The sequence below is a fragment of the Virgibacillus salexigens genome (assembly GCF_000723585.1).
GTDB lineage: Bacteria > Bacillota > Bacilli > Bacillales > Amphibacillaceae > Virgibacillus > Virgibacillus salexigens.
The window spans coordinates 1-230,686 of the sequence record NZ_CCDP010000001.1 but is presented as its reverse complement, the minus strand read 5'-3'; the positions used below and the strand labels follow the sequence as shown (position 1 = coordinate 230,686).

At 37.8% G+C, this 230,686-nt stretch carries 217 protein-coding genes, 3 tRNA genes, 1 other RNA gene, 2 pseudogenes, 3 riboswitches and 2 other annotated features (1 of these 228 cut by a window edge); of the genes and pseudogenes, 136 read left to right on the top strand and 87 right to left on the bottom strand.

Annotated elements, in window-relative coordinates; genetic code table 11:
- The 3 genes from BN990_RS01105 to mqo form a co-directional block, all read right to left on the bottom strand.
- Positions 1-938 carry the 5' portion of a mannose/fructose/sorbose PTS transporter subunit IIA gene (locus BN990_RS01105; protein ID WP_038241781.1) on the bottom strand. 31 nt of this gene lie to the left of the window's left edge, so only the first 938 of its 969 coding nucleotides appear in the window; its start codon is at positions 936-938; its stop codon lies off the left edge, out of view.
- 547 nt (positions 939-1,485) lie between these two features.
- Entirely contained in the window at positions 1,486-1,860 is a 375-nt protein-coding gene (locus tag BN990_RS01100) for a DUF956 family protein (RefSeq protein ID WP_038241779.1), read from the bottom strand.
- Between the two features lie 313 nt (positions 1,861-2,173).
- Positions 2,174-3,676, bottom strand: coding sequence for a malate dehydrogenase (quinone) (mqo, locus tag BN990_RS01095; protein WP_038241777.1), 1,503 nt, complete (start codon positions 3,674-3,676; stop codon positions 2,174-2,176).
- 374 nt (positions 3,677-4,050) lie between these two features.
- Between mqo and BN990_RS23675 the strand changes: the two are divergent.
- Positions 4,051-4,792: pseudogene (locus BN990_RS23675) on the top strand (spr1630 family ClpXP-sensitive toxin).
- A 27-nt stretch (positions 4,793-4,819) separates the two neighbouring features.
- Entirely contained in the window at positions 4,820-6,022 is a 1,203-nt protein-coding gene (locus BN990_RS01085) for a spr1629 family repressor/antitoxin (RefSeq protein ID WP_038241775.1), read from the top strand.
- 149 nt (positions 6,023-6,171) lie between these two features.
- Here BN990_RS01085 and BN990_RS01080 read toward each other — a convergent pair whose 3' ends face one another.
- The 3 genes from BN990_RS01080 to BN990_RS01070 all read right to left on the bottom strand — a co-directional run bounded on the left by BN990_RS01080 (position 6,172) and on the right by BN990_RS01070 (position 9,223).
- Entirely contained in the window at positions 6,172-8,118 is a 1,947-nt protein-coding gene (locus BN990_RS01080) for a DUF2075 domain-containing protein (RefSeq protein WP_038241772.1), read from the bottom strand.
- Between the two features lie 195 nt (positions 8,119-8,313).
- Entirely contained in the window at positions 8,314-8,793 is a 480-nt protein-coding gene (gene rlmH / locus BN990_RS01075) for a 23S rRNA (pseudouridine(1915)-N(3))-methyltransferase RlmH (protein ID WP_038241769.1), read from the bottom strand.
- A 67-nt stretch (positions 8,794-8,860) separates the two neighbouring features.
- Positions 8,861-9,223, bottom strand: a complete 363-nt coding sequence (locus BN990_RS01070) for a hypothetical protein (RefSeq protein WP_021290169.1) — start codon at positions 9,221-9,223, stop codon at positions 8,861-8,863.
- Positions 9,224-9,520: 297 nt separating this feature from the next.
- Here BN990_RS01070 and BN990_RS01065 point away from each other — a divergent pair, with 297 nt between their 5' ends.
- The 3 genes and pseudogenes from BN990_RS01065 (at position 9,521) to BN990_RS01055 (ending at position 11,604) form a co-directional block, all read left to right on the top strand.
- Complete coding sequence (locus BN990_RS01065; RefSeq protein ID WP_038241764.1) at positions 9,521-10,078, top strand: PadR family transcriptional regulator; 558 nt, start codon at positions 9,521-9,523, stop codon at positions 10,076-10,078.
- 4 nt (positions 10,079-10,082) lie between these two features.
- Positions 10,083-10,555, top strand: a pseudogene (locus tag BN990_RS01060) (DUF4188 domain-containing protein).
- A gap of 164 nt (positions 10,556-10,719) precedes the next feature.
- Positions 10,720-11,604, top strand: coding sequence for a fructose bisphosphate aldolase (locus BN990_RS01055; RefSeq protein WP_038241758.1), 885 nt, complete (start codon positions 10,720-10,722; stop codon positions 11,602-11,604).
- A 17-nt stretch (positions 11,605-11,621) separates the two neighbouring features.
- Here the strand turns inward: BN990_RS01055 and BN990_RS01050 are convergent, their stop codons facing one another.
- The gene (locus tag BN990_RS01050; protein WP_021290173.1) at positions 11,622-12,623 is read right to left on the bottom strand and encodes an NAD(P)H-binding protein; all 1,002 of its coding nucleotides are present in this window, start codon (positions 12,621-12,623) and stop codon (positions 11,622-11,624) included.
- Between the two features lie 281 nt (positions 12,624-12,904).
- On the opposite strand from BN990_RS01050, the gene guaC reads away from it, so the two are divergent.
- The 3 genes from guaC (at position 12,905) to BN990_RS01035 (ending at position 15,362) form a co-directional block, all read left to right on the top strand.
- Positions 12,905-13,888: a GMP reductase gene (gene guaC / locus BN990_RS01045; protein WP_021290174.1), complete on the top strand. Its 984-nt coding sequence runs from the start codon at positions 12,905-12,907 to the stop codon at positions 13,886-13,888.
- A gap of 130 nt (positions 13,889-14,018) precedes the next feature.
- On the top strand, positions 14,019-14,927 hold the full coding sequence (gene metA / locus BN990_RS01040) for a homoserine O-acetyltransferase MetA (RefSeq protein WP_021290175.1): 909 nt from the start codon (positions 14,019-14,021) through the stop codon (positions 14,925-14,927).
- 75 nt (positions 14,928-15,002) lie between these two features.
- Positions 15,003-15,362 (top strand): DoxX family protein, encoded by a 360-nt coding sequence (locus BN990_RS01035; protein ID WP_038241752.1) that lies wholly within the window; start codon positions 15,003-15,005, stop codon positions 15,360-15,362.
- A gap of 170 nt (positions 15,363-15,532) precedes the next feature.
- Here the strand turns inward: BN990_RS01035 and BN990_RS01030 are convergent, their stop codons facing one another.
- The 5 genes from BN990_RS01030 to dacB all read right to left on the bottom strand — a co-directional run bounded on the left by BN990_RS01030 (position 15,533) and on the right by dacB (position 19,902).
- Positions 15,533-15,943, bottom strand: a complete 411-nt coding sequence (locus BN990_RS01030; RefSeq protein ID WP_021290177.1) for a hypothetical protein — start codon at positions 15,941-15,943, stop codon at positions 15,533-15,535.
- 109 nt (positions 15,944-16,052) lie between these two features.
- Positions 16,053-16,817, bottom strand: a complete 765-nt coding sequence (locus BN990_RS01025; protein WP_021290178.1) for a class I SAM-dependent methyltransferase — start codon at positions 16,815-16,817, stop codon at positions 16,053-16,055.
- Between the two features lie 126 nt (positions 16,818-16,943).
- Positions 16,944-17,357 (bottom strand): hypothetical protein, encoded by a 414-nt coding sequence (locus BN990_RS01020; protein WP_021290179.1) that lies wholly within the window; start codon positions 17,355-17,357, stop codon positions 16,944-16,946.
- Between the two features lie 87 nt (positions 17,358-17,444).
- The gene (locus BN990_RS01015) at positions 17,445-18,203 is read right to left on the bottom strand and encodes an AAA family ATPase (protein WP_038241751.1); all 759 of its coding nucleotides are present in this window, start codon (positions 18,201-18,203) and stop codon (positions 17,445-17,447) included.
- Positions 18,204-18,372: 169 nt separating this feature from the next.
- Complete coding sequence (dacB, locus tag BN990_RS01010; protein ID WP_051739136.1) at positions 18,373-19,902, bottom strand: D-alanyl-D-alanine carboxypeptidase/D-alanyl-D-alanine endopeptidase; 1,530 nt, start codon at positions 19,900-19,902, stop codon at positions 18,373-18,375.
- Between the two features lie 274 nt (positions 19,903-20,176).
- Here dacB and BN990_RS01005 point away from each other — a divergent pair, with 274 nt between their 5' ends.
- Positions 20,177-20,536, top strand: a complete 360-nt coding sequence (locus BN990_RS01005; RefSeq protein WP_021290182.1) for a Lin0512 family protein — start codon at positions 20,177-20,179, stop codon at positions 20,534-20,536.
- 37 nt (positions 20,537-20,573) lie between these two features.
- Here BN990_RS01005 and BN990_RS01000 read toward each other — a convergent pair whose 3' ends face one another.
- Together BN990_RS01000 and BN990_RS00995 are read right to left on the bottom strand one after the other, a co-directional pair.
- Positions 20,574-21,368, bottom strand: a complete 795-nt coding sequence (locus BN990_RS01000; RefSeq protein WP_038241750.1) for a cytochrome c oxidase assembly protein — start codon at positions 21,366-21,368, stop codon at positions 20,574-20,576.
- Complete coding sequence (locus BN990_RS00995; RefSeq protein ID WP_021290184.1) at positions 21,361-21,876, bottom strand: DUF2243 domain-containing protein; 516 nt, start codon at positions 21,874-21,876, stop codon at positions 21,361-21,363. The genes BN990_RS01000 and BN990_RS00995 overlap by 8 nt, the downstream gene beginning before the upstream one ends.
- Positions 21,877-22,197: 321 nt before the next feature.
- On the opposite strand from BN990_RS00995, the gene BN990_RS00990 reads away from it, so the two are divergent.
- Entirely contained in the window at positions 22,198-22,344 is a 147-nt protein-coding gene (locus tag BN990_RS00990) for an aureocin A53 family class IId bacteriocin (protein WP_021290185.1), read from the top strand.
- 123 nt (positions 22,345-22,467) lie between these two features.
- Here the strand turns inward: BN990_RS00990 and BN990_RS00985 are convergent, their stop codons facing one another.
- Positions 22,468-22,752 carry a hypothetical protein gene (locus BN990_RS00985; RefSeq protein ID WP_021290186.1) on the bottom strand — a complete coding sequence of 95 codons (285 nt, stop codon included), beginning with the start codon at positions 22,750-22,752 and terminating at the stop codon, positions 22,468-22,470.
- Positions 22,752-23,051 (bottom strand): DUF2089 family protein, encoded by a 300-nt coding sequence (locus tag BN990_RS00980; RefSeq protein ID WP_021290187.1) that lies wholly within the window; start codon positions 23,049-23,051, stop codon positions 22,752-22,754. Before BN990_RS00980 ends, BN990_RS00985 begins: the two co-directional genes overlap by 1 nt.
- A 189-nt stretch (positions 23,052-23,240) precedes the next feature.
- On the opposite strand from BN990_RS00980, the gene BN990_RS00975 reads away from it, so the two are divergent.
- From BN990_RS00975 to BN990_RS00955, 5 genes are all read left to right on the top strand, one after another.
- Positions 23,241-23,645 (top strand): DUF4064 domain-containing protein, encoded by a 405-nt coding sequence (locus BN990_RS00975; RefSeq protein WP_021290188.1) that lies wholly within the window; start codon positions 23,241-23,243, stop codon positions 23,643-23,645.
- Between the two features lie 31 nt (positions 23,646-23,676).
- Positions 23,677-24,366 (top strand): ABC transporter permease, encoded by a 690-nt coding sequence (locus tag BN990_RS00970; protein ID WP_021290189.1) that lies wholly within the window; start codon positions 23,677-23,679, stop codon positions 24,364-24,366.
- Positions 24,366-25,295: an ABC transporter ATP-binding protein gene (locus BN990_RS00965; protein WP_038241748.1), complete on the top strand. Its 930-nt coding sequence runs from the start codon at positions 24,366-24,368 to the stop codon at positions 25,293-25,295. The genes BN990_RS00970 and BN990_RS00965 overlap by 1 nt, the downstream gene beginning before the upstream one ends.
- A gap of 148 nt (positions 25,296-25,443) precedes the next feature.
- Complete coding sequence (locus BN990_RS00960) at positions 25,444-25,965, top strand: PH domain-containing protein (RefSeq protein ID WP_051738991.1); 522 nt, start codon at positions 25,444-25,446, stop codon at positions 25,963-25,965.
- Positions 25,955-27,472 (top strand): PH domain-containing protein, encoded by a 1,518-nt coding sequence (locus BN990_RS00955; RefSeq protein WP_051738990.1) that lies wholly within the window; start codon positions 25,955-25,957, stop codon positions 27,470-27,472. Before BN990_RS00960 ends, BN990_RS00955 begins: the two co-directional genes overlap by 11 nt.
- A gap of 82 nt (positions 27,473-27,554) precedes the next feature.
- Here the strand turns inward: BN990_RS00955 and BN990_RS00950 are convergent, their stop codons facing one another.
- Positions 27,555-27,839, bottom strand: a complete 285-nt coding sequence (locus tag BN990_RS00950; protein WP_021290193.1) for an AbrB/MazE/SpoVT family DNA-binding domain-containing protein — start codon at positions 27,837-27,839, stop codon at positions 27,555-27,557.
- 437 nt (positions 27,840-28,276) lie between these two features.
- Here BN990_RS00950 and BN990_RS00945 point away from each other — a divergent pair, with 437 nt between their 5' ends.
- From BN990_RS00945 to BN990_RS00915, 7 genes are all read left to right on the top strand, one after another.
- A complete protein-coding gene (locus BN990_RS00945) occupies positions 28,277-28,891 on the top strand; it encodes a DUF624 domain-containing protein (RefSeq protein WP_038241727.1) in 615 nt (204 codons plus the stop codon).
- A complete protein-coding gene (locus BN990_RS00940) occupies positions 28,875-30,677 on the top strand; it encodes a DUF2264 domain-containing protein (protein ID WP_051738989.1) in 1,803 nt (600 codons plus the stop codon). The genes BN990_RS00945 and BN990_RS00940 overlap by 17 nt, the downstream gene beginning before the upstream one ends.
- A 4-nt stretch (positions 30,678-30,681) precedes the next feature.
- A complete protein-coding gene (locus BN990_RS00935) occupies positions 30,682-32,001 on the top strand; it encodes an ABC transporter substrate-binding protein (RefSeq protein ID WP_021290196.1) in 1,320 nt (439 codons plus the stop codon).
- 1 nt (position 32,002) lies between these two features.
- Positions 32,003-32,893 carry a carbohydrate ABC transporter permease gene (locus BN990_RS00930; RefSeq protein WP_074436608.1) on the top strand — a complete coding sequence of 297 codons (891 nt, stop codon included), beginning with the start codon at positions 32,003-32,005 and terminating at the stop codon, positions 32,891-32,893.
- Complete coding sequence (locus BN990_RS00925; RefSeq protein ID WP_021290198.1) at positions 32,890-33,714, top strand: carbohydrate ABC transporter permease; 825 nt, start codon at positions 32,890-32,892, stop codon at positions 33,712-33,714. Before BN990_RS00930 ends, BN990_RS00925 begins: the two co-directional genes overlap by 4 nt.
- Before the next feature lie 15 nt (positions 33,715-33,729).
- Positions 33,730-34,491, top strand: coding sequence for a sugar phosphate isomerase/epimerase family protein (locus BN990_RS00920; protein WP_038241726.1), 762 nt, complete (start codon positions 33,730-33,732; stop codon positions 34,489-34,491).
- 85 nt (positions 34,492-34,576) lie between these two features.
- Positions 34,577-35,443, top strand: a complete 867-nt coding sequence (locus tag BN990_RS00915; RefSeq protein WP_038241725.1) for an SDR family oxidoreductase — start codon at positions 34,577-34,579, stop codon at positions 35,441-35,443.
- A gap of 88 nt (positions 35,444-35,531) precedes the next feature.
- Here BN990_RS00915 and BN990_RS00910 read toward each other — a convergent pair whose 3' ends face one another.
- Complete coding sequence (locus BN990_RS00910) at positions 35,532-36,479, bottom strand: LacI family DNA-binding transcriptional regulator (protein ID WP_038241723.1); 948 nt, start codon at positions 36,477-36,479, stop codon at positions 35,532-35,534.
- 201 nt (positions 36,480-36,680) lie between these two features.
- Between BN990_RS00910 and BN990_RS00905 the strand changes: the two genes are divergently transcribed.
- From BN990_RS00905 to BN990_RS00880, 6 genes are read left to right on the top strand one after another with little or no spacing between them, the layout of a single operon-like run.
- Positions 36,681-37,676 carry a TRAP transporter substrate-binding protein gene (locus BN990_RS00905; protein ID WP_021290202.1) on the top strand — a complete coding sequence of 332 codons (996 nt, stop codon included), beginning with the start codon at positions 36,681-36,683 and terminating at the stop codon, positions 37,674-37,676.
- Positions 37,669-38,160 carry a TRAP transporter small permease gene (locus BN990_RS00900; protein WP_038241720.1) on the top strand — a complete coding sequence of 164 codons (492 nt, stop codon included), beginning with the start codon at positions 37,669-37,671 and terminating at the stop codon, positions 38,158-38,160. The genes BN990_RS00905 and BN990_RS00900 overlap by 8 nt, the downstream gene beginning before the upstream one ends.
- A complete protein-coding gene (locus BN990_RS00895; protein WP_021290204.1) occupies positions 38,157-39,452 on the top strand; it encodes a TRAP transporter large permease in 1,296 nt (431 codons plus the stop codon). Before BN990_RS00900 ends, BN990_RS00895 begins: the two co-directional genes overlap by 4 nt.
- Before the next feature lie 23 nt (positions 39,453-39,475).
- The gene (uxaC, locus tag BN990_RS00890; RefSeq protein WP_038241704.1) at positions 39,476-40,885 is read left to right on the top strand and encodes a glucuronate isomerase; all 1,410 of its coding nucleotides are present in this window, start codon (positions 39,476-39,478) and stop codon (positions 40,883-40,885) included.
- Complete coding sequence (gene uxuA, locus BN990_RS00885; RefSeq protein WP_038241702.1) at positions 40,885-41,919, top strand: mannonate dehydratase; 1,035 nt, start codon at positions 40,885-40,887, stop codon at positions 41,917-41,919. The genes uxaC and uxuA overlap by 1 nt, the downstream gene beginning before the upstream one ends.
- Positions 41,916-42,737 (top strand): SDR family oxidoreductase, encoded by an 822-nt coding sequence (locus BN990_RS00880; protein ID WP_021290207.1) that lies wholly within the window; start codon positions 41,916-41,918, stop codon positions 42,735-42,737. Before uxuA ends, BN990_RS00880 begins: the two co-directional genes overlap by 4 nt.
- A gap of 86 nt (positions 42,738-42,823) precedes the next feature.
- Here the strand turns inward: BN990_RS00880 and BN990_RS00875 are convergent, their stop codons facing one another.
- The gene (locus BN990_RS00875) at positions 42,824-44,920 is read right to left on the bottom strand and encodes a glycoside hydrolase family 31 protein (RefSeq protein WP_021290208.1); all 2,097 of its coding nucleotides are present in this window, start codon (positions 44,918-44,920) and stop codon (positions 42,824-42,826) included.
- Positions 44,921-45,099: 179 nt separating this feature from the next.
- On the bottom strand, positions 45,100-46,443 hold the full coding sequence (locus BN990_RS00870; protein WP_021290209.1) for an amidohydrolase family protein: 1,344 nt from the start codon (positions 46,441-46,443) through the stop codon (positions 45,100-45,102).
- 301 nt (positions 46,444-46,744) lie between these two features.
- Here BN990_RS00870 and BN990_RS00865 point away from each other — a divergent pair, with 301 nt between their 5' ends.
- Both BN990_RS00865 and BN990_RS00860 read left to right on the top strand, forming a co-directional pair.
- Entirely contained in the window at positions 46,745-47,503 is a 759-nt protein-coding gene (locus BN990_RS00865) for a TrmB family transcriptional regulator (protein ID WP_021290210.1), read from the top strand.
- Between the two features lie 336 nt (positions 47,504-47,839).
- Positions 47,840-50,023: a Xaa-Pro dipeptidyl-peptidase gene (locus BN990_RS00860; protein WP_051738988.1), complete on the top strand. Its 2,184-nt coding sequence runs from the start codon at positions 47,840-47,842 to the stop codon at positions 50,021-50,023.
- A 438-nt stretch (positions 50,024-50,461) separates the two neighbouring features.
- On the opposite strand, the gene BN990_RS00855 is transcribed toward BN990_RS00860, so the two are convergent.
- The 3 genes from BN990_RS00855 to BN990_RS00845 form a co-directional block, all read right to left on the bottom strand.
- Entirely contained in the window at positions 50,462-52,027 is a 1,566-nt protein-coding gene (locus BN990_RS00855; protein WP_051738987.1) for an FIMAH domain-containing protein, read from the bottom strand.
- Positions 52,028-52,108: 81 nt separating this feature from the next.
- Positions 52,109-53,659, bottom strand: coding sequence for a M4 family metallopeptidase (locus BN990_RS00850; protein WP_306465019.1), 1,551 nt, complete (start codon positions 53,657-53,659; stop codon positions 52,109-52,111).
- Positions 53,660-53,731: 72 nt separating this feature from the next.
- Positions 53,732-54,322 carry a CalY family protein gene (locus BN990_RS00845; RefSeq protein ID WP_021290214.1) on the bottom strand — a complete coding sequence of 197 codons (591 nt, stop codon included), beginning with the start codon at positions 54,320-54,322 and terminating at the stop codon, positions 53,732-53,734.
- A 607-nt stretch (positions 54,323-54,929) separates the two neighbouring features.
- On the opposite strand from BN990_RS00845, the gene BN990_RS00840 reads away from it, so the two are divergent.
- On the top strand, positions 54,930-55,469 hold the full coding sequence (locus BN990_RS00840) for a GNAT family N-acetyltransferase (protein ID WP_038241688.1): 540 nt from the start codon (positions 54,930-54,932) through the stop codon (positions 55,467-55,469).
- A 15-nt stretch (positions 55,470-55,484) separates the two neighbouring features.
- On the opposite strand, the gene BN990_RS00835 is transcribed toward BN990_RS00840, so the two are convergent.
- Complete coding sequence (locus BN990_RS00835; RefSeq protein WP_021290216.1) at positions 55,485-55,823, bottom strand: DUF3889 domain-containing protein; 339 nt, start codon at positions 55,821-55,823, stop codon at positions 55,485-55,487.
- Between the two features lie 146 nt (positions 55,824-55,969).
- On the opposite strand from BN990_RS00835, the gene BN990_RS00830 reads away from it, so the two are divergent.
- Positions 55,970-56,539 (top strand): histidine phosphatase family protein, encoded by a 570-nt coding sequence (locus tag BN990_RS00830; RefSeq protein WP_038244691.1) that lies wholly within the window; start codon positions 55,970-55,972, stop codon positions 56,537-56,539.
- 14 nt (positions 56,540-56,553) lie between these two features.
- On the opposite strand, the gene BN990_RS22435 is transcribed toward BN990_RS00830, so the two are convergent.
- Entirely contained in the window at positions 56,554-56,727 is a 174-nt protein-coding gene (locus BN990_RS22435) for a hypothetical protein (RefSeq protein WP_158295211.1), read from the bottom strand.
- Positions 56,728-56,999: 272 nt separating this feature from the next.
- Between BN990_RS22435 and BN990_RS00825 the strand changes: the two genes are divergently transcribed.
- Positions 57,000-58,736, top strand: a complete 1,737-nt coding sequence (locus BN990_RS00825; protein ID WP_232620883.1) for a glycosyl hydrolase family 18 protein — start codon at positions 57,000-57,002, stop codon at positions 58,734-58,736.
- Positions 58,737-58,806: 70 nt separating this feature from the next.
- On the opposite strand, the gene BN990_RS00820 is transcribed toward BN990_RS00825, so the two are convergent.
- Positions 58,807-59,568 (bottom strand): SDR family oxidoreductase, encoded by a 762-nt coding sequence (locus BN990_RS00820; RefSeq protein ID WP_038241685.1) that lies wholly within the window; start codon positions 59,566-59,568, stop codon positions 58,807-58,809.
- A gap of 244 nt (positions 59,569-59,812) precedes the next feature.
- Between BN990_RS00820 and BN990_RS00815 the strand changes: the two genes are divergently transcribed.
- A complete protein-coding gene (locus BN990_RS00815) occupies positions 59,813-60,430 on the top strand; it encodes a TetR/AcrR family transcriptional regulator (RefSeq protein WP_038241682.1) in 618 nt (205 codons plus the stop codon).
- Between the two features lie 244 nt (positions 60,431-60,674).
- On the opposite strand, the gene cysC is transcribed toward BN990_RS00815, so the two are convergent.
- The 16 genes from cysC to BN990_RS00735 form a co-directional block, all read right to left on the bottom strand.
- A complete protein-coding gene (cysC, locus tag BN990_RS00810) occupies positions 60,675-61,277 on the bottom strand; it encodes an adenylyl-sulfate kinase (RefSeq protein WP_038241679.1) in 603 nt (200 codons plus the stop codon).
- 14 nt (positions 61,278-61,291) lie between these two features.
- Positions 61,292-62,470, bottom strand: coding sequence for a sulfate adenylyltransferase (gene sat, locus BN990_RS00805; protein ID WP_021290223.1), 1,179 nt, complete (start codon positions 62,468-62,470; stop codon positions 61,292-61,294).
- Positions 62,471-62,493: 23 nt separating this feature from the next.
- The gene (locus tag BN990_RS00800; protein WP_038241661.1) at positions 62,494-63,294 is read right to left on the bottom strand and encodes a uroporphyrinogen-III synthase; all 801 of its coding nucleotides are present in this window, start codon (positions 63,292-63,294) and stop codon (positions 62,494-62,496) included.
- Positions 63,278-63,910 carry an NAD(P)-binding protein gene (locus BN990_RS00795; protein WP_074436660.1) on the bottom strand — a complete coding sequence of 211 codons (633 nt, stop codon included), beginning with the start codon at positions 63,908-63,910 and terminating at the stop codon, positions 63,278-63,280. The genes BN990_RS00800 and BN990_RS00795 overlap by 17 nt, the downstream gene beginning before the upstream one ends.
- A 26-nt stretch (positions 63,911-63,936) precedes the next feature.
- Entirely contained in the window at positions 63,937-64,668 is a 732-nt protein-coding gene (locus BN990_RS00790; protein ID WP_038241655.1) for a sirohydrochlorin chelatase, read from the bottom strand.
- A gap of 13 nt (positions 64,669-64,681) precedes the next feature.
- Positions 64,682-65,458, bottom strand: a complete 777-nt coding sequence (cobA, locus tag BN990_RS00785) for a uroporphyrinogen-III C-methyltransferase (RefSeq protein ID WP_038241652.1) — start codon at positions 65,456-65,458, stop codon at positions 64,682-64,684.
- A 14-nt stretch (positions 65,459-65,472) separates the two neighbouring features.
- The gene (gene cysI / locus BN990_RS00780) at positions 65,473-67,200 is read right to left on the bottom strand and encodes an assimilatory sulfite reductase (NADPH) hemoprotein subunit (protein ID WP_051738986.1); all 1,728 of its coding nucleotides are present in this window, start codon (positions 67,198-67,200) and stop codon (positions 65,473-65,475) included.
- A 16-nt stretch (positions 67,201-67,216) separates the two neighbouring features.
- Positions 67,217-69,049: an assimilatory sulfite reductase (NADPH) flavoprotein subunit gene (locus BN990_RS00775; protein ID WP_038241650.1), complete on the bottom strand. Its 1,833-nt coding sequence runs from the start codon at positions 69,047-69,049 to the stop codon at positions 67,217-67,219.
- Between the two features lie 117 nt (positions 69,050-69,166).
- Positions 69,167-69,904, bottom strand: coding sequence for a phosphoadenylyl-sulfate reductase (locus BN990_RS00770; RefSeq protein WP_038241647.1), 738 nt, complete (start codon positions 69,902-69,904; stop codon positions 69,167-69,169).
- 90 nt (positions 69,905-69,994) lie between these two features.
- Positions 69,995-70,105, bottom strand: a riboswitch (SAM riboswitch).
- Positions 70,106-70,248: 143 nt separating this feature from the next.
- Positions 70,249-70,563: a DMT family transporter gene (locus tag BN990_RS00765; RefSeq protein WP_021290231.1), complete on the bottom strand. Its 315-nt coding sequence runs from the start codon at positions 70,561-70,563 to the stop codon at positions 70,249-70,251.
- The gene (locus BN990_RS00760; protein ID WP_038241645.1) at positions 70,563-70,901 is read right to left on the bottom strand and encodes a DMT family transporter; all 339 of its coding nucleotides are present in this window, start codon (positions 70,899-70,901) and stop codon (positions 70,563-70,565) included. Before BN990_RS00760 ends, BN990_RS00765 begins: the two co-directional genes overlap by 1 nt.
- Before the next feature lie 113 nt (positions 70,902-71,014).
- Entirely contained in the window at positions 71,015-71,590 is a 576-nt protein-coding gene (locus BN990_RS00755) for a TetR family transcriptional regulator (RefSeq protein ID WP_038241642.1), read from the bottom strand.
- Positions 71,591-71,683: 93 nt separating this feature from the next.
- Complete coding sequence (locus BN990_RS00750; RefSeq protein ID WP_038241640.1) at positions 71,684-73,093, bottom strand: MBL fold metallo-hydrolase; 1,410 nt, start codon at positions 73,091-73,093, stop codon at positions 71,684-71,686.
- A 276-nt stretch (positions 73,094-73,369) separates the two neighbouring features.
- On the bottom strand, positions 73,370-74,029 hold the full coding sequence (locus tag BN990_RS00745) for a peroxiredoxin (protein WP_021290236.1): 660 nt from the start codon (positions 74,027-74,029) through the stop codon (positions 73,370-73,372).
- Between the two features lie 187 nt (positions 74,030-74,216).
- On the bottom strand, positions 74,217-75,053 hold the full coding sequence (locus BN990_RS00740; protein WP_021290237.1) for a mechanosensitive ion channel family protein: 837 nt from the start codon (positions 75,051-75,053) through the stop codon (positions 74,217-74,219).
- Between the two features lie 650 nt (positions 75,054-75,703).
- Positions 75,704-77,032 carry a 6-phospho-beta-glucosidase gene (locus BN990_RS00735; protein ID WP_021290238.1) on the bottom strand — a complete coding sequence of 443 codons (1,329 nt, stop codon included), beginning with the start codon at positions 77,030-77,032 and terminating at the stop codon, positions 75,704-75,706.
- Between the two features lie 267 nt (positions 77,033-77,299).
- On the opposite strand from BN990_RS00735, the gene BN990_RS00730 reads away from it, so the two are divergent.
- A complete protein-coding gene (locus BN990_RS00730) occupies positions 77,300-78,025 on the top strand; it encodes a MurR/RpiR family transcriptional regulator (protein ID WP_021290239.1) in 726 nt (241 codons plus the stop codon).
- An 88-nt stretch (positions 78,026-78,113) separates the two neighbouring features.
- Here the strand turns inward: BN990_RS00730 and BN990_RS00725 are convergent, their stop codons facing one another.
- The gene (locus BN990_RS00725) at positions 78,114-79,829 is read right to left on the bottom strand and encodes an ABC transporter ATP-binding protein (protein ID WP_031335293.1); all 1,716 of its coding nucleotides are present in this window, start codon (positions 79,827-79,829) and stop codon (positions 78,114-78,116) included.
- Positions 79,830-79,983: 154 nt separating this feature from the next.
- Here BN990_RS00725 and BN990_RS00720 point away from each other — a divergent pair, with 154 nt between their 5' ends.
- Positions 79,984-80,370: a DoxX family protein gene (locus BN990_RS00720; RefSeq protein WP_021290241.1), complete on the top strand. Its 387-nt coding sequence runs from the start codon at positions 79,984-79,986 to the stop codon at positions 80,368-80,370.
- 229 nt (positions 80,371-80,599) lie between these two features.
- Here the strand turns inward: BN990_RS00720 and BN990_RS00715 are convergent, their stop codons facing one another.
- From BN990_RS00715 to BN990_RS00660, 12 genes are all read right to left on the bottom strand, one after another.
- The gene (locus tag BN990_RS00715) at positions 80,600-81,814 is read right to left on the bottom strand and encodes a S1C family serine protease (RefSeq protein WP_021290242.1); all 1,215 of its coding nucleotides are present in this window, start codon (positions 81,812-81,814) and stop codon (positions 80,600-80,602) included.
- An 84-nt stretch (positions 81,815-81,898) separates the two neighbouring features.
- The gene (locus BN990_RS00710; RefSeq protein ID WP_021290243.1) at positions 81,899-82,684 is read right to left on the bottom strand and encodes an MBL fold metallo-hydrolase; all 786 of its coding nucleotides are present in this window, start codon (positions 82,682-82,684) and stop codon (positions 81,899-81,901) included.
- Complete coding sequence (locus BN990_RS00705; protein ID WP_021290244.1) at positions 82,681-83,619, bottom strand: two-component system regulatory protein YycI; 939 nt, start codon at positions 83,617-83,619, stop codon at positions 82,681-82,683. The genes BN990_RS00710 and BN990_RS00705 overlap by 4 nt, the downstream gene beginning before the upstream one ends.
- A gap of 3 nt (positions 83,620-83,622) precedes the next feature.
- A complete protein-coding gene (locus tag BN990_RS00700) occupies positions 83,623-84,933 on the bottom strand; it encodes a YycH family regulatory protein (protein ID WP_038241635.1) in 1,311 nt (436 codons plus the stop codon).
- Entirely contained in the window at positions 84,933-86,765 is a 1,833-nt protein-coding gene (gene walK, locus BN990_RS00695) for a cell wall metabolism sensor histidine kinase WalK (protein WP_021290246.1), read from the bottom strand. Before walK ends, BN990_RS00700 begins: the two co-directional genes overlap by 1 nt.
- Before the next feature lie 4 nt (positions 86,766-86,769).
- On the bottom strand, positions 86,770-87,474 hold the full coding sequence (gene yycF / locus BN990_RS00690; RefSeq protein WP_021290247.1) for a response regulator YycF: 705 nt from the start codon (positions 87,472-87,474) through the stop codon (positions 86,770-86,772).
- 280 nt (positions 87,475-87,754) lie between these two features.
- Positions 87,755-89,194, bottom strand: a complete 1,440-nt coding sequence (locus tag BN990_RS00685; RefSeq protein WP_051738985.1) for a peptidoglycan DD-metalloendopeptidase family protein — start codon at positions 89,192-89,194, stop codon at positions 87,755-87,757.
- 377 nt (positions 89,195-89,571) lie between these two features.
- Positions 89,572-90,858, bottom strand: coding sequence for an adenylosuccinate synthase (locus BN990_RS00680; protein ID WP_021290249.1), 1,287 nt, complete (start codon positions 90,856-90,858; stop codon positions 89,572-89,574).
- A gap of 171 nt (positions 90,859-91,029) precedes the next feature.
- A complete protein-coding gene (gene dnaB, locus BN990_RS00675; protein WP_021290250.1) occupies positions 91,030-92,397 on the bottom strand; it encodes a replicative DNA helicase in 1,368 nt (455 codons plus the stop codon).
- 325 nt (positions 92,398-92,722) lie between these two features.
- Positions 92,723-93,169, bottom strand: coding sequence for a 50S ribosomal protein L9 (gene rplI / locus BN990_RS00670; RefSeq protein WP_021290251.1), 447 nt, complete (start codon positions 93,167-93,169; stop codon positions 92,723-92,725).
- A complete protein-coding gene (locus tag BN990_RS00665) occupies positions 93,166-95,136 on the bottom strand; it encodes a DHH family phosphoesterase (RefSeq protein WP_021290252.1) in 1,971 nt (656 codons plus the stop codon). Before BN990_RS00665 ends, rplI begins: the two co-directional genes overlap by 4 nt.
- Before the next feature lie 45 nt (positions 95,137-95,181).
- Positions 95,182-96,123 carry a YybS family protein gene (locus BN990_RS00660; protein ID WP_038241618.1) on the bottom strand — a complete coding sequence of 314 codons (942 nt, stop codon included), beginning with the start codon at positions 96,121-96,123 and terminating at the stop codon, positions 95,182-95,184.
- A 291-nt stretch (positions 96,124-96,414) separates the two neighbouring features.
- Between BN990_RS00660 and BN990_RS00655 the strand changes: the two genes are divergently transcribed.
- Positions 96,415-96,903 carry a DUF1189 family protein gene (locus BN990_RS00655; protein ID WP_021290254.1) on the top strand — a complete coding sequence of 163 codons (489 nt, stop codon included), beginning with the start codon at positions 96,415-96,417 and terminating at the stop codon, positions 96,901-96,903.
- Between the two features lie 30 nt (positions 96,904-96,933).
- On the top strand, positions 96,934-97,731 hold the full coding sequence (gene modA / locus BN990_RS00650; RefSeq protein ID WP_021290255.1) for a molybdate ABC transporter substrate-binding protein: 798 nt from the start codon (positions 96,934-96,936) through the stop codon (positions 97,729-97,731).
- 218 nt (positions 97,732-97,949) lie between these two features.
- On the opposite strand, the gene rpsR is transcribed toward modA, so the two are convergent.
- The 7 genes from rpsR to BN990_RS00615 all read right to left on the bottom strand — a co-directional run bounded on the left by rpsR (position 97,950) and on the right by BN990_RS00615 (position 102,790).
- Positions 97,950-98,180: a 30S ribosomal protein S18 gene (gene rpsR, locus BN990_RS00645; RefSeq protein ID WP_021290256.1), complete on the bottom strand. Its 231-nt coding sequence runs from the start codon at positions 98,178-98,180 to the stop codon at positions 97,950-97,952.
- 32 nt (positions 98,181-98,212) lie between these two features.
- Positions 98,213-98,680: a single-stranded DNA-binding protein gene (gene ssb / locus BN990_RS00640; RefSeq protein WP_021290257.1), complete on the bottom strand. Its 468-nt coding sequence runs from the start codon at positions 98,678-98,680 to the stop codon at positions 98,213-98,215.
- Positions 98,681-98,696: 16 nt separating this feature from the next.
- Complete coding sequence (rpsF, locus tag BN990_RS00635; RefSeq protein ID WP_021290258.1) at positions 98,697-98,987, bottom strand: 30S ribosomal protein S6; 291 nt, start codon at positions 98,985-98,987, stop codon at positions 98,697-98,699.
- A gap of 174 nt (positions 98,988-99,161) precedes the next feature.
- Positions 99,162-100,262: a redox-regulated ATPase YchF gene (gene ychF / locus BN990_RS00630; protein ID WP_021290259.1), complete on the bottom strand. Its 1,101-nt coding sequence runs from the start codon at positions 100,260-100,262 to the stop codon at positions 99,162-99,164.
- 210 nt (positions 100,263-100,472) lie between these two features.
- Entirely contained in the window at positions 100,473-100,673 is a 201-nt protein-coding gene (locus BN990_RS00625; protein WP_021290260.1) for a DUF951 domain-containing protein, read from the bottom strand.
- Positions 100,674-100,720: 47 nt separating this feature from the next.
- Positions 100,721-101,734: a mechanosensitive ion channel family protein gene (locus BN990_RS00620; RefSeq protein WP_370457685.1), complete on the bottom strand. Its 1,014-nt coding sequence runs from the start codon at positions 101,732-101,734 to the stop codon at positions 100,721-100,723.
- Positions 101,735-101,764: 30 nt separating this feature from the next.
- Positions 101,765-102,790, bottom strand: coding sequence for a YkvI family membrane protein (locus BN990_RS00615; protein ID WP_038241615.1), 1,026 nt, complete (start codon positions 102,788-102,790; stop codon positions 101,765-101,767).
- A gap of 88 nt (positions 102,791-102,878) precedes the next feature.
- On the opposite strand from BN990_RS00615, the gene yyaC reads away from it, so the two are divergent.
- Entirely contained in the window at positions 102,879-103,496 is a 618-nt protein-coding gene (gene yyaC / locus BN990_RS00610) for a spore protease YyaC (protein WP_021290263.1), read from the top strand.
- 238 nt (positions 103,497-103,734) lie between these two features.
- Here the strand turns inward: yyaC and BN990_RS00605 are convergent, their stop codons facing one another.
- From BN990_RS00605 to rpmH, 11 genes are all read right to left on the bottom strand, one after another.
- Entirely contained in the window at positions 103,735-104,448 is a 714-nt protein-coding gene (locus tag BN990_RS00605; protein WP_021290264.1) for a DUF554 domain-containing protein, read from the bottom strand.
- Between the two features lie 290 nt (positions 104,449-104,738).
- Positions 104,739-105,572: a ParB/RepB/Spo0J family partition protein gene (locus BN990_RS00600; protein ID WP_038241612.1), complete on the bottom strand. Its 834-nt coding sequence runs from the start codon at positions 105,570-105,572 to the stop codon at positions 104,739-104,741.
- A complete protein-coding gene (locus BN990_RS00595; RefSeq protein ID WP_021290266.1) occupies positions 105,553-106,326 on the bottom strand; it encodes a ParA family protein in 774 nt (257 codons plus the stop codon). The genes BN990_RS00600 and BN990_RS00595 overlap by 20 nt, the downstream gene beginning before the upstream one ends.
- 179 nt (positions 106,327-106,505) lie before the next feature.
- A complete protein-coding gene (gene noc / locus BN990_RS00590; RefSeq protein WP_038241609.1) occupies positions 106,506-107,393 on the bottom strand; it encodes a nucleoid occlusion protein in 888 nt (295 codons plus the stop codon).
- A 278-nt stretch (positions 107,394-107,671) separates the two neighbouring features.
- Complete coding sequence (rsmG, locus tag BN990_RS00585) at positions 107,672-108,388, bottom strand: 16S rRNA (guanine(527)-N(7))-methyltransferase RsmG (RefSeq protein WP_021290268.1); 717 nt, start codon at positions 108,386-108,388, stop codon at positions 107,672-107,674.
- A gap of 86 nt (positions 108,389-108,474) precedes the next feature.
- The gene (gene mnmG, locus BN990_RS00580) at positions 108,475-110,358 is read right to left on the bottom strand and encodes a tRNA uridine-5-carboxymethylaminomethyl(34) synthesis enzyme MnmG (RefSeq protein ID WP_038241607.1); all 1,884 of its coding nucleotides are present in this window, start codon (positions 110,356-110,358) and stop codon (positions 108,475-108,477) included.
- 33 nt (positions 110,359-110,391) lie between these two features.
- Entirely contained in the window at positions 110,392-111,768 is a 1,377-nt protein-coding gene (mnmE, locus tag BN990_RS00575) for a tRNA uridine-5-carboxymethylaminomethyl(34) synthesis GTPase MnmE (RefSeq protein WP_021290270.1), read from the bottom strand.
- 270 nt (positions 111,769-112,038) lie between these two features.
- Positions 112,039-112,653 carry an RNA-binding cell elongation regulator Jag/EloR gene (gene jag, locus BN990_RS00570; protein WP_021290271.1) on the bottom strand — a complete coding sequence of 205 codons (615 nt, stop codon included), beginning with the start codon at positions 112,651-112,653 and terminating at the stop codon, positions 112,039-112,041.
- Complete coding sequence (gene spoIIIJ / locus BN990_RS00565; RefSeq protein ID WP_021290272.1) at positions 112,650-113,420, bottom strand: YidC family membrane integrase SpoIIIJ; 771 nt, start codon at positions 113,418-113,420, stop codon at positions 112,650-112,652. Before spoIIIJ ends, jag begins: the two co-directional genes overlap by 4 nt.
- Positions 113,421-113,540: 120 nt before the next feature.
- The gene (gene rnpA, locus BN990_RS00560; RefSeq protein WP_021290273.1) at positions 113,541-113,885 is read right to left on the bottom strand and encodes a ribonuclease P protein component; all 345 of its coding nucleotides are present in this window, start codon (positions 113,883-113,885) and stop codon (positions 113,541-113,543) included.
- Between the two features lie 160 nt (positions 113,886-114,045).
- Positions 114,046-114,180, bottom strand: a complete 135-nt coding sequence (rpmH, locus tag BN990_RS00555) for a 50S ribosomal protein L34 (RefSeq protein ID WP_021290274.1) — start codon at positions 114,178-114,180, stop codon at positions 114,046-114,048.
- A 717-nt stretch (positions 114,181-114,897) separates the two neighbouring features.
- Here rpmH and dnaA point away from each other — a divergent pair.
- From dnaA to BN990_RS00515, 8 genes are all read left to right on the top strand, one after another.
- Entirely contained in the window at positions 114,898-116,241 is a 1,344-nt protein-coding gene (dnaA, locus tag BN990_RS00550; RefSeq protein WP_021290275.1) for a chromosomal replication initiator protein DnaA, read from the top strand.
- 184 nt (positions 116,242-116,425) lie between these two features.
- Positions 116,426-117,562 (top strand): DNA polymerase III subunit beta, encoded by a 1,137-nt coding sequence (gene dnaN / locus BN990_RS00545; RefSeq protein WP_038241604.1) that lies wholly within the window; start codon positions 116,426-116,428, stop codon positions 117,560-117,562.
- A gap of 275 nt (positions 117,563-117,837) precedes the next feature.
- On the top strand, positions 117,838-118,071 hold the full coding sequence (gene yaaA / locus BN990_RS00540) for a S4 domain-containing protein YaaA (RefSeq protein WP_081856089.1): 234 nt from the start codon (positions 117,838-117,840) through the stop codon (positions 118,069-118,071).
- 34 nt (positions 118,072-118,105) lie between these two features.
- Positions 118,106-119,218 (top strand): DNA replication/repair protein RecF, encoded by a 1,113-nt coding sequence (gene recF / locus BN990_RS00535; RefSeq protein ID WP_021290278.1) that lies wholly within the window; start codon positions 118,106-118,108, stop codon positions 119,216-119,218.
- A gap of 19 nt (positions 119,219-119,237) precedes the next feature.
- A complete protein-coding gene (gene remB, locus BN990_RS00530; protein WP_038241597.1) occupies positions 119,238-119,537 on the top strand; it encodes an extracellular matrix regulator RemB in 300 nt (99 codons plus the stop codon).
- Positions 119,538-119,553: 16 nt separating this feature from the next.
- The gene (gene gyrB / locus BN990_RS00525; protein ID WP_021290280.1) at positions 119,554-121,479 is read left to right on the top strand and encodes a DNA topoisomerase (ATP-hydrolyzing) subunit B; all 1,926 of its coding nucleotides are present in this window, start codon (positions 119,554-119,556) and stop codon (positions 121,477-121,479) included.
- A gap of 92 nt (positions 121,480-121,571) precedes the next feature.
- The gene (gene gyrA / locus BN990_RS00520) at positions 121,572-124,091 is read left to right on the top strand and encodes a DNA gyrase subunit A (protein ID WP_021290281.1); all 2,520 of its coding nucleotides are present in this window, start codon (positions 121,572-121,574) and stop codon (positions 124,089-124,091) included.
- A 152-nt stretch (positions 124,092-124,243) separates the two neighbouring features.
- Entirely contained in the window at positions 124,244-125,329 is a 1,086-nt protein-coding gene (locus BN990_RS00515) for an HD-GYP domain-containing protein (protein ID WP_021290282.1), read from the top strand.
- 89 nt (positions 125,330-125,418) lie between these two features.
- On the opposite strand, the gene BN990_RS00510 is transcribed toward BN990_RS00515, so the two are convergent.
- Positions 125,419-126,366 (bottom strand): YaaC family protein, encoded by a 948-nt coding sequence (locus BN990_RS00510; protein WP_021290283.1) that lies wholly within the window; start codon positions 126,364-126,366, stop codon positions 125,419-125,421.
- A gap of 190 nt (positions 126,367-126,556) precedes the next feature.
- Between BN990_RS00510 and guaB the strand changes: the two genes are divergently transcribed.
- The 4 genes from guaB to pdxT all read left to right on the top strand — a co-directional run bounded on the left by guaB (position 126,557) and on the right by pdxT (position 131,062).
- Positions 126,557-128,026: an IMP dehydrogenase gene (gene guaB / locus BN990_RS00505; RefSeq protein WP_021290284.1), complete on the top strand. Its 1,470-nt coding sequence runs from the start codon at positions 126,557-126,559 to the stop codon at positions 128,024-128,026.
- A gap of 163 nt (positions 128,027-128,189) precedes the next feature.
- The gene (locus BN990_RS00500; RefSeq protein ID WP_021290285.1) at positions 128,190-129,521 is read left to right on the top strand and encodes a serine hydrolase; all 1,332 of its coding nucleotides are present in this window, start codon (positions 128,190-128,192) and stop codon (positions 129,519-129,521) included.
- A gap of 29 nt (positions 129,522-129,550) precedes the next feature.
- Entirely contained in the window at positions 129,551-130,435 is an 885-nt protein-coding gene (gene pdxS / locus BN990_RS00495; RefSeq protein WP_021290286.1) for a pyridoxal 5'-phosphate synthase lyase subunit PdxS, read from the top strand.
- 15 nt (positions 130,436-130,450) lie between these two features.
- Positions 130,451-131,062, top strand: coding sequence for a pyridoxal 5'-phosphate synthase glutaminase subunit PdxT (gene pdxT, locus BN990_RS00490; RefSeq protein ID WP_021290287.1), 612 nt, complete (start codon positions 130,451-130,453; stop codon positions 131,060-131,062).
- Between the two features lie 178 nt (positions 131,063-131,240).
- On the opposite strand, the gene BN990_RS00485 is transcribed toward pdxT, so the two are convergent.
- Positions 131,241-132,140 (bottom strand): YitT family protein, encoded by a 900-nt coding sequence (locus tag BN990_RS00485; RefSeq protein WP_051738984.1) that lies wholly within the window; start codon positions 132,138-132,140, stop codon positions 131,241-131,243.
- Positions 132,141-132,297: 157 nt separating this feature from the next.
- Positions 132,298-132,519, top strand: a binding site (T-box leader).
- Positions 132,520-132,577: 58 nt separating this feature from the next.
- On the opposite strand from BN990_RS00485, the gene serS reads away from it, so the two are divergent.
- From serS to BN990_RS00465, 4 genes are all read left to right on the top strand, one after another.
- Positions 132,578-133,852, top strand: a complete 1,275-nt coding sequence (serS, locus tag BN990_RS00480) for a serine--tRNA ligase (protein ID WP_021290289.1) — start codon at positions 132,578-132,580, stop codon at positions 133,850-133,852.
- A 157-nt stretch (positions 133,853-134,009) separates the two neighbouring features.
- The gene (locus tag BN990_RS00475) at positions 134,010-135,053 is read left to right on the top strand and encodes a FecCD family ABC transporter permease (RefSeq protein WP_038241595.1); all 1,044 of its coding nucleotides are present in this window, start codon (positions 134,010-134,012) and stop codon (positions 135,051-135,053) included.
- Between the two features lie 11 nt (positions 135,054-135,064).
- On the top strand, positions 135,065-136,081 hold the full coding sequence (locus BN990_RS00470; RefSeq protein WP_038244667.1) for a FecCD family ABC transporter permease: 1,017 nt from the start codon (positions 135,065-135,067) through the stop codon (positions 136,079-136,081).
- Between the two features lie 46 nt (positions 136,082-136,127).
- Entirely contained in the window at positions 136,128-137,111 is a 984-nt protein-coding gene (locus BN990_RS00465) for an iron-hydroxamate ABC transporter substrate-binding protein (RefSeq protein WP_021290292.1), read from the top strand.
- A gap of 49 nt (positions 137,112-137,160) precedes the next feature.
- On the opposite strand, the gene BN990_RS00460 is transcribed toward BN990_RS00465, so the two are convergent.
- Complete coding sequence (locus tag BN990_RS00460; protein ID WP_021290293.1) at positions 137,161-138,111, bottom strand: ABC transporter substrate-binding protein; 951 nt, start codon at positions 138,109-138,111, stop codon at positions 137,161-137,163.
- A 25-nt stretch (positions 138,112-138,136) separates the two neighbouring features.
- Complete coding sequence (locus tag BN990_RS00455; RefSeq protein ID WP_021290294.1) at positions 138,137-139,195, bottom strand: NAD(P)/FAD-dependent oxidoreductase; 1,059 nt, start codon at positions 139,193-139,195, stop codon at positions 138,137-138,139.
- Between the two features lie 199 nt (positions 139,196-139,394).
- Positions 139,395-139,500, top strand: a riboswitch (SAM riboswitch).
- A gap of 138 nt (positions 139,501-139,638) precedes the next feature.
- A riboswitch (SAM riboswitch) is annotated at positions 139,639-139,742 on the top strand.
- 63 nt (positions 139,743-139,805) lie between these two features.
- On the opposite strand from BN990_RS00455, the gene BN990_RS00450 reads away from it, so the two are divergent.
- The 7 genes from BN990_RS00450 to BN990_RS00420 all read left to right on the top strand — a co-directional run bounded on the left by BN990_RS00450 (position 139,806) and on the right by BN990_RS00420 (position 145,411).
- Positions 139,806-140,837 (top strand): methionine ABC transporter ATP-binding protein, encoded by a 1,032-nt coding sequence (locus BN990_RS00450; RefSeq protein ID WP_021290295.1) that lies wholly within the window; start codon positions 139,806-139,808, stop codon positions 140,835-140,837.
- Complete coding sequence (locus BN990_RS00445; RefSeq protein WP_021290296.1) at positions 140,827-141,477, top strand: methionine ABC transporter permease; 651 nt, start codon at positions 140,827-140,829, stop codon at positions 141,475-141,477. Before BN990_RS00450 ends, BN990_RS00445 begins: the two co-directional genes overlap by 11 nt.
- Positions 141,478-141,497: 20 nt before the next feature.
- Positions 141,498-142,316 (top strand): MetQ/NlpA family ABC transporter substrate-binding protein, encoded by an 819-nt coding sequence (locus BN990_RS00440; RefSeq protein ID WP_021290297.1) that lies wholly within the window; start codon positions 141,498-141,500, stop codon positions 142,314-142,316.
- Between the two features lie 25 nt (positions 142,317-142,341).
- A complete protein-coding gene (locus tag BN990_RS00435; protein WP_038241593.1) occupies positions 142,342-143,550 on the top strand; it encodes a M20 family metallopeptidase in 1,209 nt (402 codons plus the stop codon).
- Positions 143,551-143,697: 147 nt separating this feature from the next.
- Positions 143,698-143,790, top strand: a tRNA-Ser gene (locus BN990_RS00430).
- Positions 143,791-144,000: 210 nt separating this feature from the next.
- Positions 144,001-144,216, top strand: a binding site (T-box leader).
- Between the two features lie 67 nt (positions 144,217-144,283).
- Complete coding sequence (gene proC, locus BN990_RS00425; RefSeq protein ID WP_187370457.1) at positions 144,284-145,102, top strand: pyrroline-5-carboxylate reductase; 819 nt, start codon at positions 144,284-144,286, stop codon at positions 145,100-145,102.
- A 12-nt stretch (positions 145,103-145,114) separates the two neighbouring features.
- Entirely contained in the window at positions 145,115-145,411 is a 297-nt protein-coding gene (locus tag BN990_RS00420) for a TIGR04104 family putative zinc finger protein (RefSeq protein WP_021290300.1), read from the top strand.
- 45 nt (positions 145,412-145,456) lie between these two features.
- Here the strand turns inward: BN990_RS00420 and BN990_RS00415 are convergent, their stop codons facing one another.
- Positions 145,457-146,140: a deoxynucleoside kinase gene (locus BN990_RS00415; protein WP_038241589.1), complete on the bottom strand. Its 684-nt coding sequence runs from the start codon at positions 146,138-146,140 to the stop codon at positions 145,457-145,459.
- A 16-nt stretch (positions 146,141-146,156) separates the two neighbouring features.
- Positions 146,157-146,807 carry a deoxynucleoside kinase gene (locus BN990_RS00410; RefSeq protein ID WP_021290302.1) on the bottom strand — a complete coding sequence of 217 codons (651 nt, stop codon included), beginning with the start codon at positions 146,805-146,807 and terminating at the stop codon, positions 146,157-146,159.
- 186 nt (positions 146,808-146,993) lie between these two features.
- On the opposite strand from BN990_RS00410, the gene BN990_RS00405 reads away from it, so the two are divergent.
- Together BN990_RS00405 and BN990_RS00400 are read left to right on the top strand one after the other, a co-directional pair.
- Positions 146,994-147,066, top strand: a tRNA-Arg gene (locus BN990_RS00405).
- 389 nt (positions 147,067-147,455) lie between these two features.
- Entirely contained in the window at positions 147,456-148,547 is a 1,092-nt protein-coding gene (locus BN990_RS00400) for an oxidoreductase (protein WP_021290304.1), read from the top strand.
- Positions 148,548-148,614: 67 nt separating this feature from the next.
- On the opposite strand, the gene aguA is transcribed toward BN990_RS00400, so the two are convergent.
- A complete protein-coding gene (gene aguA, locus BN990_RS00395) occupies positions 148,615-149,724 on the bottom strand; it encodes an agmatine deiminase (RefSeq protein WP_038241586.1) in 1,110 nt (369 codons plus the stop codon).
- A gap of 185 nt (positions 149,725-149,909) precedes the next feature.
- Positions 149,910-151,298, bottom strand: a complete 1,389-nt coding sequence (locus BN990_RS00390; RefSeq protein ID WP_038241583.1) for a sigma-54 interaction domain-containing protein — start codon at positions 151,296-151,298, stop codon at positions 149,910-149,912.
- A gap of 170 nt (positions 151,299-151,468) precedes the next feature.
- On the opposite strand from BN990_RS00390, the gene BN990_RS00385 reads away from it, so the two are divergent.
- The 9 genes from BN990_RS00385 to BN990_RS00345 all read left to right on the top strand — a co-directional run bounded on the left by BN990_RS00385 (position 151,469) and on the right by BN990_RS00345 (position 164,505).
- Positions 151,469-152,707 (top strand): M20 family metallo-hydrolase, encoded by a 1,239-nt coding sequence (locus tag BN990_RS00385; RefSeq protein WP_038241582.1) that lies wholly within the window; start codon positions 151,469-151,471, stop codon positions 152,705-152,707.
- 26 nt (positions 152,708-152,733) lie between these two features.
- Positions 152,734-154,134, top strand: a complete 1,401-nt coding sequence (locus BN990_RS00380; RefSeq protein ID WP_038241579.1) for an aminotransferase family protein — start codon at positions 152,734-152,736, stop codon at positions 154,132-154,134.
- A 39-nt stretch (positions 154,135-154,173) separates the two neighbouring features.
- Positions 154,174-155,652 (top strand): aldehyde dehydrogenase family protein, encoded by a 1,479-nt coding sequence (locus BN990_RS00375; RefSeq protein WP_370459194.1) that lies wholly within the window; start codon positions 154,174-154,176, stop codon positions 155,650-155,652.
- Between the two features lie 217 nt (positions 155,653-155,869).
- Positions 155,870-157,228 carry an APC family permease gene (locus BN990_RS00370; protein ID WP_021290310.1) on the top strand — a complete coding sequence of 453 codons (1,359 nt, stop codon included), beginning with the start codon at positions 155,870-155,872 and terminating at the stop codon, positions 157,226-157,228.
- A 31-nt stretch (positions 157,229-157,259) separates the two neighbouring features.
- Positions 157,260-158,888 carry an amidohydrolase gene (locus BN990_RS00365; RefSeq protein ID WP_021290311.1) on the top strand — a complete coding sequence of 543 codons (1,629 nt, stop codon included), beginning with the start codon at positions 157,260-157,262 and terminating at the stop codon, positions 158,886-158,888.
- 176 nt (positions 158,889-159,064) lie between these two features.
- Entirely contained in the window at positions 159,065-160,402 is a 1,338-nt protein-coding gene (locus BN990_RS00360; protein WP_021290312.1) for an APC family permease, read from the top strand.
- 267 nt (positions 160,403-160,669) lie between these two features.
- A complete protein-coding gene (locus tag BN990_RS00355) occupies positions 160,670-161,905 on the top strand; it encodes a dicarboxylate/amino acid:cation symporter (protein WP_021290313.1) in 1,236 nt (411 codons plus the stop codon).
- 253 nt (positions 161,906-162,158) lie between these two features.
- The gene (gene acsA, locus BN990_RS00350; RefSeq protein WP_021290314.1) at positions 162,159-163,874 is read left to right on the top strand and encodes an acetate--CoA ligase; all 1,716 of its coding nucleotides are present in this window, start codon (positions 162,159-162,161) and stop codon (positions 163,872-163,874) included.
- 112 nt (positions 163,875-163,986) lie between these two features.
- Complete coding sequence (locus tag BN990_RS00345; protein WP_038241574.1) at positions 163,987-164,505, top strand: type 1 glutamine amidotransferase domain-containing protein; 519 nt, start codon at positions 163,987-163,989, stop codon at positions 164,503-164,505.
- A gap of 47 nt (positions 164,506-164,552) precedes the next feature.
- Here BN990_RS00345 and BN990_RS00340 read toward each other — a convergent pair whose 3' ends face one another.
- Both BN990_RS00340 and BN990_RS00335 read right to left on the bottom strand, forming a co-directional pair.
- Positions 164,553-165,845, bottom strand: coding sequence for a glycoside hydrolase family 18 protein (locus tag BN990_RS00340; protein ID WP_021290316.1), 1,293 nt, complete (start codon positions 165,843-165,845; stop codon positions 164,553-164,555).
- 91 nt (positions 165,846-165,936) lie between these two features.
- Positions 165,937-166,470: a cysteine hydrolase family protein gene (locus BN990_RS00335; RefSeq protein WP_021290317.1), complete on the bottom strand. Its 534-nt coding sequence runs from the start codon at positions 166,468-166,470 to the stop codon at positions 165,937-165,939.
- 147 nt (positions 166,471-166,617) lie between these two features.
- Here BN990_RS00335 and tadA point away from each other — a divergent pair, with 147 nt between their 5' ends.
- Both tadA and ffs read left to right on the top strand, forming a co-directional pair.
- Complete coding sequence (tadA, locus tag BN990_RS00330) at positions 166,618-167,082, top strand: tRNA adenosine(34) deaminase TadA (RefSeq protein WP_021290318.1); 465 nt, start codon at positions 166,618-166,620, stop codon at positions 167,080-167,082.
- Between the two features lie 211 nt (positions 167,083-167,293).
- Positions 167,294-167,559: signal recognition particle sRNA large type (gene ffs / locus BN990_RS21730), an RNA gene on the top strand.
- 51 nt (positions 167,560-167,610) lie between these two features.
- Here ffs and BN990_RS00325 read toward each other — a convergent pair.
- Positions 167,611-168,174: a beta-class carbonic anhydrase gene (locus tag BN990_RS00325; protein WP_021290319.1), complete on the bottom strand. Its 564-nt coding sequence runs from the start codon at positions 168,172-168,174 to the stop codon at positions 167,611-167,613.
- A gap of 183 nt (positions 168,175-168,357) precedes the next feature.
- Between BN990_RS00325 and dnaX the strand changes: the two genes are divergently transcribed.
- The 5 genes from dnaX (at position 168,358) to BN990_RS00300 (ending at position 172,432) form a co-directional block, all read left to right on the top strand.
- On the top strand, positions 168,358-170,049 hold the full coding sequence (gene dnaX / locus BN990_RS00320; RefSeq protein ID WP_021290320.1) for a DNA polymerase III subunit gamma/tau: 1,692 nt from the start codon (positions 168,358-168,360) through the stop codon (positions 170,047-170,049).
- 37 nt (positions 170,050-170,086) lie between these two features.
- Positions 170,087-170,401 (top strand): YbaB/EbfC family nucleoid-associated protein, encoded by a 315-nt coding sequence (locus BN990_RS00315; protein ID WP_021290321.1) that lies wholly within the window; start codon positions 170,087-170,089, stop codon positions 170,399-170,401.
- Between the two features lie 17 nt (positions 170,402-170,418).
- Positions 170,419-171,015: a recombination mediator RecR gene (gene recR / locus BN990_RS00310; protein ID WP_021290322.1), complete on the top strand. Its 597-nt coding sequence runs from the start codon at positions 170,419-170,421 to the stop codon at positions 171,013-171,015.
- A gap of 15 nt (positions 171,016-171,030) precedes the next feature.
- Entirely contained in the window at positions 171,031-171,243 is a 213-nt protein-coding gene (locus tag BN990_RS00305) for a YaaL family protein (protein ID WP_021290323.1), read from the top strand.
- 160 nt (positions 171,244-171,403) lie between these two features.
- The gene (locus tag BN990_RS00300) at positions 171,404-172,432 is read left to right on the top strand and encodes a DUF2332 domain-containing protein (protein ID WP_031335306.1); all 1,029 of its coding nucleotides are present in this window, start codon (positions 171,404-171,406) and stop codon (positions 172,430-172,432) included.
- Positions 172,433-172,500: 68 nt separating this feature from the next.
- On the opposite strand, the gene BN990_RS00295 is transcribed toward BN990_RS00300, so the two are convergent.
- Positions 172,501-173,748, bottom strand: coding sequence for a helix-turn-helix domain-containing protein (locus BN990_RS00295; RefSeq protein WP_021290325.1), 1,248 nt, complete (start codon positions 173,746-173,748; stop codon positions 172,501-172,503).
- A gap of 434 nt (positions 173,749-174,182) precedes the next feature.
- On the opposite strand from BN990_RS00295, the gene BN990_RS00290 reads away from it, so the two are divergent.
- The 16 genes from BN990_RS00290 to rsmI all read left to right on the top strand — a co-directional run bounded on the left by BN990_RS00290 (position 174,183) and on the right by rsmI (position 188,059).
- Positions 174,183-178,334, top strand: coding sequence for a S8 family serine peptidase (locus BN990_RS00290; protein WP_038241570.1), 4,152 nt, complete (start codon positions 174,183-174,185; stop codon positions 178,332-178,334).
- An 82-nt stretch (positions 178,335-178,416) separates the two neighbouring features.
- Entirely contained in the window at positions 178,417-178,986 is a 570-nt protein-coding gene (locus tag BN990_RS00285) for a signal peptidase I (protein WP_021290327.1), read from the top strand.
- 12 nt (positions 178,987-178,998) lie between these two features.
- A complete protein-coding gene (locus BN990_RS00280) occupies positions 178,999-179,667 on the top strand; it encodes a hypothetical protein (protein WP_021290328.1) in 669 nt (222 codons plus the stop codon).
- A 121-nt stretch (positions 179,668-179,788) separates the two neighbouring features.
- On the top strand, positions 179,789-180,103 hold the full coding sequence (locus BN990_RS00275; protein ID WP_148530672.1) for a hypothetical protein: 315 nt from the start codon (positions 179,789-179,791) through the stop codon (positions 180,101-180,103).
- Positions 180,104-180,254: 151 nt separating this feature from the next.
- A complete protein-coding gene (locus BN990_RS00270) occupies positions 180,255-180,521 on the top strand; it encodes a pro-sigmaK processing inhibitor BofA family protein (RefSeq protein ID WP_021290330.1) in 267 nt (88 codons plus the stop codon).
- A gap of 121 nt (positions 180,522-180,642) precedes the next feature.
- On the top strand, positions 180,643-180,834 hold the full coding sequence (locus tag BN990_RS00265) for a sigma factor G inhibitor Gin (RefSeq protein WP_021290331.1): 192 nt from the start codon (positions 180,643-180,645) through the stop codon (positions 180,832-180,834).
- 109 nt (positions 180,835-180,943) lie between these two features.
- Positions 180,944-182,386, top strand: coding sequence for an aminotransferase class I/II-fold pyridoxal phosphate-dependent enzyme (locus BN990_RS00260; RefSeq protein WP_021290332.1), 1,443 nt, complete (start codon positions 180,944-180,946; stop codon positions 182,384-182,386).
- Complete coding sequence (tmk, locus tag BN990_RS00255) at positions 182,383-183,024, top strand: dTMP kinase (RefSeq protein ID WP_038241565.1); 642 nt, start codon at positions 182,383-182,385, stop codon at positions 183,022-183,024. Before BN990_RS00260 ends, tmk begins: the two co-directional genes overlap by 4 nt.
- A 14-nt stretch (positions 183,025-183,038) precedes the next feature.
- Positions 183,039-183,368: a cyclic-di-AMP receptor gene (locus BN990_RS00250; RefSeq protein ID WP_021290334.1), complete on the top strand. Its 330-nt coding sequence runs from the start codon at positions 183,039-183,041 to the stop codon at positions 183,366-183,368.
- Between the two features lie 50 nt (positions 183,369-183,418).
- The gene (locus BN990_RS00245) at positions 183,419-183,853 is read left to right on the top strand and encodes a YaaR family protein (RefSeq protein WP_021290335.1); all 435 of its coding nucleotides are present in this window, start codon (positions 183,419-183,421) and stop codon (positions 183,851-183,853) included.
- 28 nt (positions 183,854-183,881) lie between these two features.
- Complete coding sequence (gene holB / locus BN990_RS00240; RefSeq protein WP_021290336.1) at positions 183,882-184,871, top strand: DNA polymerase III subunit delta'; 990 nt, start codon at positions 183,882-183,884, stop codon at positions 184,869-184,871.
- A gap of 6 nt (positions 184,872-184,877) precedes the next feature.
- Positions 184,878-185,702 (top strand): PSP1 domain-containing protein, encoded by an 825-nt coding sequence (locus BN990_RS00235; protein ID WP_021290337.1) that lies wholly within the window; start codon positions 184,878-184,880, stop codon positions 185,700-185,702.
- Positions 185,703-185,715: 13 nt separating this feature from the next.
- Positions 185,716-186,063, top strand: coding sequence for a DNA replication initiation control protein YabA (gene yabA / locus BN990_RS00230; protein WP_021290338.1), 348 nt, complete (start codon positions 185,716-185,718; stop codon positions 186,061-186,063).
- 116 nt (positions 186,064-186,179) lie between these two features.
- A complete protein-coding gene (locus tag BN990_RS00225) occupies positions 186,180-186,932 on the top strand; it encodes a tRNA1(Val) (adenine(37)-N6)-methyltransferase (protein WP_021290339.1) in 753 nt (250 codons plus the stop codon).
- Entirely contained in the window at positions 186,919-187,212 is a 294-nt protein-coding gene (locus tag BN990_RS00220) for a GIY-YIG nuclease family protein (RefSeq protein ID WP_021290340.1), read from the top strand. Before BN990_RS00225 ends, BN990_RS00220 begins: the two co-directional genes overlap by 14 nt.
- Positions 187,190-188,059: a 16S rRNA (cytidine(1402)-2'-O)-methyltransferase gene (gene rsmI, locus BN990_RS00215; protein ID WP_021290341.1), complete on the top strand. Its 870-nt coding sequence runs from the start codon at positions 187,190-187,192 to the stop codon at positions 188,057-188,059. The genes BN990_RS00220 and rsmI overlap by 23 nt, the downstream gene beginning before the upstream one ends.
- A 124-nt stretch (positions 188,060-188,183) precedes the next feature.
- Here rsmI and BN990_RS00210 read toward each other — a convergent pair whose 3' ends face one another.
- Positions 188,184-188,462, bottom strand: coding sequence for an AbrB/MazE/SpoVT family DNA-binding domain-containing protein (locus tag BN990_RS00210; protein ID WP_021290342.1), 279 nt, complete (start codon positions 188,460-188,462; stop codon positions 188,184-188,186).
- 410 nt (positions 188,463-188,872) lie between these two features.
- On the opposite strand from BN990_RS00210, the gene metG reads away from it, so the two are divergent.
- From metG to BN990_RS00085, 25 genes are all read left to right on the top strand, one after another.
- Positions 188,873-190,828, top strand: coding sequence for a methionine--tRNA ligase (gene metG / locus BN990_RS00205; protein ID WP_021290343.1), 1,956 nt, complete (start codon positions 188,873-188,875; stop codon positions 190,826-190,828).
- Between the two features lie 83 nt (positions 190,829-190,911).
- The gene (locus BN990_RS00200; protein ID WP_021290344.1) at positions 190,912-191,682 is read left to right on the top strand and encodes a TatD family hydrolase; all 771 of its coding nucleotides are present in this window, start codon (positions 190,912-190,914) and stop codon (positions 191,680-191,682) included.
- A gap of 270 nt (positions 191,683-191,952) precedes the next feature.
- Positions 191,953-193,212, top strand: a complete 1,260-nt coding sequence (locus BN990_RS00195; protein ID WP_021290345.1) for a G5 and 3D domain-containing protein — start codon at positions 191,953-191,955, stop codon at positions 193,210-193,212.
- Positions 193,213-193,333: 121 nt separating this feature from the next.
- Positions 193,334-193,909: a ribonuclease M5 gene (gene rnmV, locus BN990_RS00190; RefSeq protein ID WP_021290346.1), complete on the top strand. Its 576-nt coding sequence runs from the start codon at positions 193,334-193,336 to the stop codon at positions 193,907-193,909.
- Positions 193,896-194,798: a 16S rRNA (adenine(1518)-N(6)/adenine(1519)-N(6))-dimethyltransferase RsmA gene (rsmA, locus tag BN990_RS00185; protein ID WP_021290347.1), complete on the top strand. Its 903-nt coding sequence runs from the start codon at positions 193,896-193,898 to the stop codon at positions 194,796-194,798. The genes rnmV and rsmA overlap by 14 nt, the downstream gene beginning before the upstream one ends.
- An 81-nt stretch (positions 194,799-194,879) precedes the next feature.
- On the top strand, positions 194,880-195,749 hold the full coding sequence (yabG, locus tag BN990_RS00180; protein WP_021290348.1) for a sporulation peptidase YabG: 870 nt from the start codon (positions 194,880-194,882) through the stop codon (positions 195,747-195,749).
- 233 nt (positions 195,750-195,982) lie between these two features.
- Positions 195,983-196,249, top strand: a complete 267-nt coding sequence (veg, locus tag BN990_RS00175) for a biofilm formation stimulator Veg (RefSeq protein WP_021290349.1) — start codon at positions 195,983-195,985, stop codon at positions 196,247-196,249.
- Between the two features lie 251 nt (positions 196,250-196,500).
- On the top strand, positions 196,501-196,683 hold the full coding sequence (locus BN990_RS00170) for a small, acid-soluble spore protein, alpha/beta type (protein ID WP_021290350.1): 183 nt from the start codon (positions 196,501-196,503) through the stop codon (positions 196,681-196,683).
- Between the two features lie 117 nt (positions 196,684-196,800).
- Positions 196,801-197,652: a 4-(cytidine 5'-diphospho)-2-C-methyl-D-erythritol kinase gene (gene ispE, locus BN990_RS00165; protein WP_021290351.1), complete on the top strand. Its 852-nt coding sequence runs from the start codon at positions 196,801-196,803 to the stop codon at positions 197,650-197,652.
- Between the two features lie 64 nt (positions 197,653-197,716).
- Positions 197,717-198,547 carry a pur operon repressor gene (gene purR, locus BN990_RS00160; protein ID WP_021290352.1) on the top strand — a complete coding sequence of 277 codons (831 nt, stop codon included), beginning with the start codon at positions 197,717-197,719 and terminating at the stop codon, positions 198,545-198,547.
- Positions 198,548-198,735: 188 nt separating this feature from the next.
- Positions 198,736-199,026: a septation regulator SpoVG gene (spoVG, locus tag BN990_RS00155; RefSeq protein ID WP_021290353.1), complete on the top strand. Its 291-nt coding sequence runs from the start codon at positions 198,736-198,738 to the stop codon at positions 199,024-199,026.
- A gap of 245 nt (positions 199,027-199,271) precedes the next feature.
- Complete coding sequence (gene glmU, locus BN990_RS00150; RefSeq protein WP_021290354.1) at positions 199,272-200,654, top strand: bifunctional UDP-N-acetylglucosamine diphosphorylase/glucosamine-1-phosphate N-acetyltransferase GlmU; 1,383 nt, start codon at positions 199,272-199,274, stop codon at positions 200,652-200,654.
- A gap of 16 nt (positions 200,655-200,670) precedes the next feature.
- On the top strand, positions 200,671-201,624 hold the full coding sequence (locus BN990_RS00145; protein WP_021290355.1) for a ribose-phosphate diphosphokinase: 954 nt from the start codon (positions 200,671-200,673) through the stop codon (positions 201,622-201,624).
- Between the two features lie 156 nt (positions 201,625-201,780).
- Entirely contained in the window at positions 201,781-202,425 is a 645-nt protein-coding gene (locus tag BN990_RS00140; protein WP_021290356.1) for a 50S ribosomal protein L25/general stress protein Ctc, read from the top strand.
- Positions 202,426-202,529: 104 nt separating this feature from the next.
- Positions 202,530-203,093: an aminoacyl-tRNA hydrolase gene (gene pth, locus BN990_RS00135; RefSeq protein ID WP_021290357.1), complete on the top strand. Its 564-nt coding sequence runs from the start codon at positions 202,530-202,532 to the stop codon at positions 203,091-203,093.
- Positions 203,094-203,225: 132 nt separating this feature from the next.
- Entirely contained in the window at positions 203,226-203,447 is a 222-nt protein-coding gene (locus BN990_RS00130; RefSeq protein WP_306465020.1) for an anti-sigma-F factor Fin family protein, read from the top strand.
- Positions 203,448-203,606: 159 nt separating this feature from the next.
- Positions 203,607-207,128: a transcription-repair coupling factor gene (gene mfd, locus BN990_RS00125; RefSeq protein WP_021290359.1), complete on the top strand. Its 3,522-nt coding sequence runs from the start codon at positions 203,607-203,609 to the stop codon at positions 207,126-207,128.
- 137 nt (positions 207,129-207,265) lie between these two features.
- Positions 207,266-207,802, top strand: coding sequence for a stage V sporulation protein T (spoVT, locus tag BN990_RS00120; RefSeq protein WP_021290360.1), 537 nt, complete (start codon positions 207,266-207,268; stop codon positions 207,800-207,802).
- A gap of 242 nt (positions 207,803-208,044) precedes the next feature.
- Complete coding sequence (locus BN990_RS00115) at positions 208,045-209,616, top strand: putative polysaccharide biosynthesis protein (protein ID WP_021290361.1); 1,572 nt, start codon at positions 208,045-208,047, stop codon at positions 209,614-209,616.
- A gap of 31 nt (positions 209,617-209,647) precedes the next feature.
- Positions 209,648-211,096, top strand: a complete 1,449-nt coding sequence (gene yabN, locus BN990_RS00110) for a bifunctional methyltransferase/pyrophosphohydrolase YabN (protein WP_038241535.1) — start codon at positions 209,648-209,650, stop codon at positions 211,094-211,096.
- A gap of 1 nt (position 211,097) precedes the next feature.
- Positions 211,098-211,358: an RNA-binding S4 domain-containing protein gene (locus BN990_RS00105; protein WP_038241532.1), complete on the top strand. Its 261-nt coding sequence runs from the start codon at positions 211,098-211,100 to the stop codon at positions 211,356-211,358.
- Positions 211,359-211,421: 63 nt separating this feature from the next.
- Positions 211,422-211,721: a sporulation protein YabP gene (gene yabP, locus BN990_RS00100; protein ID WP_021290364.1), complete on the top strand. Its 300-nt coding sequence runs from the start codon at positions 211,422-211,424 to the stop codon at positions 211,719-211,721.
- Positions 211,718-212,317, top strand: coding sequence for a spore cortex biosynthesis protein YabQ (gene yabQ, locus BN990_RS00095; protein ID WP_021290365.1), 600 nt, complete (start codon positions 211,718-211,720; stop codon positions 212,315-212,317). The genes yabP and yabQ overlap by 4 nt, the downstream gene beginning before the upstream one ends.
- Before the next feature lie 6 nt (positions 212,318-212,323).
- Positions 212,324-212,704 carry an FtsB family cell division protein gene (locus BN990_RS00090; RefSeq protein WP_021290366.1) on the top strand — a complete coding sequence of 127 codons (381 nt, stop codon included), beginning with the start codon at positions 212,324-212,326 and terminating at the stop codon, positions 212,702-212,704.
- A 104-nt stretch (positions 212,705-212,808) separates the two neighbouring features.
- On the top strand, positions 212,809-213,192 hold the full coding sequence (locus BN990_RS00085; protein WP_021290367.1) for a S1 domain-containing RNA-binding protein: 384 nt from the start codon (positions 212,809-212,811) through the stop codon (positions 213,190-213,192).
- 151 nt (positions 213,193-213,343) lie between these two features.
- Here BN990_RS00085 and BN990_RS00080 read toward each other — a convergent pair.
- Positions 213,344-213,417, bottom strand: a tRNA-Met gene (locus BN990_RS00080).
- A gap of 425 nt (positions 213,418-213,842) precedes the next feature.
- Between BN990_RS00080 and spoIIE the strand changes: the two genes are divergently transcribed.
- The 15 genes from spoIIE to lysS all read left to right on the top strand — a co-directional run bounded on the left by spoIIE (position 213,843) and on the right by lysS (position 230,188).
- The gene (gene spoIIE / locus BN990_RS00075) at positions 213,843-216,293 is read left to right on the top strand and encodes a stage II sporulation protein E (RefSeq protein WP_369759841.1); all 2,451 of its coding nucleotides are present in this window, start codon (positions 213,843-213,845) and stop codon (positions 216,291-216,293) included.
- 134 nt (positions 216,294-216,427) lie between these two features.
- The gene (locus tag BN990_RS00070) at positions 216,428-217,162 is read left to right on the top strand and encodes a VWA domain-containing protein (protein ID WP_038244664.1); all 735 of its coding nucleotides are present in this window, start codon (positions 216,428-216,430) and stop codon (positions 217,160-217,162) included.
- Positions 217,131-218,069: a protein kinase domain-containing protein gene (locus tag BN990_RS00065; protein ID WP_038241528.1), complete on the top strand. Its 939-nt coding sequence runs from the start codon at positions 217,131-217,133 to the stop codon at positions 218,067-218,069. Before BN990_RS00070 ends, BN990_RS00065 begins: the two co-directional genes overlap by 32 nt.
- Before the next feature lie 51 nt (positions 218,070-218,120).
- Positions 218,121-219,512 (top strand): tRNA lysidine(34) synthetase TilS, encoded by a 1,392-nt coding sequence (gene tilS, locus BN990_RS00060; RefSeq protein WP_021290371.1) that lies wholly within the window; start codon positions 218,121-218,123, stop codon positions 219,510-219,512.
- 13 nt (positions 219,513-219,525) lie between these two features.
- Complete coding sequence (hpt, locus tag BN990_RS00055; protein WP_021290372.1) at positions 219,526-220,068, top strand: hypoxanthine phosphoribosyltransferase; 543 nt, start codon at positions 219,526-219,528, stop codon at positions 220,066-220,068.
- 135 nt (positions 220,069-220,203) lie between these two features.
- On the top strand, positions 220,204-222,273 hold the full coding sequence (gene ftsH, locus BN990_RS00050) for an ATP-dependent zinc metalloprotease FtsH (RefSeq protein WP_021290373.1): 2,070 nt from the start codon (positions 220,204-220,206) through the stop codon (positions 222,271-222,273).
- A 433-nt stretch (positions 222,274-222,706) separates the two neighbouring features.
- On the top strand, positions 222,707-223,501 hold the full coding sequence (locus BN990_RS00045; RefSeq protein ID WP_031335312.1) for a type III pantothenate kinase: 795 nt from the start codon (positions 222,707-222,709) through the stop codon (positions 223,499-223,501).
- Complete coding sequence (hslO, locus tag BN990_RS00040) at positions 223,498-224,376, top strand: Hsp33 family molecular chaperone HslO (RefSeq protein WP_021290375.1); 879 nt, start codon at positions 223,498-223,500, stop codon at positions 224,374-224,376. The genes BN990_RS00045 and hslO overlap by 4 nt, the downstream gene beginning before the upstream one ends.
- 94 nt (positions 224,377-224,470) lie before the next feature.
- Positions 224,471-225,385: a peptidyl-prolyl cis-trans isomerase gene (locus BN990_RS00035; protein WP_306465015.1), complete on the top strand. Its 915-nt coding sequence runs from the start codon at positions 224,471-224,473 to the stop codon at positions 225,383-225,385.
- Between the two features lie 105 nt (positions 225,386-225,490).
- Complete coding sequence (gene cysK / locus BN990_RS00030; protein WP_038241522.1) at positions 225,491-226,417, top strand: cysteine synthase A; 927 nt, start codon at positions 225,491-225,493, stop codon at positions 226,415-226,417.
- A 169-nt stretch (positions 226,418-226,586) separates the two neighbouring features.
- Entirely contained in the window at positions 226,587-227,408 is an 822-nt protein-coding gene (folP, locus tag BN990_RS00025; RefSeq protein ID WP_021290378.1) for a dihydropteroate synthase, read from the top strand.
- Between the two features lie 3 nt (positions 227,409-227,411).
- Positions 227,412-227,780 carry a dihydroneopterin aldolase gene (folB, locus tag BN990_RS00020; RefSeq protein ID WP_021290379.1) on the top strand — a complete coding sequence of 123 codons (369 nt, stop codon included), beginning with the start codon at positions 227,412-227,414 and terminating at the stop codon, positions 227,778-227,780.
- Positions 227,773-228,285 carry a 2-amino-4-hydroxy-6-hydroxymethyldihydropteridine diphosphokinase gene (gene folK, locus BN990_RS00015; RefSeq protein ID WP_021290380.1) on the top strand — a complete coding sequence of 171 codons (513 nt, stop codon included), beginning with the start codon at positions 227,773-227,775 and terminating at the stop codon, positions 228,283-228,285. The genes folB and folK overlap by 8 nt, the downstream gene beginning before the upstream one ends.
- Positions 228,255-228,491, top strand: coding sequence for a helix-turn-helix domain-containing protein (locus BN990_RS00010; RefSeq protein WP_021290381.1), 237 nt, complete (start codon positions 228,255-228,257; stop codon positions 228,489-228,491). The genes folK and BN990_RS00010 overlap by 31 nt, the downstream gene beginning before the upstream one ends.
- Before the next feature lie 215 nt (positions 228,492-228,706).
- Positions 228,707-230,188, top strand: a complete 1,482-nt coding sequence (gene lysS / locus BN990_RS00005; RefSeq protein ID WP_021290382.1) for a lysine--tRNA ligase — start codon at positions 228,707-228,709, stop codon at positions 230,186-230,188.
- Positions 230,189-230,686 lie beyond the last annotated feature (498 nt).

The following is a 230,686-nucleotide window of genomic DNA, read 5'->3' as shown; positions in this document are numbered from 1 at the left end:
CTTTTGATAATTTCATCCATGTCACCTTGTGAATCGTTGGGAACTTTACGTACATCGAACTTCAAACCAGCTTCTTTTAGCTTAGTGAACGCATCGATATCCGCTTGACTAAAGGCTAACACCTTATTCGGTTGAACTTTACCAGGTGAGTGCGCCATTGATCCAACATTAATTGTCTCTAACGGAACGCCACCTTCAACTGCTCTAAGTACATCGTTTGGATTTTCAAAAAGAAGTAACGCGCGCTGTCCGCCAAAATGTTGATCATCCTTTGCCAGTTCGATCATTTTATTAATTGGAACAACATGTGCCTTTACACCCGAAGGAGCAGCCTGCTGAATCAATTTTTTCCGAAGCTCGTCCTTCGCGACTTCATCCGATACCACGATAATACGTGTAGGCAATGTATTCTTTGTCCAAGCAGTTGCTACTTGCCCGTGAAGTAAACGAGAATCAATACGCGCTAACACATACTCAAATTTTCCTGGGGCACCTGTATTTACTGACTGATCAGCTGTTGCACCAGCATCTGCTGGTTCTAATTCTTCCGGTTTCACCTTAACCGCTTCTTTTGCTGTGCCCAAGATATGTGCAGCAATTTCGTGTGCGGTGTCCATGGAAAAGCGCGATGAATAAGCTTCGATCAACATTGCTAAGTTGACACCAGCAACGATTGCCCATTTATCTTCATGCGCTTCCATCAAGCCATTTGCTTGATTGAAAGGAGTTCCACCCCAAAGATCGACTAAGAATAATACTTCGTCTTGGTTGTCGAATGAGGCAATTGCTTCTTTCATTTTTGCCTTTACATCATCGGGTCCTTCGCTCGGCATCAATGTAACAGCTTTTACATTTTCTTGTTCTCCAAAGATCATCGCTCCAGATTGCAAGATACCATTGGCAAATTCACCGTGGCTAGCAATGATAATTCCTACCATCTTCTTACCTCCTATTTTTATTGGTAAAGCTTACGTAGCAAACCCCTAAAGTATATTCCATCAGCTTATCTAAAGCGATTACACTCTCCTGAAAAAAATTAAAAAAGGCATGAGTAAAAATAAGATCAAATGAAGGCAGGGGTATAGAAGGTCCCTTATGCTTCGTTTAATCAATACTTTCACTCATGCCTGATCGAATCAGTAACACGTAAAAATAATGGAGACAACTATATAATTTTATATTGAAAACGCTTTTATAAAACCACTAAAAATAAGCAAAAAACACTTTAAAGATCCCTGCAGAAATTATATCACAGCCGTCCCCCTGATTCAAGAGGTTATTTGACTATATCCGGTCCCCTTCCTGCCTAGGACCACTTAATCTTAACACAGATACCGTTTATTAACATTCATACCATACTTATCCCATACAATCGCCGGCTGCTCTTCTATCATTTTTATAAAATCATTGCGCAGCCAGCAATGCTCTGTTTCCTTCCGAACAACGCTTTGCTTTCGTACACATGAAAACCAGAAAAAACAGTTTCTATTCCTTTTTTAATTTACTCTTCACACTGCGTTTGATTACATCAAAGAAACCCAATGATTGGACCATATGATCGGGATCAACGTATTCACGCATTGCCCGAAATACTTTTTTGGGATCTTTAGAAGAAAATGTAAATGTTCCATTCTGCTTCGTTTGGATCGCATAACGCGGGATCCATTTCCCTTTGAACAAGACGGAAGCGATTACGTAATCCACTTCTTCCCAAGGAATTTGAATAAACTTGCGCGTATCGCGTTTATTGAAGAACTCAAACCCTTTATCTCCAATCATAATCTGACCATAGTCTGAAACATTTATATGTGAAGTCGCATCTATTACTAAATCGACCTTTGTATTGATTGATTGAACCATTTGATATACTCCTTTTCTTCCGCTTACTAATTATTATACACGTTGAAACACTTTAAGCAAAAAATACTAGGGATAGAGAGGTCTGTTAACTGTGGACTTCTATTTAACAATCTGTATTCTATCAACTATTCGTTTATATCTAATGAATCTTTTATGAACAAGTTTTATTTTGACAAAGTAATTTCCTATGTAGATAATTTCAAACACATCCACCCACCAACCATCAAAAAGAACCTTTAATCTTAAAACAGATCAAGGTTCTGTGTTTATATTGTATTTGTTATCAGAATTTCAGAGTAAATCCTTGTTTCAGTTAACTATGCACCTTTTCTTTTGCACTAAGTCCAAGTATCTGTGCTGTTGAAGTATGAATTTCTTGAAGAAGCTCTGGGTTTTCCGCTAGTGAGACACCATAAGAAGGAATCATCTCTTTTATCTTCGGCTCCCAGTCTTTAACATGTTGAGGGAAACATTTTTCGATAACCTTGAGCATGACATGAGCCGCAGTAGATGCCCCCGGAGAAGCTCCTAGTAAAGCAGCTACCGAACCATCAGCAGAGCTGACAACTTCCGTACCAAATTGTAGTGTTCCTTTACCACCATTCTCCGTATCCTTGATAACTTGCACTCGTTGTCCTGCTACTACTATACCCCAGTCCTCACTTTTAGCATCCGGAATAAACGCTCGTAATTCTTCCATGCGCTTTTCTTTGGAAGATATCACTTGCTCACACAAATATTTAGTCAAGGAAGCATTTTTTACACCTGCCGCTGACATCGTCACGAGATTATCCGTTTTAACCGAGGTTAACAAATCTAGTATTGATCCCTTTTTCAAGAACTTCGGGGAAAAGCCTGCGAATGGTCCAAAAAGCAATGATTTTTCATGGTCGATAAATCTCGTATCAAGGTGAGGCATAGACATCGGTGGAGCTCCTACCTTAGCTTTACCATACACCTTTGCATGATGCTTTGCGATCACCTCTTGATTGTTACATACCATGAATAGTCCACTTACAGGGAAGCCACCAATATGCTTCGATTCAGGAATACCAGTTTTTTGCAGTAAATGCAGACTACCTCCGCCCCCGCCAATAAAAAGAAAATCGGTCGTATGGTACTCGATTTTCCCATTATCGATGTCACGGACTTTTACTTCCCATGAACCGTTACTCAACCGTTGAATGTCCTCAACAGTATGTTTGTAGTTTACTTCAACGTCTTGATGTTCTAAGTGATCAAACATTTTACGCGTTATTTCACCAAAATTGACATCTGTGCCAGAATCAATCTTTGTTGCTGCTATCGGCTGATCCGTTACCCTGTCTTTCAACATAAGTGGAATCCACTTCTTAAGTTGTTCTGGATCATCGGAAAACTCCATGTCCTGGAACAACGGATGATCTGACATAGTTTTGTAGCGCTTTCTTAAAAATTCTATGTTCTTCTGCCCTTGAACAAAACTCATGTGAGGCAAAGGCATAATAAAATCGTTTGGATTACGTATCAGATTGCTGTTTACGAGGTAAGACCAAAATTGTTTTGAAACCTGGAACTGCTCGTTTACTTTGATTGCTTTTGTCATATCTATCGAGCCATCAGGTTTTTCATGCGTATAGTTCAGCTCACACAATGCAGCATGACCAGTACCTGCATTATTCCAAACATTTGAACTTTCTTCTCCTGCTCTTTCCAGTTTTTCAAAAACCCTGATGTTCCATTCTGGTACCAATTCTTTTAACAACGACCCTAACGTTGCACTCATGATACCTGCACCAATTAACATTACATCTGTTTTCGTATAGTTTTTGCTCATTCCTATTCATTCTCCCTATTTTCAACAGAAAAGATGTAATCGCTCTTGTTGAACTTTCCCCTAGACAAGACTTATCTCGTTAAACATCTTTCCCAGAAATATTTAACCCACTCTCTAGCTTACCACTGTTAAACAAATATTTAAATTTTATTTGATAAAGAGGAGGTAATAACTGGACAGAACGAATAAAACCATGAAACGGAGTAAATTAAAACTACTACAGTTACGATGGTAGCCCCAAATTTTATACTTACTTATCTTTAAAAAATTACAAATTCATCATCAAAACTTTTAAAAAAATAAAATAAATCATAACTTATTCACTCTATTTGAGGTAAAATGAAACTAAGAAAAATTTTAAGGAAGTGGTAGATATGGAACAATTCAAATTTGATCCCAAAGATGGCGAAACAATTGTTCATGCTATAGTTGAGGGTTATCGTGATTATATTGACCACCGTAAAGATCGTAACGCAAATATGAAAATTAGTTCTGCTTTTGCCTGGACGAAAGGAAATTTTATAGAGAGCAAAATTGCAGAGTTCAGAGTTAAATTTATCTTATAAAATTGCTAAAGCAGGACTAACGTGGGACTATTTACAATTTATTCAAGATGATAAGGAGAAAATTTTTCTGATTAAAAATGCTGCCTATTTTAATGAAAATAGCTTCTCACAAGCAATATTACCTCATTAAAAATGCAAGAGCCATCGTAGAACATATCTCCATGAACTTTCTAAAATAAATCAAGGAATTCCATTTACATCTACTCCTGAGAACCAACAAATCTATGAACAAGGTGAACAACTTTCGTTATTTGTACCCATAGAACAAGTGAGCGACGAGCTTCAATGATTTCAATCTACGTATGATGAATTTCATATTCTTACTTACAAGATTGATGAAGCTTCGCAAATCTCGGAAGTTATGCATTACTTGCCAAATCCAGAGAATAATATCGCCTATAAGATTGAAGATCTTTCAGCCTATATATATGGTGCAGAACTAACTGATGAGGAACGTGCAGTTATAGCACCAGAACAAAAGGATGGTATAATTGATCCTGCAGCTTTCGATATTGGTATCTTTGAGGAAGAGGATAAAGAAAGTAATTAGACCTTTATTAAGATAAGGGGGAGCATTATGTTTATCGGTGAAAATTTAACTAATCTTCGAATCATGCATAGTTATTCACGCAAACAGCTCTCTGAAATGTTAAATGTAACAGAACAGGCAGTATGGCAATATGAGAATAATTATACATCACCTAAAATGCAAGTTGTGAATGATTTAAAATCAATTTTTAATGTAAAAAGTAAATATTTTTATAAAAAGGACGCTCTAAAGCGTTTCTTTGAACCAGAAAACATTCCCATTATGAATATTGCATATCGTTCAAAGATCATGCATGTTATTTCTAAAACTCAATCAGAAGCAAAGCACGTCGAATATTTAGACAGTTTCGTCAACTATTTAATAGCTAATTTAAGTCTTCCAACACAAAAAAGTATTCAATTAAGAGATGAAGTTATTAATTACTTAAATACCTCTAATGATGATAGGAAGATACAAATCCATAAAATTGCCAAGCTGGCACGGAATAGAATTGGCCTTCGAGATGACACCAATGATAATCTTTTGTTTTCAATAGAAAAAAGTGGTATTTTTATTTTTGAAAAACCAATTGGTGATGAAGTTGATGCTTATAGTTTATGGTCTAGACAAGATCGACCATATATTATATTGGGTAATATAAAACGTTCAGCGGTTCGTAGAAATTTCGATATAGCTCATGAACTCGGTCATTTGTTACTTCACTACAAAGTTGAATTTACTAATTTAGATCGTAAAGAACATAAAGAACTCGAACGCGAGGCGAATCAGTTTGCAGGTGCGTTTCTCTTACCAGAAGAATCATTTTTAGAGGATATGGAATCTATACATCAGGTGACAAACCCTGATGCATATATCGATTTAAAAAAGAAATGGAAAGCATCCTTACAAGTTTTAGGATATCGAGCAGCTAACTTAGACATATTAGATTCAAAAAAGCATCGTAATTTTTATGCTGCTCTACATCGAAAAGGTTATTTAAAAAGAGAACCACTAGATGAAATGATACCAATACAAAAACCCCAAAAAATAAAATCGATTATTGATTTTGTTAATAAAAAGGGAATGATTGATATCCGCAAAATGGTTGAACAGGATTGGATAGTAGAAACACCTTTTTTCCACAAAGTTACGGGAATTGACTTAAGCTTTTTTGATCGTTACATGATTAGTGAACAAGATTTTGAGCTAGATAATGTCACTAACTTATCAATGAATATAAATAGCAATTAATACACGAGGTAAAACCTTAATACATAGGGTTTACCTCGTTTCCTTGCACCAAGATATAAACTTTATGATGTACCCATAAACCTCTCTTATCATAGCGATTTCATGTGAATAAAATTTATCGTTTTTATCTTATATTAAAGCTCCCTTTATTAATCTGTATATCTCTCTCCATCCTCTGCCACTTGTATTTCCCCCCCAAAGAATTCATTTGCATTGTACTCAACAACTTTTTCCAATCTACATTGCAAATAGCTCGCTAATTTCTGATCTGTACAATAAACAAAACAGCCTTTCTGGCCACGTGTTAATAGGGTACGATATGTGTTGCGAATAATATCATCAGCTATTTTTGCCGCTTCTTCAGGTTTTTCTTTTATCATCTTTTTAATACCAAATAGTGATCTATCAGACTTTGCTCGTTTCGTATAGTCTGTATGCATCTTACCATCTTTGTAAAATAAATCATCACCAATAATAACTCCGGCGTAATCAAACTCCAGACCTTGCGATGTATGGATACAACCTGCTTCATTTACCGATTCATCATCTATAGCCCACGTTAATGTATTGTCTAGATTCCAGCTGATTCCAAAATCTTTTTCAGGAATAACAATATCAGGGGTATCTGATTTGGTTCTTGTTTCCTTTGGCCACTCCCAACAATATCCTGCAAGCATTCTTGCTTTGTTTTTATCTTTATTTAGCTGCCGAATACTTTCTAGGAGATCATTGGGGTCGTCGAACACACGGAAGTCATAATCTTTTCCTATAAAGTTTGTATTCGCAGTATGTTTAATCTGTAATACATCATCAATCCATGCTAAATAACCATTAGAGCCATTACATCTAAATTGAGACTCCAATTCTAACTGGTGTACTTCTCCATTGTTTTCAGCCGTGTATTTTTTAATTAAATCAATACTGCCAACATCTTTGAGAGTCACTCTCTGGTGTTCATCAATAAAGAAAATCGTCATATTGGCTGCATTAATAAGTTCCTTGACTTGGTTTTCACCTAAGTTCTGGAACATCCCGGACTTTTCATTTAGCCGATGTGCTTCATCTACTATTAATACATCAAATTCATTACTCGGTGCATCAACATAGCTTCCTGATCCTTTAAACAAGTTATCTATCTGGGTCTTCTTAAAGTTCTTTTTAAGTTTCGTAGCATAAATGTTACGTGGGGCAGAATTTTTTGTTACATATTGAGCTACCATACTTTTTTTAGTTAATTCAACTAATAGATTTATTGCTAGAACAGACTTTCCAGTTCCCGGACCGCCTTCTACAATAAGCACCTGCTTTGTATTTGTTCGTTTAGCTTCATTTGCTAACCTTAAGGCTTCTTCGAAAACAACTTTTTGCTCATCAACCATTACAAACTCATCATTTCCTTGCAGCATCGAATTCAAAGCATCTTGCAATGATTTTGATGGACGTATCTTTCCTTTCTCAATTTTATAGAGCGTTTCCTTATTATCGCCATATTTAATATGTCTTTTTATAAAATCTCGAAGTTTCTTTGCGTCTCCTTTTGCAAAAACCGGAGACTGATCTATGTAATATTGATAAATATCATCTGTTAACGGGTCAGAAGCACCATTTACTATATAGTTATGTAAGTAGGCACAAGGATAAATATCAATTTCATCCTGTTGTACTGTGGCATTGTAATCTTTAATTAACGATCCATAAGACCACGCCTGATAAGAAGGATGGGTTGTTTCAGCAAGCCCATGATTAAACCTAGTCTTGACAATGGCTTCTTTTCCCTGAACCTTTTCAACTTTATCCCATTGTTTCAGCTCCACTACAACAACTGATTCTTCTTTATCTCTTTTTCCAGTAATCAAAAAATCTACCCTCTTAGAGGAATGAGGAACTTTATATTCAATAGCAACCCCGGCATTATCTGGTATTTCAGCATCCATTAAGACACGATACATATACTGCATGGAATTATCCCATGATCGAACCTCGCTCTTATTCACCGTACCTATTTTAGACTGGAAATTGTTGATGATGTTATTCGTTAATTCGTCATGAAAAACATCTTCCAAAAATTCGGACTTTACAGCTTCATAAACTAGCATTACTACCCCTCATTTTTTCTCTGTATGTAAAAATTATATGTGACTATAACCCTATTTTATCAGATATTTAACTAGGTATCACCAATAATTCCCATTATGAAAACATTGAAATTCTATAGTTTTAAAAATTATATTAAGATTTTAAAGTCTAATTTAAACTAAATAATGGTTTTATATAAAGTTGTTAACTTCTATCTACTTATGGTACGGTTCCCCTCTATTAATACGAAACCCGCGATACACCTGCTCCAATAACACCAACCGCATCAACTGATGAGGGAATGTCATTTTCGAGAATGACAAAGCCAAGTCACTCCGCTTCTGAACCTCATCACTGATCCCTAACGACCCACCAATGACAAAGGCAATTTTACTTTTACCGTATGTAGCTAGTTCATCCATTTTCTTGGCAAACTGCTCGGAGCTTAGCATTTTGCCATTGATCTCAAGCGTGATGACATACGTGTCCTGCGAAAGATGGGATAGGATGCGTTCGCCTTCCTTCTGTTTTACTTCCTGCATTTCTGCTTCGCTCATATTCTCTGGTGCTTTTTCATCTGCTACTTCTATTATCGACACTTTGGCGTAAGCGTTTAATCGTTTCAAGTATTCATCGATGCCCTGCTTTAAGTATTTTTCTTTTAGTTTTCCGACCGAGACAATCGTAATTTTCATCGTAATTAACTTCCTTTATCGATTTTTTCTATTCCTTAGTTTAGCATATCCCCACGCAATCAGATTTCTATAACTGGTTCACGCTAACCATGAACCAAACAACTAGATATAGTGCTAGCGTACAAACAAGGCTGATACTGAATAACACCCTTGTTGTCCGTTTGGAAAGACGCTGCATTCGTTTTCCTTTATACCAGCCGGAGAATTGATACTTATTGCGATAGAGAATATAGATGAACCCAAGTATTCCTAGTGCTTGTAGACAACGAAGGAAGAACAAATAGCTATTGCTTTCAATCAGTGCTTGATAATTTATATTGGTCGTATCTTCAAAAAAAGCAGTTACAACCAAACTCGCTAATATAAACAAGAAAACCGTGATTACAAGCACACGCACAGTCTCCAATATGGCTGACAGCATAACCTTCATCCCGCGCACCCCCTTATTTCCCTCACTATACCAAAACATCTCCCCATTTAATATAAAGTGAACCTTCAGTGGGGGTTTTCTTTTTCCCTCACTGATTGTTAGATGAACAGAATCGGACATTTACCGGCAGTCGGATCCTCCACTTATCCTCCTGTGTTTCACCTCGGAGGATGGAAGTGGGGGTCTTACTGCCAGTTATATGCGGGATAAATTTTTCCAAATAGAGCTTGCTACTTCCGCATTTTTCTTGTATTATATATCTAAAAGATACATATCATATTGATAGGGTGATCACAATTGCCGAAAACCTACAACCACACTACCTATGCTTTACTTGGCATTTTAACAACAGATTGCCGTACAGGATACGAAATTAAACAACTGATCGATCAGAGCTTAAATCATTTTTGGAAGATCAGCTACGGACAAATTTATCCGACCTTAAAAAAGCTTGTCCAAGCTGGACTCGCAACGGTTGAAACGACAGCACAGGATGGGAAGCCGGACCGAAAAGAATACTTTCTCACTGCCAAAGGGAAAGAAGCATTACAAACCTGGCTAGAACAGCCGATGAAGCAAATTCCCACGGAACGAAACGAAGTTATCTTAAAGCTTTTCTTCAGCCGGCACCAGCGAACCGAACCAACCTTAGCACTGCTTCAAGATTACAAGCAGCAATTACAGGAGCGCTATGCCACGTATCAATCGATTGAAGCGTTGATTACGCAAAGCTATAAGCAAAGTCAAGATGCCTCTTATTGGCTGTACACCTTAGATTATGGAAAGCGGGTTACGAAAGCCACCATCGACTGGTGTGATGTCACATTGGCAGATATCCAAACAGAAAAGGAATAGGAACATGGGTAAACACATTTATCAAGGTCGGTATACAGCAGCAAACGATGAGGATATCGTCGTATTTCTAATTGGTATGCGGATTAATCATCAGCTTGCCGTTCACAAATGGCTGCCTGTCTTTATGGCGATGCCTGGCATGATCAAAGAACTGTATACCGAGAAAGAGCGTTAGGATTTTTATCGACAGAGATGTACTTTGGTTTACGAACGACCGTGATGATTCAATACTGGCGCTCCAAGGATGATTTACTGGCGTATGCCAAGGGTGCCAAGCATCTTACTGCTTGGAAAAATTTCAATCAAAAAGTCGGCAGCAGCAAAGCGGTTGGCATTTATCATGAGACGTATCTATTGGAGCAGGGTAATTATGAATCGGTGTATGGAAATATGCCGTTATATGGGCTTGCTAAAGCAAAAGGACATATACCGATCACGAAGGAAATCATGACTGCTAAAAAACGACTAAAAGCTTAGATTAACCTAACCACATCTAGAACAATACCTCGTTCGACTCTTGTAGAATCCTCATACACGCATTACTATAATCGAATCTTTATTCATGCTAAAATGAAAATAGAAGGGTTGGTTCCCATACTGTGCTCAAAACTGGGTACAACTAATGTAAAGGAGTGAGAATGATGAATCAACAACAATTCGAAAAAATGAAGAACGGTAAAGGATTTATCGCAGCACTGGACCAGAGTGGTGGCAGTACGCCAAAAGCATTGGCCGCTTATGGGATTGGTGAGGATGCCTATACAAACGCAAAAGAAATGTTTGATTTAGTACACGACATGCGTACAAGAATCATTACCTCTCCTTCGTTTGATCCGGACTCGATTTTAGGTGCGATCCTTTTTGAACAAACGATGGATAGCAAGATAGAAGGCCTATACACGGCAGATTACTTAGCGGAAAAGAAAGGGATTGTCCCATTTCTGAAAGTCGATAAGGGACTTGCAGACGAGAGCAATGGCGTACAGCTTATGAAGCCAATCAATGATTTAGACGAGACACTGCGCCGTGCGAATGAGCGCCATATTTTCGGTACGAAAATGCGTTCGGTGATTAAAAAAGCAAATCCGGAAGCGATCAAAGAAGTCGTTGACCAGCAATTTGAAATCGGCAAACAAATCCTTGCTGCTGGCTTAGTACCAATTATCGAACCAGAAGTAGATATTAACAGCTCGGAAAAAGAACAATGTGAAGAAATTTTAAAGACAGAGATTCTTAACCAGCTGGATCAATTAAATGAAGATCAAAACGTCATGTTAAAATTATCGATTCCAACGCAGAAAAACTTCTATAAAGAGCTAATCAATCATCCAAGAGTGGTACGTGTTGTCGCTCTTTCTGGTGGTTACTCTACAGAAGTAGCGAATGAGAAGCTAAAAGAAAACGATGGCCTGATTGCCAGCTTCTCCAGAGCACTTAGCCAAGACTTAAACGTCAATCAATCCGACGAAGAATTCAACGATACACTAAACAGAGCCGTACAATCGATTTACGAAGCTTCAGTTTAACAAAAGAAGGGGCTGAATCATGAGCTATGATTCAGCCCCTTTTCCTTTTCCGGGAACTTCCCATGCATCAACTCTCGTTTACCCAGCTGCTTCATATGCCGCTGAAAGCAAGCCATGACAAAGCGATGCATAATTGCTTGCGTATAGCGATAAACAAACCATGGCAGCGCTGGGACGTAATCATGGATGGCAATAATCGCCTCATTCGATGCTGGGATTTTGCGAAATTCCATTCTTCCTCTATGATGCTGCTTCTTATCTGTCAAAAGCCCATCCGTTATATCATACAATGCCTGATCAGCAGTACTTCGCTCTGGAGAGTACGTTAATTCCAATAATGGACATTGCGGACGAAGGAAACCGATCGTACAATGCAACTTCTCATCGATCTCTGTTCGCACCCATGGCCGGAGAAAAGCTTGTAACCACCTGACATAATACTTGGCAATCGCATGAGCACTGTTGCCTGCTGGGACAATAATACGCTGCACCGAGCGAACGTCCTGCTTCAATGGCATATCTTTGGTTACAAACAGATGCTGTTCCGGCTTTTCTGCCACTAGACCCGTTCGTACGGCGGTGACAGGCGTGCCATATGCACGTAATATCCGTTCCACTTCCAATCTGCTCTTTAAATGGGAAGAAAGCTTCCTTGCAGAATTTGGCATCGGCCCGGTTAAGCAGATGACTTTCTTCACCCCCTGCGTTTTGGCAGCTTGGGCAAAATTATCTGACAAGATGGCATTCCTATCTGCCACATTTCCTTGGGTAAGTTTTGCAGAAGGCTTCAAGGCTTGCGCCAAATAAACTGCTATATCGGCACCCTCCACTGCTTTCTCTGTGTCTTTTATGGAAAATAGATCACAGGAACGCCAGGTGATGTCTTCTGTATCCTGATAATGATCACCATTACGGGACAGGCCAATCACATGAACCTTTCCCTTTAGCTTTCTTCGTACATGTTGTCCAATATAGCCGCTCGCTCCAGCAATGGCAACCACCGGTTTCGTTTGTTTCATCTCCGAACTTCCTTTTCTCTCCGTTGCTATGATTTATCTTCTAATCTATCGGATTCAGCTACTATTTTCACGTATTTCTTCTTAATCTCAATGATCTACTCTATCACCCAGCAAGCAACACTTACGCTTCATTCTAATAGATCTGACAAGTAAGGTTCAATAACTTTTCTCCCTTTTTAAGCCTTTTCATTTTGACTTATTCGCAAAAATGATGTACATTACTAATAGACGAACATTATTTTTGTTATGTTTGATATCATTCGGATTTTGGGGTGTATAACATGGAGAATGTATTTGATTATGAAGATATTCAATTAATTCCTGCAAAATGTATGGTTTCTAGCCGTTCACAATGTGATACAACTGTTACATTAGGTGGCAACACCTTTAAATTACCAGTCGTACCTGCCAATATGCAGACGATTATAGATGAAAAGATTGCTACGTTTTTAGCAGAACATGGTTACTTTTATATCATGCATCGTTTTGAACCAGAAAAACGTATCGACTTTATTAAAGATATGCATGCACGCGATTTAATTGCATCGATTAGTGTTGGGGTAAAAGGAGAAGAATATGATTTTGTTAAACAATTGGCTGAAGCGCAGTTAATACCGGAATATATTACGATCGATATCGCACACGGACATTCCGACGCGGTAATCAAGATGATTCGTCACATTAAGCAGTACCTTCCTGCTAGCTTTGTAATTGCTGGAAATGTTGGGACGCCAGAAGCTGTAAGGGAATTAGAAAATGCTGGCGCAGACGCGACTAAAGTTGGAATTGGACCAGGAAAAGTATGTATTACGAAGATTAAAACAGGCTTTGGAACAGGCGGATGGCAATTAGCAGCACTTCGCTGGTGTGCGAAAGCCGCAACCAAGCCGATTATCGCTGATGGTGGAATTCGTACACATGGTGACATTGCCAAATCGATCCGTTTCGGTGCTTCGATGGTTATGATTGGTTCGCTATTTGCTGGACACGAGGAATCCCCAGGGGTGACCATTGAAAAAGATGGCAAGCTGCTTAAAGAGTATTTCGGTTCTGCTTCTGAATTCCAAAAAGGCGAAAAGAAGAATGTAGAGGGCAAGAAAATGCTCGTGGAGCATAAAGGTTCCTTAGCTGATACGTTAAATGAAATGCAGCAAGACTTGCAATCTTCTATTTCTTATGCTGGCGGCAATAAACTTGATGCGATCCGTACCGTAGATTATGTCGTTGTGAAGAATTCCATTTTTAATGGCGATAAAGTTTATTAAACATTTCTTTACTAAATCAAGGCTTCAGCAAACATATTGCTGGAGTCCTTTTCTTTTTCAGAATTCTGTTATAGAACTTCACGCCTGCTTGATTTATAATGAGGAAAACAATGATTTAGGAGGATTCCAAGTGCCAATTACGATACCCAAACAATTACCTGCACGACATATTCTTGAACAAGAGAATATTTTCTTAATGGATACCGATCGGGCAACGACGCAAGATATCCGTCCATTAAATATTGTGATTGTGAACTTAATGCCAGAGAAGGAACGCACCGAGACACAGCTGCTTCGCTTGCTAGGGAATTCTCCATTGCAAGTTACAGCGACATTCCTGCACACGGCGACCCATGAGTCGAAGACGGTCAGTCAATCGCATTTGCATCAGTTTTATCAAACCTTTGCGAATATCAAGCATAAGCGATTCGATGGCATGATCATTACTGGTGCACCGGTAGAAATGCTGTCCTTTGAAGAGGTTGATTATTGGGAAGAGCTGGCTACCATTATGGAATGGGCGAAAACTAATGTTACCTCTGTCTTGCATATTTGCTGGGCTGCTCAGGCCGCACTTTATTATCATTACGGCATTGGAAAATTTGAATTGCCAGCGAAATGCACGGGTGTATTAACACATACTGTTGCCAATTCAACGGTTGAACTTGTGCGTGGATTTGATGAAGAATTTCTCGCACCGCATTCACGATATACCGGTACGTCAGGCGATACAATTCGGGCGGATGATCGGTTGCTCTTGCTGTCATCTACCAAAGACGATGATCCGTTCATCATTTTGTCCAGGGATGAAAAGCATGTCATGGTAACTGGACACTTAGAATACGATCATAGCACGCTTGCTGATGAATACCACCGTGATCGGAATAAAGGACTGGATCCAAGTATCCCAACCAATTACTTCCCGAATAATGATCCGAAAGAGAAGCCATTAAACCGTTGGCGCTCGCATGCACATCTCCTATTCTCCAATTGGTTGAATTATTACGTGTATCAAGAAACACCATACCAATGGGAATGAGAATGAACCTTCGAGCTTGAACCTTTCTGCTTCTACGCTTTATGATTGAGCAACAGACGATAGAGAGGAGAGCGTATGGGAAAAGTAATTGGACTATATGTATTTGCAATTCTATTTATGGGCGCCGGAATGAGTCATTTCTTGCTTGACCATTTCTTTATTAGCGCCATGCCGGAGTGGGTTCCGTTTCGGCCAGCTATTGTCTATTTATCTGGTATCATCGAAATAATACTGGCTTTCTGCTTACTTTATTCACGTACCCGCAGGAAAGCTGGTATCTGGGTAGCGATTTTCTTAATTCTTGTCTTTCCCGTTAATATTTATATGGCGTTGATGCCAGAAGCTTATCATCTGCCTGCTATTGCTTTATGGCTTCGATTGCCGCTTCAAATTGTATTGATTTGGTGGGTGTTAGCGGTAACCAAAAAAGGCTAGCTAAAGCAGAATGAAACATATCAAGCCAGCACGGAGGGTTCTGTGCTGGCTTGAGCTAACTTTATTTACAAACGCAGGGAACGCATTTGGGACAACGAATATCAATGCTAGCAGTTGAAACACAAACACACATGGTTGTTTAATTTTTAATTTCCGTTCCTGGCTTCCTACTAATAATAAGGCTGGTATGGTCCTGGATATGGACCGTATCCGGGACCAGGGTAATACGGGCCTTCATCAAATGCATTAACCAATGTTCCAGCTAATAACCCGCCAGCTAATCCTCCAACAAACGGACCAAACCCAAAACCGAATCCGGGGCCACCGAAGCCAGGCCCTCCGAATCCAGGTCCCCCGAATCCAGGACCAGGTCCAAATCCAGGGCCACCAAATCCGGGACCCGGACCAAATGGCGGACGTGGTCGTGGTCCAAATGGTGGTCGCCGAACCAGTTCGTTATCTGGATAAAATCCCTGCCCATAGGCTTGAGCTTCTGTCACTTGCGGGTAGAAATGTGGTTCATCCGAATAATACGAATGTGGATCAGGCGGGGTAGCAGGTACATTCCATTCATGACTCATCTTAAATTCCCTCATTTCTAATTTTATGCTATGGAATATGGATATGCATTTGCCTACCTAAACTATTGGGCGTTTATGCCAGGAATGAAAATTTTTTAGGTAAATACCCTTAATGATCTGGTGTAGATACAAGGAGCCGAAGTGCACCAACAAAAAAAGGTTGTCTGCGATAATGACCATACCGCTTATCCCATTTCCCAGACTGCAGATCTGCTTCCAATTTCGTTACCCCTTTTGAAGCCGTTTCCTCCGAAACAAATCCCCAGGCGGATTGATTTCTTCGTACCTCTGGATTTAAAAATGCTTCTGGTCGCCCATAGAATGCCTCCTGAAATCCATCCAAACAATCCAAAGGAATTGGTACAGCCTCTATCTGACAGCTTCCACCTAATGTTGTTGTCAGCCATTCCATCGTTGGGTATCGCTTCCGTTCTGCTTCTACCACTTCTGGGAAATAGGCCATATTCCAAAATTCATGTAATGCATCGGGGTCGAAGGTCAAAATAGCAACAGGCCCCTTACTGACTCTCCGTAATTCTTGAATTCCTCTTTCCATGTCCTGCCAATGATGAATCGTCACCATTGCCATAGCTGCATCAAAGGATCGATCATCAAATGGCAAAGCTTCTGCTCTTCCGATAACTGCAGGGGGACGTCCTTTCTCTTTCCGTTGCAAACGCATTGTTTTCGAAGGCTCTACAGCCATCACATATTTATCTTTCGGTTCATACGAACCTGCCCCAGCACCAACATTGATAATCGTTTGCGCTTCACCTATTGCTCGTTCCACATATGCAGCTATTCTTGGATCGGTTTGTCTGGACCTTCCATACGTCTCTCCCGCTTGATCATAATTGAATGATGATATGGACATTCCATCCTCTCCCTTAATGGTTTGTGATTTCCTATGGCAAGTATACTATTAGAAATTTGCTGGGTAAAAACCGATCAAAAACCCAACCAACGAATTGACCATTGATTGGGTTTTTTATCTGTCTTTTTACATTCTTACGATTACCGATCCCCCGCTACTGGGAGTTGTTACCATCTGACTTTGTTCTGGATAATGCTGTGCTCGCCTTAATAATTCATTGTTTTGTTTTACAATTTGACCAAGCAAATAATTCATATGATCTAATTTTCTTCCTAATTCTGTCTCGGAATTCGAATAGTAACCCGGACTATACGTAGATGCATACGTATCGGATTTAATCGGACTAGAATGTGAATGAATGGTATACGTTGGATAATCATAGCCTCTCGCATACGACGGATTGCTTGCATCGTCCGTTCGGGAAGCTGATGTTGGTTGAACATTAGCAGGCTGACTGCCTGGATAAGAATAACTTGGATCATGGTACCATTCATTGGAAGGATGACTCGTTACCGGCCGAAAAGAATAGCTGTCTTGCACATTTCTTCCCCCTTTCGTCACCAACTAGTTTATTCACCTAATAAGCAAGAGGGTACATCAATAAGAGAATTAAGGCATTCGCCTATGCTATTCAAATAAATGATGTAGAAGCCGATCGCGATTCTCTATAAATTGTTTTAACAATGTGTAATGACTTGTCTGTTCTAACGTGGTTTCTTGCATGCCATCTTCTGTTAATTCCAGTAGCTTCGCATCCGGATAACCCATCAACATTGGCGCATGGGTAGAAATGATAAATTGGGATCCATTCTCCACCAATTCATGAATACGTGCGAGCATCGACATTTGCCTTAATGGAGATAAGGCTGCTTCTGGTTCATCTAGAATATATAAGCCATTGCCACGGAAACGATGCATAAATGCCGCAAAAAAAGCTTGTCCATGCGACTGCTCATGCAATGATTTCCCGCCGAATCCATCAATTACTTTTCCCCCTGCCTGAGGTTGTTTATCCATTTCTTCAATATTGGTCGCCACATTATAAAATGTTTCCGCCCGGAAGAAGAAGGAATCATTTGGCCGCAATACCCCTTTCACTAAGCGGACATAGTGATCCAATGGAGAATGGGAATCATACGTAGAAAAGCGAAAATTGCGGGTGCCACCTTCCGGGTTGAACCCAAACGCAACTGCAATTGCCTCCAATAATGTAGACTTGCCCATACCATTTTCACCAATGATATAGGTCACATTTGGATGGAACACCACATCTTGAAAATGACGAATCACCGGCAAATCAAACGGAAACGTATGATAAGATGGAATTTCTTCTTCCTTTAGTTGCAGCCTTCGTATAAATGCATCGGTCTCTGTTAGCTTGGGCATTCGTTCCACCTCTAATCCATAAATCTATCGATCATATTGTATCCAGAGTTACCATATTGTTCAACTTTATTGAAAATTCCTCTGACTGTATCGATAACATCCTCCACCCTATGAAAAAAGCCCGAATCAGTCCGCTACGATTCGAGCTTTACCATCATCCACTATTCCGTTAAAATTCATGCTTTGCTAATGTAGTTGCTATTTCATCTTCAATATCCCTGATATCTCCACTTGAACCGAGATAATTATTAATCATAATGGAGAAAATCAATGGTTCATCATCTGATGTTGTGACATAACCAGACAAGGTGGAAACACCAGTTAACGATCCGGTTTTGGCTATGACATTTCCTTTTGCTGGTTCAGAAGTCATGCGGTAACGCAGCGTCCCCCCGACAATACGATCCGGTTCCCCAGCAACTGGTAAGGAATACTGAAATGCATCGAACCACTCCTTATTTTGCGCTTCATACAGCAGCTGAGCAAGATCCTTTGACGGAATCATGTTTTTATGAGACATTCCCGACCCATCACGAAGCAGGATCGTATCTTCATTCACACCAAGACCGGTAATGACGTCTTCCATGACTTCCAGGCCTTCCTCCCAGCTGCCTTCATCATGAACGAATTTACCCATTTCCTTGGTCAGTACTTCACCATGTCCGTTATTACTTAACTTCATAAACGGAATAAGTAATTTCTCTAATGGCATCGACTGTTTCGAAGTTAGCAGTTTTGCATCATCCGGGGTTTTCGCAAATGTCTCTCTTGATTTGCCTATAAACCTAATTCCTTCGTCTTCTAAGGATGTTTTAAACACATCCAAAGCATAGCCAGTAGGTTCCCAAACAGAAACCCATGAGCGGGAATTCGATCCTCCGACTGGCATGGTCCCTTCGACTATAATCGTATTCGTTCCATGTTCACGTTCTATCGAAATATCTTTCTCTTCATCTTCGCTCACCATTTCGGTTTTATTGTCGATCGTTACGTAATCTGTTTCTGGAGTAACCCTCACCTCTGCTTTTCCCCTCGCCTTGTTACTAGGTGTCACTTCGACAATGACGGTACCTGCATCATAATCATTATTTGGCGATAAAGTTAAAGCAGAAATTTGCGCACCCGTATAAAAAGGTTCATCTGACCAGTTTAAATCCTGAGAAAGCCGTACATCATCATACCACGTATCGTCTCCAATGAGGTCCCCTTTAATTTTATGAATACCTTCTTCCTTTAAGTCTTTGGCAAATTGATCAAAGTCCTCTTTCAATAAGGTTGGATCACCTTTTCCTTTTAAATATAAATCTCCATGAAGCACCTTGCCTCTTTGTCTTCCATCCGTTAATACTTCGGTGGTGAACCGATAATTTTTACCGAGGGTTTCCAAAGCGGAGACTGCTGTGAGCAGCTTCATATTCGAAGCTGGATGCAAGCGCGTATCTGGGTTTTGAGAAAACAGCATATCCCCCGACTCCGCATGCTTGATACTGACACCTGTTACCGCTCCATCCAATAGTTCATCGGATAAAATCGCTGAGAGCTTATCCTCCAACGGAGCGTCTTCTGGGAAATCATCTTGTGTAATCTCTTCGGATGCTTTAACGAATAGCGGCTCATCTGGTTCTACAAAGGGAATGACAGCAAGAATAACTAGAAGAAATACGAGAAATCCTTTTTTAGCTGTATGTTTCCACATCATGAGCATGTCCACACCCTTTCATTTATTTGAATATTTTAATTATACAGTAAAATGATTCTAACTCATAGAGGATTCATAAAAAGACATCCATGGTCCTAGATAAGCTAACTATATCTATCATCGTATCTGATCATAATGCCAGTATTGTTCCTCATTCCTCTCAAAACAATACGATCGAAGCTGATAAATTGAACAGATGTCGCTAGGTTTATTTCTATGCTTAGCTGGGAATCGTTCTATAAGTTACAACTCTACCTAAAAAAGGAGTTTTACAATGAATCAAATTCTCTTTATTCAAACTGGAATGGGGATCGATGTTCATGGACAAGATATAACGAAAGCAGCCGTTCGTGCGGTCGAAAATGCCATCTGGTCGAACTCCATGCCTGGCATTGAAAAAAGTCTTCCCGAACAACGGCTGGAAAACATGAGCGTAACTGTTCGACTTGCGGTTCCGTTAGATCGCGAATCCCTCCATATCGACAAGGTAAAAGAGGCAATCCCTTATGGTACTGTAGATGTGGATGTAACCGATGGAGGAATGGCCACATCTAGCGGGATTATTTTAGAGGATAAAAATGATGAGAACGACTTGATGTATATCGTAAATGCCGCAGTAGAAGTAGGATACTAGGATAAAAAAGCATGCAGCACTTGTCTGCATGCTTTTTTCAACTTGTACTTATGGCCATTCGTTGTTTTGGACGTGCTGCGTGATACCAATGCAGGCAAAGTATAAAAATAAGAATACCATCCATTACATCTCCGCCATAATACATTAGCATCGCACCTGTTTCGGCTTGATCCTTTGGTACACCAACAGGCGGATTCGCATAAATATACTTCGATAATATGGCATGTCCCGATAGAGCGCACACCAGTACAATAGCACGATACATATGGCTAAATCGATGGGGTGCTGGATCTATATATATCATACTGATGGTAAATAAATATCCAGCTGCGAATACATGAAAGTGTACGAGTACATGAACCAGCATATGCTGCTGCATCAGCTCGTATAATCCCGTCGTGTACAGCAGCCAAAGACCGCCAATATTGAGCAACGACGCTGTTATTGGATGCCGAAAGAGACGAATCAATCTATTTTTTAATAGCATCGATAATCTACGTGCTGCGTGGACAGGAAGTGCCCGCAGAATAAGCGTAATTGGTGCTGCAAGGGCAATCAACAAGGGGGCTAACATGCCAAGAAATAAGTGGCCGATCATATGGACAGTAAAGTCTGTGTGCGCCTTTCCTGCAACAGGTCCAATCAAGGCAGCCCCCATTGCAATTATTCCAAACCACCAACAAACATAACGAAACAGGGGCCACGGCTTTAGATGCGTTTTTTGTTTTGAAAAAATACCTAACCCTGTATAGATACCAATTGCCAATATAAGCATGACAATAAGGAACCACTCCAGCCGCATTCCACTTCCATGCATTCCATAGTTAGTCATCCAAGCTCAGCCCCTTTAAAGGATTGGCTCTTTTTCGTGTTTGGAAAACCAGTACAATACCTATAATAATCATGATTGCCGCTATACCATTCCAGACGAAATCGTAGACGAAGACATTATCAACATAACGGATTTGATGAATCCGCATCCATTTATGCTGAATAATCCCATCATACAGCTGAAACGAACCCGAACCAAGCATTGCACTCCCCCACCACCGTTTAAACCATAATGCATTCCTTCGGCGTAGATCTGCAAATAGAAATAATCCACCAATGGTTGCAAACCAACTAAATGCATGGAAAAAACCATCCGAAATCAGCCCTACATCTGTTGTTGATTGATCATAAAAATGATGCCAGCGTAATAGCTGATGAAACACTGTTTCATCAATGAATGCTGCTAATCCAATTCCAAACAGAATCCCCGAAAGCAAATTCCGACCTGCATATTTTGATTTCACTGTATACAGCGACGTTTGAGTAACATTATCTGAGGCAATCCCCATAACGTGACCTCCGATCCTAGGTTTTTTATTTTTATACCCAAAATCAGCCAATTGCATGCAAGTGTAAGAGAAAAACACGTTACCATTTCCATCAATCGCTAAGTAAAATAAGATCGACCCAGTTCGATGTGATAGATTTAGACAGCGCTGAACTCGTAGATTATTAATCTATCGACCATTAACTTAATAAAACAACGGTTATTGCCCAGCCTACACGACAATGTATAATTATGGTAAATATGTAAATTTTTTAAAATAATGTTGAATTATGACATTTGTTTCGTTATAGTAATAATTGTAAGTCGGAAGGAGGTGAGCATAATGGCAGCATTTTTAAAACTTGTAGCACAGTTGGGTACTAAAGCAGCTAAGTGGGCTTGGGCTAACAAAGGAACGGTTATCAACTGGATCAAGAACGGTGCAACGTTCTCATGGATCAGTGATAAAATCGACAGCATTATTAACTAATTCCTTTGAAAGTGAGTAGGATTACATAAGGGGTAGAGCGTGACCTCTATCCCTTTTCCTAATTTTAGACCTTCTTAATAAGAATGATACCCAAGCTTTTAACTGCTTATCGTACCTTACCTTTTATTTTAAATCATATGTTTTCATTTTGTCTAATTCTTTCTTTCTGTTTCTTTGTAGCGATTTTCTTCCCCGGTGCCATTCTTCTGTTAGAAGAATGATGCCAACTATAAGAATGATGATATAGGCGGTAGTACTTTCGATACGATTAGATGCAAACATCCAAGTAAGACCGGATACAAAAATCACAGGAATAATAGCTCCCCAATACGCACTGCTGCGTGTCGATAGAAAGTATTGTACAGCAAAGGCTGCTATACAGATAAATAAAAATACGAACTCATTCATTAATGATCCATCCTTTCAGCTTTATATTTATCAATTATATTTTTAGCATCATCTAAGCTAATGCGGCTATCAATTGCCAATTGCTTGACATAATTAATTAAGGGTTCTTTCTCTATGTCTTCATTTAATTCTATTTTTTGAATGATCCTATCTAAACGGGTTCTTACGGTGGGATAGGATACCTCATAGCTTTTTGCTATCTGCTTTAACGAACCTGAGCTTAAAACGAATTTCCTAATAAATTCGATATCTTCATTATCTAAAGCTAAAATCCAAGCAGGTATATCTTTGGTATGCATCGTTAACCACCTCTCTTTATTTTATATTACCACATACATCAATAAAAACAAACATTTTTTCACCAAAATAATAAATAAAATTTATTTTTTGTTTAATTTAATTCAAAAAAAGGTGGAATTATCTTTGAACATATGATAAGTTGATTAGAGATCAGCAATCAATCTATATCAATTTGGAGGTAGGTAAAAATGAAACGCACTGCTGAAATACTACTGACTGTGATTGGGGTAATTATATTTTCCTTTTTGCTAATAGGGAGTGTTACTTTATTGGGAAGTACCCAAAATAATGCTCAAACAAAGGAGTTAGTTCAAGAATTTATAAAGGACGAAAACATAACCGCTGTAAATGCTGATCAAGTTGTAAACTTTTTAAGCAATAGTACGTTATACTTTGTTGTTATTTCACTAATTAGTATTGGCTTAGGGGTTATCTCAATCATCCTTTTGAAAAGAAATAAGGCGAAAACGGCAGGTAAGGTTTTAATTATTACAGCAATCCTGAGTACATTATTTACGTTATTTATGGGGCTGTTTGGAGGAATTGCCTATTTCATTGCCGGTGTAATGGCTCTTGTACGTAATAAAAGATAGATAGGCAAAATATATACGAAGGTGTGACCAGATGTTTACTATATGCTTAAGAGAATTTAGAACATTATTTAAAAGTATCCGTTCATTAATCATCATTATCGTGCTTTTTGGGGTTACCACTGGGGCAGCAAAACTGATTAGTCAGTTTGAAGCGCAACTTAAAGATCTCGGTTTAGGTGATAACGCATATGCAGGGGGATTAATGACACTCCTTTTCATCGCATCCCCCTTATTTGTCACTAGTTTATCTCATAGTGCCATTAATAAAGAAATTGACTCTAGAACGATTCGGTTTTTAGTAACCAAGACTTCAAGAGAAAGTATTATTGTCGGGAAATTTCTAGGAAACTTACTATTTTGGATAGTATGTTTGCTTATCGCTTTATTACTTATTATTCCGTTCTCTCACTCATTTTTTTTCTTGGAACTAATTCAATGTATTGTTTTTGTTTCCTACTTTATAGGGTTCACCATATTTCTTTCAACTATCATCCGTAAGCCATCATTAACTATGTTTTTAGGGATTACAGTTTCTATCGGCTTACCAATCATTGGATTATGGAGTATCGGAACAAATAATATATTGATTACAGCATTAAGCTATATCACACCTTATTTTTATTACACCCAAGAAGAAACCTTTTTCACGTATTTCACAGCCGTTTTTACGTGTATATACTTAGCACTAAGTTTAATGATCTTTAGGAAGAGGGATTTGTAATGGACGCAATTACGACTCACAACTTAACAAAGACATACGGAAAAAAAACAGTGGTCAATAACATCAATTTAAGTATTAAAAAAGGCGTGATTTTTGGATTTTTAGGTAAAAACGGTGCTGGTAAATCTACTTTTATAAATATGATCACGGGACTTGTAAATCCCACTGATGGATCGTTCGAAATCCTTGGGTACAAAGGGAATTCCATAAAAGAAATACGTCATAAAATAGGCGTATTGCCAGATTACTCTACGTTTTATGAGGATTTTACAGCCTTAGATCATTTAAAGTATTTCAGTAAATTATTAAAATTATCTCTAACGAAAGAAGACTTAATAACAACTCTAAAACGAGTTGAGCTGGAAGATGCCATCCATATAAAAACAAAACAGTTTTCTTTTGGAATGAAAAAGAAATTGGGCATTGCGCAGGCCTTAATCAATAAACCAGATATATTATTTCTTGATGAACCTACTTCTGGAGTTGACGCTAATTCCGTTTTAAACATACATTCAATTATTAAAGATATAGCATTAAATGGCACTACCATTTTCTTAACCTCTCATAATCTGGACGAAGTGGAAAAGCTGTGTGACGAGGTTGCAATCATGAACAAAGGAACGATACAAACCAAAGGGAATATGGAACAGTTAAGATCGCAATATCAAAAGGATACTGCCATCCATATCAAACATCGTTCGATCTCGGAAGCTCAACAGGAACGATTAAAGAAGGATTTAGATTTGCTTGTGGAATATGCAGATATGACACCCACTTATTCCGAACTTTTCGTTAAAGAGGACAATGTGATTCCTGAGATTAATAAGATACTCGTACAAAACAATGTAGACGTGTATAGAATAGAAGTCGATGAGCCATCTTTAGAAGAAATATTTCTTAATTTAGGAGATCAAAAACATCCTGCTTAATTTGCAGGCAAAGAAGGCCATCTTATCTGGTATGTTGTACCTCTTCAAATAGGAGCTAGTTTCTACACGAAAGATTTGACGATCCTTTTTCGATATCTTTCGTGTAGAACGAAATTGGTAAAAGTATGAATAAAGGAAGCGAGTAATTGTGTATAAAATAAAGGAACCAACTCAACGGATATCACCAGACGCAATAAAGGTATGGAGAATAACAGATGCCTTTACTTCATTTATTTTTTTGGTTGTCGTAGCATTTTTTCTCTATTTACATCATTATTATGATTGGCCGCATTGGATTGAAATTGCTCTATACGCAGTTGCAGCAATTGTATGTCTATCTGCAATGATAGAGCTTATTGTTATACCGGTATATAAACAAAAAACGTGGAGATACGAAATTGACAGTAATTGTATTCAATTAAAACATGGTGGTGCAATTAGAAAAACACATATGATTATACCAATGAACAAAGTTTATTTTGTTGATACCTACCAGGGACCGATATTAAAGAAATACCATTTATCAACTATAAAAATTGGTACAGTCGGTAATGTCCATGAAATACCTAGTGTTCCCGAAAACACAGCTAGCGAGATTCGTAATGATATTGCCTATTTATCAGGAATTAATAAAAGGAAAACGTCAAAGGAGGAGGGAAATGAAAAATAATGCTATGAAGGATAACAGAACAGAACTAGGAAAATCACATCCATTATGGATGTTATTTGAACTTGTAAAATCTATAAAAGGTTTTATTTACTTTTGTATTTTCCTTTCATTTGTATTCGGATTTTCTTCAACTTCTATATTTTCAGCATATGGTATTTCGCTTATTATACTCTTTGTAATCTATCAAATCGTTTCCATTCTATTGGAATGGAAACATTTTGGTTATTCTATAGATGAAGAAGAATTGTTTATTAAAAAAGGGAGGTTTGTTACTTTACATAGGCATTTTCCCTTGGCTAATATTCAAGGTCTACATCAAAATACGACTTTTTTTTCTCGATTGTTTGGTTTAACAACTTTACTAATTGATGCTGGTTCTAGTGACAAAAATGATTCTATAAAGCTAGAAATGATTTCTTTTCAGGAAGCTAATCATATTAAAACAACACTTTCGGATTTGGGGAAGGTTTATATAACCGAGGAAGAAAATAGGAAGGACATAGAAAAAAATTCACAAGAAATCACTTCTATCAAAAAGCATTATGAGATCAAGCGAAGAGAAATTTTGATTGCTTCGCTTACATCTCTCAGATTACTATTCTTTCTAACCTTAATTTATTCTGTATATTCTGAAGTCAATCAATTCTTTCAGATTGATGCGTATGTTGGAGATATTATCGGATTCTTCCAATCTTCTTGGTTCAGATTAACAATGGGAATAATAATTTTGATCTGTCTATCCATAGTCTATGGTGTGTTAAAAACATATTTACAGTATGGTGAGTTCAATGTAACCTCCGATCCGTATCGAATCTACATTGAAAAAGGAAAATTAAATACTGCTCATTTTTCCATACCCAAAGATAGAATCCAAGCTCTCAGTATTAACAGTGGGTTTATTCATAAGTTCTTAAATATAGTAAAGGTAAAAATGATTAGCTCAAGCGATACAGATGAAGATGTCAAAGCCTCCCATATCTTATTTCCATTTATACATAAATATAAAGCAAAGAAGTTAATTCCGGAAGTAATTTCAGCGTTTGAAATCGAGGAGGACATGACCAAAATTCCTACATCCTCTATCATCGTAAAGCTATTAAGAACCATTTATTTGTGGTTATTTTTCCCTGTCATGTTGTATTGCTTTTTTCCTGGTTTTTGGTACCTAGCAACAATCATGTTTAGTTTAACCCTCGTATCACAACTACTAAGTAGTTTATTTAGTAGTTATGCACTTAACGGTTCTTTTATCCAGATAAAAAAAGGCGCTATAGCAACAAAAGTCTTCATTACCAGTAGAGACAAAATAGAAAGATTAATGGTAACAGAGACCATACTACAAAAGAAGCTGGGGTTGTCTTCGATAAAAATTATTTCTCGCGCAAGACCAGCAAAAGTTACCACTATGCATGATGTGCCTAAAGACATGGCTATTAGATACTATTCATGGTATTACGAAGGAATAGAAAACCATACAACCATATTAGCATCCAAGCAAACTTCATAATCCCCCGTAGATGATACCTGATTAGCTCAACATATCATATTTTGAGCTGATTGGTGTATCCGTGTCCACGGTTGAATAAGATTTAATCGGAATCACCTAAATTTTTTTCCAATTCTTCAATAAGGTCTTTTGCAGCCGTTCTACTTAGGGTTAATTTTCCGTTCGCAAGTGTAAGATTATCATTAGATACAGTACCTGTAATTTGGCACGCATTGGCAGATTGATGCTTTCGCAGAATAATTTTGTCATTTTCAACAAAGATTTCCATGGGGTCTTTAACTTCAATATCTAATGAGGAACGAAGCTCTTTCGGAATGACCACCCGTCCTAACTCATCTACTTTTCTTACGATTCCTGTGCTTTTCATTATAATAATCCCCCTATCTAAAAAATACCTTCCTTATAGTTAAACCATTCGATATGCATACTTTTTTTAAGGATGGGACAAATTCTTTATATTCAACTAAATAGCTTAAATTCAAAATAATATTTATATAGTTTACATACTATCTAGATCTAATATTTCCTGCAAATGAAATGATTTTAATTTCTGGAAATAATTAAAAGAGCACGGACATGCATTTGCAATGATTTATGCAAACAAAAGAAGCTCGTGCAATGCATCTTACTGACAGGGGATATTAAAGACTCTAATCATTGTGTTACTTTCTTTTATTTCTTAAATTAATAATGTACTTCTGCAATTGATAAGACAGATTGATCAGAGCAAATTAACATCAAATGTAAACGCTTTATTAAAAGGAGGGGGATTCTATAACGTCTATTCATCGATTCATAAAGTGGTTGATTTTTTTTAGCCTTATAAACATCGCTTTCATCATCTTTACGTTATTAGGTGGCATTTTATTTGGCTTCATTCCTGCTTTGTCAGCTTCTATCAAGGCTATCCAAAAAGAATTAAACAATGCGTCGCTTTCTTATCGCGATATAATTAAACAGTTTCTTGAAACTTTTAAAACAGCATTCATACCAATCAATCTAGCATCCATTACTCCTATACTCTTTGGAATTATTGCGATAACGAATATAAACATTACATTTGACGTAATGAACTTATTCGGAATAGCAACTTTTTATGGAAGTATTACTGTCCTTATTACATCTATATTTGTACTCATCCATCTTGCTCTTCTCCAAACTACAAATAAAACATTTTCAGTAAAGCAAATGATCAAGTTATCTTTTATAGCAGCATTCTACTACTTTCCACTAAATGTATTAATGGTTTGTTTCTTAATTTTATGGTTGCAATTCTTACTATTAGCTCCAGGAATATCCTTGTTTTTTGGAATTAGTGTACCAATATTCATTTGTACTGTCTGCTACAGCAAGACAAATCTATATGCAAGTCAAATATCTACTGGTATTGGGGAGATCAGCTTTGCAAACAAAAAATGATGTAGAGAAATTTATTCAGAGTTATGTGGGACATGTGGAAAAAAAGCTTCACAATGAAAATCAATTGATTTTCGATTATACGGACACAGCCTATGGAAAAGGAATCACTGAAATCGAATCCATACTTAGGCCATTATGGGGCGAGGCATCACTTGCTCATTCTGAAAACAGATCGATTAATCAAACTATCTTGAACAAGATTACAAAAGGTATTGACCCGTCGTCGGCGGAATATTGGGGGATCTTGAACGATAAAGACCAAAGAGCCGTAGAAATGGCCGTATTAGGCTATTCCCTGCTATTAAATGAAACCGTGCTTTGGAATAACTTGACTATAAAACAACAAGAACACTTAGTCGATTGGTTACAACAAGTTAATCATATTAGCCTACCGAATAATAATTGGCATTTTTTTCGAATCATCGTCAATATTGGGCTAGAGAATGTCGGCGTACCTCTAAATACTGAAAAACAAAATGAATCGCTCCAGATAATAGAAAGTCTGTATCTAGGTAATGGATGGTATGCAGATGGTTCACCAAATCAAATGGATTATTATGTTTCCTTTGGTTTTCATTTTTTTAGTTTACTTTATGCCTATTTTATGAAAGAGAAGGATGCAAAAAGAGCCAAAACCTATAAAGAAAGAGCTCTATTATTCGCTGACGATTTTATTTATTGGTTCTCTTCTAAAGGAGATGCTGTACCTTTTGGAAGGAGTATGACGTATAAATTCGCTCAATCTGCCTTTTGGAGTGCACTTGCATTCTGTGATATAAAACCTTTTCGTATCGAAATTATCAAAGGAATTATCCTCCGGAATTTACGCTGGTGGGTGAAACAGCCGATTATTGAATACAATGCTTTCCTGCCAATTGGCTATGCGTATCAAAATCTGATTATGGCAGAAGGATATAATAGCCCAGGCTCTTCCTTTTGGGCATTTAAAGCATTAATAATTACCGCTTTATCAAAGGATCACACATTTTGGAAAGCGAATGAAGAGGACCTGCCATTACTAAGGGGAAAAAAATTACTAAAAGAAGCTAGAATGTTAAGTATCCGTCCAGAAAGCGATCAAGTTTATTTATACACTTCTGGACAATATTCTAAAACGGAACATCTGCATAATGCCGAAAAATATGCAAAATTTGTGTACTCCAATCTTTTTGGGTTTAATATTGCACATTCCAATTACCTACGATCACAAATGGCTGGGGATTCCATGCTTTCATTAAGTGAATATGATAACCTATTTCGATTTCGACGAGAATGTACTCAGATATCCTTACATGAAAACTATATCTTCTCAGAATGGTATCCATGGCGCGATGTTCAAATACGAACATACCTCATACCATTTAAGTATTGGCATATTCGTATCCATGAAATTCGTTCAACTAGGAACTTACAAGGAATTGAAGGTGCATTTAGCATCCCGAAACCAGATGTACTAAAAGATACAAACGCAGGGATACATGAAGAGGAAAATCGTTCTTATGTATCTGATGGTAACTTGTATTCCGCCATTATTAACTTACATGGTTATGATAATGGAGGGAAAGTGATTACTACAGAGCCAAATACGAATATTCTTACTTCAAATCCTAGTCTTTTACCTTCGTTGGAAGCTAACATCTCACAAGGAAATAACTTATTAGTCTCAGCAATTTATGGCGGGACCCAACCTCCCGTGTTCGAGAATGTGCCTCGTTTCTTTCAAGAGCGTTATGGATTCAGAATGGTCCAACGTGAATCTGAAACATTTGTTAAGAAGGAAGGATGAGACTATGAAATATAAAGGTGTTATTTTTAGTATTATTCTATTACTATTCACAGTAATTATTATAAGTTTATTAGGCAAAACGGAAAATACAACTAATGTTGCAAATGGAAAAATGCAAGGAACAATTACCGTATGGGCTTGGGGTGGTTGGGCTCAACATCTAGAAGATATAGCGCCTATATTCGAAGAGCGTAACCCCGGTATTAACATCAATGTAAACAATCAAGGAGTTGAACAAGTCTATCAAAGATTAACAACTGGTCTAGCATCAGGCCAATCAAGCCAACTGCCAGATATTGTGCAGATGGAGGAACAACGATTACCTATTTATAACAACAATTTTCCGAATCGTTTTGTGGATTTAACCGAATTTGGATTTGATCAATATGCTGATGACTTGCCTGAAGCAAAAGTTGCTGCATTATCAAATGAAGAGGGGAACCTAATTGGATTGCCAGGTGATATTGGACCTGTAGGTTTATTCTATCGAAAAGATGTTTTTGAAGATGCTAATGTTGATCCACAAAGCATCAAGACTTGGGATGACTATATTGATGCGGGAAAAACAATTAAAGATGAAACTGGTATCGATATGCTTGGCTTTATGGCAAATGATGATATATCTTTGTATAAAATTTTATTACAACAACAAGGAAGTTTTTATTTTAACGAGAACGGGGAAATTACAGCAGAATCCTTGGAATCAAAGAAAGCTTTTCAATTAATGAGTGAACTATTTCATAGTGGGATTGCAGCTAATGTAACAAATTGGGATGGAAGGATCGCATCACTGCAAAATGGTCAAGTTGCTACAGTGCCCGGTGCTGTGTGGTGGTCACGAAGTTTGATGCAGCAGGTGACGAACTCAAAAGGGAATTGGCGAGTCATGAAATTACCAGAATTTAAAGAGGGTAATACAAATGCAGCTGCAGATGGTGGATCAAATTTTGTTATACCTAATGCTTCTGATAAACAAAAAACAGCTTATGAATTCATTAAGTTCGCTACTACTGACTTGGAAAGTTTAACTAGCTTAGTTGAAAACTATTTTATGTTCCCTGCTTATACCCCTTTATATGAAGAAGAAATCTTTAAGGAAGGAAATGCGTACTTTGGAAATCAAAAGGTGCTGCAGTTATTTGCAGAGATCTCCGAAGAAGTACCTAATGTAAATTATACTTCGGACTATTTACGTGCGAACATTACCTATTCAGATGAATTAGCCTCTATGATGCTGCAAAATAAAAACCCTGAAGAAGCTTTACAAGCCGTATTAAAAAAACTACAGTCCAGCACAGGGCGAGAATCAAGCGAGGAGGATTAATATGGAAAGACCCACCATGAGTATTCATCGTTTGGATATTGGAAAGAAACATGCACCTCTCGTTCTATTAGCACCGGCAGTTCTGTTTTTTTCCTTGTTTATTGCTTACCCCATTGTGAGTTCTTTGCTGCTTAGTTTTCAAATATCAGAAGCAGGACAAACAAGTTTTGTAGGTTTTGATAATTATATTCGTCTGTTTCAAGATCCTTTATTTTATGAAGCGATGAAAAACACCTTAATCATCGGTGTTATTCAAACTCCATCTGTTATTATATTAGGATTACTAACAGCAACCTTATTAAATTCGGGATTAATTAAACTAGAAAACTTTTTTCGGTTAACCTATTTTACTCCAGCTGTTACCTCACTGGTTGGGGCATCCGTTATTTTTTTGTTATTACTAAATCAAGAAAATGGACTAATTAATTTCTTATTGGGTTTAGTAGGCATCGACTCAATCGGTTGGCTAAATACCCCTTTTTGGGCTAAGTTATCAATCATTCTACAAGGAACTTGGAGATGGACAGGGTATAATATGGTAATCATTCTTGCGGGATTACAGTCTATTTCAAAAGACTTATATGAGGCGGCTAGTATTGATGGGGCAACTAAAATCCGGCAATTCTTTTCGATCACGATCCCCCAATTGCGCCCTGTATTATTATTCTGTCTGATCATGTCTACGATCGGTTCCTTTCAATTATTTGATGAGCCTTATATTCTAACCAATGGAGGTCCAGTTAACGCAACGACTACCATAACTATGTATCTATATGAAAATGGATTTCAGTTTTTTGATTTTGAATATGCATCTGCCATTGCCTATGTATTGGTCGGATTTATCGCTTTATTAACCTATGTCCAATTTAAATTAGGAGGGGATAAAAATTGAGATCTTCCATAATGAATAAACTAATCATTTATGTCCTCTTATTATTGGGAGTCCTGTTTACAGTAGCGCCTTTTTATTGGATGGTAATTGGTTCTACTAACCCAACAGATGAAATACTCTCTTATCCACCGAAGTTTTTACCAGGTGATTTTATTGCTGAGAATTTGAAGCGTTTGATGGGTTCTGTAGACATCTGGAAAGCATTACTTAATTCATCAATCATAACGATTACCTTTACAATTCTAGCTGGCATTGTAAGTGCTGCTGCAGGTTTTACTTTTGCTAAGTATCATTTTAGAGGTAAAAAAATTATTTTTGCTATGTTTATTTTATCGATGATGATCCCTTATCAGGCACTTGTTATACCACAATTTAACTTATTTGCTAATTTCGGATTACTTAATACACATATCGCAGTCATTCTTCCACAGCTTACGTATCCATTTGCCATATTTCTGATTATGCAGAATATGAAATCCATCCCAGATTCCTTACTAGAATCTGCACGAATCGATGGGGCAGGTGAAATCTTTATTTTTGTTAGAATTGCATTACCGACTATGATTCCAGCACTAGCAGCAGTTAGTATCTTTTTATTTACCTTTCAATGGAATAATTTTCTTTGGCCGTTAGTGTCTTTAATTACAAAGGATATGTATACACTCCCTGTAGCTTTAGCTACGATAGCAAATCAAGATACAATTGATTATGGTCAGCTGATGCTTGGCGCAACCATTTCGGTTATTCCCATTTTTATTATCTTTCTATTTATGCAGCGTTATTTTGTCGCGGGTATTCTCGGTGGTGCAATCAAAGAATAAAAGGCAGGTGTTAACATGTTAAAAACCGGACTATGCTCGGTTACATTCAGAAAGCTTTCTCCAGAAGAAATTATTCATATCGTGGAAACATCAGGTCTAGAAGCTATTGAATGGGGAACAGATGTCCATTTAACCTTGCAAAAAAGTACAGCATATATCCAATCCATTAAAGAAAAATGCAGAAAAGCTGGTATTGAAACACCGTCACTGGGTACCTATTACCGGTTGAACGAAAGTCCGTTAGCTTACTTTAAATCATGCATACAAATTGCAGATCAAATCGGAGCGCATCAATTACGGATTTGGGGTGGAAATAAGAGCCCGAAAGATATTACGCACTCAGATTGGAAAAAATATGTTCAAGAAACGCAAATGCTATGCGATGTTGCGGGAGAAAATAATAAAAGTGTCCATGTAGAATTACATGAAAAAACACTGACGGAAAGTGAAACCGCAGCCATTCAATTGATCAACGAAGTGAATAAACCCAATTTATACTGCTACTGGCAGCCTCTCTGGATAAGGTCACAATCTGCTAACATATCCGCATTAAAACAATTAAGCGATCATATTAGTAATGTCCATGTATTTCAATGGGATGAACACCAACGGTACCCTTTAGAACAGGGCTGCTCAACATGGTTAACCTATTTTCAAAAACTCGAACCATCGAATACACCTACTTATGCTTATTTAGAGTTTGTCAAAAGGGATGACGTGAATCAATTCTATAAAGATGCAGAAATATTAAAGAAGCTCGCCCTTCATTACCGGTAAGTAAGTTTACCTCCACTCTACCCGTGGAACAGTTAATTACCATGTAAAAAATAATATAGGTCATCAAGGAGGTAAATCGATTATCATGGAACCAAAAGATATGCAAAAGGACGGGACACCACGTCAACACCAAACCAAACAACCGGGAATCGAATCAAAAATGAACCCTTTGCCACATCAACCGATGGATTATCAAGGTTCGGATAAACTAAAAGGTAAAGCTGCTTTAATTACAGGTGGCGATAGTGGCATCGGCCGTGCGGTCGCGATTCTATATGCTAAAGAAGGTGCAAATGTAGCGATTTCCTATCTGGATGAACGTCAAGATGCAGAGGAAACCAAGCAGCTAGTCGAGGCGGAAGGTGCACAATGCATATTACTGCCTGGCGATATTAAAAACTCTGATCATTGCGTGGAATTAGTAGAAAAGACCGTCGGGGCATTTGGCAAGATTAATATATTGGTGAACAACGCAGCGATTCAATTTGTTCGTGAAGATGTACTTGATATATCGGATGAACAAATGGAGGAGGTGTTCCGGGTGAACTTCTTCTCGCAATTCTATTTAACAAAGGCTGCTGTCAAGCATATGAAGGCGGGAGATTCAATTATTAGCACCTCTTCCATCAATGCTTATCGGGGTAATCCGATTTTCATGGATTATTCAGCAACAAAAGGTGCCATTACTGCATTTACCAGAAGTATTGCACAAAGTCTAGCTAAGAAAGGAATTCGTGCTAATTCAGTAGCACCAGGTCCGGTATGGACACCACTTATTCCATCGTCCTTTAATGAAGACGGCGTTGAGCACTTTGGGCAAGATGCATTAATGGGCCGTCCTGGCCAACCTTCGGAACATGCTTGGCCGTTCGTTATGCTAGCAGCTGATGAATCATCTTATATGACGGGGCAAGCTATTCATATTAACGGCGGGTCTTGGACCTCCTCATAAGCATCAAATAGCGCTGACGCACAGGTTTGCTTGAATCCTTTACATGAAGAGCTGACTTTTGCGTCAGCCTCTTTCTATATAAGCCACTTTATCGATAGTTTATTTGTGGTTTCAATTGAATAACCGAACGGTTGACTTTATTGGTTTCTATCGTATCTACGAGCACATCGACAAGCTTTTGGGCAATGAAGTGAGAAGGTACACCTACAGAATGAATTGGCGTATCAATGGAGTTAAATTGATCGATATGATCATAAGAGAATATCATTGGTGTTTGTTTAGTGTCTTTTACATGATGAAGCAATCCCATTGTGATATCATAACTACCGCAAACGACTCCCCCATTTAAGTCATGATTGGCTAAAAATGATTTCATTGCACGACTAGCACTCTCTTCTGATAATCCCCCAGAATCAACCATACGATATGTTATACGCCGTTGCTTGCAATGACGGATAAAGGTATCTTTTTTAACAATTTGTCTAATATCATTCGTATGAAGATCACCGAAATAATCGACTTGATGATATCCTTTATGAATAAGAGCGTCGATCGCTTGTTTCATGGCTAGATCATGATTGACATTAATTATTGGATAGTCTAATTCCCTTTCGACTCCATAAGCGACCACTGGTATATTCTTCGTAATCTTTGTTGGTAATGTCGTATGTTCCCCTTCATCAAAGACAATCACTCCATCGAAGCGGAGCTCTAAAAACTTTTGGGCAGCAGTAATCGGATCCTCGATGGAAACCACCATAAAATACCCTTCTTTTTTTAATGCCTGATTAATTTGGGAAGCTAAGGTAGTGATTGCCACCCTATCTACAGCAGGCCATATTAATCCAATGGTATTGCTTCGATTGGACACAAGCGACCGAGCGGAGTTATTAGGAATATAATTCATTTGTTCTGCTTTTTCTTTAATTTTTCGTTTAGTCGCTTCCGTAACTAATGGTGAATCCTTTAGTGCCTTACTTACTGTTGAATAGCTTACACCACATTCACGAGCGATATCTTTGAGTGTTACTGCCATTGCTTTACCCCTTGAAAAATCTATTGATTTATTAGTAAGATCATTATATCATAATAAATAAGCGGGATGGAAAATTTGTAGCCAAAAATAACAACGTTGTTATTTTAATAGGGGAGAAATCTACCACATAATGAAAACGTTGTTATTGGCTTCGTTTCCTTATACATGGATAGAAAAGCCGTATGATAAGGGGGAGAGCAAGTGAAGAGGTTTTTGTTACTTATTGTAAGCGTTTTAATAATTTTGGCTGGTTGTTCTAACTCGAAAGCAGCAGAAACAAAGGAATTAATCCTAGGACATAATCAACCAACAAATCATCCGGTTCATCAATCATTAGTGGACTTTAAAGAACGGTTGGAACAGAAATCAAACGGAAAGCTCCAATTAAAAATCTATGCGAATGGACAATTAGGCAGTGAAAGGGAAGTAATTGAAATGACACAAACCAATGCTGTGCAGTTCACAAAAGTATCTGCCAGTGCGTTGGAAGGTTTCTCCGAATCCTATTCACTATTCAGTATGCCGTATCTATTTCAATCACAAGCATCCTATCGAGAAATAATGAAAAAACCGGAAATTCAAGACGCGTTTTTCAAAACAACTACAGATAATGGTTTTATTGGGATTACGTACTATGATGCAGGTGTCAGAAACATGTACACAAAAGATCGAATGATCGAAACAAATGCAGATATGAAAGGTTTAAAAACACGCGTTCAGCCTAGTAAAACAAGTGTTCAGATGATTGATGCGCTTGGCGGAACGCCTACACCGATGTCTTTTGGCGAAGTGTATACTGCGCTGCAGTCAGGAATTATTGATGCAGCTGAAAATAATGAAACCGCCTTAACGGATAATAAACATGGCGAGGTTGCTAAACATTATTTCTACACAGAACATGCCATGGTCCCAGATATCTTAATTATGAACAAAGATGCTTATGATCAATTAACAGATCAAGAAAAACAATGGGTCAAAGAGGCTGCCAAAGAATCCACTGTTTCACATGAAACACGTTGGGACAAGCAGGTGAAAAAAGCAATTAAAACTGCCAAGAGCGATATGGGGGTCGAATTCCATGAGGTAGATAAAAGCTCATTTATGAATGCTGTTAAACCACTGCAAGAGCAGTTTCAAACAAATCCAGCAACAAGGCAACAATATGAGCAAATAAAGGAGGCAGAAGAAAATGAGTAGATTAAAAGCATCTATTGATAGACTTCTTCTGATCATAACTGGTGTGTTGATAACGATAATGTCGATTCTCTCCATCTGGCAAGTGGTTGCTAGATATGTACTAAATACACCTAGCACGGTAAGTGAGGAAATTATTCGAATGTTACTAATATGGTTTTCCTTGACTAGTGCGGCCTATGTCTTCGGTCAAAAAAAGCATATTGCTATCCACTTCATACGAGAGAAGCTTCATAAAAAAGCGCAACGTATGATGGAGCGATTGTCAAATATTATTTTATTGATCATTGCCCTTGTTCTGATGATATGGGGTGGTATCCAAGTAGTTGAGCTAACGCTATCGCAAATAGCGCCTTCAACAGGTGTATCAATGGCGATGATGTATGGAGCACTTCCTGTTTCCGGAATATTTGTTGCTTTTTATGCTATTCATGGTCTAACTACCTCAGAGGTATCACTATCCAAGGATGGAAGTGACGGGCCATGACGACAATCGCAGGATTCGTATTGTTTATTTCTTTTTTCATTTTGCTTGCTTTAAGTATTCCAATCGCTATATCGATTATTATTAGCGCTATTCTAACGTTGCTATTAATACTTCCATTTGATGTTACGATCATTACAGCAGCGCAACGTATGGTAACAGGAATTGATAACTTTACCATGCTTGCCATCCCGCTATTCGTCTTAGCTGGGATATTAATGAATAATGGTGGTATCGCCTTTCGATTGGTTAACTTTGCAAAGGTACTTGTCGGGAGAATGCCTGGATCGCTTGCGCATACGAATATCGTTGGAAACATGCTATTTGGGTCTATTTCTGGCTCCAGTGTTGCCGCAGCTGCGGCGATGGGAAGGATTATGACACCATTACAAATAACCCAGGGCTATAAGAGGCCTTATTCAGCTGCTGCCAATATCTCTTCTGCTCCAGCGGGCTTACTTATCCCACCAAGTTCCTTACTGATTGTTTATTCCTTAGTCAGTGGCGGGACTTCGATTGCTGCCTTATTTATGGCGGGTTATATACCTGGAATTTTATGGGGAATTGCTTGTATCACGGTTGCATATGTGTTGGCGAAGAAAGAAGGGTATCCCGTTTCAGAACGGATTGGCTGGAAAGATAAAGGATTTTTAATCCTTGATGCGATCCCAAGCTTATTGCTGATTGTTATCGTTATCGGTGGGATTGTAGCAGGTATCTTTACTGCCACTGAAGGGGCTGCAGTAGCGGTATTATATGCCGTCATCCTATCACTCGTCTATAAAAACTTAAAATTAAAAGATATTCCAAATATCTTAAAGGAAACGGTTGAAATTACCGGGATGATCTTATTATTAATTACAGCATCCGCCCTATTTTCATTAGTTATGAGTTTCACCGGCTTGCCAGAAGCTATCTCAAATGGGCTTTTATCACTTACGGATAATCCAATCCTTCTTTTATTATTGATGAACATCATCTTATTAGTAATTGGTACGTTTATGGATATTACACCTGCTGTTTTAATATTTACGCCGATCTTCTTACCGATTTCGGAAGCGATTGGTCTGGACCCGGTACATTTTGGAATTGTGATCGCCTTTAATTTATGTTTGGGTAATATTACACCGCCAGTAGGTAGCGCATTATTCGTAGGTGCTAGTGTAGCAGATGTTCGAATCGAGCATGTAATTCGGACACTCGTTCCGTACTTTATTGTACTGATTGTCGTGTTATTAGTTATTACATTTATCCCACAATTATCGTTATTTTTACCAAACTTATTTGGAATTTAATGTGACTGACAAGGAGTGATCATATGGAATTCATTCATGAACATTTTTTACTTACAACAGATAAAGCGAAGCAGTTATATCAAACTATTCAAGATGTACCTATTTATGACTTTCATTGCCATTTAAGTCCTCAAGAAATATATGAGGACAAAAACTTTGCAACGATTACGGAATTATGGCTCGCCCATGATCATTATAAATGGCGGCTCATGCGGGCATACGGCTTGGATGAGTCGGTCATCACCGGCGATGCAGATGATTTCACAAAATTTAAAGCTTTCATCGAGTTGCTGCCTAACACCATTATGAATCCAATGTATCACTGGTGTTACTTAGAATTAGCTCGCTATTTTAACCACTATGAACCGGTGCAACATACTTCGCCGGAGCAACTATATCATGATTTAAATGAACAATTACAGCAATCATCTCATTCGCCGCGTCAATTAATAAAACAAAGCAATGTAAAAGTCATTTGTACAACCGATGACCCTTGTGATGATCTGAAATATCATCAATTGTTAAAAGAAGATCGATCATTTGATATTTCGGTTCGCCCAACATTTAGAGCCGATTTCTATATTAGTCTAACCAAAGATACGATTCAAACAGCAATCGATAAGCTAACGAAAGCAACAGGGCAGCCCATTGAAACACTAGATCACTATATTCATGCATTGTTATCGAGAATAGCATATTTCCACCAACATGGTGCACGGAGCTCCGACCAAAGCTTTACTGAAGTTGTCTTACCCGGACTAACGAAGGAAGAAGCCATCTCTTACTTTAATAAGTTAAAACAAGGAGAAGGTTTGGATAACCGTTCATTAAAACTATTATCCGGGTATCTTTTAACAGAGTTGTCCAAAGCATATAAACAATATCATTGGGTTATGCAATTACATCTTGGACCATTACGTAATAATAATACCATGCAATATCGAGCCATTGGAAAAGACGCTGGTTTTGATAGTGTGGGTGACCCACTTAACGCCAAAGACTTGAATGCATTACTAGATCACTTAAATAAGAATAATGCATTAAGTGATACGATTATTTATCCAAATAATGCAAATGATCATTTGATGGTCCAGGCGACAGCAGGAAATTTCACATCCAGCAGCATAAGGGTCCAACTAGGTGCTGCCTGGTGGTATAACGATACGAAACAGGGAATGATTCAGCATCTTATCGATTATGCAAATGTTGGATTATTATCTCAATTCGTAGGAATGTTAACCGATTCAAGAAGTCTATTATCTTATTCACGTCATGAATATTTCCGAAGGATTCTCTGCCAACTGCTTGGAAAACTAGTAGAAGAAGGAGAAATTGAAGACAATCCTGAGTTGCTGACTGGAATATTAAAAGATATCTGTTTTAACAATGCCGTTCGGTTATTTACAATTAAAGATGTTGAGGAGGTAAAATAATGGAATTATCCTTTAGATGGTATGGAGAGAACGATCCTGTAAAACTACAAGATATAAAACAAATTCCTAATATGAATCATATTGTATCGGCTATTTATGATGTGCCCGTAGGGAATGTTTGGGAAAAAGAACGGATTGAGGCGTTAAAATCATCTGTTGAAAAAGAAGGTTTGGCTTTATCGGTGATTGAAAGTTTACCAGTCCATGAATCCATTAAACTTGGCGAAAACAATCGTGATCATTTAATTGCAAACTACAAGGAATCATTAAAAAACTTAGGTGAATCCGGAATCAAGACGGTCTGTTATAACTTCATGCCTGTGTTTGATTGGACACGTACCGATTTACATCACCGATTGCAGGATGGATCAGAAACATTATTGTACGATCATGAGTATGTGCAAACCATCGACCCTGTGACAACGAATCTCAACTTGCCAGGCTGGGATGAAAGTTACACAAAAGCGGAAATGGCTGCATTAATTGAGAAATATCGTACGATGACAGATGATGATCTATGGGAGAATCTTGGCTATTTCTTAAACGAGGTTTTACCTGTTGCCATTAAACATGATATCAATCTCACCATTCATCCGGATGATCCACCTTGGTCAATCTTTGGCATCCCTCGAATCATACGATCAAAAGAAAGTTACGACAAACTGGTAACGATAAATAATGCAAAAAATAATGGTATTTGTTTCTGTACCGGTTCCCTCGGTTGTTTAGAAGAAAACGATCTACCTGAGATGATACGAGCATTTGGAGACCATATCCATTTTGTCCATATGCGAAATATTAAACGTCTCGACAACCATTCCTTTGTTGAAACAGGGCATCTTTCTAAAGATGGTTCCGTTGATATGAAAGCAGTTATTAAAGCCTTAAAAGACATTAACTACAAAGGCACGATACGTCCTGACCATGGTCGCATGATTTGGGGCGAAACTGGCAAAGCAGGATACGGCTTATTTGATCGAGCATTAGGTGCCACCTATATCAACGGATTGATAGAAGGAGTGAATCAATCATGAACCAGCGATTTACCGGACGAAATGTGATTATCACAGGCGCAAGTGGTGTTATTGGCAAAACCTTTGTGAAAGCAATCGTGGATGCTGGCGCAAATGTTGGATTAATTGGACGACAAGCTGACAGATTACATGACGTTATTGCAGATGTTAACCCGAAAAAAGACCAGACCATTGCATTAACAGCAGATGTGTTAGATAAAGCCTCATTAATCGAAGCAAAACAGAAATTCAATCAGAGATTTGGTAATGTACATGCATTAATTAACTGTGCAGGTGGCAATCATCCAGATGCCACCACTGTAGATGAGCATTTTCATCCGCAATCAGAAAAGAACTTTTTTGGCTTACGTGAAGAAAGCGTAGATTACGTCTTTAAATTGAACTACACAGGCAGCTTCTTGCCAACCCAGGTTTTTGGTGAAGATTTAACGCAAGGAGAAGGGAATACCATTATTAATATCTCTTCTATGAATGCCTTCCAACCACTTACTAAAATCCCAGCATACAGTGGGGCAAAAGCTGCAATTAGCAATTTCACACAATGGTTAAGTACGTATTTCGAAGGAAAGGTACGTGTGAATGCCATTGCGCCAGGATTTTTTGAAACAACACAAAATAAAGCCTTATTAAGAAATGAAGAAGGCGCCTATTCAGAACGTGCACATAAAATTTTAAGTCAAACCCCTATGAAACGGTTTGGCAATCCAGAAGAATTAATCGGAACATTGTTTTGGCTGCTGGACTATAGTGCAAGCCCATTTGTAACCGGAATTGTTGTACCAGTGGATGGCGGTTTTTCCTCCTATTCCGGCGTATAAAAAAACGCCTGTCACCAAAAGTGTTACAGACTTTTAATGACAGGCGTTTTTTATACTGACTTCGTATTCCCCTTTAATAGGCTTCCTTATTCAAAATGATAATTTTCCACTTGTGTTAATGTTTGATTATACATTGGTATAGAAGCAAACCGTCGAACGAATAATGGAATTTTATCCAGCGTCACCGGTATTTGTATGGTTTGTCCACCTCTATAATAGTCACTTGTATGATAATCAATCCAACCTTCTTCATTTTTCGGTAAATACACCGTTCTTTCCGTCTGACCTGCTTCTACAATCGGACAAACAAGCAGCTTGTCTCCTACCATAAAATCGTCGGAGTCAAGATACGTAGCTGAATCTTGATCAAAGTCATAAAAGGTTGGGCGAATAATTGGCGCATAATTAGAATGGGAGTGCTCTACAAGCGTCTGTAAATAAGGTGTCAGTCGTTCATGAAAATGCATAGCTGCTTGCACTTCTTCCATCACTTTCGGGTACATCCAAGCCTCATTAACAGAGCCATCACTGTTCCACGAATGAATAGAAAACCGCGGATAAAACACTCCACACTGCACCCATCTTACGAATAGTTCAGGATCTGGTTTCGGACCAGAAAAACCACCGATATCATGACCAAAATTGAATACGCCAGATAGGCTCAGTCCAATTGCCATCTTATTATTAAATTTTAAGGTATGCCAGCTCGTTCGATTATCACCCGTCCATGTCTGCACATATTTACTCATACCAGCACATCCAGAACGACTAATAACATATGGCATGTTATCTTGATGATAATCCATTTGGATGTCTCTGGAAGCTTTCATCATGAGTAAGGGCATAATTGCTTTGTAATCATTGAACTTACCACCCTGGCCAAATCCATGCACCTGTGCGCTATCATCCCAAATCTCAAATTCATTATTATCGTTCCAAGTACAATGAATGTGGTTATCAAGCAGGGTTGTCTTCACCTTCTCTTGCCACCATGCGATGGTATCAGGATTTGTAAAATCTAAATAATATCCTTTATCGTCCCAGAATTGAATGAGTAACGGTTCGCCGTGTTCATCTTTAACAAATCCATCAAACGCTAACACTTCATCTAACAGCGGATGATGAAGCATCAATGACGGCTTAATGTTGGCAACGATTTCAACGCCTTTGTCTACAAATGACTTTCCAAATGCTTTTGGATCTGGAAACTTATCATAATTCCAATTAAATACATAGCGTTTATCATCAATGGACGTATATCCAGATGACAAATGGAATGAGCGTACGGTGATTTGATGTTCTTCACATTGAGCTAGAAATTGTTTCATTCGTTCATGTGAATGAGGTGCATCTGTATACTGCATGGTGGAACCGGAATAAGATAGACTCCATGGAGGCATGATGGTTGGCCGCCCAGTTAACCAGCTAAATCGCTGTGTGACATCTTTCACTCTCGGTCCAGCAATAACATAATAATCTAGAAAGCTACTTTTCGTTTCGTAGTATCGATAGGAGCCATGGTAATTGTCCAACTCTTGACCAAAATCAAAAACGGAATCTTGATAATCATCGTAGAAGATACCAACAGATTGGTCGATATCCGGTTTATACGTGATATAAAAAGGAATATGTTTATACAACGGATCGGTTGTTTCAGCATTGTAACCCATCGCATCGATATTCTTCATTCGAAAACGTCTCCCATGTCTATCGGCTGCACCTGTTTTCTCTCCTAGCCCAAAATACATTTCATTTTCTTGGCGTTGTAAATAATGGCATGTTGGATGGCTCGAACTTATATGATGTTTATAACTTTGTGTATGACGGTCGGTAATCACTTCCACAAATTCTTCTGTTTTATTTTTCTGAAACCAGGAAAGATACAGATCTTCTTTTTGAACAACTAATTTTAATTCCATTGTCTCTATTTCTAAAGTCTTTTCCGTTTCCGTAAATGTATAATTCGGACGGGAGAAACGAGACATATCTTGACGTGCAATTCCTTCAAAAGGCAAGACGGTATCTCCAGGAGTGACCGTCCATGTTGGAAGACTAATTTCCTTTTGTTCACTCATGCTGACATTAATGATATGCGGCTCTAGTACACGAATGTTGCAGTACGTGAAACCATCATATAAAGCCATTTGATTATGTTCATGTTCCATTACTTGGAAAACACTCATTATATCACTCCTACAAATAACAACGTTGTTATTATAATATGACATAAGATTGCTGAAAAATAAAGTCTTTTATAGGAATCGTTAAACGGAGTCTATAAAATGTGTTTTTTAAATTACATTTTATAGACTCCTGAATAGAATGGTTTTGCGTCTTGCTCTTTGAAAACGAGCAGAATCGTTTATTTCAAGAGTTTCTCCTGTAGGCGATTCATTTCGGACATCACTTTTTCTTCATCTATCGTTAAACAGCTTCTATCCTTCACAACCATCTTGCCATCAATATACACATCGGCTACGTCACTTCCACGTGCTGCATAAAGTAGATGGGAATACGCTTCACGGAGAGGATGTAGATGCTCCTTATCATAAGGGTAAATAGTAATAAAATCTGCCTTTTTGGCTGCTTCCAATGAACCCGTGCTTTTTCCCATACCAATTGCCTCAGCTCCTCCCCGAGTAGCTAAAGCTAACGCTGTTTGTGCAGGGAATTTAGTTGGATCTTTATATACACCTTTTTGCAGCAGGGAAGCCGTTCGGGTTTCCTCGAACATATCAAAGTTGTTATTGGAAGATACGCCATCTGTTGCAATTCCTACTTTTATCCCGGAATTTAACAGACGAACAATATCCGCAATTCCTGATCCTAATTTCAGATTACTGATTGGATTATGAGCAACACGTACATCATACTGTTTTAGCATTGCTCGCTCCTCATCATTAAGAACCACACCATGGGCCATCACCGTTGGCTGGTCGAAGAGACCTAATCTGCAAAGATGTTCAACAGGACGAAAACCATAGCGACTTTCAATATCCATGATTTCATCATTTGTTTCTGAAACATGAATGTGTACCATCAAATTATTGTCTTTAGCAATTCCGGCACTCGCAGTAAGAGCATCCGGTGTGCATGTGTAGGCACTATGAGGGGCTACCATGGTGGTCAGACGACCATCAGCAAACGTTTTATAGTTTCTAGAAAATTGCTCTGCTTCCCTCAGGTTCATTTTCTGCTCTTCCTCGGTACCAAAGCTAAATATTGTATACGAAAAAGCACCACGAATCCCGGTTTCTCCAACTGCATGTATAACATCATCTGAATCTATGCCATTTGGATTGAACATATCAGAGAACGTCGTAGTCCCTGATTTCAACATCTCCAAAATACCTAGCTTAGCACTAACAGAAGCAATTTCTGTCGTAAACTGTGTTTCCATCGGCCATATTTTCTTTTCCAGCCAAGGCTTTAACAGCATGTCATCTCCAATACCACGTAAAATCGTCATCACAATATGCGAATGCGTATTTACAAGACCAGGCATCACCCATTTCCCAGCAAGATCCACTACTTGGTCTACATCCACCAGCTGCTCTTTAGAATGTGAACCAATGTATGTAATGAACTGATCTTGTACAATCATCATCCCATTTTCAAAAACTCGATTTTCCTTATCCATTGTAAAAAAAGTAGCATTTATATAAGCTGTTTTTCGTTTCCTTTTAGCAACATCACTTCTTATCATTAAAAAACCCCTTACTATCGTATTTAGTTCGTTATCATTCTATCTTTTCTTGTTTAATCAATGGCTAACTTAAAAGTTACTACTATAATAGTAACTTTTTTCTAGATTACAATGAGCTTCTAATCTCTGTCAAATAAAAATAGAGGGATTGGTTTAAGCTAATACCAGCTGAAGAATAGGAGAATCGGCATTTATCAATTGAAATAAATGGTCCATATCATTTAATATAAATAACAGAATTATTTCATTAACTATTTATTTACCATTAAAATATACGTAAGGAATATAGATAGGAGTATATATGTTACAAAAATTTGGTTTTTCACAATATGAAAGTAATGTGTTTGAAACTCTAGCTTCTAGTGATGAACCTATGGATGCTACTCAAATTGTTAAATATTCTGGGGTTCCAAAAGCAAAGGTGTATGAAGTCTTAACACGTATGATTGATAAGGGTATGGTAATGGATTCGATATCAGAAAAGAAAAAGCTTTACACTGCGCTTCCATTACCCCTTGCTATTGAAAAACTAACAGCTGAATTTCAGGAAAATATTAAGCAACTAAAAACCAGCTCAAAGAAAAAGCCGTTCCTTGATGATCGCATATGGAGCCTGAAAGTAAATACATCTATTCAAGCACAAATGAAGCAACTTATCCAGGAAGCAAAAGAAACCATCCGAGTTTCGCTATGGAAAGATGATTTGGTAGAATACTTGCCACTCTTAAAAGAGAAAGAGAAAAACGGTGTAGAGGTTGAAGTCCTTGTCGTAGGGAACATGAACACCAACTTGACTCACGTCCACACCCTTATACCTGCAAAAGAGCATGATGTATTGGAACGGTTTCGATTGATTATTGTGGACGATCGAGAAACGATTTTTGCAGGAGTGGAAAACGATTCATGGCAAGCGATGAAGACCATGTCAAAACCATTTGTTAAGCTATTTATTGAATTTTTCTATCATGACGTTGCATTAGCTAAAATTAATGAAAAGCATAGTGAATTATTAATGAATGATCAAGACATTAAGCATATCCTGATGAAGCTGCGATATTAAGCGTAACCTAATGTCAATTTGAATCGATGCTGAACCTTCAATAAGCTAGAGCTGCTAGTAGTGAGCTAAGCCCACTACTAGCAGCAAATAAACTACCTTTTACCTAAAGGTAGTTTTTTCGATAGACTATTCATTAAACTAGTTCCGTCATAAACAGCATATGAATGGGATACTTTCTTACACAACGATTCAGAGCCTTACCTATAGAACTTTGTACCCTTTTTTCCTCTGAAAAAATCGGAAAATTGTTACTTCCCCCTCTTCTACCAACCTTTATATCATGCTATGATGCTCTACAATTAGTTTACTATATTAAATAGGAGGGATAGTTAGTTCATGAAAACAAAAAATAAGAAGATAGCTAGTATGATAACTTCGCTTCTGCTACTCACCATGTTCTCCACCCCCATCACCGCAGATACAGAAACACATGACAGAACCCCTCAACCTAAGAATTATCATCTTGAAGAAGAAGCGACACAACCGGTTTACGATTACGACAATGCTATTAAAGAAACGATTTATGTGGAGTCAAACATGGATAGTGACCGAGACGGCAACCTTGATCGCATTGCCGCTGATATTATCCGTCCCCAAGAAACCGACCAGGAATTACAAGTACCGATTATTATGGATGCCAGCCCCTATTATGAAAGTATCGGAAGAGGGAATGAGTCAGAAACGAAAGACCCTGATGGAGATGGAGTTAATGAAAAGTTTCCTTTGTTTTATGATAATTATTTTGTTCCACGAGGCTACGCTGTTGTACAAGTAGATATGGTAGGAACGAATAACTCTGATGGCTGCCCACCTACTGGAGGCTATGAAGAAACAGAGAGTGTCAACGTAGTAATTGATTGGTTAAATGGAGAAGGAACTGCGTGGGACGAAAACGGGCAAGAAATCCAAGCAAATTGGTCAACAGGAAAGGTAGGTATGATCGGAAAATCTTATGATGGGACATTAGCCAATGCAGCTGCTGCTACAGGCATCGATGGCCTAGAAACGATAGTTCCAATTGGAGCAATTAGCAGTTGGTATGATTATTATCGTTACGGCGGCATTCCATTTTATCGCAACGGGCCATCCGGTTTATCACATGCGGTAACAGCGAGCGAACGTATCGAACCATGTGCCGTTGTACGAGAGGAAATACGCAATGATGCAGATGATCAAACAGGTAATTACAATTCCTTTTGGGATGAGCGCAATTTTGTAAAAGATGCAGAAAATGTTGAAGCAAGTGTTTTCGTGATTCATGGCTTAAATGATTATAATGTGAAAGCAAACCATTTCTCCAACTGGTGGGATGCTTTAACAAACCATGATGTACCTCGAAAGCTTTGGTTAACGCAAACCGGTCATGTCGATCCTTTTGATTTTCGACGAGCAGAATGGGTGGATACGCTCCATCAATGGTTTGATTATTGGCTGCTTGACATCGATAACGGGATCATGAACGAACCAATGGTTGATATCGAACGAACGGCCGACGAATGGGAAACTACTGGAAATTGGCCGAATGAAGGGGCAGAACCGGTTACTATCAGGCTCGCTCCTGAAAATGAAGAAGTGCCCGGATCACTAATGACCAGTCCAATCCTTGGGGAATTCACCCAGTCTTTTATCGATAACCCAGAGCAAACAGAACAACAGATGGTGGAGGATGAATTTACAGCGAAAGAAAATCGGCTTATGTATTTATCTCCTGAGCTAAAGGACGAAGTCCAACTAAGTGGGGTCCCCAAATTAAATATAAACGCAAGCATTGATCAAGATGATTCGAATCTTACAGCCCTCATTGTCGACTATGGTACCACTGAACGAGTCAACCATCGTGATAGAGGAGAAGGTATTCGTACACTAGATTCAGAATCTTGCTGGGGAGCAAGTACAGATGTAGATGATGCTTGTTATAAAGAGACAGAAAAAACAACGCATGTGGCACCTTATGAGATTGTGTCACATGGTTGGTTAGATGTCCAAAACTGGGATGGACTAGAACATGCAGCGCCAGTAGAACCAGGAAAAACGTATACATTCCAATGGGGCATGTTACCAGAAGATTATATTTTTCAAGAGGGTCATCGAATCGGAGTTATTATCGCAGGTAGTGATGACCAGATGCTGATGCCGGACAACAATCAAGCCTCGTTTGATGTTACCCTTGGCGATAGTTCGATTTCCTTACCTGTTGTTGGTGGTAAACAGACACTAGACAAAGCCTTCGATTATAAAGGCGGTACATCTCCAGAAAATGTAGCTGATATGAAAAAAATCATTTCTATCTATCAAGAAGAAGATGCCTTTGCAAATCCTGGTGTAGCACGCTCCTTACTTACCCATTTAACAGCAGTAGAGCGTTTTGAAGAGCAGCAAGCCACCGACAAATTCATGAAACATATGAAAGGGTTTCAACGATTAATTGAGAAAAAATGGGAGAATAAACAGATAGCGAGGCAAGCTTACCAAGTACTAACCATCGATGCAGCGAGTCTTCTGAATAAATGGGAAAACTAAGACGAAGACAAAAATAACTTATTCCTATCATAATCCGAACGATTTCACCCGAATTCGTTCGGATTATAACTTTACATAAAACAGATTCTATCATGCTCCGTCAACATACTTCGCTTTCCCCACGGGCACCGCTTCAGCTTCCTTGCCCTGGCAAGGGGGATGCCGACGTTGTCCTCAAAGGAAGCGTTTCGTAAGCCCTGATCAGAACACTTTCCTGCAGGATAAGGAAGAATCCGGCAGCGACATCGCGCACAGAAAAAGTGTTCTTCTTCAAGGAGCTACGTAGGTTGACTGCACGTGCTATTTTATCGTTCGGCTTTTTGGATTACCTATTTCGCCCCTTCCTCTTCCTTTTTTGATTACATAAATCATTCCTTCCATTCCGCTAGATTAATATAGACTACAAGCTTATTCGGGATCTGTTCAGGTTTACTCTACTTACCCTTCGTTGACTTGTCCTACCACGTTCGTTGAATCAGAGGGCGTTTCCCATTTCCCTATGATATAAGCAGCATATTTTTGCAAATTGGAATAGGCAAGCTCTGAAATGAATTCATTATCTCTCTGATACGCTAATAATCTGTTAAAGCTGTGCATATGCTTTATAACTTTATCTGCTTTCTCTTTTTTCTCAAAGCGATCAACTGCCGTGAGATGCAAGTCTAATGCTCTCGCATTTTCCGCTTCTTCAAATTCCCCTTCCTCTTCAAAGTGAGCAACAAGTGACTTCATATTAGCTGCTGTTCCAACATCTGTACTATCATATAACGCGATGCCTTCCACTTGGGTATATGTTGCTCGTTCATCAAACAAGAACGGAAGAATACCCATTTTTGGTTGGTCCATTGCAGCATACATTCCCCCACCATTAATTGCTTCTGTTTCTATAGCAAATAACTCTTTATAGATCTCTACCTCTTGCGTCTGATCATTTGTCAGCAAATAACCACTTGGTTTTGTCTCTAATATTGTTGTTGGATCAAAGTTATCGGCACCGTCCAAATAAAACGGTTCCGTTTGATCCGAGCCGGCCGCCTGTTGACGCTCTGGCGCACCAGAAACGACGGCACCTACATCATCAAATCGCTCTCGATAAAAGGATAATACCGATTCCAGTGTACGCATTTGCATGTCGACACGTCGTTGGGGTTCTTGTAGGCCTGCCGACTCTGTTAGTAAACCAATGCCGTTACGTAAACCGAGGATATTACGCAAAATACGCTCATCCCCTCCGCCGGCTCCTCCAGGGGAACCATATAATCCAGTAGTAAATCCTGCCTCCTCTACCTCTGGCAGAAGATAATCTTCCACCATCTCTTGATTTAATGAACGAAGCTGCTCATCGACATTTAAATTACGTGGCCATAACATCTCCATATCAGGATTACCGCTATCCCTCGGGCGTTCATGACCATCAACGGTAATATCTGGCGTAAACTCCTCTAAGACACTGGCAATTGCTTTTACTTCATTGGTACGCATACTTAAATGCTCCCGATTAATATCAATTCCTTCTGCATTGGCTCTTGTATTTGCCGCTCTTCCATCAGGATTAGCAGTTGGAATAAATAAAATAGTGGCTTCTTGTAGTTGATCCAATAACACGGGATCATCTGTAAAAGCTAAATTTCTCAATAATTGCAGCGCCATTTCTCTTGGAGCGCCTTCATTTCCATGCTGGGATCCGACTACGAGCATATTGCGACCGTCAGCTATTTCCTCGTCTGTTGGGGGTGCTGGGAAGCCCACTCGAATCAGATGAAGCGGCCGCCCCTCCACCGTTGTTCCAATTTCCGAATAAGCAACACGATCCGACGTGGCAGCTACTTCTTCTAAGAAGGCCAACTCTTCCTCTTGGGTTGTCCAACCGTCCCCATTACGATCTTCAAAGCCTGTTGTCGGCACATCTGTTTCATCAGCCAAGCCTGTCACCGGTGTCATTGTAATAACGAGTAGCCCAATTAATATTATAGTTGCTGCTTTTTTCCATACTGATTGTGTCATTCAAATCCTCCTTATAAAAATAATATATACATACAATGTGAAAGCTAGCTCCTAGGAAACATAGACAGCTAGTTAAGTAAGTTAATAGACGCCTACTGCATTATAGGCTTGTTCAACTGCCGCTGCTGCTTCAGATTGACTTCCATAAAGGTCCTTCGCTGCTTGAATGGCCGCTTGGCGCATCATACTAAAATCCGAATTACTCGTTAAATATACAGACAATGCACGGTAATAGATTTGCTCTGTTGCTTCTCGTCCTACCCCTGTTACTTCTACTCCATAATGCTCGCCACCTTCAGAAACGAGATAAGCAGCTTTATTATTAATACTGCTATTAATATGAACCCCTCCACCGTCTAACGGACCTGTATATCTCTGATCCCAATGATCTGGATACGGTTCTTGTGTTCTACTTTCAATTAATGCTGCAGGATCTTCCAAGGAGCGTAAGGCTAAGCTACCATCGGCCATGATGTCATCTCCAATCAACCAATCATCACGATCAACCATGGCTCCAAAGATATCTGCAAATGACTCATTTAACGCGCCAGATTCATTTCGGTAAATCAAACCAGCCGTATGTTGTACCACTCCATGACTCATCTCATGGGCAGCTACATCCAGTCCGCCGGCAAGCGGATGGAATCGAATACCATCGCCATCCCCATAGGACATTTGCCTGCCATTCCAAGATGCGTTATTCCAGTTGTCGCCAACATGGACTGCCGAAATTAAGATTTGTCCATGATCATCGACAGAATCACGGTTAAATGTATCTAAATAGTAATCATACGTTTTTTGCGCATTTGCATGAGCATCGACTGCTGAACCATCGCGAAACATCTTATTAATACTTGTTACATCAACGTTTTCTCCTGAAGTATTATCATATGTTACTACTCCTTCTCCCCGGGTCACATCAAACAGCCTAAACAGACCATTAAACGCCTGTGCCTCAAATTTCTGCCTTTCCCCAAATACGCCTGTACCGAATGCAGTGACTCGATGTGCCGCATTATAGGAATCTATGATATCGCCATTTGTGGCATCAATAAAGTAATGCCAGTATCCTACTTCTGGTGTTGTCGTTGATGCTGTGACAAGGTACGTATGATAAAACGTATCCTGATGTTTATAGATATATGGCGTTGCCTTTACTGCCCCATCATATTGCTTAACATTCCCAATCTTGTTTTCTATGTTTTCTTTAGCAATTGCCTTCGCCTTTTCCATTGATACAACAACTTCTCCAGGTATCCTTTGATCTTCTAACTTAGGAATAACCTCTCCAAAATAGGCCGTCACCTGTTTTTCTTTATCTAGGGTAATCGACTGATCGGCGCCATACACTGGAATACCTTTGTACGTTTGGGCAACTCGAAGATGGGTTTCCCCCGTTTCTTGATCTAGTTGTTCAGATTGAATCGTAAAGTCTACATTGGGGTCGCCTGTTAATTGGAACTGGTTCTGTTTATCTGCAAAGTAGTTGCGCACTGCTTCTTCTTTGGTAGCTCCATTAGGTGCCTGCCAATTTCCAATAATATAGGAAGGTGTACCAGATTCATTCTGTTTCATGTTCGTTTCTTCCTCAGCATAGACAAGGCTGCTTTGCAACATCATTCCTAATGACATCGATAATACCAATGTGGAAATCGTTATTTTCTTCGTTAATTTCACTATCTTCATCCCCTCATTGCCTATTCATTATTTTTCTTCGCCTGCTGATTGTGTGGCGTTGAATGCCCATTCTAAAGCGAGACCATCACCCTGGTACATATTTTGTTCCGCATCATTATCAACAAACTCAAATTCCACCCAAAAATCATGTGTTTCATCTGTTTCCAATCCGCCACGCTGTTCCCATAAAGGATCCCATATATCACGCTTTACTACGTCTGGATCCATTTGCTGTAAGTCATATAAGGTGGTTTCAAAGATAGGTTCACTTTCCTGCTGCCAATTCCATAAAAAGTTAACTTTAATATGCTTTCCGAAATCATCCACATTGTCATTGCCTACATCCGTAACTGCATACGCTGTTTCTAAGAACACATTTTCAATTTTTAAGCTTCCATCATTTGATATGGCAAATTCTCGCAGCATGGTATCACCCGGTTTTAAATTAACAAGATTTATAATGGCTGTTTCATTTACCGAGAGATCCAACGTTCCTGCTGCAAAGCTATTATTGGTCACTTCCTGATCACTAAAGTACGCATAGGTTCCACCTATCAGTAATACAAACCCAAACATGGCTGTTGTTAGGGCGAAGCCTAACTTTTTCTTTACGTTCATTCCGTTTCCTCCCTCACGAATTAACTTCTTAAAATTTCTCCCTTCCCTTATGAACAGGGAGCTTGTGTCTGCTATCACCTCACTAAGCTTTATATTTATCCCTAAAAAAAGAACACCTCTATTTCTTTCCTAGGTGAACCTCTTTGATGTATGTATAAAGTTGTAAAGACTATTATAATTTAATAGATTTGCTAGAGGTGTCGAAGCATGGAGTAAATATCTGGAATATTTAAAAATAATTAGATAGTACCAGTAATAGATTTTATAGATTTAGGCATAAAGTTCCGTTCTGAAAGGATCCCACGTATGTATGTCATCATTTCCAATACGAAATAACTATGATTTCATTTATAGATTGAAATCTACTTCAAAAAAATCCACAAAAGCTCCTATATGTTCAAAGAATACCTAGCACAAATTCCACTATATAAGATGTTTTGTGATTCCTTTTTCCTCCTACATGCTCCATCTGAAGTTAAGTATGATAGCAAATGTACTTCCTTAGACTTAAATTACTAAAAAAAACGATGACTGATTTTTATTTATTGCGAGCAGGATTATCGCAAGATTCGTCGAATATTACCTATAAAAAACGTGGAGGTAACAAATGATACGTGGGAATAATCTTTATTTACGTGCATTAACAACGGAAGATGTGGGTGACTTGCTTGCATTAGAACAAACGAACCGATCGTTTTTTGAGAATTTCTCCATGGATCGTTCGGAAGAATTCTATACCGAACAAGGCCAGTTACGTCGAATGAGACTAATTCGAAAACGGAGGGAAAACGATGAAGAATATCATTATGGTATTTTCCTCCAAACGCAACAGTTAATTGGCGTTATTAATCTCTTCCAAGTATATCGAGGACCTCTGCAACGTGCATTTATCGGATATTTTCTCGATAAATCCTATAACGGCAGAGGCTATATGACTGAGGCAGTGAAGCTATTAGTTAACGAAGGGTTTGATAAATTACAATTGCACCGAATAGAAGCAGGCGTTATCCCCCATAATATAGGATCGATACGTGTTTTAGAGAAAGCAGGGTTCCATAAAGAAGGTATTGCAAAAAAGAATGTCAAGATTAATGGTGTCTGGGAAGATCACCAAGTACTAGCTCGACTTAACCCTGCTGATGAATAAGTAAAAGTTAATGTTTTACTTAGATGTTTCCTGGAAAGTAATTCCTTCTACTTTTTCGGTATCTTGGTGATAACGAATATTTATCCGTACACCAAACTCTTTATTGCCTTGCCTTAGCCATAGTTTGAATTTTTCTACTTTGGAATCATCTTTTACCTCATTACCACTATATAAGTAATCGATGATTTCAGCATCTGGATACTTTGCCATTGTAGCTTTAACAGCCATTTTCCCCCATTTTGCATATGCTGGTACTCCTTCATCAACGGACAATGGTGACTCCGTCGCTGCCGGAGAAGCAATTCCAGTAAACATGAACATACTCAAACTGATCGCTATGAAAAATGAATGCATATCGAATCCTCCTTTTTGTTTAGAATGTGATAAAACATTGAAATTATTCGTAGATGATGAAGACATTATAATCGTTAACAAATTCAAAAGAAGGTATGATTTGATATAATAAGAAAAAATGAATGACGTTAAGGGAGAGAGGAACAATTACAACAGTTTGCTTAATAAGACATGGTGAAACCGATTGGAATGCACAAGGGAAATTGCAAGGGAAGACAGATATCCCACTGAACAACACAGGGAGAAAGCAAGCAGAAGAATGTGGTTCTTTTTTAAATGCCGATGATTATGATGTTTTGATATACAGCCCACTTCAACGCGCGAAAGAAACTGCAACAATTATAAATAGACACTTAGGACTTCCCTTTATCGAGATGGACGATTTTAAAGAACGGTCCTTTGGGGATGCAGAGGGCATGACCATCGAAGAGAGATTTCAAGTGTATCCAGATAAGCAATTCCCTCATCAAGAAGAAAGGGAGGGTTTCAAAAAGCGCGTAATGACTGGTTTGGAAAAGGTAACACAACAATTTCCCAAACAACGTATTTTATTAGTAGCTCATGGAGCAGTTATTAATGTCATTCTTTCCGAGCTGTCTAACGGAGAGGTTGGTTCAGGTATTACGAAGTTAATGAACGGTTGTATTAGTAATGTTCAATTCCAAGACCAAACATGGAAAGTACATAACTATAACCAAATTGAACATCTTTCCTAACACGTACTGCTTCCTCAATTGGAATCTCTTTCCACAGGCAATGGTTCATCCTCCTCATCAGCAAAAACGCTCACCGAGGGGGATCTTCTTCTCATTGCTACTATTCGATTTGCTATATCTATAAGAGGTATCTTACATCCCCACTCCCCACCATAATCATCATTACAAATAATAAATTGACATATCAAATTACCCCCTTACTCTATCGTTTATTTCCAGATAATACTGGGTATTTAGAATCAAAATTTAGATATTTCTGTTAATTAACTTGAAAATATTTGTAATAACAAATATGATATAGTTATTACAACAAAACATGCATGTTAGTAATCTACAAAACTATGAAAGCGCTTTTCATAATCTAAACATGAAAAGAGAGGATGCTGAAGTAGTGAATCTATTAAAAGGAACAAAAAAGTTCTTCATTTTTTTCATCTTTGGTTTACTAATACTAACAACAATGCCTACCAATCATAGTATAATTCAAGCAAAAGAAGCAGCAGCATCAGACTACAACATCGTGGGGTATTATCCATCTTGGGCAGCTTACGGAAGGGACTTCCAAGTATGGGATATGGATGCGTCAAAAGTGAGCCATATTAATTATGCTTTTGCCGATATTTGCTGGGATGGAAGACATGGAAACCCTGATCCAGAGAGTCCCAATCCACAAACATGGGCATGTCAGGATGAAAATGGAAATATTGACGTACCAAATGGAACAGTAGTTATGGGGGATCCTTGGATAGATGCACAAAAAACCAACCCAGGTGATAATTGGGATGATCCATTAAAAGGAAATTTTCAACAACTCATTAAATTAAAAGAGGAAAATCCTCATTTAAAGACGTTTATATCAATTGGCGGATGGTCTTGGTCGAATCGGTTTTCAGATGTAGCAGCGGACCCGACAACAAGAGAACAATTCGCTAACTCTGCCGTTGATTTTATCAGAAAGTATGGTTTTGACGGTGTAGACATTGACTGGGAGTACCCAGTTAGCGGGGGATTACCTGGCAATAGCACACGCCCGGAAGATAAACAAAATTATGTCTTGCTTCTGCAAGAAGTACGGGAAAAACTAGATGCAGCAGAGGCTGAAGATGGAACGGAATACTTATTAACCATTGCTTCTGCTGCCAATGAAGAATATGTTAATAATAATGAATTAACCCAAATAGCAGAGATCGTAGATTGGATTAATATTATGACTTATGACTTTAATGGAGGATGGCAAACCCAAAGTGGGCATAACGCTCCGTTATATTTTGATCCTGAAGCAGAAACTGCAGGACTTCCTAATGCAGAATCCTTCAATGTAGCAAGCGCTGTAAATAGCTACTTGAATGAAGGGGTACCAGGGAATAAACTCGTACTTGGTACACCATTCTATGGTAGAGGATGGAGCGATTGTGAGGCAACGAATAATGGGGAATACCAGAACTGTTCACCTGCAACGGAAGGCACATGGGAAAATGGAACGTTTGATTTTAGTGACCTAGAAGATAATTATATAAACAAAAACGGCTATCAGCGCTATTGGAACGATGAAGCGAAAGTACCTTATTTATATAATGCATCTAACGGCAACTTTATTACTTATGATGATGAGGAATCATTTGGATACAAAACCGACTTTATCAAGTCGAAAGGACTTGCTGGAGCAATGTTTTGGGATTATAGCGGCGATGTCAATCATACCCTTGTCACCACACTAGCTACTAATCTTCAATTCACAGGAGGAGATGGTGGCGATCCTGAATCCCCTGCATTAGCACCGCAAAATGTGGAAGCAACAAAGGTAACCGCATCGAGTATTGATCTATCTTGGAACGAGCCAACAGATGCGACATCGGTTGTAGAATATGTTATTACGTATAATAATCAAGAAATTACTACAACAGAACCTTCCATTGTTCTAGAAAACTTGCAGGCGGCCACCGCTTATACCATCACAGTATCTTCTAAAGATGGAGAAGGAAACCTCTACCCAGCCTCCTCATTAACGGTTTCTACGAGTGAAGAAGGGGCGACCTGTGAGTATCCAGCATGGGAGGCAGCTACAAGTTATGTTGGAGGGGATCGTGTTCAACACAATAATAATTTGTATGAAGCCAAGTGGTGGACAAAAGGTGAAGAACCAGGGACAACCGGTGAATGGGGTCCTTGGAAAATCATCGAAAGTTGTAATGAATAGATAAGCTTGCTGAACTTTAATATTTAAAAGCTCCGTTACCGTTACGGAGCTTTCCCTTATTACATCTATTTTAAAAAGCTGCTGTCCAACCAGCATCAGCAGTAATTACCGTTCCATTAACAAAACTAGACTCATCAGATGCTAAGAATAGAGCCACATTGGCAATTTCTTCAGCTTCTCCGGCGCGCGGCATAACGCCTTGTCCAGCCTTGGTACGACTTGCACCGAATTCGTTCATGTTTTTCATCGATGCGCTAATATTTGTGGCAACCCCGCCTGGAGTAATGGCATTACAACGGATGCCTTCATTTGCATACATATAGCCCGTATTTTTCGTGAATCCAACGACAGCATGTTTGGAAGCTGTGTATGTTGCACCTGCATGGGCACCATTCAGACCACCAGTAGAGGCAGTATTGACAATGACACCATTGCCTTTTTCTAAGAAGATGGATAATGCTTTTCTTGTTGCACGCATCACAGCCGTTGTGTTAATAGCAAAGATGCGCTCCCAATTCTCATCTTCAATATCTCCAGCAGCTTCAAATCCATCCATTATTCCAGCATTATTCACTAAAATATCTAATGTTCCATATTCACTTACTGCTGTATCGATCATTTGATCCACTTCTTGACGATTAGCCACATTCGTCTTAAGTGCTTTAGCAGTTCCACCAGCCGATTCAATGGAAGAAACGACTGCTTCCGCACCTTCTAAGTTAATATCAGAAACAATTACCTTTGCTCCTTCTTTTGCATAGAGCTGTGCTATCGCTTTTCCCATACCAGAGGCTGCACCAGTAACAATAGCTACTTTACCATCTAATTTCATTGAAAATCTCTCCTTTCATAAGTATAGACCTCGAATCCCCTTTTAATAGAAACGATATGTTCTACCATATAAAAATTAGCCTTCCAACTAATGACCAAATCATGTAGCTGTATACTATAAGCATAATGTACTATAATGAAGGTAGCAATATTCAAATAACCGCTAACATGTTGATAAATCAACAAATGACACGGATAGTGTTTATAAAAATAAGCTAACTAAACAGATTGGTGGTAGATTGTATATGAAAGTAGATCGTCGCGTTCATAAGTCGAAAAATGCCTTAAAAACAGCATTGATTCAACTCATGAAAGAGAAGGACATGCAACAAATTACGATCACTGACATTGTTAACAAGGCAGACTTAAACAGAGGAACGTTTTATAAACATTATGACATTCAGGAAGCATTGTTTGAGGAACTGATGGAAGATGTCATCACTGATTTAACGCAATCCTTTCGAGAACCATACCAAAATAAACAAACCTTTATTCTCCATGAAATGAATGCATCGACGATAAAAATATTTGAGCATGTAGCTCGTTACTCCGATTTCTATCAAACAATTATCAACCATGATACGATTTTTCCTGGATTTCAGCAAAAACTATGTACTGTCTTCAGAGATCTATCTGAAAAGGATTTAATTAGCACAAAAGAAGAGGGTGCCATTGATAAAGACTTACAAGCAAGTTATCAAACGTATGCGATTATTGGGATGATAATGGAATGGGTAAAGAACGGGTTTAAATACACTCCTGAATACATGGCCGATCAATTAATCAAAATGCTTTCCCACTCACCAATTACCATGACCTATCAAACTTCACAACACAGCCATTCTCCAGAACAAACACTATAATTAACGTCTCCTCAATCGAAAGAGACTTCAGCCTGTCGAGATTATTTTCTCGACAGACTTATTTTTGGGCTATTTTATGAAATTCAATTTTTTCGTTAGTAATATCGAATGCCTAATGGTAGTGATTGGTTTTAATCTAAGATCGCACTCGGAAAGGGAATAGCCCTCCCCCCTGAAGGAGAATAAAACGGGGAAGAGGGACTCTACAAGCTGAGGTCTCCTCAATCGAAGGAGACCTTTTCATTTAGTTCAGGTATTCATTTTCTAATAAATAATTAATGACTTGCTGTACAGCTTCATCTAAAGATTGTTCTTCGGTATCAATCGTCAATTCAGGGTTGATTGGTTCTTCATAGGGGGCATCAATTCCTGTAAATCCTGTAATCTCACCAGATCTTGCTTTTTGATACAATCCTTTAGAATCCCTATGTTCACAAGCCTCTAAACTACATCTCACATAAACCTCTATAAATTCGCGTTCTGCAACAAGAGCACGAACTTGATTACGATCTTCTCGATATGGGGAGATAAATGCAGTTAACGTAAGAACACCCGCATCGACAAATAACTTTGCTACTTCACCAATTCGTCTAATATTCTCCGTGCGATCCTCTGGAGAAAAACCTAGATTTTTATTCAGCCCATGACGAATATTATCGCCGTCTAAGCGATACGTATATATTCCAAGCTGATACAGCTTTCGTTCAAGCTCAACGGTAATGGTAGATTTCCCGGCCCCTGATAAACCAGTAAACCATAAAATCGCACTTTTATGTTTGTTTTTGGTTTGTCTCTCTGTTTTAGTAATGATCGAATCATGCCACGAGATATTTGTTGATTTACTCACGTTTTTCCTCCTAATCAGCGTTGTCTTAGCCCTTCCATTAATACATGCGCAACCTCTGGTCGAGAAAACTCTTTCGGTAATTCTTCTCCATTGCGCAGCTTTTCTCGTACCTTGGTTCCGCTTAGATGTACATGGTTGGATTTATCATGCGGACATGTTTTTGCTGTCGCCATATTCTCACAAGCTGTACAATAAAACGCATGTTCAAAGGCCAAAATCTGAATACCTAATTCTTGCTCAAACTGTGAAATTAACTCCTGTGCTTCATAGGTGCCATAATAATCACCTACTCCAGCGTGATCACGGCCGACAATAAAATGCGTACACCCATAATTCTTACGTACAATCGCATGTAATATGGCTTCTCTTGGACCTGCATAGCGCATTGCTGCTGGATAAATAACAAGTCTTGTTCGGTTTTTTGGATAATATTTATCTAAAATTACTTTATAACTTTTCATTCGAATCTCTGCTGAAATATCATCCGATTTTGTTTCCCCAACAAGTGGATTTAACAGCAAGCCATCGACGATTTCTAATGCACATTTTTGAATATATTCATGCGCCCGATGTACTGGGTTTCGTGTTTGAAATCCGACAATCGTTTTCCACCCCAGTTCAGCAAATAACTTCCTTGTTTCTTTCGGTTCAAGCTGATGTTCAGGAAATTTCTCATTTTGTTTTGCCTGCAGGAGAAAAATAGGGCCGGCGAGATAAATATCCCCTTTTTCATATACTTTTTTTACTCCTGGATGCTCCGAATCTGTGGTTCCATACACAAGCTTTGCTTCTTTTTCTTTATCAAACGTATACATATCCGATAATTCCAAAACACCATATACTTGTTCATCCTGACCAACTAACGCAACTGTAGAACCAATATCCAATGTGTCCGCAGTAGCTTCATCAACATCCAATGTAATTGGAATGCTCCAAACGGTACCATCGCTCAACCGCATTTGTTCTACAACACTTGTATAATCTGTTTCATTCATAAAACCAGTTAATGGACTGAATCCACCATTAGCAATTAACTCTAAATCTGACAGGTTCCATGCATTTAAATAAATCTTAGGCATCGTGTCTATTTTTTTCAGGTAAGCATCTCGTGCAGATTCACTTACGTGACGTTGAATAAGCTCTCCACCATGCGGGATACTTCCTGAACGTTTGGTATCAATTGTTGTTGCCATCACTTTCCCTCCAATTTTAATAATTACCCAATGAGTTGTTGATAGTATTGCTTTAGCTCAACTACCATTCTCCCCATCTTAGGCTTGGTTGGCAGAAATACTTCTGCTATCTGTCGATCCATTAATTCTTGTGCAGTTACTTTTCCAACCGCTACTGCCAGCACATCCTCGTTAAAGGCCTGCCCTAACCGCTCGTCAGCTGCGTTAAACAGGTTCTGCACCTGGGTTTTACTTGTAAAAATAACGGCATCCAACGATTGGTGAATAATATGGTTCTGTAAACTGGCTAACGTTTCCCTATTTGGGGCTCTATAGAAGTATGGTTTGGCTAGGTAGACTTCATATCCCATATGCTGCAAAGCATCTTTTAATAGGGCATCGTCCTGATTGTATGCTTGTAAAAAAACACGCTGTCCAATCTTGTTTGGCTGTTTTTTTAATGTTGCTAATAAATCCTTCATCGTTCCATCGCTAGAAATAAAATCCGGGGATAAGCTATGTTGCTTCAGCCAATTGAATGTTTTACTACCACGGATAGCTAATGTTGTGGCTGCAACCTTTTGAATAAATTCGGTTTCGTATCCCTTTTCTTTGGCAATCCTTTCTAAACTAGAAGCACCTATTCCCGTTGTTAGAATAATGTAGTCAAAGCTTTCTGTTAGGAGTGCAGCAATATTTTGTTCGCAAGTAAGATCATCAAAAACTTGCTCGCCTTGAATGGAAAAGAGGGAAGGTTGCCCACCATTTTTCTTTACAAGTGTAGAAATTTCCTCTGCTTTACGCGTAGCCGCAATACCAACTTTTTTGTTAGCTAAACCGCTCATGTGAATCGTTCCTTCCTGTCTTCCTTTTTAACCAATTACTTATCTCCTTCTGTCTATCTTTATCAAGATATTCATCCGATAATAGAGATTGTAAAATCTTCCTTTGTTCCTGCTTGATAAATGAAGTTTGTTTCATAAACTGTCTCATTTCATAAAGGAAATCAACATAATCACCATACTGTTCATCATACTGGGACTTCAGATCGTTCTTAATTTTACTTGTCAGCATCGGACTTGCTCCGTTTGTGGAGACACTGATGGATAGTTTTCCTTGCTGGAAATGGGCAGGGATATGTAACGTGCCCCCTTTTGCATCTGAAGCATTGTTCACAAGCGTATATGGTGAGGCAGATTGGCAAATCGTTTGATTTAATGCTTCATTATTTGTAGCAGCAACTATAATAAATGCATGCTGTATATCCTTTACGTCAAAACATTTTTTTCGCCAATATATTTGCCCAGCATCTGCCATAGACCGAAGAGAGGGGGCTACCTCAGGACTAACCACAGTAATATATGCAGCTTGTTTTAAAAATAATGAAACACGTCGCTCTGCGACATTTCCTCCACCAATTATCACGATACTTTTTCCACCTACATCAACCATTAACGGCATATGCGACACCTTTGTCACATCCTTTTTTATGATACTGCCTCGATTACCCGGTCCCTTAATGCTTGCTTCATCGCCACGTGTGCACCAAGGTGTTTGCATAATAAAATTTCTTTTCCATGATTATCTAACTCTGCTACTTTCTCGTTCATAAATCGTGTGAGAAAACCTGTAAACCATATATAAGGAACAATGATGATCTGTGCAGATTCCCCTGCGACAGCTTTCTCCAGCATGGTTTCAAAGGAAGGATCACATGCTGCTAAATAACAAGCTTCTACTTGATCAACACCAATAAAAGCTTGTAACCTATCAGCAATTGCCTCCATATCTTTCTTCGTTTGCGGATTACTGCTTCCTCTACCAACCACGAACACCTTAGCATTGGGATCTATTGGTCTATTCGTCTCCTTGATACGTTCTGCTAGAATGGAAGTTAGTCGATTCTGTACGCCTAAAGGCTGCCCATAAGAAAATGATACATGGGGATACATTGCTTTTTGTTGATTAATAATTTCTGGAATATCTTGATAATAATGACCGGCACGTAGTAAGAGCACTGGTATAACTGCAATTGCTGTGGCTCCTTGTAAGACGAGATTATTAATTCCCTGGTGGATATCTGGATCAGCAAGCTCTAAATAGCAGATTTCCTGTAGATGAATAGGGATTTCCACTTTCACATCTGCAATAAACTGATTCACCTCTGACTTGGTAGTGGCGTAACGACTTCCATGACTTACATAAAGCACGCCCTGCATTCGCTTTTCCTCCTTAACCACTAATTGCAACCGGTGACGGAATATTCTCATCGGCAAGCCATTCAAACCATTGAAGCTGATCACGTAAACGGACGACCTCACCAATAATTATCATGGATGGATTTTTTATACCTTCTGCTTTAGATACAATGGTTTCTAATGTACCCGTTACCGTTTGCTGTGCTTGTGTTGTCCCATAGTGCACGAGAGCGATTGGTGTATCTTTGTCTTTACCATGACGAATCAGTTGATGACAGATCACCGGTAGATTCTTAACGCCCATATAGATACATAATGTATCCACACCTTTTGCTAGATTTCTCCAATACGTATCGATATCTTCATCCTGTTTTGTTACTCCTGATACAAATGCAACGGAAGAACTTATTTTTCGATGCGTTAAAGGAATACCTGCATATGATGGGGCAGCTGAACCAGAAGTAATACCTGGTACAATCTCAAATGGGATATGATGTTGTTGTAAAGCCAGCGCCTCCTCACCACCTCTGCCAAATATGAATGGATCGCCACCTTTAAGCCTCGTTACGGTCTTCCCTTCACTAGCAAACGAACATAGTAATTGATTAATTTGCTCCTGCTTCAATGAATGATGGTCCGGGCGCTTCCCGCAATAGATTCGTTTTGCATGTGGCGAAGCATATGCTAATAATTGTTCGTTTACTAACCGATCGTAAAGAATGACATCCGCTTGCTCGATCATCCTTGCTCCTTTTACAGTAATTAGCTCTGGATCCCCTGGACCTGCTCCTACAAGGTATACTTTCCCCATTGACTACACTCCCTCTATTCATCTTTTTCCTTATGGAAATTAAGTCCAGAATACACAGCTTCAACATAGCCAGCACGAATAACATAGTCGCCGAAGTGTTCCTTTTCTGTACGTTCCTTGGCATAGGCATTAATAATCGGCTGCAGTGTTTCTAGAATTTCATGCTCTCCGATGTTTTCACGGTATAATTTACTTAAGCGATCCCCTGTAAAACTCCCACCTAGATACATATTGTATTTACCTGGGGCTTTGCCAATAAAAGCAATTTCTGCTAATGCGGGTCTGGAGCACCCATTCGGGCAACCAGACATTCTTATCACGATTTCTTCCTCTCTTAATCCAGCTTCATCGAGAAGATTTTCTATCTTTTCCAGTAGGGAAGGGAGATACCTTTCCGACTCTGCCATTGCTAATGCACAAGTTGGTAATGCGACACAGGCCATCGAATTACGTCGTAAGCCACTATACTGACCACCATCTGTAAGCTTATATTGTCTTATTAAATGATCGATATCTTGTTTCTTTTCGTCTGTTACATTTGCAATCGTTAGATTCTGATTTGGAGTAAGGCGAAAATCTCCAGTATGAACTTTAGCTATTTCCCTTAATCCCGTCATTAATTGGTAATCATCGGTATCTTTTACGCGACCATTTTGAATAAATAACGTGAAATGCCAATTCGACTTTCCTTTAATCCATCCATAACTGTCTCCATTATGCTTAAACACGTAGTCTTTTGCTGCTTCTAATTCCCAGCCTAAACGTTCATTCAGTTCTTGCTTTAACCAATCGATTCCTCGTTTATCGATGGTGTATTTAAATCTAGCATTTTTTCGATTCGAACGATTTCCATAATCGCGCTGTATCGTAACAATCTTTTCGGCTACATCCACGGCAGCTTCTGGTGCACAAAAACCGATGATTCTTCCTAACTGTGGATAGGTATCGGTGTTTCCATGTGTCATTCCCATACCACCGCCAACCGTTACATTGAAACCAAGCAGCTTATCTGCTTCCTTTACCGCAATAAATCCTAGGTCTTGTGAAAATACATCAACGTCGTTAGAAGGAGGTACAGCAATTCCAATTTTAAATTTTCTAGGAAGATAGGTTGTTCCATAAATTGGTTCCATCTCCGCTTCTTCTCTAGAATCAACTACCTTCTCTTTATCTAACCAAATTTCGTGGTATGCTCCCGTTCGAGGGGTAAGATGATCACTAATGTTCTGTGCCCATGCAACTACTTCCGCATGAACATCCGATTGATAAGGATTCGTATTACACATTACATTTCGATTAACATCCCCACAAGCAGCTATGGAGTCCATCAATGTATCATTAATACTACTGATTGTATTCTTTAAATTCCGTTTCAGAATGCCATGTAGTTGATAAGCTTGCCTTGTCGTCAAACGAATCGTTCCATTCGCATATTTATGTGCTAATTCGTCCATGACCAGCCATTGCTCCGCTGTTGTAACACCACCAGGGACCCGCACGCGTAGCATAAATTGATACGCTGGTTCCAATTTTTTACGTCTCCGTTCATCTCGGAAATCACGATCATCTTGCTGATAGCTACCATGAAATTTTAATAGTTTATTATCATCATCAGAAATGGCACCTGTAATTGGATCTGCCAAGCCTTCTGTAATCGTTCCTCGAAGGTAATTACTATTTTTTTTGATGCGCTCCATATCATCCAATGGTACTTGCTTAATTGAGTCGTTCCCTTTACCCATATAGAAACTCCTTTCGTTAATAGACATCTCTCTGGTAGCGTTTCTCCTGACGCATTTGATTGAGATACGATTCTACCTCATCTGGTGTCATATCGCCTTCTTGTTGCAAAATAGTGGCAATCGTTTCATTTACATCTTTCGCCATATGTTTCTCATCACCACAGACATAGATTGCTGCACCTTGCTTCACCCAGTCATACAATTCTTTGCTTTTTTCCAACATGCGATGTTGGACATATACCTTTTCTTCGGTATCACGGGAGAAGGCTACATCCATTTTTGAAAGTACACCTGAATTCAACCACTTTTGCCAATCCACTTGGTAGAGAAAATCCGAAGAAAAATGCTGTTCACCGAAGAATAACCATGTCTTGCGTTCAGCTTCTGTTTCTTCTAGTTCTTCTAAGTAAGAACGGAATGGGGCAACCCCTGTGCCCGGGCCAATCATAATCACTGGTGTTTCTGGATCTTCAGGGAATTGAAAGTTAGGGTTTTGATGAATATATACAGGTAATTTCTCACCAATTTCAATTCGATCTGCCACTTGTGTGGAACAAACCCCAAAGCGTTCGCGGCCATGAGCTGAAAAACGTACTTTCCCAATCGTAAGGTGGACTTCATCAGGATTTGCATCATAACTACTCGCTATCGAGTAAAGCCTTGCTGGGATTTTACGTAGTATTTTGACAAATGATTCTGGCTCCAGCCCATCCGGCGGATAGTCCTGCACCAAATCCAACATATCTCTGCAGTCAATATACGTTTTTAATTGGTCCTTTCTATCCGGGGTTATCAGTTCACTTAGTTCCTCATTGTGAAAGATCGATGCTGCTTTCTCTACTAATGGTTTTGTCAGGATACTGATTTCAAAATTAGAGATAAGCGCTTCCCGTAAAGACCGTATATCTCCTTGTTTATTGACAGAAACCGTCTCATCAGGATTCCATTGCAGTGCCTGAATGAGCTCATCTACTAGTACAGGATTGTTCTTAGGAAAGATACCTAAACTATCCCCGGGTTTAAATGTAAAGTTTGAACCTTCTAATGATAATTCCAGATGACGTGTCTGCTTGTTTGAACCGCGACCACTAAGGTTAATATTGTCAACGACCTCTGCAAGGAATGGATTTGTCCTGGAGAAAACCGGCTGCTCCGAGACGATTGTTCCTGCCGTTTGTTGGCCAGAAAGCTCTGCTTCGCTAGCTTGATCCATTGATTTTCGCAGTTCTCCAAGCACACCTGCCATCCATTCAGCCGCCGGTTCATCAAAATCTAAGTCACAATCGATTCGCTCATATAGCCTTTCTCCGCCTAATTCCTCTAATCTTGCATCAAAGTCTTTCCCTGTTTGACAGAAAAACTCGTAAGATTCGTCACCTAACGAAAGAACTGCAAAACGCAAATCTGCTAATTTTGGTGCTTTTCGACTATGAAGGAACTCGTGGAAGACCACCGCATTATCCGGTGGATCTCCCTCTCCATGAGTTGCGGTAATAATTAATAAATCTTCTACTTTCTTTAACTTATTTGGTTTAAAGTCATCCATTGCACTACATGTGACATCTAAATTGGTTGCTTCTAACTTCTGTGTCATTGTTTCTGCTAACGATTGTGCTGTACCTGTTTCTGATCCATATAAGATCGTTACAGATCGTGCTGTAGCACCTCCAGTTGTTGCTGTCTGTCCTTGTGTTGTCCTATTAGCATCTTGAATAGATGCCGTGGATTGCACAGCTGAAAGGTATCCACTCAACCACATTTTTTGTTGATCTGTTAGCATTGGTAGTAATCTGTTTAATTGTTCTGTTTGCTCTTGGTTAAAAGGGCTATTCGTTACATCAAGCGGCAATTCATCCACCTCACAGGCTTTTCTATAATTTCGACATGCATAAATCATTTATTACAAAGTATACCAATTAATTTACTCGGAATTAAATGAAATAAAAAAGATGTGTCATTACTTCCATCATAAGCGTTGATTATTTCCAGTTGTATGAAGTCCACATTCCGTCTTATTTAACCCCGTCCAGCGACCAGCACGAAGGTCATCAGAATCTATCACTTGATTGGTGCAAGGAATACAACCAATACTTGGATAGTTCTGATCATGTAATTCATTGTATGGCAATTTGTATTCGCGTATATAATTCCATACATCATCCCATGACCAGTGAATGAGTGGACATACTTTAATCGATTGAAACCGTTCATCTTTATTTACAAAGTCTGTATTGCTGCGACTTGGTGACTGATCTCTTCTTAACCCAGATATCCAAGCAGGTACATTACTTAATGCTTCCTCAAGTGGCTTTATCTTTCGAATGAAGCAGCATTGATCAGGTTCTCTTTTCCATAAAGCAGATCCATGTTTTGCTGCCTGCTCCTCTACAGTCAAATCTGGTTTCTTTAGCCGAATTCGCAGCTGAGGATACGTTGCTTTCACCTCATCAATTAAGTCGTACGTTTCCTGAAAATGCAGCCCGGTGTCTAAAAAAACAATTTCCGCATCTTGCTTCACTTTGGAAATTAAATCAATTAACACCATACCTTCAGCACCAAAGCTACAAGCGTACACAATAGAATCGCCATACGTCTCATACGCCCACTTTAAAATGGTTGATGCCCCTTTTGCTTCATCTTCTGGATGAAAATCTTTAAAAGGATCAACGGTAAAATCATGATAAGAAAGGATTTCACTAGTCACCTTCCATTCCTCCTTCCAAAACACTAGATTGAACAAAAACTCTTCTTACCTAGCGATAAGAAGAGTTAAAATACCATTTATTTGCCACTCTTCTTATCTATCAGACGCATATTGTCTGTAGGAATTAGCACAGTGTTAGCCATCAATAACCTGTTGCCGAAGTTTCATTGGGCCTTTTCCCTCCACTTCTCTTGATAAGAAATGTTTATTTGTACTGATTGTTATTATTGTTAGATATATTAAATCCTTTACCAGAAAAAGTCAATGCTTATTTCAAAAACAAATTAAAATTTAGACTTTTAATATATATACAATAAAATGAAGCTTCTTGTGACAATTATTTTTTAAGATAGTGCTTTTAATCCAGTAACACCGGTGATAATGGCAATAAGGCTTGCAATCCGATATTTATTCGTTGATTCTCCAAAGAACACCATATTCATGATCACTGCTCCAGCCGTTCCTATTCCGATAAATACAGAATAAGCCACACTAACTAGTAAATAAGAAAAAGACGCATAAAGAAATACAAACGAAGCACCCAATCCTCCCAAATAGAGCAAGCCATTTCTAACCGTCTTATCCTGGCTATATAATCGCAAACCCAATACACCTATCATTTCAAATAGAGCAGCGCATGCTATGAATAACCATCCCATTACGAATGCACCTCCTGTTTACTTGGTTGATCGGAGAGTTTAAGACCAACCACACCTGCTACGAGAACGATCATAAATATGATTTTCCCCATGTTTAAGCTTCCGCCAAAAATATACACATCCATGAGCGCCGTACCAACTGTTCCTGCCGCAGCAAAGATAGCATATACGGTTCCAGTAGGTATCCCTTCACATGCTTTCGATAAGAAGTGAAGATCCATAAAAATTGCAGCAATGATTAGCGCCCAATGCCACCAGTCGGTGGCAGTATTAAATCCATAAATCCAAATTAATTCAAATACACTAGTTAACACGACATAAATCCATGATTTATTCATTTTTCCACCTCATAAAACATCTCATTGTTATTTTCATCACAATTTCATAATCTTCCCAAAAAAATGAATGACTATCAGTCATTTTTAAACAATAAAACTTGGACAACTCCAAGTCATTGGTTACATAATGCATGTGTTGCAAATGTTAATACTTCATCCTGCTTGCTTTTAGCTGCTTGCTCATCCTGGTGATCATACAAATAAGATTGTTCAGCCGCTGATTCAATTAATCCGATCAACAGCTTTGCTGTTGCCTCCAAATCGAGAGAGGGACGAAGAACAGCTATAGCTTTTGGTTGTTCTAGAAATTCACGCATCCATGCATAATACGGTTCGTATATTTTTTCCCATTGACTTAAATACTCACTAGACGCCAATCCAGCAAATATTAAGGCAAATACCTCCCGATATTCCTTTGTAATAGCAAAAACAACATCAACCACCTGGGCAAGCTGATCCAAGAAGCTGCATTCATTATTTACTTGCTTGTGCATCTCTTCTACGATTCGTTCTACCATTACTTCCGCAATAGAAGGCATTACGGCTAATTTCGATGGGAAGTATAAATAAAATGTTCCCTGAGCAATACCTGCCCCCTTAACAATATCTGATACTTTGGTTTTTTCAATACCTTTTTCACTAAAAACATGAATAGCAGATTGAACGATTTTTTCCTTTTTATTATCCATATCCCAACTCCTACCCTTTATGACTGACTATCAGTCATTTTATAATAGATAACTTGCATTGTCAATAGACAGTGTCCTATCCGGCACTGTCTATCATGAGGTCGTTTGAAAATGATCCGTCTGCCATTGCTGAAAACCACCTTGCAGATTCATCACGTCAAATCCTTTATTCACTAATATACTTGCTGCAATAGCCGAACGCTTACCCGAAGCACAGTGAACTACTACTGGTTGGTCGAAAGATAGTTCATGTGCTTGTTCGTTTAATTGAGGGAGGGGGATATGAATCGCTCCTGGTATATGAGCTTTTTCCCATTCTTTTTGGTAACGAACATCCAAAATCTGCACCTGCCCCGCATGTCTTTGCCTTTCTACATCTTTTGGATCCTGATTTAGATAAGAATTCGTATTGCCGGCAGTTTCAACGATTGTTGGGGAGAAAAATCCAACGATATTATCCATTCCGATATTGCTTTCAATTGTCTGTATATCCTTTAAATCATTGGAATCAGCAATGAGGTATATGTCATCCTTATAATTCGCCAGTCTCCCCATCCACTCTGCAAACATATCTGGATAAGGAATGTTAATGGTTCTAGGAATGCTCCTCATTGCAAAAGAAGTCGCGCTTCGTGTGTCGATGATAAGATTATTCTTGTCCGTAGCTAACAATGCAACTTCGTCTCCAGGCCGATGGAATTCAACAGTTGATGGAACAGCAGCTAGTGGTGTTAAACCGGATATATTGACTTCTTTCATTTTTGCAAAATAAGCTGGGACTTCAGGCTGTCCATCCAATAAAAAGTCCATAAAAGCTTGCTCATTCGTATACCGTAGCGCTGGATTTGTCCTTTTTTCATAACCTACCGTGCTATTTGGTATGGAACCTAGACCTTTTCCGCAAGCACTTCCTGCCCCATGGCCTGGCCAGATTTGTAGGTAATCTTCGTACTTCTTAAATCGCTGTATAGAAGCAAACATTTGACGTGCCCCTTGAATGGCAGAACCTTTCACACCGAGTGATGTTTCTAAGAGATCTGGTCGTCCTACATTTCCAACAAAAATAAAATCTCCAGTAAATAACCCGATTGGTTGATCGGTTGTTCCTTTGTCTATTAATTCATATGTCATATGTTCTGGAGTATGACCAGGCGTATGCACTGCTTTCAGCTGGATATTACCAACATGAATCGTTTGTTCATCGATAACACCTTGAACAGGGAGGAAGGGGGGCCATTTATATCCTCCATTACGCTCTCCTTCCGTTGAATAATAGATCGTTGCTCCTGTTCGCCTGGCTAATTCAGCAGATCCTGAAACAAAATCAGCATGAATATGTGTTTCGATTGCACCCATAATTCGAAAACCCTGTTCTTTTGCAACCGTTAGATACATATCAATATTCCTTATCGGATCTATAATTGCAGCTTCTCCTGTAATCTGGCAACCGATCATATAGGATGCTTGTGCTAAGGACCGATCATAAAAATACTGTAAATACACGGAGTCCCTCCTTCTGTCATGTGTCTATTCTTTTCAGAAGAATGAGCCTGGTACTTGGTTAAGATAAGAAACTTTAAAGCTGAATTCTTTAAACCGCAATCAGGAATACGGCATGCTTTTCGCGGGGACGGCCTCAGCTAACTTGGGTAAGAAAAATTAATTGCCCGCGTGGATTTTCGAGCCCGTGTTGTTCCCGCGCGAATCATGCCTATCAGTATCGGACACGGCTATCCTTCGTTATTTTATAAAAATTACTTTTGTCCCACTCTTAAAATGCTAATCAATCTCTTTTTGACAATAGTACCAGTCGACACATTCGTAATCCTTATTATTCATTCGTTCGTTCGCCTCTTCCTTTGTCTGCGGAGGTTTGACGACTACTTGATCACCTGGCTGCCAGTTTGCCGGAGTGGATACGCCATGCTCATCGGTTGTTTTTAAAGCTTTCACCAGTCGGACAATTTCACTCATATTGCGTCCAGTAGTAAGAGGGTAGTAGATAAGCGATCGAATCACCTGCTTATCATCGATTACAAAGACAGCTCTTGATGTTTCGGTTCCAGTTGATTCTGGCATTACCATCCCATAAGCTGTAGCAACCTTTTGATCCAAATCTGCGATAATTGGAAAATCAATGGTTGTATCAAAATTCTTTTCGATATTACGTAACCAAGCAATATGGGAACTTACACTATCGATGCTTAAACCAATTAATTCCGTGTCCATCTTCTGTAATTGATCATATACCTCCTGAAAAGCCACAAATTCAGACGTACATACAGGGGTGAAGTCAGCTGGATGAGAAAATAGCACGACCCACTTTCCTTGATAATCGCGAAGAGAAATATCCCCTTGTGTCGTTTTGGCCATAAAGCCAGGTGCTTTTTCCCCAATTCTAGGTAATGGATTTGCTTGCACATTTTCCTGCTGTTCCATATGTGAAGCTCCTTTCTATTTCAATATAGGTAGTTCTCCTAATCTTTACCTTTATATTCCGTCTAGCAAACATCCATGTTGAAAATAAAGCAATTGTCATTGATTGTTAACATTTAGACTTCACTTGTACATAAAAAAGGCCAATTCTATATATCATTGACCTTTTAAACGCAATAGCATTTGCCGATTATTCAGCTTGCTTTTCAATATATACTTGATGTGGGAAAGGTATATCAATATTATTTTCATCAAATGCTTCTTTAATCGCTTTACGTAATTGTCTTTCCACACCCCATTGCTCCATATTTTGTGTCTGCGCAATAACACGAAGGGTGATATCTGACTCACCGATCATCTGTACACCTACCACGTCTGGACCTTCGACAACCATATCATTTTCTTCTTTCACTCGATCACACACTTCTTGCAGCACCGTCATCGCATGATCGATATTATCACTATAGGAAATTCCAATATCAACAAGTGCTCGCATATTTCCGCGAGAATGGTTACTTAATGAGCCAATTTCTCGATTTGGGATAAAATTAAGCGTCCCATCAAAACTGCGAAGCTGTGTTGTACGAAGCCCAACTTCCTCTACAATTCCATCATATCCGGCAGTTGTCACATAATCGCCTACATCTAGTTGTTTTTCTAATAATAAGAAAAACCCTGTTACGATATCACTGACAAGCCCTTGTGCGCCAAAACCAATTGCTAACCCAATAATTCCTGCACCAGCAATTAATCCGGCAGCGTTAATGCCGAAGATCCCTAACACAATTACTAAGGTAATAAAAATAAGTATATAGGAAAAAACACTAATAGCGAGAGCTTGTAATGTTTGCGTTCTACCTGCTGACATCTGCTTTTTATTTTGTACCTTTGAAAATGAAGACCGAATTAGTTTTTTACCAATCGCTCGGACGATCATAAACGCAATAAGAATTGCAATTAATTGAATAAGTATAATACCTGCATCTACCGCAAGTTCTGCCCAGTTAATGTTTTCTAGCCAATTCATAACATGTCTACTCCTTTAATCATGATTTATTACTCCGAAAATAGGTATTTTTTCTAAAAAAATATACGTGTAATAATGCAAACTATGAAAATGGAAAGACGGATACATGAAAATCCAGCTTCCAATCATACGTAACCTAAAAAACAACTTCGTAATCTCCCTAAGATAGGGATCATCCCTTTTTCCAGCAAACCATTCATCCTAGTAACGTACGACAGATGAATCCTGCAATACTTAGCATTCACCCCCTACACGAAAGTATGGTGCATAATCACGTAAGAAATTCATTCTACCAGAATACAATGTAACATAAAACACCCATTATGTATGTACTCTATTACTACCATCCATTTCCCTAAAAAAAATTTGGTTAAACAGATCCTTTACAGGTTCTTCGCTTCATACGTAAGAGGCTGTTTTCCACGGGCAAAGACATAGCTAACCAACCGCTTAATCGATCATCATGTTCTCGCTGAATTCACCCCTATTTCATTTGCTGTGGTTACTGACAACACCGTTCTTTTAGGTAATTATCCTCTGCTATTCAAAAAATCCGAACTATTCATCATCCGGATATGACTTGGTATACTCGGATGAATAGTTCGGATATCTCTTTACCTAATTACTTTTAACGTATCCTCTAAAGCATTCTATGCTTCTACTTTTTTGAAGAACTGCGGTAAATGCTCCTGATGTGCCGCTAACATTTCATCTACGATTTCCTTTGCAATCGTATCCGAAGGAGTTAGTGGATTAATCGCTAAAGCTAGCACAGCTTTATTATAGTCGCCAGTTACAGCAGCTTCGGCGGAAACCCTTTCAAACGATTTAATCTGTTGAACTAAGCCACGAACAACTACAGGCAGATCACCAACAGCAATTGGTTTAGGTCCGTCTTTTGTAATAATACAGCTAACCTCTACTGCTGAGTCATCAGGAATACTAGCTATAGCCCCGTTATTTCTTGTATTCACTGGCTGAATATCTTGTTTGTCTGTATAAATAGAAGTAATTAAGCGAACTGCTGCATCAGAATAATAGGCCCCTCCACGTTTTTCTAACTGAGGTGGCTTTATCGCTAAATTTGGATCTTTATACAGCTCAAATAATTCATTTTCTAATTGTTGAACTACTTCCGCACGCGTGCCCTCTAATTCAGCATTTTTCCTATCTTTTTCTATCATGTCTTGCGTTTTATAATAATACATATGATATGGACAAGTTAAGACATTAAGCGCTTTAATAAACGCTGGCTCCCATCCCAATCCGTCAATATTTTTAACAAAACTACTATTATCCGGATCTGTTAATAAATCCATCACCTTATCTTTGACACTTTCGCCATCGACATAAACATCTATCCCATAAACCATATGATTTAGTCCTGCAAAATCAATACGAATTCGCGAATGATCAACATCTAATAACTTAGCAATACCCATTTCCATTCCAATTGGGACATTACACAATCCTACAACTTTTTTAATGTTAGAATAACGCAGTACGGCTTCTGTCACCATACCAGCTGGGTTTGTAAAGTTAATTAACCAGGCATTCGGACATAATTCCTCCATGTCCTTACAAATATCTAATATAACGGGGATTGTACGTAAGCCTTTAAATAAACCTCCTGGCCCATTTGTTTCCTGACCAAGAACGCCATATTTCAATGGAATACGTTCATCTTTTGCACGAGCATCTAATAATCCTACTCGAAATTGAGTAGTAACAAAATCAGCATCCTTTAAAGCTTCTCTTCGATCAAGTGTTAAATGTACATCGATTGGAAGACCAGCTTTTTCAATCATTCTTTTAGCAAGATTGCCAACAATTTCTAGCTTTTCTTTTCCTGCTTCAATATCTACTAACCATAACTCTCCAACCGGTAATTCGTGATATCGTTTGATGAATCCTTCTACTAATTCAGGAGTATAACTAGAACCCCCACCAACCGTTACAATTTTAATACGTTTGGTCATAATCGATACACCTCCGAATAATTTAACAGGCAATTGAGTTGTTTGCCGTTTAAAGAACTATTGCTTTTTAGCAAACGTAAAAGGCTTATGCATGAATTGTATATCTATTTTGTAAGAAGGTAAATAAGTCACGAACAACTTGTTTTTTATAACGAAAGAAGGAATATGTTTCATAAATGTAACACAGTGTATCTGAAACATCGTTGTGTTAGGATAAAGTTAGCGTAGTAAGATGAATGATTTCTTATAAAAGGAGTACCTTCTTATATGTTCACACATGACATGATTGCTTCATTCAATGAGTTAGAAACTTCATTATACAATTATATTTGTCAAAACATCGATAAGGTTGCTTATATGCGGATTCGTGAACTTGCTGATGAAACCCATGTATCAACCGCTACGATCTTACGATTTTGCAGAAAAATAAATTGTGATGGTTTTTCCGAGTTTAAAGTAAAGCTAAAAATGCATATGAAAGACACTAAAAGTACGAGCTTACAACGTACCCAGCATGCAGTGATAGAATTTTTTGAGCGCACGCTAAAAGGGGATATAGAAGCATATATCAAGCATGCAGCGAGCCTTGTTGCCAAAGCAGATAATGTCATTTTTATTGGGATAGGAAGCTCAGCTATCCTTGCTGAATATGGAGCGAGGTATTTCTCTAGCCTAGGTAAATTTTCGATGTATATCAAAGATCCTCTTTTTCCGGTTCACACGAATCACCTTTACAATTGCGCAACAATCGCGCTATCCGTCTCAGGAGAAAATAGTTTCACAGTCACGCACCTTCATCAATTGAAACAAGAGGGAAGCAAAATTATTAGTATTACAAATAATAAACATTCAACCATTGCGAAAATATCTGAGATAAATATTCCTTACTATGTAACAGAGGAGTGGCATGAAAATGCGAATATTACTACCCAAGTACCTGTTCTTTATATTCTAGAATCAATGGCCCGTGAAATATATAAATTGAATAAATGAGGAGATAGGAAGAAGCTTGCATGTCTAGATGAATGGTCCTAGCAATAGAAAAAGCTACCCGATCAATCTCGAGCAGCTTGGAATATGCTTAACGCATTTGTACACGATGTAAATGTGCAAAGATGCCATCTCGTTTCAGTAATTCCTCATGACTTCCTTCTTCCTCAATACCATCTTTCGTTACTACCATAATGCGGTCCGCGTTTTTTATGGTTGCAAGACGATGGGCAATTACTAATGTCGTTCGATCTTTCGACAATTCCGTCAATGCTTTTTGAATAATTGTTTCGGTTTCTGTATCCAATGCTGAGGTGGCTTCATCAAGAATGAGAATAGGCGGATTCTTTAAGAACATACGAGCAATAGCAATTCGTTGCTTTTGTCCTCCGGATAGCTTCAATCCTCGTTCTCCCACTTGCGTTTCATATCCATCTGGTAATTCATTAATGAATTCCTCCATATGTGCGCGGCGGGCAGCTAATTCAATCTCTTCATCGGTGGCATCTAACTTTCCATATGCAATATTTTCACGTAATGTACCAGTAAAAAGAAACACATCTTGTTGGACGATCCCAATTTGCTGTCGTAGCGACTCCTTCGTCATGTTACGAATATCCATACCATCAATGGTAACTTGTCCAGCTGCTACATCATAAAATCTAGGAATTAACGAGCAAATAGTTGTTTTACCAGCACCTGATGGACCTACAAAAGCAACCGTTTCTCCCGCATGAATTGAAAAATTCATTTCATTTAACACTGGTTTTTGAGTTTTTTCATATGCAAAGGTTACCTGATTGAATGCGATGTTTCCATGTAGATAATCGACATGTTTAGCATCTTCACGGTTTTGTACATCCGGTTCAACATCTAATAAATCTACAAAACGCTTAAACCCAGCCATCCCTTTTGGATATAATTCAAGCAATGCGGTTATTTTCTGAATAGGTGTAAATAGGACATTTACAAATAAGACAAAACTCACCAATTCACCAATTTGCAGTTGCTGCTGATAGGTGAGCCATGCTCCTACTACCAATACTAATAAAGTAATTAGACGCATGAGCATATAAATATTGGAATGAACAATCGCCATTACTTTGTATGCTCCAACCTTCGCTTTACGGAAACTAAAATTATCTTTGGTAAAGCGATCCATCTCATGAGCTTCATTCGTAAATGACTGAACGACACGAACGCCAGATACAGCATCTTCTACTCGTGCATTCACTCCAGCAATATCTTCATACATCTTTTTCCATGCCTTATTCATTTGAATGTTACTAAAGGCAATTAGGAAAATTAGAACGGGAACCGCAAGTAAGATAATAAATGCTAATTTTACATTTATGGTAAACATGATAATGAATGCTCCAATAAATGTCATAATCGAGATGAAAAAGTCTTCGGGTCCATGATGTGCAAGCTCGCCAATATCAAATAAATCATTGGTAATTCGACTCATGATATGCCCGGTTTTTGTATTATCAAAGAATCGGAACGATTGGCGTTGTACATGTTGAAATAATTCCTGCCGCATATCCGTTTCAATATTTATCCCTAATTTATGACCTAAATAAGTCACTACATATTGTAAGGCGGTACTTATTATATAGACCAACAATAATAAAACACTTACTAACACAATTAAATCCCAATCATTCCCTGGGAGCAATTGATCAATAAATCGTTGAACAGCTACAGGAAAAGCCAACTCTAAAATAGCCACGATTACTGCTGAGGTAAAATCAATTATAAATAAACGCTTATGCGGTTTGTAGTAAGAGAAAAAACGACGTATCATTGCGATGGTAGCACTTCCTTTCCACAGTCTAAAAGAATTATACGGCTTTCCTTGCACGTTTACAAGAAGACTGTTTAAGAATTCATAAAAAGCTTAGCAAGGTTGTCCTATTTCTTGCATATACATAAGCAAATGGTGGAAAAGGAGGTTATCCATGAAAGTAAAATTAAACATGCCATTTCTTCCCTGGGTGTGTTATGCCATTGGCTTTGTATTCATCATTTCTGGAATGATGAAGCTTGTTGTTAATGATTTTAAGGTGACATTTTCCCAATTGGGGATTCCATTTCCAGAATCAACGTTATTTCTTCTAGCCATTCTTGAAATTGCTTGTGGTATTCTAATTGCAGGTAGAATGTATATAAAACTTGCTATCCCTCCATTAATTCTGGTTATGTTTGGAGCACTTTATTTAACCAAACTTCCTATTCTGTTAAATCAAGGTCTTCTTTCATTTTTATTTGAAGCAAGATTGGATATCGTAATGCTTATCTTACTGCTTCTTATTTGGGATAGAGTAAAAGAGTGGAAAACCACCTAACGATCTGTTGATAACTCGTGTATAAATCAATAATATCCTGTTGAAAACCAAAATTATTCACAAAGTTATCCACATATGCACAAGTGTTCGTAGATATTTTGTTATTACCTGTCATTTAAATTCTATATATTGATTTTTACCACAAAAATTATCAACAGATTGTTAATAACTATTAATTTCTGTGGATAAAAAAGCGAGTTATCCTCAATTAAAAGATAACTCGCTTTTTCTATTCCTGTGTACCTAATTTTATTGTTGTTTCGTGGCGTTCTCCTTCACGATAATACACAACGGATACCTCATCTCCAACCTCTTTTTCTTGATAGAGAATTTTGCGAAGATCGATCATGTTCATCACTTGCTTCCCATCTAGTTCTGTTATCACATCGAGTCGCTGTAATCCCGCTTGATCCGCAGGCGATAGCGGCTCCACGCTCCATACATAAACGCCGCCTTCTATATCATTAGGCAATTGAAGTGTATTACTCCACTCTGATTGCGGAACTTCTTCTAATGAGTAAATTTCCACACCTAAGTATGGTCTTGTCACTTCACCTGTGGATTCCAATTCTTCGATAATCGGCATTGCGGAATCAATCGGGATGGCAAACCCTAATCCTTCTACAGCAGTTTCATTAATTTTCATCGAGTTAATTCCAATTAATTGCCCGCTTATATTAATTAATGCTCCACCACTATTTCCTGGATTGATTGCAGCGTCTGTCTGAATAACTTCCGCTTGCCAATCGGCACGTCCATCCTGATTAAAATCTTGCGGAATCGTTCTTTCCGTACCGCTAATCACTCCTTGCGTTACAGAACTTGAAAACATAAGCCCAAGTGGATTACCAATTGCTATTGCTGGCTCACCGACTTTTACATTGCCTGATGACCCAAGCTCCATCACTTGATCCACATGTTCGCTATCCATTCTTAGTACCGCAAGATCGGAAAATAAATCACTGCCTACTAATTCTGCCTCTATATGTGTTTCATCATAGAGTACGACCTCAATCGTATCTGCCCCTTCAACAACATGATGATTCGTAACAACATAGGCTATGCCATCTTCTTGTTTGTAAATAACGCCTGAGCCTTCTCCAGCCTGATTATTATTACCTTCCTGCTGCCAAAAGTCATTTTGGCGTTGAATGTTAATAACACCTACAACGGCTGGTGTTACTTGATCAACGATATCCGTAATTTGTGTAGAAACATCTACATTTACTGACTGGGTTGGACCATTCGTATTATTCCCTGTATCTTCATTGGCTTGTTGATTGCTTTGATCTTCTGATAAGATTCCAGAATCAACAAGTGCTGGCAATGCTACCGAAACAAGTAAGACACCGATAATAATTCCAAGCAATAACGGCACTAGCCAATTTTTCTTCTTTCTTTTTCGATGTGGATTTGGTGGATAATGCTCATCATAATAACCCATTTATCTACCCCTTTGTGAGCTTTCGAATATGACATATTTCAATTTAGTATTATTCCCATCATACGCAAAAACATATACAAAAAATCATCCGACCTCATAAAGAGTTGTTGGACTCTGATGATCTGTATCCATTAAATCCAATGAAATACCATGCTCTTTTAACACACTATCTACCGACATGCGGGCAAGATCTTTCATATTATTATCGAGCGACAAATGGGCTAAGTAGATACGTTGTGTATTATTTCCAATAATATCTGCCAAGGCCAAACCTGAATCTTCATTTGAAATATGGCCAGAGTCCCCTAGAATTCTACGTTTGACATTCCATGGATATTTTCCCATTCGCAGCATGCTCACATCATGATTCGCTTCAAAGACATAAGCATCCGCTTGTTCTACGGTTTTTTTAATTCGTTCCGATACATAACCTAAATCGGTCACAAGCGCCACTTTTTTCCCATGATGATGAAACGTGTAAAACATTGGTTCGGCAGCATCGTGAGAGACACCGAAAGATTCTACATCCATATCGTTAAATGTCTTCACTTCATGCATATTAAATAGAAACTTCTGGTCCGTGGTAATCTTACCAATCGACCCTTCCATCGCTTTCCATGTCTTTTCATTTGCATAAATAGGTAATTGATATTTACGAGCCACAATTCCCAGCCCTTTAATATGATCACTATGTTCATGGGTAACTAATATTCCAGATAATGATGCAGGATCAATATCAATTTCTTGAAAAAGCCGATCCATTTGCTTCCCGCTTAACCCTGCATCCACTAATAATCGTTCCTGCTCTGATTCGATATAAAATGCATTCCCCGTACTGCCAGAAGCCAATACGCTAAACCGTAACGTCATTCCCCTTCACTCCGTTTTGTCTTTATACTTTCTTCTACTACTAAATTATCCACATACTTAACAAACGCATCTTTCCATTCCACGTCATCATTCATCCGCTTATATAAACTCAAATTTTTGCTAATCGTCTCGGAAATAAATTTCGTATCACTATCGGTAGATACGAAAAGCTCCATTGCATTTACAAAGAAGTTTTTCTCATCATTTACGGTAATTCGATAGTTCGGTGCAAACACTTGTGTCCCTGTATCCGACTCGATACGGGTATAATAGCCGTTTTCAATGAAAGTAACCTCATCCCCCTGTACAATCTGATTATCCCTGAACAACGTACTAATAGCACTTATTGGCTTAGAAAGGTTTTTGGCACCACCAAGCTCCTCGTCCTTTCCTAGCGTTGCCTGTGTGTAATAGACCATTTCATTGTCTTCGTTTAAGTACACGAGTAAGGAACCAAAGCGATTATAGTAAATAGGTCGATCGTTTTTTGTCTGAAAGAAAATTAATACATTGCTTTGTTGATCCCAACCCCAATAAGTAAATTCATCGGTAAATGCAGTATAGCTTTTAACCTGTTGCGCAATGCTGCCTTCACTTGCATTCTCCGGTATTGGCACAGGTTCCTCGAAATGGGAGACAATGAGATTATTATCAATAATTTGAGCATCCTGGTTTTTTAATCCTTCGATTTGTTCTGCCTCTTTCTCTGTAAACTCTTTTGGAGCGACATTGATGATCGAATCTTTTTGCAGCACATCTAGGTCAGCACTAATTTTGATGTTTTCTTGCTCCAATTGATCTTCAATTGTTGTTTCCGTACTATCATACGTTTCATAACTCGTTCGATCCTGTTTTTCTAGGAATTGAACAAATAAATAAATATTAAGGACGATAAAGCATAAGATAAATAAGGTCTTAATTTGATTCCACTGCATACCTTACGCCTCCTCCTGTTGAGCATTCGGCACATCTTCAAATTGAATCTGCTGCCATGCTCCATTAATTTCCATAAACCATTCAGGCTCGAGGATTACCGTACGATCATCCTGATAATATAAGTCATATCCAAGCTGAATATCTTCTACGTTTTCGATATTAATATCATTTGTTTCATTTTTGAGATGATAGATAACTTCTTCTCCTGATGGTAAAGATGTAGATTTATCATTTTGTATTTCATTATCCAATCGCAACAGACCACGGTTATAGCGTATTAAATCCTGACCTTGGAATTGTAACTTCATAATCGAATAATCATTTGGGCTATAGACAGGCAATCCAGCGTAATGCAATCGAAATGTAATTTCATTAGATGCCGAATTAATCTCTGATAGCAATTGGCCCGTCCATCCTTTATGACTGTTAACCTCATCAATGCTATTCTGTAATAATGTGAGTGCTCCTATGCTGGTTATACCTATATCCGAAGCATTTGGATTATAGAAATTCATTAATCTCTCGTTTGGACTTATACTAATCTCTCTTGTCCCATCATTATAATATTTTCCCAAATTTAAATTTGGTGTATTTTGAGGGTTGACCACCTGCTCATCTGGGAATAATTCTCTTACGAATTCATCTGGTGATATATGAGAGACAGCAATCGTACGTCGCGTGACATTATCTGTATTACTTCGTACATAGATCGGCTGGGCTCCGCCTTCAAATTCCACATATTCCGTCAAGCCTTGTCGTGATGCCAATAATTCCGTAATTTGATCATAAACAATGGAATTAGTTAATTGAGCGGTTGCTTGATTTCTTTCATCGACAGATAAGAATTGGATGGTGATCGTTGAGTTATCCGGATTAAGCGTTAAATAAATCTTATCAAACGACCAGTTATCCGTGATTTCTACTTGGTTGGTAAAAGAAAACAATGGATCATTAATGATTCGAATTGGTAAAGCATCTGGTAAAGTCAACTCTACATCATAACCCTCTGGACTTTCCCCATCAGTTAAGGTTAAATCGGTAAATGTCCATGACTGCATTTCCTGAAAGAAATTACCATTTTCTCTTGGGTTCTCATACCCTAAATGCTGTTCACCTGCATGAAAGATAATTGATTTTGGCTCAATGATCTGATTCTTCGTCACCTCGCTGCCACCAACATCCACTTCCCTCGATAACTGTTGTTGATCATATTGCTCATATTCGGTTTTATAGTTCCATATCCCAAAGGTAAGCAATAGACTAAGGCCGATTAATACGACTAATAAAAATGATTTAAACGTCTCTAGTTTCATTATGCACCTCTCCGCTTCTGATTCATCAGCGGAAGTGTAAAGTAGATCGTTGTCCCTTTACCTTCTTTGCTTTTCGCCCAGATTTGACCATGATGAGCTTCTACGAGCTCTTTCGCAATCGCCAAGCCAAGTCCAGTACCACCCAGTTTTCTAGTTCTTGCTTTATCTGCTCGATAAAAACGTTCAAAAATCTTGTCCACTTTATCATATGCGATGCCCATACCTTGATCTTGAATACTAATTAATAAATGATGCCGTTTATGTTCTACACCTAGTTTAATCGTTCCACCTTCAGGGGAGTATTTGATCGCATTCGATATGATATTATCGAGTACTTGTGTCATTTTATCTTTATCCATCCATACGTTATAATTTCCTTTTGGCAATTCGCGCTGCAAGTGAATTCCTTTTGGTGTATGCATTTCAAAACGATCAATAATATGATGATAATAGCTTATAAAGTCTGTACGCTCTTTCTGTAACGGATACTCTTGGGCATCCATCTTAGAAAGTTGTAACAGATCGTTCACCATCCGAATCATTCGCTCGGTTTCATTTTGAGCCACAGCCAAGAATTTCGGTGCGATTTCTTTATCCTCCCAAGCCCCATCATTTAATGCTTCAATATAGCTCTTCATGGTTGTTAATGGTGTGCGTAATTCATGTGAGACATTGGATACAAATTCTCGACGCTCTGCTTCCACCTTCTCCTGCTCAGTTACGTCACTTATCACCGTAATAAAACCAGTGACCTCATCTTCATCATCAAATACAGTGGAGAAATTGGCGCGAATAATAGATTCCTGTTCATCATCACTAAAATCAATAATCATCGATCCACTCTCTTGCAGCTCAGCAATATCGACTACTTTTTCCTCTAGTTGTAATAAATCCAGCAAAAACTCGCCAATAATATCATCTGGATTATAGCCAATTAGACGGCCTGCAGCATCATTAATTAACGTAACCGCTCCACCATTATCTGTGGCAATTACCCCATCTGACATATTTGATAATACGGAACTTAGTTTTCTCCGTTCTTCTTCAATTGTCGCATAGGAATGCTTCAATTGGTTATTCAAGTCATTAAATGTTTCCGATAAATGACCTATTTCGTCTCTTCCATACACATTTACTTTCTGAGTAAAGTCACCTGTTGCCATTTTTTGCGCTTGTCTGCGCATTTCTATAATTGGCTTTGTGATAGTGCGGGCCACTAGAATACCAATGATTGCTGAAACAGTTATCGCTAAAATCGATCCTTGCAGAAAAATTTCATTAATATCATTTAATTGATCATAGACCGGCTCTAATGATGCGCGCAAATAAATAACACCTAAGATAATATTTTCATCATCATCATCCAAAATTGGCTGTGCAAGTACAAAGTAGCGATCACTATCTATTAAATGCCGCCCGCTGCTTTGGGAATTATTCATAAGTGCACTCTGTATATGTTTATCGTTTATTTTCCTGTTGACTTCATCATCTGCATTTAACCCATTGGAAGCGATAACTCTACTCTGGTTATCTATTACTTGCAGACTGGTGATATCAGATGGATCAATACCTGATACAATGCTTTTAATCTCTTCTTCCTTGGTAGGTACATTCGGATCGTCTGCATCTCTCTGCCGTTCAAATGCCTGCTCAACATTACTACTTAATAATTCAACCCGATCGTATATCGAACTTTCAAAACTAGACATTAAATTGTCTTCTAGCTCCGATGTAAAAAAGGAGCCGATAACCTGAATAGCTATCAGCAAGAGAAGAATATAAATAATAATGAATTTAAGCTGGATTGAGCGGAAAAAACCGACTTTTTTCATAAACCTACTCCTGATCTGGGTTTCGTAAATAATATCCGACACCGCGACGTGTTACAATCCACATTGGATTACTCGGATTCTCTTCTATTTTTTCACGTAATCTCCTTACCGTTACATCAACGGTACGAACATCTCCAAAATAATCATAACCCCATACTGTTTCTAGTAAATGTTCACGTGTCATAACTTGTCCCATATGACGTGCAAGGTAATGTAATAACTCAAATTCACGATGAGTTAATTCAATTTGTTCGCCATCACGTGACACTACATATGCATCTGGATGGATGACTAAGGATCCTATGACAATGTCCTTCGATGCTTTTGTTGCATCTTCCGGTACTACCTGCTGTCTCCGTAAGTTTGCTTTAACTCGTGCAATTAGTTCACGATTACTAAATGGTTTGGTAACATAATCATCAGCACCTAGTTCCAAGCCAAGCACTTTATCAATTTCGGAATCTTTTGCTGTCAACATAATAATTGGCATCGTTTGGGTCTTTCGTATTTCCCGACAAACTTCATTCCCATCTTTATTTGGTAACATAATATCTAATACCACTAAATCTGGGTTTTCTGATCCTGCTAGCTCTATAGCTTCATCGCCATCATAAGCTACAACTACTTCGTAACCTTCTTTTTCAAGATTAAACTTTACTATATCTGCAATTGGCTGTTCATCGTCTACTACTAGTATTTTTTGACTCATTTATGCCACATCCTTCTTTTTTACCATACTGTTTATATTTTATCTTATTTTCGTTTAAATGTCTTTTGGTGGATTACAATGTTTAACTGCTTATACTATAACGTTATATAAGTTCGAAAGCAATGAGAGGTTTTATTACGTAGATCGTAGAAAGGAAAGTATTATAAAGTAGAAATAAAACACTTCGTCGTTTTTTTGTGATTTTTAAATCACTTTCCATTCTATACTAGAAAAAAGACTGATTCAAGAGTCACTGCTCTTAACCAGTCTTCTTTTGCTTTTAATTCTGAACATAATCTATCGGGTTTTCACGCTGGTCGTCTTTATATACTTCAAAATGGAGGTGAACGCCTGTGGAATTCCCCGTAGAACCCATTACCCCTATTTTACTTCCTTTTTCAATCGTATCTCCTTTGTTAACGCTCAATGAGGACAAGTGAGCGTAAATGGTTTTCATTCCGTTATTGTGATTGATGATCACCTTGTTTCCATAGCCACCATCATCAAATCCGGCAGAAACCACTGTTCCATTATCAGCTGCCTTGATTGTACGATCGCTAGTACCTGCAATATCAATACCTTTATGCTTTTTTCCCCATCGTTCTCCCATATGGCTCGTTATTTGACCACCTACCGCTGGCCATTCTAACTCGCCAGTACCGCGAGATGGAAGTTCTTTTGTACCTTTTATAATAATTTCTTTTTGGGGTTCTTCCGTAGTGGTTTCATTCAATACTTCTTTATTCACCTGATTTCCATTACGAGTTTCCGTTTCGTAAAGTACTTCTTTTTCACCATCTTTACCTTCTTGTTTGGTTTTTTCTTCCCCTTTATACAATTCACCAGACGTAATGATGTCTGTTTCATACTCTACTTTTTCTTCTTGTAGCTGCGTTTCCGTCACAATGACTTCAGCAATTGGTTTTTGTTCATTTACTGTTATTTCCTGATCGATTTTTAATACGCTTTTTTCCTCAAGGGATGCATTTAAATCCATTAATTTCTTGTTCGAAAGATTATAGTTTTCTGCAATTTCACTTAATGCTTCCCCTTTATTAACTTTATGCACCTTTTCTTCCGTCATTCCTTTACGCAATCTTTCAATCCCTTGCTCAAGTGTAGAAAGACGATCAGGTGTGACTTGCTTTTCTTTGTAATCAATGTCCTCAGAAATCGTTACATCTGTTACTTGCTTATCACCTCTGTTGCTTGATTCGAGATTATCCTCCTCTTTAGAAGCTAATGCCTGTAGGTTTTTTTCATCTACAAAGGTTGTGACATAGTTGCGGACAACCTGTTCTGCTGTTTCTCGATCCGTATAATATCCTACCGATTCCCCTCCAATGTTGAGTTCAACAGCATCAGCGATTATCGTGACATCTGCCTTAATGGAATGTAGCACACGCTCATGATCAAATGTTGGGTTAAATACCTTTTCGGATATAACAGAAATCTTTTGCTTCGGTTGCAATGATGTGTGGTTATCGGTTTTGGCTTTTGCCATTTTTTGATCAATTGCATCATCAACTACTTTTTCATTAGCTACTTTTCCAATATGTTCGCCATCTATGTAAACATGATAGACTGTATCTAAGTCTTCAGCTGCATACACCGTCGTAACCGTAAAGATAGTTGCTAGAATAAATCCAGTTAGTACTTTTATATGAAAGCCCGTTGAAGCTTTTTTATTATTTTTTTTCTTATCTTTGCCTATACCCACTTCCCGTTGCTCCTCCTTACATCTCTTTCTGACCATTTAGCTTCTATTAATCTAACATAGGATAATAGACTCAGAAATAGAAATAACAGAATTGTAAAGAAAATGTATATCTACAGTCAATTTCTTAGTATAATTAGGAAATTTATTGGCGAATATTGGATGAAACCAATAGTTAAGGGGGGTATTTCCAGATAACCTGGATAAGCAATGTATCAGCCCCAAGCTGTTACGCATTTCTAGGGTTAGTTAGTTATAGAGGAGTCTCCTTTTATGATGGGAAGCTCTAACGTCCATTCGCGAACATCCAGATAAAAAAGCTTGTAGAAAAACACGAGGTTTCACTACAAGCTGAGGGCACCACAATGGGTGGACTTTTTCTAGCTGTATACGCTTCGAACAATATTGGTTTGTGCACGATCTGGGCCAACAGAGAAAATGGATAAAGGAATCTCCGTAAGCTGTGAAATCCGCTCCAAATAATGACGGGCATTTTCTGGAAGTTCATGCAGACTTTTGGCGTTCGTTATATCTTCTGTCCAGCCTGGCATTTCTTCATAAACAGGTTCACATTCAGCAAGTGCAGCTAAGCTAGCTGGGAACTCATGAATGATTTCCCCTTTATACCGATACGCTACACAGATTTTAACCGTTTCGATTCCAGTTAATACATCTATCGAATTTAATGATAAATCGGTAATACCACTTACACGACGCGCATGGCGGACAACGACACTATCAAACCAGCCAACACGACGGGCCCGACCTGTAGTCGTTCCATATTCCCGTCCAACCTCACGAATTTGTTCTCCAATTTCATCATGTAACTCCGTAGGAAAAGGACCATCGCCTACACGAGTTGTATATGCTTTAGAAACGCCTACCACATGGTCAATCTTGGTTGGTCCCACACCAGAACCGATCGTAACCCCTCCAGCAATCGGGTTAGAGGAAGTAACGAATGGATAGGTACCTTGGTCAATATCTAGCATAACACCTTGTGCACCTTCAAATAGGACACGACGTCCTTCATCCAACGCATCATTTAACACGACGGAAGTATCGCAGACGTATTTTGCCATTTGCTGCCCATACGCATAATATTCTTCGAGAATTTCTTCTACTTGCATAGGCGCTACTTCATAGACCTTTTCGAATAGACGATTTTTTTCTAATAGGTTTTGTTCAAGCTTCGCACGAAAAACTTCCTTATCCATTAAATCAGCGATACGAATGCCACAACGTGCTGCTTTATCCATATAAGCTGGTCCAATACCTTTTTTCGTTGTACCAATCTTATTTTCGCCTTTTGCTTCTTCCTGCAAAACATCTAATTTAAGGTGGTAAGGTAAGATAATATGAGCACGGTTACTGATCCTTAAGTTATCCGTTGAAATATTGCGTTCATGTAAATAGGCAATCTCATCCATAAACGCCTTTGGATCAATAACCATCCCATTCCCTAATACACATGTCTTTTCATCAAAAAATATGCCAGATGGGATCAAATGCAACTTGTATGTGACATCGTCAAATTTAATCGTGTGTCCAGCATTGTTACCACCTTGGTAACGAGCTACTACCTCGGCATTTTGCGATAAGAAATCAGTAATCTTCCCTTTGCCTTCATCGCCCCACTGCGTTCCAACAACTACTACTGAGGACATGGTGCACCTCCACTATATTTATCAATATTGTATGTCTTTAATTAATCACAAAAGTAATTTTATCAGTAATACTCCTAATCGTCAATGTGAAATACGAACATTACATTAAAATACAAATATATTGTTCGTATAAATTCAATAAACAAAAAAACAGCCCCTCTTGGAGCTGTTTTATACGGAAACTGGTGGTATATCACTTTCTTGATAACGGTGGTCTAAGTCCACAAACTTATTATACTCTTTCACAAATGCCAATTCTACATTACCAACGGGACCATTCCGCTGCTTCGAGATAATTATTTCGATAATATTTTGTTTTTCAGATTCGGAATCATAATAGTCATCTCGATATAAAAATCCTACTATATCAGCATCCTGCTCAATACTTCCCGATTCACGTAAATCTGACATCATCGGGCGTTTATCCTGACGAGATTCAACACCACGGGATAGCTGAGATAATGCAATTAAAGGCACATTTAATTCTCTCGCTAATCCTTTTAATGCTCTGGAAATCTCAGAAACTTCTTGCTGTCTGTTTTCTTTTGAATTTGCACTGCCTTGGATAAGTTGTAAATAATCAATCAAAATCATGCCAAGTCCATGCTCTTGTTTCAAACGACGACATTTCGAGCGTATATCTGCTACACGAATTCCCGGCGTATCGTCTATATAGATACCCGCATTTGATAAACTCCCCATAGCCATCGTCAACTTACTCCAATCATCCGCCTGGAGCTGACCATTTCGTAATCGTTGGGCATCTATATTCCCTTCCGCACATAACATACGCTGCACCAATTGATCGGCACCCATCTCTAAACTAAAGATGGCAACATTCTCATCGGTATTAACAGCTACATTCTGGGCAATATTCAGTGCAAATGCGGTTTTACCTACAGATGGACGTGCAGCGACAATAATGAGATCATTTCGCTGAAAGCCGGAGGTAATACGGTCTAAATCACGAAATCCAGTCGGTATCCCTGTGACATCACCAGTTTGATGATGTAATTGTTCTATATTGTCATAAACATCTATTAAAACATCTTTAATTGCTTTAAATGCACCTGAATTCTTCCTCCCAGACACATCAAGAATGCTTTTTTCAGCTTCATTAACAATTTCTTCTACTTCATCCTGACGTTCAAAACTAGACGTAACAATATCCGTTGCAGATCGTATTAATCGCCTTAACAATGCTTTCTCTTCAACAATTCGGCAATAATAACCGATATTTGCCGCTGTCGGTACACTATCAGCAACCTCAGATAAGTATTGAACCCCACCGGCTTCGTCCAATTGTTGAGCGTTATACAAATAAGAAGTAACAGTAACCACATCAATTGGTTCGCCTCGATCAGAAAGAGCCATCATGCATGCAAAAATACGCTGATGACTAGCACGATAGAAATCCTCTGGTACCAAGATTTCCGATGCAGCGGAAAAGGCATCTGGATCAATAAAAACAGCCCCGATAATCGACTGCTCCGCTTCAATATTATGTGGTGGTGTACGATCATTCCATGACTCGCTCATTGGGTCTGTCCCCTTTCTTAGGAGATAAAGTAAATCTTCAATTAGGCTTCTCGGACAAATCATCTCCTCTTCAAGTGGGAGTATTCCTGCCAATTAACCTAGGTTAAATCAAAATAAATGCGCCCTGGACACTAAACAGCGATTCTAGTATTCCAGGAATAACCTTGCTCCAGTACATTCTCCCGAAACGCATAGTGCGAGTAACCTTTACTTTTGTACGGAGGCTGTGAGCAAGCTAAAGAACTAAAACCTACCTGTTCGAAACTATCCTTTTTACCTTTTAAGAAGGAAGGCGCATCAGCATCATGATTTTAAAGAACCTTGATTATTTTTCCGATACATGTACTTTTATTGAACCGGAAACTTCTGGATGTAGCTTCACTGGTACCGTTGTATAGCCTAACGAGCGAATAGGTGAATCCAGTTCAATTTTACGTTTATCAATCTGGTAACCGTGAGCCTTTTTCAGCGTTTCTGAAATCTGTTTACTTGTAATCGAACCAAATAAACGTCCACTATCCCCGGATTTAGCAGTTAATTCAACTGTTAAATTAGCCAATTTATCTTTTAATTGAATCGCTTCTTCTTTTTCTTCTTGTTCTAATTGTTCTTGTTTCTTTTTCTTTGCATCTAATGCTTTAAGATTCCCTGATGTTGCTTCTTCAGCTAAATTATATTTTAATAGATAGTTACGGGCGTACCCATCAGAAACATTTTTCACTTCACCTTTTTTGCCTTTGCCTTTTACATCTTTAAGAAATATTACTTTCATTCGGATTCGCTCCCCTCATAATATTCATCTATAATTTCTTTTAATAGGTTTTCTGCCTCATCAATGGTGGTATCTTTAATTTGAGTAGCAGCATTGGTTAAATGCCCACCACCGTCCATCTTTTCCATTATAATTTGTACGTTAACATCTCCTAATGACCTGGCACTAATGCCAACTCTTCCATCTTTCCGCTCGGAAATAACAAAAGAAGCGCTAATGCCGCTCATCGTGAGTAATATATCTGCAGCCTGTGCGATTAATACCGGCCCATGAACCTGTCCTTCTTCTGCTTTAGATATAGCGATCTCATCTCTGAATATATCTGCCCGTTCAATTAATTTACTTCGTTCAACATACACATCAATGTCTTCCTTCATGAACTCTTGTACCAGCACTGTATCCGCACCTTTTGCACGTAGATAGGAAGCTGCGTCAAACGTTCTAGATCCCGTTCTTAACGTAAAACTTTTTGTATCCACAATGATACCAGCAAGCAATGCGGTCGCTTCCAACATTCTTAGCTTTAATTTTTTCGGTTGGTATTCCAATAGTTCGGTTACTAATTCTGCTGTCGAAGATGCATATGGCTCCATATATACGAGTGTTGGAGTTTTAATAAACTCTTCCCCTCGACGATGATGATCAATAACGACTTTATAATCCGATTTCTGCAGCAATGATTCACTTGCAACCATGGAAGGGCGATGGGTATCAACCACTACAATTAAACTTCGACTACCGATAACAGCGTCTGCCTCGTCAGGGTCAATAAAATACTGCCAAAGTTTTTCGTCATCCTGAATTGCTTTCACAAGGCGATACACACCTGTGTCAACATCCTCTGGATCAAATACAATATAGCCTTCCACATCATTTGCAAGAGCTATATTTAATATGCCAATTGCTGCACCTAATGCATCCATATCCGGTGCTTTATGCCCCATAATAATTACATTATCACTTGCTCGTATCAACTCTTTTAAGGCATGAGAAATAACTCTAGCTCTCACACGGGTCCGCTTTTCCATTGGGTTTGTTTTCCCTCCATAGAAACGAACCTTGCCTGATTCATCCTTGATCGCTACTTGGTCACCGCCTCGGCCGAGAGCTAAATCAAGACTAGATTGTGCTAATTCTCCTAATGTTGGTATATCCACATTGCCTACTCCAACACCAATACTTAGTGTTACAGGAGTATTGCGTTCGCCGCTTAACTCACGTACCTCATCTAAGATTTCAAATTTGGCCTTTTCCAAGCTTGCTAAAATTTCTTTTGAACCGACCGCAATAAACCGCTCTTGGGATGTTCGTTTTAAATAGAGGCCATAGTGATTAGCCCATTTATTTAACACGGAAGTTACTTGTGAGTTTAGATGGCTCTTATTCGTATCATCCATGTTTTGTGTGATTTCCTCATAGTTATCTAAAAAAATAAACGAAATCACGGTTTGTTCATTATGATAGAGGTTCTGTAATTCCGCTTGCTCGGTGCGATCAAATAAGTATAGTAGCCGTTCTTGTTTTTTTACCGTGGTTTGAAACATATAACCTTGTAATTGAAACCAAATATCATCTTTATTCTCTTTTATCTTTGGAATTAAATCCTCTGATAACGTATGAAGTGAATTTCCAACTAAGCTATCCTTTTCAAATCGATTCATATATGGGTTTGCCCATTCTATTTTATAATCCTCACTAAATAGAATGATACCAAACGGCATCTCCAATAATGCTTCTTCTCCTACCTTTTTAATCCTGTGAGATAACGTTGTTATATACTGCTCCGCTTCGTCTTGAAGCGTTTGTTCTGATCGTATACTATAGTAAAGCGAAACAGCTAATAGCACAGTCATGATTAGCCCCAACATCCACTGGAAATACCAAATAACTCCAAGTAGAATAATGGAAAGGAGATAGATAATCCATACATGATTTCTCAATGTTGGCTTATTTTGTTTATCTGACATCACATTCAGCTCCTACTGTGCAATACCTTTTATTTTCATTACCGTTTATTTCTTCTTCGCTAACCGATCTCTTAATTCAAATCCTAAATCGATAATCCCGATAAAGCGTACAATAAAAAGTAGGATAGGGATAAACAGTGCTAATATTGTACATATAATCGGAAACGCTTTTGTCATATTTTTATGATGCGTATAGAAAAACAGGAATGAAAACCCTTGAATCGTCACAAGCATTTGTGTGATTACTAATAAATTCTGAGTCGCCATATATAGCATACTATCTGGATCTGTAAAAATATATGCGAACAATAGTGCAATTACATAAACAAAAATAATTGCTACTGGAAAACGCAAATCTCGAAACGGTGGAAAATGTAAATTCTTTCTATCTAATCGGTTGATTACTTTATAGCTCACCCATTGACTAACAAAAGCAAATAAAATTGCTGATGCAGCTAGGAAAAATGGAAAAAGATCAACTAAACTATTCATCGTCTCTTCCATCGTTGCTTTTAATTCCTCTGTTTGTTCATCTGTAGCAAATTGCTCAATAACCCCAGATGACATTTCCATGGATTCTGTTGTCATCTGTTTAAATTGTTGAAGGATATTTACATCGAACACAAATTGTGTAAATACAAACGCAAATAGCAGTCCTATAATAAAACCAAAGGTGCCCCTTGCCCATGTTTCATAAGCAGTTAGCTTTCTATAAATAGCACTCCCAATTAAAATTCCACCAAGGCCAGCAACAATCGTTAGTGGTAACGTGTAAATCGTTGTTAGTAAAATTGTTATTAGCAAAGCTGCTGTTAACATTAGTAATGCCGGTTTCCAATCATGTCTCGATGTATATAAAATAAATGGAATTGGCAATAAAAAGATCGATACCATAGCTAAAATCGGAATAAACATGCTAACAAGCAATATTCCAATAAATACAGCTGTTAATAACGCACCATCGGTTAGTTGTTTTGATTGATTCATTTTGCACCCCATCTTACTTAGGTTGATACTATATCATTATAATATGATAACATGTTTTTAGCGTAAATAGTTGTCGAAAAGGGTAGAAAAAATATTTCCCGGGTAATAATTTATTCGCTTACCTCGAAATATAGGGGAATTATTTATTACGTATGCCCTGTTTTGTCATATATTGTAATTACAAATGAATAGGTTATATGAATTGTCACTGTTTTTTCAAGTCCGAGAAAGGCAATTATTGCTTGTTTGCCTTATAATAGTAATTGAAATAAGAAATAAGGATGGACAATCATGGTATTTCTAAATGCATTTATACATACTATCAAATTACCTAGAAAAAAGGCAATCTTTCAGCTTAATCGAGTTGGTATGGATATAACAATTATTTACATGTTTATTCTCTTGATGCTTGTTTCTATTCCGTCGCTGATTGATCGATTTACAACAGATAGCGGGCTAAGCGCCGATCTGAGTATCTTGTTTATTATTATTTACTTTTTCATTTTTTATTATTTGCCTCTGACCATTATCGTATTGATTTTAATTTCTATTATTGCTTATATTGCAACAGGTTTGGCAAAACTAATGGGGAGGAAGCTTAAATTTTCGATACTATGGAAAATGACAGCTTTTACCACAACGATTCCATTTATCTTGTATACGATAATAGCCTTATTTTTCTCAATTAGTGATACATATTTATGGGCGATTGCTGGATATTCCATTATTTTATTAATCATCATTATTTCCGTTTATCCCAAACGCCGGAGTACCAAATAATGATTTACGACAACTGCAAGGTGGGGTTATATGAAGCATCTTATTCTTCTTCTGGTTGCCTTACTCTCATTAACTGGATGTGCCATGTTTGAGCAAGAGGAACCTTTTCAAGAATCAACAGAAGAAAATAGAATATTAGTATCTGCAGACGCTAGCTTAACGGATGTACTACCAGAGATTATCTCTGCCTTTGAAGCGAGTCATCCTTACATTACGGTTGATGTAAACTACGGAGGGTCCGGAAAGTTATCTCAGCAGATACAACAAGGAGCACCAGTTGATTTATTTTTATCTTCTAATCAAGAGTGGATGAATGTATTAGAAGAAGAAGATGTTATTGTTAAAGAATCGCGTTCTAATTTTATTGGTAATAAACTCGTTATCATTAGTAATAAAGAATCAAGTCTTTCTTTACCTACGATTCATAGCCTCTTAGATACCTCTGTGAGTAGTATAGCTGTTGGCGATCCAATAACCGTTCCATCAGGTACGTATGCAAAAGAAGCTCTACAATCTCAAGGAGTATGGGATCAAATAGAGAATAAACTCGTTTATACAAATGATGTTCGTCAGGCACTTCAGTATGTAGAAACAGGTAAAAGTAATGTAGGCGTTGTCTACGCTTCTGATGCTGCTAGCTCCAAGCAAATAAATGTGCTAACAGAAATAAATAAAAAGCTGCATACACCAATTGTTTATCCAGCAGGTGTGACATCGTATAGTACCAATCGCCACGATGCAGAATCGTTTATTGATTTTCTAAACACAGAAGAAGCAACTGAGATTTTTGAGTCTTATCAGTTTATTAACATCAATAACAGAAAATAACCATTCTAACCACGAAAACCAAGCCCAGCATGAGCTTGGTTTTCGTTTGTTATAAATAGCCAAACAGGCAAGCTAATGAAGTTGGGTACGCTTAAGCAAATTCAACATTCTTTCAAACGCAATTAGAAGTTATGGCGCTTTCACAGGCACTGCCTCAGCAACTCCGTTAACCAAAAAAGGAAGCATCTCATGAAGATGCTTCCCTTTTATAGATATTATTAATCTGCAACGTAAGGCAATAATGCCATTGTACGAGAACGTTTGATTGCTCTTGTAAGTTTACGTTGGTATTTTGCTGAAGTTCCAGTAACACGACGAGGTAAAATTTTACCACGTTCAGAAATGAAACGTTTTAGCAAATCAACATCTTTATAGTCAATGTGTGTAATTCCGTTCGCTGTGAAGTAACACACCTTACGACGCTTTGCACGACCGCGACGAGCTGCCATAGTTAACCCTCCTATTCTTCATAGAATGCTCTTTAAAATGGTAAATCATCATCTGATATATCGATAGGTTCTCCATTATTCTTAAATGGATCGTCTTGATTGCGATTAGGTTCAAACTGGTTCTGGTTTTGGTCTCTGTTTGGTTGGAATCCTGATGAATCTTGTCCTCCTTGAGAAGAACCTTTTGTTTCCAGGAATTGTACACTATCAGCAACAATTTCTGTAACAAATACAGTCTTTCCATCCTGACCCTCGAATCGACGTGTTTGTACACGACCGTCAACACCAACCATACTTCCTTTTTTCATATAATTTGCTAGGTTCTCAGCTGGTCTCCGCCACACAACGCAGTTAATGAAGTCAGCTTCACGATTACCTTGCTGATTTGAAAAAGGACGGTTCACTGCAAGTGTAAAATTAGCTACAGCAACCCCGCTTGGTGTATACCGTAAATCAGGATCCTTCGTTAACCTGCCGACTAGTACGACACGATTTAACATCAGAACCACTCCTTATTTATTGATCATCTTCTCGAACTGCGATATGACGAATAATATCATCAGAGAACTTAGCTAGACGATCAAACTCATTAATTGCTTGCTCATCTGCACTAAAGTTAATGACTACATAATATCCATCACGATAGTCATTGATTTCATAAGCAAGACGCTTCTTGCCTTTTTCATCAACTTTTTCAATCTCCGCGCCATTATTAGTAAGGACTCCATTGAAACGCTCAATCAAAGCTGTTTGAGCTTCCTCTTCCATGTCTGGGCGGATGATGTACATGATTTCGTATTTTCTCATCCGTTACACCTCCTTTTGGACTTAACGGCCCCTATTTATTGATACACAACATTGCATATCGCAACAGGAGCAAGGAGTAATTCAAATTTTAATTACTCACAATAGTGTATTATACCAAATCATTTTATAATTAACAAGTCTTCGAGAGATCCGATTTACGTCGTTACTAATCTGTTACACATTAAAACGAAAATGAATAACGTCGCCATCTTTCACAATATATTCTTTTCCTTCTAATCTTACTCTTCCATTTTCCTTTGCTTGGTTCATCGTTCCAGCTGCTATCAAATCATCATAAGAAACGGTCTCAGCTCGGATAAATCCTCGCTCAAAATCTGTATGAATGATCCCTGCAGCCTGTGGTGCTTTAATTCCTTTACGGAATGTCCAAGCACGGACTTCTTGTTCTCCGGCTGTAAAATATGTTGCTAATCCTAACAAGGAATAAGCAGCTTTAATAAGCTTGTCTAATCCAGATTCGGCTATCCCCAGATCTTCTAAAAACAATTCTTTTTCTTCTTGATCCAACTCTGCAATTTCTTCTTCTATCTTTGCACAAACAACGATTACTTGGGCATTTTCTTTAGCAGCATATGCTTTTACCTTCTGTACGTTTTCATTTGAGTCAGGGTCTGTAATTTCCGCTTCACTTACATTTGCTACGTAAAGTGTTGGCTTGCTTGTTAACAGATGTAGTCCTTTTACAATCTTCTGTTGTTCTTCGGTAAAGTCTGTAGCTCTTGCTGGCTGTTCATCTTCTAATCCGGTTTTTAATTTCGATAGAACATCATATTCGGCTACCGCCGCTTTATCTTTTTGTCTAGCTAATTTCTCTACCCTTTGCATTCGCTTCGTAACTGTTTCCAAATCGGCAAGAATTAGCTCTAGATTAATCACCTCAATATCATCTATCGGGTTAATTCTGCCAGATACATGTGTAATATTATCGTCTTCAAAACAGCGTACTACCTGACAGATAGCATCTACTTGTCGAATATGTGATAGAAATTGATTTCCTAATCCTTCGCCTTTACTTGCTCCTTTTACAATACCTGCAATATCGGTAAATTCAAACGTTGTTGGTACTGTCTTCTTGGGCTGTACTAAATCGGTTAGTTTATTCAAGCGATTGTCTGGTACTTCCACTATTCCAACATTAGGATCAATGGTAGCGAAAGGATAATTCGCAGCCTCCGCTCCAGCCTGGGTAATAGCATTAAATAATGTAGATTTTCCAACATTAGGAAGACCAACAATTCCTGCTGTTAATGACATTCAAGATTCACTCCTTAAGGATTTCCATTCATATGAACGCGTTTGTCATCCTAATTATAGATATTTACCTCTAAAATGACAAGCTAGCAAAAAACAAAAATAGGCATAAAATGATGCCTATTTTTGCTTTTCACCCTATTATCTTATAAGTTTTCTTTCTCTATAATGCTATAGTAACATTTTTATGGATAAATAGTCTATTTTAACTACTTATCCTTTTTCTGCTTTTTCGATAACTTTTTTTAGTTTTTTGGTGAATTGCCTTCTTGGTATTAATACACTATGATCACAGCCAAGACATTTGATCCGAATATCCATCCCCATACGTATAATTTTCCAGCGATTTTCTCCACAGGGATGTTGCTTCTTCATCTGTACGACATCATTTAGGGCAAATTCTTTATCTTCCATGGTATTCCTTCTCCTTTTCTGATCCTAGATCGTATATATCCCCACATCTATTGATCCCGTTGAGGTGCTTGTTCTCCTTGACTTGAATCTGTTTCCGGATATCCTTTTTGTAGATGATTTGACGTTGAGCCTTCCGTTTGTCTATCCTTTACGACGTTTTCCTTCTCTTTCCCTGTATACATAACAATTCGTGGTGCAGGAATTTCGATACCTTCTCTATACAATTTATCTTGTATATCTCTTCTAATATTTCGCTCTGCAGCCCATTGGAATCCAGGTAATGTATCAGCAATCACACGGATAACAAAATGAGAAGCTTCTAAATTTTGAACACCTATTATTTCCGGTACACCAACAAGAAAATCATATTTATCAGGAAGCGTTACAGCCACATCATTAATAATTTTCTCTGCATCGTCCACACTGCTTTCATAAGGGACATTAACATCAATTATCGCTAGTCCATTATGTGTCGAATAATTAATGACTTGGGTCACATTGCCATTAGGTAAGATGTGCATTTCACCGGTCCAACTCAACACTTTTGTCGTACGGAGGCCAATTTCTTCAACCGTCCCCTCAATGCCGGAGACCCCAACATAATCTCCAACGGAAAATTGATCTTCAAAAATGATGAAAAAACCAGAGATAATATCTCGTACTAGATTCTGTGCTCCAAAACCAATAGCCAAGCCCGCTACTCCAGCACCGGCTAATAAAGCCCCGACATTAAATCCGAGTACATTATCTAGTATCATGATCATGGCAATGAAATAAACCACATAGGCAACAACACTTTTAATTAATTTCTTTAGTGTGTTTTCTCTACGTTCGGTAATCCGTATGGGGGCATTTTCTCTTCTTCTAAATAATCGATCGACTACTTTTCGAGTAATACGTACAATAGCAAATGCTAACGCGATGATCATCAGAATTTTAAGAGCACCTTCCCCTAACGTCCACCAAAGCTCAGGACCAGTAAGATAATCCCAGAGTGTTGTAATATCCTCAATTCCTTGTTCTACATTTTTTTCTACATTTTGTTGTACATTGCCTTCCACTGAGGATCCCTCCTTTATGCCATACTTACATTACGTCTTTTTATCTTCAATTTTATTCCATAATGGAAATAATAACAATCTAGTTAATACATATAAATTTAAAATACCATAAATCGGGTACAAGTAATTAATTAAAGTAGAAAAACCGAGCGCTGTTAATGGAATCATTGTAACTAAGGTTACACAAACAATCAACCATAATGGTTGCTGAATATAATCTTGAATTCGCGTAACAATTCCCAGTATGCCAGAAGCTGCGGTCGTGAAAATGGCAAACCATAATAAGACACTCATTAACACTAGCATCTGAAATGGATAATGTTTTAATATCGCAAATAACGGTATTTCATATAGCAATAACTCATCTGCTATTTGAATTAAACTATTATTATAAATAAAAGAAATGACACCTAAGGTTAAGCCACTTCCGACACAGGCAATCCATATTTCTTGTTTGGATTGTACCTTATTCCCTATGGCACCCAATACAGCAATTAATGGAAGAATATTTAATGCCGTAAACGGAAACGCTGCTGTCCAATTTCGTTGTTCATCCCAATGTGAGAACAAATTTAATTCCTGATCAATCGTAAACCACAGCAATACAAATAATAGACCAACCAAAAGTAGTGGCAAGATAAATTGATTAATAGATAACAAGCCATTAATCCCTTTCAGAAATAAAACAACCAGCGCTATAATTATTATACTGATCCCCCACCAATAGGAGAAGTTAAATGCCTGAGATGTTGCCCCACTACCAGCAATCATGATAACGGTTGTGGTAAACAGGTAAATAAATATCATTACATCATAGATTCCTGTAAGTCTCCTACCAACTATATCTTTAAGGACAGGTAAATAGTGGGTCGATTTTCTTTGGTAGCTTATACTCATAATGACCAAACAACATATGGTGAAAAATAGAGCAAATAAACCAATAGCTAGTCCACTTTCATGGCCGAAAAATTGCCAAAGTTCCCTCCCCGAAGCATAGCCTGCCCCAATTGTTGTTCCGATAATTAAAAACATCCATTTTAATCCACCACGCAGCATTTCGGTTCCTCCAATATTTTTAATAATCAATGTATAGATCTGTTAAAAATTCCGTATACTATACCAATATGTTTTTGGAGGATAAGCTATGAATTTTAAAAACAGTTTATGGAAAAGAAATGAAAATTTACGGATGCTCCATACAGATTCTGATTTTATTCCTTCTATGCGTGATAAAATTATATCCTGGTTCCCAAATTCACCGCATGATTATGTTGTTGTTTTCATTGGCACTGACCGTTCTACAGGTGACTCGTTAGGCCCATTAGCAGGAACATTACTGGCTGAAAAAAAACCAAAGCATATTACCGTATATGGGACATTAGAAGAGCCTGTACACGCTACAAACTTAACAGAATATATCGATTATATTGAGACACACCATTCAAATCCATTTATCATTGCTGTTGATGCCTGTTTAGGCAAACATAGTTCTGTGGGTTTACTAATTACAGGTACAGGGCCAATTAAACCTGGAGCAGCATTAAATAAACCATTACCTGCAATTGGAGATATGCATATTACTGGGGTGGTGAATGTAAGTGGGTTCATGGAGTATTCTGTGCTTCAAAATACGAGACTTAGCCTAGTGATGGCAATGGCCCAACAAATTTCTTCCTTATTGGATGAATTGGATCAGTGTTTAACCTATGGGAAAGCTACTCCTTCTGTCGTTATCCAAGTATCAAAACCTACCATTATATAACCTTAAAGAGGGGAAAATATTTCAGCTAAACAAAACCCGAATCCATTTAATAGACTCGGGTTAATTATTTTTTACTTATTTAATCAATGATGATAACACTATCGGAACAATACTAGGGAAAAATTTAAGGGTAAGCGATTGTTGCTTACCCATGTTAACTGCTGTAGCCATACTTATGACTTCCATTCTGCTATAGAATTAATTGTCTTTCAATCAGGAATGATTGCAAATACCTATTTTAAAATAATTGATAAATATAATAGATTATTCCTACCATAACAATAGATGGCAATAGATTACCGATTCGAATGGTCGTGATTTTCAGTAGGTTTAGACCAATTGCAAGAATAAGTAACCCACCGACAGCTGTTAATTCATTGATCATACCATTCAGAAATGACTCTGGAAGCATTCCTTCAATTTGGGTAGCTAGTAAAGCAATACTTCCTTGATAGACGACAACTGGGATTACCGATAAAATAACACCATAGCCTAATGTAGTTGTTAATACGAGGGCAACAAACCCATCAAGAATACCTTTCGTGATTAGTACCTCATGATCACCACGAATCCCACTATCTAATGCTCCAATTACTGACATCGCACCAATCACAAACACAAGTGAAGCAGTAACAAACCCTTGAGAAACACTAAAGTCACTATTTGTCGAATTTGTCGAGGTGAATTTACTACCAACCCAGTTACCTAAACGATTTAACCCGGATTCCAAATGAATTAACTCGCCTATAATGGCACCAGAGAGTAAACTTAATAAGACAACAATAATATATTCTGTTGATAATGCCATTTGAATTCCAATTAACATGACTGCTAGTCCAATCCCTTGCATAACCGTTTCTTTATATCTTTCCGGGATCTTTGTAAATAACAAACCAAATAAACTACCAATAATTATTAAAACACCATTAACTAATGTACCGTATAGTGCCATGTTATCCCATCTCCTATTATGTATCATCTAAATTCTAGTTCAAATAATCGCTATCATTTCTATTTGGTACATCTATTTGTTTCACGTGAAACAGTGGTATTATGTCTGTTTTACGTGAATTTATAGTAAAAGACTGACAACAGATTGTCAGTCTTTATAAACAAATCATATCCAGTTAGTTGCAAGCACTAGCACTGACAAACTAGCAATAGGCAGCCGTAACAAAAACGCTTGTGATGAACACTTTTGCTTTATCGACCTAAAAATGGAATGATTACAGCGAGCTTCTATTACTCAAGTACGTCCATAATCCGCTGTAAATCGTCATCGTTATAAAACTCTATTTCAATTTTCCCTTTGCGTTTCCCTCGTTGAATAGAAACAGCAGTCCCTAAACGATTTCTTAAGTAAGATTCTCTTTCTTGAAGAAAAACATCTTTTTTGGGTTTCTCTTTTTTCTTCACTTGTTTATCATTCAGTTGAAGAATTAATTGCTCCACTTGCCTTACATTTAATTTTTCTCGCCTTATTTTTTGAATTAAAGGTTGTAATTTGCTTTTATCTTTTATTCCTAGCAATGCTCGCCCATGTCCCATGGATAATTCACCGTTATTAATATAGGCGATTACTTTCTCCGGTAATGATAATAAACGAACCATATTCGCTATATGGGAGCGGCTCTTACCGAGACGTTTAGACAATTCTTCTTGGGTAATCTTCAGCTCATTCATTAAATTAGCATAGGCATGAGCTTCCTCAATGGGGGTTAAATCTTCCCTTTGCAAATTCTCTAAAAGAGCAAGCTCCATCATTTTTTCATCGGATAATTCTTTAATTACTACTGGTATTTTTTCAAGTCCTGCCTCTTTCCCAGCTCGATACCTTCTTTCACCAACTACGATTTCATATCCTTTTATACTCTTTCTTACAATAAGCGGCTGAATGATACCATATTCTAATATCGATTCCTTTAATTCTTCAATTGCATCTGCATGAAATGTTTTACGCGGCTGATATGGATTTGGCCGACATTCTGTTATGGCTATTTCCTGAACAACATCATCTTTCTCTTCCTCTATTTCTGGAAAGAAAGCGTTAATCCCTTTACCTAACCCTTTCACCATTGGCCATCACTTCCTTTGCTAGTTCAAGATAAACTTCTGCTCCCCTTGATTTTGGATCATAAGTAATAATAGGTTGTCCATGACTAGGTGCTTCCCCTAACCTTACATTTCTTGGCACTACCGTTTGATACACCTTATCTTGAAAGTATTTCTTCACTTCTTCAATTACCTGTAAACCAAGATTTGTACGGGCATCAAGCATCGTTAACAGTACACCTTCAATCATGAGCGTCTTATTAAGATGCTTTTGAACAAGTCGAATGGTATTTAGTAGTTGACTTAGTCCTTCTAAAGCATAATATTCACATTGTACAGGGATGATCACCGTATCAGAAGCGGTTAACGCATTTAAAGTTAATAACCCTAAGGAAGGAGGACAATCAATAATAATATAATCATAGACTTCCGTTAAATTCTCTAATGATTTTTTCAAGCGTATTTCTCTAGATATTGTTGGTACAAGTTCAATTTCTGCACCGGCAAGCTGAATGGTAGCAGGTACGATATCTAAGTTGTCTACATTTGTTGGAATACAAACTTCTTCAGCTGGTAAATCTTCTACTAGAACATTATAAATACAATTCTTCACATCTGCTTTATTCACGCCTGTTCCACTTGTTGCATTACCTTGAGGATCAACATCTACAAGCAGTACTTTATTGCCAAGATGCGCAAGACAAGCACTTAAATTTACTGATGAAGTTGTTTTTCCTACGCCACCTTTTTGATTTGCGATGGACATTACTTTTCCCATGTTGACACCTACCCTAAAACTATATACTTTCTATTCTATCATTTTTTTAAAATTATGGATGCATGATTTTACATTGTAAGCTATTCGTAATTTACATCAGCGACTGTCTTTAACGAACGAATACTAACGGTGCAAAATACCCATCTTACTAATAAAGATGGGTAAAAATAGTTGTTCATTTATGCGTTCTTTTTTGGGATTTTAATTGTTATTTGATAATAATCATCTAAATCCTGTTCATCTGATTCTACTTCTACACCTGTATCTGAAACCATATTTAAGGATTGTCTTATCGTATTCATAGCAATTCGAATATCTTTATTAAACCCTTTTCGTTTTGTAACTGATTTCTTCTTTGGCGCTGAATCCTGCTCATTCATCTTCTTAATCCGATCTTCCGTCTGTTTAACGTTTAAATCATTTTCCAGAATTTCTTGCAGCAGCTTTACTTGCAATTCTGCTTCCTGCAATTTGATTAACGCACGAGCATGACGCTCCGTAATATATTTTCCTAATAACGCTTCTTGTACCGGTTGTGGGAGCTTGAGTAAACGTAACTTATTTGCTATGGTAGATTGATTTTTCCCTAAGCGTTGAGCTAACGCCTCTTGAGTTAAGGAATGAATATCAAGTAACTTCGCATAAGCTGTAGCTTCTTCAATTACCGTAAGTTCTTCACGTTGTAAATTTTCAATTAAAGCAACAGAAGCTGTTTCCGCATCTGTCATCTCTCTGAGAATCGCAGAAATATTCTCCCAACCTAAAGATTCGACAGCTCGCCATCTGCGTTCCCCGGCAATAATTTCGTACCGCGCTTCTTCCTCCCCCTCTGATTCATCTAACTTTCGAACAATAATCGGCTGTATCATACCATGTGTATGAATCGTTTGGGCAAGTTCATTTATTTTTTCTTCACTAAAAATCGATCTTGGTTGATAGCGATTGGGTTCTATATTTTTAACAGGGATCTGAATAACTTCATCCGGATGATAGGACTCTACATCAGTTTCAGTTTCATTATCAGATTTATCACCTATTCCAAAAAAACGGTTAAAGGGTTTTACCATAATCCCACACCACCTCTAATTTACTTTGAAGTTCTCATCTATGTATTAAATATAATATGTTCCACGTGAAACATATTATATGAATCTATCATTATTATAGCACAGGAAAAGGGTTTAATAAGAAAAAACGCTGCAGCAACCCATGCTACTGCGCGTATAAACGAACATTGAAACGGCTCCTCCATTTTTTGTAGAGGCTTGTTTCCGTTTTATTTTATCATATTTCTCATCGAAAGAATATGTTTATTTATTGTCCATTTCGATCAAAATAGCCACCCTCACTCAAGCGGCTCCTTATTAGGAAGACCTGCTTTTCGAGGATATTTTTTTGGGGTTTTTCTCATTTTTATAACTTCAATGATAGATCTCTCACTTGCTTCTTCCGGTAATGTAAACGTATGCATCGCAGATATTTTACCGCCTAATTCTCCTATAGCAACTTCTCCTTGCTTCACTTCCTCACTTGCTTTCGAACCTTTCATAGCAAGAAAAACGCCATTTTTTTCTGTTAAAGGTAAACATAATTCACTAAGAACGGACATACGAGCAACAGCCCTTGCAGTTACTACATCAAATGATTCTCTAAATTGACGATTCTTTCCAAAATTCTCCGCACGATCATGATAAAAAGCCACTTCTTTTAAATCTAAATCGGTTGCTAACTGATTAAGGAAGCCAATCCGTTTCTTTAATGAATCTACAATCGTTACTTGCAAGTGGGGAAAGCATATCTTTAAAGGAATACTTGGAAATCCTGCACCTGCCCCTACATCACAAATTGTCCTAGCATGAGTGAAATCATAATAAAATGCAGCACTTATAGAATCATAAAAATGTTTGAGATAAACATCATTTTCCTTTGTTAAACCCGTTAAATTTATTTTTTCGTTCCATTCAATTAACGTACGATAATAAATGGCAAACTGTTCTTGTTGCCTTTCATCCAATGATATCCCTTTTTGCTGAAGTGCTTGTACAAATTGTTCTGGATTCATATCCTATACTCCTTATGTAAGGTATTTCAGCGAAGAATACTTCCCTTCGCTGAAATGATTTTTTAATGGAATCTCATTTCTTCCTATTAATTAGCCAATCGTGCTATATTTCCTTGTTCAATATAGACAATTAGAATGGAAATATCTGCTGGATTTACCCCTGAGATCCGAGACGCTTGCCCAACTGACAATGGACGAACTTTTTTAAGTTTTTCCTTAGCTTCTGTTGCCAAACCGCCAATATCATCGTAGTCAATATCACTTGGAATCTTTTTGTCTTCCATTTTTAGCATACGATCTACTTGTTCATTTGCTTTCTTAATATACCCTTCATACTTAATTTGAATCCCTACTTGGTCTGTTACTTCATTCGATAATTCTGGAGCATCTATAATTGGAGCAAGTAAGTCATAAGATAATTCTGGTCGTTTCAATAAATCATATGCTTTTAATGCTTCTTTTAATGGTGCTGCGCCTGCTTCTTCTAGAATGCCATTTACCTCTGGTGAAGGTTTAACGACGAGCTTTTGAAGTCGTTTTTTCTCTTCTTCTACTAAACGGTATTTCTCGACAAATTTAGCGTAACGTTCTTCGGAAATAAGTCCAAGTTGATGGCCTAATTCCGTCATTCGTAGATCCGCATTATCATGTCTTAATAATAAACGGTATTCTGCTCGTGATGTTAGTAAACGATAAGGTTCATTCGTACCTTTTGTCACGAGATCATCAATTAATACACCAATATAAGCTTGAGAGCGGTCAAGAATAACTGGATCCTTTCCAAGTACTTTTGCAGCAGCGTTTATTCCTGACATAATTCCTTGTGCAGCAGCTTCTTCATATCCAGAAGTTCCGTTAATTTGTCCAGCTGTAAATAATCCTGGAATGTTTTTTGTTTCCAGTGTTGGCCACAATTGTGTAGGAACAATTGCATCATATTCTATTGCATAACCAGCACGCATAATCTCAGCATTTTCTAAACCTTTTACACTTCTAACCATGCCATGTTGAATCGATTCAGGCAGTGAAGTAGACAAGCCTTGTACATATACTTCTTCCGTATCTCTTCCTTCTGGTTCAAGGAAAATTTGATGATGCGGCTTGTCGTTAAAGCGGACAATTTTATCCTCTATAGACGGGCAATACCGTGGACCTGTTCCCCTTTTCATACCTGAGTACATGGATGATAGCGATAGATTTTCATTAATTATTTCATGTGTGAACTCATTCGTATATGTTAGCCAACAAGGTATTTGATCGGTAATATATTCCGTAGTTTCATAAGAAAAACTTTGAGGTTTTTCATCCCCAGGTTGAATTTCAGTTTTAGAATAATCGATCGTATGGCTATTTACTCGTGGAGGTGTACCTGTTTTAAAACGTGTAATTTCTAAGCCGAGTTCTTCTAGGTTTTCAGACAATTTAATGGTTGGTCGTTGGTTGTTTGGTCCACTTTCATATTCTAGATCACCCATTAACACTTTTCCTCGCATAAACGTACCAGTTGTAATAATTACTGTTTCCGCACGATAAGCTGCATGTGTTTCAGTTATCACGCCTTTACATACACCATCTTCCACAATTAAACTGTCAACCATACCTTGGCGTAGTGTAAGGTTTTTTTCATTTTCGATAATATTCTTCATTTCTTTTATATACAAAGGTTTATCAGCTTGAGCACGTAAAGCTTGCACAGCTGGGCCTTTACCTGTATTTAACAAACGCATTTGAATATACGTTTTATCAATAACTTTACCCATTACGCCACCGAGAGCATCAATTTCACGAACAACGATACCCTTTGCAGGACCGCCAACTGATGGATTACAAGGCATAAAGGCTATCATATCTAAATTGAGGGTGAGCATCAATGTCTTTGCACCCATTTTCGCCGCTGCAAGTCCAGCTTCTACACCTGCATGACCTGCACCAACTACAATTACGTCATAATGACCTGCATCATACGTCATGGTTTTTCATCCTTTCTTCCTTTTTTATTATAACTATTTACCTAAGCAAAATTGTGAGAACAATTGATCAATCAAACTATCACTTGCCGTATCCCCAATAATCTCACCTAAAAATTCCCATGTTCTTGTTACATCAATTTGAACAATATCTAAAGGCATTTCCAGTTTTAGACCTTCCATTGCATCTTCAAGCGCTTGTTTTGCTTGTTTTAGCAATTGGATATGTCGCACATTGGAGACGTACGTTAAGTCCCCTGTATCAATTTCACCTTCGAAGAATGTCGTGGAAATCGCCTTTTCCAACTCATCTACTCCCGCTTCTTCAATTAAGGAAGTGGTAACTACAGGATTCCCTTCTGCCAACTCTTTCACTCGTGCAAGATCCAATTTCTGATCCAAATCCGTCTTATTAATTATTACAATATAATCAAGTCCTTGAATAGCCTTGAATAATTTTTCATCTTCTTCTGTTAGTACATCGTTATAGTTGAGTACAAATAAAATCAAATCTGACTCTTTTAGTACTTGTCTCGAACGTTCCACGCCAATTTTTTCGACTATATCTTCCGTTTCTCGAATACCAGCTGTGTCTACCAATCGTAATGGAACTCCACGCACATTCACATATTCTTCAATAATGTCCCGTGTAGTTCCAGGAACTTCAGTTACAATTGCTTTATTTTCTTGGACAAGTGTATTCATCAACGAAGACTTACCAACATTTGGCCTACCAATAATAGCCGTAGCTAAGCCTTCACGTAAGATTTTCCCTTGTTTAGCAACCTGCAAGAGGTTCTCAATTTCAGCGTGTACTTCTTTCGTTTTCTTTCGCATCATGTCATGTGACATTTCTTCTACATCATCGTATTCAGGGTAATCTATATTCACTTCTACATGAGCGACTGTCTCCAATAAATCTTGGCGCAACCGTTCAATCAGACCTGATAAACGCCCATCCATTTGTTTTAAAGCGACAGACATTGCTTTATCTGTTTTTGCTCGTATTAGATCCATTACTGCCTCTGCCTGTGATAAGTCAATTCTACCATTTAGAAAAGCACGTTTGGTAAATTCTCCTGGTTCTGCTAGCCTTGCTCCACTTCCTAAAATTATTTCTAACACACGATTAACAGCTACCATACCACCATGACAATTGATTTCAACCACATCTTCACGAGTAAATGTTTTCGGCGAACGCATCACAGAAACCATTACTTCTTCGGCAACTTCATTTGTCTGTGGATCCATTATTTTTCCATAATGAATAGTATGAGATTCTACTTTCCTTAAATTCTTTCCCTTAAATAATTTTGCTGTTATCGGAATTGCTTCCGGTCCACTTAATCGAACAATTGCTATTGCACCCTCACCAACCGGTGTGGATATCGCAGTAATTGTATCTGTTTCCATCGCTTTCACCTCCAACATTTATCCAGAGATATATATAGAAACGTAAAATTATTTTTATCGTCACTAACTTACTAGAATACCATAACCTTTCACAAAAATAAAGTTATCCACAACATATTTTTTCATCCTTTTCCAGCCAAAGTTATGCACATGTGGATAACTTTGGCTGGAAATAAGCACAATTATTTTATAATGAGAAAAAAATACCCGCCTGAATCAAAAAGACAGGCGGATATTTTTACAAACAAGTTTTATCTCTAACAGAGCTTATTATGGCACGATAACAATATGGCGATGTGGTTCTCTTCCATCTGAATGTGTGGAAACTTCATTTTTTGTTTGCAACACACTATGAATAATTTTTCGTTCAAATGCAGGCATTGGCTCCAACGCTACCTTTTTATTTAGGCGAATCGCTTTGTCTGCCATTTTCAATGCAAGTGATTCAAGCGTTTCTTTCCTCCGGCCACGATAACCTTCTGCATCCAGCGTAACCGTATAAAAATTATCACTGGATTTATTAATAGCAAGATGTAATAAATATTGCAGTGCATTTAAGGTCTGTCCACGTTTACCAATTAAAATCGCAATATTTTCACCTTGTATATCATAGGTTACATGATTCTCTTCTACTGTTGTATGAATGGTAGCATCCACACTCATATGCTGAACAATTTGCTGCAAGTAGTTTTTGGTTTCTTCAATCGGGTTTTTGGCAATTCGCACCCTAACAAAGGCACGTTTGGAGCCAAACAGGCCTAATAGTCCCTTTTTTCCTTCATCAATAACGTCAATTTCTACTTGGTCCCTGGTTGTATTTAACTGCTCTAATGCTGATTGGACCGCTTCTTCAACCGTTTGTCCACTAGCAGTTATCTCTCTCACTTTTTGTCTCCTCCATTATTTTTATCAGCCATCATTGGCTTACGGATTAATAAAGTCTGAGCAACCATAAAGATATTACCAACTACCCAATATAATGCTAATGCAGATGGGAAGAACATGGCAAACACACCAATCATAATTGGCATCACATAAAGCATAACCATCATTTGTGGATTTTGCGATGCAGGGCTACCTGCCATCATTAATTTTTGTTGCAGCCAAGTAGCTACAGCAGCAATAATTGGTAAGATAAAGAATGGATCACGGGCTCCTAATTCAAACCATAGAAAACTATGGGTTTTAATCGATTCTGTACGCATTATTGCATGGTACATAGCAATTAGAATTGGCATTTGAATAAAAATTGGCAAACATCCAGCCAATGGGTTTACCCCATTTTTTTGAAATAATTGCATCGTTTCCTGTTGCAATTTTTGCTGTGTATTGGCATCTTTTGAACTATATTTCTGTTGCAGTTCTTTCAGCTTTGGCTGAATATCCTGCATTGCTTTTGAACTTTTTAATTGTTTTACGTTTAATGGTAGTAGAACTAAACGTACAAGGACAGTAACAATTACAATTGCCAGTCCATAATTTTCATTAAATAACTCAGCAAAATAGGTGATTAGCCAAGACACTGGATAAACGAAGTAGGAATTCCAGATCCCTTCACTATCCTCTGTAATCGGCTCATTAACATCGGTACATCCAGAAAGAATTGCTAATAAACCTATTAGTGTCACTAGCAACCAAAACTTTTTACGCAACACCGTTTCCTCCTAACTAAAATATAAGCGCAAGCGCTTAACTATCAACAACTGATTCTTATAAAAAACGTATCCTAAAAGCTATTTTAACCTAAACTATCCTAAGATTCTATATCAAATTCATTGATTCTTTAATAAACGTTCTTTATATAAAAGATGCGTTAAACTTTTCTTCATTTCATAGAACTCCATATTCTTTGCTGGATTTCTAGCAATAATAACTATGTCATAGGGATAAGCAATCGTATCTTCTAATTCTTGAAAAGCTTGACGTAAATAACGTTTGATACGATTTCTTGTCACTGCATTTCCAATTTTCTTTCCCACGGAAAGCCCTATTCGAAAATGTTCTTGCCCCTTTTTTTCTACATAATAGATGACAAGCTGTCGATTAGCAAAGGATTTACCACATTTAAATGCATATTGAAATTCTTCATTCTTTTTGATCCGGAATTCTTTCTTCATCGTTATCACCTTACTACAAAACTACAAATACTTTCTTATCAGCTTGTCCTTATTTCAGTATATTTATATATGTATTCGGAAGTAATATTACTCCCTAGCTTTCCCTTTTCGTACACGCTTTCTACGTAAAGTGAAAAAAGACCACTGATTATTCAGTGGCCTATGCAGACAAGACTTTTCTACCTTTACGGCGACGGCGTGCCAAGACTTTACGTCCGTTTTTTGTGCTCATACGAGAGCGAAAGCCATGTACTTTTTTACGTTTACGATTATTTGGTTGATACGTTCTTTTCATTTATCCTGCACCTCCCTAAGGGATGAATTAATCATTTAAACTAAAACAGTCAATAGACAGTCTTTGTAATTATACGTATAAATACGTCTATCTGTCAACTTTATTCTAAAAATCCTCTATCCACAATCCCTGTATAGAATTTCCCCCGAGTATTTTTCTATCCACAGCATTTATCGACAATAAAACCACAAAATCTATCGCTGTGGACAATATTTGTCTACAAACACTGAACTTTGTGGATAAGTGTCGAAATGCCATTGCAACTACAGGATTTTTCTGATATCATATTTGTGTTTAACTTGTGAAAAAAGAAAAATAATAAATCAGTTATACACAAACTGTGGATAAGCTGTGGATACTTATAAACATGTTGGTTTATAACGTTATCAACAAGTTTGTGGACAACGTTTATATTTTTATATAAGCTTATTGTGACTATGTTTTTTTATCCACATTGAAATTATCTTATTTTTTTCTTATTCCATTCCTATTGAATGAAACATATGGATAACTGCATTTATTTCTATGTCTTCCTTGCCTTTCCATCTTCATAGATTGAGAGAGGCTTTTTATGTCATCTATATGAAGAATAAAGCTGAATGATGTCTAAAAGTAGGAAACAATCTATACTTTATTTTTCTATTGACGTTTTTCATCTATTTTTTGTAATAGATACATGGAATCCAATTACTTTGTATGAAAGGAGTGAACTTCTGCTTGGATAATATACAGGAAATATGGATCGCAACACTGGAGCGAATCGAAGAAAAAATAAGTAAGCCAAGCTTTGATACTTGGTTAAAAAATACAAAAGCAGAAACAATTGAAAATAATACTTTAATTGTTTCTGCGCCTAACGAATTTGCTAGAGATTGGCTTGAAAATCAATATACAAGGCTTATTTCAGAAATACTTACCGAAATTACAGGTTCTGAAATTGTTGCCAAATTCATTATTCCCAATACAAATACATCCATTGATGAGATTGAACAAACACCAAAACAAAAACCACCAACAAATGATAACGAAGGGCCAAAGTCGATGCTAAATTCAAAGTATACATTTGACACATTTGTTATCGGAGCCGGTAACCGTTTTGCACATGCAGCATCATTAGCTGTTGCCGAGGCGCCAGCACAAGCATATAACCCTCTATTTATTTATGGAGGAGTCGGACTGGGCAAAACACATTTAATGCATGCGATTGGGCATTATGTAAGGGATCATAATCCAAATGCAAAAGTTGTCTATTTATCTTCTGAAAAGTTCACCAATGAATTTATTAACGCCATTATGGATAATAAAACGGTTAACTTCCGTAATAAATATCGTAATGTAGATGTTTTATTAATTGATGACATTCAATTTATTGCGGGGAAAGAATCAACACAAGAAGAGTTTTTCCATACTTTTAATGCATTACATGATGATAATAAACAAATTATTATCTCTAGCGACAGGCCGCCAAAGGAAATTCCCACACTAGAGGACAGACTTCGCTCTAGGTTTGAATGGGGGCTAATTACTGATATTACACCACCAGATCTAGAAACAAGGATTGCCATTTTAACAAAGAAAGCAAAAGCAGAAGGTTTGGATATACCGAATGAAGTGATGCTTTATATCGCAAACCAAATTGATACCAATATACGTGAACTAGAAGGAGCATTAATTCGTATTGTTGCCTATTCTTCATTAGTAAATCAAGATATTGACGCATCCCTTGCAGCAGATGCATTGAAGGATATCATTCCAAGTAATAAGCCGAAAGTCATTACGATACCCAGTATCCAAGAAACAGTTGGAGCAAAGTACAATGTTCGTTTAGAAGATTTTCTTGCTAAAAAACGAACCAAATCCATTGCTTTTCCACGACAAATTGCTATGTATCTATCACGTGAGATGACAGATGCCTCTTTGCCTAAGATTGGAGAAGAATTTGGTGGAAGGGATCATACTACAGTCATACACGCACATGAAAAAGTATCAAAGCTAATGGAAAAGGATACACAATTAGCAAAAGAACTTGAAGAAATAAAAGAGCAATTAAAATCATTATAAAACAGAGCTTGTGAATACTGTGAAAAACTGAACGCTAGTTATAAACAACTTATCCACATGTGAATAACCTTTTTATTTTGATTAAAGAGGAGTTTTCCACATAATCACAATGCTTATTACTATTATTACTATATTTTTATAAAATAATATAATTAAAAGAACTTCCATTAGGAGGATTTATTTCATGAAATTTGTAATCCAACGGGATCAATTAATAGCAAGTGTACAAAATGTAATGAAGGCAATCTCTTCTCGAACGGTTATTCCTATACTGACTGGAATTAAAATAGAGGCTAGACAGGATGGCATTACATTAACAGGTAGTGATTCTGATATCTCGATTGAATCCTATATTCCAGCTGAAGAAAATGGGAATGTAAATATCGAACAAATAGAAGAAGGAAGTATTGTATTACAAGCTAAATATTTTCCAGATATTGTTCGTAAACTTCCTGAAAAGACAATTGAAATCCATTCCGATGAAAACCTAAAAGTAACGATACGTTCAGGAAAAGCTGAATTTAATTTAAATGGACAAGATGCTGGGGAATATCCACAATTACCAAAACTTCAAACAGATGATAGCTTTGAGCTTCCTATCGATCTATTAAAAAGTCTCATCAAGCAAACTGTATTTGCTGTTTCAACAATGGAAACGAGACCGATTTTGACCGGGGTAAATATGAAATTAGAAAATCAGACCCTTACCTTTTCTGCAACGGACAGTCATCGACTCGCTTCTAGAACGATTCCTGTATCAGAAGCGAATAATGAATTCTCAAATGTCGTCGTTCCTGGTAAAAGCTTAAATGAATTAAATAAAATTTTAGATGATACAGAGGAAAAAGTAGAAATTAGCGTAACAAGTAATCAAATTTTATTCCGTACCAAACATTTGAACTTCTTATCTCGTTTACTAGATGGGAATTATCCAGAAACTTCTAGGCTTATCCCTGACCAAAGTAAAACGGTTTTATATGTGAAAACAAAGGAATTACTTAGTACGATTGATCGTGCTTCGTTGTTAGCAAAAGAAGAGAGAAATAATGTCGTTCGATTAACTACACAAGGAAATCAACTTGTGGAAATTGCAAGTAACCACCCAGAAGTTGGAAATGTAACGGAAGAGGTTTCTATTACTTCCATGGAGGGAGAAGAATTAAAGATTTCCTTTAGTTCGAAATATATGATGGATGCACTCAAAGCAATTGAGTACGACGAGGTAAAAATCGAGTTTACCGGTGCGATGCGTCCATTTATTATCCGTCCAGCAAATGAAGACTCGATTTTACAACTTATCTTACCAGTAAGAACATATTAATAAACATAAAAGCAGGAATGAAACAATGCCATTCCTGCTTTTTCATTAAAAAAATCTATCCACAAGTCCACAAGTGAATGAGTAAAGCTCCATTACTATATTGTTATTACATGTTGTCCAAACGGTTTTATTTTTTGGACCTATAGAAGCAATTTAAAGCCCCATATGAGCGTTTTATTTAGAAATAAAGGGACTTACCTTTCCTTAAACACAAATCTTTAGTAAAATAGGAATTAGAGATTTAAATAGGTAGTATATAATAATTAACTATGAGAATGAGTGATAAGATGCAAGAAGAAAAAATAACCATTCAAACGGGATATATCGCATTAGGTCAGTTTATAAAATTAATCAATGTACTTGACTCTGGTGGTATGGTAAAAGCTTATTTGCAAGATGTAGGTGTGTTGGTGAATGGAGAGCGGGAACATCGACGTGGTAGAAAACTATATCCCGGTGATGTAGTAGAACTAGAAGAAGCTGGAAGATTCATCGTTGCTAGTGACTAGTGGAGACATTATTCCGGTAAAAGAGGATTAAGACATGCATATTAAGCAGCTACAATTAAAAAATTATCGCAATTACCATGATTTGGATATATCCTTTGACGATAAAATTAATGTTATCATAGGAGAAAATGCACAAGGCAAAACAAATCTAATGGAAGCTATCTATTTGCTCGCTTTTACCAAGTCACATCGTACGCCAAGAGAAAAAGAGTTGATCAAATGGGAAGAAGAATATGCTAAAATAGAAGGTAGAATTACGAAACGAAAACAATCTTTTCCGCTGGAAATCGTTATTTCTTCAAAAGGAAAAAAAGCAAAATTGAATCGATTGGAACAAAAGCGGTTAAGTGACTATATAGGGGCATTGAATGTCGTGATGTTTGCTCCAGAGGACTTGACTATCGTAAAAGGTGCTCCACAAATTCGCCGGCGCTTTATTGATATGGAACTAGGCCAAATTCAACCTCGATACATTTACCATTTAGGACAGTACCAAAAAATTCTTAAACAGCGAAATCATGTATTAAAACAATTACAACGTGGAGTGAGTAGAGATACTACCATGTTACATGTTTTAACAGAACAACTACTAGACCATGCCGCAACCTTATTGGAGAGGCGGTTTGTTTTTTTGGATTTATTGCGAAAATGGGCAAGTCCGATCCATCATGGTATCAGTCGACAGCTTGAAAAATTAGAAATCAAGTATTCTCCCACGATTGAAGTATCAGAAGAGGCAAATAAGGAGAACATAGAGACTATATATGCCAATAAATTCAATGACATCGAAGCAAAAGAGATAGAGCGTGGTACAACTTTGATTGGACCACACCGTGACGATCTTTTGTTTATTGTTAATAACAAAAATGTTCAAACATATGGATCTCAAGGACAACAGCGCACAACAGCTCTATCCGTAAAACTAGCAGAGATTGAATTGATTTATAACGAGGTCGGTGAATACCCAATCTTATTGCTCGATGATGTGCTTAGTGAACTGGATGATTATCGACAGTCTCATCTATTAAATACCATTCATGGGAAAGTTCAAACCTTTGTATCCACCACTAGTGTTGACGGAATAAATCATGAGACGTTAGAAAAAGCAGAGATCTTTCAGGTTGAAGATGGGAAGATAAAACGCTAAATATTGGGGGGATACAGAAATGTTTATTCACATTGGAAATGATAATGTCATTCGTTCCAGTGATGTTATAGCTATTATCGATTATCAATTAATTTCATCATCAACGATTATGGAAGAACTAATGACAGAATCATTACAAGCCAAAAAGGTAGCTGGACCGACAGAAGATGCAAAGTCAGTCATGATCACAAAGGAAATGATCTATTATAGTACTTTATCTGTCTCCACCTTGAAAAAAAGATCCAGTATGATTTCTACCATTAGTAAACTGGATGATTTTTCAGACGAAATAAAAGAATCGGATACAGAAGAAGCATAGAAACGGAAGTGAAAACATGTCAATGGAAGATAAGATCATGAATGAACAAGCCTATGATGCAGATCAAATTCAAGTCCTTGAGGGATTAGAGGCCGTACGCAAACGCCCTGGGATGTATATTGGAACAACGAGTGAAAAAGGATTGCATCATCTAGTATGGGAGATTGTAGACAACAGTATTGATGAAGCGTTAGCAGGTTATTGTGATCGTATTGAGGTTATTATTGAAAAGGATAATAGCATTACCGTAAAGGACAATGGACGAGGTATCCCTGTCGACATCCAAAAAAAGACTGGCCGCCCAGCTTTGGAGGTCATTATGACCGTATTGCATGCTGGTGGTAAATTCGGTGGTGGCGGTTATAAGGTTTCTGGTGGGCTTCATGGTGTTGGCGCTTCTGTTGTTAATGCTCTTTCTACAAGCCTAGATGTTCATGTCCATCGAGATAACAAGATTTATTATCTTGCGTTTGAAAAGGGTGTTCCTCAAGGAGAAATTGAGGTGATTGGCGAAACTGATATAACAGGAACAATCACACATTTTGTCCCTGATCCAACGATCTTTACGGAAACAACCGAATATAATTTTGATACCTTAGCTCAACGTCTTCGAGAGCTTGCGTTTTTAAATAAAGGAATTAATATTTCGATTGAAGATAAACGTACCGATCAAGAACCAACCAGTTATCATTACGAAGGCGGTATTAAATCGTATGTTGAATTTATTAACCGAACAAAAGAAGCACTGCATGAACCTTTTTATTCAGAAGGAGAAGAACAAGGGATATCTGTAGAAGTTGCGATTCAATACAATGACGGATTTACAAGTAACCTTTATTCCTTTGCAAATAATATTCATACCTATGAAGGTGGTTCACATGAATCTGGCTTTAAAACAGGTTTGACTCGTGTCATTAATGATTATGCAAGGAAAAATAATTTATTTAAAGAAAATGATCCTAATTTATCTGGCGAAGATGTACGTGAAGGTTTAACCGCAATTGTTTCTGTGAAACATCCTGATCCGCAATTTGAAGGACAAACGAAGACGAAATTAGGAAATAGTGAAGTACGTACAGTTACCGATTCAGTGTTCAGCGAATTATTTTCTAAATTTTTATTTGAAAATCCAAATGTAGCAAAAGTGGTTGTGGAAAAAGGTTTAATGGCCTCACGTGCACGTGCTGCTGCGAAAAAAGCTCGGGAACTAACTCGTAGAAAGAGTGCGTTAGAAGTATCAAACCTACCTGGGAAACTAGCTGATTGTTCTTCAAAAGATGCGAACATTAGTGAACTCTATATTGTTGAGGGTGACTCTGCTGGAGGATCTGCAAAACAAGGACGTGACCGCCATTTTCAGGCAATATTACCACTTCGAGGAAAGATCTTAAACGTAGAAAAAGCACGTCTTGACCGGATTCTTTCTAATAATGAAGTGCGCACAATTATTACTGCATTAGGTACGGGAATTGGTGAGGATTTTGATATATCAAAGGCTCGTTATCATAAGATTGTAATGATGACCGATGCAGATGTGGATGGGGCACATATTCGTACGTTACTATTAACCTTCTTCTACCGTTATATGCGCCCATTAATTGAGCACGGTTATATATATATTGCCCAACCACCACTCTATAAAATACAGCAAGGAAAAGCTATCCATTATGCGTATAATGAGAAGGAGATGGAACGAATTCTATCTGAACTCCCTCAGGCACCGAAACCTGGTTTGCAGCGTTATAAAGGTTTAGGAGAAATGAACGCTACACAGCTATGGGAAACAACGATGGATCCAGAGACTCGAACACTGCTTCAAGTGGAATTATCGGATGCCATTGATGCAGACCAAATCTTTGATGTGCTTATGGGAGATAAAGTGGAACCACGAAGAAACTTTATTCAAGACAATGCACAGTATGTGAAAAATTTAGATATTTAAGCTTGATAAATGTAATCACTATGTTTCCTTGCTTTTAAACCTATAAAAGGGTTTAAAAGCTTTGTTTCCTAGTGAATGGAGGTAGTAAGTCAATGGCGGATCAGCAACGTCCCAATGTACAGGAAATAAATCTCGGTCAGGAAATGCGTACATCCTTTCTGGATTATGCAATGAGTGTTATTGTGTCAAGAGCGCTCCCGGATGCCCGTGATGGAATGAAGCCTGTTCATCGTAGAATATTATATGCAATGAATGATTTAGGTATGCATGCAGATAAAGCGTATAAAAAATCTGCACGTATTGTTGGAGAAGTAATTGGTAAATATCATCCCCATGGTGACTCTGCAGTATACGAAGCGATGGTAAGAATGGCACAGGATTTTAGTTATCGAAATATGCTTGTTGATGGCCATGGTAATTTTGGCTCGGTTGATGGTGATTCAGCAGCAGCAATGCGGTATACGGAAGCAAGAATGTCAAAGATTTCAATGGAATTATTGCGTGATATCAATAAAGATACCATTGATTATACCGATAACTATGATGGAACAGAGAGGGAACCTATTGTTTTCCCTGCTCGATTCCCTAATTTACTCGTAAATGGTGCATCAGGTATTGCCGTAGGGATGGCTACGAATATCCCGCCACATAACTTAGGAGAAACGATTGATGCAGTGCTTGCCCTAAGTAAAGATCCAGAAATTACAATAGATGAACTAATGGAAGATTACATTCATGGTCCTGATTTCCCAACGGCTGGACAAATTTTAGGAAGAAGCGGGATTCGTAAAGCATATGAAACTGGAAAAGGCTCGATAACGATCCGTGCAAAGGTGCATATAGAAGAGAAATCGAACGGAAAATCAACGATTATTGCGACCGAGTTACCATATCAAGTAAATAAGGCAAAACTCATTGAGAAGATTGCAGAACTTGTTCGTGATAAACGTATAGATGGAATTACGGATTTACGAGATGAGTCAGACCGTAATGGTTTACGGGTAGTAATAGAACTACGTCGCGATGTAAATGCGAATGTAGTTTTAAATAATCTGTATAAACACACTGCTCTTCAAACTACTTTTGGTATTAATACCCTAGCATTGGTAGATGGGCAGCCAAAAGTATTATCTATTAAACAATGTTTAATCCATTATCTTGAGCATCAAAAAGTAATTATCAAACGACGTACTGCTTTTGAGTTACGTAAGGCAGAAGCTCGCGCACATATTCTAGAAGGTTTAAGAATTGCATTAGATCATTTAGATGAAGTAATCGAGTTAATCCGTGCATCAAAAACAGCAGATGTTGCTCGTACAGAGCTAATGGAGCGTTTTTCATTAAGTGAGAAACAAGCACAAGCTATTTTAGATATGCGTTTACAACGTCTAACAGGATTAGAACGGGAAAAAATTGAAAATGAATATAATGACCTGAAGAAATTAATTGCTGAGCTGAAAGCCATTTTAGCTGATGAAGAAAAAGTATTGGAAATTATTCGTGAAGAGCTGACAGAAATAAAAGAACGTTATAATGATGATCGTCGTACAGAAATAGTTATCGGTGGAAGTGATTTCTTTGAAGATGAAGATCTCATCCCACAAGAAAATATTGTTATTACGTTAACGCATCAAGGCTATATCAAACGTCTACCATCATCAACTTATCGAACGCAAAAACGTGGTGGTCGCGGAATTCAAGGAATGGGAACGAATGAAGATGACTTTGTAGAGCATCTCGTTTCTACCTCGACACATGATACAGTGCTTTTCTTTACGAATAAAGGGAAAGTATATAAGGCAAAAGGATATGAAGTACCTGAGTTCAATCGAACTGCAAAAGGAATTCCAATTATTAATCTTTTGCAAATTGAAAAAGGGGAATGGGTGAATGCAGTAATATCTGTTAAAGATTATCGTGAAGATCACTTCTTGTTCTTTACAACAAAGTATGGTATTTCAAAACGCACATCACTTGCTCAGTTTGCTAATATTCGTAAGGGCGGGTTAATTGCTGTCGGATTACGTGAAGAAGATGAGCTTATTTCCGTTCGGTTAACGGATGGTACAAAAGATATGATGATAGCTACGAAGAATGGTTATCTTATCCGTTTTCCTGAAGATCAAATTCGATCGATGGGACGTACAGCAGCTGGTGTAAAAGGAATATCTTTACGTGAAGATGATGAAGTTGTGTCTATGGAAATTGTCCAAAAGGATGCTAAAATTTTACATGTCACGAGCAAAGGTTATGGTAAACAGACACCAGAATCTGAATACCGTGTTACCAATCGAGGTGGTAAAGGTATCTTCACTTGTAATTTGACGGATAAGACAGGACATGTAACAGCCGTTAAAGCAGTATCTGGAGAAGAAGACCTAATGGTAATCACAGTAGACGGAGTACTCATCCGTATACCTGTGGTTGATATTTCTGAAACTGGCCGTAATACCATGGGGGTACGCTTAATTCGTTTGCGGGATGATGAAGCAGTTGCAACGGTTACTCGTATTGATAATGATGAGGAATCAGAAGAAGTTGAGGCAACTGATATGGAAACACAAGAATCTACTACAGAAGAGCAAGATACAACAGAAAATCCTGAGCAGTAATTGAAAAGATGGCTTTTATTTGAAAGCCATCTTTTTTTAAAAGATAAAATTAGAGCCAAAGGGTGATCTCTGTACGACCATCCTTGAGAATACAAAGGGCTGACAAAAAAGTAACGATAAGTAAGAAACAATAGTAATAGGAGGAAAAACATATGCTAGTTAATTCAGAACAGTTAATACCAGGTTGTATTTTGATTCGTGATGTAAAGGGAAAAACAAATCAACCGCTTATTCCTAGGCATACTGTTTTAACTACAGAACACATCGTTATTCTGCAAAAGTTTCTTATCCAAAAAGTAGATGTTTCAAAAAAGCTGTCTAATGGTAATTTGTACGAACCAAAAACAATGATGCAAGACACTAAAAAACAAGTTGATAATCCCATCGACCTTTCGTTTCAAGAACATTATCACTATGTTGTCCAGCAATACAAACAGTTATTTGAAGGCTGGCAGAATGGGTTAGCTATTGATATTCCAACAGTTCGGGACACATTGGTTCCTTTATTAGAGCGCATGGAGGATATTTCCGATGCGATCTATACCTTACATCATTTCGCGACTAAAGAAGATTATTTCTTTCATCATAATGTGGCTATTGCTATCCTTTCTGCTTATCTTGGTTATAAGACAGGTTATGTTAAAGGAGAATGGCTGCAAATTGGTTTTGCAGGTTTTTTAGCGGATTGTGGAATGGCTCGAATTGAATCATCCATTATACAAACAAACCGTTCCCTTACACCAGAAGAAGTAGTTGAAATTAAAAAGCATCCCACGTACTCTTATCGTTTAACAGAAAAATTACCAACGCTTAAACAAGCGGTAAAGCAAGCAATTTTACAACATCATGAACGAATGGATGGTAGCGGCTATCCCCTTGGATTGTCGAAGGGAAAAATTCATCGTTATGCAAGAATTATTGCTGTTTGTGATATGTATCATGCCATAATCTGTGAACGAGTATATAAAGAAAAACAATCGCCATTTAAAGCTATCGAAATTTTACAGCAAGAACAATTTACTAAATTAGATCCAGATGTTGTCTATACGTTTATACAAGGCATGACTAATTTTCCTATTGGTACAAGGATAAAACTATCGAATAATCAATTAGGTGAAATTGTATACACCGATATAAAGAAGCCTACACGTCCGATGATTCGATTAAGCGAGCAACAAGAAGAAATTGTAGCCTTACAAAATCATCCTGAATTATTTATCGTCGACGTATTAAAATAGCATCTACGTGTATCTATTTATATGTATGGAAGGAGAAACGCTCGAATCTGTTAGGATTTGTATCGCATGGGTGCTGCTTGATTGTCATGCTAATCCGTATTCCTTTCATATAAATTACTTCCTAGTAACAATGGTACTTTGTTTGCTGTTAACTCTAGGAAATGGATAATAAATGGAAAATCAATATCTGCCTTTGAAACAAATAAGTCTCCCCACCATTCTGTTTCATAGCGGCAAAGCATACTTAAATTATATAACAGCAAATAATGAACCATTACTTCATGGATTGGTAAGTAATCTTCTCGATTTGTAGGGAAATAAAGTTCCTTTGTTTGTCCATGGATAAAAAACGGTCCGTTAATTTTTGTTATTGGTTCAACTACTTCCATACGCAATATCTCTTGGTCACAGTCATAGTATTTAATCTTTGGTAAGAATGGCTGAATACGTTGAATAAATGCCTTATCTGTTAAGTGAAAGCTGTCAAGTATCCGAATCGGGAACGTCAATAATGGTGAGTTCCATTTTCCAACAGGCACTACCCTCTGCTGTTGATGGAACTGGAATAGCGCATTCATTTCTGGAAGGGTAGCAAGTAATGATTCCATGCTTTGTTTTTCAAAGGGAATAGCTTGATGATAAAGGTGCTCAGAGAAATAAGGAAACAATCCATTATGCTGTACTTTTACTTCATCTTTCAAAAACGTATAATCCTTTTTTTTTCGTTTTCTAGCAGTGACTCCATGGGCGAGTAAATTGGTCGATTCAGGATAATTTGGACGTTGTGTCAATAAGCAAGCCTTTATTAAATGAACCATTCCATAGAAATAAAGAATAGGCTGCATAAATGGTTCTGATTGTTTTCCTTGTTGATAAAATTTGTTACCATGATTTAAATAATAGATAAATGCATTACAATTTTCATAACTCTTCGTTTCAGCGTCTGGGCAATTTATTTTTTTATAACAATGCAATAAATACGCTTGGGAAGTTTGCTGAGATTGTAGGTAATTAACAAAGGTTTGTATGTTTTCCATGATAAATACTCCATAACTATTTATAAAATTTAGAATCTATTTATTTTTTTATTTCCAATAATCTCTTGTTGAAAAAGCTAACATGTTGGCGTATTGTATATAAAAATAGCAGTACTATTAGTGTATGCAAGTTCGGTTCTTGCATACATCAGAGAACATAGGAGCAGGATAAATCAAAAGGAGGATACGCATGCGACAAGATAAATTTACTAAAGAAGGTCTAACGTTTGATGATGTGTTGTTAATGCCAGCAAAGTCTGATGTACTACCTAAGGATGTAGATGTTAGTACAAAGCTTACAGCAACCATTAAACTAAATACCCCATTAATTGCAGCTGGAATGGATACTGTTACTGAAGCTTCGATGGCAATTGCGATGGCTCGACAAGGTGGAATAGGAATCATTCATAAAAATATGTCGATTGAAGAACAAGCCGAGCAAGTGGATCGGGTAAAGCGTTCGGAAAGTGGCGTTATTACGAATCCATTCTTTTTAACCCCAGAGCATCAAGTATATGATGCCGAGCATCTCATGGGTAAATTTCGCATCTCTGGTGTCCCAATTGTGAATAATGTGGAAGAGCAAAAGCTAGTTGGTATCATTACTAATCGTGACCTTCGCTTTATTCAAGATTATTCCACATCTATTTCGGATGTTATGACAAGCGATAATGTAGTGACAGCACCAGTTGGCACGACATTACAAGAAGCAGAGCAAATCCTTCAACAATACAAAATTGAGAAACTGCCACTAGTCGATAATGATGGCATTTTAAAAGGGCTAATAACGATCAAGGATATTGAGAAAGTAATTGAGTTTCCCTATGCCGCTAAAGATGCACAGGGGAGACTATTGGCTGGAGCTGCAGTTGGCGTAACTGGCGATGCTATGAAGCGAATTGAAAAACTGGTAGAAGCCGGTGTAGATGTAATTGTAATTGATACGGCACATGGACATTCGGAAGGTGTTATTGAACAAGTTAAATTCGTACGCAAGGCTTATCCAGACCTTGATATTATTGCAGGGAATGTGGCTACTGCAGAGGCAACGAAAGAATTAATTGAAGCTGGTGCATCCATTATTAAAGTAGGTATTGGTCCAGGATCAATTTGTACCACGCGTGTTGTAGCTGGTGTCGGTGTCCCACAAATCACCGCTGTACATGACTGTGCTTCCATAGCTGAAGAGTATGGGGTACCTGTTATTGCGGACGGTGGAATAAAATATTCAGGCGATATTGTAAAAGCATTAGCATCTGGAGCACATGCTGTTATGTTGGGAAGTATGTTTGCTGGAGTGACGGAAAGTCCTGGTGAAACAGAAATTTTTCAAGGAAGACAATATAAAGTATATCGAGGAATGGGTTCAGTGGGAGCAATGAAAGCCGGTTCAAAAGACCGTTATTTCCAGGAAGAATCCGATTCGAAAAAATTAGTGCCTGAAGGAATAGAAGGGCGAGTGGCATATAAAGGCCCATTAGCAGATACCGTACATCAATTAATGGGTGGTCTTCGTTCAGGAATGGGCTATTGTGGAACAGCAACGGTTGATGCGCTTCGTAATGATGCACGGTTTATCCGAATTACGAATGCAGGTCTTAGGGAAAGTCATCCACATGATGTACAAATTACCAAAGAGGCGCCAAATTATTCTGTTTAACGATCGTGTTGCAACACGTTAACTTTTTCACAAAATTTTATAGATGGGGATGCTTCCCCATCTATTTTTTTGTAATATTATGTGGTAAAATAACAAAGTGCATCCTTAGACGAAGTATGCATTAATACATAGAGGTTAAACCACAGGTTGGAGGTACAGAAAGTTGAAACATAATGTAAAACAAGGTTTCGTAATATTCTTAGCAGCAATGGTGATGATCGTATCTGTTATGGTACAACCATTTACTGCACAGGCTCAAGAGGTAGAAGTTGAAGCCGAATCTGCTATTCTAGTAGATGCAAATACTGGGAAAATATTATATGCCAAAAATGCGGATCAAGCACTTCCTCCAGCTAGTATGACCAAAATGATGACCGAATACCTGGTATGGGAAGCTGTCGAAAGTGGTCAAATCAGCTGGGACACAACAACACAGATTAGTGACTATCCATACAGTATTTCTGCGAATGCTTCGTTCTCAGGAGTAGGATTGCAACAATCAAAGGACTATACCGTACAAGACTTATATAATGCGATGGCAATCAACTCTGATAATGCAACGTCCATTGCATTAGCTGAACTGATTGCAGGATCAGAAGGCGAATTTGTGAAAATGATGAATGAAAAGGGAAAGGAAATGGGGCTCCCTGATTTTAAATTTGTCAATTCTACTGGATTAGATAATGAGTCTTTAGGAGATAATTATCCAGAAGGTACAGATCCGAACGCAACAAACCTGTTATCTGCAGAGTCTTCTGCATTACTTGCATACCATCTAATTAAAGATTATCCAGGGGCACTAGATGTCTCTAGTAAGCCAGTTGAGAATTTTGATGGTCAACAAATTCGTAATTGGAATCATATGCTTAAACACGATACAACCTTTTTAGATCAGTTCTACTATGAAGGTGTAGACGGATTGAAAACAGGGTTTACGGATTTAGCAGGGTATAGTTTTACTGGTACTGCTCAAAAAGGAGATCAACGTTTAATAGCTGTAGTTATGAAAACAGACAGTGAGGAAAAACGCTTTGAAGAGACAGCGAAATTATTTGATTATGGCTTTAAACAATTTGAATATACGGAGGTTTTTCCAAAAGGTTATCAAGTAGACGATAAATCTTCGCTTCCGGTTGCAAAAGGGAAAGCAGATGAACTTGGTATTTCTATTAGTGAAGGAATTACTATTCCAATTAAGCCAGATGAAAAAGATTTATATAGTATTGAATATACAATCGATAAAGATAAGTTGAATAAAGAAGGTGAATTGACTGCACCAATTGAAAAAGGAGAAAAAATCGGTACAGCACAACTAAAATACGAAGGCGAAAATGACTATGGCTATATTATTAAAGATAGCAATAGTACAGTAGATGTAGTAGCAAATGAAACAGTAGAAAAATCGAACTGGTTCATGTTAACACTTGGAGCTATAGGAGATTTCTTTGTAGATCTATTTACAACAGTTGTTGATTGGGTTAAAGGACTATTCTAGCCGACATTTATAACAAGGGGGATTTTAATATGACGAATACAGGTACAGAACGTGTAAAACGTGGAATGGCAGAAATGCAAAAAGGCGGCGTCATTATGGACGTTGTTAATGCTGAACAGGCGAAAATTGCTGAAGAGGCTGGGGCTGTTGCTGTAATGGCTTTAGAACGTGTTCCATCTGATATTAGGGCAGCAGGTGGAGTGGCGCGTATGGCTGATCCAACGATTACAGAAGAAGTATTAAATGCGGTTTCCATTCCTGTAATGGCTAAGGCACGTATTGGTCATATTACAGAAGCGCGTGTATTAGAGGCAATGGGTGTAGATTATATCGACGAAAGTGAAGTTTTAACACCTGCTGATGATATTTACCATATAAATAAATCCGATTATACCGTACCATTTGTCTGCGGCTGTCGAAATCTTGGTGAAGCAGCACGTCGTATTGGAGAAGGTGCTTCCATGTTACGTACGAAAGGGGAGCCTGGAACAGGGAATATCGTAGAAGCTGTTCGTCATATGCGTCAAGTGCAATCAGAAATCCGCAAACTAACTGCAATGTCTAGAGACGAAGTAATGACGTATGCAAAAGAAATTGGTGCGCCATTTGAATTATTAATTGAAATTCGTGAAGAAGGCCGTTTACCTGTTGTTAATTTTGCTGCTGGTGGGGTTGCGACACCAAGTGATGCGGCATTGATGATGGAACTAGGTGCAGATGGCGTATTTGTTGGTTCAGGTATTTTTAAATCTTCTAACCCTGCTAAATATGCCAAAGCGATCGTGGAAGCAACAACACATTATCAAGATTATCAATTAATTGCAGAGCTTTCAAAAGAATTAGGAGAGGCTATGCAAGGGCTTGAAATGGGCACATTAGAAGCTCATGATCGTATGCAAGATCGTAGCGAATAGAAGGAAGGATTCGATATGACAACAATTGGAGTGCTTGCATTACAAGGTGCAGTACGTGAACATCTTCGCGCTGTGAAAGCATGTGGTGCAACAGGAGTAGAAGTTAAGCGTAAAGAACAGCTAGCGGAAATCGATGGATTAATTCTGCCAGGCGGTGAAAGCACGACAATCAGAAGGCTAATTGACAGTTATGGCTTCTCTGATGCTATTCAAGCATTCGGGAAACAAGGAAAACCGATCTTTGGTACATGTGCTGGAATGATCTTAATGGCTACTGCCATTCAAGGTCAAAACCAACCGCATCTTGGATTAATCGATATGGAAGTTGCCCGTAATGCATTTGGGCGACAAGTTGCAAGCTTTGAGGCGAACTTAGAAATTAACGGCATAGCAGATGATTTTAAAGCCGTCTTTATTCGAGCACCTTATGCTACTAAGGTAGGTGCAGATGTAACGATATTATCTACGTATCATGAACAGATTGTTACCGTTCAGCAAGGCAACTTTTTAGCTACAGCTTTTCATCCTGAACTGACTGATGATAATCGAATGATCGGTTATTTTGTTGAAATGGTGGAGCATGCTATAGGAACCAATTCATCATTCAGAGAGCCAAATAAAATATAATCATACAATAACCCAAACGGTCATCTGCGAATAGGATCAGGTAATCGTTTGGGTTTTTTGTTCGACTTTATTTAACTGGTGGGAACCATTGAAGACAATGATACTTGTTCTTAATATAGCCAATGAAATAGTCTGCGAAATTTTCCTCTAGTAGCAAAAGGAATGTGAGCTCTATTTGTTAATGACCATTATGCTTGTCTGTTGTTGCTTCTTGTTCAATTTCATTAGATTCTACATGCTGAGCAATATGATCTTCGGCTGCCGTAGCAAAGAAAGTACCTCCTGAGACATCTTTTACGTTATGAACGACTACAAATGCATCTGGATCAATTTGCCGAATTAATTTCTTCAAAAATAGTAGTCGCTGCGATCGGACAACAACATAAATGATCTTTTGATCTTTCTCCATGTAACCACCAGTGCCATTAAATACAGTCGCAGCTGATCCCATCACTTTGGTGATTTGTTTTGAAATATCCAAACTGCGAGGAGAAATAATATTGACGGCTTTCTTTGCATCGAAGCCTCCAAGAATATAATCGCTCGCTACTTTCCCTATAAATAATGCAATGATCGTGTATATTGTATAAAGTGGCCCGATAACGAATATCCCCATTAAAACTATAAATGAATCTAAAATAAAGGTAGTACGAATAATACTAAATTCAAATTTTTCATAGAGAATCCTGCCAATAATAGAGGTTCCTCCTATCGAACTGCCTGCTTGGATAATTAGTCCAAAACCAATCCCCATCACCAGACCTGCAAAAATAGCAGCAACTAATGGATCTTTGATTGGCTGACCAAGATCTTCCGTGAGATAAATAAATAAAGATAATAACGGTACGTTAATCATCGTTTTGTAAACAATATGTTTAGGAAGGTATTTAAAACTAATCCCAAGTAATAGGATAAAACTAACAAAGGTTATAATGCCTGGTGAGAATTCAAATGCATAGTAAAGGAGCAAGGATAAACCAAGGATACCACCATCAGCGATTTGATTGGGCATGGCTAATAATGTTGTTGAGAGGGCGCATAACAATGTCCCTATGAAAATATAACTAATTTGCTTCATCATTCCACCTCTTTCGAATAAGCATCTAGCGTACAACATTCCCGTAAAAGAAGAAAATAATTCAACTTTTGCTGGTATATTTTTTAGGAAAGAATCTAAATCAATGATAGTTGCATACACATAAAAAATCGGCTATGATATATTATAATAATGAAAATGAACTGTATTGACAGGAAATAGTAATAGTATGGCCTTACTTTAGAGAGTCGATGGTTGGTGCAAATCGATGTAAGCTTGCTATGAATCCATCCTTGAACAGGTTTATCGAATTCCTCGGATAGTAAATAAACCCGGTTACGTACCGTTATCGCGATAAGCCGGAAGAGGTTTCTCTTCAACAAGGGTGGCAACGCGGGAAATATATACTCTCGTCCCTATTTATTAGGGGCGGGAGTTTTTTGATGTTAACTGTTCATTTAGTAAAGGAGGAAATACAGATGCTAGATATGAGGTTTTTACGTAATAACTTCCAAGAAGTGAAGGAAAAGTTAAATCATCGTGGGGAAGATTTATCTGAATTAGATCATTTTGAAGATCTTGATGAAAAGCGCCGTAAGCTAATAGCGGAAACAGAACAGCTGAAAGCAGAGCGAAATGAAGCTTCGAAACAAATATCTGTTTTAAAGAGAGAAAAGAAGGATGCAGAGCCTGCAATTAAAGAAATGCGTGAAGTAGGTGAAAAGATTGCTGCATTAGATAAAGAATTGAAGGAAACAGAAGAACAATTAGAGCAAATAATGCTATCGATTCCTAACATTCCACATGAGAGTGTCCCTGTTGGAGAGGATGAAGATGATAATATTGAAGTACGTCAATGGGGGGAAATGCCGACCTTCTCTTACGATGTTCAGGCTCATTGGGATATCGCATCGAATCTAGATATATTAGATTTTGAGCGAGCGGGTAAAGTTACGGGAAGTCGCTTTGTATTCTATAAAGGACTTGGTGCACGTTTGGAACGTGCTTTATTGAACTTTATGATGGACCTACATGCCGATGAACATGGGTACGAGGAGATGCTACCTCCTGCAATTGTAAACCGTACAAGTATGACTGGTACAGGGCAGCTCCCTAAATTTGAAGAAGATGCCTTTAAATTGGTGGATTGGGACTATTTCATGGCACCGACTGCAGAGGTTCCTGTAACCAATTACTATCGTGAAGAAATTTTGAAAGTCGATGATTTACCAAAGAAATATGTGGCCTTTAGTAATTGTTTCCGTTCAGAAGCAGGTTCTGCTGGACGTGACACCCGAGGTTTAATTCGTCAACATCAATTTAATAAGGTAGAGCTTGTTCATTTTGCAAAACCTGAGGATTCTTATGCTACACTTGAGGAATTAACCGGCCATGCAGAAAAGGTGTTACAAAAATTAGAACTCCCTTATCGAGTAATGAGCATGTGTACAGGTGATTTAGGTTTTACAGCAGCAAAGAAATACGATATTGAAGTTTGGATTCCGAGTCAACATACGTATAGAGAGATTTCTTCTTGCTCTAATTTTGAAGACTTTCAAGCAAGACGTGCTGGAATTCGTTTCCGTAGAGAAGCAAAAGCAAAACCGGAATTCGTGCATACATTGAACGGTTCAGGTTTAGCAATTGGTCGTACCGTTGCTGCTATTTTAGAAAATTATCAGCAAGCAGATGGTTCCGTTGTCGTACCACATGCATTACGTTCTTACATGGGTGGGAAAGAAGTAATAAAATAAGGTATTACATCCCCTTCTCTTAAGAGTGGGGGATTTTTATTTCATTTGATTTTCAAAAAATATAGACAAAGTACATAAGGATTGCTACTATATTAATGATAATGATTATCAATATCATTAATATAGTTAAGGTTCTCCTAAAGGAAGTGGATCGTATATGGCAGAAGAAAATCGCTCCTCAGATATACATAAACCACATATAAAAACAAGGCCATTGCCAGCTACGATCATTTTAGTAGGTGGTATCTTAGCAACATGCATTAGTTTAGTGGTATCTATATCTGTCGGAGCAGCGGATATAACATTTATGACCGTTTTGGAAGCGATTTTTCGATATGATGCTACGAATACTTCTCATTCGATTATTCAAGAACTTCGTTTGCCTAGGTCTTTGGCAGGTGTATTAGTTGGGGCATCATTTGCTGTTGCCGGTGCGATGATGCAAGGGATGACAAGGAATCCATTGGCTGATCCAGGAATTCTTGGAATTAACGCTGGGGCTGTTTTTATGGTAGCTGTTTGTTTTGCGCTTTTCCCAAGCTTATCCTATAATGGACTAATTTTGTTCGCATTTATTGGTGCAGGAATAAGTGTCGTACTTGTATTTGGTATCAGTTCAATGGGAAAAGGATCAGTAACACCGATCAAAATTGTGCTTGCGGGGGCTGCCGTAACTGCACTATTTACTGCACTCAGCGAAGGTATTGGTATTTATTTTAATTTAAGTCAGGATCTAGCTTTCTGGTTTGCAGGCGGAATTGCCGGTGTAAAGTGGACTCAATTAAAGTTGATGTTTCCGTGGGTTTTGGGGGCACTCATTGTTGCTATGTTTTTATCCAAATCCATTACGATTTTAAGCCTTGGCGATGATGTAGCAAGAGGTCTCGGGCAAAAGATAAAACAAATACGTGCATTGGGTTTTATTGTTGTGCTATTGATTGCAGGAGTGGCTGTTGCTGTGGCGGGGCCAATTGGTTTTGTTGGATTGATTGTTCCGCATCTTGCTCGATATTTTGTTGGAGTAGATTATCGACTTATTATTCCTTGCTCTGCTGTCATTGGAGGATTGCTAACTTGTTTAGCAGATATAGGTGCTCGTATGATTAATGCACCACAAGAAACTCCGATTGGGGCTTTATTTGCTTTAATTGGCGTTCCTTTCTTCCTTTATGTTGCTAGAAAAGAAGGGAGGAATTTATAGTGCGTTTTCTAATGCGAGACAAGGCTGATCAGCATCGAACAAAAAAGCGTGTCGCTATTATTTTACTATTTATCTTGTTAATCGCAATCACATTTGTTATTAGCGTAAATGTTGGTGCTATACATCTCTCTCCTGCAGAGCTATTTCAAACCATTCTAGGCAATGGAACCGACCAGCAGGAACTTATCTTATTTGAATTTCGTCTGCCGCGTATTATTATAGCTATGCTGGTTGGGGCAGGATTAGCTGTATCTGGCTGTATCCTGCAAGGTGTAGCTCGTAATCCATTAGCAGAACCGGGCATATTAGGGATCACAACTGGAGCAGGCTTAATGGTTGTCTTAGCGCTTGCCTATATTCCACCTGATCAAAGTCTTCCAGTTGGAGTCATGCCATTTTTATCTCTAGCTGGCGGAATTGTAACTGCGATTATTATTTATCTGCTTTCGTTTGATAAACATAATGGATTAATGCCCAACCGTTTAGTACTTAATGGGATTGCTGTAGCAGCAGGTTTAAATGCTCTTTTAATTGTAGTATCTTTACAACTGCCTGAACAACAATATGATGTGTTGGCAGTATGGATGGCTGGTCGTATATGGGGGGCTGATTGGCGATTTGTTCTTACCTTATTACCATGGGTACTTGTATTATTACCATATATTAGTTTGAAAGCACGTACATTAGATGCCCTTACATTTGGAGATGAAGTAGCAACGGGATTAGGAGTAACGGTAGAAAAAGAGCGATTAAAGGTGGTAGCTGCCTCAGTAGGCTTAGCTTCTGCTTGTATTTCAGTTAGTGGCGGAATCGCCTTTGTAGGATTGATTGGTCCACATTTAGCTAGGAAGTTAATTGGTCCCACACATCGTTTTCTTATCCCATTATCGGCGATTGCTGGAGGATTGTTACTATTGGCTGCAGATACAATTGGTAAGGCGATCCTTCAACCATCAGAAATACCAGCTGGCATTGTTGTAGCTATTATTGGTGCACCTTATTTCTTGTATTTATTAAGTCGTTCGTAGTACGAATAGTGTTTTAAAAAAATGGATAGGAAAAGGAGTTATGTGGATGAAGCAGTTACGTATTAGCTTCGTTTGTCTGTTTGTTTTAGTATCCCTTGTAGCTTGTGGATCTAGTAATGAAGAGGGAAAAGTCAATCAAGAAGGAGAAAGTGACACAGCAAATAAACAGGAAATATCTGATGAAACCCGTGTTTATAAAGGACCACAGGGGGAGGTAGAGATTCCTGCTAACCCAAAGCGTGTAGTGATAGCTGATCAAGATTATGTTGGTTATGCTTTGGCATTAGGTGTTACGCCAATCGCAACGACAGGTTGGATTTTTGAAACACCTTACTTCAAAGACCAGTTACAGGATACAAAAAAAGTAGGTGATAAAACATCCATTAACATGGAAGAGGTTATTGCTCTTGACCCAGATTTAATTGTCACTTATTCAGAAGATAAAAATGAGGAATTATCAAAAATCGCACCTACTGTCTTAATACCTTATGCAACTTATGGTTATCGCGATATGTTAACGGAGTTTGGGAAGATTCTAAATAAAGAAGAAGAAACCAAAGATTATTTTACGGCGTTTGATAAGAAGATCGAAGAAAAGGAAACAGAATTAGATGATGTCATTAAAAATGATGAAAAAGTAGTTATCTTAGAATTAGCTGAAAAAGAAATGTATCTATTTGGTGAGTCTTACGGTAGAGGTGGAGAAATCATTTACAATGAACTCGGTTTAAACGCACCAGAGAAGGTTATTGAAGTTACAAAAGAAGAAGGCTGGGCTTCGATCTCATTGGAAGCTGTGCCAGAATATTTAGAGGAAGCAGATCATATCTTTATGGGTGTCCGTGAGACGGAAAATGGGGACACAGAGGAAAGAAAATCCGATGTTACCTCATTAACCATTTGGGAGAACTTGCCTGCGGTTAAAGACGGAAATGTATATGAATATGAGGTTAACAATATGTATTTTACGGATCCAATAGCTTTAGAACATCAATTAGATTTTATTGTTGATAGTCTAAAATCAGAGTAAACGTATGATCATAAAAAACCCCTTCCACAAAAAGCGAAGGGGGTTTTTACTACTCTTCTTGTTCTTTTCGTTCAATAATTTTATCAACAAGCAAACCAATTTGTTCTTTTACTGCGATTGGGTCGTATCGATAGAAGGTATCAAAATCATTATAAAAGATTTGATCTTGCTTATTAGCATTTAAATTTTGCCATACAGCTGAGTCTTTTAAATCTTTAAGAGCAGTTCCTTCATTTTCTGGATCGTAGGAAGTTAAAAACATATAATCAGCAGCGTATTCTGGAAGTACTTCTAACGATATTTGTTTCGTACTTTCACCACCTGCGTTCTTTTCAGGCATTTTTAATCCAAGGGCATTGTATAAGGCTTGCCCACCTCTGCCAGCATTTTCACCAAATGTCCATAGTTCACCTTTATTGGTCAGCTCATATATCCCAAATGTATCATCTGAGTCAATAATACCCTCTAATTTTTTTCTACCTTCTTCGGCTTCTTGATTAAATTCCGTCATAAATTCTTCAGCTTTTTCAGGTGAACCGACGATATCACCAAATAGATTAACTGTTTCCTCAATATCAGATGTTGTACCGTAAGGGATATGAATCGTTGGTGCAATTTTAGATAATGCCTCATAATTATCATCATACATGACAACAATTAAATCTGGATCTAATTCTAATACCTTTTCCTCATTTAATGGATAGCCGACATCTGTAGCATCTTTTAGAAGATCTGCGATAAATGGATTATCAAACGCGGTCGGTTCCACTCCGACTACATTTGCTCCTACAGAAAGTAATTCTCCACCATAGTAATCGGTAACAATTCGTTCCGGATTCGATGGAATTTCAACGGTACCTTTGGCGGTTTCGAATTCACGCGTGCTATCTTCTTTTTCTTGGTTACTCTCATTTTCTTCGGCGTTATTGCTCCCACTACATGCTGCTAGGAAGGTTAATAGAATAATGAGCAATACATAGATAAATTGTTTCTTATTCATTCGTGTACTCCTTTTTAAACATCGTTTAAGATGATGATTGGTATAAATGCTTCAAAAGTTCTTTGTTTTTCGCATTAAATTTAGCGTTATGAGAAGATACTCTTGCTTTGGCAGCTGCATCTGGCTCTAGTAATAATTTGGCTTGGTTAACTGCATTAGCTGCGTCTACAAAAGCCCCTGCAATTAAATGAACTTTACCATCAAAGGCTAGTATATCGCCAGCAGCATAAAGCCCTTCAACGGATGATGCAGATTTAGATGTGCCTTTTACAAAGAAATCGTTTTCTATTTCAATATGAAGGGGGCTTTCTTTAATAAAGGTTAGTTCCCTTTCATAACCGTAATTAATAATTAGATCATCTGTTTCTAATCTTATTGACTCGTTGATTTCATGGTTATGAATACTTACCGCGTCAATTAGATTTCCTTCTTGATTTGCATGCAACTTCTCTATCGTTGAATTGAGATGAACATGGACGGATGAATTCATTAATTGCTGAATTTGGGCCTCATGACCTTTAAATTCATTTTTGCGATGTACAATATGTACTTGATTAGCAATAGGCTCAAATTCATTTGCCCAATCAATTGCAGAATTGCCTCCACCAGAAATAATAATGTTCTTTCCTTTAAAATGTTCAAGGCTTTGTACCGTATAGTGGAGATTGGTTACTTCAAATCGATCTGCTCCTTCAATATCGATTTTAATCGGATTTAAAATACCACCACCAACAGCGAGGATAACGGTTCTACTTACATATTGATTCCCAGAGTTAGACGTAAGGACAAATAACTGATCTTCATTCTTTTCGATTTTTGTGACTTTCTCATTTAGAACGATTTCTGGATCAAAAGTCACAGCTTGTTCCGCCATTTGATCAATTAATGTTGCTCCAGTTACTGGGGTTAATCCGCCAACATCCCAGATCATTTTTTCAGGATATACATGTACTTTACCACCTAGTTTCGGTTGATATTCTATGATGCGAGTGGATAAGTCCCGCATGCCGCTATAAAAAGATGCATATAATCCTGCTGGTCCGCCACCAACGATCGTTACATCTGTTATATCTGAATTTCGCATATAAGTACCTCCTCCATTTATGATAATGAGAATCATTATCACTAATTTTATTATACAGAAATTTTAGAGGAACGCAATAAACGATAGGTAAAATTACATAAAGGAAAGCGGAAAATTTTAAAATTTTTTCAAAATAGTGATTGACAGAATGAAAGAAGCGTAGTAATCTAATAATCATCATAATTATATTAACGAATACTTCTTATTCAGAGAGGTGGAGGGAATTGGCCCTAAGAAACCTCGGCAGCGGACTGTTAAAAGTACTGTGCCAAATCCAACAAGCTACTGTGCTTGGAAAATAAGAAGAGAGCGCCACATATGGAATCTCTTCTTGATTAAAAGGAGGGATTTTTCTTTTGTAAACACCTTTAAAACCGATTCATCAAGGATTGTATGATCGATCGTGAACACAAAATGTTTACATGTTCATAAAATTTTAATACTTCTTATCCAGAGAGGTGGAGGGACTGGCCCTAAGAAACCTCGGCAGCGGACGATTAAGTACTGTGCCAAATCCAGCAAGCGAATGATGCTTGAAAGATAAGAAGAGGGTAATGGATAGCCTCTTCTTTGATGAAGAGGCTTTTTTATTTAGAAGGGGAGTGACAGCATGATTACGTTTGATCAAGTAACAAAAATATATAACGGCAAAGAACAGCAAGTAAAAGCATTGGATCAGGTGAATTTACAAATTGAAAAGGGAGAAATATATGGTGTGATTGGTTTTAGTGGCGCAGGAAAAAGTTCTCTCATCCGCTGTGTAAACCTATTGGAGCGACCAACTTCTGGGAAAGTAATCGTAGATGGTCAGGACATACTCAACCTTTCAGCAAAGGAATTAAGGGAAGCAAAACGAAGCATTGGAATGATATTTCAACATTTCAATCTATTAAACTCGAAAACGGTGTATACCAATGTGGCTATGCCTTTATTATTAGCTAATATCCCAAAAAATGAAGTGAAAAAGCGAGTTGACGATTTATTGGCATTTGTAGGACTAGCGGATAAGGCAAATAGTTATCCTGATCAGTTATCAGGAGGGCAAAAACAGCGTGTTGGAATTGCACGTGCATTAGCCACAAAGCCAAAGGTGTTGTTATGTGATGAAGCAACGTCAGCACTCGATCCAGAAACAACCAAGTCGATATTGCAATTATTAAAGAAAGTAAATGAAGAATATAATTTAACGATTTTAATCATTACTCATGAAATGGGTGTAATTAGGGAAATTTGCGATAAAGTGGCCGTTTTGGATAGTGGAAAAGTGGTGGAAGCTGGTTCTGTATTTGACGTATTTTCCCAACCTCGAACAGAGATAGCCAAAAATTTTGTACGTTCCGTGATGCATGATGAGATACCGGAATCGGTTTATCAACTCGTAAAAGCACAAGACGAACGACATCAGATATACCGTATTGTATTCGTTGGATCTTCAGCAGGCGCTCCGTTACTATCGCAAATAGCTAAGCAGTATGCTGTCGAAGTGAATGTTTTATTTGGGAGTATTACGGAGTTACAAGGTATTCCTTTTGGCAATTTAATTGTCAAATTTGATGGAGACGAAAAGGAAATTAACCGAGTGATCATGCATATTCACCAACAAGATGTCACGATAAAGGAAGTGTTAGCAGATGTTAGTTGATAACCAACAAATTGTAGCAGCATTATGGGAGACAATCCTAATGGTTGGTATTTCTTTACTTTTCTCCTTTGTGATAGGACTTATATTAGGAATTCTATTAGTGGTAACAAGGAAAGGACATTTATGGGAGAATAAAGTGGTTTTTACGGTTTTGAACGCATTTATAAACATCTTTCGATCAATTCCATTCATTATACTTATGGTCGCTGTCATTCCGTTTACCAGATTAGTGGTTGGCACATCAATTGGTACTGCGGCAGCAATTGTCCCAATGATTTTGTATGCAGGTCCCTATATTGCTAGATTAATTGAAAACTCTCTATTGGAAGTTGACCCAGGAGTAATGGAAGCAGCTCAAGCAATGGGGGCAACACCGTGGCAAATTATTATTCGTTTCCTTATTCCAGAAGCGTTAAGTTCTTTATTATTAGGTATCACTATTGCAACCATTGGGCTAGTAGGCGCATCTGCGATGGCAGGAGCTGTTGGCGGTGGTGGTCTTGGTGATCTAGCAATCACCTATGGATACCAACGCTTTGATACAACGGTGATGCTGATTACAGTTGGTATTCTTGTCGTTATGGTTCAAGGACTGCAATCAACCGGTAATTTCATTTCTAAGAAAATAAGAAGAAGATAAGATAAAAAGGAGCGAACAGCATGAAAAAATTATTTGTGTTTTTAGCACTTATTCTATCAACAATCGTTATTACTGCTTGTTCTAGTAGTGATGCAGCTACAACAGTAAAGGTAGGGATAAGCGGATCCGACACAACCATTTGGGAATATGTAGCCAAAAAAGCAAAAGAGGAAGGGATAAATGTAGAGATCGTCCGATTCTCTGATTATGTGCAGCCAAATCTAGCTTTAGCTGAAGGTGAAATTGATGCAAATGCTTTTCAAACGGTATCTTATTTTGATGCCTTTATAAAGGAGCATAATCTAGATTTAACACCAATTGCCACGACCGTTATTGCGCCAATGGGATTGTATTCTGAAAAACATGATCAACCAGAGGATATTCCAGAAGGTGGAACGATTGCCTTAGCGAAAGAAGCGACAAACATGGGAAGAGGTCTCCTTCTTTTAGAAGAAGCTGGTTTAATTAAGTTAGAAGAGGGATTTGATGGCAATGGGTCACTAGACAAAATTGTTGAGAACCCAAAAAACCTTCAGTTTGAATTATTAGTTGCTGGTCAAACCCCTCGTGTATTACCAGATGTGGATGCTTCGATAATTAATAATGGTATTGCTGTTGATGCAGGATTTAGTCCGTTAGATGACGCTATCTACCATGAAGATGAAACAGCAACCCCTTATATAAATATCATTGCCGTCCAAGAGAAAGATAAAAACAATGAGGTATTAAAGCAATTAGCGGAAATTTATCAAACAGAGGATGTTGCCAACTTTATAGAAGAAGAACGAAATGGAAATTCTATTCCTACATTTGTTCCGTTAAGTGAAATCGGTCATTAATTAACAAAAAACGAGGTGAGCAAGGATGACAGTTGCAATTGATCGAACAACAAAATTAAAGAAACAAATTGCTGCGTATATTGATGCAAATTCAGAAAGATATATAGGAATAAGCCATGCAATCCATGAAAATCCAGAAATCGGAAATCAGGAAGTTTACGCAGCAAAAACACTAACTGATATTTTGGTAGAGGAAGGCTTTGAGGTAGAAAAGGATATCGCAGGACATCCAACTGCCTTTATTGCCAGAAAAACGGGGAAAAACAAAGGACGTACAATCGGTTTTTTAGCAGAATACGATGCATTGCCGGGTATAGGTCATGCTTGTGGCCATAATATGATTGGCAGCCTTAGTATTGCTGCTGCCATTGGTCTTAGCAAAGTCATTGATGAGATTGGTGGTGAATTGGTAGTACTTGGGACACCGGCTGAGGAAGGTGGGCCAAATGGCAGTGCGAAAGGAAGCTTTGTAAAAACAGGCCGAATAGATGATATAGACGCTGCGATTATTGTTCACCCAGGTGCTGAAACAAATACTACTCGACCAACGTTGGCTGTTGATCCATTGGATTTTGAATTCTTTGGGAAGCCTGCGCACGCATCTGCCTATCCTGAACAAGGGATTAATGCGCTGGACGGAGTAATCCAATTATTTAATGGAATTAATGCACTACGTCAACACCTTCCAAGTGATGTACGTATTCATGGAATTATAACAGATGGTGGAGATGCGCCTAATATTGTACCGGAATATGCTAAGGCACGCTTCTTCATCAGAGCAGCCTCACGAACCGTCTTAGATGATGTAACAGCTCGTATTAAGTCAATAGCAGAAGGAGCAGCATTGGCAACGGGGTCCAAGGTGAACGTTTCTGCATTCCAAAATCAAGTAGATAATTTTATTATAAATCGTTGTTTTGATGATGTATTTACCCAAGTAGTGGAGGAGTTAGGAGAGACTGTTCATACAACGGATCATACTGCACTTGGCTCGACGGACGCAGGAAATATAAGTCAGGTTATTCCAACCATTCATCCACATATTAAAATTGGTCCAAGTGATCTAATAGGGCATACGGAAGCATTTCGGGATGCTGCTAAATCAGAAAAAGCGGATCAAGCTTTGATTATTGGAGCAAAAGCAGCAGCATATACTGCTTTTCAATTAATTACGGATAAAACAGTATATAAACGAATACAACGTGAGTTTCAAGAAAGAATAAAAGAAAGGTAAGAGTTAGGTTTGAAGAAATCTTGCGAAACCAGGATTTCTTCTTTTCTTTTTACGTAATATTTATCTGCTAATCAAAAGAAAATTATGAAATCTGATTTTCTAATTGACAAGCTTATCCGACCGTGATATAGTATATTCTGTTGCCACGGAGGTATACCCAAGTCTGGCTGAAGGGAGCGGTCTTGAAAACCGCCAGGGGTGTAACAGCCCGCGGGGGTTCGAATCCCTCTACCTCCTCCATTTAAAAATTAGCGCATAAAATTTTGGAGATAAGAAAACCGTTACTGTGTAGCGGTTTTTTTCGTATTTTATAAGAAAATGCTCTTTCATTTCTTATAGAAAAGCTTTCATTGTAAACATATAATTACTATAACCTTATTATACTTAATTATAGATGAACTTGACATTTCACGTATTTCAGCATATAGTACATATCTAAGCCAATACTATAAAAAGGCAGTGAAGAGGCTAGTAGTACCATGTACGTACGAAAGAGAATGGGATTCATCGGCTGAAAGATCCCAACGTCAACGACGGGTATGAACCTACCTCTGAGCCGTTAGTTAAAAACTGACCGCAGATAAGACTGTGTTAAAAATAAAAGCTGGACATAGGAAATCTATGTCAATTTAGGTGGTACCGCGGAAAACCCTTTTCGTCCTTCATATTGGATGAAAAGGGTTTTTTTGATTCTTAATTCTAATTTAGTAGCAATAACCTAGAGGAGGTTTTGATAATGAATAAAAAAATAGCTTTTATTGGTGCAGGATCCATGGCTGAAGCAATCATTTCAGGTATGGTACGTGCTGAAATTGTAGATAATGAAAAGATCATCGTTACAAATCGGAGCAACCGAGAACGTATTACGCGGTTAGAACAGCGCTATCAAATTAATAGCATGATGGATAAGGAAAAATTGACAACGGATACGGATATCATCATTCTTGCTACGAAACCATACGATATGGAGCAGGCAATTGATTCAATTAAGGCTTATGTTACAACAGATCAATTAATTATTTCTGTTACAGCAGGCATTTCTACGGAATCCATTCAAGAATTATTTGGCATTGAGATTCCAATTATACGGGCAATGCCCAATACTTCCGCATCCATTGGCTATTCTGCTACGGCACTTGCAGCAGGAATCCATGCTAGTGAAAACCATATGAAGGAAGCAAGGGTACTTTTTGAAACAATAGGAACAACAGAAATTGTAGATGAATCCGATATGCATATCGTTACAGGTATTTCTGGAAGTGGGCCTGCTTATATATATTACCTCGTAGAAGCAATGGAAGCAGCAGCCATATCATCTGGACTAGATAGGGATACGGCCAAATCGTTGATTGCTCAAACGATCCTAGGTGCTGGCGAGATGTTACAGCAGTCAGAAGATACTGCTGCGGCATTAAGGGAAAAGATTACAAGTCCAGCAGGAACCACACAAGCGGGTATCGAATCCTTAAAAAGAAACGATTTCCAAAAGATTATTATGGAATGTGTGCAAGCTGCCCGTGATCGGTCCATTGAATTAGGGAATGAAAAATAAGGAGGCGGATCCATGCCAATTTGTGCTCATTGTGAGAAGCAGTGGGAGTATGTAGATACATTGAAACGTTGTTTTCGAATAAAAATGCCATGTCCTTATTGTGGTGAAGCAAATTATCATTCTGCACAGAGTCGGAAAAAAGAGGCGATGAATTCCATTATTATGCTTCCTTTTATCTTTCTAATGAATATGATTTTCGACTTTTCCGTTTCTGGATTATTTATTATGGCGGGGATTTTACTAATGTTTATTCTAGCAATCGTGCCATTTTCAATCGAATTGAGCGAAGAAGAGGAAGCACTATGGTAGAGGTATTCTTTTGTTAACAAAAATGCGCCCTGGTATGGGCGCATATTATTTGATTAATTCTCTTGATTTCCAACGTCTCGATTGTTGAATAAAGTGTCCAACCTTTTCTAGGATTGGTTCGATTGATTCCTCTTGTTTCAAGAGATCATAATCGGAAATATTAATTCTTAGTATTGGGCAGGCGTTAAAATTATTAATCCAATCTTCGTATCGTTTATACATTTCTTTCCAATAAGAAATAGGTGTGTTTTTTTCCATTTCACGGCCTCGAGATTGAATTCGATTAATAACATCGTCAAAAGAGCCTTCTAGATAAATTAACAGGTCTGGATGTGGGAAGTATGGTGTCATTACCATTGCATCGAATAAGCTTTTATAGGTCTCATAATCGGTTTTTGACATGGTCCCATTATCGTAATGCATTTTCGCAAAAATCCCTGTATCCTCATAAATGGAACGATCTTGTATAAAACCTCCACCATATTCAAATATCTTTTTCTGTTCTTTAAATCGTTCCGCTAGGAAGTAAATCTGTAAATGAAAGCTCCAGCGCTCAAAATCATGATAGAATTTTTCTAAATATGGGTTCGTATCCACTTTCTCTAGTGAAGTTTTAAATCGTAGTGCTTTTGCTAAAGCATGAGTCATGGTTGATTTACCTACTCCAACTGTGCCTGCTATGGTAATGATACTATCATTTGGAATATGGTATTTTTCTCTTAAATTCATGATTGTTTCCCCTTTTTTAACCTTTTCTTACTTCTGAAGTAACCTTTTGTAGCTGTTCATCCACTTGGTTAATAATTTGTTCTAAATGTTTTTGGTATCGAACAAAATCAATTTCATCTCCATTCACTCGAATAACAGGAATATCAGGATGCATGATTTCGAATTCATTCATATAATTTTCATAGTCCTGTGAAAGTTGAGCGAGATAAGAAGTTTTAATATGTTGTTCGATTTCCCTGCCACGTTGATGAATTCGATTTATAATCGTATCCAAACTACCATGTAAATAGATCATCATATTTGGTACAGGCATATCCTTTGTTAAGATATGATAAATTTGCTCGTATTTCTCAAATTTATCCGCTGGAAGGGTACGTTTTGCAAAGATCATATTTTTCGATATATGGTAATCAGCGACCACTGCTTTATTGTCGCTGAGATATTTTGTCTCAATGTCTTCCAATTGTTTAAAACGATTGCAAAGGAAGAACATTTCTGTTTGAAAACTCCATTCCTCGATATTTTCATAAAATTTTCCTAGAAATGGGTTTTCCTCCACAATTTCCTTTAACAAATGATAGTCAAAATGCGAGGAAATCTTTTTGGCCAATGATGTTTTTCCTATACCTATTGGCCCTTCAATGGCGATAAAAGGAGCTCTTGCCATTACTTCATCCTCCAATCCATATCTACCTAAACACATGTATTATATTTTATCATACAAGCAAATCGAGTACCATGTATAATTAGATCTGATACTTTTCAAGTCTGCCACAATTTTGTATAATGAATATTGCTTGGTAAAAAAGCCTGTAGATCAGATAGGGTCAAAACGATTGTCTTTCTATATCATGCCCCCGTAGCTCAGGGGATAGAGCATCGGTTTCCTAAACCGTGTGTCGCAGGTTCGAATCCTGCCGGGGGCGTAATAAAACCAATTTATGTTTAGATCCCTTTATAAACAAAAAATAAGTAGGCAGCTACCTACTTATTTTTTTATATAATGTTTTTTAACTTCCCATTGTAAGTTTGTTTGTGTGTTCATGTTGAGTTTCTTTGCTAATAAATTAGCAGCATTAAAATCAGTGAAAGTTTTACACGAGTGGCTGTTAGAGTCCTTCAACATTTCAGTTGTCCCATTAATAGTTCTGGAAAGAACAAAGATATGGATCAACTCCTTTCGACTTAACCAAAGCCTAATTATATTATCTCATAGATTAATTAATGTGTATAGTTTGGATGTTTAATTTCACTACCAATTGGGAAAGTAAGAAGAAGATGTGTATTTTTAACGACGGAAAGTAGGCTGAATGACATGAATAATTTATTTGAACAAGCATATTTAGGAATGCAAATCTTAAAAAATCGTTATATCGTGGCACCGATGACAAGAGTAAGTTCAGAAAAGGACGGTACGCCAAATGAGCGCGTAAGTGAATATTATGAACGCTTTGCTAAGGGTGGATTTGCCGCAGTTATCACTGAAGGAGTGTATCCGGATACAAAATATAGCCAAGGTTATGAAAATCAAGGGGGACTAGCAACCGAAAAGCATGCAACCCATTGGAAACCAATCGTAGATCGTGTTAAATCGCATGGTTCACTCATGATTGCTCAATTAATGCATGCAGGAGCACAATCACAAGGGAGTTATTATTCAGATGTAACGGTTGCTCCTTCCCCGTTTTCACCTCCTCAAGATAAAGTGGAGGTTTATGGTGGCAGTGGTCCATTTCCTACTGCCAAAGAGCTATCGGTAGAAGAAATGACTGAAATCAAGCAAAGCTTTGCACAATCCGCTATCTATGCCAAGCAAGCTGGATTCGATGGGGTTGAGCTGCACGGCGCAAATGGTTATTTACTAGATGAATTTCTATCGGAAATTAGCAATCATCGTACAGATCAATATGGTGGAAGTGTGGAAAATCGTCTTCGCTTCTTAAAAGAATTAATTGAAGAAGTTCGAGCAGCTATCGGTGGAAACATGATCCTTGGCATTCGGATTTCTCAATTGAAAGCGACAAATGGCAGTTATAAATGGCCAGGGGGAGAAGCAGATGCTGAGATTATCTTCTCTGAATTAGGTAAAACCGATATTGATTATATTCATATTTCGGATGATGACGCAGCCACATCAGGATTCGGTGAAGGTACGATGACGATGTCTGAAGCTGCCAAAGCATTCTCTGGGAAACCAGTTATTGCTTGTGGTCAATTAGGTGATCCAGAAAAAGCTTCAACTGTGATCGAAAAAGGCCAAGCGGATTTTATTGGTGTTGCCCGCCAAGCCCTTGCTAATCCTGATACCCCAAACCGCGTAAAAGAAGGCAGACCGTTAGATAAGTGGGATGGGAAAGCAATTATGACACCAAAAGCCTATATTAAAGATTTCGAGTTAGAAATGTAACGTAACAATGAAATCCCAGTGGGAGCAATTGCTCTCACTGGGATTTTTTCATAAATGTATTTTCCAATTATTTACCGTTATAAGGTAACGGCTGCTGTTGAGTAATACAGTGGATGTTACCACCACCGACGGATATTTCCCGGGTGTTGATTGGAATTATTTTTCGATCTGGATACATTTCTTTAAACTTTTCAATCGCATAAACATCTTGAGGATCATCAAATGTTGGTAAAATCACTCCACCATTACATAAATAACAATTAATATATGTTGCTATAAAGGTTTTCTCGGATGTTCGTTCAAAACTGTGATTGGAAAAATCGATTTCTAGGCTTTCTGATTCACTCAAAGTCACTTGTTGGGGCAGATGCAATTTATGAATCTTCAACTTCCGCCCCTTGGCATCCGTAGCCTCTTGGAGTATCGTAATGGCTTCTTGAAGCACTGGATATTGTGGGTGATCTGGATCGTCTGTCCAACCAATGGCAACTTCACCTGGTCGGACGAAAAACACCACTTCATCCACGTGGCCATCTGTTTCATCGCCGATTAAACCACCTTTTAACCAAATGACTTTCTCAATACCTAAGTATTGGCGTAACTTTTCTTCGGTTTCTTCTTTTGTCAACTGCGGGTTTCGATTCGGATTTAGGAGACATTGTTCAGTCGTAATAAGTGTTCCTTGCCCATCTACGGTAATTGCTCCACCTTCTAGTATGAAGTCATTCGCATCATATCTATTGATTTGTTCAATTTCCAACACTTTTTGTTTTACAAGAAGGTCTTTATCCCATGGATAATAAAGACCTTCCTCTATACCGCCCCAGGCATTAAACCCCCAGTCTATGCCTCGAATGTTGCCCTTATCATTAGTAACAAACGTTGGTCCAATATCGCGCATCCAGGCATCATTAGATGATAGTTCCACTATACGGATATCGTCCGGTAAAAGTGCACGAGCATTTTCAAATTGTTCTGCCCCTACACACATTGTAACTTGCTCAAACATTGAGATTGCCTTAGCTACCTCACTATAAACTCTCTGAGCAGGTTTAGCTCCTGATCTCCAAGTGTCTGTTCTGGTCGGCCAAAGCATCCATGTACCTTTATGTTTTTCAAATTCCCCAGGCATTCTATATCCGTCTTGTATAGGTGTACTATATAGGTCAACTACCATGTCCATCCCCCTTAAAATAAGTATCTTTAACATCTCTGCAAATTTAATGCCATTTTCAATGCCTTCCAATTGATTTAGATTGTTATCCTTATCAGCATCCTTTCTATTTGAAAATAATCGTTATAGACTTAATTATAGGATTGAGTTAATTTCGGTTCACTCCGTTAGGAACGGAGAAGCTTATATTAAATGTTGTATTTTTTTAATCTTCGCATGAAAGAAGATTGGGTTATTCCTAGAGATTGAGCAGCTTTCCTTGTTGATTGGTGCTCCATTTGTGCTTCCTGAATGACTTTCTTTTCAATTTGACCTAAAAAACTGGGGAGGCTTTGCCCATTTAAACTAAAAGCAGGTTTTTTCTTATGGTGAAATTCCTCCAGCACTTCTTCTGATAGGTCTGTTTTTTCAATAGTAGTTGATTTTGCGGTAACTACTAATCTTTCTACCATGTTTTCCAACTCACGAATATTGCCTGGCCAACTGTAATTTTTTAGGTATGATAACAAGTCTTTGCTCAGGTTAGATGTTGTTTTATACTTGGTTTTAAACAAGTCAAAGTAATGGTAAACCAGAGGAAGGATATCATCTTTCCGTTCTCTTAATGCTGGAATATGGATCGAAACAACATTAAGTCGATAATATAAATCCTCTCGAAATTGTTTATCCTCTACCATTTTTAAAAGGTTTTGGTTGGTGGCAGTTATAATTCGCACATCTACCTTCTTCAGATCTGTTGAACCAATTGGAATAAATGATTTATTTTGTAATAGTTGAAGCAGCTTTGGTTGTAGCGCCAATGGCAGTTCTGCAATTTCATCGAGAAAAAGAGTTCCCCCATTTGCCTTCTCTACCAAACCAACTTTTCCCCCACTATTTGCGCCTGTAAATGCCCCCTTCTTATAACCAAATAACTCCGATTCCAGCAATGTTTCTGGTATTGCTCCACAATTGATTTCTACAAACGGCTTGTCAGGTCGGTTACTTCTTTTATGAATTTCCTCAGCTATCATGCTCTTTCCGACACCTGTCTCCCCATTTAGGAGAATGGTTGCATCGACTTTGGATACCCTGCTTATTAAATCCAACATTTCCTCATGCTTCTTACTTTTTCCGATGACTACTTGCTTTTTATTTACTTCGTTTTGTTTTTCCTTCATTAATTGTAATTCTTCCCAATATTTTTGCAAAAGTGTTTCTGCTTTTTCTAATTTAAATGAAGCTCTCACTGTTTCTGTGATATCTTTAACCTGTACTAGGATATATTTCGTATTATCGGTTTTGATGTTGACTAAATATCCAGTTGCTAAATATTGCCGCCCTTTCGAGGTTTGAACCTTTGTGACGGTCTCTTTTTTTTCTAAGACAATTTTTGTGACAGATGGCGTAAATAGTCCGTTAGTTTCCAACTCCTTCACATTTCTGCCTATCACCTTAGAGCGCGGCGCCCCCATTTGTTTCGTACTTGTATCATTAATCCATAGTGCAACCCCATTGCAGTCAGCAATAAAGATGCCATCCTTTAAATGGTTAAAAATATGATGAAAGTGACTATCTTCAAAAAATTTTTTGTCCATATCCCTCTCCCCTTTATAGGATGAACCGAAATTGATTCGATTCGATCCAAAATCAACTCGAATTTAAACTATATCGTATCAATTCTCAAACTAAAAATCTAATTTCTCACGTTTTTTGCAATTTTATTTTTGGCATGAAAATTGCATAATTAATAATGAGGAGGTAAGATATGGAGTCATTGATGTTGAGAATTAATAGAAATCGTTTACTAGAAACAATAAAAGTAAGCTCCTCAATTGGTGCTACTAAGAATGGAGGGTTAAATCGGCTTGCCCTAACAAAAGAAGATCAAGCGATGCGTAATAAATATGTTACATGGCTGCGCCAAGAAGATTTACAAGTGAGATATGACGATTTCGGCAATATTTATGGAAGAAGAGAAGGTAAAATCCATGATGGTCCCGCTGTAGCTGTTGGTTCTCATCTAGATACACAGCCTTGCGGAGGGCGTTTTGATGGAGTTTTAGGTGTTTTAACAGCGTTGGAGGTGATCAGGGTATTAAATGAGCATAATATTGAAACCGATTACCCAATAGAAATTATCAATTTCACTAATGAAGAGGGCGCAAGGTTTGAGCCTCCTATGCTTGGTTCTGGAGGATTAACCGAAAGTTTAGCAAAGGAATTCATCTACAATATTAAGGATGACGATAATGTATCCTTTGAAAAAGCGCTGATAGACAGTGGGTACTTAGGAAGAGAGAAAAATCGAATAAAAAATATAAAAAATTTTATAGAACTTCATATTGAACAAGGACCAATTCTCGATAATCAAAATAAGTCGATAGGTATTGTTCAAGGTATTCAGGGGATGAGCTGGCTAAATGTATCTGTTACAGGTGAAACAAATCACGCCGGACCTACACCTATGAGTAACCGAAGAGACGCGCTTGTTCCTTCCTCCAAAATGATTACAAAAGTAAACGAGTTAACGAAAGAAATGGAAGGATTAAAAACAACAATTGGTAAATTGCATGTCAAACCTAATGTTACAAATGTAATACCAGGCGAAGTCGAATTTATGATCGATATTCGTCATGAAGATGATGAAATAAGATCCTATGCTATTGAAAGGTTGAAGGAACAGCTAAGTACCATTGCTTTAATGAATAATGTCGAGGTAACGATTACTACAGACTGGCACTCGGATGCCGTTAGATTTTCTTCAACTGTAACCGAAGCTATTAATGAGGCAGCTCAAAAATGGGGGTATTCCTCTTTAAAACTATTCAGTGGTCCAGGTCATGACGCTAAGTATATGACCCGATTAGCTAATAGCGGCATGATTTTTCTGCCTAGTATTCACGGGATCAGTCATAATGAGCAAGAACTTACTTTAGATGATGATATAGAAAAAGGGGCAAATACCCTTCTGTATGTTATACAAAAACTAGCTAACACGGTGTAAATTTATCTTTATTAAGGAGTGGTTATATGAGTAAAAGCAAACTAGCCCAACATTCAAATCCTGAAAAATTAGCAAGTGAATTATCAATCTTAGATCGGAAGCATCTTCTGCATCCATCTACGAATCCTAAGGCACAGGTTCAACATGGTCCAAAACTTATTTTTTCTGGAGGTGAAGGTATTCATCTTCATGATATGAAAGGCAACACTTATATCGACGGAGTGTCGATGTTGTGGAATGTTAACTTAGGTCATGGACAAAAAGAATTGGCAGATGCTTCTTATCAACAAATGACCAATATTGCTTACGCTTCTACTTTCTATGGTTATGCCAATGAGCCAACTGTCCGTTTAGCTGAAAAGATAGCAGCTTTAGCACCAGGAGACCTAAATACAATATTTTTTACTTCTGGTGGTTCAGAATCCAATGATACGGCATTCAAACTATCCAGATTTTACTGGCAATTACGGGGCTATACGGAAAAAAGAAAGATTATCTCTTTAAGAAGAGGCTACCATGGTGTAACCGTTGCAGCACAAAGAGCAACAGGAATCGATGCTTACCGCAACTTTTCCGGGTCCATCGATCCGGATATCGATAATGCCAAAGCCCATCTTACTGAATGTGAGCTTGGTGCCAAAGATCATCCTGAGTATGAAGGAAGTATTAGAAGCATCATTGAAAAGGAAGGTAAAGATAGGATCGCTGCTGTCATTGTCGAGCCTATTCAAGGTGCTGGAGGAGTCCATATCCCTCCTGAAGGATATCTCAAAGCGGTAAGAAAACTCTGTGATGAATTTGATATTCATCTCATCGCTGATGAAGTTATCTGTGGATTTGGACGAACTGGAAAAATGTTTGGTGTTGATCACTGGGAGATTGTTCCTGATTTTATGTCAATTGCAAAAGGAATAACTAGCGGATATGCCCAACTAGGCGGTGTAATCATGAAAGAACACATCCGCGATACGATTACCGAGTATGACGACATGTTAGCACACGGATTCACATACAGCGGACACCCAACAGCTTGTGCCGTTGGATTAAAAAATATTGAAATTATAGAACGTGATGGTCTTGTTAGTAATGCAAGTCTAATGGGGCAAGAGCTTGAGAAAGGACTTCACTATCTGGAGGATAAGTATCATTTTGTAACAAATGGAAGAACCAAAGGCTTATTAGCTGGGTTTGATTTAATGGAGGATCCAAAAGCTGATATTCCCTTTGATGGTTCTGTAAAAGCAGCTACTACGCTTGTAGAAAATTGCTATGAAAGAGGGCTGTTAATTAGACCATTTGATTTTGAACCAGGAATGAATATTGTAGCTATTGCTCCTCCTCTGATCGTCAATAAAAATGATGTAGAGAAGATCATCCAAATTTTGGAAAACGCATTAACTGCTTTCTCACAAAAACTTAAAAACTAGGCATACTCTAATCTTTGGTAAACAGGAGGTCTACTTGTGATTAAACATGAATTAGAATTGCACCCAAAAGTAACAGCATTTTTAAACGAACCGAAAAGATTATTTATCAATGGGGAATGGCATGAATCCATAGACGGCAATTTGTTTGAAACGATTAATCCAGCAACAGGAGAAGTATTAGCAACTGTTCATGAAGCTGGCGAACTCGATGTTAATATGGCTGTTCATGCCGCGTCTACAGCCTTTGAAGAAGGGGATTGGCCGGCAATTAGTTCTTATGAAAGATCGAAATTAATGCATCGATTAGCTGATTTGATGGAACGCGATTTTGAGGTTCTAGCACAGATAGATAGTTTAGACAATGGGAAATCGATCAAAGAAATGACCCAAAGTGATTTACCCAATGCTATTGAACAGCTTCGATATTATGCTGGCTGGACGACTAAAATGACTGGACAAACGATTCCTATTTCACAATCATATTTTAATTATACGCACCATGAGCCTGTAGGTGTGGTTGGCCAAATAATACCTTGGAATTTCCCTATTATGATGGCTTTATGGAAAATAGCCCCGGCTCTAGCAACAGGGTGTACGATTATATTGAAGCCTGCGGAGCAAACCCCGTTGTCCGCTTTGTACTTGGCTAAGCTGATTGAAGAAGCCGGGTTCCCTAAAGGCGTCATAAATATTATTAATGGCTTTGGCAAAACGGCTGGCGAAGCACTTGTGAAACATCCGAAGGTAAATAAAATTGCTTTCACAGGCTCTACCCCCGTCGGCCAATCTATCATGAAGGAAGCTGCTAATACGTTAAAACGGGTTACATTGGAACTCGGTGGAAAATCACCAAATATCATTTTGCCTGATGCAGATCTGAATAAAGCAATACCAGGTGTATTTAGCGGAATTATGGCTAATCAGGGGCAAATATGTTGTGCAGGATCTAGAGTGTTTATACCAGACCATCTTTACGATGAGGTTGTTAATAAGTTAGTAGATTATGCTCATAACGTTAAGCTAGGTCATGGCTTAGACGAAAATACAGCCATGGGGCCACTAGTATCCGCCAGGCAGCAAGAAGTAGTTATTTCTTATATAAATAAAGGTGTTGAGGAAGGGGCGAATCTGTTAATTGGTGGAGAAAAGTCAGAAAAAGGATACTTTGTTACACCAACCGTGTTTTCAGATGTAGAAGATCATATGACCATAGCAAAAGAAGAAATATTTGGACCTGTTGTTGTAGCGATGCCGTATAGTACAGTTGATGAGGCAATTGAACGTGCCAATTGTAGTTCTTATGGTTTGGCAGCAGGTCTCTGGACGGAAGATTTAAGAAATGCACACAAGTTATCTAGGAAGTTAAAGGCTGGAACGGTATGGGTGAATTGCTACAATCTCACAAATGCTGCTGCGCCTTTTGGAGGTTATAAGGAATCCGGTATCGGTCGTGAAATGGGATCCTATGCATTAGATAATTATACAGAGGTTAAGAGCGTATGGATTAACTTGGAGTAAAAACCCCTTACCTGACAATTCTCTATTGTTATTTATAGAGGTTGTTAGGTAAGTCCTTAAGTTAGAAATGGTTTTGGTTCAGTTTTCATCAAGATACTACTCTATGCCGGAATCAGATTGTAGCAATGATTAAGCAGCTAATGGATGTCTTTTATATCATTTGTTGTTCATCACTTTCTGAATGTCCGTACATTTATATTTGTGAAAGGGTGGGGGAATGGGAGAAAAAAGTACCGCGGACCTAAAGCGAGTATTATCCTTTAGACATGTAGTTTTTTTTGGATTAGCTTTTATGGCGCCTAGTACAGTATTTGGAACGTATGGTGTTGCTGCCTTTCAAAGCGATGGAATGATAGCTACAGGGTATATTATAGCGCTATTTGTAATGCTATTCACTGCATATAGTTACGCACAATTAGTAAAGGCATATCCCTCTGCTGGAGCTGCCTATACATTTACAAAAAAAGCCATTCATCCCCATTTAGGTTTTTTAGTTGGTTGGGCTATTTTGTTAGATTATATGTTAAGTCCGATGATAAGCTCCTTACTTTTAGGAATAGCTTTAAAAGCATTTTTTCCTAGTATCCCAATGTTTGTTTGGATCATTCTTTTCGTAATCATTTTCACGGCAGTTAATATTCTTGGTATCAAATTTGCGGCAAATTTCAATACGTATGTGTTTCTTATATCTCTGTTGGTGTTTGTTCTCTTTGTGGTTTTCGCTTTACATTATTTACTTAAAGGTGAAGGAGCAGGAACAGCTTTCTCCATTTTGCCTTTTTATGATCAGGAAGTTCCATTGTCGGGTTTGATTGGAGTAATTCCGATCCTTTGTTTCACCTATTTAGGATTTGATGCAGTTACAGCTTTATCAGAAGAAACAAAGAATCCTACAAAGACAATCCCAAAGGCTATTTTCATTATTCCAATAGTCGGCAGCATTCTCTATGTTATCGTCACCTATTTACTGCAGTTGGTATATCCAAATATAAGTTCGTTTACGGACCCGCAGTCTGTTCAGTACGAAATCGCCTACTTAATAGGTGGCATCTTTTTTAAAACGTTTTTTGTAGTCACGGGAATTATTCCAAGTCTAACCTCTGCAATTGCATCCAGCTCCAGCGCTTCTCGAATTATGTACGCGATGGGGAGAGAAAACATTTTGCCTAAGAAAATTTTTGGTTATATCTCGCCAAAATTCCATACGCCAGTCTATAATATTTTGATTGTTGCCTTCGTTGCACTATCATCTTTGTTGTTTAACTTAACTACTGCGACATCACTTATTAACTTTGGCGCTTTTTTCACGTTTATTTTCGTTAATATCTCTGTAATCAGCCATTATTTTATTAAGAAAAGAAACCGCTCATTTAAAGGGACAATAAAATATCTGATCATTCCGTCAATTGGGGCTGTCTTTATTTTGTGTTTATGGCTGAATTTAGGGTGGTATTCTTTTTTCTTAGGCGGACTTTGGCTAGTTGTGGGATTTATATATCTTTTAAAACAAATAAAAGAATCGAAACAATCTACTTCCGATATCTTTTTAGATAATGAATACGAGTCTAACCATTAATAAACTATAGATGAAATTGGAGGAATTAGTTATGTGTTTACAAAACGAAGCGGATATTATCCTGTCAAGTGACGCTGTTTTTACGGGGATTTTAGATAAACCAATCTCCGCATATATTGCAATTGTTGATAATAAGATTGCAGCGATCGGCTCAAAGACAGAAGTGGATCCGTTTTTGGGACCAAATACGAAAGTATATCACTATGGAGATCAATTAATTTTACCAGGTTTTCATGACTTTCACTTACATCTGATGATGGGGACGATATTTGAGAACGGTGTGGATCTATCGGAAGCTCGGTCTGAAGATGAGGCTGTACAAATGGTCAAGAGGTATGCGGATGACCACCCAGATGAAGAATGGATTATAGGATTCGGTTGGGATGCTAGTTACTGGGATGGTAAGCAATTGCCAAATCGCTATTCATTGGATCACGTCATTGGAGATCGGCTAGTTTTACTCAATCATGCAGAAATGCATTATGCGTGGGTTAATAGCAAAACATTAGCGTTTTGCAACATCCATCGTGATACAGAGAACCCACCTTATGGGTTTATTAACAAAGACGAGAATGGTGAACCAACTGGTATATTATACGAAAAAGCAACTAAATTGGTTGATCGAAAGGCATTTAATTATTCAAAAGACAAGGAAAAGCAACTATTGGAGAAATTTCTTACTCTCTCTGCCAGGGTGGGAGTGACATCAGTCAATGATATGTACGGAGATAATAATGAGAAATATTATGAGCTTTTTAAGGAATTTGATGAAAAAGATCAATTAACAACGAGGATACATATTTTTCCGTCTATTGATTTTGACCTGGAAATGCTCAAACAATTACATCGGGAATATGCATCGAGTAAACTTCAATTTTCAGGCTTAAAAGGATTTATTGACGGGGTAATAACAAGTCGTACAGCCTATTTGGTTGGCCCTTATGCAGACGATCCAGAGACGTGCGGAGAATTAGTCTATTCACCGGAAGAAATCAAGCAAAAAGTCATTAAAGCGGATAAAGAAGGATTTCGAATTCGATTTCATGCGATCGGTGATGGGGCTGTCCGTTTAGCTCTAGATGCATTCGAAGAGGCACAAAAAGTTAATGGGGAAAGAGACTCCAGACATACGATTGAACATGTAGAGGTTATTCAGAAGGACGACATTTCACGTTTTCATGAGTTGGGTGTTATCGCTTCTATGCAGCCGGAATTGATGGCTCAAAGTGAAAGAGAAACATATACTTCCCTTATTGGTCAAGAGCGAGAGCCATACGTCTTTCCAATTAATACATTAAAAAGCAGCGGAGTAACTGTAGGGCTCGGCACCGATTTTCCTGTTGCAACATTAAACCCTCTATTGGAAATTTATCGAGCAGTAACAAGGATCTCAAGTGATGGGACGCCATGGCATGAGCATGAACGCATTTCTCTAGCAGAAGCATTGAAAGATTATACCAAAAGCCCTGCTTATGGAACCTTTAGAGAAAATGAATTAGGAACCTTGGAGGTTGGAAAGCTTGCGGATCTTGTTATTCTAGATAGAAATCTTTTCGAGGTTCCTGCCGAAGAAATGTTGGTATCTAAGGTAAAACTTACAATTGTTGATGGCCAAGTTGTTTACGATTGTAATCATACGTCTAACAAAACAAAATCATAGACTAGGTAATTAGGATAGTTTTATAGCAGGGATAAAGGTAAAAAAGGCGATAAAAAAGTATGACACCTCCCTGCATCCTATCCATAATCCCATTATTTGAAAGCGCATCCAATAAGGGGAGACCCTGATTAGTTAGCATTTTAGTTAATGGAAAACCATCTAGAAAGGATGTTTTTATGAGTAAGACAGCACAACTTCAACGAAATCTAAAATTAATTCATGTGGTAGCGATAGGAATAGCTTATATGTCACCTTTTGCTGTATTTGATACCTTTGGAATTGCCTCTGATGTATCCTCAGGGCATGTGCCTATGGCTTACATTATCGTATTTATTGCCATTCTCTTTACGGCATTAAGTTATGGAAAATTAGTCAAAAAATACCCAACCGCTGGTTCTGTCTATACCTACACAAAAAATACAATAAATCCATATGTCGGAATTATTGTAGGATGGGTGACTTTTATAGCTTATTTAGCACTTCCTATGATCAATTCCTTACTTGCCAAAATTTATCTTTCAACGGGGGTCCCAGGGGTTCCTGGGTGGGTTTGGATCGTTGGCTTGATTACGATTATTAGTATTTTAAATACCTTTGGCGTGAAGATCGCTGCTTCTATCAATGTCTTGCTTGTTGTATTTCAGTTTTTAATGGGTGCTATTTTTATTTACCTTAATGTTCGTGCCATTGTAGAAGGGCCGAAACACTTTATTTCATTAAATGAATTATTCCCTGCCAACATGGAATTTTCAGGTGTATTTGCTGGAGCAGCCCTCCTCGCCTTATCATTTATAGGGTTTGATGCAATAACTACACTTTCTGAAGAAACAATGAAACCTAAAAAGACGATTCCTAAAGCTATTTTGCTGGTTGCTTCAATTGGTGGGGTGTTTTTCTTTTCTGTTACATACTTTATGCAATCCCTATTCCCTGATGTTTCCGTATTACAGAATATCGAAGGCGCTTCTCCCGAAATAGCTTCTATAATAGGTGGAAATCTATTTCTTTCGTTTTTTCTTGCGGGAGCTTTATTCTCCGTATTTGCATCAGGCTTGGCAGCACAGTTAAGTGCTTCAAGATTATTATATGCGTTAGGGAGGGACGAGGTAATACCTAAACGGTTTTTTGGCTATTTACATCCCAAATTTAACTCACCAATACCAAACATTTTACTAGTTGGAGTGTTAGCTTTATCTGCACTTTTTCTAGATTTACGGACAGCTACATCCCTTATTAATGTGGGGGCCTTTACTGCTTTTTCTTTTGTAAATATATGTGTAATCAAAAATTACTTTAAATATAAAAAGGAAGGTTCTTTAAACTTTGCTTTAAGTAATTTAATAGGGCCGCTTATTGGTTTGGGCTTTGTTCTGTATCTTTGGAGTAATCTAGATTGGTACTCAATTATCATTGGTCTGATTTGGGCTTTACTTGGTGTATTGTATTTAGGTGTATCGACAGGCTTATTTAAAAAAGAGCCACCACAAATTGAATTTGATGAACTAGAAGGATGATTAGCTACATACTTGATATCATTTATTTGTTTACTAACGTCAACATGGCATATGCAGATAGGGAAAGTATACGCCTAAAAGCCCTGATATCACCGTATTCTTAAAACAAGGTCTGTTCATTTCGCCTAAAAGATGATAAAATAATAAAGCAACTCTAAACTTTTAAAAGTCCCAACTTAGTAATTCTGCATGAGATACTCTCATTTCCTTATTCCACCTTTCACCAGAATTCTCAGAAAAGACAATCAACAAGAAAGGACGAATGCTATGAATTTAACGAAAAAAATACTGATTGCACTTGTTTTAGGTGTAATTGCAGGTATTGGTTTAACGTTTTCATCTAATGACTTTTTTTCTGCGATTGATACCTATGTATTAAATCCAGTTGGAGAAATATTCTTAAATCTAATCATGATGATTGTAGTACCGATCGTCTTTGTATCAATAGTACTGGGAACGGCTGGTCTTGGTGATCCCTCTAAGCTTGGGAAAATCGGGATTAAAACGATAGGTTTTTACTTGGTTACTACCGCTGTAGCTTTAGTTATTGGTCTTGGAGTTGGGTTAATTCTAGAACCTGGTCAAGCAGGCACGTTTGATACAGAAAATGCAAGTTATGAAGAAGAAGCTGCGCCACCAATTATGGATACATTTATAAATATTATTCCCGAGAACCCAATCGAAGCAATGTCTACAGGGAATATGCTACAAATTATTGCTTTTGCGGTGTTTATTGGAGTCGCCTTAGCAATACTTGGTGAGAAAACAAGTGGAATACACAAGTTATTTGAACAAGCAAATGAAATCTTAATTTTTCTAGTTAATGCAATAATGAAAACGGCTCCTTATGGTGCGTTTGCTTTAATTGCATCAGCGATTGGTGAAGCCGGATTAGATGCTTTAGGGTCAATGGCAATGTATATGGTTGCTGTAATTCTAGCACTACTCATTCACGGGGCTGTTACGTATAGTTTAGCTATTAAAGGATTAGGAAAAGCTAGTCCAATAAAGTTCTATAAACTATTTTTCCCTGCTATGTCTGTTGCCTTCAGTACATCAAGCTCAAGTGCAACGCTGCCAGTTTCTATGAAAATGGCACAAGAAAGACTAGGAGTGAAAAAGTCGATTAGTAGCTTTGTTCAGCCATTAGGTGCTACTATAAATATGGATGGTACTGCGATTATGCAGGCGGTAGCTACTGTATTTATTGCTCAAGTATATGCAGAGCCATTAGGAATCAGCCAAATGTTAATGGTTGTCTTAACAGCAACCCTAGCGAGCATTGGTACTGCTGGAGTTCCTGGTGTTGGACTCATTATGTTAGCAATGGTTCTTAAGCAAGTGGGCTTACCTGTGGATGGTATTGCATTAATTATTGGTGTTGATAGATTATTAGATATGCTACGTACTTCTCTAAACATTACTGGTGATGCTGCTTGTGCTTATATTATTTCAGAAAGCGATAAACGAAATGAAAAAGATCAAGCGGAGCAAACTGCTTAGATATACACACGTCTATTTTCGAAATAGACGTGTTTTTTATAATCATCCAGACGTTCATTTAATTTAACGTACGTATTACTTTAAAATTGTCACGGAATGTTCTAAAATAAATACTAGTTACCAAAAAGTTTGCATAATTTTTAATACATTGTTAATTAATCGGTTTCATTATACAAAACATAAGGTCTTAAATGAATCGTCTAGTATAAACGATAGATGTAACCGATTTCAATTCTAATAACGAGGTGATTGGATGGATATGCAAAAGATACCAGCTAGAGAAGGTAACCACAATCTAACAGACTATGAAAAAACTCGAGAGACATTCTCATGGGAAGCATTGAAGAAACATTTTACTTGGAATGAAACGGGAAAAGTAAACATGGCATACGAGGCGTTAGATCGCCATGCAGAAAACCCAAAGAAAAAAGATCAAGTAGCATTGCTTTATTCAGATCCAGAAAGAGAAGAAAAGGTTACATTTGCAACTCTTCGTGATGAAAGTAATAAATTCGCTAATGTACTTCGTAAATATGATGTGAAAAAAGGCGATCGCGTATTTTTATTTATGCCGAGAAGTCCAGAGTTCTATGCTGCCTTCTTTGGTATTTTGAAAGTAGGTGCTATTGCAGGACCTTTATTTGAAGCGTTTATGGAGCAAGCAGTTAGAGATCGACTGCAAGACAGCGAGGCTCGAGTCTTAATTACTACGCCGGATTTATTGTATCGCGTTCCTCAAAACGACCTACCAGCTTTAGAAAAAATTGTACTTGTTGGAGATCATCAGGAAACTGGAGAACAATATATTGATTACAATAAGGAAATGGAGAACACTTCAGCTAAAACAGAAATCGAATGGGTTGACTTAGAAGATGGAATGTTACTCCATTATACTTCCGGTTCTACAGGGAAACCGAAGGGTGTTTATCATGTGCATCATGCGATGATTCAACATTATGCTACTGGCGACTGGGTGTTAGATCTGAAAGAAGACGATGTCTACTGGTGTACAGCAGATCCAGGTTGGGTAACAGGAACCAGTTACGGCATTTTCGCACCTTGGTTACATGGGGTAACCAATGTCATAAGAGGTGGTCGGTTTACACCAGATGACTGGTACAATACAATCGCTACGTATCGTGTCACGGTTTGGTATACAGCACCAACAGCTCTACGAAAATTAGTTAGTGCTGGTGAAGATATTGTGAAAAAATATGACTTATCTTCATTACGGCATATTATGAGTGTCGGGGAGCCATTAAATCCAGAAGTGGTGACTTGGGGACTCAAAGCATTTAACTTACGGATTCATGATACATGGTGGATGACAGAAACAGGGGCGCAATTGATCGTTAATGTACCGTCTATGGAAATACGTCCTGGATCCATGGGCAAACCTATACCAGGTGTAGATGCAGCAATTATTGATAATGAAGGAAATGAGTTACCGGCGAATCAAATGGGCAACTTAGCTATTAAAAAGGGTTGGCCTTCTATGATGCGGGCGATATGGAAAAATCCGAGTAAGTATGAAAGTTATTTCATACATGGCTGGTATGTTTCCGGAGATAGTGCGTATAAAGACGAAGATGGATATTTTTGGTTCCAAGGACGTTTGGATGATGTTATAAATACTTCTGGAGAGCGAGTGGGGCCATTTGAAGTGGAAAGTAAATTAATTGAACATCCAGCTGTAGCAGAGGCTGGCGTAATTGGTAAACCGCATGCGGAGCGTGGGGAAATCATTAAAGCGTTTATTACATTGAATGATGGTTATCAAGACTCCGAAGAATTGTTAGAAGATATTCGCAGGTTTGTGAAGACCGGATTAAGTGCGCATGCTGCTCCGAGGGAATTAGAAGTGAAAGATACCATCCCGAAAACCCGTAGTGGTAAGATTATGAGACGTTTATTAAAATCGTGGGAGTTAGGACTGCCAACAGGTGATACCTCAACATTAGAAGAATAAATTCACAAAGGCTGACGTTCTGAAATGATTGAATGTCAGCCTTTTTATATGTTTAATTTTAATGTACTTGGGAATATGTAATTATGTAGCAATCGTAAAGGAGTGGATATCAATGAGTAAGAAAATAGCAACAGTCATTACAGATATGTTTGAGGATGTAGAATATACGGATCCAGTAAAGGCTTTTAAAGAGGCTGGTCATGAAGTTGTTACCATTGAAAAAGAAAAAGGAAACAATGTAACAGGAAAGCAGAAAGAAACCACTGTCACGATTGATCAAGGAATTGATGATGTGAACCCGAGTGATTTTGATGCGTTATTTATTCCCGGTGGCTTTTCTCCAGACATGTTACGTGCAGATGATCGTTTTGTTACATTTGCAAAGCATTTTATGGATGAGAAGAAACCGGTATTCGCTATCTGTCATGGTCCACAGTTATTAATTACGGCTAAAACGTTAGAAGGTAGAAAAGCAACAGGATTTAAATCGATTCAAGTAGATATGGACTATGCTGGTGCAAAGGTAGTAGATGAAGAAGTAGCGGTTTGTCAGGATCAACTTGTTACAAGTCGTCAACCTGATGATATACCGGCATTTAATCGCGAAGCAGTTCGTGTATTAAATAAATAATCGAAAAGAAAGAGGAGCTCTGCTTGATGCATAGAGCTCCTCTTTTTTTATGGTTCCATTTTTTCGATGTCAAATTGATCCTGCAGTAACAGCCAATTTTGTGGGAAAGCAAGGCCCAGCTTCCAATAGGATATGCCTAATAATCCTAACTCTTTAATTAGATTAAATTTGGCTTGGATGGATCTGGCATCCTCAAACCAGACCTCATGTTGATTGCCTTCGTTATCCGTATAAGTGAAATAGGGAGCTTGCGAGCCTTCATCAAATTTTATTTCTGCATTGTTCTCCCTCGCTATTGTTATTGCTTGTTGCGGGCTAACTGCTTGTGCAGCTTCACCACCTTCTTCATAAGGTAATGTCCAATCATAACCATATAAATTTTGCCCCAATAAGATTTTATCAGCTGGCATTTCCGTTAAGGCATATTCAACAACTTCTCTTACTTGATCTAGTGGAGATACAGCCATTGGCGGTCCATAACTATACCCCCATTCATATGTCATGAGCACGACAAAGTCTGCAATCTCTCCATGTGCTGCATAATCATGTGCTTCATACCATTGCCCGGTCTGGGTAGCGCTCGTTTTTGGTGCTAATGCAGTTGACATCAGTAAACCGGCTTGTGATAAACGCTCTTTTGCTTTCCGTAAAAAGTTATTGTACGCCTCTCTATCCTCTGGCGGAAGAAACTCAAAGTCAAAATGAACATCGCTATATCCGCCAGTAGTAGCTGTATTGACGATATTATCCAGTAGTGTGTTTTGGACACTTTGAACGGTTACAATAATATGACCAAGTTCTTGGCTGAATTCGCCTTCTTCCAGGTTTGTTACCACAAGCATCTTCGCTGCGTTATTCTGTTGGGCAATCTCTGATAACCCGTTCAATGGGGGCGGTGTCAAACTTCCATCACGACCAACACGATAGCTGAAAATTGCTAAATAGGTTAAGTAAGGTGTTGTTTTTGTGGCTGCGTTTTCTAATGTTTCTGATACGGTTCCACCGGTTGGCTCAATATAGGCGTTTGTCGTGATAGGTGACTTAGAGACTGGCGGTATATAAAGCCTAAATCCGACTGGCAGGATATTACCTGGTGGGAAATTATTGATTTGTGCTAATTCTTGATAAGAGATACCAAATTGTTGGGCAATGGAATATAAACTATCACCAGGTTGAACAAAATAAAATTGTCCAATGATCGGGATCACTAAAGCCTGGCCGACAACAAGATTATTTGGAGCATCAAGTTCATTTGCATCGATAAGCGCCTGCGTAGTTGTGTTATACGTATTGGCAATTCCGTACAGTGACTCGCCTGAGGTAATTACATGTATTTGCATACCGATTCCCTCCTTTATGAGGTTGTTCAAAACCTACAGTTTATAGATGTGCTACTTACAATCTATGAGAAGGGAATCTTTGTTATTCCAATTATATCGCTGAGATATCAGCTTTCATGACAGAATTTAATAAATACAAAGCATAATCATTATTGTCTTTTCCTTCGGATGCCATGCAATTCTTTGGAATATGCATGTTGTATCCGTACATATAGGCATCCTTTGCAGTAAATAGAATGCAAATATCACCAGCAATGCCAGCCATTAATAGATGTGTCTTTCCTAATTCATTTAACAAGGATTGTAATGGGGTTTGAAAAAAGGCAGAGTGCTGTGGTTTAATTAAGAAATAATCTTGATCATCTGGTTTTAACGTTTCGATGATTTCTTGACTGCGATCGTTATGACAATAATCGATAATTTTGTGAAAATCAGCCTGCCATAGACCATAATGGTCATTAATATAGATGATAGGTAATTTATTCTCTTTCGCATATATCCGTAAATTTTTTAAGTCAGGTAATATTTCTTTTGTATTTGCTAATAAGTTATCTCCACCATCAAATCGAAAATCATTAATAATATCAACAAAAAGAACAGCCGTATTTTCTAATGATGTATCCAATGTGATTACTCCTTTCTAAGAGAAGGGATTACCAGTGTTACCATTTAAAACTATGATGAGCTGCTAGAGGCAAGTGCTTTATGCTTTTCTTATTAATTATTACCTTTTTCAAGGTTTTCAAACTTTTAAAGAAAGGTTGTGATAAAATTGTCAGATGAAACGTTCATGCACGTTGCAATAGAAGAAGCAAAAAAAGCAGCCAACCAAAATGAAGTACCAATTGGAGCAGTTATAACCTATGAAGGGGAAGTAATTGCCTCAGGATATAATCTTCGAGAGACTTCTCAACAAACTCTTTCTCATGCAGAGTTAATAGCAATTCAGCAAGCAAATGAATTTATTGGTAGTTGGCGATTAGAAGATTGCACACTTTATGTAACATTAGAACCTTGCCCTATGTGTGCTGGGACAATCGTTCAATCACGAATAAAGCGTGTTGTATATGGAGCTAAAGATCCGAAAGCTGGTTGTGCAGGTACGTTAATGAATCTCTTAGAGGAAGAAAGGTTTAACCATCAAGTAGAAGTAACAAGTGGAGTATTAGAAACAGAATGTGGCGACCTTTTAAAGAATTTTTTCAAAGAGCTTAGGCAGCAGAAAAAAAACAAGTAAGGGAGAGACGGCAATATAAGCCGGAAAATATAAAAGAGTAGTAATGAAACGCTGAGCGAAGATAGAACCTGTCACGATTAATCCGAAATCGAAATGATCAAGTGAAATCATTGGCGGTCTATTATATGAATAATATACTTTTGACTCAGACTCTTAATTTTCCATGCTCTACCATTGCATTTTTAATATAATATAGGTATAATGATTAATGCCGTGCTAAGTGGGGAGGTAGCGGTGCCCTGTACTCGCAATCCGCTATAGCGAGGCCGAATCCCCACCCGAGGTACAATGACTTTATGGTCTGCCTCAAGAGAGTGGTGTTGACGCTTAGGTCCTGCGCAACAGGAACCCATGAACCCTGTCAGGTCCGGAAGGAAGCAGCAGTAAGTGGTCATTCCTGTGTGCCGCGGGGAAGCCTAGGTAGAGCCATGAACTTGAGTAACGCATAGGGTTGTTGTATCAACGGTGGGTGCACGGTTTACATATAAAAAGAAAACCTCTGACTCATTATAGTCAGAGGTTTTTTAATTACTTTGTATAGCCTTCTTCAACAAGATCAAGCCTTCCGGTATTTGGATCAATAATTAATCCATGAACAGGGATATTATCTGGAATGAGTGGGTGATTACGAATGGTCGATACACTTGTTTTTACACTGTCTTCTACATCTGCAAAACCATTTAAGAACTGATCTAGATTTACTCCAGCATTTTGTAAGGTATCTAGTTTTTCTTGCGTAACCCCACGTTTCTTCATTTTTTCTATTGTTTGATCTGCTTTAACATTTCCCATTCCACAATCATAATGGCCAATGACGCATACTTCATCAACGTTTAATTCATAGACTCCTACAATAATACTCTGCATAACATTACCAAATGGTTCGGAGACAAGTGCCCCCGCTGTCTTTACAACCTTGGCATCACCATTCGCAATATTCATTGACTTAGGTAATAATTCTACTAGTCTTGTATCCATACAAGAGAGTATGAGTACACGCTTATTCGGAAGTTTATTACGTTCAAAATCTTCATATTCTTCATTTTGAACGAACGCTTTGTTAAAGGATAGAATTTCATTTAATAAAGTCATTGTTAGTCTCCTTTTCTACATATTCAATACTAATTATAAAGCAAATGATTAAAAACGACACGAGTTATAGTCGAAATGTTAGATAATGGGATTGATTTTTTCTTATTTGTTGTACCGCCATGGTTCACATTCCCCCCTAAAATAGAGTATAATTAGAAAGAGATTTTAAAGGAGAATCGTATCATGAGCTATCAGGCATTATATCGCGTATGGCGTCCAAGGAATTTTGCTGACGTGGTCGGGCAAGCCCATATAACACGGACATTACAGAATGCGATTGTACAGGAAAAATTCTCCCATGCTTACTTGTTTTCTGGCCCACGTGGTACAGGGAAAACTAGTGCTGCGAAGATTTTTGCTAAAACGATTAACTGTGAACGTTCGCCAGTCAAAGAACCATGTAATGAATGTGCAGCATGCCGTGGAATACAAGACGGTTCTATTTCTGATGTCATTGAAATTGATGCTGCATCGAATACAAGTGTTGAAGATATACGTGAAATTAGAGATAAAGTAAAATATGCCTCTAGTGTAGTACCTTATAAAGTATATATCATAGATGAGGTACACATGATATCCGTAAATGCGTTTAATGCATTGTTAAAAACATTAGAAGAACCGCCACAGCATGTCGTATTTATCTTAGCTACAACAGAACCCCACAAGATCCCGTTGACGATTCTATCTAGATGTCAGCGGTTTGACTTTAAGCCTATTTCAAATCAATCGATTGTAGAACGCATGCAAACGATTCTTGATGTAGAGGGAACCGCTGTATCTAAAGAAGCATTAGATACGGTAGCCTTAGCGGCTGAAGGCGGTATGCGAGATGCCTTAAGTATTTTAGACCAAGCGATATCTTATAGTGAGGAATCGGTTGAACTAGAAGATGTTTTAGCAGTTACAGGGGGCGTATCGCAACAAACACTAACAAGTATTGTCCGCGCAATGTATGAAAAGGATGTACAACATGCGCTTATGCAGCTGAATGAGTTGATTCAAAAGGGGAAGGACCCAGCTCGGTTTGTTTATGATATGATCTATTTCTTACGAGATGTATTACTTTATAAAAGTGCCCCAACCCTAGAAGCGCTTCTTGAACGAGCACGTGCAGATCAACCTTTTAAAGAATTAGCCGCGAAGGTAACGAATAGTTGGATTCAAGAAGCAATGAATCAACTAAATCAATGTCAACAGGAAATTAAGTGGACAAATAGCCCTAAAGTATACATTGAAATTGCTATATTATCCATTACAAATGGAAAAGACAATCAAGCCCAATCAGCTCAACCTGCGGATTCAGAGATGATAGCTAGATTAACCTCACAACTTGGGCAATTAGAAAAAGAGGTGAACTTACTGAAGGAAAACCCTGTAGTAAGTGCGCAACCTGCACCGCAGCGTGAAACACGGAAAGCACCATCTCGATCATCTAAGAATAGCTATAAGATTCCATACGAGCGAATTAGAGATGTCCTCAAGCAGGCAGAGAAATCCGCATTAAAACAAGTACATTCACAATGGGCGGCCTTTTTGTCCAATTTAAAAAAAGCAAACGCACCGGCTCACGCTACCATACAAGACAGCAAACCAGCGGCAGCTTCAGATAAGGTGCTTGTAGTCGCGTTTAAATATGAAATCCATTGTTCCTTGTTCTTAGATAACCAGGAAACCATAGAATCCGTATTGGCAAATGTCATGGGAAAATCGTTAACAATCATACCAATACCGGAAACGGATTGGAAAGAATTACGCACAGAATATATATCGAATCAAGAAAAAACAACGACAATTCAGGAAGAAAGTACTGCTGACCCTCTTGTAGAAGAAGCGAGAAAACTGTTCGGGGACGATGTGGTTGAAATTCACGATTAACCAATGAACGTATCTATTATTAAAAGGAGGTATTTCCATGAAAGGAAATATGGGAAATATGATGAAGCAAATGCAAAAAATGCAAAAGAAGATGATGAAAGCACAGGATGAATTACATGAGATGTCTTTTGAAGCATCTGCAGGTGGCGGAATGGTTACTGTAACTGCAAATGGAAAAAAAGAGATTACAGATATTCAAATTAATGAAGAAGTTATTGATCCAGATGATGCAGAAATGCTACAAGATTTAATTCTGACAGCTACCAATGATGTTCTAAAACAAATTGATGATAAAACAAATGATACAATGGGACAATTCACGAAAGGGTTGAATATGCCTGGAATGTTCTAATTCTTGGAGGCGTATAAATGTATTATCCAGAACCAATTTCGAAGCTAATTGACAGTTTTACTAAATTGCCAGGAATCGGACCAAAAACAGCAGTCCGTCTGGCTTTCTTTGTTTTGAATATGCAGGATGATGACGTAATGGATTTTGCTAATTCCTTGGTTAATGCCAAGCGAGAACTAACCCATTGCTCTACCTGTGGTCATATTACCGATCAGGATCCTTGCTCCATTTGTCAAGATACAACACGAGATCAATCGATTATTTGTGTGGTACAAGATCCAAAGGATGTTATTGCCATGGAAAAAATGAAAGAGTATCATGGCAAGTACCATGTACTTCATGGTGCTATATCCCCTATGGATGGCATTGGGCCAGAGGATATTAATGTACCAGATTTAATTAATCGACTGAAAGATGAACAAGTTGAAGAATTGATTTTGGCTACAAATCCAAATATTGAAGGGGAAGCTACAGCAATGTATATCTCCAGACTTGTAAAGCCATCTGGCATCAAGACAACAAGAATTGCTCATGGGCTGCCTGTTGGGGGAGACTTGGAATATGCAGATGAAGTAACCTTATCAAAAGCGCTTGAGGGTAGAAGAGATCTGTAGGAATTAGGTGAATAAATGGCTAAAAAAATAAAGAAAAAAGAGATGGACGGACAATTACTAGAAACAATGATACGGTTGGAAAAAGAGTGGAAGCAAATTGAATCGATGGTATCTAGAAGCATTGATCCCTCTATGGATGGAAACTATTGGGAAGCTTTTGCTCAAGCTAAGTATCTATTTTTACTACGTGAAGCAAGGCATCGAAAATTGCGGGCGACCTATCATTAAATCCAAAAGTTAATTGATTTGGACAATAAAGACAAGGCAGTGATGTACTTGTCTTTTTCTATAGGTAAGGAAGTAGTTGCTCATAGAAATTTACAACTGCAGCACATCTCCTACTTGGCTGCTTTTATATTTTCGTATGATACTTTTAAAAATAGGGGGAATGAATATGAGTGATCATGCTAAACGCTATCAATTATTTGCCCAAGAAGCGAAGGATAGCAGTCCACTTTATGAGCATTTGGCGTGGAAGATTTCTGAAGATATGGATATGTTACGCTTAAGCGGTCATGCAGCAAAAGGCCAGCCAGAGCCGAATTTATTCTTAGGAGCCGTGCATTATCTGTTGCTTCAGGGGAGAGACCATTCCTTGCAAGCATTTTACCCGAGTTTAGTAGAAAATCCTGCTGATTATCAACAAGTATTCCCAGAGTTTAAAGACTTTTGTACTACCCATCAATCATCGATTATCGATATTCTTGAATCAAAGCGGGTGCAAACCAATGAAGTCAGAAGATGTGCGTACTTGTATCCAATATTCTGTGGCATTTTTAAGCAGACAAATAAACCATTGTCTTTAATAGAAATAGGAACAAGCGCAGGATTGCAATTACTGGTAGAACAATATAGTTATTCCTATGGGGATGGTATAATATATGGAAACCCAAGCGCTGCATTACACATCACTTCAAGAGTGAGGAAGGGGAAGAAGCCACCGCATTTAGCGATTCGGCCTTCTATTGTTTCTCGAGTCGGTGTGGATTTGCATTGTTGTGATGTAACAAAAGCCTCCGATTATAATTGGTTACGTGCGCTTATTTGGCCAGAAAATCAAGAGCGGGTAGAACTTCTAGCATCTGCAGTTGAGCAGCTGAAGAAAAGCCCTCCATGTCTGTTAGAAGGAGATGGTGTGAAACGAATCGTTGACTTATCGAAACAAGCACCAGCCGATAGCATTGTTTGTATATTTCACACGCATGTAGCTAATCAAATACCATTAGAAGTAAAAAATAAATTGATGGATAATTTACAGCAAATAGCCAAGCATCGTGATGTTATTCATATCTATAATAATATGTCAGACCGCAATTTACATATAGACGCTTACATTAATGGCGAAGAGCATATGTATAATCTAGGTGAAACCGATGGGCATGGTAGATGGTTTGACTGGGAATGGCAGAATAAGTAATAGAAACAAACGGTATTGTACCTAATTCTAGGTAGGTGTAGATAATAAAGATGCTGTGTTCGGAAAAACTAAAATATATATGTATCATCAACCTTGTTAATAATGTAATCTGCCGTTTGCACAGCTCTTTCCCATTGTTCAGTTTTTAGGAAGTAATTAAATAATTCCTTTTCATATCGTTTCATGGTAACGAAAAATCCATGTTCTTTAAAATAAGGTAATGCTTTTTCTGTTAAGTAATGATAATACTGTTTTTCTTGATCAAATATGGTGTAATAATGTAGCAAAAACACATGGTTATATAGGGGTTCTTTTATTTCTGAAGCAATGGATAAGCCCTCTTCAATTAAGGATATTAATTGGTCTTTTTCTAAAAAATCCCCTTCATTTGCACATCGAACATATCCTTCTAGTGACAGTAAATAAATATTACTCTTCTTTTCTTTTAAATCCATGGATGCTTTATATAATTTTCCTGCTTCATGGTATTTTTTTCTTTTTAAGTGTTCATAGGCAAAGTTATGTAGTATTTTCCCCTTTTTATCTGGTGAGTTACACAGATCGCAAAGACGAATTAAATCTTGATATTGTTCTTTTGTTTCTTTGAAATTACGATGTTGACCCGACTCCACTTCAATTAGCATTAAATTTTCTGTATCAATAACCCCGAGAAAATAATTTTTCTTTTTATAAGCATTAAGTGCTTTTTCTCCGTAATAATATGCTAGCACGGGGGAGTGAATATGATGATAAGCTGCGGCTAAGTCATAATAAACTAATGCATTTGAATAAATATCGAATTGAATACTTTTTAATAGATGGATGGACTTTAAATGATCGTCTGTCATCATAAAGTAGATACCTAACACATGTTTCATAAGATTTTCTTCATAATTATTGAGTTTATTGCGCTTTTTTTGCAGTGTTTTAATTAATGTTCCTGCTTCTTTAATAAAACCTTGCTTCAAATGATAGATTCCTTTTAGAAGCAAATAGTAAAGATAATATTCTGAAATAATTATCATTTCATTTTCCTGGAATTCATCATAAATGGTAGTAGCACTGCTATAATCTTGAGATATTATCATCTCGTGCCACTGGTCTAACTTCTTTTTTAAATTGATTAAATTGGCAGTTTCCTGCTCCATATTAATGTTAAGTCTTTGAGCTAATAACATAGTGATTTCAGGAGAATACTCCGTTAACCCTCTTTCTATTTTACTAATATGTGTCACAGAACAAATTCCTCGCCCAAGTTGCTCTTGGGTGATTTTTGCTTTTTCTCTGTAAAATTTTAAGATTTTCCCTTCATACATCGCTGTGTGCCCCCTTATTAGAAGATCTTCATCATTAAATAATCATAATCTTTGTATGAGGATTAATGAAAGCTCCTGTCAATACAATAACCGGCTTTTTTATACCAATTATAGCTGACTTGGGGTAATTATTAATAGTGCTTTTGATGTGAATTTAGCTCTTATAATTACACGTAGGCCAGAATACGATTGACGATTAGAATATAGTACGACTGATTAGAGTAAATTTTTAAACCTATTGTATTTCTAGGAATAGTAATCCGAATTTACTATTTTAAATTTTCGGAAATAACAGAATTACCCCAATTTACAGTATTAAAAAGTAGATATAACATATTTAATAAGAAGGAATTTTACTTGAAGTCCACTACATGAAAGGAGGAAAGTGATTCAAATCTAATTTTAGTAGAAAAAAGAGAGGAGAATAGTAGGCTATGTTAAAACGTAGATTGCAATTGTTCACAATTTATTTATCTATTTTTTTACTTATCATGTATCTACTTCCTGGTCACACATTCGCTTCGTCGAATAAAGATAAGGAAATAAATAATCTATTAAGTAACATAACTGCAGAAGAGCGCAAGGCTATCCATGAATTAGAAGCCGATAAAGGTTTTACTATACACCCAGATATTAATATAGAAAGTTCAGAGCCCGTAAAAGTAATTGTTGAATTTAAGCAGGATCCTGCAAAGGTTGAGGTAGCAAAAGCAAAGGCAATGAGGTCACGTAGCAAGGTTACTTTATCGCAAGCAAAAGAAAAAGTAGAATCATCACATAAACAATTTAAAGAAGTCCTAAAAAAAATGAAGAAAACAAAATCTACTGATGGGCCTTCTATTACACATGAGTATCGGCATGCAATAAATGGTGTGGCAATGACATTGCCTGGAAATTCAGTTAAAGATTTAATTCAAACGGGTGTTGTTAAGCGTGTTTGGAAGGATAAAACCGTTCGCTTAGAATTACCTAAAGTTGATCAAAAGAAAGTGGAACCAAAAATGGCAGATAGTGTCCCGCAAATTGGTGTAGACCGATTACATGATGAAGGCATCAAAGGGGAAGGAATTAAAGTTGGGGTAATTGATACTGGTATTGATTATAACCACCCTGATTTGACGGATGCCTATCAAGGTTATCGTTTTACGGAAGGAGAAAACCCAGCTGAAATCGATCCTAGCCAGGTTAAAGGCTGGGATTATATCGATAATGATGCTGATCCAATGGAGACGACCTATAAAGATTGGCGAGAATCTGGTGAAGCTGAATTTATTAGTGGCGTAAGTTATTACACATCACATGGCACCCATGTATCTGGGACGATTGCTGGTACAAAGAGCAATGATGTTGATTATGCGGTCAAAGGTGTAGCTCCTGAAGTGGATTTATATAACTATCGTGTTTTAGGTCCTTATGGTTCTGGGCCAACCAATGGGGTTATCGCAGGAATTGATAAGGCTGTTAAAGATGAGATGGATGTTATCAATCTATCCTTAGGATCTAATGCGAATGATCCTTTGTCTCCTACATCTTTAGCAGTTAATAATGCTGTATTATCTGATGTAGTAACAGTAGTAGCAGCAGGTAATGCTGGACCAGGTGAGAAAACAGTAGGATCGCCTGGGGCCGCTGCATTTCCTATTTCTGTTGGAGCAAGTGATGTGTCACAGACTATCCCCACGTTTAGCGCTACAGCAGGAGATGTGACGGTAACAGATATGCAACTGTTAGCAAAAAATTTCACAGATAATCTAGAAGCGTTCAAAGATCAATCCTTTTCTATAGTTGACGCAGGGCTGGGGTATGCTGAGGATTTTGCAGCGGTTGATGTAGAGGGGAAAATTGCATTAATAAAGCGTGGCGAGATTTCCTTTGATGAAAAAGTTAAAAATGCAAAAGATGCAGGTGCAGAAGCTGCCATTGTATTCAATAATGAAGACGGGCAAATCCCTTATTATATTGGAGAAAGTACAGCCTATCTTCCAGCATTCCGTCTTTCTAATGAGGATGGACAGGCTTTGAAAGAGGTTCTTTCAGATGGACTTTTACTAACGTTTGGCGAGTTAACAAATACGGAATCAGAAGGTGACCATTTAGCAGATTTCAGTTCGAGAGGACCTGCAGCACAAAATTATGATATCAAGCCAGATGTTGTTGCACCTGGGGTGGCAATTTTCTCTACTTACCCATCCTATGTTAATGATCCAGAACATAATAATTATGATTTAGCTTATGCACGTATACAGGGTACATCCATGGCTTCTCCACATGTTGCAGCGTCAGCAGCACTTATTTTACAAGAGAATCCAAATTACAGTCCCTTTGAAGTAAAAGCCGCCTTAATGAATACCTCTGTTGATCTAAAAGAAAATTACTCTGTCTATGAAGTAGGATCGGGGAGAATTAATGCTTATAATGCTGTTCATACTAATACATCGGTTAAAGTCCTTGATAAAACAGAGATGTTGGATGGGGAAGAAACCACTATGATCGACGAGGTTACTGGTTCCATTGGCTATGGCAGCTATTATTTAGAGGAAGGGGAAGGTTTGGAAGAAAAGAAAGATATTCGCATTGAGAATCACTCAGCCGAGGAGAAATCATATGCCATAAATGTTGAATTCCTACACGGAAATGAAGAAGGGATCGAGTTAAACGTACCTGAATCAATAACTGTTGGATCTGAACAATCAGAGGAAATCAATGCAACGATTCAAGTACCAAAAAATGCAGAATATGGCATGTTTGAGGGATATATCCATGTTGAAAACGAAGCTAGTGAAGAGAATTTCCAAGTACCATTCGCTGTTCGTGTTACCGATAAAGGGATTGATTATGTCGATTTAGACCGCCAAGCAGTTCCAAATGAATGGACATTTCATCCATTTTTACTTCCATTTATCAATATGGCCTTAAAAATAAAAAGTCCAATCGAAACAATGGATGTTATTGTGAAAGATGGAGAAACACAAGAGCCGATTGGATTAGTCGGTACATTAGATAGCAGTAATATGGAAGTTGGTAGAGAGTATTACGTGTTGCAAGCATTTATGGGAAGCGTTTTTCCATTTACCGATGACACAGAAAATCCAATAGCAGAAGAAAGAGTCAAATTACCAGAAGATGATTATATCCTTGAAGTGATTGGTCACGATGAGAATGGAGATACGTACACCATACAGAATGTTGCTATTGTCGATAATACACCACCGGAATTAACGTTTAATGATTTGGAACCAGGAGTACATGAAGTGGATGAGTCTATGTATACAGATGAGGATGGGCATCATGCTCTATGGGTTCATACGAATGTGTATGATTCTACAATTGATGTTTTAAAATCAAAAGGCTTGGATTATGATCAATCGGAAAATATTGTCGCCTATTATCAGAATTCTCCATTTCCAGGTCAGATTCCAGTTGAAGCAAACGGAAATATGAAGTTTGGTTTATTGCCTGAAGAAATTGAGAATGGACCAGTAAATTTAGATTTATTGCCTGTTGATTTAGCTACGAATGCCGATATTGTTAATAAAACGAGGTACACATTTGTTGAAGAAGGAACAGCCTATGGCATGTCTACTTATGACAAAGAGGAAATAAAGAAAGGCAATACATTTACCTTGACATTAAGTCTAAACAACGTGAAGGCGTTAATGTCTGGGGAATTTGAAGTAGAGTATGCGAAGGATCTTTATCAGTTTGATGGAGTTCAGGTAAATGAAGCATTTGCAGCATATGCAGAAGAGAATGACTTAGAAATAAACTTGAACGAACCTTCATTTAGAGAAGACTATTGGACAGATTTTGTGAAAGTAGGAGCATCTATCGAAGGTAATGCGTTTTCAGGCATTGATAAAGATATGAAATTTCTTGATGTCACATTTGAATTAATTGATGACCACTATTACGGTGGCGCAACAAGTCTATCTGTTGACGATTTTAGTTATGAGAAAGCCGGTGAATCAGAACCAGTATCGATCTCTGTTTTCTCACATGACAAGTATACGATTGTTCCAAAGCATTCTACTATTACAGGTTTTATCGAGCCAGAAGCATTTCTTCATGAGGATGGATTTGTATTACAGAAAGATTATGAAGAAATGGGCGTTAAGATATATGCAAAAGATCAAGATGGTAAAAAATACAGAGGTACGATTACAGAGCAGGGGAATTTTACGATCAAGGGGCTTCCGGTATCTGAAAGAACGTACAATGTCTATGTTGAAGTCCCCGGTCATTTAAATAATGTATTGGAGACAGAAGTAGGGATAGAAGAGAATGGTGAAGTTATTGGCGAATCCAAGCGAGTGCATCCAGACATGAACACTGCTGGAGATATCAATGGCGATAAAGTTGTCGACATCCATGATGTAATGCGTGTTGTAGCCCATTATGGTAAAGAAAATGATAAAACGGATGTAAACAAGGATGGAATTGTTGATGAAGCAGACATTCGTTTCATTGAAAAGAATTTCTTAGATATTGGTTTTGACGCACCAGAGAATAAAACCCCGTTAGAAAAATTAGGAAATAAAGGGTTGAATGATTTTCTTAAATCAATAGGGCTAGAACCAAATAATTAGAGAGAAAAGTATGAATTGGGAATGCTACACACTTCGGTGTGTGAGTTCCTATTTATAAAAATGAGCTGTCAGGAGGGAGAGGATGGTTGAAATCAAAGATAAATTTAGGAGAGCACTGAAGATATTGCTGCGTCTTTTATTTGTTCTAATGGTTATCTTCGTTCTATTTATTGTGATTCAATTGCTTCGTAATCCTGGACAGCCTCCTTCTTTGTTTAGTTTTCAGCCTTTTACAGTCTTGTCTAATAGTATGAATCCGACATTCGAAACTGGTGATATGGTCATTGTAAAAAGATTGGAAGCATCAGAGATTCAAGAAAATGACGTTATTACCTTTAAAGAAGCAGCGGATAAATATATTACTCACCGAGTAAGTGAAGTGATTTTGCAACAGGGGGATATCCAGTTTGTTACAAAGGGGGACAATAATAATGTTGTTGATGAGACGCTGGTGTCTGCAAAGAATGTTATAGGAAAACAGGTATTTATGATTCCGAATGTAGGTTTTATTTCTAAGTTTATCAGTGGACCGGTAGGGTTTTTTCTGCTTATCCTTCTCCCTTTTACTGGATATATTTGTTTGGAGGTGTATGAAAGGAGTCAGAAATCCGCAAAAAGGCATCCATCAAAACAAAATATTAAAAAGATATGAGGAGGAACTTTTATGAAAAAATTAAAGAAAACATTATTAGGTACGACTTTTGCTGGAATTTTGGTAGCTTCAGCTGGGATAGGAACATACTCTTGGTTTACTTCAGAAACAGAGGCGCAAGGTGACATGCAGAATGGAGTATTACAAATTAATAATGATAGCAATATAGAAACACCGATTTTTTCCGGAGTTAAATTTGCCCCCTCACAGCTTGAATATGGAAATTGGGTGACTATTGAGAACAGTGGTGACTTAGATACGTATCTAAATGCTACTTATACACATTCAATTGATAAAGCATCCTTAGATGCATATGAGGTTGGATACATGGCTATGAAGTACACAACTACTCCCGATCAGGATACCTATGAAAAATCAAAAATACAATTAGAAAATCTATTTAATGGGGAAACAAATGAACGGACATTTACAACTGCTAATACTGAAGGAGTAGAACTTTCTGGAGAACTATTAACAGACGAAGAGGTTGATTCAGGTGAGATTACGTTCGGTGAGGGGAGTGAAGATTCCTTCTGGCAACTTGATGAAGGTCAATATATTGATATTATGATAGCTATTAAGTTAGATGAGAGTGCGGGCAATGAATACCAAGGTGCACAGTATGATGCAACTTTTCATGTGATTGGTAAACAAACAGATGATGGTGCAACGTATGAGTAATGCGAGTTAGAGGGGTGAGCGTGTAGTGGAAAGGAGAAGAGCTTTTATTATACTGCTTAGCTGCATACTCGTTTATACACTATGTATATCTATATCTTCATCTACTACAAAGGCTTGGTTTATGAGTGAAACTGAATCACACGGAAAGGTAGTCAACGCAACTACAAAAGATCTTCTAGATATTGATGCTGATCTTTTATCTTTTGATGCAGCATGTGTTACTAACATAGAAATAAAGATTAAGAATATTGCAGATGTAGAGATACCAATTAAGCTAGATGAAAAGAAACTACAATTATCACCGGGTGAGTTATTTTCGGAAGTAGTTACAAGAAAGGTGTCCTGTGAAGCTGAGCAAGTAAATTTTCATTTAATAGGATTTAATTCCTTTATTGATGAAATTATCATTGTTTCATTTGATCCACCTCCTACTTGAAGGAACGGCAGTGAAATTGAATACAGAGACTTCTAATATCTGATTAGAAGAACGCAATGTATACTGTGTAGTGTTTTTACTATGTCTGGTTCTTTTTCTTTCATTTTATGCATAAGTAGTAGAAAGGGACAAGAAAGAGGGGTTGATTAGTTTGAATTCGACACTAGTAATTTCTATTATGGTTGCATTAATTATTATCCTATTATTTGTAGGGGCGCCCGTAAAACCAATGCGCTTTATTGGACATACGACGGTAAAGCTTGGAATCGGGATATTATTTCTGTTTTTTATTAATGTGTTCGGTGGAGCAATTGGATTGCATATTCCAATAAATTTATTCACAGCGGTAATAGCTGGATTTCTAGGCATCTTCGGGTTGGCATCGTTATCAGCAATTCATTTGTTTATTATTTCATGATTGATTAAATGCAAATATAAAAGAAATTCTTAAAGCTTACTATTTTCAATTCATTTTCAAAGATTTTTTTGTATAAGATCCGTTAGATTAGGAGATACTAATTCATAACGGAGGTGGAGAAATGAAACAAAGCTTAACACATGAACGTTGTGGTATTTGTGAAGAAGAAAAGGAATCAGGTATTCATTTGTACACATTGTTTATCTGTTCAGAATGTGAGCATAATATGATTCATACGGAACCACGTGAAGAAAAGTATAACTATTATCTCCATAAATTAAAAAATATCAACAAACCAAAACTATATTCCTAGATCGGTAAAGTCTTTGTCCGCAAAGGCTTTTTTTGTTATCTATATGAAAGTCTAGTGCTGATATGATAAGATATGATCAGTTAATTTCATCATATTGAGGCGAAGATAAATGAACCAACAACGAATGCCGTTATTTCATGCACTACAACAATTTTCAGTGAATCGTCCCATTTCCTTTCATGTACCAGGTCATAAAAACGGGAATATATTTCCTGAAGCAGTGAAACAATATTTTCATACACTGCTTAAATTTGATATGACAGAGTTAACAGGATTGGATGATTTACATGCACCAGAAACGGTTATTGCTGATGCGGAACAGTTGGCTGCCGATTTCTTTCAAACAAAGAAAACGTTTTTTCTAGTAGGAGGAAGTACGGCCGGCAATTTGGCTATGATATTAGCTACATGTAAGGCATCTGATAAGGTTATTGTACAACGTAATGTTCATAAATCAATTATGAACGGATTAGAATTATGTGGAGCAAGCCCGGTATTTATTGCGCCAGATTATAATGAAGCTGTTCATCGGTATAACAATCCAAATATAAACACATTAAAGCGAGCCATAGAACAGCATCCTAATGCGAAGGCAGTCGTGCTTACATACCCGGATTACTTTGGACATACATTTGCTTTAAAAAAGATGATAGAACTGGCACATTCCCATCGTATTCCTGTTCTAATTGATGAAGCGCATGGTGTTCACTTTTCTTTGGGTTCTCCCATGCCTCCTTCTGCTATAAAACTAGGTGCTGATATCGTTGTTCAATCGGCTCATAAAATGGCTCCAGCGATGACAATGGGATCGTATCTTCATATGAATTCTAGGTATGTATCTGAACGGCAAGTTGCTCACTATTTACAAATGATTCAATCCAGTAGCCCTTCTTATCCATTAATGGCTTCGTTGGATATCGCACGTGCTTTTCTGGCAAACATGCCTCCAAAAGCTATACATGCCATATTAGATAGCGTCGACAAGGTCAAAGGGGCGTTAAGTCAAACCAATTACTGGAGTATTGTAACAGCAGATGATCCATTAAAAATTACATTGGAAATGCAGGAAGGGATTACTGCAACACAAGTTGCTAGCTACTTTGAGGAACAGCAAATTTATCCAGAATTAGCAACACATAACCAATTATTATTCATTCACGGATTAGCTCCATTTACTGAAGTAAATCGCTTGAAAAAAGCAGTAAAAACCGTGAATGATCAATTAAAAAATACTGCTAGACATGATACAATAGACATACAAGGACTTTTTACTGAGAAGGTTCAGGAATTAGCTTTGTCTTATCAAACAATGGATCAGTTGCAAACGAATTACTTCCCGCTTCAAGATGCAGTTGGGTATGTTGCGGCAGAATCGGTTATTCCATATCCACCTGGAATCGCATTAATACTAAAAGGGGAAGTAATCACAACTACACATATAAACACGCTATTCCTACTGCGTGAACAAGGAGTACGTATGCAACACCGGTATACAGAAGACATCCAAGTATTTATAAATATAGGATTGGAAGAAGGAGAAGAAGGAAGTTGAGGGGACTATTTATCACATTTGAAGGTGGGGAAGGTGCTGGAAAAACCTCGATTCACCATGCTTTAAGTCAACGGTTAAGCAATGAAGGCTATGATGTACTTGCTACTCGAGAGCCAGGTGGTATCAAGATAGCTGAGAAAATAAGGAATATTATCCTTGATCCGCTTCACACAGAGATGGAAGAGCATACAGAAGCGTTGTTATATGCAGCAGCAAGAAGTCAGCATTTCTTTGAAAAAGTGTTGCCAGCATTAAATCAGGGTAAAATAGTGTTATGCGATCGCTTTATAGATAGCAGCCTTGTATATCAGGGTTATGCGCGAGGTCTAGGAATGGATGAGGTACTAAAAATTAATCAATTTGCCATTGGTGATTGCATGCCTGATCGAACTTTATTCTTCGATATTGAGCCCAAAAAAGGATTAGAGCGGATCGCGGCGAATAAAAATAGAGAGCAAAATCGTTTGGATCTGGAAAATCTTGAATTTCATGAACATGTCTATGATGCTTATCATATACTTGCAGAAAGATTTCCTAATCGATTTCAATTCATAAATGCGGATCAACCAATGGAAGATGTGGAAGAAGAAGCTTTACGTCATATCTTATCTTTATTTAAGGAAAATAAGAAAATCTAAAGGAGCTGGCAAAAATGAAGTTACTTATCGCAGTGGTTCAAGATAAAGATTCTAATCGTCTGGTGGATGCACTAGGTGAAGAGAATTTTAAGACAACCAAGCTTGCTACTACTGGCGGTTTTTTAAAGGAAGGAAACACCACCTTAATGATCGGGTGTGAAGACGAATATGTTGATGAAGCATTAGATATCATTAAAGACAACTGTTCGCATCGTGAACAAATGGTTGCACCAATCTCGCCAATGGGAGGCAATGCTGATTCTTATATTCCAAAGCCAGTTAAGGTAGAAGTAGGTGGAGCCACCGTGTTTATTTTGCCGATCGAATCGTTTTATCAATTTTAAGGCTAAGCTGTCTTGATAAAAGAGATTGTAGGCCGGAAGGGACTGAGCATTTGAAAATTAGTCAGGATTTAAGACCCCAACCTGAAACAAAGTATATTAGACCAGCTGGAGAAGAGAACCGGACTTTCCAGAAATCGCTGCAGTCCCAGGCCCAACAACTTAAACAGCAAGAATTCCAAGTTTTAATAAAAAATATTAGTCTGCAGGGAGACAAGCTAGCTCGATTCCGTTCGTTCCGAGATTTAGCAAAATTTAAGCGGTTAGTCAAAGGTTTTTTGCAGGAAGCAGTTAATAGTGGGTTGGACTTGGAAAAGTCTCATCGTTTTGGGGTGGATCAACAAAGTCGAAACCTAACCATCGTAAAAGCTGTTAATGAAAAATTAATGGAACTAACCGAAGAAGTCATGAATAACGAAAAAAAGACAGTAGATCTACTAGGTTTAATTGGTGAGATTAAAGGTCTGCTGGTTAACATATATACGTAAGAAGCATGATAATATGAAGGGGATACATATGGAAACGTGGCCTGAGGTTGCCGAAATACAGCCGTTAGCAAGCAGGATAATAACAAATAGCATAAAGAAAGACCGGATTTCCCATGCTTATTTACTTCAAGGTGAACGAGGCACGGGTAAAGAAGCGATCGCCTTGCTCATCGCTAAAGGGTTATTTTGTGAGAATAATTCAGCTGATGAGCCATGTTCACATTGTAATGCGTGTCACCGTATTGCATCTGGAAATCATCCGGATGTACATTGGATTGAACCAGATGGACAATCGATTAAAATAGAGCAAATCAGGAATTTGCAGAAAGAATTTATGTATTCTGGTCTAGAATCGGATCAAAAAGTTTATATTATCAAAGGTGCTGATACGTTAACCGTTAATGCTGCCAACCGTATTTTGAAATTTTTAGAAGAGCCGAATAAAAAAACAACGGCGATTATGATGACAGACAATAGTCAATCAATTCTCCCGACCATTCGTTCCAGATGTCAGGTCATTGATTTAAAGCCTCTTAATCCAGTAAACTTCCAAAAGCAATTAATAGAAAAAGGGATGCATAATAGAAATGCAGTTTTAATGAGTGCACTAACGAATAATTTAGACGATGCCTTTACTAGAAATAACGACGAGTGGTTTGCCTCCGCAAGAAAGATAGTGGTACAATTAGTAGAGGTACTTTCATCCAATCCAGAGGATGTATACTTATTTATTCATCAGCATTGGGTGACTCATTTCAAGGAAAGAAGTGAGCATGAAGAAGGATTGGATCTCCTACTATTCGCATTCAAAGATATTCTTTATTACCATATAGAAAACGAAGCTGGGATGGTATTTTTCGCCCCTTCTGATGAATTGCTTGAAAAGGCAGCAAGACGCTTTTCGCAGGAGCAATTATTAGACGTCTTACAAACGGTGTTGCAGGCAAAGCGAAAGTTAAAGCAAAATGTCCATCCAACCTTAGTGATGGAGCAGCTCACACTTCAAATACAGAGGTGATAAGGAATGATAGAAGTTATCGGTGTTCGCTTTAAGAAAGCGGGTAAAATATATTATTTTGATCCGGGGGAAGAGACGATTCTGTTAGATAGTTATGTCATCGTTGAAACCATCCGTGGAATTGAGTTTGGTAAAGTTGTCCTTACCAATAAACAGGTTGATGAGGAGGATGTTGTTCTTCCACTAAAGAAAGTTATTCGACTCGCAAACGATAAGGATAAATTAACAGTAGTGGAGAACCAAGAACGCTCACAAAAAGCATTTCAAGCGTGCTTGGAAAAAATTAGAGAACATGACTTAGATATGAATTTAGTAGAAGTGGAGTATACATTTGATCGTAATAAAATTATTTTCTACTTTACTGCTGATGGTCGTGTAGACTTTCGAAACTTGGTAAAAGATCTTGCCGCAATGTTTAAGACGAGAATAGAACTTCGTCAAATTGGTGTACGTGATGAAGCAAAAATGCTAGGAGGAATCGGTCCTTGTGGCAGAATGCTATGCTGCTCCACTTTTCTAGGTGACTTTGAACCTGTATCTATAAAAATGGCAAAAGATCAAAATCTCTCCTTAAATCCTGCAAAAATTTCTGGTCTATGTGGAAGGTTAATGTGTTGTTTAAAATATGAAAACGATGATTATGAAGTAGCCAAACGTGAATTACCAGATATCGGACAATCAATGGAGACACCATATGGAAAGGGTAAAGTAGTTGGTTTAAACATCTTAGAACGACTCATCCAAATCGAAATACCTGAAAAAGAAAGAGTAATCGAATATACTTTAGATGAACTAATTGATGAAGGAATTTTAGCGCAAGCCACAGAATAACGGGGTGAGTAGCGTGAAGAACAGGAAAATTTTTGATCAAGTTTCAGATATGGAAAAGCAAATTGGCGAATTATACGAACAGTTAGGTGATTTGAAAGGTAAACTGAGCGACCTTTTAGAAGAGAATCATCGACTAGCCATGGAGAATCATAATTTACGTAGTCACTTAAAACATACAAAAGAGGACAACGCAGACAATGATAATCATGCAGAAGTGAACAAAGGTTTTCCTGGTGAAGGGTATGATAATTTGGCTCGTTTATACGAGGAAGGCTTTCATATTTGTAATTTGGAATTCGGCAGTCCAAGAAGAAATGAAGATTGCATTTTTTGCTTAGACTTCCTAAATAAAACGAAGTAAGATACATGATGTATGGCTGTCTCGATTTCGGGGCAGCCTTTGTTACAGTTAATGCTATGAAAGTAAAGCAGCTCCTGAATCATAAGCTTCATGTTCATTCAGAAAGGAAATACTAAATGGTTGAGGTTGAGTTATATGATGATGAACGAATAGATTATTTACTAGCAGATAACAGCATGAAAATTATACAGAGTCCTTCGGCTTTTTCTTTTTCTCTTGATGCCGTGTTGTTGGCTCATTTTGCTTATGTTCCATTTAAAAAAGGAAAAATACTTGACTTATGTACGGGCAATGGTGTTATTCCTTTACTACTATCGAGAAAAACAAAGGGTTCTATTACTGGAGTTGAAATCCAGGATCGAATTTATCAAATGGCAACGAGAAATGTTGCAATGAATCAGTTAACGAGTCAAATTGAGCTGATTCACGGTGATTTAAACCATTTACAAACGCGTTTGCTCCAAAGTCATTTTGATGTAGTTACTTGCAATCCTCCTTATTTTCCAACACCATCTAAAACAGAGCATAACCATAATGAATATTTAACGATAGCCAGGCATGAAGTATATTGTACATTAGAGGATGTTATCAAAGCCTGTAAACGCTATGTGCGACCAGGAGGCAAAGTGGCCATGGTACATCGTCCTGGTAGGTTAGTCGATATCATCCGTTTGTTTCGGAAATATAAGTTGGAGCCAAAACGATTGCAATTTGTTTATCCAAAGCAGGGAAAAGAAGCAAATATGTTATTAATTGAAGGAACAAGGGATGGGAAGGCAGATTTAAAAATCTTACCTCCACTCTATATTTATCAAGCCAATGGATCATATACAGAAGAAGCTGAGGATATTATATATGACAGAAAATAACCACGTGGTATATATATTAAAATGCAATGATGGGTCATTATATACTGGATATACCAATAATTTGGAGCATCGAGTCAGGATGCATGAAGAGGGAAAAGGTGCAAAATACACCAGAGGTAGGGGCCCTTTTCAAATTGTTTATGTTGAACGGTTCGCCAGTAAAACGGAAGCAATGAGAAAGGAATACGAAATTAAACAATTGACACGAAAAGAGAAATTTCGAATGATTCGTGACAAGTTGAAAGAAGTGATGAGCCATGCAGATTCAAAAAAGTTATGATCAAGTAACGGCAACAATATATATTGTTCCTACACCAATAGGGAACTTAGAAGATATTACTTATCGAGCGCTAAAAACTCTCCAATCCGTATCTGTGATAGCAGCTGAGGATACGCGGAATACAAAAAATCTACTAAGGCATTTTGATTTGAACACACCGCTCATTAGTTATCACGAACATAATAAGTTGGCTCGTGAAGATCAATTATTAACAAAAGTAGAAAATGGAGAATCGATTGCTCTTGTAAGTGATGCAGGGATGCCAGCGATTTCTGACCCAGGACATGACCTTGTACAAGCAGCAATTGGGAAGAGAATACCCGTCGTGGTCTTGCCAGGGGCTAATGCTGCATTATGTGCATTAGTTGGATCCGGGCTTCCAACAAGTGAATTTTATTTCTATGGGTTTTTGCCAAGAAAAAAGAAAGAAAAAGAAACGGAGATCGAGCGGCTGAAACCCCTGCGTGCGACATTATTATTTTATGAGTCCCCATATCGTTTAAAGGATACTTTAAAGGCTCTACATGGGCAGCTTGGCGATCGCCAGGTTGTCCTTGCTAGAGAATTAACCAAACGATTTGAAGAATTTATTCGCGGAACATTAGCTGAAGTAATCTCACATATTAGTGAAAAAGAAATGAAGGGCGAATTCTGTATTGTTTTGGATGGAGCGGAAGAAGATCAGGATATGGATCGATTATGGTGGAGTAATCTATCTATCATTGAGCATGTAAACCATTATTTAGAAAGTCAAACTAATTCAAGTAAAGAGGCCATTAAACTAGTCGCTAAGGAAAGACAATTGCCGAAGCGAGACGTTTACCAAGCCTACCACATTCAAGAATAAAATTTGTTATAGATAAAAAAGGTCTGACGTAGTGATGAACGTCAGACCTTTATTACATGTATAGCGATAAGTATAATTCATTTTATGTAGTGTAATGTACCATCACACTATACCTTTATTATACTTATTTGTTAAGTCGTGATTCTATCTCTTTAACCAGTTCTTGTGCGCCTTCAGGACTAAGGACAAGTTTGCCGTTCGCTAAAGAAAGGTTCTCATCTGAGACCTCGCCAGTAAGATGACAAGTCATGTTGGGCTTATACTTCTTAAGAATGATTTTGTCATTTTCTACATAGATTTCCATCGCATCTTTCTCCTGAATTTCCAGTGTACGACGAAGCTCCATTGGAATAACGACACGTCCAAGCTCATCAACTTTACGTACAATTCCGGTAGATTTCAATTTCTTTCCCCCTAAGGTTAGAAAAACGCGGCATTTTACTTGTCAGTGAGGCCTTCGTTCTTCCTAAAATTTGTTGTATTAAAAAAATCGTCATATTTCGACATCGCTCTAAGCAATAGAATACCAGTGTTTCTTTTTTCTGTCAATAAATATTTACCTGAAAATTTAATTATTTATAAACAACTTATAAACCTTGATATGACAAGGTTTATCCACTGTGATTATGGCAATACTGAAGAGGTATAGGAAAAAATAGGAAATAAACAAATAATATTTTTCGACATAATTCGATTTTGTTTTTCTAATAATTGTCCAAATTAGATGATATTGCACTCTATTTGGCAAATTGCAGGATAAAAGCTACAATAGTAATAGTTTATGGATGCAGGTGGAAATAGGAGGTAAGATAAATGGCAGATAATAAAAAAACATTTTATATAACAACACCGATTTACTATCCAAGTGGAAATTTACACATTGGTCATGCGTATTCGACAGTGGCTGGTGATGCGATTGCTAGGTATAAGCGGATGCGTGGATATGATGTTATGTATTTAACCGGAACGGATGAGCACGGGCAGAAGATACAAAAAAAAGCTACGGAAAAAGGTGTTTCTCCACAAACATATGTAGATGAAATCGTAAGCGGTATAAAGGATTTATGGTCAAAGTTAAAAATATCAAATGATGATTTTATTCGAACAACGGAAGAACGACATAAAAAAATTGTAGCTAACATATTTGATCAATTGGTTAAGCAAGGCGATATTTATCTGGATGAATATGAAGGATGGTATTGTACATCCTGCGAATCCTTTTTTACGGAAAGACAACTAGAGGATGGACATTGTCCAGACTGTGGCGGACCAGTAGAGAAGGTGAAAGAAGAATCTTACTTCTTTAAAATGAGTAAATATGTAGATCGATTGGTGCAATTTTATGAAGATAACCCTGAATTTATTCAGCCGGAAAGCCGTAAGAATGAAATGCTGAATAATTTTATTAAGCCAGGCCTAGAGGATTTAGCTGTTTCTAGAACGACATTTGATTGGGGAATTAAAGTACCTGGGGACCCCAAGCATGTTATCTATGTATGGATTGACGCATTGACAAACTATATTACAGCTTTAGGCTACGGGACGGATGATGACAGCAAATATCAAAAATTTTGGCCGGCCGATGTCCATTTAATGAGTAAAGAGATCGTTCGTTTCCATACCATTTATTGGCCAATTATGTTAATGGCTTTAGATCTTCCATTGCCAAAAAAAGTCTTTGCGCACGGATGGATATTAATGAAAGATGGCAAGATGTCAAAATCAAAAGGAAATGTAGTCGATCCCGTTAAGCTTACGGATAGATATGGATTAGATGCACTTCGCTACTACCTGCTACGCGAAGTACCATTTGGGTCAGATGGTGTGTTCACTCCCGAAGGATTTGTAGAGCGAACGAATTATGACCTAGCAAATGATTTAGGAAATTTATTGAATCGTACGATTGCGATGATCAATAAATATTTTAATGGGGAAATTCCAGCATATACTGCCAAGGAAACAGAATTTGAAGCGTCACTTGAAGCGTTTGGCAATGAATCCATTCGCAAAGTAGAGGAAGCGATGGAAAATATGCAGTTCTCTGTCGCCTTATCTTCGTTATGGCATCTGATTAGCCGCACCAATAAATATATTGATGAGACAGAACCTTGGGTATTAGCTAAGGATGAAGCAAATAAGGATCGATTAGGAAATGTAATGGCCCATCTTGCGGAGTATCTACGTAAAGCAGCGGTCATGCTTCAACCATTCTTAACAGAAGCACCGGCAGAAATTTTCAGGCAGCTTCATATAACAGATGAAACATTAAAAGAGTGGGATAGCCTTTATCAGGAAGGACAGATTAAAACTGGTACAATTGTTCAAAAAGGAAGTCCAATCTTTCCACGACTCGATGTAGAGAAAGAAGTACAAACCATCAAGGCAATGATGCAAAAACCGGCTCAAGAGCCAAAGACAAGCAATCAAGAAGTAACAAATAAAGATGAAATTGTTTTTGATGATTTTATGAAAGTAGATATGCGAGTAGCTGAGGTAGTTAAAGCAGAACCAGTAAAAAAGGCGGATAAATTATTAAAATTGCAATTGGATTTAGGTGCTGAAAAGCGGCAAGTAGTCTCAGGAATCGCACAATATTATCAACCAGATGATTTAGTAGGAAAAAAAGTAATTTGTGTCACTAATTTGAAGCCAGCTAAATTGCGTGGTGAAAAATCAGAAGGTATGATTCTATGTGGTGAAGATGAAAATGGGAAGCTTGTACTTGCTTCTGTAGAAGAAAACTTACCAAACGGTTCCGTTGTAAAATAATGAAGCAGAAAAGACCAATCTCAACGAGTTTGGTCTTTTCAACAATAAGAAGAGCTTATGTTTATAACTGAGGAGTGAAGAAGTTGTTGTTTGATACCCATGTTCATTTAAACGCAAGAGATTTTTTTGAAGATCGAGAAGAAACGATTCAGCGCGCTTTTGATGCTGGAGTTAAATATATGGTGGTTGTTGGCTTTGATCGTGAAACCATTCCCTTAGCAATTGAAATTGCTGAACAATATGAAACAATATATGCAGCAGTTGGTTGGCATCCGGTTGATGCCATTGATATGACAGGTGAAGAGCTTGCTTGGATTGAAGAGTTGTCTTCCCATCCAAAAGTTGTGGCGATCGGTGAAATGGGCTTGGATTATCATTGGGATAAATCACCGAAGGATGTACAAAAAGAAGTATTTCGAAAGCAAATTCGATTGGCTAAAAAAGTAAATATGCCAATTATTATCCATAATCGTGAAGCTACCGAGGATATTATTGATATTCTCAAACAAGAAAATGCGGAAGTGATTGGTGGAATCATGCATTGTTACAACGATTCAGCAGATTATGTACAAACATGTTTAGATATGAATTTTTATATATCTTTAGGAGGACCAGTAACCTTTAAAAATGCTACTTTACCAAAGGAAGTAGCGGTGCAGGTTCCTATGGATCGGTTGTTAATTGAAACTGATGCACCTTTCCTAGCTCCTCACCCCAATAGAGGAAAGAGAAATGAACCAGCTTATGTTAAATTAGTAGCAGAAAAAATAGCAGAACTTCGAGAAACAACCTTGGACGAAATTTGTGAAAACACGACAAAAAACGCTATTTCTCTCTTTGGTTTAAACTTATGACGGTTGTAAAAAAAGAAAAATAATTTGTAAAAAAATAGGAAAAATACGGTATAAAAAGAAGGTTAACGTAAATGTTAAGCTTCTTTTTTTATGAAATAATCGATTTTAATAAACCCCTTATGTATCAATGGTTATGAGGTATTTTTACTAATAAAAAAGGGCTCTCTTTTTTCTATGTAATCTAATTGTAACTTAAACGTAAACGGAATTACTTTGACTTTGCATATAAGTGTTAATATAATCAAAATGCATTAAGAGGGAGGCAGAAGCATGCGAATGATTTCAAAGCTAATGCCGGCGTCGACAATGAAGCTGGTTATTTCGAGCATTGGTGTTTTGGCACTTGTTGTGTTTTCCGGACTCGTCTTATTTGATGCTACTAAAGCAGAAGTGGTTATTGCTGAAGACGGCAAGAAACAAACTGTAAAGACGCATAAAAACACCGTAGAAGAATTACTAGCTGAAGTTGGAATTACTGTTGGAGAACATGATTACTTATCTCATAACAAAGCAGATTCCGTTGAAAATGGAATGGAAATCTCGTACAAACAAGCAAAACAAGTGACTGTTACAATTGACGATGAACAGAAGAATTACTATACAACGGTAGATACAATAAATGAATTCTTAGAAGAAAATAACCTTTCTTTTAAGCAACGAGATGATGTTTCTTTTAAGCCAGAAGATGCAATAGAAGATGGATTACATATTAAAGTTAAGCAAGCCTACCAAGTTACCATCAATAATGGCGGAAAAGAGAAAACAGTATGGACAACAGGCGGCACTGTAGCCGATTTGTTAGAAGAATCTCAGGTGAAGTTTGATCAGGATGGAGCGGATAAAATTAAACCGGCTCTGGGTGAAAAAGTTACGAAAGATACAACCGTCTCGATTGTACGTGTTGAAACAGAAAAAGATGAAGTTACTGAAACAATAGCCTTTTCGACGGAAGAAAAGAATGATAGCAGTCTTCCAAAGGGAGAGAAAAGGGTCCTCTCTGAAGGGAAAGAAGGCAAAGTAGAGAAAGTTTATGAAATTGTTAAAGAAAATGGAAAAGAAGTAAGTAAAGAACTAGTAGATGAGAACGTCATCGAAGAAAGTGAAGATCGAGTAGTAGCTATCGGTACGAAACAGAAAGAAGATAATAATTTGGTTACGTTATCAACTAAAAAGCCCAAGCAATCCGAAGCAAGTTCAGAGAGTAATAACGCACAAAACGCAAATGATCGTTCGCAAGGCGGAAAAACCTATACAATGTCTGCGAGTGCCTATACTGCAAGCTGTAGTGGTTGTAGTGGATTTACTACGACAGGTATAAATTTAAACGCGAATCCGAATAAAAAAGTGATTGCTGTAGATCCAAGCGTTATTCCGTTAGGGTCAAGAGTTTGGGTTGAAGGATATGGGGAAGCGATTGCTGGAGATACCGGTGGTCATATTGTAGGCAATCGTATTGATGTTCATGTACCTTCGAAACAAGCTGCCTACAATTGGGGTCGAAAAACCGTTACTGTAAAGGTCATTAATTAATAAAAATGCTCTTACCATAGAGGTAAGAGCATTTTTTGTATTATAATAAGTGTATAGCTTTAATCGAACTAGAGGAAATTAAAAAAGGCTAAAATGAATGAGTGTAGAAAGAGGAAATAATGTGAGGATAAAAGAAGTAATAGTGGTAGAAGGAAGAGATGATACAGCAAAAGTCCGCCAAGCTGTTGATGCGGATACAATTGAAACAAATGGTTCAGCAATTAATCAAACGATTCTAACCCAAATACAACATGCCAAGGATAAGCGAGGAGTCATTATTTTTACAGACCCAGATTATCCAGGGGAACGTATTCGTCATATTATTGATCAAGCAGTATCTGGCTGCAAACATGCTTTTTTGACGCGACAAGAAGCAACAGCGAAGCATTCTGGTATAAATAAAAGTTTAGGAATCGAGCATGCCTCGATGAAGTCCATTCAACAAGCTCTCTCAGAAGTTTATGAATTGAATGAAACACAAACCAGCGATATTACCAAACAAGATTTAATTAACTATGGCTTAATTGGCGGCGCACAAGCAGCTCAAAAAAGAAAACGCTTAGGAGAGATACTTCAAATTGGTCATATGAATGGCAAACAATTACTAAAGCGGCTCACCATGTTTCAGATAACCAAACAAGAATTTGAGGCAGCTATTGCGCAGATTTGGCAGGAGGATAAGCATGACAACGAATAAATTTATAGCAACACCGTCACGTACAAAAGAAATTTTATCGAAGTATCATTTCTCCTTTAAAAAGAGTTTAGGACAGAATTTTTTAATCGATAGCAATATCTTGGAGAACATTATTGAACATGCTGGTATTGAGAAAGGTGCTGGAGCTATAGAAATCGGTCCAGGCATTGGAGCGTTAACAGAACAATTAGCCATTCATGCTGATCAAGTTATCGCTTTTGAAATAGACCAACGACTGTTACCTGTTCTTGCAGACACATTAGAACCCTATCCAAATGTTACTATTTTACATCAAGATATATTAGAGGCCGATGTTGCGAATATGATCACAACGTACTTTAAGCATGAGCAACCGATACATCTTGTTGCTAATTTACCGTATTACATTACCACGCCAATTCTTATGAAAATATTACGTGAGGATCTCGCAGTGAATAGTTTTACTGTCATGATACAAAAAGAAGTAGCTGAACGCATGGCAGCTGGCCCCAATAATAAAAGCTATGGTTCGCTGAGTATTGCCATCCAATACTACACAAAAGCAGAAGTAGTTATGCATGTGCCTAAACGCGCGTTTATGCCACAGCCAAATGTCGATTCAAGTATTCTGAAGTTAGTGAAGCGCATTCAACCACCTGTCCAAGTTGATAATGAGGATTTTTTCTTTCGAATGGTTCAGGCTAGCTTTGCACAACGAAGAAAAACCCTTCGCAATAATTTAACCAATCATTTTCAAAGCTTGTTTACCAAAGAACAGGTTACCCAGTACTTAGAAAAGGCGGGGATTGATGGCAATAGACGTGGAGAGTCGTTGACGATGGAAGAGTTTGCATTGTTGGCTAATACCTTATATCGGATCCAGCCAAAGGAAGATAAAAACGAAGGCTGAATTTTAGATAAACGCACAGTTTTAGCCGCCTCCTCATAGGCTATATCAGAATGCTTGGTAGGAAGGCTGTGAGGAGAAGGTATGAGCTTTGCAAAAGGTGATTTAGTAACGAGACAATCGTATAATCATGATTTATTATTTCGAGTAGCCTCGGTAAAAAGAGAAAACGTTGAATTATATGGCGAGGATATCCGTCTCAAAGCAGATGCGCCGGTAACTGATTTGGAAATGGTTCAGCAGAGGGAGCTTGAGAAACGGAGAAAAAGAGAGCAGGAAAAAGAGGAATTCTCCTATCGATTATTTCGACAAGATTATCAATTAATGAAAGAAAAACGGGAGTACCAGGCAACCGATGGATACCAGCATGAAACCATGTTTTTTCAACTCCCTGCGAAAGTACTTCACCTTGATGGCGATCAGATGTATTTAAGAAAGTGTATTGAACTATATCAGCGTATAGGACTGCAAGTGCATGGTGTTCATTTACAAGAGCGTGAAATGCCGCTTCAAATTGGAGAGTTAGTGGAGAAGATACAGCCAGATATTATTGTAATTACCGGCCATGATGCCTTCTCTAAAAATAAAGGGCAGAAAAGTGATATTCGTGCATATCGACATTCCAAATTTTTTGTTGAGACAGTACGTGAAGCCAGAAAAATTAACCCTAACCTAGACCAGCTCATCATATTTGCGGGAGCATGTCAATCTCACTTTGAGTCATTAATACGTGCTGGTGCGAACTTTGCCAGTTCGCCACTACGGATCAATATACATGCATTAGACCCGGTATATATCGCAGCAAAGATAGCTTATACACCATTTATGGAAAGGGTTAGTGTTTGGGAGGCATTGAGGAACACGCTGACAGGAGATAAGGGTATGGGGGGCGTAGAGACAAAAGGACTGTTGCGGACTGGTATGCCTTATTTGGAGCAAGAATCGATGGATTAAGCAACTTACCTTGGCAGGTAAGGTTGCCGTATGAAATAAGGACAAGCATTTTACAGAACTATACCTACCACTTTTTTGAAAAAAATATACATAAAAATTTAACATATACAAATAATAGGGTTAATCGACAAATTAAACTGTTGACATTAAATTTGGTAACTTGTTATAATGATAAGTTTTATTTGACATTTGTACAAGTTTATGGTACACTATTTGCAGTGAGGTGGAGTATAGTGGCGAAAACATTAATCGAAATAAAGCAAGGTCTTGAAGGTCATGTTGGTGAACGGTTAAAGCTTAAAGCGAACGGTGGCAGAAGGAAAACGATTGAACGTTCAGGCGTATTAGCAGAAACATATCCTTCTGTCTTTATCGTTGAGCTTGACCAAGAAGAAAATGCATTCGAACGTGTTTCATACAGCTATGCAGACGTTTTAACAGAAACAGTGGAACTAAGTTTTTCAGACGAACATACCATTGCTTCCGTGATTGAGCAGTAGCCCTAAAGGTTTACTGCTTTTATTTTACATTAAAATAACTGAATTATTCGTCAATAATACTTCGATATATTAATGACGTACATTTAGGTTTAACAATCACTTTAAAATCTATCCAAAAGTTATTTGGGATGAACCATAAAATTTTTCCTTTTTTGTATACATATAACGGGATTGTTCGAGAACCTATTAAGCCATACTAAGCATGTCGTAAGGGAATTACTACTCATTTAAATGAAGGGGGTTGTTCTTTCGTGGCTAGACGAAGAGGGATGATGTCAGACCATTTGAAAGAAGAAATTGCCAAAGAGTTAGGATTTTACGACACGGTGCAAAGCGAAGGCTGGGGCGGCATAAAATCTAGGGATGCTGGAAATATGGTTAAACGTGCTATTGAAATGGCCGAAGCGAACATGCAGCAAAAAGGCAGATCCTAATAGGATTTGCCTTTTTTGCTGCTAGAGAAAGCTGAATGGATGTGTTTTCTTTGAATTCGCTTGGTGATTTCTAATATGTTACAATTTCATTATCTATGTACAAGAAGGTGACGGGTGATGGCGCTATTTGAGAAAGCCCCTGCTAAAATAAACTTATCACTCGATGTGTTAAGTAAAAGAGAAGATAATTACCATAATATAGAAATGGTTATGACAACGATAGATCTGTCAGATCGAATTAAATTATACGAGCTAAAGCAGGATCGTATTGAAATTTCGTTGGAAAGCAGGTTTGTGCCTAGTGACGAGCGAAACTTAGCTTTTAAGGCAGCATATGCCTTGAAGCAAATATATGGAATCCGAGCAGGGGTTCATATCAATATAGAAAAGAACATACCCGTTTCAGCAGGATTAGGGGGCGGTAGCACAGATGCAGCTGCCGTCTTGAGAGGGCTGAATCGATTATGGTCATTAGGCATACCGAATGATGAGTTAGCGAGGTTAGGTTCAACTATCGGAACGGACGTGCCCTTTTGTATATATGGAAAGACCGGTATTGCGAAAGGACGTGGCGAGATTATTGAGCCACTCCCTTCGCCTCCGCCGTGTTGGGTTGTTTTAGCGAAACCTGATATCGGCGTATCCTCTAAAACAATATTCCAGCGAATAATTATAAATGAGCTTGCCCATCCGCAGACAAATAAAATAATCCAAGCGTTACGAGAAAATGATTTTCAAAAACTTTGCATCCATTCAGGAAATTCGCTAGAATCGATAACCGTTGAGTTATATCCGGAAGTACAACGGATTAAAGAGGCCATGCGTCAATCAGGGGCTCAAGGTGTGCTGATGAGTGGAAGTGGACCGACTGTATATGGCTTAGTAGAGCAGGAAAGCAAGGCAAGGAGAATTTATAATGGGATGCGAGGATTTTGCGAAGAAGTATATTATGTTCGATTATTAGGTTAAAAATTGATAAAAGGCATATGTTAATGGTATATTAAAGAGAAATATTCGGTTTTGAGGTGTGGTTATGAAACGAAGTAATCGTTTGGTTGCTTTAACAAACTTTTTTCTAGAGAATCCACGGCAACATACGCAGTTGCCTTACTTTGTATCCAATTTGGAGACAACGAAGGCTTCTGTAAGTGAAGATCTTGATATAATTGACACGGTATTTCAAAAAGAGGGCATTGGTTATTTACAACGAACTACTGGCGCTGGCGGCGGCGTTCAATACATTCCTGAGTTCAATAATGGGAGAAATAAAGCTTTTATTAATGATCTATGCCGAAAGCTAGAAGATCCAGTGCGAATTCTACCCGGTGGTTATCTCTACATGAGTGATTTGCTAGGTGATCCAAAGACAGTAAGAGAGATTGGAAGTGTATTTGCATCGTCATTCTCCAAAATGGATATTGATGTTGTGGTTACGGTTGCTACCAAAGGAATTCCTTTAGCCTATTCGGTTGCCTCTTTCCTTCGAGTGCCGGTTGTTATCGTGCGGAGAGATCCAAAAGTAACAGAAGGCTCATCTGTAAGTATTAACTATGTTTCTGGGTCATCAAGAAAAATTCAAACAATGGTTTTGCCTAAGCGAAGCTTAACAGAAGGATCTAATGTTTGTATTATCGATGACTTTATGAAAGCAGGAGGCACCATTACAGGAATGATTAATTTGTTAGAGGAGTTTAATGCTCAAGTAAAAGCAATTGGTGTACTAGCTGAAGCAGACGATGAAGAAGAGGAACGCGTAGTAGAGAATTATACATCGTTAATTAAAATTTCCAATGTCGATTTGAAAGAAAAAAATATAGATGTCCATCCAGGTAATTTTCTTACAAATAGCATGGACGGGAATTAATGTGATTGTTGTTATATAAGTGTGGTTTCTGCTTTTGTGAAGCGTTTAGGAGGAACCATATGAGGAAAATTACCTGTTAATCACCTTATTTGAAAATATTTTATTTTTTTTAATAATTTAGCAGGACTTTTAATAGTTTTGTTGAACTAGTTAATATAGATTCAAATGGGAAAAGGTGGTGATACATCATGGAAGTAACTGACGTAAGATTGCGCCGCGTTAATACAGAAGGTAGAATGCGAGCGATTGCATCGATTACTTTGGATCAGGAATTTGTTGTCCATGATATCCGTGTTATTGATGGGAACAATGGACTATTTGTAGCAATGCCATCTAAGCGTACTCCAGATGGTGAATTTAGAGACATCGCACATCCGATTAATTCCGGTACACGTGCAAAGATTCAAGACGCTGTTTTAGAAGAATACCATCGTGCTGGTGAAGCTGAAGTGAAGTATGAAGAAGCTGGAGCTTCGTAAAACGCACATTTTTTAATACAACTAGAGGTCTAATCTACATCAGGTTAGCCTTCTTTTTTTGTCTGAAAGTACATAACTTATATAATATTTTATTGGAATACATAGGTATAAAAATGCTTAAATACGCATTTAATGGAAACTTTTACATCATGTAAGACCTTGTTTCACACGGTTTATTTGTTGAAATGGAAAGGTTTTTAAGATATATTCATAATGGATAATTAGAAATGATGGAGGTTTCCTTTATGTCGAATCGATATGCTGTTGTGCTGGCAGCAGGGCAAGGTACGAGAATGAAATCAAAGCTATACAAAGTACTCCATCCCGTAGCGGGCAGACCAATGGTAGAACATGTCATAAATCAGATAAACACGGTTCATTTAAATAAAGTAGTAACCGTAGTAGGTTTTGGAGCAGATAAGGTTAAAGAGCGGATCGGGAGTGAATGTGAGTTCGTCGTTCAAGAAGAACAATTGGGCACGGGTCATGCTGTACTGCAGGCAGAAGAGTTGTTAAAAGATAAAGAAGGTACAACGATTGTTGTTTGTGGAGATACGCCGCTTATAACTGGTGAAACATATCAAGATCTCTTTCAGCATCATGAACGAACTGGAGCGAAAGCAACAGTACTAACTGCTAAGGCCCCAAATCCTTTTGGCTACGGACGAGTAATTCGTAACAAAGCAACTAACGAAGTGGAAAGAATTGTAGAACAAAAAGATGCCAATGAGGAAGAACTTCTTGTAGATGAGATAAATACAGGTACATACTGTTTTGATAATCAAGCTTTATTTCACGCTTTACAAAATGTTTCGAATGATAATTCGCAAGGTGAGTATTACCTGCCGGATGTTATTGAAATTCTTCAAAAGGAAGAAGAAAAGGTTAGTGCTTTTATGACAACGAATTTTGACGAGACATTGGGCGTAAATGATCGTGTTGCTTTGGCTCAAGCCGAAAGGTTAATGAAACATCGTATTAATGAAAAGCATTTACGTAACGGTGTTGCTATTATAGATCCTGATCATACGTATATCGAACCCGATGTCGAGATTGAAGCAGATACGATCATTTATCCGGGTTCCATTCTAAAAGGAAACACGGTTATAAAAGGAAATTGTGCAATTGGACCACACTCAGAAATAACAAATTGTTATATTGGGGAAGGTACGATTGTTAAACAAAGTGTTGCTAGTGACAGTAAACTAGGAAATGATGTAAAGGTAGGCCCATATGCACATATTCGTCCATCAAGTTCTATCGGTGATGAGGCTAAGATCGGCAATTTTGTTGAGATCAAAAAAACTGAACTAGCTGAAAAGAGCAAGGTTTCCCATTTAAGTTATATTGGCGATGCAGACGTTGGACGAAATGTTAATATCGGCTGTGGAACAATAACTGTAAACTATGATGGGAAGAATAAATATTTAACTACCATTGAAGACGATGCATTTATTGGGTGTAATTCGAATCTAATTGCACCAGTAACTGTTGGAAAAGGCTCTTATGTTGCAGCGGGTTCAACAATTACAAAAGATGTCCCTGAAGATTCTTTGTCAGTAGCAAGATCTAGGCAAACGAATAAAGAAGGATACGCATCTAAAATAAAAAACAGACAAAAAGACTAACGGAGGGTTCTTACTCATGGCATCTACGTACAAGGATACATCTTTGAAGGTATTCACACTTAATTCTAATCCCAAACTAGCAGAAGATATAGCAGCACATATAGGTACAAATTTGGGAAAATGTACCGTGTCTCGTTTTAGCGACGGAGAAATTCAAATTAATATTGAGGAAAGCGTCCGCGGCTGCGATGTCTATGTAGTTCAATCTACTTGTTCACCAGTAAACCAGCATATCATGGAGCTATTAATTATGATTGATGCTTTAAAACGGGCTTCAGCCAAATCAATTAATATTGTGATGCCATACTATGGTTATGCTAGACAGGACCGTAAAGCTCGTTCCAGAGAGCCAATTGCAGCAAAGCTTGTTGCTAATTTATTAGAGACATCGGGATCGGACCGAGTAATAACGCTTGATTTACATGCACCGCAAATTCAAGGTTTCTTTGATATTCCTATAGATCACTTACAAGGTGTACCAATTCTTTCCGACTACTTTGAAAAGAAAAATCTAGAAGACATCATCATTATGTCTCCAGATCATGGAGGCGTTACACGTGCACGTAAAATGGCCGATCGATTAAAAGCTCCAATCGGTATTATAGACAAGCGTAGACCAAGGCCTAATGTGGCAGAAGTGATGAACATTGTAGGTAATATTGAAGGAAAGACAGCTATCCTTATAGACGATATTATTGATACAGCAGGTACAATTACGCTTGCTGCTAATGCCTTAGTAGAAAATGGTGCTAAAGAGGTGTATGCTTGTTGTACACATCCTGTATTATCTGGTCCAGCTATTGAGCGAATTGATAATTCTAGAATTAAGGAACTGGTAGTCACTAATTCCATTCCATTACCGGAAGAGAAGCAACTTGAAAAAATCACAGAATTATCCGTCGCACCACTTATTGGAGAAGCGATTATTCGTGTACATGAATTGCAATCTGTAAGTATCCTGTTCGATTAGATGTTTAGAGTATGTTAGATATGGGTATTCTCTATTATGGATGTTTTTAATATAACTACTACAAGAGTTACACAGACAAAAACAGAAGAGTAAGACTTTGATAATTCGTAAATCTTGATAAGTCAAGTTTTTCAAATAATTTGGAGGGTGATCAACGTGGCAGTTAAATTAGCAGCAACTTTAAGAGAGGATCAAACAAAATCAGCAACGAAAGAAATAAGAAACAGCGGTAGAGTGCCAGCTGTTTTATATGGAAAGGCAATCGATCCTAAATCGATTTCAGTAGATAGCATTGAACTAGTAAAAACAGTAAGAGATGAAGGAAGAAATGCGATCATCTCACTTAATGTTGGCAATGATAAGCCAGTAAATGTTATGTTACATGAATATCAAATCGATCCGTTGAAAGATGAGCTCATTCATGCTGATTTCTATATCGTTAATATGGCAGAAGAAATGGATGTTGAAGTGGCACTTCGCCTAGAAGGTGAAGCAAAAGGGACCAAAGATGGCGGTGTACTACAACAACCAATGTACGAGTTACAGGTTCGTGCTAAACCTGCTGATATTCCAGAAGAAATTGTAGTAGATATTTCCGAACTTGAGGTAGGAGATAGCATTGCTATTTCAGATATAACTACAACAGGAAACTTCGAATTATTAGATGAAGCCGATACTACTATTGCAACCATTGTACCGCCGGATACGTTGGAGGATGTAGAAGAAGCTCCTGACGAAAATGCAGAGCCTGAATTAGTAGATGCAGAGCCTGAATCTGAGAACGAATCAAAAGAAGATTAAAATTAATATTTTAAACTATATTACAATATACCCCTCCTGTACAGGAGGGTTTGTTGTATTGTATGATAACGGTGACGAAGACTTTGTAGTAAAGGAAGAAGATTATGAAGTGTATTGTAGGATTAGGTAACCCTGGTAAAAAATATAAACATACAAGACATAATGTTGGCTTTATGGTTATTGATGAATTACTTAGAAGGCATCAATGGGACTTAAATAAATCAAAATTTAAAGGAGATTATACGATCGCTACGCTGCATGGTGAGAAGGTCATGCTCATAGAGCCCCAGACTTTCATGAATTTGTCAGGGGACGCTGTCAGACCGCTGATGGAGTATTACAATATAGATATAGCTGATGTTTTAATTGTTTTTGACGATTTAGATTTGTCTCCTGGAAGAATTCGTTTACGCCAGAAAGGTGGACATGGTGGACATAATGGTATTCGTTCAATTATTGACCATTTAGGGACAAAAGAATTCAAACGAATACGAATTGGTGTGGGTAGACCGACCGCTTCAACTATTTCCATTGTAAATTATGTGCTAAGTGATTTTTCTAAAGGGGAAGCTGATGACGTTAGCGATAGTATAAAACGCGCTGCTGATGCATGTGAAGCTTGGTTGCAAGCTCCTTTTCCAGAAGTGATGAATGAATATAATCAGTAATCCGCTCATAAGCATAAAAGAAGTAAGTTGAAACACACATTAACAAAGCTCTTTTTGTATATTTTACTTGGTATTCGGATAAACTTTAACTGTTAGCTAAAGTTATTCGAGGAGGTTCCCAGTTTGTCTATTGTGTATATGTGCAGACACTGTGGTCAGGAAATAGGGCAACTAAAGCAGCAACGTGTTGATACATCTATGCTGGGGTTAGATCAATTAACAGCAAAGGAAAAAGAAGAGATGGTTACTTATAAACCTAACGGTGATGTACAAATCAAGGCTATTTGCGAGAATTGTGAGGATGCCTTAGGACATCATCCACACTATCATGAATTAGATTTTTTTATACAGTAAAATAGAGAGAGCAGCTTTGGTTTTTTAGCCAAGGCATTTTTGCGTTTTTACCATAAGTTTAAATGAAGATAATATATAAGCTGCTGAATGCTAGAAGATGGCCATGAAATAGGTGTAAGGGTTTTCTAGTTATTTACTAGGGTAAGTGGAGGTTTAGGAATGAAAGGTATACAGAATTACTTACAGTCGAAAGAGGATATACAGTCAATAATTAATGGAATATCAGATGGAATGGAAGAACAACTTGTTGCTGGACTATCCGGTTCCGCGAGAAGCTTGCTTGTCTCTATTATTCATGGTGCTATCCATAAACCTGTGCTGTTAGTGACACATCAATTGGTGCAAGCGCAACAATTATACGATGATCTCACGGCATTCAATGGCGAGGATAATGTGCATCTTTATCCGGTTAATGAATTAATTGCGTCAGAAATTGCAATTGCTAGTCCAGAATTGCGAAGTCAGCGGATTGAGTCATTAACTGCTTGGACTAGAAATAAATCGGGTATATTAATTGCGCCAGTTGCTGCCCTTAAGCGAATACTTCCCCCACCGGAATATTGGAATAATTATCAACTGCCATTTAAGCTTGGAGAAGAGATAGACGTAGAGCATTATTTAGCATCATTAGTAGATATGGGGTATGAACGCGCTTCTATGGTTACTACGCCAGGGGAGTTTAGCAGACGTGGGGGAATCATAGATATTTATCCGATAACCGAAAAACATCCAATTCGCATTGAGCTATTTGATGAAGAGATAGACTCTATTCGTTATTTCGATGCAGAAACACAACGTTCATTAGATAAATTGCAAAATATTACGGTAGGGCCTGCAACAGAGTTACTTTTAACGGAATCGGATATTTATGCAGGTGGCGAACGTTTAGAGGAAGCACTGTCTGAAACGTTAAAATCGTTGAAATCTTCTGAAGCCAAAGAAAAATTAATGGAGTCGATCAAAGGTGACATCGAACGGTTAAAAAACCTCGAACATTTCCCTGAAATGTATAAATATATTGGATATCTTTATCAGAATCCTGCTAGTCTACTAGATTATCTCCCTCAAGATGGACAGATTATTTTTGATGAGATGAGCCGCATACAAGATACAGCTGTACATCTAGATAAGGAGGAAGCTGATTGGTATAGTAGCCTCTTAGAGTCAAACCAGATGGTGAAAAAAAGTATATTCTCATTTGATTGGTATCGTATTTGGGCGAATATTAAGCAGCCTCGTGTGTATATGTCGGTCTTCTTGCGTCATATACCGAATACGCAGCCTCAAAATATTATTAATTTATCTTCAAGACCAATGCAAGAATTCCACGGTCAAATGCACTTATTTAAAAATGAGCTAAAGCGTTGGGAAAAAGGAGACTATTCTGTCGTTATATTAGCGCCAGATGAGGAGCGAGCTGAAAAGATTCACTCTATCTTTATAGATTATAATTTGGAGATACCTATCTCGGATAAATTGGTTCTCCCATCTGATAAACCAGTGATTGCGGTAGGTAATGTAACGAATGGGATCGAATTACCAATGCATAAATTGGTATTGGTAACAGAACAAGAACTCTTTAAGAAGCGTACGAAGCGGAAAAGAAAGCAACAAAAAATATCAAATGCAGAACGTATTAAAAACTACCAAGAGCTAAAAGTTGGAGATTATGTTGTCCATGCGAACCATGGTATCGGTAAGTATCTAGGAATTGAAACATTACAAGTAAACGATCTACACAAAGATTATATGCTTATTAAATATTCTGGGGACGATAAACTGTTTGTGCCAATTGATCAAATCGATCAAGTTCAAAAGTTTGTTGGATCGGAAGGAAAAGAGCCCAAACTATATAAGTTGGGCGGGAGTGAATGGACAAAAGTAAAACGGAAGGTACAGTCTTCTGTAGAAGATATTGCTGACGATTTAATTAAATTATATGCAGAAAGAGAAGCAAAAAAAGGTTACGCCTTTTCTGAGGATACCGAAATGCAACGAGAGTTTGAAGCGTCCTTTCCATATCAGGAAACAGAAGATCAGCTACGATGTATCGAAGAGATTAAACACGATATGGAACGAGAGCGCCCAATGGACCGGCTGCTTTGTGGGGATGTTGGCTATGGAAAAACGGAAGTGGCAATTCGTGCAGCGTTTAAAGCAATAGCGGATGGAAAACAAGTAGCTATATTGGTTCCGACGACTATTTTAGCTCAACAGCATTTTGAAACGATTCGCGAGCGATTCCAAGATCATGCCATTAATATTGGTTTGCTAAGTAGGTTCCGAACAAGAAAACAACAGAAGGAAACACTAGAAGGGGTAAAAAAAGGTACGGTAGATGTTGTTATTGGTACCCATCGAATTCTTTCTAAGGATGTACACTATCAAGATTTAGGTCTTCTAGTCGTTGATGAAGAGCAGCGATTTGGTGTAAAGCATAAAGAAAAGATTAAACAGCTAAAAACAAATGTAGATGTACTTACATTGACAGCTACCCCAATTCCAAGGACATTACATATGTCCATGCTAGGTGTACGTGATCTGTCCGTGATTGAGACCCCACCTGAGAATAGGTTTCCGATCCAAACTTATGTGATGGAATATAATCCTATTTTTATGAGGGAAGCGATCGAAAGGGAGATGGCCCGAGGAGGGCAAGTGTTTTTCCTATATAATCGAGTAGAAAACATCGACAAAGTCGCAAGAGATCTTGGTATGCTTGTTGATGCAAGAATTGCTGTAGCGCATGGACAAATGAACGAAACGGAATTGGAAAATATTATTTTTGCTTTCTTAGAAGGTGAATATGATGTACTTGTAAGTACAACAATTATTGAAACTGGTGTCGATATACCAAATGTAAACACGTTAATAGTGAATGACGCGGATAAAATGGGATTAAGTCAACTGTATCAATTAAGAGGTCGAGTCGGCCGATCCAATCGTGTTGCTTATGCTTACTTCACCTATCAAAAAGACAAAGTATTAACGGAAGTTGCGGAAAAACGCCTACAAGCAATTAAAGAATTCACCGAACTGGGTTCTGGTTTTAAAATTGCCATGCGAGACTTATCCATTCGAGGAGCAGGAAATCTGCTTGGTGCACAACAACATGGGTTTATTGATTCCGTTGGTTTTGATATGTACTCACAAATGCTAAAAGAAGCAATTGATGCTCGTAAAGAAGGAAAAGAAATCGAAGAGATTACTCCTTTTGAACCGGAACTCACTTTATCTATTGATGCGTATATTCCTGATGAGTACATTGATGATGAGAAACAAAAAATTGAAATATATAAGCAATTTCAAGCAATGGATGAAAACGGAGATGCAGAAGACTTACGTGACGAATTAATGGATCGATTTGGTGACTATCCAGAAGAAGTAGAACATTTATTCACCGTGTCTACTTTGAAGCTGATGGCTAAGAAAGAGAAGGTTGTATCCATTACTGAAAAAAATAATAAGATTGAACTGTTAGTAGATGAAAACAGAAGTCAACAAATAGATGGGGCTAAATTATTTGAGCTTGCCAATGAATTTGGGCGAGGTGTTCAACTAGGAACAGAAAATAATAAGTTAAAAATTGTGTTTAAATATACAAAAGATAAGAAGCATCAACGCTATGATCTGGTTGAAGAATTCATTGGAAAATTGAAAGAGGCGAATCGCTCGGAGTAAAACTTTGGTATCTTATGTATAGATATCCTGTATTGCATCATACTAAAAACACACCTGGTGATTTTTACACATACAGAAAACATTTAGAAGTGTAAAAAGAGAGCAGTAATCATCATTAGAAAGTGAGGCTACTTAGTATGAAAGCAACAGGAATTGTCCGTCGAATTGATGATCTAGGAAGGGTAGTAATTCCAAAGGAAATCAGAAGAACCTTACGGATACGTGAAGGAGATCCGTTGGAGATTTATGTGGACAGAGAAGGGGAAGTAATTCTAAAAAAATATTCTCCAATAAATGAGTTGGGTCATTTTGCAAAAGAATATGCAGAGGCTTTATTTGACTCTCTGCATGTACCTGTTATTATATCTGATCGCGATGAAATTATTGCGGTAGCAGGAGAATCAAAAAAGGATTACTTAAACAAAAACATTAGCTCCCAAATAGCTAAAATGATCGAGGGTCGTACACAAGTAATAGAAAAAGAACAGAAACCATTAGAAATAATAGATGGAAATGAGCAAGAACTGAATTCTTATTGTATTAGTCCTATTATTGCGAATGGGGATGCGATTGGTTGTGTGTTAGTCTTTTCAAAAGATGGCGAGGCATTTACGAAAGTGGAGCAAAAAGCAGCAGAAACAGCGGCAAGCTTCCTTGCCAAACAAATGGAATAATACTTCATTATTGAGGATTATTCAACCTGTTAGTTTGTTCAAAGCTTATTCTCTTTGGTATAGGGTAAGTAAAGAGGACGCTTAACATCATTGCGTTCGGCTCAACGATTATTGCTTCGTTGAATTAGCCCGAACAGAAGCTGTCTTACCAAAACGGTAAGGCAGCTTTTGTTTAATACGAGGTTGTTTTTTGCTATGCTATAATGAAATAGAAGTGAGAACAAAAAGGAAGTAAGTTATTGATGAGTGATAATGAAACAAATCGGCTTGTGAAAGGGGCGTTAGTGCTTACACTAGCTGGTTTGATAAGTAAACTATTAAGTGCAGGTTATCGGATACCATTACAAAATCTAACAGGTGACATCGGTTTCTATGTCTATCAGCAGATCTACCCAATCTTAGGTATTGTATTTGTTTTAACCCTATATGGTTTTCCTTCCGCCATCTCGAAAATGGCAGTAGAGCTAAAAGCACAAGGAACCCCCCTATCTATCAGAGGTTTTTATATACCAGTCTTTCTTATTTTATTTGTATTAAGTACGATTTTATTTCTTTTTCTTTATTTCAATGCACCGTATATAGCAGGCTGGGTAGGCGACTCTCATTTAACATCAACCTACCAATTTGCTGCTTTTGCATGCTTACTTGTACCATTTTCATCATTCATTCGTGGGGTATTTCAAGGTGAATATATGATGAAGCCAACCGCTCTTTCTCAAGTTGTAGAACAATTTGTCCGTGTAACTATTATTATCCTGGCAGCACTTTTTATCTTTAAAGAAGGCGACCATATATATCAAGTTGGTAGAGCGGCGGTTTTAGCATCAATACTTGGGGCAATTGCTTCAAGTATTATCCTGATTGTTTTGTTTATGCAGAAGAAACCATATGCGAAACAGCAAAATGAGGAAATACAATGGCAATATTATATACGTACTATATTTATCTTAGGGATTGCTGCAGCCTTAAATCATATGATTTTACTTATCCTTCAATTTGCAGATACGTTTACGTTGTTTCCTAGCTTAATTGAAGCAGGTTATTCGAAAGAAGCAGCAATGGAAGCTAAAGGGGTATTTGATCGCGGCCAGCCATTAATTCAATTCGGAACGGTGTTAGGCTCGTCATTTGCTTTAGCACTGCTGCCATCAATCTCTCTAAAAAAAATAAAACAAGAACCGAATACGTACTACCCTTATATTGGAGGAGCAATGCTGGTTAGTATTTATTTAGCCCTTGGAGCGACAATTGGATTAGTTGCTATCTTTCCAGAGGTTAATCGATTGCTTTTCCAAGATAATCAGGGGACACTAGAACTCCAATTATTAGTTGTATCAATTATACTTAGTTCGATCGCCATTACAGCATCTTCTATTCTACAGGCACTAGGGTTTATCAAACGAATTGCCTTGTTCATACTGCTTGCTTTTTTTGTTAAATGGATAGCGAATCAAGTGCTAGTTGTGCAGTTAGGTCTAATGGGAAGTGCGGTAGCAACCATTCTCTCTCTATTGTTGTTAAGCTGTATTGTATTAATCGAATTACAAAGAAAATTACCTATGTTACACCTTTGGCAAATGTTACGCTGGAAGGCATTAATTTTTCCTGGGATCATCATGGTGATCTATCTATCAATTGTTGAGTGGATCGCTTTGCCTTGGCTAGATAATTCTCGCATAAGCTTGTTCATATATGTCGTTTTCATATCGCTTTCTGGTGCTCTACTATATGGATACATGCTTATTAAATGTCAAGCATTCACAGAAAAACAGTTACGTATGCTTCCATTTAACCAATTTTTTAAAATGAAATAGGAACAGTTACTATATATTAGGAGGAACAACGATGTATAAGGTTGAAGTTGTCGGCCTAGGAGCAGGTGATATGGACCAGCTACCTTTAGGCATTTATAAAAAACTAATCTCTGCTTCTAATCCAATATTCATGAGAACAATGGATCATCCAGTGGTGCATGGATTACAGCAAGAAGGCGTCCGTTTAGAATCTTTTGATACCATTTATGAATCAGAAGATCAATTTACGTCTGTTTATGAACGAATTGTAGACATCATTTTACATAAAGCCAATGAACAAAATGTGATTTATGCTGTGCCTGGACATCCAATGCTTGCTGAAAAAACAGTTCAGTTACTACTAGAACAACAAAAAGTTCCGGTGAATATTATTGGTGGCAAAAGTTATTTGGATGATCTTTACACTGCTTTAAAGATTGATCCAATTGATGGGCTTCAATTTCTAGATGCGACATCATTTGATCGAAGCCAGATAAATTATCAAAATCATCTTATCTTTTGCCAAGTGTATGACCAATTTACTGCTTCGGAAGTTAAACTAACTTTATTAGAGGATCTTCCTGCTGATTATCCAATCACCATTGTTGAAGCCGCCGGAAGCAAAACTCAGGAAGTTATTACCCTTCCATTAGAAGAGCTGGATCGTATGGTGGAAATCAGTAACTTAACAAGTGTTTATATTCCACCTGTTCCAGATCATTTATTACATCATTCATTCCAACAACTGCGTCATGTTATTCGTTTGTTACGTGGACCAGATGGATGCCCTTGGGATAGGAAACAGACACATGAGTCCTTACGAGAGTATGCAATTGAAGAAGTCTATGAATTAATTGATGCCATTGATCATCAAGATGATGAAGGAATCGTAGAAGAGCTTGGGGATGTGCTTCTTCAAGTAATGTTACATAGCCAAATTGGCGAGGATGGGGGCTATTTTAATATAGACGATGTCGTTCGGTCGATCACTGATAAAATGATACATCGACATCCGCATGTTTTTCGGGATACAAATGTGCAGTCCGTTGAAGAGGTGATCTCTAACTGGGAGCAGTTGAAGAAGCAAGAAAAGGGCGACAAACGTACATCTATTTTAGACGGGGTGGCCAAACATTTACCTTCTCTTGCACGCTCCTATCAATTACAGAAGAAGGCGGCTAAAGTTGGCTTTAATTGGGATGACGAAAATGATATATGGGAAAAACTGAATGAAGAAGTACAGGAGTTTAACGAAATGGTGGAGGCAGCCAATAAGCTTGAAATGGAAAAAGAATTTGGAGATGTTCTATTTGTACTTGCAAATCTTTCAAGGTATTATAAGATCAACCCTGAAGTGGCATTAAATCGAACAAACGAGAAGTTTATTTCCCGTTTTTCGTTCATTGAGCAACAATTAGCAATACAAAATAGCAGTGCACAAGATGCTACGTTAGAGGAAATGGATGAATTATGGAATCAGGCAAAGGAAAAGGGGGAATAACATGAGACTAGATAAGTTTTTAAAAGTTTCAAGACTAATTAAGCGTAGAACATTAGCGAAGGAAGTAGCTGATCAAGGCCGAATTACAATCAATGGAAATCAAGCAAAGGCCTCTTCTACGTTAACAGCTGGTGATGAGCTTGTTATTAAATTCGGCCAGAAACTTGTAACTATCCATATTAATGACTTGCGTGAGACAGTAAAGAAAGAGGAAGCAGAGTCGTTATATACAGTTGTCAAAGAAGAGAAATTAAATAATTAAAATACTATGTTCTATACTTGTCCCTCCTATCATAAAGTAATAATGATAAGGAGGGCTTTTACGATGAATTATTATGAAAATAAGGAAAATATAACGCGTGTCCAAACAGATCATTATGTGAAGATTAATAATCGAAAAAACCTAGAAATCAGTGGTGTGAAAGAAGTAGATAGCTTTGATAATGAAGAATTTTTATTGGAAACAGTTATGGGGTATTTAATTGTTCGCGGACAAAACCTGCAATTAAAGAATCTTGATGTAGGTGAAGGGCTAGTAACGATTAAAGGTAAGATATATGAGCTTTCCTATGTAGATGAGCAGCAGGAGAAGGCTAAAGGATTCTTTAGCAAGTTATTTAAATGAGTCTAAGTACGCAATTTCTAACAATGATTACAATGATTGCGGGTGGGTTTTATCTTGGATTGATTCAAGATACCTTCCGTCGCTTTAGTGCCTATTGGAAAGATAGGCGGATAATGACCTATCTGATGGAAGTGTGCTTTTGGCTAACACAAACGATGTTATTATTTTATATTTTATTTCGAATTAATGGGGGAGAATTAAGGTTTTATATCATTGCGGCCTGTTTATTGGGATTTGCCTTTTATCAAGCAGTGGCTGCTAACATATATAAAAAATTGCTTGAATATTTAATTCATATAGCAGCAAATATATATCGTTTTATAGAAAATGTTGTACAAGCTCTCATTATTTCTCCAATTAAATGGGTCGTGAAGTTGGTCTACGCCATTGTCCTTTGGCTTATAAAGATTATCGGAACGATTCTCCTTTTTATTTTAACGGTTATCATAACTCCTTTTAAATGGTTCTTTCAACTGATATATCGCCTATTACCGGAAAAAATTCAATTATATATTTTCAAAGTAGCAGGATTTTATAGTACAATGAAGAATATATGTATTAAGGTGATGAAGTATGTTAAGTTTAAGAGGAGGTAACCATCGTTGGCTTCAGACAAACAAACGGTAACAAGATTAGACTCTAATTATATGCAGCAATATGATGCGTACGTTGACAGGCAAAAGCGAAAGAAGAAGCGGTTAATTCGCAGACTTGTGCTTTTTTCTTTAATCGCCGTAATTGCTTTTGGGAGCATGGCAACATACCATATTAAACAACGTGTACTTCATGCTGAAAAAACGGAAGAATATGAAGCCTTACAACAAGATCTTGCTGAATTAGAGAAACAAGAAAATAATTTAAAAGAAGAAGTAGAGCTGTTGAAAGATGAAGATTACGTATTACAAATAGCAAGAACGAATTATTTCTTTTCAAAAGAAGGAGAATTAATTTTCAAAATTCCTGAAGAAGATCCGTCTTATTGACACACTTTTGTTTGCTTGGCTATAATATAATAGTAAGCTGATGAAGCTTCATCAGTGATGATATATTAGTTTTCTTAAAAATTTTAAGGAGGAGCATTTTTTTTATGTCAATTGAAGTAGGCAGCAAGCTGCAAGGAAAGGTAACTGGTATCACTAATTTCGGGGCCTTTGTAGAGCTTGAACAAGGCACTACTGGTCTTGTTCATATTAGTGAGGTTGCTGACAACTATGTAAAAGACATTAACGATCACCTTTCCGTAGGAGATGAAGTAAAGGTGAAAGTTATTAATGTCGAGAAAGACGGAAAAATCGGCTTGTCTATAAAAAAAGCTGTAGATAAACCAAAACGTCAACGAGATAACCGTGAACGGATGGAATCTTTTGAGTCAAAAATGAATCGTTTTCTTAAAGATTCAGAGGACCGTCTTGCCTCTTTGAAGAAGCACACGGAATCCAAACGCGGGGGTCGAGGTGCTAAAAGAGGATAGCAGTTGCTGTCTATATAATAATGCTCTATAGGATAGATACGAAAAAAGCAGCAGCCGTAAATTAATTTACGGCTGCTGCTTTTTGGTATACACACATATGCATAAATAAAAACCCTACTAATGTAGAAACATAGTAGGGTTTTTATATAGATGGCGGCGGAGGGGATCGAACCCCCGACCTCACGGGTATGAACCGTACGCTCTCGCCAGCTGAGCTACACCGCCTAATTAGCCAACAGAAAATATAATACAGCAGGATTGGATGTCTGTCAATCATTTTTCGGTAGAAATAATAGAAAAGCAGAAAAAGTTATCGGTGTGCTCGGTTGTCATTATAAACTCGAATGAAGGGTTGCCCATTCGTCAAATTGGATTATGTTAGTAAGAATGATTCAGATTTCAACAAAATCTGTTTATCTATAAGAAGAAAAATAAATCAATGGAAACGTTTTTTATAATTGATTCAGCGCGAAGTACTGTAAAAGAGTGACTCTTAGTTAAAACAGGGATACACACGCGTGTTCGTGTTGAAAACTGTTCGATTGATAGAAAGCCGTCGAACGATTCTTGGTAATTGCTCTCTTGTTTTGACAAAAATAGTTGGCATATTGTGGTTTAATGATATGCACAAAGAGGGAGTGGTAGTTATGATGGATTCAATTACAAGAGTCGAACCGAAAGCATTTAGAGCAGAACGCACCAAACAAATGGACAAGCTCCGTAATCGATTATATGCGAAACTTCGTGTAATTCTACTTGAACGGGGATGGCTGTTTTATATTATCGGGTTTCTATTAGGTCGTGCCGTTATTTTATCTGTCGTATCCCCGTTTGCGGTAGCCTTTTTAGCTACTATATGGCTAGTTCATAAAGAAAAAACATTAAAATCGATTGTAGCTGTTCTAATAGGTGCATTAAGCTACTCGTTAGACCATTCAATATTTATTGCACTAGCTATGCTTGTCTTTGTCTTCTTGGGCGGATTTTTTAAGAAAGCTAAAAATCAACAGGTCCTTATTCCTTTATTTGTATTTCTTTCCACGGTAGCAACTAGAGTATTTCAATACTCTATTTCTCAACAATTATCACCGTACGATTGGATGCTCGTATTTGTAGAAGGAGTATTAGGTACGGTTTTAGTATTAATATTTATGCAAAGCATTCCTTTATTATCACCTAAACGTTATAACCCCGCTTTAAAAAATGAGGAGATCGTATGCATGATCATACTTATTGCCTCTATTCTTACTGGAACAATTGGATGGGAGCTTTATGGTGCTTCATTTGAACAGGTATTTTCTCGTTATTTTGTATTATTACTTGCTTATGTCGGCGGGGCGGCAATTGGTTCTACAGTAGGGGTTGTGGCTGGGCTTATTTTGTCTCTAGCTAATGTAGCAAATCTATATCAAATGAGCTTACTTGCTTTTTCCGGACTGTTAGGAGGGTTATTAAAAGAAGGTAGAAAGCCAGGGGTTGCCGTTGGTTTATTTGTAGGAACTTTTCTTATAGGTATTTATGGCAATGCCAGTCAATTAGTTCCATCGATTTTGGAATCATCGATAGCAATTTTCTTCTTTTTACTAACGCCAGCAAGTTGGTTTAAGAAATTATCTCGTTATATTCCAGGAACAGAAGAATACACCAACGAACAGGAACAGTATTTACAGAAAGTGCGAAATGTTACTGCTAAACGGGTTGAGCAATTTTCAAATGTATTTCAGGCATTGTCCAATAGCTTTACTACGGTTGATGGACAAGTAGAAGAAGACCAGGAATCAAGAAGGGAGACGGATTATTTTCTAAGTCAAGTAACAGAGAAAACATGTCAAAATTGCTTTATGAAGGAAAGGTGTTGGCAGAAAGAATTTGATAAGACATATTCGTTAATGGAGATGATGAAGGATGATATGGGAGAGGGTGGTAAACTTAATCGAAAGACGGCACGTGAGTTCGAAAGTTATTGCGTCAAGCCAAAGAAAGTTCTCGATGCAATGAAGGAAGAAATGTCTTATTTTGAAGCGAATCAAAAGCTTAAACAACAAGTGATGGAAAGTAAAAAACTGGTTGCAGATCAATTACAAGGTGTTTCAGAAGTAATGGAGGATTTTGCAAAAGAGATATTAAAAGAACGTCAGCATCATGAGCAACAGGAATTGCAAATTGTTCACGCATTGAAAAAAATGGGTATTGAACTAGAAAAATTAGAGATTTATCGTTTAGATAAGGGGAATGTAGATATAGAAATGACATTAACCTTCTATGATTATCATGGTGAGGGGTCAAAACTAATTGCGCCGGTATTATCAGATATTTTGAAAGAGGTTGTTGTGGTAAAGCAAGAAGAAATTGCACCATTTCCGAATGGATATAGTTATCTTGCATTCGGTTCTGCAAGAGAATTTGTAGTAGAGACAGGTGCTGCAAATGCAGCCAAAGGAGGAGGACTGGTTTCCGGTGATAGCTATACGACGATTGAGCTTGGTGCAGGGAAGTATGCGATGGCGATTAGTGACGGTATGGGGAACGGAGAAAGGGCTCAAGAAGAAAGTGTAGAGACACTTCGATTGCTCCAACAAATCCTACAAACGGGTATACCGGAAAAGGTTGCGATTAAATCGATAAATTCAATTTTGTCTTTACGATCAACGGATGAAATGTTTGCTACCTTGGATTTAGCAGTTATTGATTTACACAATGCGTTTGTACAGTTTCTTAAAATAGGATCGACACCAAGCTTTATTAAACGCGGGGATCAATTAATTAAGGTAGAAGCCAGTAATCTTCCAATGGGGATTATTCAGGAATTTGATGTTGACATTGTTAGTGAACAATTAATGTCAGATGATCTATTGATTATGATGAGTGACGGGATTTTTGACGGTCCAAAACATGTAGAAAATACGGATATCTGGTTGAAACGGAAAATCCGTGATATGCGAACCAATGATCCGCAAGAAATAGCCGATTTAATACTGGAAGAAGTGATTCGTACCAGGTCAGGAGAAATAGAAGATGATATGACAGTGGTTGTAGCCAAAGTGATGAAAAACATTCCCAAATGGGCTTCTGTTCCAGTTTATCATGATAAAGCGCAATGAAAAATAAAATCGTTTCAGTTGAATTCCATTGTTTCAACCAACCGTATACCTCCCCTGTTCTCTTCCGCGATACCATGTATAGATAGCTATAAAACTGGCGATGATGGTACTGAAAAGTTGGGAGGTAGATGGTGTTGAAAAAAGGTACGCTTAAACAAATCTTGTTAATCACCGACGGGTGTTCGAACAAAGGAGAGGACCCCGCAGCTACTGCATCATTGGCAAATCAGCAAGGAATTACCGTAAACGTAATTGGTATTTTAGAAGATGATCAATCTGAACAACCAGAGGGCCTTAAAGAAGTAGAAGACATTGCCTTATCTGGTGGTGGAGTCAGTCAGCTTGTTTATAAACAAGCTCTATCCCAAACCGTACAAACGGTAACAAAACAAGCAATGACACAAACCCTGCAAGGATTTGTAAATAAAGAATTACAGCAAATCTTAGGACAGGATCAATCGCTAGAGGATTTAGAACCGGAAAAACGAGGAGAAGTTATGGAAGTAGTTGAAGACATGGGAGAAACCTGTGATCTTGAAGTGCTTGTTTTAGTAGATACTAGTGCAAGCATGCATGATAAACTACCAACAGTAAAAGAAGCATTAATTGATCTATCTATTAGTTTGAATTCTCGTATTGGCCGTAATCGATTTTGTATTTTCAACTTTCCGGGTAAACGCAAGGATATCCAAAAAGTGTTAGATTGGTCTCCTGCTTTGGATTCAATATCAAGTATTTTTCCGAAGCTTACAAGTGGTGGAATTACACCTACTGGTCCTGCCATTCGCGAGGCAATGTATCAATTTGGTAAGAAGACCTTGCTAAGGAGCTTGAGGGATGAAGATGAATCAGGAATGGAAGAAGCATAGTACAGTTGTTCGCCCTGGAATGTACATTCAAGGGAAATGGCATAAGAAGGTTTACGTTATTAAACAAAAGCTGGGAGCAGGAGCAATTGGTTCTGTTTATTTATGCGAAGCAAATGGAAAGCCTGCTGCATTGAAAATCAGCGATAAACGTTCATCGATGACCGTTGAAGTTAATGTGCTTAAGTCATTAGGGAGGGTCCAAGGGAGTCGACTTGGACCTTCTTTATTAGATGTAGATGATTGGACAGCACCTTCCGGGGAAAAATATTCTTTCTATGTGATGGAATATTTACAGGGAGAACCAATGTCTGCTTATATTAGACGGCATGGTAAAGAATGGATAGGGGTATTTATGTTGCAACTATTAGAAGACTTAGAGCAGCTTCATCAGCATGGATGGGTATTTGGTGATTTAAAAATAGATAATTTACTTATCGTCTTATCCCCACCAAGAGTCAGATGGGTAGATGTTGGTGGTACAACTCAAGTAGGCAGAGCAATAAAGGAATACACCGAATTCTATGATCGTGGTTATTGGGGGATGGGAACACGAAAAGCAGAGCCTAGCTATGATTTATTTGCATTTGTAATGGTTTTTTTAACTATCTACTATCCAAATCGTTTTAATAAAGACACACAACCAGAAAAGATGCTGTTTCGAAAAATTGACGAGGCAAAAGGGTTACGGCCGTACCGTTTAGTGCTGAGGAAAGCGTTGATAGGCAAATATGTAACCAGCTCCCAAATGAAAAAAGAATTATTGCAAGTTATCCACAATATCCAAAAACAGAATACAGTAACTGGAAATCAAGCACAACCAACGAAACAAGACCCTTTTTTGCTTGAGGCTGCAGGCATTTCCTTTTTAGCAGCAAGCTATTATCTAATTTCTTTGCTTTTTCAGTGATTATGATTATGATACGATAAAAGTAGAATTGCTCTGTTGGAGATGGACAAATTGAACAGGAAAGTAACACAGTTTATAAACAAACATGATTTATTTGAGAAAGGTACTACGATACTTGTGGGGGTCTCAGGTGGCCCTGATTCTATGGCTCTCCTTTATTATTTAAATTCAATAAAGGATGACTGGGGATTACGTATTATTGCTTTGACAGTGGATCATCAATTGCGTGGTACAGAGTCTTTAGAAGATCTCCAGTTTGTGCAGCAAAAATGTAGGGAATGGAATATTGAGTTTAAAGGTACTTCTGTAGATGTCCCTGATTATAAACAGCAGTACAAAGTTGGTACACAAGTAGCAGCAAGAGAATTACGTTATAATTACTTTTATGAGCAAATGGAGTTATTTCATGCAAATTGTTTAGTATTGGGACATCATGGTGATGATCAGGCAGAAACAATGCTCATGCGTTTAGTTCGATCTGCTGATTCTCAATCGCTAGCGGGTATTCCCGTAAAGCGGCCATTTGCTAAAGGTTTGATTGTACGACCATTTCTTTGCGTAACGAAAGATGAAATTTGGCAGTATTGTAGACGTCATGACATTGAATCTAGAATTGATCCGTCAAATCAGGAAACCACTTATACGAGAAATTTTTTCAGAAAGCATGTACTACCATTAATAAAAGAGAAAAATAGTAATATACATACTACAATACAGCATTTAAGCGAAACCTTACATGCAGATCTATCGTATTTAAAGCAGCAAGCAGAAAAAATGACCCATGATATTGTTTTGTTTGATAAGAAAAATAAGCTTTTGTCTTTTTCTATTCCCACATTCAAAACATATGCATTTGCTTTACAAAGACGTGCCTATCATCTAATATTAAACTATCTGTATATTGATTTACCGAAGGATTTATCTTATGTCCATGAGGAGCAGTTTTTTTCGTTATTGCACCATCAAACTGGGAATACTCGACTCGATTTCCCTGAAGGGCTAAAGATAGAAAAATCATATGATCAGATACGTATTTCTTTCAATCAAGACGGCCGTCCCGATTCTTATCATAAACTATTGGAAGTTCCTGGTAGAGCAGTTTTGCCAGATGGTTCAGTAATTATTGCTGAATACGTAGAGAATTCTCTAGAACAATCCGAATTCACCTTTGTGTGTTACAAAGAGCAAGTAGAATTACCATTACATATTCGAACACGTGAGCAAGGGGATAGAATGCGTTGGAAGGGATTAAAGGGAAGCAAGAAAGTCAAGGACATCTTTATAGATGCTAAAATTCCAAGGTTTCAGCGAGAAAATTGGCCAATTGTTACGGATAATCAAGGAACTGTTTTATGGCTAGTAGGATTGAAAAAGGGACAACCTGCAAAAAGGGTGTTAGGTGCATCACTTATACAACTATATTATGACAAAGGCAACATGTAGGAGGAGCAGACATATGCATAATGATATTAAAGAAGTATTAATATCAGAGGAAGAAATCGCAATTAAGTGTAAGGAATTAGGACAGCAATTAACTGAAGAATACGATGGGAAATTCCCGCTTGCTATTGGTGTCCTAAAAGGCGCAATGCCGTTTATGTCAGATATTTTACGCTACACACAAACACATTTAGAAATGGATTTTATGGATGTATCAAGCTATGGTGGCGAAATGCGTTCATCAGGTGAGGTTAAAATTGTAAAAGACTTAGATACAAAAGTAGAAGGTCGCGATTTACTGATTATAGAAGACATTATCGATAGTGGATTAACATTAAGTTACCTTGTGGATTTATTTAAATATCGAAAAGCGAATTCTATTAAGATTGTTACTCTACTGGATAAACCATCTGGGCGTACTGCAGCTATTAAGGCAGATTTAATTGGTTTTGAAGTTCCGAATGAATTTGTCGTTGGATATGGTTTGGATTATCAGGAAAAATACCGAAACCTTCCATATATCGGTGTATTAAAACCAGAAATATATGGTGGAGAATAATATTAATTTTCTAGTGGAAGAATGAGATACATCATAGAAATAAAAATGCTGTTTTTTAAGTGAAATTAGTTGTATTCCAACTTTTTTGTATGGTACGATGTTATATAGTTTTTCCCGCTTGGGAGGAGGTAAGCAATGAACCGGATATTTCGGAATGTGTTCTTTTGGATACTTATTTTCTTCGTTATTATAGGAGTCATTGGAGTATTCAATGGACAGAATGAAGAAGCAGAACAATTCAATGTTAAGCAATTTATGGATGCTTTAAATAGTGGCGAGATTCAAGAAATGACGATGCAACCAGCAAACGGAATTATGCGAATTAGTGGTAATTTGAATGAGGGCGACCAGCAATTTGTTGCACAAGTCCCAGATAACACAGAAATCATCGCATCTATTACTGAACAAGCCAATGATCAAAGTGTACTTCATGTTGAAGAAGAAGAGCAACCAAGTGCATGGGTAACATTTTTAACGACGATGATTCCATTTTTAATCATCGGGTTATTCTTCCTGTTCATCCTTAGCCAAGCCCAAGGTGGCGGCGGTGGTGGCCGTGTTATGAACTTTGGAAAAAGCAAGGCGAAAATGTACAGTGAAGATAAGAAAAAGGTTCGCTTTAAGGATGTCGCTGGGGCGGACGAAGAAAAACAAGAACTTGTAGAAGTTGTAGACTTCCTAAAAGATCCGCGTAAATTTTCAACCGTAGGAGCAAGAATTCCTAAAGGGGTGCTTTTAGTTGGACCTCCAGGAACAGGTAAAACCTTACTTGCACGTGCAGTAGCAGGTGAAGCAGGAACACCATTCTTCTCGATTAGTGGTTCTGATTTCGTGGAAATGTTCGTAGGTGTCGGTGCATCCCGTGTCCGAGACTTATTTGAAAATGCTAAAAAGAATGCTCCTTGTATTATATTTATAGATGAAATTGATGCCGTTGGTAGACAGCGTGGTGCTGGTCTTGGCGGCGGACATGATGAACGTGAACAAACATTAAACCAATTACTTGTAGAAATGGATGGATTTGGTGTTAATGAAGGAATTATTATCATTGCAGCAACCAACCGTGCCGATATTCTTGACCCTGCATTATTACGTCCAGGTCGTTTTGACCGTCAGATTACCGTTGATCGACCAGATGTAAAAGGACGTGAAGAAGTACTACAAGTACATGCTAGGAATAAACCTTTGGCTGATAATGTTGATGTGAAAACAATAGCAATGCGTACACCTGGATTCTCGGGCGCCGACCTAGAGAACTTATTGAATGAAGCAGCTCTTGTTGCTGCAAGGCGGGACAGCAAATCGATTGATATGATAGATGTTGATGAAGCCATTGATCGTGTCATTGCGGGTCCTGCTAAGAAGAGTAGAGTTATCTCTAAAAAAGAACGAAATATTGTAGCTCATCATGAAAGTGGACATACGGTAATTGGTATGGTATTAGATGATGCGGATATGGTACATAAGGTTACTATTGTTCCACGCGGTCAAGCAGGTGGTTACGCTGTGATGCTACCTAGGGAAGATCGTTACTTTATGACGAAACCAGAATTATTTGATAAGATCACTGGATTGCTAGGTGGTCGCGTAGCTGAAGAAATCATGTTTGGAGAAGTAAGTACGGGTGCTCATAATGATTTCCAACGTGCGACTGGAATTGCTCGTAAGATGATTACCGAGTATGGTATGAGTGAAAAAATTGGTCCGTTACAATTTACAAGTGGCGGTGGTGAGGTATTTCTTGGTCGAGATCTTAACAATGATCAAAACTATAGTGATGCAATTGCTCATGACATTGACCAAGAAATGCAAAACTTCATCAATTATTGTTATGATCGTGCTAAAACCATACTTACAGAACACAAAGATAAGTTAGAATTAATAGCACAAACTTTACTTGAGGTAGAGACACTAGATGCAAAACAAATTAAGTCGCTGTTCGAAGAAGGTAAACTTCCTGAACCAGAGGAATCTGAATCATTAAAAGTTAATATTCAATCTAATGATAAGGATGAATCTCCAGAAACATTCGAGGAAGCAAAAGATAAAGCGAATAAGAAATTTGAAGAAGACCTTGAAGATGGCATTACAACAAATAATAAGCCAACTTCATCTAATGGAACAACTTCAAAAAATCCACCTTCAACAGATGAGATAACAACAGATAATAAACCATCAGCAGATGATGAAGAGAAAAAAGATTAATACAGCTAGAATGTAAATGAACAATGACACGAAGTTCAACCGCTTGTTAAAGGGCAAGAACTTCGTGTCATTTTTTTGCATGTAAAGAAAAGGTGGTATATAGGATTTGGTTTATTAAAGAATAAGTTTAGGTGGAAATAGAGCATACGTGTAATGGTAAGGTGATACCACTTTTCGATGGCATAAGGTAGACAATTGCACATACATCATATGCTTCAGTTCATATAGGTTTGTGCTCTGTCTATAAATTGCACACACTAACAAAGACAAACAGTACCTTTCTTCTCACTGTTGGCTGTCAGAATAAAGGTAAGTGTGTTTTGCTCATAACTAGTCGGTTTAATATATATTCCCTTTTAAATATGGTATATTAAAAAAATAAGCGTATCCTTTGGTTCTAATCCAAATTTGAGAAAGAAAGGTATGGAAGTTTATGTTGTTTGTACTTGATGTTGGGAATACCAACACAGTATTAGGAGTATTTGAAAAAGATCAATTAAAGCATCAATGGCGGATAAAAACAGACCGTTATAAAACAGAAGATGAATTTGGAATGCTAATTAAATCCTTATTTGATCATAGTGGAATTGCGATTTCAGAGATAAAGGGTGTTATTATATCTTCTGTAGTTCCGCCGATCATGTATGCTTTAGAAAAAATGAGTAAAGATTATTTCCATCTTGAGCCGATGATTATTGGAAAAGAAACGGTACATTCTTTCTTAAACATGCGTTATCCTAATCCAAGAGAAATTGGTGCAGATAGAGTGGTCAATGCAGTAGGGGCAATAGAAGATTATGGATCGCCATTAATTGTAATTGATTTTGGCACTGCCACTACGTATTGCTTTATTAACAAGGACAAAGAATATTATGGAGGAGTTATCTCCCCAGGAATCAATATTTCAATGGAAGCACTATATAGCAAAGCTTCTAAATTACCGCGAATAGAGATTCAAGCTCCTACAAGTGTAATTGGGTCTTCGACTGTGGAAGCAATGCAGTCTGGTGCTTTCTATGGTTATGTAGGACAAGTTGATGGGATCGTTCGCCGAATTAAAAGTGAAATGCAAGTAGAAGCTACGGTCATTGCTACAGGTGGTTTAGCATCATTAATTGCCTATGAATCAGAAACGATTGACCATGTAGATCCATACTTAACATTAAAAGGACTTTATCTTATTTATAATAAAAATAAAGCGAGCTGGAAAGGAGAAGAGACAACATGAAGGACTTTATATTAAAAGCAACAGCTTACGATGGTATGATTCGAGCTTATGCAGCTTCATCAACGGATACTGTTGAAGAAGCAAGAATGCGCCATGATACGTGGGCAACCACTTCTGCTGCGCTAGGCAGAACAATTACCATCACTGCATTGATGGGTGCCATGCTTAAAGGGGACGATTCCATCACATCGAAGGTTTTGGGGGATGGACCAATTGGTGCGATAATTGCGGATGCAAATGCAAAAGGTGAGGTACGAGGATATGTTCAAAATCCCCATGTCGATTTTGACTTGAATGATAAAGGAAAATTAGATGTTGCTCGGGCAGTGGGTACAAATGGAAGTATAAGTGTCATTAAGGATTTAGGTTTAAAGGATTTCTTTACTGGAGAAGTTCCGATTATTTCCGGGGAAATTAGTGAAGATTTTACGTACTATTTCGCCAATTCAGAGCAGGTACCTACAGCAGTTGGTGCAGGAGTACTTGTGAATCCTGATCATAGTATATTGGCGGCGGGTGGTTTTATCGTACAGGTTATGCCTGGAGCAAGTGAAGAAGTAATTAATCAGCTAGAGGAACAAATTCAGTCTTTTCCGGCAATATCTACTTTAATTCGAGAAGGGAATACACCTGAACAAATACTGCATCGACTGTTTGGAGAGAATGAAATTAAGGTACATGAGTCGATTCCACTGGAATTTCGTTGTAATTGTTCAAAAGAACGCTTAGAACGAGCAATAAAAGGCTTAGGAAAAGATGAAATTCAATCAATGATTGATGAAGATAACGGGGCAGAGGCGAATTGCCATTTCTGTAATCAGTCTTACCAATTTTCAGAAGAAGAGTTAGTTACGTTAAAAAATCAAATTGGTTAATTACATTCAGGGATTTTCCCTGGATGTTTATTATAATTACCTGTATAGTTCGTATAACCGTGCCTTAGGTACCGTAGGGTTATAGGGGGAACAAATGTCAATGTCAAAAAAATTATTATTAGCGATCATTGTTGTACTTTTAATTACAAATATAGCTACGTTGTTAGTTTGGAATAATGAAGAGCGTGTAGAATTAGGCAATGGAGATAGTAAAAGCTTAAGCCAAAAGGAAGATGTAGCTTCGGTTGATGGTGAAAATATTACATTTCAGGAATGGAATCAATCCTTAAGGAATAATTATGGTAAAAAACAATTACAAACACTAATTGACCAAAAAATTGTGGAACAAATGGCAGACGAAAAAGGTATACAGATTAGCGATAAAGTTATCAATCGCGAAATATCAAGGTTGGTAGCAAAACAAGGTGTATTGTCAAAATCGGAATACACAGCATTAGAAGAACAATGGATAGAAGATATCCGATATCGTTATCAACTACAATTGCTATTAGCTGAAGGGGCTTCGATACCTGAGGAAGAGATAACAACTTATTATAATACATACGGCGATCAATATAACTTCAGTGCTTCCATGCAAACGTCTCATATTCTTGTAGATAATATGGAGACTGCAAATAAAATATATGAAGAGTTAGAAGCAGGAGCTTCATTTAAATTACTTGCGCAGGAATATTCGAATGATGAAACCACGAAGAAAGATGGAGGCTACTTAGGATTCATTTATACATCGAGTCAATTCTTTCCAAATGGTTATGCGGATATTGCCGTAGATATGAAAGAACATACGTATAGTAAACCATTTGTCGCTGATAATGGTATTGCCATTCTATATCTTCATAGAAAATTACCCTCTATTGAATTCACTTATGAAGAGATGAAACCATATATAAAAAGTGAACTGGCCTTACAGGAAAAGAATCAACCTTTAGAGGCTGCCGCCCTTTGGAGTAATAAGGAGATTGACTGGATATACGGAGAAAACCAATAATATAAAACAATCTGACAATTATAACGTTTGAGTTGACATTTGACCAGGTAAAACGTAAATTAGAATTAATCATACAAAATAACTAGGAATTAGGAGGAAATGAGGATGAAAGTAGCGAATAATATAGCTGAACTTATTGGGGAAACACCCGTTGTGAAATTAAACAATATAGCAGATGACGACAGTGCGGACATTTATGTCAAGCTAGAGTTTATGAACCCTGGCAGTTCTGTAAAAGATCGTATCGCATTAGCAATGATTGAAGCCGCCGAAAAAGATGGGGCATTAAAAGAGGGCGATACAATTATTGAACCTACTAGTGGTAATACGGGAATTGGCTTAGCAATGGTAGCTGCTGCCAAAGGGTATAAGGCAGTACTTGTTATGCCAGATACGATGAGCCAAGAACGTCGCAACTTATTGCGTGCATACGGTGCTCAGCTTGTTTTAACTCCCGGTGCAGAAGGGATGAAAGGAGCCATTAGTAAAGCAGAGGAGTTACAGAAACAAAATAATTATTTTATGCCACAGCAATTCAATAACGAGGCCAACCCTGAAGTTCACGCACGGACAACAGGTGCAGAAATTGTTTCACAAATGAGTGAAGGTTTAGATGCGTTTGTTGCTGGTATTGGTACTGGAGGTACAATTACTGGGGCAGGAAAAGTATTAAAAGAAAACTTTGAAGGCATACAATTATATGCAGTTGAACCATCTGCTTCTGCCGTGCTTTCCGGTGAAACTCCGGGACCACATAAAATTCAAGGTATTGGTGCAGGATTCGTTCCCAAGATTTTGGATACGGATATATATAATGAAATTTTACGAATTGATAATGAGGAAGCATTTGCTACTTCAAGAGAAGTAGCTACTACAAATGGGATTTTGGGTGGTATTTCTGCTGGTGCTGCAGTTGCAGCTGCTAAGAAAATAGCTAAAAAGCTAGGTAAAGGTAAGAAGGTGCTTGCTGTATTCCCTGATAATGGAGAAAGGTATTTATCAACCCCGCTTTATCAATTTGAGGAAAAATAATTTTTAAGTTGTTTGCCAGTATCGTAAAGGTACTGGCTTTTTTACGTAAAACATCAACTATATAAAATAATAGTTGATTGAAAAGCTTTTCTTACGGGATCGGGTCGCCTGGTGTCTCGTTCTGTGATACGATAAATAATGAATTTGGTAGAAAGAAGGTACGGCTACTATGCGTTTAACAACGAAAAAGAAAGCTTATGATTTAACAGTACGCACGCATATTATGGGAATCTTAAATGTTACTCCTGATTCTTTTTCCGATGGTGGCAATTATACCACGATCGCTAAAGCAGTGGATCAGGCTATTCTTATGGAGAAGCAAGGTGCAGATATTATAGACATCGGTGGAGAATCAACCCGACCTAATCACGATCCAGTCTCACAGGAAGAAGAAATTGAGCGTGTAGTTCCAGTAATAAAGGCAATAAAGGAAAAGGTGCAGATTCCAATTTCCATTGATACATTCAAAGCTGGGACAGCCCAAGCCGCGTTAGAAGCTGGTGCAGATATTATTAACGATGTATGGGGAGCAAAGAAAGAGCCAGCAATTGCTAACGTTGCAAGCGCTTTTCAATCTCCAATTATCTTAATGCATAATCGAGAACATATCGATTATCAAAATTTAATTTCAGATATGCTCAACGATTTGCAAGAAAGCATTGATATAGCTTTAGCAGCAGGAGTGAAGAAAGACAATATTATTATTGATCCCGGGATTGGTTTTGCAAAAACGGCAAAAGATAATTTGTTAGTACTGAATCAACTGGAACGGTTCAAGCAGTTAGGCTATCCTATATTACTAGCTACGTCGAGGAAAAGATTTATTGGACGTGTATTAGACTTACCAGCTAATCAGAGGGATATCGGTACAGGTGCTACTACTTGTATGGGAGTAATGAAAGGCGCCCATATGGTACGTGTTCATGATGTGAAGACAAATGTGGAGTTATCAAAAATGATGGATGCTATGCTTCATGTAAAAAGAGGGTAGAATATGGATAAAATAATCTTAAATAACTTGCAATTTTATGGATTTCATGGATTACTTTCAGAGGAAAATAAGTTGGGTCAACGGTTTCAGGTAGATGCGACATTATATATTGATTTACGGCATGCTGGGAAAAGCGATGATATGAATCATTCTGTCCATTATGGACAAGCATATGAATTGATCAAAGAAGTAGTTGAGGGGGAAAAGTTGAATTTAATTGAAGCAGTGGCAGAAAGTATTGCAACTAAATTATTAACTAGGTTTCATTTGTTGGAAGCATGCACGATCAAAGTTACGAAACCAGATCCCCCAATCCCGGGCCATTATGATTCAGTTGCCGTAGAAATTTATAGGGAGAAGAATGATGAATAAGGTATATCTAGCATTAGGAACAAATATTGAACCAAGAGAACAACATTTAGAAAGTGGGTTGCGGGGAATAATGGAGCACCCTAATATTACAGTTACCAGACAATCTTCTATTTACCAAACAGCTCCTGTAGGGTATACAAACCAAGCTGATTTTTTAAATATGGTCATTGAAATAGAAACATCATGTAGCCCGTTAGCCTTATTGGATTATTGTCAAACGTTAGAGCAAGAATTAGGAAGAGAACGAACGATTCGTTTTGGTCCAAGAACAATAGACCTTGACATTTTACTTTATAATCAAGAAAATAGTAAAACAGAGCGATTAATCATTCCGCATCCACGGATGCATGAACGTGCATTCGTTCTAATTCCATTACATGAAATAGCGCCAGATATAGTAATACCAGAGCAGGAAAGGCGAGTATCTGAATTAATAAAAAAGCTTCCGGGAAAAGACATAAAGGATGTATCTATATGGATAAAAAACGAATCGGCAGACGAATAAAGGCATTTCGCAAGTTAAAAGGCTATACACAAATAGATTTTGCCAAAGAACTAGATGTTCCACTATCTGCCATTGGTGGTGTTGAACGAGGATCGAAAGAACTTTCTGACGACCTTTTACAAAAGGTGGCTGCTACATTAGAAATATCCAAAGAAGAATTAACATTGCAAGTACAAGAGGTAGATAATAATTCAGGAGAATCATAAAAGAAAAGAATTGTTTATTCCAAATTGGGAATTAAATATTTCTTTGTAGAGTATGTAACTAAATGGGAAGAGGAAGCTAAAGCTTAATGATTATTATAAAATTTGCAAGTTGCGGGTTTTTACCATGAATTGTATTTGTTTTATCAAAGCTCATGAAATGAAAGATGGATTAGAATAAGCTATACTTACCTATAGAAAAGACTGGAGTGATAATGGTGTCAGAGGAATTAAATGAACATATGCGGGTGCGCCGAGAAAAGCTTGACCAATTTGTAGAACAAGGGGTAGATCCGTTTGGTGGAAAGTTCACACGTACCCACTTGGCAAGTGAATTAAAAGATATGTATGATCGTTACTCAAAGGAAGAACTAGAAGAGAAAGAAGAAGAAGTAACCATTGCAGGAAGAATGATGACAAAACGGGGTAAAGGAAAAGCGGGGTTTGCTCACATTCAGGATATCAGTGGTCAGATCCAACTTTATATACGTAAAGATAAAGTTGGAGAAGAGGCCTATGAAATTTTCACATCCAGTGACATGGGGGATATTATTGGTGTCACTGGGGTAATGTTTAAGACAAAAGTGGGTGAGCTATCAGTAAAGGCTACTAGGTTTCAGTTATTGACGAAATCCTTACGCCCATTACCTGAAAAGTACCATGGTTTAAAAGATATAGAGCAGCGCTATCGTCAGCGTTATCTTGATTTAATAACAAATATGGATAGTAAGGAAACGTTTGTGCTAAGGAGTAAGATCATTCAAGCAATGCGTCGTTATTTGGATGGACAAGGGTTCTTAGAGGTAGAAACTCCGATGCTACACGGAATTCCTGGTGGTGCATCAGCACGACCTTTTGAAACCCATCATAATGCATTAGATATTCCTTTATATATGCGTATAGCTATCGAACTTCATTTAAAACGTTTAATTGTAGGCGGTTTGGAAAAGGTTTATGAAATTGGACGGGTCTTTCGTAATGAAGGTGTATCTACAAGACATAACCCAGAGTTTACAATGATCGAATTATATGAAGCCTATGCAGATTATCATGATATCATGTCACTAACCGAAAACCTGATTGCCCATATTGCTAAAGAGGTATTAGGAACAACGAATGTTACCTATGGAGATCATGAGGTGAAACTGGCGCCAGAATGGACAAGATTGCATATGGTTGATGCGGTTAAAGAAAAAACTGGTGTGGATTTCTGGAAACAACTGACGGATGAAGAAGCTCGTAATCTGGCAAAAGAGCATGGAGTAGAGATTACTGATACGATGACATTCGGGCATGTAGTGAATGAATTCTTCGAACAAAAAGTAGAGGAAGAACTAATACAGCCAACATTTATTTATGGACATCCAGTGGAGATTTCTCCACTGGCTAAGAAAAATAAAGCAGATGATCGGTTTACAGATCGCTTTGAATTATTTATTGTTGGACGCGAGCATGCCAACGCATTTAGTGAATTAAATGATCCGATTGATCAACGTGAACGTTTTGAAGCGCAGGTTAAAGAACGCGACCAAGGAAATGATGAAGCCCATTATATGGATACGGATTTTCTTGAAGCTCTAGAATACGGAATGCCGCCAACCGGAGGTCTTGGAATAGGTGTAGATCGATTAGTTATGCTTTTAACTAATTCTCCATCTATAAGAGATGTACTGTTGTTCCCGCAGATGCGAAATAAATAATAATAAAAGTAGTCAAAATAGGACGAGCATGCTCGTCCTATTTTTTATAAGAAAGCGGATGTAGCCAAAGAAGGTTTTAGTTTATGTATAAGGGGTAGATGATATATAAAGACGAAATAAATAAAAGAAGGAAAATATCGAATTTAAGAAAGAATACAAATTAAAGCTTCGTTAATTTTTCTTTAAAAAAAGCTTGATTTCAAACTACAAACATGGTAAATTAAATACCGTTGCTTCATAAGGCAACAGAACACATGCCATGCATAACTCTTGAAAATAATTTAAAAAAGTTATTGACTTATGACGCGCTGCATGGTATATTAATAAAGTCGCCAATTTGGGAAGCGAAACAGTTGATTATAAAAACTTGAAAAAAGTTATTGACACACGCTAATCAAACTGGTATAATAAAAGAGTTGCTGCAAAAAGCGACTAAGAAATATTTGCTCTTTGAAAACTGAACAAAACAACCAGTATGTCAAGAAAAACAGGTAACCT

What these genes read in the sequence shown, in the direction of transcription:
- BN990_RS01100 (WP_038241779.1), bottom strand. Translation starts at nt 1,860, where the DNA reads ATGGTTCAATCAATCAATACAAAGGTCGATTTAGTAATAGATGCGACT.
- mqo (WP_038241777.1), bottom strand. Translation starts at nt 3,676, where the DNA reads ATGAGCAAAAACTATACGAAAACAGATGTAATGTTAATTGGTGCAGGT.
- BN990_RS01085 (WP_038241775.1), top strand. Translation starts at nt 4,820, where the DNA reads ATGTTTATCGGTGAAAATTTAACTAATCTTCGAATCATGCATAGTTAT.
- BN990_RS01080 (WP_038241772.1), bottom strand. Translation starts at nt 8,118, where the DNA reads ATGCTAGTTTATGAAGCTGTAAAGTCCGAATTTTTGGAAGATGTTTTT.
- rlmH (WP_038241769.1), bottom strand. Translation starts at nt 8,793, where the DNA reads ATGAAAATTACGATTGTCTCGGTCGGAAAACTAAAAGAAAAATACTTA.
- BN990_RS01070 (WP_021290169.1), bottom strand. Translation starts at nt 9,223, where the DNA reads ATGAAGGTTATGCTGTCAGCCATATTGGAGACTGTGCGTGTGCTTGTA.
- BN990_RS01055 (WP_038241758.1), top strand. Translation starts at nt 10,720, where the DNA reads ATGAATCAACAACAATTCGAAAAAATGAAGAACGGTAAAGGATTTATC.
- BN990_RS01050 (WP_021290173.1), bottom strand. Translation starts at nt 12,623, where the DNA reads ATGAAACAAACGAAACCGGTGGTTGCCATTGCTGGAGCGAGCGGCTAT.
- guaC (WP_021290174.1), top strand. Translation starts at nt 12,905, where the DNA reads ATGGAGAATGTATTTGATTATGAAGATATTCAATTAATTCCTGCAAAA.
- BN990_RS01035 (WP_038241752.1), top strand. Translation starts at nt 15,003, where the DNA reads ATGGGAAAAGTAATTGGACTATATGTATTTGCAATTCTATTTATGGGC.
- BN990_RS01030 (WP_021290177.1), bottom strand. Translation starts at nt 15,943, where the DNA reads ATGAGTCATGAATGGAATGTACCTGCTACCCCGCCTGATCCACATTCG.
- BN990_RS01025 (WP_021290178.1), bottom strand. Translation starts at nt 16,817, where the DNA reads ATGTCCATATCATCATTCAATTATGATCAAGCGGGAGAGACGTATGGA.
- BN990_RS01015 (WP_038241751.1), bottom strand. Translation starts at nt 18,203, where the DNA reads ATGCCCAAGCTAACAGAGACCGATGCATTTATACGAAGGCTGCAACTA.
- dacB (WP_051739136.1), bottom strand. Translation starts at nt 19,902, where the DNA reads ATGATGTGGAAACATACAGCTAAAAAAGGATTTCTCGTATTTCTTCTA.
- BN990_RS01005 (WP_021290182.1), top strand. Translation starts at nt 20,177, where the DNA reads ATGAATCAAATTCTCTTTATTCAAACTGGAATGGGGATCGATGTTCAT.
- BN990_RS01000 (WP_038241750.1), bottom strand. Translation starts at nt 21,368, where the DNA reads ATGACTAACTATGGAATGCATGGAAGTGGAATGCGGCTGGAGTGGTTC.
- BN990_RS00995 (WP_021290184.1), bottom strand. Translation starts at nt 21,876, where the DNA reads ATGGGGATTGCCTCAGATAATGTTACTCAAACGTCGCTGTATACAGTG.
- BN990_RS00990 (WP_021290185.1), top strand. Translation starts at nt 22,198, where the DNA reads ATGGCAGCATTTTTAAAACTTGTAGCACAGTTGGGTACTAAAGCAGCT.
- BN990_RS00985 (WP_021290186.1), bottom strand. Translation starts at nt 22,752, where the DNA reads ATGAATGAGTTCGTATTTTTATTTATCTGTATAGCAGCCTTTGCTGTA.
- BN990_RS00980 (WP_021290187.1), bottom strand. Translation starts at nt 23,051, where the DNA reads ATGCATACCAAAGATATACCTGCTTGGATTTTAGCTTTAGATAATGAA.
- BN990_RS00975 (WP_021290188.1), top strand. Translation starts at nt 23,241, where the DNA reads ATGAAACGCACTGCTGAAATACTACTGACTGTGATTGGGGTAATTATA.
- BN990_RS00970 (WP_021290189.1), top strand. Translation starts at nt 23,677, where the DNA reads ATGTTTACTATATGCTTAAGAGAATTTAGAACATTATTTAAAAGTATC.
- BN990_RS00965 (WP_038241748.1), top strand. Translation starts at nt 24,366, where the DNA reads ATGGACGCAATTACGACTCACAACTTAACAAAGACATACGGAAAAAAA.
- BN990_RS00955 (WP_051738990.1), top strand. Translation starts at nt 25,955, where the DNA reads ATGAAAAATAATGCTATGAAGGATAACAGAACAGAACTAGGAAAATCA.
- BN990_RS00950 (WP_021290193.1), bottom strand. Translation starts at nt 27,839, where the DNA reads ATGAAAAGCACAGGAATCGTAAGAAAAGTAGATGAGTTAGGACGGGTG.
- BN990_RS00935 (WP_021290196.1), top strand. Translation starts at nt 30,682, where the DNA reads ATGAAATATAAAGGTGTTATTTTTAGTATTATTCTATTACTATTCACA.
- BN990_RS00930 (WP_074436608.1), top strand. Translation starts at nt 32,003, where the DNA reads ATGGAAAGACCCACCATGAGTATTCATCGTTTGGATATTGGAAAGAAA.
- BN990_RS00920 (WP_038241726.1), top strand. Translation starts at nt 33,730, where the DNA reads ATGTTAAAAACCGGACTATGCTCGGTTACATTCAGAAAGCTTTCTCCA.
- BN990_RS00915 (WP_038241725.1), top strand. Translation starts at nt 34,577, where the DNA reads ATGGAACCAAAAGATATGCAAAAGGACGGGACACCACGTCAACACCAA.
- BN990_RS00910 (WP_038241723.1), bottom strand. Translation starts at nt 36,479, where the DNA reads ATGGCAGTAACACTCAAAGATATCGCTCGTGAATGTGGTGTAAGCTAT.
- BN990_RS00900 (WP_038241720.1), top strand. Translation starts at nt 37,669, where the DNA reads ATGAGTAGATTAAAAGCATCTATTGATAGACTTCTTCTGATCATAACT.
- BN990_RS00895 (WP_021290204.1), top strand. Translation starts at nt 38,157, where the DNA reads ATGACGACAATCGCAGGATTCGTATTGTTTATTTCTTTTTTCATTTTG.
- uxaC (WP_038241704.1), top strand. Translation starts at nt 39,476, where the DNA reads ATGGAATTCATTCATGAACATTTTTTACTTACAACAGATAAAGCGAAG.
- uxuA (WP_038241702.1), top strand. Translation starts at nt 40,885, where the DNA reads ATGGAATTATCCTTTAGATGGTATGGAGAGAACGATCCTGTAAAACTA.
- BN990_RS00880 (WP_021290207.1), top strand. Translation starts at nt 41,916, where the DNA reads ATGAACCAGCGATTTACCGGACGAAATGTGATTATCACAGGCGCAAGT.
- BN990_RS00875 (WP_021290208.1), bottom strand. Translation starts at nt 44,920, where the DNA reads ATGAGTGTTTTCCAAGTAATGGAACATGAACATAATCAAATGGCTTTA.
- BN990_RS00870 (WP_021290209.1), bottom strand. Translation starts at nt 46,443, where the DNA reads ATGATAAGAAGTGATGTTGCTAAAAGGAAACGAAAAACAGCTTATATA.
- BN990_RS00865 (WP_021290210.1), top strand. Translation starts at nt 46,745, where the DNA reads ATGTTACAAAAATTTGGTTTTTCACAATATGAAAGTAATGTGTTTGAA.
- BN990_RS00860 (WP_051738988.1), top strand. Translation starts at nt 47,840, where the DNA reads ATGAAAACAAAAAATAAGAAGATAGCTAGTATGATAACTTCGCTTCTG.
- BN990_RS00855 (WP_051738987.1), bottom strand. Translation starts at nt 52,027, where the DNA reads ATGACACAATCAGTATGGAAAAAAGCAGCAACTATAATATTAATTGGG.
- BN990_RS00850 (WP_306465019.1), bottom strand. Translation starts at nt 53,659, where the DNA reads ATGTCATTAGGAATGATGTTGCAAAGCAGCCTTGTCTATGCTGAGGAA.
- BN990_RS00845 (WP_021290214.1), bottom strand. Translation starts at nt 54,322, where the DNA reads ATGAACGTAAAGAAAAAGTTAGGCTTCGCCCTAACAACAGCCATGTTT.
- BN990_RS00840 (WP_038241688.1), top strand. Translation starts at nt 54,930, where the DNA reads ATGATACGTGGGAATAATCTTTATTTACGTGCATTAACAACGGAAGAT.
- BN990_RS00835 (WP_021290216.1), bottom strand. Translation starts at nt 55,823, where the DNA reads ATGCATTCATTTTTCATAGCGATCAGTTTGAGTATGTTCATGTTTACT.
- BN990_RS00825 (WP_232620883.1), top strand. Translation starts at nt 57,000, where the DNA reads ATGCCTACCAATCATAGTATAATTCAAGCAAAAGAAGCAGCAGCATCA.
- BN990_RS00820 (WP_038241685.1), bottom strand. Translation starts at nt 59,568, where the DNA reads ATGAAATTAGATGGTAAAGTAGCTATTGTTACTGGTGCAGCCTCTGGT.
- BN990_RS00815 (WP_038241682.1), top strand. Translation starts at nt 59,813, where the DNA reads ATGAAAGTAGATCGTCGCGTTCATAAGTCGAAAAATGCCTTAAAAACA.
- sat (WP_021290223.1), bottom strand. Translation starts at nt 62,470, where the DNA reads ATGGCAACAACAATTGATACCAAACGTTCAGGAAGTATCCCGCATGGT.
- BN990_RS00800 (WP_038241661.1), bottom strand. Translation starts at nt 63,294, where the DNA reads ATGAGCGGTTTAGCTAACAAAAAAGTTGGTATTGCGGCTACGCGTAAA.
- BN990_RS00795 (WP_074436660.1), bottom strand. Translation starts at nt 63,910, where the DNA reads ATGCCGTTAATGGTTGATGTAGGTGGAAAAAGTATCGTGATAATTGGT.
- BN990_RS00790 (WP_038241655.1), bottom strand. Translation starts at nt 64,668, where the DNA reads ATGCAGGGCGTGCTTTATGTAAGTCATGGAAGTCGTTACGCCACTACC.
- cobA (WP_038241652.1), bottom strand. Translation starts at nt 65,458, where the DNA reads ATGGGGAAAGTATACCTTGTAGGAGCAGGTCCAGGGGATCCAGAGCTA.
- cysI (WP_051738986.1), bottom strand. Translation starts at nt 67,200, where the DNA reads ATGGGTAAAGGGAACGACTCAATTAAGCAAGTACCATTGGATGATATG.
- BN990_RS00765 (WP_021290231.1), bottom strand. Translation starts at nt 70,563, where the DNA reads ATGGGATGGTTATTCATAGCATGCGCTGCTCTATTTGAAATGATAGGT.
- BN990_RS00760 (WP_038241645.1), bottom strand. Translation starts at nt 70,901, where the DNA reads ATGAATAAATCATGGATTTATGTCGTGTTAACTAGTGTATTTGAATTA.
- BN990_RS00755 (WP_038241642.1), bottom strand. Translation starts at nt 71,590, where the DNA reads ATGGATAATAAAAAGGAAAAAATCGTTCAATCTGCTATTCATGTTTTT.
- BN990_RS00745 (WP_021290236.1), bottom strand. Translation starts at nt 74,029, where the DNA reads ATGGAACAGCAGGAAAATGTGCAAGCAAATCCATTACCTAGAATTGGG.
- BN990_RS00740 (WP_021290237.1), bottom strand. Translation starts at nt 75,053, where the DNA reads ATGAATTGGCTAGAAAACATTAACTGGGCAGAACTTGCGGTAGATGCA.
- BN990_RS00735 (WP_021290238.1), bottom strand. Translation starts at nt 77,032, where the DNA reads ATGACCAAACGTATTAAAATTGTAACGGTTGGTGGGGGTTCTAGTTAT.
- BN990_RS00730 (WP_021290239.1), top strand. Translation starts at nt 77,300, where the DNA reads ATGTTCACACATGACATGATTGCTTCATTCAATGAGTTAGAAACTTCA.
- BN990_RS00725 (WP_031335293.1), bottom strand. Translation starts at nt 79,829, where the DNA reads ATGATACGTCGTTTTTTCTCTTACTACAAACCGCATAAGCGTTTATTT.
- BN990_RS00720 (WP_021290241.1), top strand. Translation starts at nt 79,984, where the DNA reads ATGAAAGTAAAATTAAACATGCCATTTCTTCCCTGGGTGTGTTATGCC.
- BN990_RS00715 (WP_021290242.1), bottom strand. Translation starts at nt 81,814, where the DNA reads ATGGGTTATTATGATGAGCATTATCCACCAAATCCACATCGAAAAAGA.
- BN990_RS00710 (WP_021290243.1), bottom strand. Translation starts at nt 82,684, where the DNA reads ATGACGTTACGGTTTAGCGTATTGGCTTCTGGCAGTACGGGGAATGCA.
- BN990_RS00705 (WP_021290244.1), bottom strand. Translation starts at nt 83,619, where the DNA reads ATGCAGTGGAATCAAATTAAGACCTTATTTATCTTATGCTTTATCGTC.
- BN990_RS00700 (WP_038241635.1), bottom strand. Translation starts at nt 84,933, where the DNA reads ATGAAACTAGAGACGTTTAAATCATTTTTATTAGTCGTATTAATCGGC.
- walK (WP_021290246.1), bottom strand. Translation starts at nt 86,765, where the DNA reads ATGAAAAAAGTCGGTTTTTTCCGCTCAATCCAGCTTAAATTCATTATT.
- yycF (WP_021290247.1), bottom strand. Translation starts at nt 87,474, where the DNA reads ATGAGTCAAAAAATACTAGTAGTAGACGATGAACAGCCAATTGCAGAT.
- BN990_RS00680 (WP_021290249.1), bottom strand. Translation starts at nt 90,858, where the DNA reads ATGTCCTCAGTAGTAGTTGTTGGAACGCAGTGGGGCGATGAAGGCAAA.
- dnaB (WP_021290250.1), bottom strand. Translation starts at nt 92,397, where the DNA reads ATGAGCGAGTCATGGAATGATCGTACACCACCACATAATATTGAAGCG.
- rplI (WP_021290251.1), bottom strand. Translation starts at nt 93,169, where the DNA reads ATGAAAGTAATATTTCTTAAAGATGTAAAAGGCAAAGGCAAAAAAGGT.
- BN990_RS00665 (WP_021290252.1), bottom strand. Translation starts at nt 95,136, where the DNA reads ATGTCAGATAAACAAAATAAGCCAACATTGAGAAATCATGTATGGATT.
- BN990_RS00660 (WP_038241618.1), bottom strand. Translation starts at nt 96,123, where the DNA reads ATGAATCAATCAAAACAACTAACCGATGGTGCGTTATTAACAGCTGTA.
- BN990_RS00655 (WP_021290254.1), top strand. Translation starts at nt 96,415, where the DNA reads ATGGTATTTCTAAATGCATTTATACATACTATCAAATTACCTAGAAAA.
- modA (WP_021290255.1), top strand. Translation starts at nt 96,934, where the DNA reads ATGAAGCATCTTATTCTTCTTCTGGTTGCCTTACTCTCATTAACTGGA.
- rpsR (WP_021290256.1), bottom strand. Translation starts at nt 98,180, where the DNA reads ATGGCAGCTCGTCGCGGTCGTGCAAAGCGTCGTAAGGTGTGTTACTTC.
- ssb (WP_021290257.1), bottom strand. Translation starts at nt 98,680, where the DNA reads ATGTTAAATCGTGTCGTACTAGTCGGCAGGTTAACGAAGGATCCTGAT.
- rpsF (WP_021290258.1), bottom strand. Translation starts at nt 98,987, where the DNA reads ATGAGAAAATACGAAATCATGTACATCATCCGCCCAGACATGGAAGAG.
- ychF (WP_021290259.1), bottom strand. Translation starts at nt 100,262, where the DNA reads ATGTCATTAACAGCAGGAATTGTTGGTCTTCCTAATGTTGGAAAATCT.
- BN990_RS00625 (WP_021290260.1), bottom strand. Translation starts at nt 100,673, where the DNA reads ATGGAAGATAAAGAATTTGCCCTAAATGATGTCGTACAGATGAAGAAG.
- BN990_RS00615 (WP_038241615.1), bottom strand. Translation starts at nt 102,790, where the DNA reads ATGCTGCGTGGTGGATTAAAATGGATGTTTTTAATTATCGGAACAACA.
- yyaC (WP_021290263.1), top strand. Translation starts at nt 102,879, where the DNA reads ATGAATTTTAAAAACAGTTTATGGAAAAGAAATGAAAATTTACGGATG.
- BN990_RS00605 (WP_021290264.1), bottom strand. Translation starts at nt 104,448, where the DNA reads ATGGCACTATACGGTACATTAGTTAATGGTGTTTTAATAATTATTGGT.
- BN990_RS00600 (WP_038241612.1), bottom strand. Translation starts at nt 105,572, where the DNA reads ATGGTGAAAGGGTTAGGTAAAGGGATTAACGCTTTCTTTCCAGAAATA.
- BN990_RS00595 (WP_021290266.1), bottom strand. Translation starts at nt 106,326, where the DNA reads ATGGGAAAAGTAATGTCCATCGCAAATCAAAAAGGTGGCGTAGGAAAA.
- noc (WP_038241609.1), bottom strand. Translation starts at nt 107,393, where the DNA reads ATGGTAAAACCCTTTAACCGTTTTTTTGGAATAGGTGATAAATCTGAT.
- rsmG (WP_021290268.1), bottom strand. Translation starts at nt 108,388, where the DNA reads ATGAATCCAGAACAATTTGTACAAGCACTTCAGCAAAAAGGGATATCA.
- mnmG (WP_038241607.1), bottom strand. Translation starts at nt 110,358, where the DNA reads ATGACGTATGATGCAGGTCATTATGACGTAATTGTAGTTGGTGCAGGT.
- mnmE (WP_021290270.1), bottom strand. Translation starts at nt 111,768, where the DNA reads ATGGAAACAGATACAATTACTGCGATATCCACACCGGTTGGTGAGGGT.
- rnpA (WP_021290273.1), bottom strand. Translation starts at nt 113,885, where the DNA reads ATGAAGAAAGAATTCCGGATCAAAAAGAATGAAGAATTTCAATATGCA.
- rpmH (WP_021290274.1), bottom strand. Translation starts at nt 114,180, where the DNA reads ATGAAAAGAACGTATCAACCAAATAATCGTAAACGTAAAAAAGTACAT.
- dnaN (WP_038241604.1), top strand. Translation starts at nt 116,426, where the DNA reads ATGAAATTTGTAATCCAACGGGATCAATTAATAGCAAGTGTACAAAAT.
- yaaA (WP_081856089.1), top strand. Translation starts at nt 117,838, where the DNA reads ATGAGTGATAAGATGCAAGAAGAAAAAATAACCATTCAAACGGGATAT.
- recF (WP_021290278.1), top strand. Translation starts at nt 118,106, where the DNA reads ATGCATATTAAGCAGCTACAATTAAAAAATTATCGCAATTACCATGAT.
- remB (WP_038241597.1), top strand. Translation starts at nt 119,238, where the DNA reads ATGTTTATTCACATTGGAAATGATAATGTCATTCGTTCCAGTGATGTT.
- gyrB (WP_021290280.1), top strand. Translation starts at nt 119,554, where the DNA reads ATGTCAATGGAAGATAAGATCATGAATGAACAAGCCTATGATGCAGAT.
- gyrA (WP_021290281.1), top strand. Translation starts at nt 121,572, where the DNA reads ATGGCGGATCAGCAACGTCCCAATGTACAGGAAATAAATCTCGGTCAG.
- BN990_RS00515 (WP_021290282.1), top strand. Translation starts at nt 124,244, where the DNA reads ATGCTAGTTAATTCAGAACAGTTAATACCAGGTTGTATTTTGATTCGT.
- BN990_RS00510 (WP_021290283.1), bottom strand. Translation starts at nt 126,366, where the DNA reads ATGGAAAACATACAAACCTTTGTTAATTACCTACAATCTCAGCAAACT.
- guaB (WP_021290284.1), top strand. Translation starts at nt 126,557, where the DNA reads ATGCGACAAGATAAATTTACTAAAGAAGGTCTAACGTTTGATGATGTG.
- pdxS (WP_021290286.1), top strand. Translation starts at nt 129,551, where the DNA reads ATGACGAATACAGGTACAGAACGTGTAAAACGTGGAATGGCAGAAATG.
- pdxT (WP_021290287.1), top strand. Translation starts at nt 130,451, where the DNA reads ATGACAACAATTGGAGTGCTTGCATTACAAGGTGCAGTACGTGAACAT.
- BN990_RS00485 (WP_051738984.1), bottom strand. Translation starts at nt 132,140, where the DNA reads ATGAAGCAAATTAGTTATATTTTCATAGGGACATTGTTATGCGCCCTC.
- serS (WP_021290289.1), top strand. Translation starts at nt 132,578, where the DNA reads ATGCTAGATATGAGGTTTTTACGTAATAACTTCCAAGAAGTGAAGGAA.
- BN990_RS00475 (WP_038241595.1), top strand. Translation starts at nt 134,010, where the DNA reads ATGGCAGAAGAAAATCGCTCCTCAGATATACATAAACCACATATAAAA.
- BN990_RS00470 (WP_038244667.1), top strand. Translation starts at nt 135,065, where the DNA reads ATGCGAGACAAGGCTGATCAGCATCGAACAAAAAAGCGTGTCGCTATT.
- BN990_RS00465 (WP_021290292.1), top strand. Translation starts at nt 136,128, where the DNA reads ATGAAGCAGTTACGTATTAGCTTCGTTTGTCTGTTTGTTTTAGTATCC.
- BN990_RS00460 (WP_021290293.1), bottom strand. Translation starts at nt 138,111, where the DNA reads ATGAATAAGAAACAATTTATCTATGTATTGCTCATTATTCTATTAACC.
- BN990_RS00455 (WP_021290294.1), bottom strand. Translation starts at nt 139,195, where the DNA reads ATGCGAAATTCAGATATAACAGATGTAACGATCGTTGGTGGCGGACCA.
- BN990_RS00450 (WP_021290295.1), top strand. Translation starts at nt 139,806, where the DNA reads ATGATTACGTTTGATCAAGTAACAAAAATATATAACGGCAAAGAACAG.
- BN990_RS00445 (WP_021290296.1), top strand. Translation starts at nt 140,827, where the DNA reads ATGTTAGTTGATAACCAACAAATTGTAGCAGCATTATGGGAGACAATC.
- BN990_RS00440 (WP_021290297.1), top strand. Translation starts at nt 141,498, where the DNA reads ATGAAAAAATTATTTGTGTTTTTAGCACTTATTCTATCAACAATCGTT.
- BN990_RS00435 (WP_038241593.1), top strand. Translation starts at nt 142,342, where the DNA reads ATGACAGTTGCAATTGATCGAACAACAAAATTAAAGAAACAAATTGCT.
- BN990_RS00420 (WP_021290300.1), top strand. Translation starts at nt 145,115, where the DNA reads ATGCCAATTTGTGCTCATTGTGAGAAGCAGTGGGAGTATGTAGATACA.
- BN990_RS00415 (WP_038241589.1), bottom strand. Translation starts at nt 146,140, where the DNA reads ATGAATTTAAGAGAAAAATACCATATTCCAAATGATAGTATCATTACC.
- BN990_RS00410 (WP_021290302.1), bottom strand. Translation starts at nt 146,807, where the DNA reads ATGGCAAGAGCTCCTTTTATCGCCATTGAAGGGCCAATAGGTATAGGA.
- BN990_RS00400 (WP_021290304.1), top strand. Translation starts at nt 147,456, where the DNA reads ATGAATAATTTATTTGAACAAGCATATTTAGGAATGCAAATCTTAAAA.
- aguA (WP_038241586.1), bottom strand. Translation starts at nt 149,724, where the DNA reads ATGGTAGTTGACCTATATAGTACACCTATACAAGACGGATATAGAATG.
- BN990_RS00390 (WP_038241583.1), bottom strand. Translation starts at nt 151,298, where the DNA reads ATGGACAAAAAATTTTTTGAAGATAGTCACTTTCATCATATTTTTAAC.
- BN990_RS00385 (WP_038241582.1), top strand. Translation starts at nt 151,469, where the DNA reads ATGGAGTCATTGATGTTGAGAATTAATAGAAATCGTTTACTAGAAACA.
- BN990_RS00380 (WP_038241579.1), top strand. Translation starts at nt 152,734, where the DNA reads ATGAGTAAAAGCAAACTAGCCCAACATTCAAATCCTGAAAAATTAGCA.
- BN990_RS00370 (WP_021290310.1), top strand. Translation starts at nt 155,870, where the DNA reads ATGGGAGAAAAAAGTACCGCGGACCTAAAGCGAGTATTATCCTTTAGA.
- BN990_RS00365 (WP_021290311.1), top strand. Translation starts at nt 157,260, where the DNA reads ATGTGTTTACAAAACGAAGCGGATATTATCCTGTCAAGTGACGCTGTT.
- BN990_RS00360 (WP_021290312.1), top strand. Translation starts at nt 159,065, where the DNA reads ATGAGTAAGACAGCACAACTTCAACGAAATCTAAAATTAATTCATGTG.
- BN990_RS00355 (WP_021290313.1), top strand. Translation starts at nt 160,670, where the DNA reads ATGAATTTAACGAAAAAAATACTGATTGCACTTGTTTTAGGTGTAATT.
- acsA (WP_021290314.1), top strand. Translation starts at nt 162,159, where the DNA reads ATGGATATGCAAAAGATACCAGCTAGAGAAGGTAACCACAATCTAACA.
- BN990_RS00345 (WP_038241574.1), top strand. Translation starts at nt 163,987, where the DNA reads ATGAGTAAGAAAATAGCAACAGTCATTACAGATATGTTTGAGGATGTA.
- BN990_RS00340 (WP_021290316.1), bottom strand. Translation starts at nt 165,845, where the DNA reads ATGCAAATACATGTAATTACCTCAGGCGAGTCACTGTACGGAATTGCC.
- BN990_RS00325 (WP_021290319.1), bottom strand. Translation starts at nt 168,174, where the DNA reads ATGACTTTATTAAATGAAATTCTATCCTTTAACAAAGCGTTCGTTCAA.
- dnaX (WP_021290320.1), top strand. Translation starts at nt 168,358, where the DNA reads ATGAGCTATCAGGCATTATATCGCGTATGGCGTCCAAGGAATTTTGCT.
- BN990_RS00315 (WP_021290321.1), top strand. Translation starts at nt 170,087, where the DNA reads ATGAAAGGAAATATGGGAAATATGATGAAGCAAATGCAAAAAATGCAA.
- recR (WP_021290322.1), top strand. Translation starts at nt 170,419, where the DNA reads ATGTATTATCCAGAACCAATTTCGAAGCTAATTGACAGTTTTACTAAA.
- BN990_RS00305 (WP_021290323.1), top strand. Translation starts at nt 171,031, where the DNA reads ATGGCTAAAAAAATAAAGAAAAAAGAGATGGACGGACAATTACTAGAA.
- BN990_RS00300 (WP_031335306.1), top strand. Translation starts at nt 171,404, where the DNA reads ATGAATATGAGTGATCATGCTAAACGCTATCAATTATTTGCCCAAGAA.
- BN990_RS00295 (WP_021290325.1), bottom strand. Translation starts at nt 173,748, where the DNA reads ATGTATGAAGGGAAAATCTTAAAATTTTACAGAGAAAAAGCAAAAATC.
- BN990_RS00290 (WP_038241570.1), top strand. Translation starts at nt 174,183, where the DNA reads ATGTTAAAACGTAGATTGCAATTGTTCACAATTTATTTATCTATTTTT.
- BN990_RS00285 (WP_021290327.1), top strand. Translation starts at nt 178,417, where the DNA reads ATGGTTGAAATCAAAGATAAATTTAGGAGAGCACTGAAGATATTGCTG.
- BN990_RS00280 (WP_021290328.1), top strand. Translation starts at nt 178,999, where the DNA reads ATGAAAAAATTAAAGAAAACATTATTAGGTACGACTTTTGCTGGAATT.
- BN990_RS00275 (WP_148530672.1), top strand. Translation starts at nt 179,789, where the DNA reads ATGAGTGAAACTGAATCACACGGAAAGGTAGTCAACGCAACTACAAAA.
- BN990_RS00265 (WP_021290331.1), top strand. Translation starts at nt 180,643, where the DNA reads ATGAAACAAAGCTTAACACATGAACGTTGTGGTATTTGTGAAGAAGAA.
- BN990_RS00260 (WP_021290332.1), top strand. Translation starts at nt 180,944, where the DNA reads ATGAACCAACAACGAATGCCGTTATTTCATGCACTACAACAATTTTCA.
- BN990_RS00250 (WP_021290334.1), top strand. Translation starts at nt 183,039, where the DNA reads ATGAAGTTACTTATCGCAGTGGTTCAAGATAAAGATTCTAATCGTCTG.
- holB (WP_021290336.1), top strand. Translation starts at nt 183,882, where the DNA reads ATGGAAACGTGGCCTGAGGTTGCCGAAATACAGCCGTTAGCAAGCAGG.
- BN990_RS00235 (WP_021290337.1), top strand. Translation starts at nt 184,878, where the DNA reads ATGATAGAAGTTATCGGTGTTCGCTTTAAGAAAGCGGGTAAAATATAT.
- BN990_RS00225 (WP_021290339.1), top strand. Translation starts at nt 186,180, where the DNA reads ATGGTTGAGGTTGAGTTATATGATGATGAACGAATAGATTATTTACTA.
- BN990_RS00220 (WP_021290340.1), top strand. Translation starts at nt 186,919, where the DNA reads ATGACAGAAAATAACCACGTGGTATATATATTAAAATGCAATGATGGG.
- rsmI (WP_021290341.1), top strand. Translation starts at nt 187,190, where the DNA reads ATGCAGATTCAAAAAAGTTATGATCAAGTAACGGCAACAATATATATT.
- metG (WP_021290343.1), top strand. Translation starts at nt 188,873, where the DNA reads ATGGCAGATAATAAAAAAACATTTTATATAACAACACCGATTTACTAT.
- BN990_RS00195 (WP_021290345.1), top strand. Translation starts at nt 191,953, where the DNA reads ATGCGAATGATTTCAAAGCTAATGCCGGCGTCGACAATGAAGCTGGTT.
- rsmA (WP_021290347.1), top strand. Translation starts at nt 193,896, where the DNA reads ATGACAACGAATAAATTTATAGCAACACCGTCACGTACAAAAGAAATT.
- yabG (WP_021290348.1), top strand. Translation starts at nt 194,880, where the DNA reads ATGAGCTTTGCAAAAGGTGATTTAGTAACGAGACAATCGTATAATCAT.
- ispE (WP_021290351.1), top strand. Translation starts at nt 196,801, where the DNA reads ATGGCGCTATTTGAGAAAGCCCCTGCTAAAATAAACTTATCACTCGAT.
- purR (WP_021290352.1), top strand. Translation starts at nt 197,717, where the DNA reads ATGAAACGAAGTAATCGTTTGGTTGCTTTAACAAACTTTTTTCTAGAG.
- spoVG (WP_021290353.1), top strand. Translation starts at nt 198,736, where the DNA reads ATGGAAGTAACTGACGTAAGATTGCGCCGCGTTAATACAGAAGGTAGA.
- glmU (WP_021290354.1), top strand. Translation starts at nt 199,272, where the DNA reads ATGTCGAATCGATATGCTGTTGTGCTGGCAGCAGGGCAAGGTACGAGA.
- BN990_RS00145 (WP_021290355.1), top strand. Translation starts at nt 200,671, where the DNA reads ATGGCATCTACGTACAAGGATACATCTTTGAAGGTATTCACACTTAAT.
- pth (WP_021290357.1), top strand. Translation starts at nt 202,530, where the DNA reads ATGAAGTGTATTGTAGGATTAGGTAACCCTGGTAAAAAATATAAACAT.
- mfd (WP_021290359.1), top strand. Translation starts at nt 203,607, where the DNA reads ATGAAAGGTATACAGAATTACTTACAGTCGAAAGAGGATATACAGTCA.
- spoVT (WP_021290360.1), top strand. Translation starts at nt 207,266, where the DNA reads ATGAAAGCAACAGGAATTGTCCGTCGAATTGATGATCTAGGAAGGGTA.
- BN990_RS00115 (WP_021290361.1), top strand. Translation starts at nt 208,045, where the DNA reads ATGAGTGATAATGAAACAAATCGGCTTGTGAAAGGGGCGTTAGTGCTT.
- yabN (WP_038241535.1), top strand. Translation starts at nt 209,648, where the DNA reads ATGTATAAGGTTGAAGTTGTCGGCCTAGGAGCAGGTGATATGGACCAG.
- BN990_RS00105 (WP_038241532.1), top strand. Translation starts at nt 211,098, where the DNA reads ATGAGACTAGATAAGTTTTTAAAAGTTTCAAGACTAATTAAGCGTAGA.
- yabP (WP_021290364.1), top strand. Translation starts at nt 211,422, where the DNA reads ATGAATTATTATGAAAATAAGGAAAATATAACGCGTGTCCAAACAGAT.
- yabQ (WP_021290365.1), top strand. Translation starts at nt 211,718, where the DNA reads ATGAGTCTAAGTACGCAATTTCTAACAATGATTACAATGATTGCGGGT.
- BN990_RS00085 (WP_021290367.1), top strand. Translation starts at nt 212,809, where the DNA reads ATGTCAATTGAAGTAGGCAGCAAGCTGCAAGGAAAGGTAACTGGTATC.
- spoIIE (WP_369759841.1), top strand. Translation starts at nt 213,843, where the DNA reads ATGGATTCAATTACAAGAGTCGAACCGAAAGCATTTAGAGCAGAACGC.
- BN990_RS00065 (WP_038241528.1), top strand. Translation starts at nt 217,131, where the DNA reads ATGAAGATGAATCAGGAATGGAAGAAGCATAGTACAGTTGTTCGCCCT.
- hpt (WP_021290372.1), top strand. Translation starts at nt 219,526, where the DNA reads ATGCATAATGATATTAAAGAAGTATTAATATCAGAGGAAGAAATCGCA.
- ftsH (WP_021290373.1), top strand. Translation starts at nt 220,204, where the DNA reads ATGAACCGGATATTTCGGAATGTGTTCTTTTGGATACTTATTTTCTTC.
- BN990_RS00045 (WP_031335312.1), top strand. Translation starts at nt 222,707, where the DNA reads ATGTTGTTTGTACTTGATGTTGGGAATACCAACACAGTATTAGGAGTA.
- hslO (WP_021290375.1), top strand. Translation starts at nt 223,498, where the DNA reads ATGAAGGACTTTATATTAAAAGCAACAGCTTACGATGGTATGATTCGA.
- BN990_RS00035 (WP_306465015.1), top strand. Translation starts at nt 224,471, where the DNA reads ATGTCAATGTCAAAAAAATTATTATTAGCGATCATTGTTGTACTTTTA.
- cysK (WP_038241522.1), top strand. Translation starts at nt 225,491, where the DNA reads ATGAAAGTAGCGAATAATATAGCTGAACTTATTGGGGAAACACCCGTT.
- folP (WP_021290378.1), top strand. Translation starts at nt 226,587, where the DNA reads ATGCGTTTAACAACGAAAAAGAAAGCTTATGATTTAACAGTACGCACG.
- folB (WP_021290379.1), top strand. Translation starts at nt 227,412, where the DNA reads ATGGATAAAATAATCTTAAATAACTTGCAATTTTATGGATTTCATGGA.
- folK (WP_021290380.1), top strand. Translation starts at nt 227,773, where the DNA reads ATGAATAAGGTATATCTAGCATTAGGAACAAATATTGAACCAAGAGAA.
- BN990_RS00010 (WP_021290381.1), top strand. Translation starts at nt 228,255, where the DNA reads ATGGATAAAAAACGAATCGGCAGACGAATAAAGGCATTTCGCAAGTTA.